Consider the following 203500-nt stretch of genomic DNA (forward strand, 5'->3'; position numbering starts at 1 on the left):
CCAGAGTTTTCCTCCCGGCACAAAAGTGCATACGGTACGTAGTGGGGACTCACTCTGGACAATATCCCGGAAATACCCTGGTGTTAGTGTCGATAAGCTAAAGCAATGGAACGGACTTAATAGCAATAGTCTTAAGCCGGGAACCAAGCTCAAGCTTTGTGAGTGCCCTTCCTAATCTTGGAAAAGGGTTAAATTCTTGTGCCAGTTTAGCAATTATGGAACGATTTTGGTAGCTAGCTACATTGTATTTTCCTATATTGGGGACACGCTCAGAAGCATTAATCCGGACATAAAATGAAAAAACTGCAAGTACTATTTCTGCTTTTCATAGCAGTATCCGTCAACTCATGCAAGAATGCGAACAAGAACGACTATAAACCCAACTCAGTAGGTGCTATAAACTCTTTGGCGGTGGTGATGGACAACGAGTTGTGGAAGGGAAAAGTTGGGGATGAAGTGCGACGACATTTTGCGGCACCTGTGGTAGGCCTTATTTGGGACGAGCCACTTTTTACGATCCAACACCTGCCTCCTAGCGTTTTTACAGGCACCACAAGACATAGACGTTCCACATTGTACGTTCAAAAGGATTCTTTGGATATCGCCCATATAAAGACGGATATGTATGCCTCTCCCCAAAAAGTTGCGGTTATTAAGGGAAGGACAGAAGATGAAATCATAGAGAATTTAAACGAAAAGTCAAATCAGATCATAGCTGAATTCAAGAACCAGGAAGTAAAGGAAGCACAGAAACGATTCTTGCGTTCCTTAAACAAGGAACAAGTTTTGCAGGAAGAATTCGGAATTTCCCTAACCATTCCATCCATTTACAAAGTAGGGAAACACGAAGATAATTTTGTTTGGATAGATAGGCAAGTTCCAAAGGGAACCATGAATATTATTGCTTATGAGGTGGCTTACAATAGCTTCTTAAACGATTCAACTTTGGTAAGGGATATCGTTAGTATGCGCGATTCCGTAGGCAGTAAATACATTCCTGGACCGGATGTGCCTGGCAAAAGAACCCATATGCGTACAGAGCCGGCATTTGCCCCCTCCGTATATCATACCGTTATCAATGAAAAGAAGGTAATAGAAGTTAGAGGTATTTGGGACATCAAGAACTATCCAATGGCAGGGCCCTTTGTAACATATATTGTTGATGACACTAAAAACTCAAGAAAAATGGTTTTGGAGGGTTTCACTTTTGCCCCCGCAACGGAAAAAAGAGATTATATGTTTGAGCTGGAGGCTATTTTAAAAACACTAAGATTTGAAACACAATAAGAATCAATCCCTTCGAACATGGTTTTGCGTATAAAAAGTGCCCCTTATGGACAACACCTAAGGGGCACTTCTTTTTTTGGCCAAATTATATTTGTCATCCGAAGGCAAAGCCAGTGGAAATTCTATAAACAAGGGCATAAGCCGCAATTGCCAGCAACGCAAAACAAAACCAAGAAAAGGCTCTAAAATACCTATTAAGAATTTTATAGGTCCAGTCCCTGAATGCTTCCACATAAATTTCCTTTACAAGTAGTAATTTGTTCATATGCTTTCTCTTTTTCAAGTTAATTAGGAAGCTAAGTTCAAAATTTATCAAGTCAACCTTAAACTTTTTGGATAAAAGCCTGCAAATTATGGTTGTGTAAAACAGGGTATTTTTCTGGCTCGGCAAAACGTATTTCTTTTTCGGTAAAAGACACGATGAAACGCTGTAAAGCATTTACAAAAGCGGGATTTCCGAAGAGACATATACCCGCAATGCCATAGAAATTTTGTGCGACAAAAAAAGCGTCCCCTAAAGGACGCTCTAATCAAAAGTTAGGTTGGTATTATACGATCAGTCAAAGGCAAAACCTGTTGAAATTCTAAATAAAAAAGCATAAAGAACAATTAAGAAGCTGGCGAAACAGAACCAGGAAAAAGCCTTAAAATAAGACTTCACTAAATAGTGGCCGAGGTTTCTAAAAGCTTCCAGATAAATTTCTCTAATAAGTAGGAAGTTTTTCATGATGTTGGGATTTTAGTTAAATAGGTTATATGTATAACTAAAAAACGAACATTTTTGTATTTCATCGAACACCTTTTGTTGTAAAGGGCCTCAGAGCTGTTGTGAAATTTGTTTTTCCTATGAATGGAGCTTCTTAGTGCTGCCCAGCGATTAATGGCCTATATCAAATTTACGAACAAAAAAGGCCGTGGCTTGATTTTCCCAAGCCACGGCCTTTTTTATGCATTATGTCTTCACCTACATGCTTACAATAATAAATTCGGACCTACGATTCAGGTAGTGATTGGCTTCGCTACATCTAACCGTACCGTCACACTCATTGAGCAATTGACTTTCTCCAAAACCTTTGGCACTTTCAATACGTTCTGGTGCAATCCCCCTTGAAATTAAATAATCTCTTGAAGATTTGGCCCTTTTGTCGGATAGGTATTCATTATATACCCTACTACCCCTAGAATCTGTATGGGATTCAATTTTGATGACCATATCGGGGTATTCGTTCATAACCTCTACTAGTTTGTCCAATTCTTGAGCGGCATCCTTTCGTATATAGGATTTATCAAAGTCAAAATGTATCATATCCGTCTTCAACTTTTTAATGCCATCTTCAATCGCGATCATTTCTTTTAATCTCCGCATTGAAATGCCTACCTCCAAACGCTCGTTCTCTTTAGTACTTAACTCCAATGTATTGTCAAAAAACTCTCCCCGTGTTGTCTTAAGCGTGTATTTGGTATTTCCGTCCAAATCCTCAAAAACAAAAGATCCATCATCTTCGGTGATGACTTCCTTAAGCTTTATTCCGTTTTCGTCCAATAGTTGTATCAGAGCCTTAGGCATAACCTCTCCGGTAATCATTTCGGTAACCACACCTGCTATTGCGTTGAGATTTTCCGGAACCTCCTCTACGACCAACCGCTTGAAGGAATAGATATCATCATCCCCTTTGCCTCCGGGCCGATTGGAGGCAAAGAAACCTTCTAGGGTACCTTCGTTTACAATATAGGAGAAATCATCCTTATTGCTATTAATGGGCTTGCCGAGGTTCACTACCTCCCCAAAACCTTCCTCAGGCTCATATGCTGCCTCATATATGTCCAATCCACCAAGGCCGACATGGCCATCTGAGGAAAAGTATAGTTTTTCGGCACTGATGAAAGGGAACATTTCCTTTCTTTCCGTATTTATGGTAGGGCCTAAATTCCGAGGCTCTGAAAAATCCCCATCTCCCAATACATCTACAACGAAAATATCAGTTTGGCCGATGCTTCCTGGCATATCGGAGACAAAATACAATTGTTTGCCGTCCGGGCTTAACGCTGGGTGGCCAGTAGAATAATTATCGCTATTAAACGGAACCTCCACCGCCTCGGTCCAATCTCCATTAACTTTTTTGGACATATATATTTTTAAGTGATTGACTCCATTTTTATCGCGCTTCAACTTTTTGCCATAATTATTTCGTGTGAAGTACATGGTAGAGTTGTCGGGCGAAAAGGTTACGGAGGCTTCATGGTATTTGGTATTGATTTTCTTTGAATATTTTACGGCATTCCGAAGGTCCTGGGATTCTTCATTCATTTTAGCCACATAAAGATCCAAATAAGGCTGATTGTTCCATTTATATCGCCTGGTGGTAAAAAAAGACGAGTCCATTGAGGAGGCAAAGACAACCTGGTTTGAATCCATGAACATGGGGGAAAATTCCGAATATTTTGAATTGATGGACAAATTATGAATATCCACTTTTTCCTCCGCACCTAAAATCTTGTCCAAGACCATTTCATTACGGGTCTGTGCTCCATCATCCATGACCTTTGCGAAATCACCTTTTTTCATTTTACGGCCGTACAATCGCATCAACCGTTTGGAGCGTGCATATTTACCCGTCCCCTTTAAAGAATGCGCATATTTGAAGATGTTGTCAGCTGACATTTCATCCTTATAATTCTTGTAAAGTAAGTCGTACCAATGGAATGCCTTTTCCATATTGGTGTTGAAATAATGGGCATCCCCTGCTTTTTGGATAATATCAAAAGAGTAGTTGTCCTTTCCTTTTTTTAATGCCTCTTCATAAAGTTCCGCTGCCTCGGCATACCACATTTTGTCAAAGTATTGATCGGCCTTTTGAATGAGCAGGGTTTTTCTTGGGGTGTTGATTTCCTTTTGCAAGGAGGTCTGTGAACCGGCATTGCTATTATTGAGCATTTCATAATCCACCTTTTCCAAGGCTATGGTCTCTTCTGTAAAAACTTCCTTTTCTGCCTCCAAAATCCACATATCCCCTTTGTACCTTCCATTTAATTTGGACGAACAGGCATCAACAGCTTCCAATCCAAAAGGATGGTATTCCAGATAAACATAATTTAGGCCGTTTTCGGAATTGGTTATGTATCCTGCCGCAAATCCTTTTCGGGTAAATTTTCTAACGGTTTTTTTAAGATTCTCCTTTCTACTAAAAATACCTGCAATAATATAATAACCGTCTTCGACATCCTGAAGGTTAGTAAGTTTTCTATGGGCGATTTTGTTTCTTTTGGCAGCTTCTTCAAAGGTTTCGCTAAAAGCAATGGAAGACATGCCATCATTGGCCGGATAAGCGTTCTGGCCAATTTCCCGATCAATATCCGCAAGGCCCACCTGGGAGTCGTTTTGGGCGACTAAACCAAGGGAAACCAGGAATACATGGATTAAAATCAGTTTTTTCATGTGAAGAGGGGGGTAGGTCGATTTCATTTTCAACGTATGTTGTGCCTCTGTCAAAGTCACACGCGTACATGCCTTTTAACGTTGAAAGTCCGCCTTACTGTATGCTCCGGTCCTTTTTTGTTGTAAAAGAATGGATTTTTGTCGTGTAGATGAAAGTTAGCTTGGTCTACAATAGGACTTCCTTGAAAAACCAAATGGTATATAAAGTGTGGCAAACACAAAAAAGCCTAGTGGACCCACTAGGCTTGGAATACATATTACAAATGATTTTCTATTCTTTTTTCTCTTCCAATTTATCATCTTCCTTGGAAGCATCCTTGAATTCTTTGATACCACTGCCAAGGCCGCGCATCAGCTCCGGTATTTTTTTGCCCCCGAAAAGAAGAAGAACTACCATAACAATTATAGCTATTTGCCAAGGGCCAATGGCCAAAAATATATGTAAAGCTGTCATAGTTTATGAGTTATATGGATAACAAATGTACTAAATAAAGTAATTAGTTCATTGTTAATATCAACGAAAGCGTAACAATTAAATTGTATGGACTTTTATCCGCATTTTCCCGTATCTATAGGAAAGCCCAATTTTTAAATTGGAACCGAACAAAATTCATTTGCATCCTTATCTTTGTATACTATGGCCAAAAAAGTCAAAAAACGTAAGGAAATAAGAAGAAAACTTCTGCACAAGTATCGTTTGGTGATACTTAATGAGAGCACCTTTGAAGAAAAGATTTCCTTCAAGTTGAGCCGCCTTAATGTTTTCGTTACGGGATCTCTTTGTATCATAGGATTAATAGGACTAACTACCCTGCTTATTGCATTTACCCCGTTACGCGAATATATACCAGGGTATTCCTCTACCAAACTTAAGCGGCAGGCAACCGAACTTACCTATAAAACAGATTCCTTGGTGAGAACACTGGATTATACCAATAGGTACTTAAATAACATCAGAATGGTTCTAAGGGGAGATGTCGAGAACAACGAAGTTAATAGAGATTCGCTTTTTGAACAATTCAAACTAGATCCATCTACAATAGACCTTACACCAATACGTGAAGATTCCATGCTTCGGGCGGAGGTAGCCTTGGAAGACAAGTATAATTTGTTTGAGCGGAATATGGACAAATCCAACCTAGTACTTTTCCCTCCGGTCAACGGTACCATCACACAGCGATATGATACAGAAATCAGGCATTTTGCCGTTGATGTGGCGGCCCCCAAGGACACTCCGGTAAAAGCAGCGGCCAATGGCATGGTTATTTTTTCGGAATGGACTGCGGACACAGGGTATGTTATTATTTTGGAGCACGATGATGGGCTTTTGAGCGTCTACAAGCACAATGGATCCCTGAGTAAGGTTCAGGGCGATATCGTAAGGGCAGGAGAGGTAATCGCATCCGTCGGAAATACTGGTGAGTTAACCACGGGCCCCCATCTTCACTTTGAAATCTGGGACAATGGAACCCCGATAAATCCTATGAACTTCATAGACTTTAATTAATCCAAATGTCCTTAAAAGCGTTTGCCGCCAAAATATTCGCTAAGCAAGTGGCCAAGAAAACGGCAAAATGGGTAAAACATCCCATTGCCGCCCAAGAAAGCGTTTTCAGGGAAATTATCAAAAAAGCTTCAAAAACACAATTTGGCAAGGACCATGGTTTTGAGACCATCAGATCACACCAGGATTTTGTAGAAAAAGTACCTATTCGGGACTACGAGGAAATCAAGGATTATGTGGAAAAAGTGGTAGATGGGCAAGAAGATGTGCTTTGGCCGGGAAAACCTATTTATTTTGCAAAGACTTCAGGTACTACTTCCGGAGCCAAGTATATTCCAATTACCAAAGAATCTATCAAATACCAGGTCATGGCCTCGCGCAATGCCATTTTAAATTATATTCAAGAAACCGGAAACGCGGATTTTGTCGATGGCCGATGGATTTTTTTGCAAGGAAGCCCTGAGCTACAGGAGAAGAATGGCATAAAACTGGGGCGGTTATCCGGGATATCGGCCCATTACGTCCCCAATTACCTTCAAAGAAATCGCTTGCCTAGCTGGAAAACCAACTGTATCGATGATTGGGAGACCAAAGTAAATGCTATCGTAGAAGAGACGGTAGATGAGAATATGACTTTAATCGCTGGTATTCCTTCTTGGGTTCAGATGTATTTTGAGAAACTCCATGAAAAAACGAATCAGGATATTGGGGATTTGTTCCCCAATTTTAAATTGTTCATCTATGGAGGCCTGAATTATGAGCCATATCGGGCAAAATTTGAAAACCTAATGGGGCGTAAAGTAGATAGCATAGAGCTTTTTCCCGCTAGCGAAGGATTTTTCGCCTACCAAGATTCCCAAAAAGAAAAAGGAATGTTGCTTTTATTGGATTCAGGGGTTTTTTATGAGTTTGTAAAAGCTGACGATTTTTTTGAAAAAGACGCAAAACGAATCACGATCAAGGATGTGGAAATTGGAATTAACTATGTGATGATCGTTTCCACAAATGCCGGGTTATGGGCATATAACCTAGGCGATACCGTTCAGTTTATTTCTATCAGGCCCTATAAGGTAATTGTTTCGGGGCGAATAAAACATTTCTTGTCCGCCTTTGGAGAGCACGTTATTGCGAAAGAAGTGGAAGAAGCCATGCAAGAGGCCATCAAGGCAACCGATGCAAGTATAAACGAGTTCACGGTGGCCCCGCAAATAACTCCTTTAGAGGACGAGCTTCCCTATCATGAATGGTTGGTAGAGTTTGAGAACGAACCATCGGAAATGGAAAAATTCATTGAAACCCTTGACAACTCGCTGCAGAAACAGAATAGTTACTATTTTGACCTAATCGATGGGAAAATTCTTCAACCTTTGAAAATTACCCAAATCCAAAAAGGTGGATTTCAAGAATACATGAAATCCATTGGAAGGTTGGGAGGTCAAAACAAAGTACAGCGCCTGGCCAATGACCGAAAAGTCGCTGACCCATTATCGGCATACAAGAAAGCCCTCAACAATTAAATCCACATTAATTTTAAATTGTAATTTTGTTTGAAATTCCGCAATGGGCAAAACAACCGTTACAACCAGGGCTCAAGAATCTACGAATGCCATAGAGCGGCTTTACATTACCATGCGCCATCTGTTCAACAGAGGGTTTTATAAACCGGGAGGAGTTTCTGGGGAGTCCTTAAAAAATGCCTTATTACTTTTACGTCCGGAGATATATGGCTCCATAGCCGAGGAAAAAGCTGAACTGAACGGACTCATCTATGTTTTGGAGCGCTTGCCGGAGGGCATAGAACAATGCCGATTTATAAATCTTACCTCTAACGAAGGCTATGGGAAATCGCACTTCAAAGCGATAGTACCCCCAAAGAGAAGGCGTAATTGTTATCGTATCGATGACGAGCAGATGAATATTGAGATTACGCGAGGCCGTTCAGATATTTATGATATCCTTACACATCTTACGTTCCTTTTTATTGAATCTGAAAAGATATGCAAGCGCGTTTTAATCGAAGATACGGATAAGACCGTTCGTGATTGGGTAAAACTTGAGGAAGCGGTTAAAAAAGAAAAACTAAATCAGGTAGAAAGAGAGGTAGCCTTGATTCATACGGCACAAATTTTAGGTCGCTCCTTTGCAGAGATACTTGAGGTATATACGGAACTGGCCACCAGTAAAAACCCTAACCGATTTTTGCAAATTATCTATTGGCTGGGAAAATTGGCTATCGAAGAAGAAATTACAGGCAACAAACGCGCTATCACTTTTAGTTCTTTGCTGAGGGAAAGGCTTGGACATCATATCCATGGGGAGCAATGGGCCAATACAATCAAGGAAATTCTGGCAAAACATTCCCTTTTAAAAAGGCCCATTCATATTATAAGCGCCAATATGCATAGTGTTATGAACACGCTTTTTGCACGCAATGCCCTAAAAAAAGAGTTTCCGGACGCAACAGATTCCTTGGAAATATATGAAACTTTGAGCTTGCCCGCTAACCAAAAGCTAAGGGATAAAGTCAATGCCTTGGCCAAAACAAATGGGATGCTGTCTATGGATGATACATCGGGAACGAACATTGATGTTCAAGTTTTTGATTTGGCAAAGTTAGGCACGGATGCCTGTTGTTATGAACTTGCGGAAGACACCCCGGATAATGAAAAACCTGTTATCTTTGTCATGGACTATGCCTTTGGGGAACAAGCCTATGAAACTATAGACGAGTTTTTGAAGCCTTATAAGGCCAAAAAAAAGAAACCCGTTTTTTTGAACATTGCATCCGTATCCATTATGGGAAAGGCCGGTATACTGGAGGGCGGTAAGGGCGATTTGATGATTCCATCCGCACATATCTTTGAAGGTACGGCGGACAATTACCCCTTTAAGAACGAACTTTGCAAGGAAGATTTTGAAGGGCATGGATTACAGGTTTTTGAAGGTGCCATGGTAACGGTTCTGGGCACATCCCTTCAAAATAAAGATATTCTCAAGTTTTTCAATCAATCTACCTGGAATGTCATAGGTTTGGAAATGGAAGGCGTACACTATCAAAAGGCCATTCAATCTGCCTCTAAAATAAGAAATAGTATAAGGGAAAATGTAAAAGTGCGCTATGCCTATTATGCCTCGGACAATCCTTTGGAAACGGGAAGCACCCTTGCTTCAGGAGGTCTGGGCACTACAGGAGTAAAGCCCACTTACCTCATCACGGACCGGATTTTAAAACAGATTTTCAATTCATAAATATATGGCAGACAAACAACCACAAAATAATCAAAACTCCTCTGACGAAATAGATTTGGGGCAATTGTTCCAAATGATTCAAAAAGGTTTTAGCAGAATCTTTAGGGGTTTCCTTAGGCTGTTTATATATCTCAAAAATAACGCCTTTGTTTTAATCGGTTTAGCAGTTTTGGGAGCAGGAGCCGGTTTTGGTCTAAATCAAATAGTAACTAAAAAAATGAAGACCGAAATAATCGTTAAGCCCAATCTTGAAAGTAAGAATTACCTATATAGCGTTGTTGAAGAAATCGAATCCAATATTAAAGCCAAAGACACCTCGTTTTTTCAACCAATGGGCATACCTATTGACCGGTTGAAGGAGTTCAAAATCGAAATAGGTCCTTTAGAAGGAGACCTGAAAGGCAAAAATTTAGAGGATCAGATGAAGTATTTGGAAACCTTACAGAATTTTCAAAATACGTCCATTATCTCAGAAGTAATACGTGATGAAATCATGAACAATAGTTCTCTCAATCATCGGATAAGTTTTTTCTATAAAGATCCAGTCTACGGGCAGGAATGTGCAAAAAAGCTAATGGATTACATTAATTCTAACCCTTATTTTGAAGAGTTAATCCATATTTATCAGGAAAATGCCAAGGAGCGGATAGAAAAGAATGAAGCCGTAATACGCCAATTGGATGATTTAATCACCAATTATTCAGAAAAAATAGGAGAAAAAGAGAATTCCGTTGAAAAAGGCAGAATAGTACTGGATAGTGAAGAGAGTCTTGATATGAAAGGTCTTTTTGAATTAAAAAATAGTTTAATAAGGGATACCGAACGAAAAAAACTTGAACTTTGGGAGCAGACAAACGTAATAAGCATTATTAATTTTGGAAAACCACAACAAGTCCAAAAGGCTTTCTTTGGCAAGAACATTGTGTTGCTTCCTACTATTTTAATCACCACATTCTTTTTATGGTCCATAGTAAAGTATTTGAACAAAAAATCCACTGAAATAGACAAACCCTGATATCACTAAAATTATGGATATTTCGTTTTGGTTACCATGGGTACAGGTTTTATTGGCATCTACTTTTCAACAATAAAGTAGTAAAAATCACCAAAGGGAATTACAACCTTGTAAAAGAGGTAAACAGAAATACATTAAGTTTATCGGAACTGATGAGAGTTAAAGGCTGGAACTTTCGGTTGAGGAACTGCTCACTTGGAAAAGGGAGCCTTTACCTCCTTGGCGACAGGACCACAATGCGAAGAGGTAATATAGAGGTAAGACAAGGTTTGAAAATGCAAGCCATCGGAAGTAACCTATAAACTTGGTTGTATTGCGAAAAAACAATTACGTTTGTCGGCCAACCCTTTTTAAAGTATGGGAAATGTAAATATTTAGTGCAATTTTAATAAAAAAAAGGTGAAAATTATTCGCACAAAATTGGACGGTTGCTTTATAGTGAAACCAAAAACATTTATAGATTACAGGGGTGCTTTTTTGGAATCGTACCATAAAGACCGTTTTTTGGAGACCACCGGATTGGACATAGATTTTGTTCAGGACAATTTATCATTTTCCAAAAAAGGTGTGCTCAGAGGCCTTCATTTCCAGGCAGGAGAATTTGCCCAAGCAAAATTGATTCGGGTAGTAAAAGGAGAGATATTGGATGTAATTGTTGATTTGAGAAAGGAAAGCCCGACTTATGGTGAACATGTAAAGTTGAAGATGATAGAAGAAGAAAACCGCTCCGTTTTTATACCAAAAGGTATGGCCCATGGTTTTTTAGCGCTGTCGGATGATGTAATCTTCGCTTACAAATGTGATCGCTATTACACTCCCAAGGCAGAGAAAGGAATAGCTTTTAACGATTCTGTTTTGGGGATAGACTGGGAATATCCTAAAGACGATATTATCCTATCAGAAAAGGATAAAAACCTTCCAAGCTTTAGATCACTGCAGTAATTGTTTAAACATTGGTGACCATTGCTGATGGAGAACTGGGAATTACCCTTCAGGAAATGGCTGCCGATTACCCAGCCATTACCCCTAGTTTTAAGAAAAAAATTGGACAAAGCAATAGTCAAAAGGTCAACTTAATTTTTGGCAATGCCAAAATCATTTTGTGATATCTTTGACTTATGAAAGGAGATGTATTTTATATTTTAAGAAAAATGGTAAAAGCAAGTTTACCATTAGTCAGATAATCTAGATGCCCAATGCACTAAACTGGTTTAATTTCATCCCTAACATTAACAAAACATGTAAACACCATATGAAAAAGATTGATTACGATGACCCTAAGTCGTTTGCGCTTAAGGCAAGAAAAGCAAGATTTAAGTTCTTTTTGGAGCAACTTGACAAGTTAAATAGGCCTCTAAAAATTTTGGATGTGGGCGGAACTGAAAAGTATTGGGAAATGATAGATTTTTTGGAACATGTGGATATGGAAACTCAGGGAATAGAAATTTACCTTTTAAACTTAACCCACCAAAAGGTTACAAAGCCAAATTTCGTTTCATTAAAAGGTACCGCGACAAATCTTAGTGAATATGAAAATGGTTTTTTTGATTTGGTTTTTTCTAACTCCGTAATTGAGCATTTATTTACTTGGGAAAATCAACTTAAAATGGCTAAAGAAGTCAGGAGGGTGGGGAAGAGTTATTTCATACAAACTCCAAATTTCTGGTTTCCTATTGAACCTCATTATGTAATGCCTTTGATTCAATATTTTCCCAAGAAAGTAAGAACTCAATTGCTTTTGTTATTTCATAGTGGCTATAATGACAAAAATACAGCATTTCAAAAAGTAGAGGAAATTAGATTATTGACCATTAAACAAATGAAGGAACTATTTCCAGACGGAAAGACCTATCTCGAAAAATTTATGGGACTAAACAAGTCTATTATCATGTATAAAATAGAATGATTTAGAAAACTGCCGGACATTTTCTCTATTCAATTGTCGTGCGCATCGGATGGCTCTCTACAAAATATGAGTGTTAAACGGAAATATCCGAACTTACATAAAAATAGATGATAGATTACAACTTTTATTTTTAAAGAGATTCTTTTCTAAACGACAAGAAATTATAGATTTAAATTGGATCAGTCCTGTTTTATGATAAAATTCTCTAGTAAGATTTGAAGGGAACAAAAAGGAAAATAAAAGAGAAGGCGTTTAATCTTGTTTGGGGCGTTTTAGCAAAGTTCTTTGCTGGTGCAAAATTATCATTATTAAGTATTGTAGTAGCTCGCTTTTTAGGTCCGGAAGACTTTGGACTTTTGAGTTATGTAGTGAGTTTTGTCTCATTATTTTCTGTGTTGGCCGAATTCAGACTGCAGAATATCCTAGTTCGGGAGTTCAGCGAGAAGAAAGCAAGTAAACAAGATTTGTTAGGTACTTCTTTACTTATATGCGTTTTTTTTGCCTTTGTAGGCTATTCGGTATTAACAATTATAGTCTTATTGATAGAAGATGACTTTATTGTAAAATGTTTTATTCTCATTTACGGACTAAGTTATTTCTTTCAATGCTTTAGGTTTTTAAGAGCTTTTTTTATTTCGTCCTACAATAACAAATTCATTATAAGAGCCGAAAGCATAACTGCCCTGTTGGTTCTGATCCTGGCGGTTATACTTGTATATTTTAATTCTTCTGTGACAGCCTTTGTCGTTCTAAGAACGATTGATTTTTTAATTTTCTCGGTGTTATTAGTTTTCATCTACCAAAACAAGCATGGAAATGTGTTTAAATGGTCTATAAACAATAGATTAAAATGGAAGCTTATTAAAGATTCTTCTCCATTGGTATTATCTGGGTTTGCGGTAGTTTTGATTCAAAGGGTAGATCAAGTTATGATTAGGAATTTTATCGATGATTTTGCAGTGGGTCAGTATTCGGCAGCTGTATCCCTAGTTAGTGCTATTGTTTTTGTGCCAATTATATTGTCTGAATCTTTGGCACCTACTTTGGTCGAGAAGAAAGCAAGACATGATGAAGATTATTTAGCGTTTAAACAGAAATTCTCCGATTACTTAATATGGGGGAGTTTGTTAGTTTCTTTTTTGATAATGTTGACTTCTGACATCATTATCAAATTAATTTATGGGCCTGAATATCAGCCAGCAATAGGCATCATGAAAATTTTTGCATATAAAGGATTTTTGGTTGCAATGGGAGCGGTTGCCGGTCAGATAATGATTGTTGAAAACACACATCAAATTGCCTATATCAAGAGTATAATTTCTGGCGCTGTCAATATATTGCTTAATTATATTTTGATTATCCAATTTGGTATGGTAGGAGCAGTATGGGCCTCTATAATAGCTTTTATTCTGTCTTCTTACCTACTTCATTTTTTCATGAAAAGATATAGGGATATTTTTTGGATACAGACTAAAAGCTTAATGTTTGGTTGGCTAACTATCGCGAAAGACTTATCAAATCGAATTACAAAATAAAAGGAATGGATTTATTTGAGAATTATTCACTCAAAAAGTATAACACCTTTGGAATAGATGTTAAAGCATCTGAATTTTTCAGTTTCGTCAATATTGGCGAGCTGGAAGAATTTGTAGAAAAGAGGTCTGACAGCTCAAAACCATTTTTTATTTTGGGAGGAGGGAGTAACGTTTTGTTTACACAAGATTTTAAGGGACTTGTATTGCATTCAAAAATAGAAAACATCGAGGTTATTGAAGAAAATGACCGAACAGTCACTCTAAGAGTAGGTTCTGGACTTGAGTGGGACAAGTTTGTAGCTTATTGTGTTGAAAGATCGCTTTATGGCATTGAAAACCTGTCCTTGATACCAGGAAATGTAGGCGCTGCCCCGGTCCAGAACATTGGAGCATATGGAACTGAAGTAGAGGAGGTTATTGTTGGTGTCTGTGCCTTTGATTTTGGAAAATCAGAAAGAGTTTATCTTACTAATGATGAATGTTGCTTTAGGTATAGGGATAGTATCTTCAAAAGAAAAACACATGAGCATATGCTCATTACTTATGTAGACTTTAAACTGAATAAGATTCCTCCACACCGAAGAAAACTAATGGGGTATAGAGGGAACATTTTAAAAAAACGTCTTAAGCATTATACCAACATCGTATTGGACTTAATAGGTGCACTAAGAACACTGAAATTCAACAGAAAGAAAAAGAGCATAGGGATTGATTATAGAATCTTGAGAAATCTAATGGAAAACCTTGGGTTCATTTCCCTAAAGAAAGTCAGGCAAACGATTATTAACAAAAGAAACTCTAAAATCCCAAGTCCAAAACAAATCGGGAATGTTGGTAGTTTTTTTAAGAATCCAATAGTATGTATGGAAAAAGCCAATAAAATTAAAAGGGAGTTTGCCGGCGCAGTCATTTATCCTTATGATACTAAAAATGTAAAAATATCCGCAGGTTGGTTGATTAAAAATATAGAACTCCCTAAAGGCTATCATAAGGTTGGACTATACAAAGATCAGACTTTAATAATTGTAAATAAAGCTAACGCCAGCGGGCGGGAAATCTTCGACTATTCTCAAAAGATATTGGAAAAAGTACAAGAAAAGTTTCAAATATCGTTAGAGCGTGAGGTAGTGGTCATTTAAAAGGAATATGTTATTTAATTCAATTGAATTTTTACTCTTTTTCCCAGTTGTTGTTATAGTTTTATTTCTATTACCTAAGAGGATACAATGGTTATGGCTTCTTGTTTCAAGCTATTACTTCTACATGAGCTGGAATCCTAAATATGCGTTATTGATATTTAGTTCTACTGTAATTACATTTACTACAAGCCTGTTGATTGTAAGGTCCAATTCGATTCGCAAAAGAAGGTTATGGGTATTTTTAAGTTTCTTTTCTAACCTGTTTATTCTAGGGTTTTTCAAATATTCGAATTTTGTAATGGAACTACTTTCGGATTTGGGAAGTGGTTTTGGAATACAGAAAGGTTTTCCAAGATTGGATATACTTTTACCTGTTGGAATTTCGTTCTATACTTTTCAGGCTTTAAGCTATACGGTAGATGTTTTCCGAAATGATATTGAACCCACAAAGCATTTTGGCAAATATGCGCTGTTTGTTTCTTTTTTCCCACAATTAGTTGCCGGGCCAATTGAACGGACGACTAATTTACTTCCTCAATTTAATAAGAATTTGCGCTTTGATTATCAAAGGTTTAGGAATGGAATTTTGTTGGTTTCATGGGGTTTTTTTAAAAAGGTTGTTATTGCCGACAGAATAGCAGTATTGGTGGACCACATATACAATAACCCAGTAGAAGATGATGGATTCGGATCCTTAATCGCTATGTTGTCTTTTTCTGTCCAGATTTATTGCGATTTTTCTGCTTACACCGATATCGCAATTGGAATTGCCAAAATAATGGGCTTTGATCTTAAAAAGAATTTTGATAACCCTTACTTGGCCAAATCCATCACTGAATTTTGGAGAAGGTGGCACATTTCGTTATCCACTTGGTTTAGGGATTACTTATATATTCCTCTTGGCGGAAACAAAAAAGGGAAACCAAGAATGTTAATTAATTTATTTATTGTTTTTCTGATTAGTGGATTATGGCATGGGGCTTCTTCTACCTTCATAATTTGGGGTGGAATACATGGCTTACTAATAATTGTAGAAAAGATCTATCATAAAAGCCAGCTAAGACTATATGAAGAATTGAGATGGAGTATAGAAAAGTTTTCCTTTAAGTTGTACAGAGTTTTGGTAACTTTTACAATTGTTACTATTGCATGGGTCTTTTTTAGGGCCGAAACGTTCTCTGGAGCAATTGAGTTATTATCAAACCTTGAACATCTTAAAATCCAAAACTTTTTTGACAATAAGATTTACGAATATGGATTGGGGAAACAAGAAATTACAACCTTACTGATTAGTGTTCCATTTCTGTTCGTTGCAGAGTTTTTGAATACAAAATTGAATTTTAAGAGTTGGCTGTATCAGCAGAATTTAGTGTTCAGATGGATCGTTTATCTTTTTATTGTTTTCTTTTTGCTGATTTTTGGTTATTATAGTAATGAACAAGCAAATTTTATATATTTTCAATTTTAAAGTACTCAATATTGTTCTGTTTACGATTGTGGTTAGCATCCTATCGAATTTGTTGGTTCCGCGGTTTGTAAAACCCAGTTGGGATGAAGTACTTAAGGTCAACTTGCAATCTATTGAAAGCAAAAATTTTGATGTCCTGTTCCTTAGTAATTCTTACTTGTATACCGCCTATGACCCACTATTATTAAAAAGCTTAACGGGATTAAGTTCGATACATTTGGGAACTTCGGCAAGAAGGTTTTGTCTTGAGCCTTTTATTCTTAAAAGGGCACTTGAAACCCAAAAACCCAAATTGATTGTTATCGATATATCGAGCACAACAATTACAAAACCAGACTCTGATAAATCCTGGTACTTTAACAATAAGGCTTTATCTAATTATAATCTGTCAATGGATAAACTTGTGTTGTTGAATGATATAATACCTAGCAATAGGTATGAATTATGGCTTCAAGGGCTTTCTTCGACCACTAGAAATCTCTATAACCTTACAGTTGAACAGAAATTACAATATTATGAGCAAAAAAAGAGTGTTATATCAGGAAGGGTTTTAGGTTTTGAACCAAAAAGACAACAAAATGAAAAGAGTTTAGAGAAGTATAAGGAGATGTTCGAAACATTTTATAAAACGTTGCCCAGCATTAGAAGAACAAAGTATAACAGGATTGATGAGGTAACTTTAGAAAAACTAGAAGAACTACTAACTTTAGCTGAAAAGAAACCAAAAATTGAATTTCTACTGGTAAATAATGTTAAAATCGATGCCAGTTCAGAAAATATATTGACCATAGAATCCATTAAAAAATTGATTAGGAATTATAAAAATGTAAGCATTTTAGAATTGAACACAATTGAAGCCAAAACAGACCTTGACCTTAGGTTTGAGGACTTTTACGATCCTGTGCATGTAACTCAATCTGGTGCAGCCAAAATTACTTCTTACTTTTCCAGGTTCTTAGAGAGGAATTACAACTTTGTGGGTTCAAATATAGAACAAGAACCTTTTCATGTTTTTAAAATAGGGAATACAAGGAAAACAGTTACCGTAAGGGACGTGCGATTATTAGTAGGAGATGATTACAAAACGGATATTAGGATAATAATGGACTCTATTCCGGTCGGCTATGATGAGGTTAGTACGGTCATAAGTATATTTCCCAAAAAGGGTTTTGAACATTTACTGGAGGAAAAGTCCAAAAAGCACAAATGGAAATCTGATAATGCTTACAGGAAACTTAAGAATTATATAAAAATTAGTGAAGGCTATGTGGGGAAACTAAATAGCTGGTCAAAATTAAAGCCTAGTAACATAGATAGAATTGAAATAAGGTTTATTGAAAAATCATTTTCGTCTCAGAAATTTATCTTACCAATGAATGAGGTTAATATCTTAAATTGAATGGTGAAAAAGGCTTGCGCCCTACCTTTTAATACGTACTTAATTATGGTATCGTTATAAGCCTACAAGTAAATATTGTGTGGGGGTGAAAATGAAGTCACCATAGAGATTTTTTAAACTTACTGGCTCACAAAGTTGTTTGTCAATGGCATGGCAACAGCAGGTCATCCTGCATAAATACAAAAATGCTATTATCTATAAGAGAATTTTTTAAGAACGGTTTTTTAATGGGGCCGAAACTATTTTATGATATCTTTGGCTTGCTAGAATGGGGCGTTTTAAACGATGGGAAAAATGCGGAGGAGAAGTTTCATAAGAGGTGGATTATCGATATGTTCAAACATTAAAAGTTCAAGCCATAATAAATCAATTGGGAGGATAAGGAACGTTGGTATAGTCATTACTCTTTGTCCATTGTGAAATTATTCAGGTTTTTATGACATATTTAATTCATTACATTAGGTCAATTTCACGCTTTTTGTCAGCATATTTTGTGAATGTCAAAACGTCCGTAAAGAAGCTTTGAAAAGTCATTCTAGGGGTATTGCCAAAGGAAAGATAAAGATATCGGTATTATCTAATTTGGGGATAAAGAGGGTTTTTGTTCCCATAAAAAAAATCAACGTATTTTCTAGAACTAAATGAAGCAGAACCAACCCAAAACAATATACATAATCACCTTTCATCATGTCCTTAACTATGGTGCCGTACTCCAAGCCTATGCATTAAGCAGGTTCCTAAAGGAGAATAACTACAGAACGAAAATTATTGATTACCGCCCGGTATATTTCATGTATCGAACCTACCGCCCAGCCAAGGGCTTATTGAAAAGTCTACAGAAGGTAAGGAAGAATATTCGTTTTCATCGCTTCAGAAAAAACTTTTTACCCCTGACAACTAAGGTGTTTTTTGACATTAGGATGCTTGAAAAAGGGTTTAAGAATGTTGAGGGCGTTTTTATTTGTGGAAGTGATCAAATTTGGAATACCCAAATAACAGGAGGCAAAATAGATAGAGGGTATTTTTTGGACTTTTTGTCGTCAAAAAATCAAAAAAGAATTGCTTATGCGGCCAGTATAGGAAATACTCCTTTCAAAAACGACGATACCAATAAAATTAAAACTATTCTAAATAGATTTTCAAAAATCTTAATGAGAGAAGACTTTGGAAAAAAAGAACTCGGTTTAATTACCAATGATGAGATTAAAAGTGAAATAGTTGTTGATCCTTCACTTTTGATTCAAGACTACAACGAGATTCTGGATTTTACTCTTGTGCCTGAACAGCCTTATATGATTTCATATCTTACCGAAGACAGCCCTTCCGTTAGGTTATATATAAAAGAAATTCAAGAAAGGGTACAATTGCCCTTGATAAATCTCGGGCATCACAGAATTGACTGGGCAGACAAAAATTACCTGATTGAGTCGCCTTCAAAATGGTTGGCGGTTTTTTCAAGGGCCAGTGTGGTTTGTACAAATTCATTCCACGGCACGGCTTACTCGCTTATATTCAAGAGAAATTTTACAGTTTTCTCAAGAGAAACAAAGAAAAAGTTAAATCGACGACAATTGACACTTCTTGAGAATCTTGATTTAAAAGGCAGATTTATTTATGAAGTATCCGACATTAGAGAGATGCATCTACTGTCTATAGATTACAAGGATATCAACTATAAATATTCCTCATTAATTTCGAAAAGCCAAAAAATGCTTATAAGTGCCATTGAAAATTAATTATATATTCGGCTATCAAACTCTTATAAGGCTCGTTTATTTGAGTTTTGCATTTGACTCCTTATTAAAAATAAATGTCGGGATACGAATTCATATAGGAATACTACTAATATTTTTATTAAACACGTATTACTTTCTTTTCAGGGGGAAAAGCGCTGTGATTCGTTTAAAAACCGCTAATATTTGGCTTTTGATTTTTGGCATTTACATTTTTTTTAGCGGCGCCATAAAAGTTGGTTTCACAAGTCTTTTTATTCTGGTATATTTCTTTTTGGCAATGAACGTATTTTTTTTTGTAAAGAAGAATTTTCATCTTATCAATGAAACTGTCTTTAAACAATTTCAGATTATTTTGATTATTACTGGATTAATCCAGTTTTTTGTGTTTTTGTTTTTTGATCACCAGATTAATTTTTTAGATACCGACCACTACAGTAAGGTAAGTTCTGTGGCCATTAGGCTTCGCGGGTTTTTTATAGAACCAAATTGGTATGCTATTGCCATTTCTTTTAACACTTTTTTACTAATAGGAAAAAACTTGAGTGCATTTATCAAAAAGCACCTAACTCTTTTTATAGTAACAATTCTTGTAATGTTGTTGAATGGAACTTTTGGCACATTGATTATACTCCTGGCGGTTTACGGATACAAGTATTTGAAGAAAAATTTTGTTATAGCATTTTTTTTATTGATTATAGGTGCGCTTACCATTAACTATATTTTGGAGGGAAGGGCCTCAATAAAAAAAGGGAAATCTGGTATTGAACTTTTTAATTATGGTTCAAGGGTAAGACCTTTCCAAAAGGTGGTAGACTACTTAAATGAGCAAGGTAATTGGAAATGGATGTTTGGAGAAGGGCTTGGTTCTTGGGGTACTTTGGGGATTGAAAACAAATTAAGCGTATTAAGATTTGAAGCAGACCCCAAGTTTAGGGACAGTAGTGAGTTGCACGTTTTCTTATTTGAACTCGGACTAGTGGGGACTCTGGTCTTCTTTCTAGATTTTTTGACTATTTGGTTCAAAGGCAATCGCGAAGATTTTCATTTGCGTGGTGCACTTCTATTGTTTGTGGCAGCATTTTTATTATATCCAATCTTTAAATTTTGGATGTACATGCCCTATTATTTTTATGTAAGGGAAAGTATCATAAAAAGTAAACCTGAGCGAATATGATTCCGGAGAATAAAGATGTAGCACTTTTCCACATTGTTAATCATATGCATCACGGTGGATGCCAAAAAATAGTATATGAGATTCTAAAGGGAATAGACATTAAAGACTTAAGAAAAGTTTTAATAGCAAGACCGGGACACTATTCCAATTTATTGTCCAATGAAAAGGATATTTCTTTTATAAACCGCAAAAATTTTGGGTTTTTTGGTGTGATTAAATTGTTGTTTCAGGCAAGAAAAACCTCAAAAAAAATCATCTTGCATACACATGCCAGAAAGGATATTGTTTTTGGCTTTTTTTTAAGGAAAATGGACACACATATTCATACTTATCATAGTACTTATTTGAAAAAAAATAAGTTAATGGGTTATCTTAAAGCGGACATATCAATAAGCATATCGGAAACAGTAAAAAGATATCTTGACAAGTTCAATATTTCTAGTCAGATTATCTTTAACGGCATTGACAAACCAATACAGTCCTATTCAAAGAACCAAGATAACATAAAGTGCCCAAAATTAGTATATATTGGGAGGTTGAGTAGTGAGAAGGGTATTTATGAATTAATAAATGACTTGTTTGCCATCGATGGGTTACATCTCAACAAACTTTATTTAGATGTTATCGGTGGGGGGGACTTAATGGACAAGTGCATTGAACGGGTATCAAAAACCACGAGTTACTCGTGTGAGATTAGTTTTTTTGGTTTTCAGAACAAGCCATGGGAAAAATTAAGTCAGTATGACATACTTGTTATACCATCCATGTACGAAGGTTTTTGTTTAGTGGGAGTTGAAGCTTCCATCCGCGGCATTCCAATAATTGCAAACGACATTCCTGCTTTGAGAGAAATACTATATTTTCTTCCAGAGCAGTGTTTTTTCCATACAGGAGATCCAGAATCGTTAAATAGAGCATTAAATTACACCGTTAATAATTGGCATGCCTTGGTAAAACTATGTAAAAAAAAGCGCAAAGAATTTGAGTTGCGTTTCGGTCTGGAGTCTATGATAAAAAAACATGAACAGATATACGATGCTGTTATCTAAAAAAGGGTATAAAGGCTTAATTAATATACTTATTGGTTTAATCCCTATATCATTGCTTTTATCACCAGCATTTAACAGTCTACTTCTTGCAATAACACTTGTTTTTACTCTTCTGCATCATAAATATTTGATAGGTTGGACTACGGTGAAAGAAAGTGCTAAAATTCGTTTGTTCATAATAATCACATTACTGTATTTTCTTTTTCATCTAATTGGTTTGCTTTATACCGAAAACTTGTACGAGGGTATTTCAATAATAAGAATAAGAATAGGGTTCTTTGTAGTTCTACTAATTCTTGTTCCAAATGCAAAAATGTTGGATTTTCAAAACATAATGAAATTATTTCTTTTCGGGGTTCTAATGAGTTGTCTATTCGTTAACATCAACGCAATCCATCAAATAATAGTATCGAATGGCTCATTAAGTGATTTCTTTAACCACTACATAAGATTTGAATATGAAAAGTTGATGTTATATCCAATACATCCACCTTATTTCGGTATATATATCAACTTAGGGTTAGTAATGGCATACTACCTCAGGCAAAAAAAGGTGATAAAACGCAGAGCCCTGTTTTATGCCGTTATAATGTTGTTATTGGTAAATCTATGGTTAATAGCTAGTAAGATGGCTCTTTTGATATTTTTAATATTGGCATCCACTATTGTATTGCATTTATTGTTCCGATTATTATCCTTGAAGGCTTTTTTTTCCATGATGCTAACCCTTGCAGTGCTTATGGGTTATACTTTGTTCAATTACAACACTATTTTGAACAAAACTATTGACCTGTTTCAAATTGAAAACAAGGACAATATTATTGGTCGATTTAACAACTTAAACAAGTTTGGTGATTTGACAAGAAGGAGGAACTGGGAATCCGGTCTAAAAGCATTTCATAACAATTTTTGGTTTGGCGCGGGAACGGGTGATGCCGTGGATGAAATGCTAAAGTATAGGCATGAAAAGTCTTGGATTTATCAAGCTAAAGTTAATGTCCATAATCAATACATAGAAGAAGCGGTTAAGTTTGGAGTCTTTGGATTCTTAAGTTTTCTTATCTGTATCGTGATTTTAGGTATTCTGGCCTTTAAGAGAAAGTGGACATTATTTTTTTATATTGTAATTATATTATCAATGTCCACGGAATCTGTTTTGAACAGACATGTTGGCTCCGTAGTTTTGGGATTCGCCATTGGAATGATTGTTGCAAAAGAGTCCAATACCTCCTCTGTAGATAAAAAAATCCATGATAACTTTTAACACTCTTGACAGATTTTCAAACTCAATTTGCTCCTTTTTTAATCGGAAACTACATTCGGAAACAACTCTTTCAAGCTAATTTAATGTGAAGCATAGAATTTTTTTCCTTAAAGTCGCCGTGGACAACTTGACAATGTCAGAAACTATCGGAGCAATAGAAAATGCTATTACCACAGAAAAGCAGATTCACCATGTCGTAGTCAATGCTGCGAAAATAGTTGCGATGCAATCTGATTTAGTTCTACGTCAAAGTGTAAATGAAGCAGATTTAATAAATGCTGATGGGCAAGCTGTTGTTTGGGCTTCAATTTTTTTAGGTAAGCCCCTAAAAGAAAGGGTAGCTGGCATTGACTTGATGGAAAACCTTGTGAATCTTGCGTATGCCAATCAATATAAGATATATTTTCTTGGAGCCAGGGAAGGGGTAATAAAAAAAGTATTGGGTATATACTCAAAAAAGTACTCCCCAAACATTATAGCAGGTTATCGAAATGGTTATTTTGAAAAGAGAGAAGAACGTATAATTGCGGAAGAAATTGCTGATAGTAAAGCTAACATGCTGTTCGTGGGTATAAGCTCGCCTAAGAAAGAAAACTTTTTATATGAAAATAGATCTATATTACATAATGTAAATTTTATTATGGGTGTGGGAGGAAGTTTTGATGTTGTATCCGGTAAAATAGAAAGAGCTCCTCTTTGGATGCAAAAAATTGGATTAGAATGGTTTTATCGATTTTTACAGGAACCCAAAAGGATGTGGAAAAGATATTTTATAGGCAACACAAAGTTTATTTGGCTTGTGCTCAAGGAACGTTTTAAAAGTTAATATCTTTAACATCTTTTGAGGTTGTTATGCTCTTTAAACAAGGAAGATATTCCGGATTCATTACTCCCATTTCTTATGTGATAGATTTGTTGGTCATAAATCTTTTTGCCCACTACCTCCCCATTCAGTTGCAATCTCCGATTCTTTTCCATGGCTACGTCTCCTTGGCGTGGACGGTCATTTCTTTTCGCAACGAATTTTATAAAGTTCATAGATACACAAAAGTTGTTCATGTCTTAAAGTTGCTTTTTGTACAGTTCGTGTTTTTTTTTCTTGTCCTCTATGCGTTTATAGGGTTTTTTAAACAACCCAATATCAGCAGACTTGCCTTGGGCCAATACTTCGTTTTCACTTTTGTAGCCGTATTTTCCATAAAATTCCTGAACTATATCCTATTAATGAAATATAGGCGATTAGTTAAGGGCAACATCAGGAGAGTAGTGGTAATAGGGAAGAATAAAAAAACAGACCAGTTGATTAAGGTTTTTAATGAAAGAACGGAATTTGGATATCAATTCGTAATGCAATTCAGTCCTGAATCCTCGAAATTTAACACCACTAATTGCTTTGTATATATTGTGGAGAACAATGTTGACGAAATATATTGCTCGGTCTCAGAATTAACGGATTCGGAAATTGCCGAATTCATTGATTTTGCGGATAATAACCTTAAGACGCTGAAATTTTTGCCTGACAATAAGAAGATATTCTCAAAAAAGTTGAAGTTTGAATACTATGACTACCTTCCTATACTATCATTAAGGGACATACCGTTGCATAACAGCTTGAATGCATTTTTCAAAAGGGCTTTTGACATAGGTTTTTCCTTGACTATGATATTCGGCATTTTATTATGGCTGGGCCCTCTTCTGGCCATATTGATCCGTTTGGAATCTAAGGGCCCCATCTTTTTTATACAACGGCGAACAGGTTTTGACAATAGAGAGTTTCAATGCTTTAAGTTTCGATCAATGACTATGAATAATAGGGCGGATGCAGTTCAGGCAGGGAAGAACGATGCTCGGGTAACCAAAATAGGCAAGTTTATACGTCGAACGAGCATTGACGAACTACCGCAGTTCTATAATGTACTCTTCGGCAATATGTCCGTAGTCGGTCCTCGCCCCCATATGTTGAAACATACAGATGAATATGCAAGTAAAGTAGATAAATATATGCTTCGTCATTTTGTAAAGCCAGGAATCACGGGTTTAGCCCAGGTAAGGGGATATAGAGGCGAGATTGAAAAGGACAGTGATATTCAGAACAGGATTAAGTTCGATATCTTTTATGTAGAGAACTGGTCGTTCTTTTTGGATGTAAAGATTATTGTCCAGACGATTATCAACGCCTTTTCAGGGGAGGAGAAGGCCTATTGACCCTTTTTAAATGTTTCTTTGATGTATATTTTGTTTGAAAATCACTAATTGAAAAATGAATTGATGAAAAAAGTGCTAATAACCGGCGGAGCTGGATTTTTGGGATCCCACCTTTGTGATCGTTTTATAGAGGAAGGATTTTATGTCATTGCCATGGACAATCTCATAACCGGAGATCGCAAAAACATAGAACACCTTTTTCCTTTGAAACAATTCGAGTTTTATTACCATGATGTAACAAAGTTTGTGCACATTCCTGGCAAGTTGGATTATATCCTCCATTTTGCCTCTCCAGCAAGCCCTATTGATTATTTGAAAATCCCTATCCAAACACTAAAAGTTGGATCTTTGGGCGCATTAAACCTTTTAGGTTTGGCTAAGGAGAAGAAGGCCACAATTTTGGTGGCATCTACCTCGGAAGTTTACGGAGATCCTTTGGTTCATCCTCAAAATGAGGACTACTATGGTAATGTAAGTCCGGTGGGCCCAAGAGGAGTATATGATGAAGCCAAGCGTTTTATGGAGTCGATTACAATGGCCTACCATCGTTTTCATGGACTGGACACACGAATAGCGCGCATTTTCAATACCTACGGGCCTCGAATGCGTTTAAATGATGGCCGTGTTGTTCCTGCCTTTATGGGTCAGGCTTTACGCGGAGAAGATTTAACGATTTTTGGGGATGGCTCCCAAACGCGATCCTTTTGTTTTATAGACGATCAAGTCGAAGGAATATACCGACTATTGTTCAGCGACTATGTAGACCCTATTAATATTGGAAACCCTCATGAGGTTACGATTAAAGAGTTTGCAGAGGAAATCATTAAACTGACCGGGACCAATCAAAAAATTGTCTACAGGCCATTACCTGAAGATGACCCTCTACAAAGACAACCTGAGATTACCAAGGCCAAAGAGATATTGGGATGGGAGCCTAAAGTAATGCGAGAGGAGGGTTTAAAAATCGTATACGATTATTTTAAGTCCCTAAACCCCAATGAGCTACAAAAGAGGGAACATAGGAATTTTTTATAATAGGCAACAAATTAGGGAAACATTTTTCAGCCTTTAAGACAATCGTGAACGGCCGCGAAATAATGGAAAAAAGAGCTTTAGGGCTTTCAAAATATACCGAAATGTTTTTTGGTTTCAGTCATAAAAGTAATCGATATGACCTGATTGAGTATATCCGAAGAACAAACCTATATTTAAGTGTTTGAAAACCGTAAATATTTGTAATATTTTCAAATTATTCATTGAGGGTTAAAATATTGAAGGCGGCATTTATTATCAAGTTATAATTAGGATGCAAAAAATAGGAATTTCTAAGTTTTTTGATATGTTCTATACAGAAGGTGATTGGGTAATAAAGACCTTTTGGAATAGTCTCTTCGTTGCTTTTTTCCTAATGCCTTGCGGAATTAATCTTCCCTCCCCCTTTTTTATTATTTCCATGGGCTTTGGGATGGGCATAGTTGTGAGGGATAGAGAAAAATTCGTTTTTGAGCCTGCTATGCTCCTATTCCCATTGTATTTCGTGCTCATGTGTACCGGGCTCTTGTACACCGAGAATTTACACAATGGTATAGATTTGATACAACGTTCACTTTCTTTATTGTTGTTTCCTGTTATTTTCATGTTTGTTAAAGAGGATGCCGCAACGGTAAAAAGGTTGTTCGATTTCCTACTTGCCGGGCTCCTGATTTCATTTTGTATAAACTTTTTTAACGCAACCCTGGGTTTTGTATCCCACATTTTGGAGAATACTTCTACTATGGGAATATTTCCAATTTTCGATTTGGCAATTAACGAATGGCATACGTTTTATTTGGGTTCCGCGTTTTCAAAATGGGTTAACCCTAATTACATTTCCATTTACATACTGCTGGTACTGGGATATTATCTCAAAAATAAATTGGTTTCTAGGAACCGTCTCTTAGTAGTACTACTACTATTTGCCTATATCTTTTTGTTGGCATCTATTGCAGCCTACGTAATATTGGGTTTGATGTCCATATTGTTGCTTATTGATGTAGATGACAAACAGAGGAAATACACCGGTATTATTATTTTCATCTTGGGGGTTACCATATTTCTAAACAATCCAAGAGTGTACGGATTTTATGAACTCGTAAAGGATTTTAATGGAGTTGCCGACCAGGAAGTCGGGGTTTTGGGAAAAGCCAAAGTATTATCTTGGGACGCCAGCATAAAATTAATTCTGGAAGCCCCTATCCTTGGATATGGTACAGGTGATGCCAATGATGCCTTAATGGAAAAATACGAGGAGTTGGGATATGGGTTTAACTTTCAAAACCAATATAATGCTCACAATCAATTCCTTCAGACCTACCTACAGACAGGTTTTGCAGGTTTTGCGGTTTTATTGGTAATCTTTGTTCTTTTGGCATTGCGATTAAAAGGCGGTCGCCATGAATTTTCAGTTTTCTTGATTCTTTTTATTTCACTGTTGGCGGAATCCATGTTGGTACGCTTCAACGGTATCGTGTTCTTTTCCATTGTGGTTCCCCTACTACTAAAGAAAAGGAGCATTTTGGGGGGGCGGGTAATTAGGAACACCGAAAAGGTCATTCCACTAAAATTATAGATTTTTGTCCAGTCAAAGAAAGATTGAAAACGAGATGAAGAAGGTTTTTGGTTAGCTTGTTTTTCTGGGCGGGAATTGGTTATACATTGGGGGAATAGGTTATTTTTGACACGTATATCAATATTGGAGTTTTATGAATATTTTGATTCTTGGCTCGGGAGGCCGCGAACATACCTTTACCTGGAAGCTAGCACAAAGCCCCAAAGTATCCCAGCTTTTTGTAGCTCCAGGAAATGCTGGAACAGCTGCTTTGGCCAAAAACATACCGATTGGTGTAAATGACTTTGAAGCCATTAAGGAAGTCGTATTGTCCAAGGGAATACACATGGTTGTTGTTGGTCCTGAAGATCCTTTGGTCAATGGTGTTCATGATTTTTTCCTTAATGACCCGGAACTGAGGGATATTCAGGTTATAGGACCCCAAAAATTAGCGGCAAATTTGGAAGGCAGCAAAGAATTCGCAAAGCAGTTCATGCATCGCCATAATATCCCTACCGCGGCCTATCAAAGTTTTACGGTAGAACAACTCGAAAATGGATTGGCCTTTTTGGAAACGATGCCTCCCCCTTACGTTTTAAAAGCTGATGGCTTGGCAGCCGGCAAGGGAGTGGTCATCTTGAGTGATTTGGAGAAGGCGAAGCAAGAACTCACTTCCATGTTAAAGGAGGCAAAGTTTGGAGCAGCGAGCAGCAGAGTGGTCGTAGAGGAATTTTTGACAGGGATAGAGTTAAGTGTTTTTGTCTTGACCGATGGGAAGAATTTCAAGGTCCTCCCTACGGCAAAGGACTATAAACGCATTGGTGAAGGCGATACAGGATTGAATACCGGCGGAATGGGAGCTATTTCCCCGGTCCCTTTCGCCAATAAGGATTTTATGGATAAGGTACATGCCAGAATCATTAAACCTACGGTAGAAGGCCTTAGAACAGATGGTTTACCTTACAAGGGTTTCATTTTCATAGGATTGATTAAAGTAGGCAATGATCCCTATGTTATTGAATACAATGTGCGTATGGGAGATCCAGAGACCGAAGTGGTCGTTCCGAGAATCGAAACCGATTTGGCAGAAGTCTTTCAAGCGGTTGCGGATCAGGCTTTGGACAAGGTAGATCTTCAAATAGATGAGCGCTCGGCCACAACAGTTATGACTGTCTCTGGAGGTTATCCTGAAGCCTATGAAAAGGGACACACGATTTTTGGTCTGGAAGACGTTTTCGATTCATTGATTTTCCACGCCGGCACAAAATTGGAGAATGGTAATGTAGTCACTAATGGAGGTAGGGTGATGGCATTTACCTCTTTTGGAACCAACTTTCGGGACGCATTGGCCAAATCTTACAAAAGCATAGAAAAAATAGATTTCGATAAGATGAATTACAGAAAGGATATTGGTTTTGATTTATAAATAAGAGTGGGAGGTAATACTCTTGTCCTCCTCATTATTGTCATTGAACTTTTTCAACTGTAACATCCAGTAAACAAATGCCACGGCCCCAATAATGAACAATAACCAATTTAAAATATTCGCTAACCACCAACTATCCAGTTCACGAAGAATATCATAAGGCGCAAAAAGGTAATCAACGAACAAAGTCTCTATCCCTCTGAAAAATGAAGTCATCTTACTGTATATTTAACCACAAAAGTATAAAAAGTCGGAATGATTTCAAGCATTTTTGAAAAAACAAAACCTATAAACTACCTAATCGTTTTTGGTGTTCTGTTCCTTTTTTATTGGTTGGCTCATTTTCTACTTTTCAAAAGAGCATACGCCCCAGAGGAATTGGTCGGGAAAATTTTTGTTTTGGGAGTGCTTTTATTCAGCCTATTCGTGGTCAATTTCATATGTCACAGGAATAAGATTACCGCTACAAGTTCCTATGCCTTGTTATTTTATGCCCTGTTACTTTTGGTTTTTCCTGAAACAATGACTGACAGTGGCGCTATATTTTGCAGCTTTTTTTTGCTTTTGGCAACACGAAGGATAATAAGTCTTAAGTCCCTAAAAAATATAAAATTAAAGATTTTTGATGCTACGATCTGGATAATGGTTTCTAGCCTTTTCTATAATTGGGCTATTCTTTACTTGTTTCTCGTTTTAGCGGCAATATACATCTATGAGCCCAAGAATATCCGGAATTGGCTGGTTCCGTTTGCCGGAATTTTTACGGTTTTTGCGATTGCCTATTGTGTTTTGGCCTTGATTGAAAAGCCAAATCTGTTACTTATGCACTATGAGTTTTCTCCTAATTTCAATTCACAGTATTTTTTTAATTGGAGTAATAGCACCAGGTTGGTCATTTATATTCTGGTAACCTCTTTGGCCGCATTGTTGGCCTTTATAAAGTTGGGAAAATCCGGGCTTGGCAAGGTAATTACCATACGACTTATAGCGCTCTCGTTCGGCATTGGTATTGTTCTCAAGGTTTTGACCACTTCCAACAATACCTATCCGGTAATCTTGACCTTCTTTCCTGCGGCAGTTTTTATGACCAACTATTTGGAATCCATAAAACGACCGAACATAAAGGAAATCATTCTTATGCTTTCCGTATTTATACCCATTATGGTCTTTTTTATCAGTTTGATCTTATAATGGGGTATATTTGAAAAAAGCCTAGAATTATGTTCAGTGAGTTCGCCTTTGGAATTTTTGAGGAAAGTATCCAAAACTATCATATTGAAGACCAGGTTGAACAACCTTTTGAAAATCGGTATCCCAATGATGACATCACGCATCTGCTATATCGAAAAAACTGGATAGATACCGTACAGTGGCATTATGAGGATATTATTCGCGACCCGGATATCGAACCAAAAAAAGCCTTGGAAATAAAGCGAAAAATCGATGCTAGCAACCAGGACCGAACGGACTTGGTAGAGTATATCGATAGTTATTTCCTAGAAAAATACCAGTCAGTTGAAATCTTGAAGGATGCAACTATCAATACCGAAAGTCCGGCATGGGCTTTGGACAGGCTTTCTATTTTGGCCCTTAAAATCTATCATATGCAGGTTGAGGTAAATCGCAAGGATGCTGCACCCGAACATATCGAAAAATGCACCGATAAATTGAGGGTTTTGCTGGAGCAGAAAAAAGATCTTTCCATGGCAATAGACCAATTATTGGCCGATATCGAGGCCGGACGAAAATATATGAAGGTCTACAAGCAAATGAAGATGTACAATGACGAGGAACTAAACCCGGTCCTTCGTGCCCAAAAATAAAATCAGACATATTCTAGTTATCCGCTTTTCCGCAATGGGCGATGTAGCGATGACCGTTCCTGTACTTTTCGCTTTAATTCGGCAATATCCTAATCTAAGAATAACGGTATTGACCCGTACTTTTTTTACACCGATGTTCACTACATTGCCAAATGTGGAAGTGTTTAGAGCAGACTTGAAGGGAAAGCATAAGGGATTCTTGGGATTATGGGGCCTGTTTGGGGAAATAAAAGGTAAAGGAATAGATGTGGTGGCCGATCTCCATAACGTTTTGAGAACTCAAGTCCTTAAACGGTTCTTCGTTTTAAGTGGAATACCTTTTTACCAAATAGACAAGGGGAGACAGGAAAAAAAAGCATTGACTAAGGAAGTAGGCAAAGACTTTAGACCCTTAAAAACCACACATGAACGTTATGCAGATGTATTTGGGAGGCTAGGTTTTTCACTGGACTTGTCCCATGAATTCACAATTAATAAGGGAAAGCTATCGAAAAAAGTAGTAGGGCTTACCGGTGCCAAAACACGGAAATGGTTGGGGATAGCCCCATTTGCCACTTTTCCAGGGAAACAATACCCTTCAGATTTAATGGAAGAAGTAATAAGCCGAGTTTCCAAAACCGAAAGGTACAAAATCATGCTTTTTGGTGGAGGTCAGCAAGAAATCCAACTTTTGGATACTTGGGCGAATATGTACGACGGTTGCATTAACGTGGCTGGCAAGCTTTCCTTTGGGGGCGAACTGGCCTTAATCTCCAACCTGGACGCAATGGTTTCCATGGATAGTGGTAATGGCCATCTTGCCGCCATGTACGGTGTTCCCGTAATCACACTGTGGGGCGTTACCCATCCCTATGCCGGGTTCGCTCCCTTTGAGCAGGACATCAACAACTCCCTATTATCCGATAGGGAGCGTTATCCAAGTATTCCAACTTCGGTATACGGGAATAAATGTCCAGCAGGCTATCAGCAAGTTATGCGCACAATTGAAGCCGAGACTGTAGTGGAAAAAATAGAATACGTATGCTTTAAAAAGTAGTCTTGGTTATACAGTTTGCGGCTTGGGTTGAATAGATTTAAAATACTGGCGCAATTGTGCCATAAAACGATATTTACGGGCACTCGGGGCCATTTCTACCATTAAGGTGCGGATACCGATAAAAGAACTTATTAAATAAATCGCTACGCCCTCGGCATCCACGTGTCTATCAATATACCCATTAAATTTACCTTTTTGTATGGAAGAAACCAGGTTTACTTCCCATATTTTAAGGATATCGCTCAAGTGTTTCATGATTTTCGGATTCCTCCCATTAAACTCATTGATGAAGTTGCTCAAAACAAAGCCATAATCCAGTTCGTTATGAACGGCCGTTTCAAGGGCATCCTCAAAACAATGTGTTATGAGATCCAGAGGGTTTTCATGTCCCTCAATGGGCTCTATGAGCATACTATAAATTTTTCGGACCACTAGATTTTCCACTATTTGAATGAAAAAGTCTTCCTTGGAACTAAAATGATAGTAAAATGCACCTTTGGAAAGGGAAAGTTCTTTAAGAATGTCATCTACACTAGTATTGTAATATCCTTTTTTGTAAAACAATTCCAAGCCAGTGACTTGCATCCGTTGCATGGTGGCCATACGTTTTAGGTTTTTGTCCATAAGATTTGTGTTTTGGGTTTAAAAAGACCGTTGAGTCTAGAACAAAGAACCCCCGGACACTACTTTAGCTCAATATTTAAGGACAAAGCCGTGGAAAAAATCGTTCAAATGACAAAACCTCGATGAACGTACCGTTTTCAAAAAAAATTAACCCACCAAACGGTCGGTTTAAGTGTACTAATTTTCTGTTCAACAACATAGCTATGGGAATTCATATTGAACAAGTGGCCGCTAAAACAGAGAAATATACCCCGTATTTAACAGCACCCCCCACCGTCATAATGATACGTCGACTTGCTGATGAAAATATCATCCCTTTTCAAAGCAGCCAAAGCAGCAGCTGTTTTATCGCAAACTGCTAAGGGTTGATTTTTTAACAAGACATGCCCTTTTTTGTCATCATAATAGTCTTGGCTACCGTAGTAGATCGCCGCCTTACCGGTAAACACACAAGGACCATCGTTGGGTATAGGGTCTTTAATTGCCGCTACCTCAATCGATTCTATGTAGATCAATTCATTCGTGGGATAATTTTTTGGATCTAAGATACGGTATGGCTTCCTAGCCCTTATTTCAATGGTACCGAAACCTACATCGGTCAATGCCTTAATATATCTATCCATAGACAAACTCCCGCTTAGACATAAGGCCCTTAATCGGTCATCATTTCTCAAATCAAAACTCATCTCCTGCTCGCAAATGGGGTCGCTCATCACGAGTCTACCCTGGGGTTTCAACACGCGGTACATTTCCTCTATGGCCCGTTTTAAGTCATCTTCCTTAAAGATATTGAACAGGCAATTCTGGGCGGCTACATCCATACTACCGTCTTCTACCGGAAGGTTTAACGCATCTCCCTTGCGTAAGGTTACAAATTCGGATTTGAACCAATCGTTTTCTTCTTCGGCAACAGCAAAGTTTTTTCGACTGGCTGCCAGCATTTCATCAACGACATCTACGCCGATGACCCCTGATTTTTGTCGACTGAAATAGGAAAACTGCAACAATTCCATTCCGCCGCCGACCCCAACATATAATATTTTTGGACTGTTGGTCAAATCCCGGGCATGTACCGTACTGCCGCAGCCGTAGTTCATTTCCTGCATGATTTTTGGAACGGTCAGCCCCGGTAGTTCCCATATGGGATTGGTGGTACAACACAGGCCTACATCAGGTGTCAGTGCAGCTTCCTTATAAAGGTCGTTTGTGGCTTGTAAATAACTCATAGTATTCTCTTTTTTGAATATCCTCCGCCTTTCGCAGAGCTTAATTATTGAAATAGTATTGCCGATAAAAGCCTTACTAGGTCACCGTACCCTGGCAACTACTTCCCGCACCGGCGGTACACCCGTAACAATGTTGAGAAATGATAATGTTTCGGTCATTTAATATGTCCTCATTGTACTCCTTGATGTGCTTTATTTTGCTGTTGACCTTAAGCCCTAACATTTGATTGAAGTCGCAGTCGTAAAGCCATCCATCCCAACTTACCGAAATGGTATTGGTACACATTACATTCTCCACCGCTGCAGGATTATAGGCCTCTACCAGGGCATACATATAATCTTCATAGTTTTCGGAGGCGATGAGGTAATCCAAAAAACGTGAGATAGGCAGGTTTGTAATGGTGAACAGATTATGGAACTGAATGCCGAAATCCTCATCTAGTGCTTTTTTGAAGTCCTTTTCCAATGCTGCTTGATCTCCAGGAAGATAGGCTCCTGATGGATTATACACCAGATCCAGTCGCAAATCCTGGCTGGGCATACCATATCCAACGGCATTCAATTCCTGTAGGGCTTTGATACTTTTGTCAAAAACTCCATCACCACGTTGTTTGTCGGTCTTTCCACGGGTGTAGTGCGGCATGGAAGAGACCACATGCACATTGTGTTTCTTAAAAAATTCGGGCAAGTCATAGTATTTCTTGTTAGCACGAATAATCGTTAAATTGGATCGAACGATAAAATCTTGAATCCCAGCCTTGGCAGCTTCTTCGACAAACCATCGAAAATTTGGGTTCATTTCCGGGGCTCCTCCCGTAAGATCTAGAGTATGCGCACCTGTATTGCGAATAACATCCAAGCATTGCTCCATGGTCTCGCGCGTCATGATTTCCTTTCGGTCAGGGCCAGCGTTCACATGGCAATGCTCACAAATTTGATTGCACATATACCCTACATTGATTTGTAAGATTTCCAGTTTTTTGGGTCGCAATGGGTAATGTCCAATGTTGGCGAGCTTGTCTTTAAAATAAGGAAGCTCTCCTTCGGCGAAGATACCACCGTTCAAAAATTCCAGTTGTTTATTGGTTTCAGCTAGGTCCTTCTGCCTAGCCTTTAATGATTTTGTGGCCATTAGATTCCTTTTAATTAACTATTGGTCGTTGATTGTTAGGTATCGGACAAGATTACTTTCTACGAGCAACAGTCAACAGTTTTACATACTTAGTTTGTTGTATTTGTTCATCATTTGCACACCGTGTACCAAGGTGGCACCACTTTCAATGGCCGCTCCCACATGTACGGCTTCCATCATTTCTTCTTTGGTGATACCGCGTTGTAGGCTATCCTTGGTATAGGCATCGATGCAATAGGGGCATTTGACCACATGTGCAACAGCCAATGCAATCAATGATTTCTCGCGTGCACTTAAGGCACCTTCCTCAAACACTTTTCCGTAATACTCAAAAAACTTGTTTCCCAGTTCCTCGCTCCATTCCGTAATTTTTCCGAATTTTCTTAAATCCGCTGGATCATAATACGTATTTGCCATGATAATTTTTTATATAGATATGTGTTGAATATGGAATCCAAGAATAGGCCGGTCAAAGCCACGGACCTGCTCCCATAATTTTATTTAAGAATGATTTTTGGTGATGAAAGCGCAGTAACGCTTACCGAACCCCTACTGCTAACAAAGCTGGAGACCCCTTATTAAAAGGAATAGGAAGAAAATGAAAATCAATAAAATCAAGTACAAAACCATAATTTTGTACTCTTCGGTATAGGATTTGGACAAGTAATCGAAGAACGGCCTTTGAGAAAGTACGGAAACGGGATAGCAGCCGCACATCATGAAATTGATCTAAATCGATCAAAGGCTGTAACTGGATCAATTCCTCTTCACCAATATCTACCCAATCGATAATCGCTTTAAGCAGCTTGGAGGTCTGCCAGGGCAAATTGGCAAAGGAAACGGCACGAAACTGTGACCGGTGTATGCCCATAAGATAAAACCCGCCATCCAAAGAGGGCCCAAGGACCAGCTTTTTGGATTTGAGTTGTGCATTTGCCTCTAAAATGTGGTTAGCACGAAGGTGCGGAGTATCGTTCCCAAGCGTAATAATAGTATCATAGCCCTTATCAAAAATTACTTGAATGGCTTGGGTAAAACGTTCCCCAAAGGAATTTCCGTTTTGTTGCTTTTCGGTAAGATGAAAAAAAGGCAAGCCCGTTTTTTCGATTTCGCCCAAAGTGTATTTTGTCAGCTCATCAAAGAGATTGGACCCCTTTTCAACAGACTTATGTTTCAACTCTTCCTTGCCGGAATTGGCAAAGAGGAGTACTGCTGTTTTTTGATGGATAACGCCTGCCATTATTTTATTTACCGTGATAAACTTACAATAAAAAGTATTCTTGCTATCAGTCGAAGCGGAAAAAGGTTAATTACAACGCTTCAAATATTTTAGTGGACCAAATGGTTGGTAAAGGTCATGTTACGCAAAACTTGAAAAAGACAACAATAGAGGCAATTGACCTTGATAAACGACAAAACGCAAGAATTCCTTGAAAATACGGCAAGCCATATCCATAACATACCGGACAGTTGGTTTGGAAAGCCTATGAATAAACAAAATTTTAGAAAATTTTTAATAAAAATACCTCCACTTATGGCATAGGATTTGTCCATTCCAATCCGACTATTGTGTTCATTATATACTATTAAATTGTGAAAATGTAAGTGTCTGATTTATCATTTTTGATGTTCTAAAGTTTTACTTTTTAGTACGTCAAGGTTAAAAAAGATATTTAGTGATAGGATATGTAAACGAAAATTTGCTCTTGTTGAAACCGACAAATATGTGCAGGATGCGATTAAAACGGGGGCTTGACATTTTGTCATGCATGATGACAGGATTTCGGTCAATTCCCGTCCGCGTCCCGAAATACCTAAGGATAGTCAATTGATAACGATGAATACGAACAAGTAATTAAAACAATATCGAATTATGAAAAATAAAAATCGTCATCGAACAGAATTGAAAATATACTTTTTCGCTGCCTTTATAGCATTGGTAGTTAGCTTTGGAGCCATAGGAAGCTATCTTTTGGTCCAGGAGAAACCAGTGACCATACAGCAGATACAGGGAACTGAAGGTAAAACTGTATTGTATACGGCAGACAAGGAGGGCAATCTTAAACCTTTGGACTTCACGGTAACGGTCGATAGGGTCTTGGACGCCGTAGTAAATATTAAGTCTACCCAAAGTACATCCAGATATCAAGGACAAGGGGAATACCGCCAATTGCCGGACCCCTTTAAGGATTTCTTCGGGGATATGTTCAAGGATTTGCCCCAAGGTGAAGGCAAAGGATCACGTCCTCAGCCCATGTATGGAACCGGATCTGGTGTTATTATTAATGAACAGGGGTACATTGTTACCAACAACCATGTAATCGCCAATGCAGATGAAATAGAAGTTACCTTACATGATAATGGTACATATAAGGCAAGTGTAATTGGAACAGATCCAACCACGGATTTGGCACTTATCCAGATTAAGGCAGAAGGCTTAAACCCTTTGGCCTTGGTAAATTCGGATGATGTTCAAATTGGGGAATGGGTCCTGGCCGTGGGCAATCCCTTTAGTCTTACCTCAACGGTCACTGCCGGAATTGTAAGCGCCAAAGGCCGAAATATCAATATCAACCGGGAAAAATTTGCAGTGGAGAGCTTCATCCAAACGGATGCAGCCATTAACCCCGGAAATAGTGGCGGTGCCTTGGTCAATTTAGAGGGGCACCTTATTGGCATCAATACGGCTATTGCCAGCAGAACAGGCACCTATAATGGTTATGGCTTTGCGGTGCCCAGTAATATCGTATCCAAAGTAGTGGAAGATCTTTTAAAATATGGAAGTGTGCAGAGAGGAATGTTAGGGGTATCTATCCGAACCATGGACGGTAACTTAGCCAAGGAAAAGGGTGTAGATTTTACCAAAGGAGTTTGGGTAGAAAATGTTGGAGAAGATAGTGGTGCTGAAAAAGCAGGTATCGAAAGAGGCGATATCATCATAAAGGTAGATGAAAACGAAACCTTGACCTCGCCAAGACTTCAAGAAATCATTGCCCGCCATAGGCCTGGCGACAAAGTTATGGTTACGGTCAATAGGGACGGTAAGGAGAGGGAATTTGAAGTGGTTTTGAAAAATGCCAACGGAAGCACCGAAATTATAAAAAAGGAAAAGAAAGAAGTTTTAAACCTTTTGGGCGCCGATTTTGAGAACCTTGGGAAGGAAGAAGCCAAAAAATTGGATTTGGATGGAGGTGTTAAGGTAACCAATCTTTACGCCGGTAAGTTGCGAAAGGAAACTCAAATGCAGGAAGGTTTTATAATTACCCATATAAATGGTACAAAAGTGGTTGATATAAAAGATGTGGCCAAAGCCCTGGAAAACAAGGAGGGGGGCATAATGATGGAGGGAGTCTACGAAGACCGTCCCGGAAAACACTACTATGCCTTCGGAATGGGCTCATAATAAAAGGGGGCATTTTTGCCCCCTTTTTAATTTCCCAACATGATGGAGGTCATAGGTAAGGAAGCAAAATATCAGGTACTTTGGCCAATTAATCCGTTAGAGATATATGAAGTTCAAGGAGTATTACAACATATTAAAAGTGAGCAGGGATGCCAGTGATAAGGATATTAAAAAAGCCTATCGCAAACTTGCCACGCAATATCATCCAGATAAAACGAAGGCAGATAAGGCATCAGAAGAAAAATTTAAGGAGATTTCGGAGGCTTATCAGGTGTTGGGAAATACCGAAAAGCGGAAACAATATGATGCCTTAGGCTCGGATTGGGAACAATTTCAACGGTCCGGTGCTAGCTATGATGAATTTATGCAGCAACGTAGCCAATACCAGCGCTCTAGAAATCGACAACGATATGCATATACAAATGCAGATTCCGGTTTTGGGAACGGAAGTGGTTTTTCGGATTTTTTTGAAGCTTTTTTCGGTAGCGGTGCGGGGAACAGGGGAGCATATGGGTTTCCAGGAGGGGATGTATCAGGTAAGGTAATTATAGACCTTACTGAAGCCTATCATGGAACAGAGCGATTACTTGAATGGGGCGGACAAAGGATAAAACTAAAAATTAAGCCTGGAGCCTATACTGGACTGCAATTGCGGGCCAAGGGCAGAGGTCAAAAAGGAAGCCAGGGACAAGCTGGAGATCTTTATGTTGATATAGAGGTACGGGAACATGCCATCTATAAAAGGGAAGGAGATCACCTGCATATGAACTTGTCCGTGGATGTTTTCAAAGCTCTTTTGGGAGGCAAACAAGATGTGATAACCCTATCCGGCAAGGTTAAGATTCCAATCAAGGAAGGTACCCAAAATGGCAAAACTATCCGTTTAAGGGGCAAAGGGATGCCCAAATATGGCAAACTAGGACAGTATGGAGATTTGTTCGTAACCATCAATATACAACTACCGAACAAGCTTTCCCCAAGACAAAAAGAATTGATAAGGGAAATTCAAAATAGCCGTTAAAGGCCCAAAATTGACAAAAATGAAAGGAAACTTTTCGAACTTAATACAATCGGAAAAACCGGTTTTGGTCGACTTCCATGCAGATTGGTGCGGACCCTGCAAAATGCAGACCCCTATTCTGAAGGAGGTAGCCGCACAAGTGGGGGAAAAGGCCAAGATCATAAAAATTGATGTGGACAAGAACCAAAATATCGCCAATAGATTTCAGGTAAGGGGAGTGCCCACGCTGATACTCTTTAAAAATGGGGAAATAATCTGGAGGCATTCCGGTGTAACTGACAAAGCACAACTGGTAGGACTTATAGATAGGAATTCAGGATAATGGAAAGGATCATTCCACTTGATTATAGGGCAATACGTTTCACTTGGCTTTTAAGTAGCTTTGCACTAAAACCAGAGGTTTGGCAAAAAAATGGTTAATGAACCATTCTCCCATAGGATTGGTACTCTCGGGAGGTGGTGTACGGGGCATGGCACATATAGGGCTTATACGGGCTATGCAAGAATTGGGCATTTCTGCTCAAGTAGTCAGCGGAAGTAGTGTTGGTGCGTTGGTTGGGGCATTGTATGCCAATGGAAATTCGGTTTCTGAAATGCTTTCCTTTTTTAAGGAGACCCCTTTGTTCAAATACAATTTTTTGACCATCCTCAAGCCGGGATTTATCGATACGGATCGTTATTTTGAAATTTTTAAAGAATACTTTCCCCGAGATAGTTTCGCTTCATTGGAAAAAGATTTGCATGTGGTGGCCACCGACCTTCAAAAAGGGGAGCAACAATTTTTTTCTGAAGGCGAACTTATCCGCCCACTACTGGCTTCCGCGGCTTTGCCTCCGGTTTTTAGCCCTGTGGAGCTCAACGGGAAACTATACGCAGATGGTGGCATAATGAATAACTTTCCTTCAGAACCCATAAAGAGCAGTGCAGATTATGTAATCGGGAGTAACGTATCCGCTGTGGGAGAACTTCATAAAAACGCCCTTAAAAACTCCATACAACTCACGGGAAGGGTTACTAGCCTTATGATTTATGCCATTAACAGGAAAAAATTATATTCCTGTGACTTATTGTTGGAATATAAAGAACTGGAAAAAATAGGTGTGTTGGACCGCACGGGAATCGAAAAGGCCTACACAATGGGATATGACTTGGCCATGGAAACCCTGGAAAGGGAACTAAGGCAAACCGACTAAACGGTCACCCGCTACAAGATTCGAAATCTCCTTATTTGTTAAAAATAGGGAATATTGCCAAAGGTCTCGATGAAATGCACAAACTCGAATCAAGGCAACATAATGTAAATAGCGTACCGACCCAATGGTTTTTTTTACAACAGTGTTTTTGGGTTGGACTTTTTGGCTAAAGTCAGGTTTAGGCCCAAATCTTGGTTTTTCTTCTACTTTTTTAAGGGAACTTTTCAGAAGAAAAGAAAAAGGCAACCCACTATTTCTAGACGTCGTCGTAATCTACGGTTAAGGTAGGGGTTGTGGGATGTGCTTGGCAAGTAAGGATAAACCCCTCTTCAATTTCACCGTCCGTTAAGATCTGATTCTTTACCATTTCCGCCTTACCTTCGGTTATTCTGGCAATACAACTACTGCATACGCCGCCTTGACAGGAGTAGGGCGCGTCTATATTCTCTTTAAGAACGGCGTCCAATACCAGGGTTTTCTTGTCCATTGTTAGCGTAAATTCCTCATCTTCCAGGACTACGGTAAGTTGGGTTTGCCCTTCAATGGTTTCGGGTATCTCATCCAAAATCTCAGTAGTGGTAAACAGCTCAAAATGGATTTTGTCCTTAGGAACTTCCCTATCCTTGAGGGTATCGCTGACAAGATTGATCATAGCCTCCGGTCCACAAAGATAATAGGCATCAAAATCAACATTCTTGTGTTTGTTTTTTAACACATAGTTAACGGTGGAGACATCGATACGTCCAAATAGGGAATCGTTCTCATGGGTTCGGCTATTGATGAAATACATAAAAAACCGATTGGCATAATCCAATTGTAGTTTTACCAGGTCCGTATAGAACATGGTTTCTTCGTATGAACGATTCCCGTAGACCAATACAAACCGATTCTTGGGATGACTCTCCAAGACTGTGCGCACAATGCTCATAATTGGAGTTATACCGCTACCAGCGGCAAACGCAACTATATTTTTCGGATTATCCGAAGGCTTAAACACAAACCGACCCTCCGGTGGCATAACTTCCAAAATATCCCCGATGGACAATTTAGTGTTGGCATAGTCCGAAAACCCGCCCTTATCCACTTTTTTTACCCCAATGGTAATTGTGTCTTTTTTGGGTACAGAACTAATGGAGTAGGCCCTGCGTAGCTCTTTTCCCTTTATTTCCTTTTTTATGGTAATGTATTGCCCGGAAATAAAATGGTAGGTCTGCAATAAGTCCTTGGGAATTTCCAAGGTGATCGCAACCGAATTAGGGGTTAATGATTTTATTTGTTTTACAACTAGAGGATGGAAATTGGGCATATTCAAAAAAATTTGTGCAAAATTACTAAAGCAATCTCCATTTTAGACCGAAATGTTAAAAAAATAACAGCATATTGTAACAAACATGGACTTTACCGCACTAACTTGCCATAAAGAACACTGACCGGAATGTTTAGATATTTCATCAACCTGCAATGGAAGTCTTTTTTTAGGTCGGCCTCCCTAGGTAAAGGGCTTGCCCTAAAAGTTTTGATGGTTTTCTTTGCCTTGTATATGATGGTTTCGTTGATTTTGGCGGGATCGGGCCTTTTTTTTCTTCTACAAAAGATTTTTCCTGGAACGGACCCTTTGCACAAATTGAGCGAGTTTATGCCCTACTGGTTGATTACAGAACTTTTTATCCGATATTTTATGCAAAAACTTCCGGTAATGGAAGTGAAGCCCTTTCTTGCGTTGCCCATAAAGAAAAGCGCTATTGTTCATTACATCCTAGGGAGGTCCGGAATATCGTTTTACAATTTCATGGGGCTGTTTATATTCGTTCCTTTCGCTATAGTGCTTTTGACTCAGGGATACCCATTATTAAATGTTGGCTTTTGGTTACTTGCGATTGCATTCCTGGTGCTTATGGTGAACTATGTAAATTTCATCATCAATAAAAGTGATAAGGCGTTCCTAATTTTGGCCGGATTACTGATTGCATTCTATGCTTTGGAGCAGTTTACCATTCTTCCTATTACCGACTACGCTGGTACAATCTTTTACGCCCTTTATGAATATGAATTCCTTTTTACGGTTCCACTATTCCTATCTTTTTTAGCATACTTTTTTAATTATGCATATTTAAGAAAAAGGATTTTTTTGGATGATTCATTGGGTAAAAGGACCAAAACGGCAGCTACTTCGGACTTGGCATGGACCAAGCATTTTGGGAGTATCGCTCCATTTTTACAATTGGATTTGCGAATGATATGGCGCAACAAACGCACAAAAACACAGGTATTTATTTCCTTGGCCATGATTTTATACGGATTGGTCTTTTATACAATGGGTGATTTTGCCCTTACCTCCAGTATGATGGTATTTGTAGGGATTTTTATTACAGGTATTTTTTTGACGAATTTTGGCCAATTCGTTCCTGCATGGGATAGTGCATACTACAGTATGCTCATGTCCCAGAACATCCCATTACGGAAATATTTAGATTCCAAGGCAGGGCTGATTTCCGTAAGTGTTGTTGTTATGTTCTTACTTTCAATTCCTTATGTATATTTTGGATGGCAAGCTTTGGCAATTAATTTTAGTGCGGCACTTTATAATTTAGGGATAAATATCCCGATGATACTACTTTTTGGTTCTTTAAATAAAAAGCGGATTGATTTGAAAAAAAGTGCCTTTTCCAACATGCAGGGTACGGGAGCTGCGCAATTTTTGGTTATTATACCCCTGTTGGGACTTCCTATACTAATTTTTACCCTCTTAAAGTTTTTGGTTTCTTTTGAGGCCGGGCTGTTGGCATTAGCGGTTCTGGGCCTATTAGGCTTTTTCCTCCGAAATAGACTTTTGGATGGTATCACGGAGCTTTACCGAAAAAAGAAGTACGGCATGATTGCCGGATTTAAACAACAAAATAGTTAGGTAAAAAAAGATACTTGTACCATGATTACTGCACAAAAACTAACCAAGAGATACGGAAACCAAATCGTTTTAAATTTGGAACGACTGGAAATTCCTAAAGGACAAAGTTTTGGATTGGTTGGGAACAATGGGGCAGGGAAAACTACCTTTTTTAGTCTGATATTGGATTTGATTAGCCCCACCACTGGCTACATCATTAATAACGATGTTCGTGTAGATACCAGTGAAGCCTGGAAACCCTTTACTGCTTCATTTATTGATGAAACCTTTTTGATCGGATACCTTACTCCTGAGGAATACTTTTACTTTATTGGGGAGCTTCGCAATCGGAATAAGGCCGATGTAGATATGCTTTTGTCCCAATTTGAGAATTTCTTTCACGGTGAGATTCTGGGCCAGAATAAATACTTAAGGGATTTGTCCAAAGGCAATCAAAAAAAGGCCGGTATTGTGGCCTCATTCATCGGAGACCCTGAAGTTGTCATATTGGACGAACCCTTCGCCAATCTTGATCCGACCACCCAGATCCGTTTAAAAAGAATTATTAAGGACCTAACGGATAATAGGGAGATTACTGTCTTGATTTCAAGCCATGACCTCATTCATGTTACCGAAGTTTGTGAACGGATCGTAGTACTGGACAAGGGAGAAATAGTAAAGGATATCCAAACCTCCACCGAAACCTTACAGGAATTGGAGCATTTCTTTGCAGGGGAATAGTATAAAGGGCTTCCATAAAATCAATGAAAACCCTCTTTTGAAAGTGCAAATCAATTTTTTGGACTATCCCTGGGGCCCCATTGGCGTAAAGAAAAATTCCTCATAGGTTATTTTTCCATCTTCCACCTTATAGAGACATATTTCTTCCATGGTACTCCTAGGTGCTCCTTTGAAGGTAACATCCATTTTCATGGTACACGAAAAGAATTTGTCCGCTACCAAGGGGTCTGAAACTTCCATGCCATGCACTTCTTCTACCATATTGTTAAAATCTTGCATTTTCTGTTTTACACCTTCTAGCCCGTGGACTTCCTTGGCGGGTGACCCATCCGGCTCTATGCTTGTAATATCCTGCCCGTAAAGCTCTTCTACAGCTTCTGAAAATCGTCCATGCCTGCAATACGCTACTAATTTGTCCGCTACTTCTTGTGTGCTCATTTGTCTTCTTTTTTATGATTAAAAATTGGATTTTATTCAAACGACTGGTCTAAATAGGAATTCAAGGGTTTTATGGCCTTAAAATGGCTCAGAATCTCGTCGGTCAATCCATCGGAACCAAAGAAGGGCTCAATTGGAAACTCAGCGAAGGCATAAAATTGTTTGTTATAAATATGTTCGGTTTTCTCCGCAGTTGAGATTAGGCTTTTGTCCAAACGTTTCGCTTTTTCACCCTTAAGTTGACCAAAGGCATTTTTAAATTCCTGGTTTGCAAGAATATCCAAAAAATCCCCTGTTCTCGATGCGATAAGGTTCCTTATCCTTTTGAGCTGAGGGGTACGTATCATGAAAAGTCCGCCACCCACATGAATATTTTCCGCATCGATACCTAGATAGTAACCGGGGAGTTCCGATTTTTTTCCATTGGGGGAAAACCCGGCCTTCATGATAAGGTTGTAAGGCGATTTATCCTTTGAAAAGCGTACATCACGATTAATTCGGAACATCGCTTTCTTGGAATCTGTTGGAATACGGTCGTCCCATTGCGTGAGTACGGGAAGTATTTCATCAAGCAAACTTAAGAACGGTGCCTTAACGTCATTTTCATACCTTTTTTTATTGGTATGGAACCATTCCTTATGATTGTTTTTTTGAAGTTCCTTAAAAAAAGAGATGTAAGCGGGAGTAATCATTCTTAGAAGTTTTACGGTTTCTTGTGTTAATGACGATCGTGCTTCTGTTTTATGGACAAAGCGGCACAAATAATTTAGGGTATCAACCTTTTTCTTTTATTAACTGCAGGGCTATCTCGGTAAGATTCTCCCACTTTTGATTCTTATCGAAGTCTACCTCATACCAACCTTTCAAAGGCTTCTTGGTTTTGAAAGGGCTGAATTCCTGCATCTGCACATCGAGACGGTGAATAGGATAATCCTTTCCGAATTTGAACACCATTTTATTTTTTCTCGACAAAAAGGCGAATACCTTTTTCTTATAATGAATTGCGGGGGAACGCATCATTTTGCCTTCGGTTACATCTGCATATCTGGCACAGACCTGAGTCCTTATTTCCTCGAATTTTTCCAACTCCATGAAATCAAAGCTACAAAAGCAGTGGATATGTGGATGAGGTAAAATCCGCCACTTTTAAGGGTTGTTTGTGCCAAGCAGTATCATTACATTTATGGTATGGTAATTCGCAAAAACAAATTGAACTCCCATAAGGATTTGATACAGGTTAGATTTCAACACGGGACTATGGAATTTGTGGGAAATCCCTAAAAACAGCGTATGAAACACGTAAGTATTTTGGTTCCAAAGGGCAATGCCATTCTGAGCAATGTAGTGGGAACTTTTAAGGTTTTGTTGGCCACCAATCAGTTTTTAAAACAGACCCGTGCCAGGGAAGATGATTTTTTTGATGTGCATTTGGTTGGTCTGGAAAAGGACCTATCGCTGTACAACGGATTGTTCAGCATACATTGCGATAGTACAATAGATGATATAAAAAGAACGGATTTGATTTTGATCCCGGCGCTAAGGCCAGACAAATTGAACGAAGATCTGGAACAGAATCAAGGCTTCGTGTCCTGGATATTGGAACAGCGTAATAAGTACCAGGCCGAGGTCGCCAGTATGTGCATGGGCGCTTTTGTACTGGCACGGACCGGGTTGGTGGATGGTAAGCAATGTGCCACGCATTGGGCGGGTATGGAACTGTTCAGAAAAATGTATCCACAAGTAAATTTGGTTTCCAACAAAGTGGTAACGGACGAAGATGGAATTTATTCCAGTGGCGGGGCGTTTTCATTCTTAAATCTTATGCTCCACTTAATCGAAAAATATTGTGGCCGAGGACCGGCCATTTATATCTCCAAATTTTTCGAAATCGACTTTGACCGCGAGAATCAAAACCAGTTTGCCATATTCCAAGCGCAAAAAGATCATGAGGATGAGGCCATACGGCAAGCCCAAAAATATATTGAAGGCAATGTGGCCGAGAAAATTTCGGTTGAGGAACTAGCCAAGAAGTATGCCATTAGTAGGCGCAATTTTGTACGTCGATTCAAAAAAGCTACGCAGAACACCCCTTTGGAGTATATTCAACGGGTTAAAATTGAGTGGGCAAAACGAAGTTTTGAATCTACTCAGCACAATGTGAACGAGGTTATGTACCAAGTGGGTTACGTTGATCAAAAGGCTTTTCGAACTATTTTTAAAAAATATGTAGGTCTTTCACCTATCGCATACAAGAATAAATACAACAGAAGCTTTTCCAATTTCAATAGTCCTACGGCCTGGTGATTGTTATATTGGGCAAGCAGTGTTGAAAATACACTTTTGTGATTTTTTTCAGAAAAAGACTACCCGGTTCGTTAGGTATTTGGTTATGATATTGGAAATGTGCTTTCCCTCGATGTTCTTCAATGGATTTCCTTCAACGGTCTATGTATTGGCCTAATCCAAAACAAAGGCACTATAGTACAAACTATGTAGTCTGTATGATTTACACTTTCTCTAACATGACGAGATGTGCCTTTGGTTTTTCTCAGCAGGCATGGGTAATTTACAGACCTGGGCCAACCCCTTTCTTTTTAACTTTTTATCGACCAACTACATAATAATCCCGTTGTTTTTAAGTTAACCTTATGTAAGTACAAACGGAATTTTGAAACTTCACTATAAGCTTATTCTTTTTACATCTTTGGCGGGCATGGTTTTTAGCGCTTGCTCTACCAAAAAAGATGCCTTTGTCAACCGCAATTGGCATGCACTTAATACAAAATACAATGTGCTGTACAATGGCAATATTGCGTTTGAGCAAGGGAGGGAAGAGCTCAATGCTACTTACAAGGACGATTATTGGGAAATTCTGCCCATTGAACGTTTAGAGGTTACCGATGCTATAAAACTGGATTCCGAAGACAACAATCCCAATTTTATCATAGCTGAGGATAAGGCTACCAAGGCGATTCAGAAGCACAGCATGGACATTAAGGATGAGGAGCGCAATCCGCAGACGGACGAGGCCTTTCTTTTATTGGGCAAGGCACGTTATTTTGACCAGCGTTACATTCCGGCTTTGGAGGCATTTAACTATGTCATTAAAAAATATACGTATAGCGATAAACTGAACGAAGCCCATATTTGGCGGGAAAAGGTCAACATACGTCTGGAAAACGAAGAGCTGGCCATAAAGAACCTTAAACGTTTGCTTAAATTGGAGGAGCTTAAAGATCAGGACTATGCTGATGCCAGGGCAATGATGGCACAGGCCTACTTCAATCTTAATGCGCCGGATACGGCGATTCAACAACTTAAGATAGCATCTTACTATACCAAAAAGAATCCTGAAAAGGGACGCTATTACTATATCATCGGACAATTGTACAATCAATTAGGCCATAAGGACAGTGCCAATTACGCGTTCGACAAGGTCATAGAATTGAATAGAAAATCGCCCAGGGTCTATATGATCAATGCTGAAATCCAGAAAATCCGAAATATAGAAATCAATTCGGAAAACGAGGAAGAGCTCTTGGAGTATCTAACGGATTTGGAGGAAAACAGGGAAAACAGACCATTTCTGGATAAGATTTATAGGCAGGTTGCCGAATTTCATTTGGATAGAGGTTCGGATAGCCTTGCTTTGGTGTACTTTAACAAATCGCTTCGCGCCACACAGAATGAACCGAAGTTGAACGCGCTTAATTACGAAAACCTGGCGGAATATAATTTTGATGGCAACAAGTATAAAGTAGCCGGGGCATATTATGATAGTGTCTTGACCAACCTACAGGAAAACACCAAGAAGTACCGTTCCATCAAGAAGAAACTGGATAATTTGGAAGATGTAGTTGCGTATGAGGATGTGGTGCAGTATGCAGATAGTGTCATTACCTTGTTTAGGATGTCCAAGGAGGAACGAATAACCTATTTTGAGAATTACATCGCGGAGATTAAAAAAGCCGAGGAAGAGGCGGCCAAAAAGGAAGAGGAACGGATAACCGCTGGTTTCGCTTCTTTTGTTAAGAGCAAGGGTGGCAAAGAAAACAAAGGGAAGTTCTATTTTTACAACATCACAAGTCTGGGCTATGGCAAAAACGATTTTACCACCAAATGGGGGAATCGCCAACTGGAGGATGACTGGCGCTGGAGCAATAAAAGTCGGGCCCTGCCATCAGAGGCCACAGGAGAATTGTTGGCGGACGGGGCCATGATTTCCGATGAGCCCATTGGAGATGAAAAATATGACCTTGATTTCTACATGGAGCGGGTTCCCAAAGATGTTTCTGTTATTGACAGCCTTAGTAATGAAAGGAACTTTGCCAATTATCAATTAGGTCTTATTTATAAGGAAAAGTTTAAAGAGAACCTTTTAGCGGCCGGAAAATTGGAGGATGTATTAAAATCCAATCCTGAGGAAAGGTTGATTCTTCCTTCAAAATACAATTTGTACAAGATTTATGAGGAAGAAGGGAGTACTTTGGCCGCTGAGATGAAACAGAATATTATCCAAAATCATGGGGATTCCAGATACGCTGAGATTCTATTGAATCCACAGGCTATTTTGACCGGAAGTTCGGATAGCCCGGATGCCCGCTACGCCGCCTTGTACAAACAATATCAAAATCAAGAATTCTTAAAAGTAATTACCGGGGCCGAAGAAAATATCAATCGATATACCGGAGACCCCATAGTTCCAAAATTTGAAATGCTCAAGGCCAATGCCATAGGGAGGCTACAGGGATTTGAACCCTTTAAGGAAGCCTTGAATTATGTAGCCTTGACCTATCCCAACAATCCAGAGGGCAAAAAGGCGGAACAAATGGTGGCCGAACAATTGCCCAAACTGGAACCTAAGGAATTTTCCTCGGAAACAGGGTCCACCGGGACTGGAAATTGGAAGGTGGTCTTTCCCTTTAAACGGAAAAACGATGAAGCGGCCCAAAAACTACTGGAAAAGTTAAAGAAATCAATTAAGGATTTGAAGTATAGGAATATCGTTTCCAAGGATGTATACAATTTGGAAGATCAGTTTGTAGTGGTACACGGTTTTAAATCCAAGGACTTTGCCTTGGGCTATGTGGAACTACTAAATATTAACAAGGATTATAGGGTTGATAATGAGAATTTTGTAATTTTATCTTCTAACTATAAAATCCTTCAAGTACACAAGAACGTACAGGAATACAGAAATAAATTGTTAACCCCAAAACCATAGAACAACAATGTTTTCAGACAACAAAAAACCTAGAACTATGAATGAAATCAGCGGACAACCTAACAGAATCGAGAAAAACACCAGAATCAAGGGAGACATCGTATCCGAAGCGGATTTTAGAATCGATGGCAAACTGGATGGAAATGTAAAGACATCCGGAAAAGTGGTCATTGGAAAAGATGGCCTCATTAAAGGGAAAGTAGAGTGTGTAAATGCAGATATAGAAGGAAGCTTCAATGGGGAACTTCTTGTTTCCGATTTACTTTCATTAAAATCTTCCGCGGTTATAGAAGGTACGGTTTCCGTTTCCAAATTGGCCGTTGAACCTGGAGCTGCCTTTAATGCCTCTTGTAGCATGAAAGGAAAGAGCGGTGCCTTTAGTGGTAGCCCTAGTTCCAACAGCAGTAGTTCCAGTACAAGTAGTACTTCTTCTAACGGATATAAGTCCACGGTAGGTAGTTCCAGCACAAGCAATGAGCGGGCAAAAGCTTCCTAAGAAGAAAAACAATTTAAGGAACATAGCGGTACTTTCAGGTATTGCCTTTCAAATGGGGGTCATTATTTTTTTGGCGGCCAAAGGAGGTATTTGGTTGGATCAGCACTATGGAAATGAAAAAAGAATTTTTACGGCAATATCCACAATTTTTGGAGTTGCCGTTTCAATTTGGGTAGTTTTGCGGCAATTAAAACGGATCGATTATTGAATATGTCCAAAACCAACCCTATAGTTCAATTTCTTACAGTCCTAATACTTGTGTTGGGACTTATTTTTTTTGCCCATGTCGCCTTGTTAAGAAAAGGAGGATTTCTGCCTTATGGTAATATGTTGGTATGGTCCTATGGCATAAATGGCCTTTTGGCCGCGGCTATATTTATTCTTCTTTATTCTTTTCGAAAAAGGCTAAAAAACAGTATTGGTTTTCTTTTTATGGCCGGCAGTTTTTTGAAATTCATTGTTTTCTTCATTGTCTTTTACCCCCCCTATAAGACCGATGGGGATATGGATAAATTGGAGTTTGCCGCTTTCTTTGTCCCTTATGTGATTTGTTTGGTTATGGAAACTGTTTTTACGGCTAAAATGCTTCAAAAAATGTCTTGATTTTCTTTTCTTAAGGGAGTCCGAAATAAACGCTCAAAAGCTTTTTTCTTTTTAATGGAATGCCTTACATTTGCACCGATTTTTAGGGACCGATACTTTAGAGCTTTATGCAAAAGACATACTTTGCAAACTTTCTTTTGGCAACGGCACTTTCATTGAGTGCCAACATGTTCGGAAAAGATAAGGAGCAACACTCGGATGAGCCGCAGAAAGACCTTAAGACTGAGATTAAGGAATACATTCATCATCATTTACTGGATTCCCATGATTTTTCATTGTTTTCTTATACCAATGACAATGGCGAACATGTATATGTTGGACTGCCATTGCCGGTCATTTTATGGGACAATGGGCTTAAGGTATTCTCTTCGTCCAAATTTCATCACGGGGAAGAGCTTGCCCAGGTAGACGGAAACTATTACAGGCTTTACCACGGTAAAATATACAAGACCGATGCTCAGGGAACCATTGATTATGATGAGGAGGAACACCCTGCCAACACAAAACCCATGGACTTTTCCATTACGAAGAACGTGGTCATGATATTTATTACGGGACTTTTGATGTTTTGGCTGTTTACCAGTTTGGCGAGGTCATACGCCAAAAATGGTGGAATTCCTAAGGGAGCAGGTCGTTTCTTTGAGCCCATAGTGCTTTACATAAGGGATGATATCGCAAGACCGAACATTGGGGAGAAACACTACAGAAAGTATATGCCCTTTCTGCTGACGATATTCTTTTTTATCTGGTTTTTGAATATTTTTGGCTTAACCCCATTAGGGATTAATGTTACTGGGAATATCGCCATCACCTTTGGTTTGGCCCTGCTGACCTTTTTGATTACAAATTTTACAGGAACAAAGGATTATTGGAAACACCTATTCGATCCTTTGGGAGATACCATGCCTTGGTATGCAAAAATACCCTTGTATATTATATTGGTGCCCATAGAATTATTGGGATTGATCATTAAGCCCTTTTCACTTTTAATTCGTTTGTATGCCAATATGCAGGCAGGCCACATTGTTTTGATGAGCTTAATTGGGCTTATGTTCCTTTTTAAAAGCTGGTTGGGGAGTCCGTTGTCCTTTGCGTTGGCATTTGCTATTTCACTGATAGAGGTTCTTGTGGCGTTGCTACAAGCATATATTTTCACCATGTTGTCGGCTTTATATTTTGGCTTTGCCTCCGAGGAACATGATCATCATGAACATGAAGACGAGCCGGAGTTGGCCCATTTATAAAAAGTAGTATGTAATTCCCCATGACGGGGTCTTTAAGTTGAATTTTTAATTTTTAAACTAGATAGATTATGGAAATTCCAATTATGGTAGGTGCAGGTTTGGTGGTTATCGGTGTTGGTCTTGGTATTGGTAGGATCGGTGGATCCGCCATGGAGGCTATTGCCCGTCAGCCCGAAGCTTACGGAAAAATTCAAACGGCGATGTTGATTGCAGCGGCGCTTATTGAAGGTATTGGTTTTGCTGCCTTATTTGCAGTCTAAATCTACAAATTTTGCAAAGGCCGTAACGGTTGGTTACGGCCTAAGCTTTAAGTTTAAAAATTGCTTTAAAACAAGAGTATGGAGAAATTGATAAATGAGTTTTCGCTGGGATTGTTCGTTTGGTTGACCCTACTGTTCATCCTATTGCTGTTATTGCTCCGCAAATATGCATGGAAACCTATTTTGAATGCGGTCAATGAACGCGAGGAAGGCATTAAGAATGCCTTGGCCGCTGCCGAAGAGGCTAAAAAGGAAATGCAAAATGTAACGGCGGACAGTGAAAAACTTTTACAGGAGGCACGAAATGAGCGGGAGGCCATGTTGAAGGAGGCCAGGGAAATCAAGGATAGGATGATTGCCGATTCCAAAGAGCAGGCCCAGATAGAGGGTGATAAGATGATCAAGCAGGCGCAGGCTACCATTGAGAGTGAGAAAAAAGCGGCGGTTGCCGACATCAAGAACCAAGTGGCTGAGCTGTCCGTTGAAATCGCTGAAAAAGTAATCAAGGAGCAACTTTCCAACAAAGACAAGCAATTAAAGATGGTTGACGATATGTTGGGTGATATAAAACTGAATTAGTCCATAATGAACGACTCTAGAGCAGCCATTCGTTATGCCAAGGCGATTTTGGATTTGGCAGTGGAAAATAAAGCTACGGACGCCTTGGAAAAGGATATGCGGGTAGTAGTGCAGACCATTTCCGAGAGTAAAGAGCTAAGGGATATATTGACCAGCCCTATTATTAAGGGTGAAGCCAAAAAGAAAGCGGTTTTATCTGTTTTTAAGGATAGCCACCATATCACTGAGGGCTTAATGAACCTATTGGTGGACAATCGGCGAATTGATATGCTCAATGAAGTGGCACTTAAATATATCATTCTAAATGAAAAGCTCAAGGGGGAGGACGTAGCCTACGTTACTACTGCAGTTCCCTTGACGAAAGCCCTGGAAAAAAAGGTATTGAAACAGCTTGGGGAAATTACCGGTAATAAGGTAACCCTTAAGAATACGGTTGATGAAAGCATTATTGGAGGATTTGTCCTTCGCGTTGGCGATTTGCAATATGATGCCAGTATCGCCAATAAATTGAGCAATATTAAACGAGAATTTACGAATAGTCTATAAAACGAAGTTAAGGCAACAGGCATCCATTGTCTCTTGTCTTACATTTTACATCTAGAACAAATGGCAGGAGTAAAAGCCGCAGAAGTATCGGCAATATTAAAGAAACAATTATCAGGATTTGAAGCTACCGCCACCTTGGACGAGGTGGGAACCGTACTGCAGGTCGGTGATGGTATCGCACGTGTATATGGGCTCTCTAACGCCCAATACGGGGAATTGGTAGAATTCGAAGGCGGATTGGAAGGTATTGTTTTAAACTTGGAAGAGGATAACGTGGGGGTCGTATTGCTAGGACCTTCAAAGCAAATTAAGGAAGGTGCCACAGTAAAGAGGACCCAGCGAATTGCTTCCATCAATGTAGGAGAAGGCATTGTAGGGAGAGTTGTGGATACCTTGGGATTGCCTATTGATGGTAAGGGAGCTATTTCCGGCGAGTTGTATGAAATGCCTTTGGAAAGAAAAGCACCTGGGGTTATTTTCCGACAACCAGTTAACGAACCACTCCAAACAGGGGTCAAGGCTGTTGATGCCATGATTCCTATTGGCCGTGGACAACGGGAATTGGTCATTGGTGACCGCCAAACCGGAAAAACCACGGTTTGTATAGATACCATCATCAACCAGAAGGAGTTTTACGATGCAGGCGAACCGGTGTATTGTATCTATGTGGCCATCGGCCAGAAGGCCTCTACTGTTGCAGCTATAGCGAAAACTTTGGAAGATAAAGGCGCTTTGGCTTATACTACTATTGTAGCGGCCAATGCTTCTGACCCCGCACCCATGCAAGTGTATGCACCTTTTGCAGGGGCAGCCATCGGTGAATATTTTAGGGATACGGGACGCCCGGCTTTGATTATATATGACGACCTTTCTAAACAGGCCGTGGCTTATCGCGAGGTTTCCCTGTTGTTGAGAAGACCCCCGGGACGAGAGGCTTATCCCGGTGATGTATTTTATCTGCACTCAAGATTGCTGGAGCGTGCTGCGAAGGTCATCAATGATGATGCCATTGCACAAAACATGAACGATTTACCGGAACCATTAAAACCAATGGTAAAGGGAGGAGGTTCCTTAACGGCATTGCCCATCATAGAAACTCAGGCAGGGGACGTATCCGCTTATATCCCCACCAATGTAATTTCCATCACGGATGGGCAGATATTCTTGGAGCAAGATCTTTTTAATCAAGGTGTACGCCCGGCGATTAACGTAGGTATTTCGGTTTCTCGTGTAGGGGGTTCGGCGCAGATCAAATCCATGAAAAAAGTTGCCGGAACCTTAAAGTTAGATCAAGCGCAATTCCGGGAATTGGAGGCTTTTGCCAAATTCGGATCTGACTTGGATGCCGCTACCTTAAATGTTATTGGAAAAGGGCGTAGAAACGTTGAGATATTAAAACAGGCACAAAACGATCCATTTACCGTGGAGAATCAGGTGGCAATTATCTACGTAGGCTCAAAGAACTTGCTAAGGGATGTTCCCGTTGAAAAAGTAAAAGAGTTTGAAAGGGATTATCTGGAACTTTTGAATGCAAAGCATCGAGATGTCCTGGATACCCTTAAAGCCGGTAAATTAACCGATGAGGTTACAGATACGTTAACGGCCTTGGCCAAGGATTTGTCTGGAAAATATAAAAGCTAGATAACAAAAGAGTGAAGAACTGGCACGAATTATAGTAGCTATCTTAAAAATCCATAGTCCAATACTCTGAACCCAGAACCCAAAGAATGGCGAACTTAAAGGAAATACGCAATAGAATTGGAACGGTATCTTCGACCATGCAGATTACCAGTGCCATGAAAATGGTATCGGCGGCCAAGTTGAAGAAAGCCCAGGATGCCATTACCCAAATGCGGCCTTATGCAGATAAGCTTACGGAACTTTTACAAAGTTTAAGTGCGAATCTAGATGCCGATGCCGGGGGGAAATTCTCTGACGACAGAGAGATCCAAAAAGTATTGGTGGTGGCCATAACCTCAAATCGGGGCCTATGTGGCGCTTTTAATTCCAACATAATCAAGCAATGTGTTTCCTTGTCTCGTGAGAGGTATGGGGACAAGCAGGTAGATTTCATGGCCATTGGAAAGAAGGGTAATGATATCTTGGGAAAAAAGAACAATGTAATCGCCAATCACAGTGAAGTCTATGACACGCTAACATTCGATACGGTAACCGTCATCGCAGAAGAACTTATGGAGCACTTTACCAACGGTTCATATGATAGGATAGAATTGGTGTATAACAAATTCAAAAACGCCGCTACACAGTTCGTAATGACAGAACAGTTTTTACCAATTCTCCCCGCTCAGGAAGGCGCTACATCAGTTACGGATTACATCTTTGAGCCTTCCAAGGAGGAAATAGTGGAACAGTTGATTCCTAAATCTCTAAAAACACAGTTGTACAAGGCCATTCGGGATTCCTTTGCCAGTGAGCACGGGGCGCGTATGACGGCCATGCACAAGGCTACGGATAATGCGACCGAATTGCGTGACCAATTAAAACTTACCTATAACAAAGCCAGGCAGGCTGCTATCACCAACGAAATCTTGGAAATTGTGGGAGGTGCGGAAGCACTCAACAATTAGGCGACGCGTCAGCGGAGCCAAATCCCAACGGTGCGGAAGCACTCAACAATTGGGCGACGCGTCAGCGGAGGCAAATCCCAACGGTGCGGAAGCACTCAACAATTGGGCGACGCAATTCATATTTTCTACGTATAAAGAACTCAAAAAATTAGGAAACTTTATATTTGTGAGGTTTTCCCTTTTTGTAAACTTTTTTAGAGCACCTCCATATGTTGAATATCAAGATCAATGTATAGGTCTATTACCAATGCACCTATGAAACGTCTAATCTGTGGTTTGATTGCTGTAGTTTTTATCCTGTTCGGATGTGCATCCAAAAAGGAATCAAAGGCCGGACTACCCTTTCAATTGGGGCAGGTTTATGCCCAAAGATGGATTGTGGAAGAGAACCTGGAAGAAGTAGGGTACGATGTAATAATCCCCATTCGCAGTTTGGATACGAAAAGGGCTACCTTACAAAAACTATATCATAGAGGTCAAGTTGTCGATGTGAAAATTAAGCTTCAGAAAATTGGTGCGGTGGCTGTTGCGGAATATCCGATGAACATTTTGAAAGAAGCGGCGGCCACTGGCAACGATGGCTCTTGGAATACTGGGCCAGGTGTTTTTAATGGGCCTTCCTTGCCTTTTGAACTAACAGGGACACAGGCCGCACTAACATATCTTGAAGGCGGGAAAATCAAGTATTTTAAAATCGAGTACATAAGGCAAAACCCTATTATGTCCTATCCATCGTTACCTTTTCGAAATTTTGAGTAATTAAGGAAATGTTCCCATAAAAATGACAAGCCTTTTATACAAAAAGGGAAATGGGTATTTTTGAATTTTAATCATCGATTCCTTGAATCCACTTAAAAAACTATTTAAGCAAACTGCAATTTATGGCTTGGCCACAGTATTGCCTCGGATGCTTTCCTTTCTGTTATTACCGCTTTATACGGCGCTTTTGAATACCGCCGGCTATGGTGAGGTTTCCGTTATTTTTGCATGGTTCGCCATATTCAATGTATTGTTGGCCTATGGTATGGAAACGGCCTTTTTCCGCTTTTATAGTCAAGAGGAGGATAAGAACAAGGTCATCTCCACATCGTTGCTTTCCATTCTGGGAACGACAGGTTTTTTTGTTTTTGTGGCACTACTTTTTCAGGAGAGCATGGCCGAAATTACCGGAATAGCGGTCCAATATATTCGGTATGCCATTTTTATTCTTGCCTTGGATGCCTTGGTCATTGTTCCGTTCGCATGGCTTAGAGCCAACGAGAGGCCGACACGATATGCCGTTATAAAGATTTTGAACGTATCCTTGAACTTTGGGTTAAATGTTTTCTTTCTTTTGTTCCTACCCAAAATTGTCCATGGGAATCCTGGCGGTCTTCTAAGTGGGTTATACAGGGAAAATTTTGAGATTTCGTATATATTCATATCAAATTTAATAGCAAGCGGCGTGACACTCACGCTAATGTCCCATCTTTACTTGCGACAGCCCTTCTTTTTTGACAAACCATTATGGCATAAAATGATTCGGTATTCCATGCCCATAATGATTGCCGGAGTTGCATTTACCGTCAATGAAGTTTTTGATAGGATTCTTTTGGAATGGTTGTTACCGGAAGATATCGCTAAAAGCGAAGTGGGAAAGTATTCCGCCTGTTATAAATTAGCTCTTTTTATGACCTTGTTCGCAACTGCCTTCCGTATGGGAATTGAACCCTTCTTTTTTAATCATTTTAAGACAGAAAACCCGCAAAAAGCCTATGCGCAAGTAACTAATTATTTTGTTGTCTTGGGGAGCATTATTTTGTTGTCCGTAGTCGTTTTTGCCGATGTATTAAAGGTTATTTTTGTTCGCAATGAGGCCTATTGGGAAGCCATGTCCATAGTGCCCCTTATTGTCCTGGCCAGTTTTTTCCTAGGAATCTATCATAATTTGTCCGTGTGGTATAAAGTAACGGATAAAACAAAGATTGGGGCCTACATATCATTAATAGGCGCCTTGCTCACCATAGTTATCAATATGGCATTCATTCCTCGTTTTGGATATACTGCATCGGCTGTTGCTACCTTGGTAGCTTACGGCTCTATGATGACAATGTCTTTCTTTTTTGGACGTATGTATTATCCCATTCCTTATAACTTCAGGAAAATTATATTTTATTTAGGACTATCAATCCTATTTTCCGTGCTATCTTTTTATGTTTTTAATAGAGACTTGATTTTGGGATCAATTTTGCTACTGCTGTTTTTGGGATTGATCTACAAGATGGAAAATGATAAATTAAAACAGATATTTTTTAAAAAATGAAAATAAGGATTATCAATAAATCTGCTCATCCCCTACCTCATTATGAAACTGATGCATCTGCGGGAATGGATTTAAGGGCCAATATTTCGGAACCCATTACGTTACAACCTTTGGGGCGGGCCATTGTGCCAACCGGCCTTTTTCTTGAACTTCCGCTGGGCGTTGAGGCTCAAGTACGCCCTAGAAGCGGGTTGGCCGCCAAAAAAGGAATTACCGTATTGAACGCACCAGGAACTATTGACGCGGACTATAGGGGGGAGATTGGCGTGATTCTTGTAAATCTTTCGGATGTACCTTTTATAATTGAAAATGGGGAACGGATTGCACAATTGGTGGTTGCCAAACACGAGCGTGCGGATTGGAAAGAAGTTGCAGAATTGTCTGAAACCGAACGTGGGGCAGGAGGTTTTGGAAGTACGGGTACTAAATAATGCTCCACAATAAATCAGTTTGAAAATACAATAATGTCCGTATATAACATCTATCATTATTTCTGTTTACCAGGCATCCCAAAGGCAAAGTTTGATATATGAAACCAATGTTTTGCATAGTGTACTTTTTTATGGGCTTTCTTTTGGCTCCTATCCAAACTTATGCTCAAGAAGATACTATAGAAGCAGAGGAGAGCGCCGAGGTTTTCTTGGAAGAATATTCGGATACTTTTCAGGAAAAGTTCTTTGAAGCATTAAAGCAAAAAGGTATCGAGAATTATGACAAGGCTATTAACCTTTTGTTGGAGTGTAGACAAATGGACACTGATGCCCATGTCATAAATCATGAGCTTGCCAAGGTATATCTGGCTAATAAAGAATATGACCTGGCCCAGGAACATGGCACAAATGCGTTGAATGCAAAGCCTGAAAACCTTTGGTATCTGGATACTTTGGTAAATATAGTCCTAAAGCAAGGAAGTTCAATAAATACGATAAAATCGAATATTCCCTATGCAAACAATGCATTGAGGGAGAATTTGGCTTTGATTTATTTTAAACAAAAAAACTTCGAAGATGCACTGGACGTATTGGATGAAATCCGTGTATCAACATTTTCAGAGGAATTGAGATCTAAACTCAAAGACTCTATCGAGAAGCAAAAATTACATAAGACCAAGGCACCTAAGGAGACCACCAAGACCGTAGTTTCGGACCCTCTTCTGGACTTTAAGACACAAATAGAGAATCTTATCCAGTCCAATGACTTGTTGGCCCTTGAGGAGATGGCGAAGGAAGCTTTGGAAAGCTATCCATTGCAACCCTATTTCTATTATGCCTTGGCACATGCCTTAAACAAAAAGGGCGAACATATACGGGCCGCAGAGGAATTGGAATCTGCGTTGGACTATATTTTGGATGATGTTGTTTTGGCCAACAAGTTCTATGAAGAATTGGTTATCGCATACACGGCTTTGAAAGATACTTCTAAGGCAAATATGTATCTTCGTAAGATAAAACCCGGATTTTAGCTATGGATTTGCAATCGATGAGGTCACGAACAGGTGTAGGCTTTCTGGTGTTCGTGTGTTTATTTCTTTCCTGTAAGTCGGCCAAAGTAGCAGGAGACAGTAGCATAGACGAGAATTTATCGGCAAAAAATGTAATCCGCAGGCATTATCAGAACCAAACAAACTTCAACACGCTTAGTGGAAAGGCTAAAATAGACTACTCGGACGGGGAGTCATCCCAAAGCGTCAATGTAAGCCTGCGAATGCAAAAGGACAGGGCCATATGGATAAGTGCCCCTTTGGGGTTGGTCAAGGCCTATATTACACCAACTAGGGTTTCCTTCTACAACAAACTGCAAAACGAATATTTTGATGGGGATTTTTCCTATTTAAGTGAGCTTTTAGGAACCGAGTTGAATTATGATAATCTTCAGAACCTATTATTGGGCCACGCTCTTTTTGATTTGCGCAAAGAGAAATTTGATGTTTCCATCGCTCATGAGAACTACCAACTTAAACCCAAGCAAGCCTTATCAATTTTTAAGACCTTGTTTCAAATAGAACCGATAAATTTTAAGATGGCCACTCAGCAATTATCCCAGCCTTCAAAAAAGAGGATGTTGGAAATTGACTATACGGACTATCAAAAAGTAAGTGCTTGGATCTTACCTCAAAAAATCAAGATTGCTGCTACGGACAGTACCCAGACCAATAGTATTGATATCGAATATCGCAATGTGGAGTTCAACAAACGACTAAACTTTCCCTATAAAATACCAAAAGGTTTTACTGAAATAGTTTTGAACAAGAATGACATATAGCCGGCTATATAGGATTTGTTTTGTATTGTTTTCGTTTTTCAGCTTGGTACAGGCCAATGCCCAAACCAATGAACAAAAACTGTTGGAAGCAAAACGTGAAAGACTTCAGAATGAAATACGGGAAATAAATCGCCTATTGTTTGCGGAAAAGAAGCAGAGAGGAACTGTTTTGGACCAGATGGAAGCCCTTGATAAAAAAATCAACGTCCGCCAACAGTTAATTCAGGTGACGAATCAGCAGACCAATTTGTTGAACCGGAAAATCAATGCCAATATCCGGAATATTGCCAAGCTTAAGGACGATTTGCAGACTTTAAAGGAAGAATACGGTACTATGATTCGGAAGTCCTATCAGAACAGGGCCCAGCGGAACCGGTTGATGTTCCTGCTTTCTGCAGAGAATTTTTTTCAGGCATTCAAGCGATTTCAGTATATGAAGCAATATACCGATTACCGCAGGCAACAGGGAGAAATGATACTTGAAAAGACCGATGAGCTGACCCGGTTGAACAAAGATCTCACCGAAGAACGAAAAGTGAAGGAAGTGCTTCTGGCACAAAATAGAAAGGCCAAGAATCAATTAATGCAGGAGATAAAAGCCCAAAAGGAGCTTTTGGGTTCGATTCGAAAGAATGAAAGCAAATATGCGGCAGCTATTGAAAGCAAGCAACGGGAGGCCCGAAAAATAGACAAACAGATAGAAGAACTGATACGCAACGCGATTGTCGCATCCAATAAAAGAACCGGCAAGACGGGTAAAAGCGTTAATAAATTTGTGTTGACCCCCGAAGCAACCATAGTGGCGAACAACTTTTCTGCCAACAAGGGAAAGCTTATCTGGCCCGTTGAAAAAGGTATAAAGAGCCAAGGGTTTGGGATATACAAGGACGCCGTTTATCCTGGAATTAAGCATGAGAGCAATGGCGTAATCATAACTACCGAACAGGGAGCAAAGGCAAGGGCCATCTTTGAAGGGGAGGTTATTGCCATTCTTTCCGTTCCTGGTGGAAACAAAGGGGTTCAAATAAAACACGGCAATTTTATAAGTACATATTACAACCTTTCCGATCTTTTTGTTCGCAAAGGGGACAAAGTCGCCGCAAAAACGGAATTGGGAACGGTTTATACCAATCGATCCAATGGACAGACCCGTTTAAAGTTTTATTTATACAAGGACACCTCAAAACTAAATCCCGAAGACTGGGTATACAGATTATAAAACCAAAATTCATAACATGAGGACTATTACGGATATACAGGGAACTTTTGAATTACATAACGGGGTGCGTATGCCTTATTTTGGATTGGGGACATATCAGTCCGATAACGACCAAGAGGCTATAGATGCCGTCCGATGGGCGTTGGACGCTGGTTACCGTCATGTGGATACGGCGGCCGTCTATGAAAATGAAGAAGGTGTGGGCCAGGGGATACAGCAAAGTTCGGTAGAAAGGGAAGAGGTTTTCGTGGTCAGTAAGGTCTGGAACTCTGATCAAGGCTACGAAAGTACGCTTAAGGCATTTGAGGATAGTCTCAAACGATTACAACTTGAATATCTTGATTTGTATCTGGTGCATTGGCCGGTAGCCGGCAGCTTTAAGGATACCTGGCGTGCCATGGAAGAATTATATGCTGAGGGAAAGGTAAGGGCCATTGGAGTTAGTAATTTTTTACAGCATCATTTGGAAGACCTATTACAAACCGCCCAAGTTTTGCCTATGGTTAATCAAATGGAATTCCACCCCTATTTGGTCCAACAGGACCTGATCGATTTCTGTGCATCTAAAGACATTCAATACGAGGCATGGTCTCCATTTATGCAAGGGAAATTATTTCGGCTTGACATATGTAAGGAATTAGAACGGAAATATAACAAATCCGCTGCCCAGATAATATTGAGGTGGGACTTACAGAAAGGGGTGGTCACCATACCCAAATCGGCCAAAAAGGAACGAATCCTTACTAATGCTGCAATTTTTGATTTTGAACTTACGGCGGATGAAGTCGCTTTTTTGGATAGTTTTGATCGCGGGGAACGTATCGGTCCAGATCCGGATAATTTCGACTTATAGGGTTTTTTATGGCCAAACGCTTATTTCATAAATAAAGCTCTCAACTCAGTAGCTTCCTTTGGTTTCATTTTACCGGCCAACACCAAACTCAATTGTTTGCGCCGCAATGCTGCTTCAAAACGTTCCTTTTCCAATGGAGTTTCCGGCGTAAGTCGAGGTACTTCGGTAGGTTTTCCGGTTTCATCTACGGCAACAAAGGTATAAATCGCCTCATTGGCCTTGGTCCTTTTTCCGTTATAACGATCTTCCATCCAAACATCAATATAGACCTCCATTGAAGTAGTAAAGGCCCTGGAAACTGCGGCCTCCACAGTAAGCACGCTACCCAACGGAACGGATTGATTAAAGGCAACATGATTGACCGAAGCGGTAACGGTAATACGCCGGCTATGACGGCGTGCGGCGATACTGGCAGCTCTATCCATTCGGGCCAACAACTCGCCCCCAAAAAGATTGTTCAGCGGATTGGTCTCACTGGGGAGCACCATATCAGTCATTATAGTTCTGGATTCAGAAGGTTTTTTGGCCTGCATTTGCAAAAATTTAGCGCTGTGGAACTAAATACAACACAAAGATACGTTCAATATAAAGGGGAAGAAAGGACTAAGACTTATTTTATGGACTTTAACCAAGCATCACTTGAATGGGTCCGCCTTACATGTTTTAAGGCATTCAAAGCTTCTTTGGGATCATCGTGGCTGCTATAAGCTACCATATGTAAACCAAAGTCATTGGCACCCAAATAGGAAGCCTCAAAGCCCAAGCGGTTCAATTGCCGGATTTTTCTATCCGCATTGGCCTTAACCCGAAAAGCGCCGGCGATAACATGATGTGTTCCTTTCTCAAGGTCTTTTTTGGCGATAACATCTAAAGTAAACGTAGGTAATTCCATAGGTCTATTACCAAAAAAAGTAGCCTCCTGGATTTGTTTGGAGATTTTTTGCTGCGCTTCCTCCTTCACCAATTGTTGTTGCCCTTGTATTTCCTGATATGCACGAAAACCCGTTAGTCCTGTGGCAAGTGCCAATAAGAACAGCGCGGCGTATTTGAGATAGGGCCTAAAGGAATACTCCTTTCGTTTTTCCGGGGTAAATGCAAAAGGTACTTTTTCTTCCAAAACAACAACACGTTCTTTTAGGTTCTCGCGTAGTGTAGGCGAAGATGGTAACGATGAAAAACCAAAGGAAGTGGTAAGGTAATTGACCTGTGCGGAAGGTTGAAATTGCACCTTGCTATTTTCGTTCAACCATAATTCTCCAATATGGGGCAATTCCAATTTCTCATTATTTCTTAAACGCCTTTTCCATTCTGTCGAAACGTGATCCACTTTTTGAGACATCACTTCATAAGAAGTTTTTTCTACCTTGGAGATATAAGAAACCAAAAGCCCGTCATTGGACGTGAGCTGTTCGTTAAAGGAAAGCATCTTTGTTGGTGGATGCAACGTATGGGTATCGGTATCGAGAACGGAAGATTTGGTCTGTGTTAGAAATGCCCCAAAGCCAGGTATCACGACACAAGTGTAGCGATAAAGTAACTCCGTTATGTAGTGTTCCAATGCCATATGGAACAAATATTAAAAAAAAACGTAGCCCTATAAAGCGCCTGCATAACTTTTTATTAACATTGTATTTTAGGTATTTTGTGGATAACTCAAAGGTCTTTTTAAATGATTAACAACGAATTGATTGCGTTGCTCCGTCTCCAAAATGCCCCCTATATTGGGGACGTTACGGCCAAGAAACTTATTGCGCATTGTGGGGGGGCCGAAGCTGTTTTTGATGATAAACTGCACCATTTAAAAAAAATTGATGGTATTGGTTCGGCAAAGCTCAGAGGTCTTTTCGATACCGAACATTTGGAGGCCGCCCAATCGGAATATGAGTTTATACAGGAAAATGAGATATCCTACTCCTACTTTATGGATTCAGCTTATCCGTCATATCTGAAGCATTGTATAGATGGGCCCATTTTACTTTTTATGAGGGGGAATCTAGATTGGGAGGCAAGGAGAATAATCAGTGTTGTAGGCACACGAAATATAACAAGTTACGGTATGGCCTTTTGCGAGAGCTTTGTAGCCGATATCGCCCCGCTAAATCCTATTATCGTTAGCGGCTTTGCCTATGGGGTGGATATTTGTATCCAAAAAGCAGCCATGAAGTATGGACTGCAGACAATAGGTTGCCTTGCACACGGTTTGAACCAGATCTATCCCAAGATACATTCCAGATATATGGCCGATGTTGAAAGGAACGGCGGATTCCTCACCGAATTTTGGAGTTCCCAAAACCCGGATCGCGAAAATTTTTTAAAGCGTAATCGGATTATTGCAGGGATGAGCGAAGCAACGGTAGTTGTAGAATCTGCTGAAAAAGGGGGCAGTTTGGTCACAGCGGATATAGCGTATGGGTATAATCGTGATGTTTTTGCGGTTCCTGGTCGTGCAGGAGACAAGTTCAGTTCGGGCTGCAATAATTTGATAAAACAACAAAAGGCACATTTGCTTACTTCGGCAGCGGATTTGGTGTATCTACTGGGTTGGGAAGTGAAAAAGGTAGAGTCCAAGGCGGTACAGAAGCAGCTTTTTACGGAGCTGGACGAAACGGAAAGGTCTATTTACACCTATTTGCAAAAAGAGGGCAAACAGTTGTTGGACAACATTGCCCTGGAATGCAGTCTGCCCATTTTCAAAGTATCCTCAACCTTGTTGAACATGGAAATGAAGGGCATGATTCGCCCGCTCCCAGGAAAATTGTTCGAGGCCATTTAGGATTTCCTAGACCAATAGGTCTGTATGGCCTGAAAAAGAACGAGGGAAACAGTGCTTTTGGCATTTTGTCGATGAAAAGAAAGCCCATGGCCGGGCCAGAACCCTAGGAAAAACCAATGACCGGCCTTTACAACCGACCCTGGGGTCGGTACATTAAAGATTTAATCGGGTCACATTTTAGAGTCTTCGTCGGTTACCGTAAAGCGGGAAATCCCCTCGACAGGTCTTCCGTCCCGGGTAATTCCCTCTACCTTTATGATATATTCCCCCGTGCTATCCCCTGTATGGAATGAAAAAGAACCTAACCCATTATTTGAAATAGTAAGTCTGGGTACCCAATGCAATGTAGTCCTATAATCCGGTTTTTCATGTTCCTTTTTGGGAACGGCATAGTTAGGGGAATAGAATTCCCTCGCCTTATAAACCCCGGAAACGGTAAAGTGAGCTACCCCGGGGTAGCGTTTGAGTCTGGGCGGAGGAAGTTGCAAAGAACTTTTGGTGTAAATGGCAACGACTGCGGCCCCGCCACGTGCACCATAGACCGCGGCCCCACCACCTTGAACTAAATCCAGAAAGAGCACTTGGCTTGCCGACATGGATCTGGCAAATTCCCAAGAAACCGGAACGCCATCTACAACATAACGGGGCTCAAGTCTTGTAAACCCGCCTTCGGCCCGAAAAGTAACGCTTTGATAGGGATAAATTCCCAACACACGAGAGCCGGGTAATAGGCGTAGCATATCCATCATACTGGCTCCTTGGAAACCCGGAAGGGAATCCGTAAATAATCGTCGGGTCGGCATATAATGTAATGTCATCTCGTCCGCCTTTTCCTGAATAAGACTTGCCTTGGTCTTTTTCACTCCTATAACCGTGACCTCTTCCAATTGAGTTATTTTAGGGTCAAATTCAAAGTCAGTTTTCTTTTTCTTCTCAACGGTTTCGAGATAGTCTTGAACATTTCTTGAGAGAGTAAATTTGCCCTTCGGCCCGGTATATGGGCTGAGGGGAATTGAAAAAGCTGTAGAATCCAGATAAATTGCGACTTCCGGCTTTCTCTTTTTTCCTATGGCAACAGCCTCAATGATGCCTCTAGCACTGTCTTTTAGGATAAAAGGTCCAAAACTAAATTCTCCATTGGCATTGGTTGGGCTTTGCTCTTGATAGACACCATCTTCGAAGAGGGTAAACCTTATTTGGGACATTAATGATTTACTATTGTTATTGAAAAAAGTGGTTTTCCCTAGTATTTCGAGCCCCTTTTCAGGCTCTAATCGTACTGCCTTGGAAACCAAAGTATCTCGAAAATCTTTCCATACGAACCGACGCCAGCCATGGGTAAGCATCAACAGGTCCAAGATTTGTTTTCTGGATGACGATTCATCCTTAAAAAAATAATCCGGATTTGGCATCTTACCACCTAGATCTGAATCCAATAACAACCAGCTTCTAATGCTCGTTCCCCTTTTCCATTTAAGGTTGTTATTGCTGCTGACCACACTTACCGAAAGCTCGCCCTGGACGGGTTCCCCTGTTTTGTCCTTTAGCGCTATCGTTGTGGATACAGGTTCGCGGATGCCATAATCAATAAATTCCGTGCTTGTGACAAGTTCTAGGTTTTCAATAGTATCCAAGAATACCAGACGTTCGCAGAGAGGTTCTCCATCATGGGCGAAAAGGGTAAATTCTGCAACACCACTCTTTAAATTCTTGGTTGATAATTTTATCTGATATACATCATTGGAGTACGACTTCTCCAAATAATTTTCGTAAATGATTTCACCTCGAAGATGGCCCAACAAAAGCAAACCTTGCAACCCTTTTTCGTTATTGGTGGTAACCTTGACAAGAATGTGGTCTCCCTTGTTTCTAAGATTGAGCATATACCCTTTGGCCAATGGCTTGGGAAGGGGAAAAGACATATTAGTTTCTTCATTATCAATTCGGGCAAAATATTTTTTTCCGATCTCTGGAGTTAGATGCACCTGTCCAAGTCCAAATTCGAAAGTTTTGAGGAAAGCTACGGGATTACCGCTTTCATCCAATATCTTACCCTGTATTTGAAGTCCATTCCCCTCCTTGTCAGTAGCTTTTATCCCCATAATATTTTCCAATCCACAAACCAAATCCCCTCCTTCGGGGAAGAATTCGATGTTTGGGTGGTCCATAGCCGATTCTGGTAATCTTATGAAACCATCACCCACAATGGATTGTTGCGGCTCGGTTGTAATTTTTGAGGAATCCCAAATAGGAATTTGCTTATGGAACAAAAGGGGTTCTTTTTCGTTCATCATATACTTGGTGTAGGCCCTTATGGTATAGATTCCCCCTTGTAAGTTGCTATTTAACTTAATATCTCCGGCTGCACCAAAATCTTGCATGTGAAGTTTTCTTAGGGCAACTAAGCTATCCTTTTCATTCCAAAGTTCTACATATGCAATCTTGCTTTTAGTGCTTTGTGTATGGCTTATTCCATCCACCAAATATGTCTTGAACCAAATGGTCTCTCCAATGGCATAAAACTCCTTATCCGTATGGACATAGACCTTTTCCGGTCCACCAGTGGCCGCATAATGGCGCAATTCCTTCAATATGGTTTCGTGGTTGGGGTTTTCGCTTTGTTGTGAATGGAGATTGGAATATTGGAGTATTGGGAAAAGAAGGAAAACGAAGAAACCATGTTTCATTTTCTTCATAAGGGGGAGAAAGTAATGAGTCATGATCAAAAAGCTGAAGAATGCTTTAAGGTACAAATTAATGCTCTATCCTCTCACAGAGCCTGTACAAAACTTCATCCGTTAGTCGTTATTAGTATGTACAAAATACAAATATTACCTATTCCTGTCTGCAAAAAAGGATAAACAATTAATGGATAACAGGGCACTGGAATGCAGCTTACCCATTTTCAGATTTCTTCCACTTTATTGGATATGAAATGAAGGGCATGATCTGCCCGCTCTCGGAAAATTGTTCGAGGGCATTTAGGATTTCCTAAACCAATAGATCCGTATGACCGGAAAAAGAACGAGGGAAACAGTGCTTTTGGAATTTTGTCGATGAAAAGAAAGCCTATGGCCGGGCCAGAACCCTAGGAAAAACCAATGACCGACCTTTAGAACCGACCCCAGGGTCGGTACATCAAAGATTTAAATCGGGTCACATTTTGGAATCTTCGTCGGTTACCGTAAAGCGGGAGAGCCCTTCGACGGGTCTTCCATCCCTGGTCATTCCCTCTACCTTTATGATATATTCCCCGGTGCCATCGCCCGTGTGGAACAAAAGGGAATAGGTGCCTTTTTCCGTTGCTAGAAGTTTGGGTTCCCAATGTAATGTTGTCCTGTAATCCGGTTTTTCATGTTCCTTCTTGGGTACGGCATAATTTGGGGAATAAAATTCCCTAGCCTTATAGACCCCTGAAACATTAAAACTAGTCACCCCTGGAATGCGCTTAGGCTTAGGAGGCGGAACAAGCAACGAACCCTTTGTGTAGATGACCACGACCCCGGTACCACCACGCACACCATAGATAGCCGCCGCACCTCCCCTAAGGACATCCATGAACACCACTTGGCTGGCCATCATGAATCTGACAAATTCCCAAGTAGCCGGCGCGCCATCCACAACATAAAGGGGTTCAAGGGGTTTAAAGGAGCTTGTAACACGCAAAATGGCTTTTTGGTCAGGATATGTCCCAAAGACCTGTGCGCCGGGTACCCGGCGTAGCATGTCCATCATACTGGCCCCTTGGATGCCCGGAAGGGAATCCGTGAACAACCGCATGGTAGGCTCTTTGTATATCGCATACTCAGTTGCCTTTTCCTGTATTAGCTGTGCCCTGGTCTTTTCTTCTCCAATTACGGTAACCTCCTCAAGCTGGGTTATCTTGGGATCATATGTAAAATCGGCTTCCCTCTTTTTCCGAGCCTTCTCGAGATAGTCTTGCAGGCTTTGTGTAAGATTTAAGGAGCCACTTTGTACGGCAGGGTGTTTAAAAGGGACCGAAAAACTAATGGAGTCTGTATAAATAGCCACTTTCGGCTTTCTCTTTTTCCCTAGGACAAAGGCCTCAAGGACCCCTTGAATACTGTCTTGGAAGATAAACGGGCCAAAACTGAACTCTCCTTCCGGATTGGTGTCCCCCTGTTCCTGATAAGCGCCATTATCCAGGATGGTAAACCTTACCTGGGACTTCAACGGTTTACTGCTATTGTAGAAAGCCGTGGTCCTGCCGCGTATTACAACTCCCTTTTCTGGGGCATGTGCCAATACTTTGGTCGTTAAGGTATCGCGAAGATCCTTCCAGACAAACCTGCGCCAACCGTGGGTAAGCATCAAAAGGTCCAACAATTGTTTCCTGGAAGAGGAATTGTCCATAAAAAAATAGTCAGGGTCCGGGACGGTACCGCCTATATCCGAATCCAACAGCAACCAACTTTTGATGTTAGTTCCCCTATTACCTTTAAAATTGTTGTCACCGCTGAACACACTCACCGAAAGCTCACCTATCATGGGTTCCCCGGTTTGGTCCTTTAGCGCTATTGTGGTGGATACAGGTTCACGGAGGTCATAGTCCATGAATTCCGTACTTATGGCAAGTTCCAGGTTTGCAGGAGAATCCAAGAATACCAGACGTTCGCAGAGCGGCTCCCCGTCCTCGGCGAACAAGGTGAACTGTGCCACACCATCTCTGAGCCCTTCCGTGGACAGTTTAAAAACGGCATTGCCCTTGGCGTTAGGCCTGTCAATATGGTGCTTGTAGATAATCTCACCCCTTAAATGGCCCAATAAGAATAGTCCCTGAAGCCCACTTTCGTGATTGGAAGTGACATTTATGAGAATATGGTCTCCCTTGTTTTTAAGATTGAGCACATAACCCTTGGGCAGGGGCTTTGGTAGGGGAGACGACACACTGATTTCCCCGTCATCAATCCGAGCGAAATAGGTTTTGCCAGTCTCCGGAGTAAAGTTCACACTACCTAGCCCAAAATCAAAGGTTCGGAAAAAGGCGACGGGGGTGCCGTTTTCGTCCACTAAGCTTCCCTGTACCGGAAGGCCGTTTCCCTGTTTATCGGTGACCTTTAGGCCCATGACGTTATAGAGTCCTTCGACCAAATGCCCTCCCTCGGGGAAAAACTCGATATTAGGTCGGACCATGGTCGCTTGCAAAGGGATATCTGTATCACCTTCCTCGGTGGACAGTCCCGGTTCGGCTACGATTTTTTCGGAATCCCATATTGGGACCTGCTTAAAGAAAAAGGCGGGTTCTTTCTCGTTCAGCATATACTTGGTATAGGCCCTTAAGGTATAGGTCCCCCCTTGCAGGCTATTATCGATTTTGATATCCCCGGCCGCGCCGAAATCTTCCACATAGAGTTTTCTTAGGGCGATCAGGCTGTCCTTTTCGTTCCAAAGCTCTACATATGCAATCTTGCTCCTAGTGCTTTGGGTATGGGTAATGCCATCCACCAGATAGGCCTTGAACCAAATGGTCTCCCCATTGAGATAAAACTCCTTGTCCGTTTGGACATAGATTTTTTCCGGTCCACCGGTGGCCGCATAATGGCGCAATTCCTTCAAAATGGTCTGGTGGTGGAGGTTTTCGACCTCTTGAGAATTGAGATCCGGACTTTGGAGTAATGTGAACAGTAGGGAAACGAAAAGACCGAAAGGTATTTTATTCGTAGGGGGGGAGATGTAATGGACCATGGATAAAGCGTTGAAGGACGCTTTAATATACGAATTAATACCCTAATTTCCCACGTACCCTGTACAAAACTTCGTCCGCCACTTTCTTGGCCTTTTCAGCCCCAAGTGCCAGGGCTTTATCTACCTCGTCCAGATGGGCCATATAATAGTCGAATTTTTCGCGGGCATCGCCGAACTTTTCTAGAATAAGCTCAAATAAAGCTTGTTTGGCATGCCCGTACCCATAATCGCCTGCCAAATAGTTCGCGCTCATTTCCTCGATCTGTTCCACGCTGGCCAATAATTTGTACAGTGCGAACACATTGTCCGTTGAAGGGTCTTTGGGCTCTTCGAGAGCCTTGCTGTCCGTGACAATGCCCATTAATTGTTTGCGTAGTTTTTTGTCCGGTTGAAAGATATCGATAAGGTTACCCTTGCTTTTGCTCATCTTTTCCCCATCCGTACCAGGAACATACATGGTTTCTTCTTGGACCTCGGCTTCCGGTAACACAAAGGTTTCCCCCAATTGGGCATGAAAACGGGAGGCTACGTCCCGAGTCATTTCCAAGTGTTGTAATTGATCTTTCCCCACGGGAACGATATCGGCATCATACAATAAGATATCAGCCGCCATCAACATGGGGTAGGTAAAAAGACCGGCATTTACATCCTCCAATCGATTTGCCTTGTCTTTAAAGGAATGGGCCAAGGTCAATCTTTGATAAGGGAAAAAACAACTGAGGTACCATGCCAGTTCAGTGACCTGTGGCACATCACTTTGCCGATAAAAGACTGTTTTTTCTACATCCAGTCCAAAGGCCAACCAAGCCGCTGCGGTAGCAAAGGTGTTGTTGCGCAATCGCGTACCATCCTTTATCTGGGTAAGCGAATGCATATCCGCAATAAAAAGGAAAGATTCATTGTTGGGGTCGGCGGCCATTTCTATAGCTGGAATTATCGCCCCAAGAATATTTCCCAAATGTGGAGTACCTGTACTCTGTATGCCTGTTAAGATTCGCGCCATAAGCTTAGTTCAAAGAGAAGCAAAGGTAACAGAAATCGGAAAAAACAAGGCCAAAATAGCTATTTTTGGCGCTATGCTTCCGCTGCTAAGAAAAATAGGTCAGGCGCTTTACCGTATGTGGTTCTATGTTTTGGTCGCAATCCCGATTCTTGTCTTTTTTCCGTTTCTCTTAGTGTTCACTTTCTCGGAAAAAACCTATCCCCATTTTTTTTGGATGGCCCGAAATTTATGGGCTCTGCCTATCTTATATGGCATGGGCTGTCCGCCTCGAATAATCCGCGAACAAAAAATGGAAAAAGGCAAAAGCTATATGCTCGTGGCCAATCATACTAGTATGTTGGACATTATGCTTATGCTTTGGGCAAGTCCAAATCCCTTTGTTTTTGTGGGTAAGAAGGAATTGGTTAAAATTCCACTATTCGGATTTTTTTATAAGCGGGTCTGTATCATGGTTGATCGAGAGGATACACGGAGCAGGACCGGCGTTTATAGAAGGGCACAACGACGTTTAAACCAGAGGCTTAGCATTTGCATCTTTCCAGAAGGGGGTGTTCCAGAGGAACACGTTGTTTTGGATGAATTTAAGGACGGGGCATTCAAAATGGCCATTGCCCATAGTATTCCCGTAGTGCCGATGACCTTTTTTGACGGGAAAAAGAGGTTTCCATTTACCTTTTTTAGTGGGGGTCCGGGTCCTCTACGGGTCCGGGTCCATCCTTTTTTTGAAACCGGATTGTTGTCCGAAGAGGATAAAGCGAACTTAAGGGAACAGGTAAGGGGATTGATTTTAAAGGATCTGCAAAAATGAAAAACGCCTCGACAAAGTCATCGAGGCGAATTAGTAGTCGTTGAGGGTACAACGACTTACCTAACCAACATTGTTAGAATCTAAAGCTCAAACCACTATAGACGCCTACCGAAAACGGTTGGAAATTCCCGGCAGTTTCCGAGAAGGTATTCAATTGATACTTAAAAATAGGCTCCAGGTTAAATCGTATTTTAGGTGTGAATCTATAGTTAAGGCCAAAACCTACGTTGGTACTGAAGTTTACATTGTTGATGTTGTTGGCCTCTCCCATTTCAGTAGTAAGTCCATCTGCGTTCAGGGTAACCGTATTATCAACCAAAAACAGGGAACTTACCCCTCCTATTAAATTTATCCCAAATTTCCGGTCCAGAAGCGCATAGTTAAGTTCCACGGGCACTTCAAGATATCCAAATTGTTGGGCCATGGTACCGTTTCGTGACGGATCCTGTGCCGTTAAATCTATAAGGGCCGCCTCCGGATCGGCCACAGCACTGGAAATACCGTTTGCCTTGCTTTGCACTACCAAGGTTTTGGAAGTCGCCGTATAATTTATGTTATCTATTTGTCCATCGGCTGATGCTTGTAAGGAAGAGGAAAATTCCACATCATTGGTATCATAGCCGTAATCCACCCTATGAAGTCCTGAACGGATACTTAAGCGATCACTAATTTCATAAGCGACCGTAAGACCATAGCTCAGATTAATCTCCCCGGACTTTGAGTTGGGTACGAAAATGGAATGCACGGGGGACCCCTCACCAATGGCATTATAATAAACCGGGGCGATGCTGGGTCCTGCAGACCACCTACTACCTTTGACCTCCGCTAGGGCCTCCTCTTCTTGCTGCTCCTGAATTTCATCAAAAATTGATTTTCCGCCGTTGGCCTGCTCAATTTCTTTGGATGTCTTTTCCCCGGTTTCGGTAATAGCTTCCTCGGATGCATGCCTTGGGTTGTCTTTGGAAGATATTTTAGTATAATCAGTTTCCGTATCAGGGATAAGTTTCGTTTCGTCCTTTTTTCCGCTTTCCAAACCAGCGTCGGAAACTGCAACAGCTTCATTTTCATTTTTGGGAACCAGACCGGGATTGGGTAGGGAATTATCTGTAGCGGCCTCATTTGGAGCCCCATCTTTTTGGGAATCTACAATTTGAATGGCTTCACCTAGGGGACTTTTTTCCGGTACGAGACTATTTTCTTCCGTATTTCTAGTATTGTCCAGAGGGTAACTTTGAGTATCTTTTCGAGTATCGGCAATGGCTGGGCTGTTATCCTCAGTCTGAAGAATTGGATCTATGTTTTCTTTTTTATCAATGGTATCGACATCTACAACTTCCGTTTCAACGGAACTTTGTGGAATGGAGGAATCTTTTTCCTTTATATCCTCGCCTTGTTCTACATCTTGTCCATCTACATTTTCAATATCCGTGATTATCACATCCTGTTCAGGTGTACTATCACCTAATGGATTCACTACATAAATGAGTATGGCCAATACGGCGGCCGCACCCCCCAATTTCCACCAGAGAGGAACTGGTTTTCGGGATTTTTCCTTTTTGTCCAATGTGGCTTCAATGGATGCCCAGACTTTCTCGTCCGGTTTTTCCTTGAAATCCTTGAATTTTCCTTGGAACAATGTGTCTAAGTTCTTTTTGCTCATCTTACAATAACTTAAGCAATGTTCATGTTTTCTTTTTCAAAATCCGGCTCATAGTTTCTTTATAGGGTGCCCACTAATGCAATAATCAATACACCGATTATTGACCGGATAGTTTCGGTTTCAATTTTTTCTTTTAAAATGGTCCTTGCACGGGCAAGGTTTGATTTTGATGTTCCTGTTGACGTTCCCAAAAGCTTACTGATTTCTTTGTGGGAATAGCCATCCAATACATATAAATTAAAGGTTATTCTATATTTGTTCGGGAGCTCTTGGATGTATTTCAGCAACGTCTGTAAGCCAATATCCGCATAACCCTCAGATTCAAACTCCATTTCTTCCCCAATGTTTTCGGTAACCACTTTTAGGTATTCCTCCTTACGGTATTTTTGCAATACGGTATTCACGGTAATACGTTTTATCCATCCCTCAAAGGAGCCTTTGGATCGGTATTGGCCAATTTTGTCAAAAATGGTAATAAAACTGTCATGAAGGCTGTCTTCCGCTTCAGTCCTATTACGGGAATATTTAAGACATATTCCGAACAGTATATCAGAATATTTGTGATATAATTGCTCTTGTGCCTTTCTATTTCCCTTTTTGCAACTGGCTATGAGTTCTTCCAGACTCAAAATGTTGGTTAGATTTTATTGCTTCTATTAATTAACGGGTACCTCTACTTCAAAATACTCGTCCATACCATCCTCAGTTCCTTGCCAAAATCTAAATGTGTACGGTTCATCGAACAGTACGACAAATATAAAGGTAGCTTCCTCCTCCTCAACGGCTGCGGTACAGGTTTGATCTGTTCTCACTGAGCCTATGGCTACTACATTACGAACGGTGACGTCCGGCTTGGCAAGGTCAAAACCTTCAAAAAAAGTACAACCATCCGGCCTCACATAGGTAACCTTGATTTCGTAAGTCTCGTTAAGATTAAATGATTCCGGAAGTTCCGCACTTGTAATCTGTAAGGCCGTAAAATGAAAGTTTGGGCCGTCGTCTCCCAAGTTGCAAGAACTTAGACCAAGCACTGCCAAAAGGGAATACAAAATTACTAAATACCTCTTCATTGGCAATTGGGTTTTCTCCTAAGATGTAAAGAAAAGGCAAAGGTTGCGTAAATACACCTTATGACGGATAAAATAGTCTTTAATTCGGCCCTATGGCTTCAAAACGTTCAGAAATCATCAAAAGAAAGGGAACCTAAGACTTTTGGTAGAAAGAGAAATCGAATATTACTTCAAGGTGTTTATCGCTTCTCGTATTTTGCCTTCCAATTCTTCAAAAAGTTCGGGATTATCAATGAGCAGAACTTTTACGGCGTCCCTTCCCTGACCTAACTTGGTGTCGCCATAGCTGAACCATGAGCCGCTCTTTTTTATAATCTCATATTCCACGCCCAAATCTATAATTTCACCAACTTTGGAAATTCCTTCGCCATACATGATGTCAAATTCCGCCGTCTTAAAAGGTGGGGCTACTTTGTTCTTTACTACTTTCACCCGCGTCTTATTGCCCTGTACCGAACCATCGGTATCCTTAATTTGGGTGGATCTACGGATATCCAAACGGACGGAAGCATAAAATTTTAATGCGTTGCCCCCTGTGGTAGTCTCCGGATTACCAAACATAACCCCGATTTTTTCACGTAATTGATTGATGAAGATAACAGTACAGTGGGTTTTGCTTATAGATCCCGTTAATTTTCGCAAGGCTTGCGACATTAGTCTAGCATGTAGTCCCATTTTAGAATCCCCCATTTCACCCTCAATTTCACTCTTTGGGGTAAGTGCGGCAACAGAGTCCACAATCACGATGTCAATGGCACCGGAGCGGATAAGATTATCTGCAATCTCCAAGGCTTGCTCCCCATTATCCGGTTGAGATATGATAAGGTTGTCAATATCCACACCTAATTTTTGGGCATAGAAACGATCAAAGGCATGTTCTGCATCTATAAAGGCTGCGATTCCACCATTTTTTTGAGCCTCTGCTATGGCATGTAATGTTAAAGTGGTCTTTCCTGACGACTCTGGGCCATAGATTTCAATGACCCTCCCCCTTGGATAACCTCCAACCCCCAGGGCAACATCCAGACCCAATGAACCTGACGGAATTACCTCGACTTCTTCGACTACGTTATCACCCATTTTCATTACGGTGCCCTTGCCGTAGGTCTTGTCCAGTTTATCCAGGGTAAGTTTCAAAGCTTTTAATTTGGCGTCTTTTTCGGAGCTCATATTCTATGGAATTAGGGTCGCTAAAATACCATTTCTTTTTGCATATCGCAATCGGGACGCAACCTTTTTGGAAAACCTGCATCTAGTTAAAAATCGACGGTGCTAACTCAATATATAATCCATTGTTTTTAGTGGCAATGGGCAGTGGTGGTCATTTCCTTTTCGCATTTGTTTTTTTAAAAGGATGCTATGAAAAAGAAAAATGGGATGGCCAATGAAGAGTCTTGATCAATTCAAGGCTCTTTTTTATTAATGCTGTACTTACCTTAATAAACTCTGTTGGTGCAAAGGTTTCCCGTTTTCCAACAGCACCATTTCCAATTGTCTCGGAGTTCTGCATATTATCTTACCTTTGCCCTTTAAATAAATCATTCTTTTAACTTAAACTATTCGTATAGCATGCAACTGTACAATACCTTAAGTGCAAAGGAAAGAGCTACGCTTATTGAAGAAGCCGGTCAAGAACGGTTGACCATCTCTTTTTACACCTATGCACATATTGGCAATCCCTTCATTTTTAGAAACCATTTGTTTATTCATTGGAACGAGCTGGACGTTTTAGGTAGGATTTATGTGGCCAATGAGGGCATCAATGCCCAACTATCGGTTCCTGCGGAAAATTTCGAAACATTCAAGGCACATTTGGATAGCATTTCATTCTTAGAAAATGTACGTCTTAACATTGCGATAGAACAGGACAACAAATCGTTTCTCAAATTAAAGATAAAGGTCCGCAAAAAAATTGTTGCCGATGGCTTAAACGACCATACTTTTGATGTAACGGATAAGGGTATCCATGTGGACGCGGAACTGTTTAATGAACTCATTGAAGATCCGGATACGTTGCTAGTGGACATGCGCAACCATTACGAAAGTGAAATAGGCCATTTTAAGAACGCCATAACCCCGGATGTGGATACCTTCCGCGATTCCTTGGATATTATAGAGAGGGATTTAGCGGCTCATAAGGAAGATAAAAAGTTGGTTATGTATTGTACTGGGGGTATTCGTTGCGAAAAAGCCAGTGCATATTACAAACACAAGGGATTTAAGCAGGTCTATCAGTTGGAGGGAGGAATCATTGATTATGCCAGACAGGTAAAGAAAAAAGGATTGGAGAACAAATTTCTGGGCAAGAATTTTGTTTTTGACCATCGAAGGGGCGAACGCATTTCCGAGGATATTATCGCCAAGTGCCATCAGTGTGGCAAACCATGTGATGACCATGTCAATTGTGCTAATGAGGCCTGCCATCTTTTGTTCATTCAGTGTGATGAGTGCGCCCAAAAAATGGATGGTTGTTGTTCGGACTCTTGTAAGGAAGTCCATAACCTTCCTTACGAAGAGCAAAAAAAACTTCGCAAGGGGAAAGTAGTAAGCAATAAAATTTTCAAAAAAGGACGCTCAGAGGTGTTGAAGTTCAAGAGATGACCCCCATTGTGCTTTGAAGCTTCAAGGCGAAGGGTATATAAAATCATGAAAGGTAGTCGCCTAATTTTATGATTTTCCAGGGACGGCATAGGCTTTATAACTTTAATCAAATTAAAAAATCACTACCTTTACGTTTAAGTTAAATATGAACCTTTTTTGACCGGGAATTCCCATAATTCTAGTATTATAAGGGTATTTTCGATCAAATCAAGATATTAAATATGGGGTGTAGCAGTTGTTCGACCGCTAAGGACGGACAGCCACGTGGATGCAAGAACAATGGGACCTGCGGTACGGATGGCTGTAATAAATTAACGGTTTTCGATTGGCTTTCCAATATGTCGCTTCCCAATGGCGCAAAACCGTTTGACTGTGTGGAAGTCCGATTTAAAAATAGTAGAAAGGAGTTCTTTAGGAATACCGAAAACCTAACCCTTTCAATAGGTGATGTTGTGGCTACCCAAGCACAATCTGGTCATGATGTTGGTATGGTAACCCTTACAGGTGAGTTGGTAAAAGTGCAGATGAAAAAGAAAAAGGAGGACTATCATTCACCGGATCTCCCTAAAATTTATCGCCGAGCCACCCAAAAGGATATTGATAAATGGCAAAAATGTAGGGGAAGGGAGGAGGAAATTAAGAAAAGATCTAGGGAAATTGCCATTATCTTGGGTCTTCAAATGAAAATTTCCGATGTTGAATTCCAGGGAGATGGTTCCAAGGCTACATTTTATTATACGGCGGAGGAGCGCGTAGATTTTCGGCAATTGATAAAGGATATGGCCAAGGCCTTTGGTATTCGCATAGAAATGCGTCAAATCGGATATCGGCAAGAAGCCCAACGGCTTGGAGGAATTGGCTCTTGTGGCCGGGAGTTATGCTGCTCTACATGGTTGACCGACTTTAGATCGGTAAGTACTTCGTCCGCACGTTATCAACAACTATCCTTGAATCCCCAAAAATTGGCAGGCCAATGTGGTAAGCTCAAGTGTTGCCTAAATTATGAATTGGATATGTATCTAGAGGCTTTGAAGGATTTCCCTTCCTCGGATACCAAACTTCATACAGAAAAAGGATTGGCCTTTTGCCAAAAAGCGGACATCTTTAAATCGACCCTCTGGTTTTCTTATCGAAATGAACCTTCCAATTGGCATGCTCTTTCCAAGGACCAGGTAGTGGAAATTATCCAGAAGAACAAAAAAAAGGAAAAAGTAGCCAGTTTGGAAGAATATGTAGCGGATAATTCCGTTGAGGAAGAAAAGGTGTTCGAGAATGTTGTGGGCCAGGATAGTCTTACCCGTTTTGATAGGCCAAAGCGAAGGAAAAAAAGAAACAGGAAATCAAGAAAGAACCAGAAAAGACGCCCAAAAAATGTTTAGGAGGTTATTTGCCCTAACAATTGTGCCGCTCTTTGTTTCCTGTAATGATGCTTTGATAAAGGCGGAATACAAGGCTACCGACAAGGGTTCCTGGAACAAGGAAAACACCATTGAGTTTACGTTTTCGGAAATGGATACTTTACATTCCCACAATCTGTTCATCAATATAAGGAATGACGAAACTTTTCGCTACAGCAACCTTTTTCTGATAGCGGAACTTGATTTTCCTTCCGGACAGACCATAAAGGACACATTGGAATATGAAATGGCCAGACCAGATGGTAGTTGGTTGGGAAAAGGTTCTGGTAGTGTAAAGGAAAACAAGTTATGGTATAAGGAGAACATCGTTTTTCCTACTTCCGGCGTATATACTTTACGTGTATCCCATGCCATGCGAAAAAATGGAAAGGTCGAGGGTATCATGAACTTGCAGGGAATAACCGATGTTGGTTTTCAAATTGAAAAAAGCGACCCATAAATAATGGCAAAAAAAACAGTAAAGAAAAAGAACAACAAAGGATTTTTTAAGTTCATAAAATGGTTCTGGATACTCTTTGCAACGGGAATTGTTTCAGTTGCGTTTCTTTTTTTGCTGGCCTCATGGGGTTTCTTGGGAGAAATGCCCACCTTTGAGCGTCTGGAGAACCCACAGACCAATTTGGCCTCAGAAATTATCTCTTCGGACGGCAAGACTTTGGGAAAATTCTATTTGGACGATAATCGTACTCCGGTGCCCTTCGATAGTCTTCCACAAAATTTGGTCGATGCGTTGGTCGCTACCGAGGATGCCCGCTATTTTAAACACTCGGGAATTGATGCCCGAGGTACACTTCGAGCCCTTGTCTTCTTGGGAAAAAAAGGAGGAGCCAGTACCATTACACAGCAACTTTCTAAACTGCTTTTTACGAAAAAACCCTCCGGAGGAGTGGACCGTATCCTTCAAAAAATAAAGGAGTGGGTTATCGCCACACGTTTGGAACGGCAATATACCAAGGAAGAGATCATTAAAATGTACATGGATCAATATGACTTTGGGTACGCTGCCGATGGCATACGATCGGCGTCCAGAATATATTTTGGTAAGGAACCCAATGAGCTTAGAACCGAAGAGTCTGCAGTATTGGTAGGAATGTTAAAAAATTCATCGCTCTATAACCCCATTCGCCGCGAGGAACTTGTGTTGAATCGAAGAAATACCGTGTTGGGGCAAATGGCCAAATACGGTTACCTTACCGAAGCGGAAAAAGATTCGTTGCAGGCTTTGGAAATGGGCATCAATTTTAACCCGGAATCACATCGTGAAGGAATTGCCACGTATTTCAGAATGTACCTGCAGGGATTCATGAACCGGTGGATAAAGAAAAACCCAAAGCCTATCTCGGACGACGGAAGAGATCAATGGAATATTTATTTGGATGGCCTAAAAATTTACACCACGATAGACTCTCGTATGCAACAAAATGCAGAGGATGCTGTGGCAGAACACATGAAAAATCTACAGGCCGAGTTCTTTCATCAGAATACACCTGAGAGAAATCCAACAGCCCCCTTCCTAGAGCTTTCCCAGGAAGAAATAGATGGCATTATGGAGCGTGCCATGAAAAATTCGGCACGATGGAAGAAAATGAAGGCAGCAGGATCTTCGGAAAAGGAAATCAGGGAGTCGTTTACAAAACCTGCCGAAATGACGGTCTTTGATTGGAATAGCGATTCTCAGGAAAAGGATACCATAATGACGCCCTTGGATTCTATCCAATACTATAAAACCTTTCTAAGGGCAGCTATGATGTCCATGGAACCTCAAACCGGCCATGTAAAAGCTTGGGTAGGGGGAGTTGATTACAAGCATTTTCAATATGACAATGTCATCCAAGGGGCGAGACAGGCGGGGTCTACCTTTAAGCCATTTGTTTACGCTGCCGCCATAGATCAACTTCGATTATCGCCTTGTGATTCCTTGCCGGATACCCAATATTGCATTGAAACCCTGAAACATGGGAACATGGAACCATGGTGCCCTAAGAATTCGGATGGAAAATACTCTGGACGGATGCATACCCTGAAACATGCTCTGGCCAATTCCATTAATACGGTTACTGCACAATTGATCGATCGGGTCGGTCCCAAATCAGTTGTGTCCATAGTTAAGAATTTGGGACTTACCAAGGAGATTCCGGAAGTTCCATCCATTGCTTTGGGAACACCGGACTTCAATGTGTACGAAATGGTCGGGGCGTACGGTACCTTTGTAAATGAGGGGGTTTATGTAAAACCGGTAATGGTTACCCGAATCGAGGACAAAAATGGTACCGTGTTATACGAGTATGTTCCTGAGACCAAAGATGTGCTCAGTAAGGATGTGGCCTATGCCATGGTGGATTTAATGAAAGGGGTTACCGAAGGAGGCTCAGGAACACGGTTGCGCCATACTTTTGCCACAAACCAAACGGTATATAAAGAGATTGTCACAGGATATCCATATGAATTTGCCAATCCAATAGCTGGTAAAACCGGCACCACACAGAATCAAAGTGATGGTTGGTTTATGGGGATGGTGCCCAATTTGGTCACTGGCGTTTGGGTCGGTGGTGAAGAACGCTCCGTTCATTTTAAGGGCCTAAAGTATGGACAAGGGGCTTCTATGGCCCTACCTATTTGGGGGCTCTATATGAGAAAAAACTATGCCAATAAGGAACTGGGAATATCCGAGGAGGATTTTATAGAACCCGAAGAATTGTCAATTAATGTGGATTGCACCAAGGTAATAGAGGAATTGGAGAAGGAGATTGATTCCGAGGACGACTTGGACGATCTTGACTTTTAAAAAGGGGATTGTTATTTACTTCGAAATCTACAGCACTTTGGGGTTTTGAACTTTCCTATTTCCCAAATATCAAGTAACTTCATACATCAATACCTACAACATGATACGTAAGACCGTAACTGATGCAAAAGAAGCCTTGGAGGGGGTGGAGCATGGGATGACCTTTATGCTTGGAGGTTTTGGCCTCTGTGGAATTCCTGAGAATGCCATTGCAGAACTAGTACGTTTGGAAGTCACCAATATTACCTGTATTTCCAACAACGCCGGAGTTGATGATTTTGGTTTGGGTTTATTACTGCAAAAGCATCAGATTAAAAAAATGATTTCCTCCTATGTGGGCGAGAACGATGAGTTTGAACGACAAATGTTGAGCGGTGAGTTGGAGGTAGAGCTTACGCCACAAGGAACCTTGGCCGAAAAGTGTAGGGCGGCACAAGCCGGATTTCCCGCGTTCTATACCCCGGCCGGTTATGGAACGGAAGTGGCCCAAGGAAAGGAAACTCGGGAATTCAACGGCAAAATGTACGTACTGGAAAAAGCCTTTTCTGCGGATTTTGCTTTTGTAAAGGCTTGGAAAGGTGATGAGGCTGGGAATCTTGTGTTTAAAGGGACGGCACGTAACTTTAATCCCTGCATGTGCGGGGCGGCAAACATTACAGTAGCCGAGGTAGAGGAATTGCTTCCCGCCGGCAGTTTAGATCCCAATCAGATTCATGTTCCGGGAATATTCGTGCAACGAATATTTCAAGGAGAAAATTATGAAAAGCGAATTGAGCAGCGAACGGTCCGTGTTAAAATTGATTAATGACTCAATTAAACAATGAAGCAATGTCAAAGAGGAAGAATCCCGTTGTGGAGAAATCCATTGATTTTGCACTTATGATTATTGAATTTTGTGAACTTCTTGAAGAAAAGAGAAAATTCACAATAGCCAATCAACTATTAAAGTCGGGCACAAGTATTGGAGCTAATGTACATGAGGCACAAAATGCGGAGAGCATGGCTGACTTCATCCATAAGATAAAGATTGCCCTTAAGGAATTGGAAGAAACCAAGTACTGGCTTGAACTATGTGAGAAAGCAAAATCATATCCGTACAATATGGATTTAAGGACAAACATTGACGAATTGGGACTCATCCTCTACAAAATAGTGAGTACTAGTAAGAAGAAATTCAAGAAGTAGTTGGATGGCCCAACTTTAGAATACAGCTTTATTGATATATTGTTTAATTGTTACATTTAAAAGTTTTGGGATAGCCTGATTGTAAAGATTTCAGATTAAATTTCACACTGACTTAAGATGTTAAATAAAGAAGGAATAGCAAAACGGATAGCAAAAGAAGTAGAGGATGGTTTCTACGTAAATCTAGGGATTGGCATTCCCACTCTGGTCGCCAATTTTGTACGTAATGATATTAATGTAGAATTCCAAAGTGAAAATGGAGTATTGGGTATGGGCCCCTTTCCGTATGAGGGCTATGAGGATGCAGATATCATCAACGCTGGAAAACAGACCATTACCACTTTACCCGGAGCGTCCTTTTTTGATTCGGCCACTAGTTTTGGGATGATTCGCGGCCAGCATGTAGACCTCACTATTCTCGGCGCCATGGAAGTGGCGGAAAACGGTGACATCGCCAATTGGAAGATTCCTGGAAAAATGGTCAAGGGAATGGGAGGTGCCATGGACTTGGTGGCAAGCGCGGAAAACATCATTGTAGCCATGATGCACACCAACAAGGCTGGCAAATCCAAGCTTCTCAAAAGATGTACTCTTCCGCTAACTGGGGTAGGTTGTGTCACCAAAATAGTGACAAACCTAGCGGTACTGGAAGTAACCTCAAAAGGTTTTAAGTTGCTGGAACGAGCGCCGGGAGTTGACGTTGAGCAAATAAAAATGGCTACCGAAGGCGCTTTAATTCTTGAGAGCGATGTCCCGGAAATGGCACTATGAGCTCTGGGATTGCAGATGAGTCCGAGCTGAGAAACGAAGCGATGTTTACTCAAAAAAATTTGGGGGTATATCTTGAATTTTCACCCTTGTTTCCAAGATTTTTTTCAAAACTAGGCCGTTCCACCAGGCATTTCATCGAAGAAAATGACCGTTCATCCTTTTCACAACATTTTGTGAAGACTTCACAACAATAGTTTCCATTTCGGAAAGCTCTAAAGTACTTTTACAAAACAAATCAATACAAAGTTTCAGATCCCAAATCTGGCTTTATCAAAACCCACAGATCTATGGAAGCCCCAATGAACCACGCCCCAACCAAAGAAGAAATTCAAGTGTACAAAAACGACTTTTTTAGCGGTATTGTCATGTTGACCAAGAAACTGTTTATGCTATAGCATTTTGGTAAAAATTCTAAAAAAGGAGCAGTATAACCTACACTGCTCCTTTTCTTTTTTCTAATTTTGGGTATGGGCCCAAGCCAAAGGCATTTAATTCTCCGAAAATGCGATCAAACCAATCTGGACGAACTTGTTGAACTGTCGTTAAGAACATTCAAGGATGCCTTTGAGGCGGACAACGACCCAGACGACTTTAAGGACTATCTTCGTATTGCATTTCATAGGGATACCTTGTTTGCCGAGCTGCAGGATAAGGACGTGAGCTTCTACTTTGTTAAGGTTGATAACAGGACGGCGGGTTATTTTAAGTTGAATGAAAACTTGGCCCAGACCGAAGTAAAGTCGAACAGTAGTATTGAATTGGAACGCATCTATGTTCTAAATATCTTTCAAGGCTCAGGAATAGGTGCATGGATGCTTACCGAGATAAAACGAATTGCCTCTGAAAAAGGGAAACACTTTCTTTGGCTGGGCGTATGGGAAAAAAACCATAAGGCTATTCGGTTTTATCAAAGGCTGGGATTTACAAAATTCGGGACGCATCCCTATTTCATAGGAAAGGATAAGCAAACGGATTGGCTTATGCGGCTTGATTTGATTAATTTGGATTCTGAATACATTCCTTTAAAATGAAGTATCCCACGATCATTCTTTTTTATCTCTTTTCTTTGGGCACTCTTTTCGCCCAGGAGGATTATTATTTTCCGGAAAGAAATGAGGTGTGGGAGATTAAGGCTCCTTCTGCCTTTAAAATAGATGAAAGGAAACTTCAAGAAGTTGTTGATTTTGCCCGACGGAATGAATATTCGGGTTCAAGGGACCTCCGAATCGCCATTCTTAAAGGGTTCGAACGGGAACCTTTTCATGAAGTCCTTGGCCCTACCAAGAAACGTGGCGGTCCGGCCGGAATGATTTTGAAAAATGGGTATGCCATAGCCCAATGGGGGGAAACAAAAAGGGTAGACATGACCTTTAGTGTTACCAAGAGCTTTTTGAGCACGGTGGCTGGACTCGCTGTGGACCAGGGTATAATTGCAGAAACCAGTGATAGGGTGGTAAACTATATTTGGGATGGGACTTTCGATGGGGAACATAATGGAAAGATTACTTGGGAGCATTTGTTGCAACAGAATTCCGATTGGTCCGGGGAACTCTGGGGAGGAAAGGATTGGGCTGACCGACCGCCTCGGGAAGGTGGTTTGGATGACTGGAAATTCCGAAAGCTCAATGAACCGGGAACCGTAATGGAATATAATGACGTCCGCGTTAATGTGTTGGCCTACGCGCTGACCCATGTATGGCGAAAACCCTTGCCCATGGTACTTAAGGAGAACCTAATGGACAAAATTAGCGCTTCTACCACTTGGAGATGGCATGGGTATTACGATGCATGGACGGAAATTGATGGTGTTCAAATGAAATCGGTAACCGGTGGAGGACATTCCGGTGCCGGAATGTTTATTAGTACGGAAGACATGGCCCGCTTTGGATTGGTGTTTCTCAATAAAGGAAAATGGAAAGATCGGCAACTCATTAGCCGGGATTGGATAAAAAGAGCCCTTGAACCCTCCAAACCCAATGTGAATTATGGTTTTATGTGGTGGTTGAATAAAAAAGGCGACCGACACTGGGAAGGGCTTTCGGAAAATTTATACTATGCCGCAGGCTTTGGAGGTAACTACATTGTTGTTGATGACGACAATGATCTGGTCGTGGTAACACGTTGGTTAGAGCCTAGCAAATTAGGTGAGTTTATGACTATGCTAAACACAGCCCTGAAATAAGGCTACCTTATCGAAAGTTCCTAAGAATTTCAGTGGCTTTTTCTAAGGTTTCCTCGGTCTTGGCAAAACAAAATCGTAAAACTTTATCGTCTCGGTTATCCAAATTGAAGGAGGATATGGCGATACTCGCTAATTTATAATCCACTATCAACCGCTTTGCCAAAACCTCGTCCGGTTCATGGGTTATTCCGGAATAATCCAGCAATTGAAAATAAGTGCCTTGCGAAGGCGTGAACCTAAATTTGGAACCACTAAGCCTACTCAGGAAATAATCTCTTTTCTGTTGATAGAAGTCCTTTAAATCCAAATAATGTGATTCGTTTTTTAAGTAGACCGCCATAGCCCGTTGCACAGGATGATCCACACAAAAAACGGCAAATTGATGTGTTTTTCGGAATTCGTGCATCAATTCGGCCGGTGCGGCACAGTAACCCATTTTCCAACCGGTAACGTGAAACGTCTTTCCAAAAGAGGCACAGACAAAACTGCGCGAAGCCAAGTCATCCAAGCGGGAAGCACTTTCGTGTTCCTTTCCATCAAAAACAATATGCTCGTATACCTCATCACTGACCAAAATGATACGGGTGTCCCGTAGAATTTCCTGGAGTTGAAGCATATCGGTTTTGGAGAAAATCCGTCCGCTCGGATTGTGTGGGGTATTAATGACGACCATTCGAGTCTTCGTAGTAATCCTGGTTCGGAATTCTTCCCAGTCCACATGATAATCCTTTCCTTTTAATTGTACTGGGACAGGAATACCACCATTCACTTCAATGGCCGGTTCATAACAGTCGTAAGCGGGTTTCAAAACGATGACCTCGTCACCAGGATGGACAAAAGCCGTAATTGCCGTAAAAATGGCCTGAGTGGCCCCTACAGTTATTGTAATTTCTTTTTCGGGATCGTAAATCCGGTCATGCAGCTTTTCTGTTTTCTCCGCGATGATTTCCCGAAGGCCATAATAGCCTTGCATAGCGGCATATTGGTTATGGCCTTTTAACATGGCATCGGAGACCAAACCCATTAACTTTCTATCGGCTTCAAAGTTGGGAAAGCCTTGGGAAAGATCAATGGCCTTATGTTTTCTCGCCAGGTTACCTACTGTAGTGAAAATGGTAGTTTTTATATTGGGGAGTTTAGAAGGGATATTGGTCTTTAGATTAGCCATGGACAAGAGTATTACCTTAAAATTAGGCAATTTAGCACTTCCTGCTTTGGATCAGGTGTAATCTTTACTTTGGAGTTTGTAAAAATTTGTTGAGGTAGTGCTTATCTCCCTCGGCTAAAAGCTGTCTGGCCAAAGAGTTGTCAAACGCGATCCGTAAGAGTTCTTCGATGGCCCTAGCGTTTGATTTTGTGAGGCTATTTGTTCTGTAGACCACATCTCTAATGGTCGAAAAACTTACACCGGTAAAAGTGGCCACATTGGCAAAGTCATCTTTGGTGGTGTTTCTTCTAAGCGTTAGCGATAATTTCTCATTGATAGGTCTTCCGTAGTCCTGTTCCGTAAACATGGGTTGCACTGTATTAAGGATTTAGTTAAACTTTTATGTTTTGCAATATGTTGGTGCTTTTCTTTTAAACATTCCAAGGCTCTGGAACAAACACTATTAAATCTCCTTGCGTATTTTGCTATATTTGCCTGTAAACCGTATACAAGTAACGCATCTTAATTGCGTTTTTCAACAAAATATGTAAGATTATTACGCAATAATACAAACTTATGTTTATATTAAAGCAATTAAGGCGTAAAAAAAATATAAATCAGACCGATTTGGCCAAGGCCATAGGGGTGAGTTTGCGCACTATTCAGCTTTATGAGAAAAAAGATGCTAATATTCCTATAAAAAACCTTACAAAGATTGCGCAATATTTTGATGTCACTATCGCTGAGCTGTATTCCCATGAAAGTGTAAATGAAACCGAAATGGAATATGACGCCGCGGAGCAACTTGGCAAAGGACACACAATTACAAAGTTGGCCCCGGGTAAATATCTAATTTTGGCTCCCTTGGTGCTTACTGAACAATATGGCAAATTCTCAAAGCAATTTGCCAAAAAAGTATTTGTGCATACTTTACCTAGAACGGGATTTATCGTGGATCGTGTGTCGGTGGCACAGTATATGGCCTTTGAGATTTCCAACGACTCCATGGATGATGGTTCCTTAAAAAGTATTCCGTCCAAGTCCATTGTTTTGGGTAAGTTGATACCCCACGAGAGGCTACAAGGCCATATACAGAACAACCCCGAGAGTCCTTCGATATTTGTATACAAAGGAAATCTAATGTGCAAATTGATAGGGGATTACAATAGAAGGAACAAGACCGTAGTATGCAAAAGCCTTAAGGATTCGCCGGAGTATGCCGATTTTGAGATAAAGATTAAGGAGATAGAGCAGTTGTATGCCATTTTGGGGAAACAAGTTACCTACATATAAAAAGAGATGGTCAATGCATATCTTAACCTTAAAAAAGTGTAGATTCTTTTTTTAATGAAGAAATATCGAGCCTAGCTCGGGAAGCTGTTTACGGATTCTAAATGGGAAATGACCTGTTCTAGACAGGCATCAAGCTCTTTTTTAATTTTACTCTCCCAAAAACGAAAAACGGTATAGCCAGATTTTTTTAGCTCAAGATTTACCTCCTTGTCCCGCTGCATATTGCGTTCTATCTTGGCAATCCAAAATTCCCGATTGGTCTTTATTTTTGGTTTTCGTTCTTCCCAGTTATGGCCATGCCAATATTCCCCATCTATAAAAATTACCGTCTTGTATTTTTTTAGGGCGATATCAGGTTTGCCGATTAATTTCTTGTAATCTACTCGATAGCGGTATCCTGCAGCCCATAGTGCTTTTCGAAAGGCTAGCTCGGGTTTGGTATTCTTACCCCGAATCTTCCCCATAATCTTGGAGCGCTCAGGGGTTGTATAGAATCCGGATTCCTCATTGAATCGGGGTACCTTAATGCGTTCTTCAGCGTAGTTTTCTGGCATGGTCTAAAAATACCAAAAGTGTTTTGCAAAGGAAAGTATCCGTAAAGTTTAACGAATCTTGCGACATTTGAACCTGCTCAACTTTCTCTGGGAGAATCTCTTATTTTTAGAAGAAAATTTACGTGGGCATGGAAAAAGGGAACCAACAACAGTTACTATATATCCATAGAATTAATAAGGTTGTGGAGTATATCGAAAACAATCTGGATGCGGACTTATCCTTGGAAGAACTTTCCAAAATAGCCTGTTTTTCGGCTTTTCATTTCCATCGTATTTTCTCGGCGCTATTGGGTGAGACGCCGAACGGCTACATAACCCGAAGGCGTATTGAAAAGATAGCCGGGCGGTTATTCTATCCTGGGAAAAGGGAATCATTGACCCAGTTGGCCCACCAGTATGGCTTCAAAAGTATATATTCCTTCTCAAGGGCCTTTCGCAAATTTTATGGAATGAGCGCTACCGAGTTTCAGAAAAAGGGGCAAAGCGAGTTCAGCAAGATTGGCAAAATCGAAAACAAGAAAGGAGAAAGCAAAGTGTCTTTCCAGAAATACTTTTACAGCATGGATAATCTAAAAAACTGGTTACGAATGAAAACAAAAGTAGAAGTAAAGGAAATGCCCGAATTGAAATTGGTTCACCTAAGACATCAGGGAGCTTATTCGGAGATTGGAAAGGCCTATGAAAAATTGATGGAATGGGCTGGCCCTAGGGGTCTTTTGAACTTTCCCAAAACCAAAATGGTGGGAATCTATTATGATAGTCCAAGGGTCACCGATGAATCAAAAATGCAGTCCAGTGCCTGTTTGACCGTTGATATGGATGTGGAAACCAACGGCGAGATAGGCAAACTTACCATTCCCAAGGGAAAGTTTGCAGTAGGTAGCTTCCAGATTGCGTTGGAGGAATTTGAAAGGGCATGGAACAGCATGACGTTATGGATTCCGGAAAACAACTTCGAGCTTAGGGAAGGTCATTATCATGAAATTTATCATAACAATGGTAAACAACATCCTGAGGGACTGTTCTTTGTGGATATCTGTATCCCGGTAAAATAAAGCAAAAATCCCGTATTCTACTGGATAGAATGCGGGATTCACTTTAAAATTTGAAAAACTTTTATCCTTTTACAGCCGCGCTTAAATATTCCCGGTTCATACGAGCGATATTTTCCAGGGAAATTCCCTTAGGGCATTCTACCTCACAGGCACCTGTGTTGGTACAGTTTCCAAAACCTTCAAGATCCATTTGCCGCACCATGTTCTCTACACGTTCAGCAGCTTCTACCTTACCCTGTGGCAATAGGGCAAATTGGGATACCTTGGCAGAGGTAAATAACATGGCACTTGCATTTTTACAGGCGGCAACACAGGCACCACAACCAATACAAGTAGCTGCATCCATGGCTTTATCGGCAATATGTTTCTCAATTGGGATAGCGTTCGCATCCACTGGATTACCTGAGGTATTTACGGAAATATAACCTCCGGCCTGTTGAATACGGTCAAAAGCGGAGCGATCAACGATCAAGTCCTTGATTACGGGAAAAGCTTTGGCCCTAAATGGCTCTATTACGATAGTATCCCCGTCATTAAAGCTTCGCATGTGCAGTTGACAAACGGTGATTAATCTATCGGGGCCATGAGGTTGTCCGTTAATCATAAGCGAACAAGTTCCGCAGATACCTTCCCTACAATCATGATCAAACTCTACGGGCTCTTCGCCTTTGGCTACCAAATCTTCATTGAGCACGTCTAGCATTTCTAGAAAAGACATATCGGATTCTACCTGGTCCAAGGTATAATCAACAATTTTTCCTTTAGAACTCGCATCTTTTTGACGCCATATTTTTAAATATATTTTCATAGCTATTTTGCTTATTCTTCTTGTGTTGTTTGTTGCTTACAAAGACTTGTTGCAATGTCAACTAACAACAATTATCTATTTATAACTCCTTGTTTTCACCTTAATATTTTCGTAGACCAAATCCTCCTTGTGCAATTTTGCGTCCTTGGGGTCGCCCATATATTCCCAGGCGGCAACGTATTTGAAATTCTTATCGTCTCGTAGGGCTTCGCCCTCCGGAGTCTGGTATTCTTCCCGAAAATGTCCGCCGCAGGATTCGTTCCTCTGTAGGGCATCTTTGGCAAAGAGTTCACCAAGTTCCAAAAAGTCGGCCACACGTCCGGCTTTTTCCAATTCTTGATTTTTATCGTCCGGTTTTCCGGGTACCTTTACGTTTTCCCAAAAATCCTTTCGCAACTCGGCAATTTCCGTGATGGCCTCCTTTAATTCTTTTTCATTTCTGGACATACCACATTTGTTCCACATAATCTTGCCCAATTTTTTGTGATAATAGTCTACTGAGTTTTCGCCTTTGGCCGACATCAATTTCGTAATTCGATCCTTAACGGCTTCTTCAGCGGCATCAAATTCTGGAGTATCCGTAGAAATGGGGCCTGTACGAATATCATCGGACAAATAATCGCCTATCGTATAGGGTAGGACGAAGTAACCGTCCGCCAAGCCCTGCATCAATGCGGAAGCTCCCAAGCGATTGGCGCCATGGTCGCTAAAATTGGCCTCTCCAGCGGCATAGCAGCCGGGTATGGTGGTCTGCAGATTGTAATCCACCCAAAGTCCGCCCATGGTATAGTGGACCGCCGGATAAATCATCATCGGGGTCTCATATGGGTTCTCGTCAACTATTTTTTCGTACATCTGGAAAAGATTGCCATATTTAGCGGCTACAATTTCCTTACCCAATTTGCGCATGGTTTCCTTATCTGGATCTTTAATACCGGAGGTATAGGCTTTTTCCTTACCGTAACGCATAATGGCAGCCTCAAAATCGAGATAAACGGCTTCCCCTGTTTTATTTACGCCATGACCTGCATCACAACGTTCCTTTGCCGCCCTTGAGGCAACATCTCGGGGAACTAGGTTTCCGAATGCCGGATATCTTCTCTCCAAATAGTAGTCCCTGTCCTCTTCTTTTAATTGGGTAGGTTTCAATTTGCCTTCCCGGATGGCCTGCGCGTCTTCCAAGCGTTTGGGTACCCAGATTCTTCCATCGTTTCGCAGGGATTCCGACATCAAGGTCAATTTGGATTGGTGATCTCCGGAAACGGGAATACAGGTAGGATGTATTTGTGTAAAACATGGGTTGGCAAAGAAGGCCCCTTTTTTATGGGCTCTCCAAGCGGCCATGACGTTGGCGCCCATACAATAGGTGGACAGGAAGAATAGATTACCATAACCTCCACTGGCCAATACTACGGCATGTGCGGCATGTCGTTCAATTTCCCCGGTAACCAGGTCCCTTGCAATTATTCCGCGTGCTTTTCCATCAACTAGGACCAAATCCAACATTTCATGTCGGGTATACGATTTAATCTTTCCCCTTTGAATTTGACGGTTCATCGCGGCATAAGCACCCAGTAACAACTGTTGCCCGGTTTGGCCTTTGGCATAGAATGTACGGGATACTAGTACACCTCCAAAAGAGCGGTTGTCCAATAAACCCCCATATTCCCTAGCGAACGGTACCCCTTGGGCAACACATTGATCGATAATATTGGAAGACACCTCGGCCAACCGGTATACATTGGCCTCTCTGGAACGATAATCGCCCCCTTTGACGGTATCATAGAAAAGACGGTACACGCTGTCACCATCACCTTGATAGTTCTTGGCCGCATTTACTCCTCCTTGGGCCGCAATGGAATGGGCCCTTCTTGGGGAATCTTGGTAACAGAACGTTTTTACATTATAGCCAAGCTCGGCAAGGGTAGCCGAAGCGGAACCTCCCGCTAGACCTGTTCCCACTACTATAACATCAATGTTTCGTTTATTCGCAGGATTTACAAGGTCGATTTCATTTTTATGTTTGGCCCACTTTTCGGCCAATGGCCCCGAAGGAATTTTGGAATCCAATACGCCCATAATTAATGTGTTATTGGGTTAAGATGATGGTAGATAGCAATGAATGCAAATGCTAAGGGAACGACCACCGCAAATAGTTTTGTAAATGATTTTATGGCAGGGGTGTATTTGTTATTAACACCCATACTTTGTAGAGATGAGGCAAAGCCGTGCCATAAATGGAGGCTTAGCAACAGAAAGGATACCACGTAGATGATGGTGCGCCAAAAGGGAACGAATTTTTCAACCGTTTCCGCATAATATCGGGTGGAATCTTCAGGTTTTGCCTCTACATATTTATAGGCCATTTCATGAATCCAAAAATCGTAAAAATGAAGACCAAGAAAAGCCAAAATCACCAATCCTGAATAAATCATGTTCCTTGAGACCCACGGGGCGTTGGCACCACCCTTATATTTTACGTAACCTATGCCACGGGCCGCCTTGTTCTGCAATTCCAGGACAAAACCCATAACAAAATGGACAATTACTCCTGCAATCAAAATAGGTTGCATAACAAATTGTACCAGAGGATTATATCCCATGAAATGGGAAGCTTCATTGAAAAACTCTGGAGAAATGACAGAGGCAAGGTTTATCGTTACATGTAGTACCAAAAAAATCACTAAAAATAGACCCGAAAGCGCCATCACAGCTTTTCGGGCAATTGAAGACTTTATCAATCCACTCATTAGTAGCCGGTTTTATTCACAAATTTACTGTACGGGGAAGTTTTTAACAAGCTTTCAACAATCCAATATCGCTTATTTAGAAGTATTATAAGTAAGCTTAAAACCGTTTGAGGAGTATGCCATCCATACATTAACTTTTGTCTAAAATCTTAAACAAAATTTTATATGAAGAAGGTTTCTCTTTTGTAAAATAGCCTCAATTATACATGTATAATTTGTTGCCTTTGAAAGGGGGCAGATTTCGCTCAATGCCCTTTTGGGTATAAATTAGGGTCTAATAACTTCTAAAAAACAAACAGGCAAGATCAGGTCAAATGTAGCGGTAGTTTTGTTACAAATACACTATAAGAAACAACATTAGTTCTTAGGGGTTGGTGGAAGTCCTTTTTTTACCCGATATTACAATCTGGAACATGGTACCCGTACGACTTTTAAAATGGATATTGGACTTCTTTCTGTCAGTATGAACGTCTATTCGACGAAACGAATAGCCGAAGAGGCGGAAAAGCTGGGTCATTATATTGAACTTATCGATCACACTAAATGTTCCGTAAAATTAGGTTTGGGTAAACCCCAGATTTATTTGCGAGACGAGAACATTACCCAGGAATTTCATGCCATTATACCCCGGATTGGTGCTAAAGTGACACGGCATGGAGCGGCGATAGTAAAACAATTTGAAATGAACGGCGTGTTCAGTACAGCGCGCTCGCTGGGCATAACAAGGGCCAGAAATAAAGTGCGGACCTTACAGATTATGGCCAGAAAAGGGATTCCCATACCAGAGACCCTATTTTCCATAAACCCGGACAACATAGAGGAACAAATAAAAATTTTAGGGGGTACCCCCGTCATCATAAAACTACAGGAAGGCACTCAGGGTTTGGGAGTGATTTTAGCAGAGACCCAAAAATCGGCTAAATCCATTATCGATACTTTTTACAAGATGGATACCAGTATCCTTATCCAAAAATATATAGAGGAATCCAATGGTGAGGACATACGGATTATCGTTATCGGCAACAAAATAGTGGCCGCTATGAAACGAACCAGTGAAGTAGGTGAATTCCGATCTAATGTACATCGCGGTGGCACCACCGAATCGATCAGACCTACAGCAAAAGAACAGGTTATCGCACTGAATGCCGCGAAACATTTGGGACTTGGGGTTGCCGGAGTAGATTTGATTCGCTCCAAAAAAGGGCCTTTGTTGATTGAGGTCAATGCCTCTCCGGGATTACGTGGTATAGAGGCCGCTACAGGGATAAATGTTGCCAAGGAAATCATTTTATTTGTTGAGAGAAATGGACGTAGAAGAAGGAAATAGAGAAATCATCATCGGTGGAGAGACCGTTGTTCCCGGGGAAAACAAGCTTTTAAAAATTAATATTGACCGCTTGCCTACGGGAACATTGATTGACATTCCCATTTACGTATTCAATGCCAAAAAACCAGGACCTGTTTTGTTGGTACAGGCTGGGTTGCACGGGGACGAGATCAATGGCATTGAAATTGTTCGCCGTATGCTAAAACAAAAGGAATTTAAAGTTAAAAAGGGAGCCGTCATCGCGGTACCTATTCTCAACATTTTTGGATTCATTCACTTTTCCAGGGATGTCCCAGACGGAAAGGATGTTAACCGAAGCTTTCCAGGAACAAAAACGGGATCAATGGCCAGTAGAATAGCCTATCATTATGTCACTGAGATTATGCACCAGATGGATTTTGCCATTGACCTCCATACGGGGGGTGCCCAACGGCACAATTTCCCACAGATTCGTTTTACCGAAGAGGATGAAAGGAGCAAGAATTTAGCTGAAATTTTTGACGCACCGATTTCCTTCGCATCGCGATTGATAAAAGGGTCGTTTCGAAATACCGCTTATCGCATGGGGAAACCTACCATTGTTTTTGAGTCCGGGGAAAGTATGCGTTTTGATGATCATGCTATTTTGGAAGGCAGGCAAGGCATTTTAAATGTATTGAAACACTTTGGGATGATATCCAAAAACGAGCCACTATTTGTGGAACGTGAAGAGTCCATTCTTCTTAAAGATCGTAAGTGGCTACGTGCACCCACAGCTGGAATGTTCATTCCGGAGATTATCAATGGCAGTGAATTGAAGAAGGGACAATTAATGGGAATCGTAACGGATACTTATGCCCAACATACGAAAAGGATTAAAGCTCCATTTGATGGTTTTGTAATTAGTGTAAATCATCAGGCAGTGGTTAATCAAGGAGATGCCTTATTTCATTTGGGGAGGGCTGTTTTATAAATACTCGCCAGGCATTTTAATGATTCGGTAGTCTATGCTTTTGACAAGCCAAAAAGGTCAACCGATAATCGTAAATTTCAAATGGGAAGAACCCTAATCGCGTATTTGGCGCCTTTCCCTAGGGTAAACTCGATCCCTTCCAGAAGTTGGGTTCCTTTATATTTTGTAGACATACCATTGGTCATATCTCTTATCTCGTAGACTTTTTTTGGGTCAATTGTGAACCATTCAGGAAACTGATTGATTCGTGGCCAATCAGCAGGCATTTGCATAATAGTCCGATGTCTTGGGGCATCAAATCTTAATATCCCTGTCCAATCCTTATCTGCCTTAAGGCTAAGGATTATCCCGTTATCAATAGTAACGGCCCCTAATTCAATATCTGATCGCCAGGGTTGAACGGAGAGGCCCTGGGTCTTCCATAGACAATACATAATCGTGGTTCGCGCAAAATTGCCATCCCCATGCCAACCTTCTATAATCCCGGAGCCCTTCCATTTTTGGGCATTTTTTCGATGGCTGGAATCCTGTAGGGACCACATAACCTGGATTTCACTCTCAATCCAATCCCTAGTGGATGAAAGAGGTTCTCGGGCATATAAATTTAGGGCACCCTCAATGGCATCTGCATATCCATCGGCAGATCCATTTTCCCAGTCATAATTCCGGTACTTTTGATTGAGTATTTCGAGTGCCTTTACCGTGGCCTTCCTGTAAGCCTCAACGGAATCTATTTGAAAAACTGTATAGAAACCATTTAGGGTATACCCAAAATTGTCTGCCGTTCCTTCCCATTGTACAACTCCGTTTACAGGGTCAACGGCATTGTAAAAAAGGCCGTCTTCATTTCGACCCACAGCTAAGATTCGGTTAAGCATCTCATGGATGTGAGGTTGATAGGCCTCTTTTTTTGCAGGGTCGGCCAGGCTTAATGTAGCATAAAGCTCACATAATCCAGATACTATTTCACAACCATGATCTCGGAGCCTGAGAATCTCAAAATTTCGCGTGGGATGTTGGTCCCCCAATAGGTAGTAATTTCCCAACCGTATGGCCCACTCCAAATATTTCCCTTCTCCGGTCATCCAATATACCCGGGAAAGCACTTGTAACATTTCACCGTTCAACTCTACATTGGTGGATGGGATATTTCCATAGGCGGTCTCAAAGGGGGCGTATTTCCAGATATCGTCCAAAATAGTAACCATTCTTTCAGACCACGGACTGGGGCCTAGCCATTCGGTAAGGGGCAAAAGACCATCCTTAATATATTCCGAAGCGCCAAACAACAATTTGAACAAATCGTATTCCTCGGAGTCAAAGCCTTTTTTGCGGAACGAATAGGTATCGGGGAGATTTCCAAGACGAGAGGTAAGTTGGGTCTCCATGCGCAACATATCAAGCATACGTCCTTTGAAAAGATTTTGATCTGTTAAGGCTGCGGTCAACACCATAAATGGATAATTATCCGCAGCAGCGTCCTGGGCATTCCATATGTCTAAGCTTTCATCAAGATTTCTGGGAATGAGGCCGGTGGTCGAATCTGCCTTGGCCAGCCAATCCATAACAAACCACTGGCAGCGCTGAAGTCCTTCGTTAGCCAATAAACCATTGATTTCTGCCTGCTCAAGGGCAAGACTATCCACTTTGGACAAGTCTCCCCGATTTTTGGTAGGTTGTGAACAGGATACCGCCAGGATAAGGTAGATTACAAAATAGTTTCTCATGGTTGTTCCTTTGGGAAAATACTACTCAATGGTCTCTCCGCAATTGATCAATGTTTGATTCAATGCCATTCCAATGAACATGGGATAGGACCAGTTTTTATAACGCCCCCATACATCACCGGCTATTTTCGGAAATACCTTTTCTTTGATTATCGGCAACAATGGGGTGGCTTTTTCGCCTAGGTTCCTGACATTTACAGCAGTATGGAGCAGCACAACTTCATTTTCGGGATTTTGTAGTAAATCCCCAAGAACTTGCAAAGCCTCTTTGGGTCGATTTAGTTTGTTGATTAGAATCTCCGCAGCCAAACCCCTATTGGGAGGCGAAGCATCATTTAATGCTATTAGCAAATTCTCCCTTTGTGAGCTTATATTCCCCTCAAAGGCATCGATAGCGTTAAGTGCCCAAAACCGAACCGATGGGTCCCGATCATGAATATATTTGTCTAATGTGTTCAGATCCTGTATTTTGCCCACCAATTCCGCAACCTCCAATACATATCCCGGCCTGTATTGGCTGGTATCTCTTGCCATTTGATAAACAGAACTGTTTTCTCCCGATATCATCATTTGGCCTTCGGCCATAAATCCTGTATCGCTTGTTTTTATGATATGGTCTTTTACTTTTTTATAAAGGATATTTTTAACTTCCTCGTATTGAGTTTCGCCAATCAGGTTGTGCAATTCATTGGGATCTTGTTGCAGGTCATACAATTCTTCAGGAGCTTTGGGAAAGAACATTTTTAGGGATTCCTCTGAAAGTTCTCCCAAATTCTTCATTCGGAAGAGTTCGTCATACGACCTTTTTCCTTCATTAAATATCCTGGCATTTTGAATATAGGGTTTGTGGGGAAGATAATTTCGGATATATAGATGCCTGCCGTCAAATACGGACCTACTGACATCAAAGACATCATCAGCCCTGTCCCTATAACCAAAGATCTCTGTTTTTGCTTGGGCATTTGGAGCCAGGAAATTCCTTCCCTCCATAATCTCTGGAACGTCTGCTCCTGCAAGACCTAAGACAGTTGGGGCAAAATCCACAAAACCGACCATGGTATCGACATTTCCTGGATTAAGATTGGAGACCAAATGCTTGTACTTCCCCGGTGCGTGCAACACAAAGGGTACCCGTAAGCCGGTATCATATAACCATCTTTTATAGCGGGGCAATCCAAAACCATGGTCAGAGAATATGAAAACGATGGTGTTTTCGAACAGGCCATCTTCTTTAAGTTGTGTTATCAGTTTGCCTACTTCTTGATCAAAGACACTAATGAGGTCATATTGGTGTGCAAGAATTTTTCGGAATTCCTCGGTATCCGGAAAATAGGGGGGTACTATCATATCCCCTGGGACATGCTTTTTAACCAAGGATTTTGTATCCTCCGGATTGTATCTGTTGGCATGCCCTTCATGGGTAATCCCAAAATTGAAAACGCTGAAAAAAGGCTGCCCAGGTTTTCTATTTCTCCAGTTTGCTTCGCTCCCCAATTCGTCCCATTTGCCGTCCGGGCTAAAATTATAATCGGTCTTGGCATTATTGGAAGTGAAATATCCTTTTTCCGATAGGAGTTGGGGAAGGATTTTTAAGTCTTTTGGCATGGGAATGGCAGACCTTAGGTTTTGTGTGCCTGTACTGGTAGCATACATTCCAGTAATCAAAGTAGCCCTGGCCGGGGCACAAATAGGAGCATTGGAAAAAGCCTGGGTAAAAATATAACCTTGGCCGGCCAGTTTGTCTATGTTTGGTGTGGTTGCCCTGCTATCTCCATAACAACCCCAAGCCGGGCTAATATCCTCTGCGGATATCCATAAGATATTAGGGGATTCTACCGGCTCTTTTTTTTCTTTTTTGCAGGAAATTGTAGCCGTAATACACACGACAATGAATAGAAGGATTCTCATAGAAACGGGCATTTGGGACAAGATACGAATAACCCAAAAATGAGCCGCTCCCAATTTTAGGTCATGGGCAGAACTTAATTTTTGAACACAACAAAACCTTTGTGCTTGGAAAAAAGCGTTTCACTTTAAAGATAAGCGTACCAGCTACTAATTTTTAGGGAAATCCAAGAAAAGCCCTGGTATCCATCAGATTGAATGTTATTGCGGCACAATACCGATTTTTTTGTTTCGGCTATTGATTTTGTTTACACTCCATTCCACGGCACTTTCCAAGTCGGTAAACTGATTAATGGAATTTTGAAAGAACATGCGCTCCAGGACTAGGCTTGCAAAGCTGCCCTGTGTACTGCCTACAACGGAATAAAAATCGAGCTGGTGCCTGTTGCTATAAAATTTTACCCAATCTGCCGGCACTACCGTATAACTGTTAATCCGGTTGGATATGTATGCGATAGGTTGGTCTTCGCCAAAGATTTCATGGGCGGCCTTAATGGCTTTTTGGGCCATTTTCCAATTGAAGAGGGCACCTTCTTTCATCTCAGAAATCACCAAGCCCTCAAAATAATAGAACACTCCGAATTCGAATTCCCGTATTTCGCGAATGTTTTTAAAGAAATCAAGATCTCTTACCCGTTTCATAGCAATGTTAGTTTGTGAGGTGTAAATGCTAAATATATTATTTTTTTTGGGTTTTTACTGCAAGTAAAAGAAGACTGCCGTACATGAAGTTTCTTACGAAATGTGATCAACAATTTTTTCATATACTCTTTTAGAGGGGCAGTAAAAGAATCGATTCAATACCGGTACTGTACAATGCGGATTATTTTTCCATATTGTTCAATTGAATACTCAAGGCCTTGGTTGATAATTGTACCTCTATCAAGGAAAGTAAAAGGGAAACCATTAAGAACACCAAACTGATACCAAAAATAATATTGGCCAAAATCTCTTTCTCCACATAAATCAAGAACATAGTTATAGCTGACAGCAAAAAGCTCACAATAGCACTGGCCTGCATGTTTTTTATTATTCCCAAACGCTTGCGCAATTGTTGAATCTGCCGTTTCAAAGGAGACGAGGAGGATTCCTCAAACTGTTTGTGCAATTGACGAATCAAGGCCGCAATAGCCAAATACCGGGCATTATAGGCCAACATAGTCAATGAAATGGCAGGGAAAAGCAGGGCTGGAATGCTCAGGGTCAATTGCATGACATCTTATTTTTTGAATGCCTTGGAGTAGGCCTTATTCTCAGTCGGAAAATCCTTAGGAATTTCCTGTGTTACCTTCCCAGTGGCAGCCCATTCCGTACCCCTTAACATTGAGGTGATAAAACCAAGGCATTCCACGGAATAGTCGGCATGCCCCATGATGTTATGGAAAATACGTCCTTGGCCATAGTTCAAAACCATTAGGGCAGGTTCGTGCCGTCCAGAACCCTTCATTTCCGGGGAAGCATAGGCCGTAGCCAAAATTTCCATTTTTTCGGCGGGGCCCCGAAGGCGTTCGTAGAGTTCATCCTTAGTGTGCAACCATTTGGTCGGCATTCCCTTTGTAATTGGGTGCTCGGCATTTCTAACTTGGATTACATATTCATGCTGGGGACCATGCGCCCCGGCTTTGCCTGGAGAAGTGTCCCGAACAAGCTCATCCTTATCATTGAAATATACATAAGGGCCATCTTTTTCTGTGCGATCACCCCAACCCCCAATGCCGATCATTTTGTTATAAGCCTCCCATTTCGGAAAGGAGTTGTCCGCTGCATGAAAGACTACCAGTCCGCCTCCGTTTTCCATGTATTTTTCTAGGGCTTTTTGGGTCGATTCCGGCCAAGGAGCCGCATTCCATCCAAAATTGGAAATAATTACATCATAAGCGGAGAAGTTAGGATTGAATTCAGGATCGGATTTCGATTTCTCTAGGGCCTTGGTCTCTCCTACACCTTCGATTCCAAAATCTTCCAGATATTCGTCGCCTTCCCAAGTATAGGCAGATCTAACTACATCTACCTTAAATAAACCAGCATCTTCCAAGTAATACTTTAGCATAAAGGTAATTTTGGGCCATTGGTCATGATTGTTTTGGCCATCGACGATTAGAACGTTTATTTTACTTTTCTCCGATTCTGTTTGGGAAAAGAGGTTCCCTGTCATAGCGATAAGGAAACCAGCACATACCATACTTTTAAACCGCATTGTTTTCATTTTTTAAGTTATAATAGTTCATTCATTTTATTTCGGAGGCGTCCTTTACCTCAAATTCCACCTTCGCCTTTTGACCATTACCTTCAAGCTCTATTAAGTACTTTCCTTGGGGCAGATAGGTCTTTCCGTCCCGAGCCTCTTTGAGCTCTTTTTTGTTCTTCTTCAAGTAAGCCATTTTCCCGGATTTGGAGAAGGCCATATCATAGGAAAGGATGTTAAGGCCTTTGTTCGCTTGAATATCTGAACCGCTGATCGCTATGCCATCCAGTGTCTTGATGGCCGCTGAAAAATTAGCCGAGTTTGAACTATAAAAAACGATATCTAACCCAGGAGTGGTGGGTTTTGACCAAACCCCAGGAGAATTACCCCAATTTGAGGAATATGCAATAGGACTAATTTCAAAAATATGTAGGTCTTTTTCCAATATATTAGGCTTTAATTGTTGCAGATGGGCAATATCCGCTTTGTAAATGCTCCTACCGTGGGTACCCACCAAGAGATGCTTGGCTTTCGGTTGAACTACTAAGTCATGCACTGCCACGTTGGGCATCCCGTTTTGAAAAACCTCCCATGACTCGCCCCGGTCAAAAGAAACATAAAGTCCATTATCCGTGCCCAGGAACAAAAGGTTCTCATTTTCCGAATCTTCCAAAATCACATTTATCGGCGAAGCCGGAATACCTTTGGAAATATCTTTCCAGCTCTTGCCATAATCATCACTGACAAATACATACGAGGTAAAATCGTCCCAGCGATAACCGTTCAGAGCTACATACACTCGTTCCTTTTTATGTTTGGAAGCGGAAACTCGGCTTATCCATAAATCTTTGGGAAATGTATTGGATATAATTTCCCAACTGCCTCCTCCGTTTTTGGAAACATGGACCACACCGTCGTCACTTCCGGTATACAACAATCCAAAAGCGAACGGAGATTCTGAAATAGTGGTCAAGGTGCCATAGGCTACGTTACCTTTCCGCCCCCCCTGGGTAAGGTCTGCCGAAATAGGTTCCCAATCGTCCCCTTGGTTCATGGAACGATGCAATATGTTGCTTCCCATGTACAGAATATCCTGATTATGGGATGACAATAGAATAGGGGTTTGCCAATTGAAACGATACGGAGGGGTGCCCAATTCATGTTTGGGCATTATACCGATTTGTTGGTTTTTCTCCAGATCCAAGCGGTAATAATTTCCAAATTGATATCCTGTATACACGGTATTGGAGGTTCTATTATCGATCTGTACTTGCATCCCGTCACCACCCAAAATGGATTTCCAAGGATATTGCCCCGTTTGATGCCAAAGATTGCTTTCCTGTGTATTATGGGGTCCTTTCCAAACCCCATTGTCCTGCAATCCGCCATAGATATTGTAGGGCTCTTCGTTATCCACATTTATAGCATAGAACTGGCCTACTGAAGGGGAATTGTTTTTGATCCAATTTTCTCCGTCATCGTAGGTGATATTTACCCCGCCATCGTTTCCGTTGATCAGGTGCCCGTTACGGTTAGGATTTATCCAAAGGGCATGGTGGTCCGCGTGAACGTTTTTGTCGCTAATGGAAGTATAGGTCTTGCCCCCATCTTCCGATTTTAATATAGGGACCCCACCTAAATAAATCTTTTCCCAGTCGTTTGGGTCCACCCGAATTTGGGCAAAGTAATATCCATAACTATAGAAAAGGTCATCGATATAGTTTTCATTCTGTTTGGTCCAGGTCTTGCCGCCGTCATTACTTCTGTAGACCTCCGCCCCGATTACCGGCGTATCGAAAAGGAGCGCATTGGCATCTTCCAAATATTTGGCCAGGTCCATAGGTTTTACCGACCCACTACGAACAAGTTGTTTTACATTTTCGGCCCTATACTTTTCCTGAAAGTTGTTCGTCTTCAGAAAGTCATTGAGTTTTTGATTATCCAGATTTAAAAAATGCTCTACAGACATGGTCTTAAAATCATCTTTGTCCAATTTGCGCGATTTCTTTCTGGCTTTCTTTGGTTTTTCACGACGAAATTGGCTATCATGTACGGCATATACAACATTCTCGTCATAAACGGCCAGACCGATTCGCCCAACACCCTCACCGGTAGGAAACCCACTTTCCGGTGTCGAAATTTTGCTCCAGGTGGTTCCGCCATCCTCACTTTTATAAATACCTGAAGAATCGCCGTTGCCTATAAAGTTCCATGCCTTTCGATCTTTCTTCCACGTTGCTGCATAAAGGATATTGAAATTATCGGGTACACGTGACACATCTATGATTCCTGTTTCATTATCCAAGAAAAGGGTTTTTTGCCAAGATTTCCCCCCATCCGTGGTTTTAAATACACCGCGTTCGGAATTCGGAGAGTATAGGTGACCGGTAACGCCCACTACCACTTCATCAGGGTTATTGGGATTTAAAAGAATCCGCCCTATATGATGTGAATCGGCAAGGCCCATATGTTGCCAGGTTTGGCCTTTGTCCTCGGATTTAAGGATTCCAATACCTGCATATGAAGATCTGGAGGCATTGTTTTCGCCCGAACCCACCCAAATAGTGCCTAAATTCCAATCTACCGCAATATCACCGACATTCTGGGTTTCGGAAGAATCCAAAACCGGGACAAAAGATGTGCCGTTGTTCTTGGTGTACCAAAGCCCGCCTGAAGCATAACCTACGTAAAACTCCGCAGGATTTACCGGATTTACATCCAAGTCTACCACACGACCGCTCATCACCGAAGGCCCCACGTTTTTTAAAGGAATGTTTTTTACCAACGAGTTCTGGGCCATCTGATTTTTTTGGTGAAGTGCCTCCATAACCTTTTGGGGAGGAGTGGGAGCAAGTTGTCCGAAAATCGAAGAATGAAGAAATAACAGACTTATTACTACAAATCCACGCATAAAATTCAACATTTAAAATATCACATTGTGAAAGTTAAGGAAACTTCACCAGAAATTGTAGTAACATAAGTTCAGTTGAGGTTTAAGCCTTAAAAGAGCTTGGCGAATATCAAAATGCCAAATAAAAAGCCGTTTTGTTGCGCGTTAACTTAAATTTTTGTTAATTTATTGAACGCTTAATAATGCAATAGAAAGATAACAACGATAACATAACCAACGTAAACTCTGACCCCAAAGGCTTCCAAAGCCTTTGGGGTCTCTATTTTTATGACTTCGATCTTTGGGGAAATCCTTATTTTTGGTCAAAGCATACCTTAAAATGAAATACGACCAAATTCCCAGAACACTTTTTGTAAAGAACCGCAAAAAATTCATGGACCAAATGCTGCCGAAAAGCATTGCGGTGTTCAATTCCAATGATATCTATCCGATTAGTGCGGACAGCACAATGCCTTTTCAACAACATCGCGATATTTTCTATCTAAGCGGTGCGGATCAAGAAGAAACGATTCTAGTGCTGTTTCCGGACGCCTTGGACAAAAAGCATTGCGAGGTGCTGTTCGTAAGGGAAACCAATGCCCATATTGCTATCTGGGAAGGGGCCAAATTGACCAAGGAAAAAGCCAAGGAAGTCTCCGGAATCAAAACCGTTCATTGGTTGTCCGATTTTGATAAGGTGTTTTTTGACCTGATGACAGAGTCTGAGACCATTTATTTCAATACCAATGAACATTATCGGCAAGCGGTAGAGACCCAGACCCGTGAGGATCGATTTATTCGGGAATGCAAACGAAAATTCCCAGCACATAATGTAGCCAAAAGTAATCCTATATTACAACAGATCCGCGGGGTAAAGGAACCCGAGGAAATAGAACTTATTCAAAAGGCATGTAATATTACCGAAAAAGGCTTCCGACGTGTATTGGAATTTGTGCGACCGGGTGTCTGGGAATATGAGATCGAAGCGGAACTTCTTCATGAATTTATACGGAACCGTTCAAAAGGGTTTGCTTATACTCCCATTATAGCCTCTGGCAACAATGCCAACGTACTCCATTATATAGAAAACAACCAACAATGTAACGAGGGTGAGCTCATTTTAATGGATGTCGCTGCTGAATATGCTAATTATTCGAGCGACCTTACCCGTACGATTCCCGTAAGTGGAAGATTTGTTGAGCGCCAAAAAGCAGTATATGAAGCTGTTCTTCGTGTTAAAAAGGAGGCCACCCAAATGTTGACTCCCGGAACAATTTGGGCAGAATACCACAAGGAAGTAGGGAAGGTGATGACTTCCGAGCTTTTGGGATTAAACCTTTTGGACAAGGCGGATGTACAAAATGAGGACAAAGACTGGCCGGCCTACAAAAAGTACTTTATGCATGGTACCAGCCACCATATTGGATTGGATACTCACGATTATGGGGAACTCAAAACCCCTATGAAAGCCAATATGGTATTTACCGTTGAGCCTGGCATCTATATTCCTGAGGAAAAAATGGGGGTAAGATTGGAGGACGATGTGGTGATTCAAGAAGGTGGGGAACCATTTAATCTTATGCGGGATATTCCTATAGAAGTGGAAGAAATTGAGGATTTGATGCACACATAACCAATATTCCAATCCCTAAAAGGGATTGGGCGAACATGGACCGGTTTTGTTAATGTTGGTTAGACCCAATAAATGAAACAATTCTAAGAAGGTTGGTGAAATTGAATCTTCATGTTTATAAGGATGAAAGTAATCAAAGCAGGCAATGCCCATCCCATATGAAATTGGCCTAATGGAATCCGTCCGGAGATCCAGGCAATGGATTCTCCAAGACCAATACTTTCGAGGAAATCGGGGATACTAAAAAACAGAGTTGCCAGCACGACCCATTTAAAGACTTTTGGCGGCGCAAACTTTTGGGGAACCACATTAAGTAGAATTAAAACTATGGTAATCGGGTAAATAAACATGAGAGCCGGCAAGGCCACGGCAATGATATACCCTACATTGAACTGTCCCATGGCCACTCCAAGAACGCACCCGATTATTGCCGTTAGGGTATAGACCTTTTGTGAATTTTTAAAACGATACTTTATAAAATCGGCGGTTCCCGTAATGATGCCAACGGCCGTAGTAAAACAGGCCAATCCCACTAAAACGCCAAGAAACAGATTAGCTGTACTACCTAAGGTATACTTGCCGATACCGCTCAATAATGCGGTTCGGGTAATAGCGTCATCGAATTCGGAATGCATCAGGGCACCGGTAAGGATTAGCCCTGCATAGATAAGGAACAGTCCTAATCCCGCCAACCATCCGGCATTCGCAATTAGGGCTTTCTTTTCATCGTAAGCGGCATGGGCCATCTTAAGGTTTATGGAGACGATGATCACTCCACCCACAACAACGGCCCCCATGGCATCGAACGTTTGGTAACCTTCCAAGACGCCATCGGTAAAAGGATTATTAAAGTTGATATTTCCAAAATTGAATTCGAACGAAAAGAAGGTCGTAGAGATAATTCCCAAAAGGATAAGAATAATGACCGGGGTTAACCACTTTCCGATCACATTAAGGCTTTTGGACCGGTTCATAACAAAAATGAAGACCAGCATAAAATAGATAGAGCTGGTCAAAATAGAGGGAGTTTGAAACAAAGGTTCAATGGCAATTTCATGAGTAACAGCAGCCGTTCTGGGAGAAGGTAAACTAATGGCGATGGCATAAATCAAAAAAGAATAGACCCAACTAAAGGTAGGGGATACCTTTTTTCCAAAATCGAAAAGAGTACCCTGCAATCTGGCATGGGCCAAGATTCCCAAGATTGGAATCAAAACCGCCGAAAGACAAAACCCGAGGGCCACCAACCACCAAAGTTCTCCAGATCGAAAACCCAATAAGGGTGGAAGAATAAGATTGCCAGCACCAAAGAATAGTGAGAACAAGGCAAATGCCGTTATGAGGGTTTCTTTGGTTACGCTCACTTTATCGATGTTTTGGAAATTGGAAAGATAACCCAAAATTGCACTTTGTCCCAAGCATAGTGCCTTTTAGCTTTGTTCCGGATCTTCCAAAAAAATGCACTTTGTCGAATTTTTGAAAAGAAATGTCCGTCATACCCAATAAAAAACAGTGCTAAGGCGTTGTAAGCTATATAATGTTCAGCAGACATTGTGAGCAGTTAACCCAAATCCTGAATTTCGTATTCTTTTGAGCCCCAATCATCGAGTACGACTTGATAAACCTACAAGTATGAAAAAGTTTTTTTGCAGTGTTTTTGGCCATCATTACGTTGTGTCCAAGAAAATTACCCATCACATAAAAGAATACAAATGTATCCATTGTGGTAAGGAAGTCACCACGGATGTTAGTGGAAATCTTTCGACCCTGACTCCGGAATTGCAGGATATCAACAAGACCTTGGAAGATCTTTATCAAAAAAGACATAGGGCTGCACAGCAGGTAGCTTAACTATGCTTTGGCAAAAAGGTTCCGTGCCCAAGGGGCAAACGGAATTATAAGTTATTCCTGGAAATTGAGTAAGCGCCCTTATTCTCCACTGTCGTTTGCCCCACAACAGTTAATAGGGAATGCCCTTGATTTTCGGGAATTTTTTTGAAATTAATCGAACCGGCCCTAGGGCCGGTTTTTTTCTTAGGTTTTTTTTAGGCGAAAATATAGGATGGATCCTATGGCAAGCAAAGTTCCAAAAATGGAAGGTAGAAACTGACTATAGGGATGATATTGCGGCAAAACAGTGCCTATAAAAGCAGCTAGCAATGCGGTGAACGCAGCTATCATTTTGTAGATATGCTCGTAAAGCCAAAAATTCTTATAGTGTTCCGCCTTAAATAGATAACGAAGAAAATCATAGGCTATAATAATAAACAATGCACCCACCGTGCTATAAATAATCATGGGAGACCAAATCATCCCGATAGCATCTAGGTAGTACAAAAAGTAGAGCCCTGAACTTAAGGTTAACAAGGCGACCAAGATGTCCAATGTTTTCGGCTTGTTGGATTTTGATTTCAAAACACGATAACCGGAAAATGCCTGATACCCGCTCAACATGGTCAACGCTATCAAAAACTCGTTGGCGCCAAATGCGAGGACACCCATTAGGGCGGTTACAATTACTAGGGCTATAAAAAAAAGGAAGATGAGTCCACTTCTTTTGTGTACTCTCCCGCCTTTTTTGGATAGCAGTGCCACAACTCCCAACAAAAGGGCTGCAGTTCCTGTGGTAACATGAATACCAATATTAAGCTGATGTAAAAATGTGTAGTCGCCCATGATCATAAAGTTTTCACAAATGTGGAAATGGGTTATGGATTGCACGACCTAACCCATGGGCTGAAACCTATTTTACTATTTTTTCTTGAATTCTGAAGGGGCCGTTCCTGTATATTTTTTAAAGTAACGATTAAAGGAAGATTTTGATTTGAAGCCACAATCAAATGCAAGTCCCAATATGGACAAATGGCGGTAATCCGGTGATAACAATCTTTTCTTTGCCTCTTCTACCCGATATTGATTAATGAAATCATAAAAGTTTTTCTGAAAGTATTGGTTGATGACCTGTGAAAGATGGGGAGGCGAAATTTGAATTTCCTCGGCAAGGCGGGTCAGGTTGAGGTCTTCGTTCAAGAAAGGTTTTTCTTGCGCCATATAAGAGCTCAATTGATTTGCCAAGACTTCTATCTTTTCCGAGGTGAGCCCCGATTTAGAGTATGAGGCCTTTTCCGATGTAGTACTATTTGAATCACTCGCCACTCCAAAATCCACATCGGAAAAAACCGCAGTCTGTCGAAATCCATAAAACCCAAAAGCGATCAACATTAGAGATAACGTTATTCCAACAAGGGCAAAGGCATTTGCAATAGGCAAAAGTTGAAAATGGATAGCTCCAAAAATCAGGAAAGAAGCTACCAAAAAAAGCAAAAAATAGGAGTAAACAATATAGTTCACCCACTTAAGGTTTACCTTTTCATGGAACGAGAAGAATTCCATTATGTTTTTACCATGTTTTCTGAGCAGAGCCAAATCCCAAATACAATAGAAAAGTCCAGATAAGGCCAAGGGCACCGCATAGTACTGCATCCATAGGGAAGGATTTTTTGGAAGTCGAAAAAGTCCCTCAGAAGCAATAAGCACTATTTTATCGTGCTCTTGTAGTAAAAACAGCAAAAGGACATAAACAGGATAAACACTAAGATGTATAAAAATGGTTTTCCATGCCACGGAACGCCCTGTCAACGCCAGAATATAAAGAAATAGTAGAGGTGCACCCAATAATGGTAATCCAAAGGAGGCGATGGCCCAGACACTTTGGAGTTCAAACCGGTAAATAGTAACCCCATAAAAGGCGATTTGGCCCAGTGTAACCACTATCCAAAACAAAAAAAAATAGTCCTCTCGTTTTTTACCCCTTTTAAATAACAAGAGCAAAAACATTAGGGCGCCAATACCCAAGCCCGCGTTCAGGATGATTTCCATAAAAGTATATTAATCCAGACCACAAACTAACATATTCTAAGATAGGGTAAGGGGGTTATTATCCGGAAAAGGAATTCCATCCTTGTGCTGTTAAAGGAATTTGGCTTTCACCTCTTGTAATTAATTGGGCACCTAAAGCATCATCGGTCATATGTCCAATGACGGTCAAACTTGGATTGCCTTTGATTTTGTCGAAGTCCTTTTGGTCAATGGTAAAAAGCAGTTCATAATCCTCACCACCACTAAGGGCCACTAAAGTACTGTCCATTTTGAACTCCTCACAAGCCGAAATGACCGTAGGGTCCAAAGGAATTTTATCCTCGAACAACTTACATCCTACCTTGCTCTGTTTACAGAGATGCAGTATTTCCGAAGATAGACCATCACTAATATCTATCATTGCCGTTGGCCTAACATGCAGGTTTTCCAGAAGTTCAATTATATCCTTACGTGCCTCAGGTTTCAATTGGCGTTCCACGATATAGGAATAGGGCTCCAAATCAGGTTGGTTATTGGGGTTTACCTTAAAAACTTCCTTTTCCCGCTCAAGCACTTGCAACCCCATATACGCTCCACCCAAATCTCCGGTAACAACAAGTAGATCGTTAGGTTTTGCCCCGTTACGGTAAACAAGGTTCTCTTTCTTCACCGCTCCGATTGCGGTAACACTAATAAGCATACCTTTTGTGGAAGAAGTGGTGTCCCCTCCGGCCAAATCCACATTATAAAAATTACAGGCCAGGGCAATACCTTCGTAAAGTTCTTCGAGTGCTTCCAAGGGAAATCTGTTGGAGACCGCAATGGAAACCAAAATTTGGGAAGCCTTGGCATTCATAGCGTACACGTCCGATAAATTTACTACTACCGCCTTATATCCTAGATGTTTTAGGGGCATATAGCTGAGGTCAAAATGAACTCCCTCGACTAACAAATCATTCGTAACTATGGTTTTGGCATCCCCAAAATCGAGTACTGCGGCATCATCCCCTATACCTTTTACCGTCGATTTTAAATTCTTGGGGAAGTCCTTTGTCAAATGATCTATGAGTCCAAATTCCCCCAATTGATCTAGGGAAGTACGTTCCTGATTCTTGTTTTCCAGCATTCTGCAAAAGTAAGGAGGATATAATATAAATAGTATCTTTACTAGAAAAGAACTTGAACTAGGCTATGAATCGGTTCTTCACACTTTTATTTTATACTCTAGTTTTTTCCGGTTGTTCCAATGGTGACGACAGCAACAATTCGGATAATCCGGCACCGCAGGAGAACATTGGGGACACGGTTGGTTTTACCCCTTGTGAGAATGGTGCTGCTGGCCCTTTTGCATGTGATGGGTATGATTTATTAGGGAGAATCCCGTTATCCGATTTTGGGGCAAGTTCCGGAAATGATATTTGGGGGTGGACGGACAGTTCCACAGCCAGGGAATATGCTTTAATGGGTTTGGACAACGGAACCGCCTTTGTAGATATATCGGATACCGAAAATTTGGTGTATTTGGGAAAACTGCCCACCGCAACGGTTGCTAGCAACTGGCGTGATATTAAGGTATACCACGACCATGCATATATCGTCTCCGAAGCCAATGGACATGGTATGCAGGTTTTTGACCTTACTAGGTTGCGAAATGTGACCGATCCACCACAGACTTTTGACGAGGATGCACTATATATCGGTTTTGGCAATGCACACAACGTCGTAGTCAATGAAGATACCGGATTTGTCTATCCCGTAGGTACGGCCCGGGACGATGCTTTTAACGGCGGGGCCCATTTTGTAGATGTCCAGGACCCTAAAAGCCCGGTTTCGGCAGGAGGTTATGGTGCCAACGGATATTCTCATGATGCGCAAGTAGTTACGTATACTGGTCCCGACCTTGATTATACAGGCCGGGAAATCTATGTCGGTTCGAACGAAGATATCATAATAATCGCCGATGTTACGGATAAGGCAAATCCTTTTGAAATAGCGACCATCCAGTATAGTAATATTGGTTATACCCATCAAGGATGGTTCACGGAAGATCAGAGCTACTTTATACTTGGAGACGAAACGGACGAAATAAGTTTTGGTTTCCAGTCCCGAACACTAATTTTTGATTTTACGGATTTGGATCAACCCGTATTGCACCATACTTATCTGGGGCCAACCAGTGCCACGGATCACAATGGATATGTAAAAGGGAATCAATTTTTCCTGGCCAATTATACGGCAGGAATCCGTGTTCTTGATATTTCGGACATAGCAAACAGGAACATTATTGAGGAAGGTTTTTTTGATTCCTATCCCGAAAACGACACGCCGGGTTTTGAAGGTGTCTGGAGTGTGTACCCCTATTTTGAAAGCGGTAAGATCGTCATCAGCGATATTAACTCAGGACTCTTTGTACTCGAAAAATCGAATTGACCCTCATAATGATATAACAGATAAAGAATACATGAAGCGGGTGATTTTTTTATTTTTTTTAGTTGGCTTTATCAACTGTTCTACGGATTCTGAAAATGAGTTTGGGGAAAATCAACCTATGGAAACGGAGGAAGAAAACAGTTTTGAGGGTGAAATTGATTGGATAAGAAATTTTGGCGGATCGGGGGAGGACACCCCAAGAACCCTAGTAGCTACATTGGATGGAGGTTATGCCATATTAGGTTATACCAATAGTATCGATGGGGATCTTACGAACAGAACCTTGGAGGTAAACGATTACTGGTTGTTGAAATTGGATGTTGATGGTAACCTGCAATGGAGCAAAACCTATGGGGGTAGTATGGATGATAGGGGACAATCCGTGGTACAGACCATGGACGGCGGTTACGCCATTACCGGCTATGCCATGAGCAGCGACGGGGATGGTACAAAAAATGAGGGTTTTCATGATAATTGGATCGTTAAGTTGGATGCCACGGGAAATATTGAGTGGGAACGGAGTTATGGATTTTCAGGGCACGATCATTCCTATGACTTAGTACAGACCAGTGATGGGGGGTATTTTTTTATTGGTTTTTTGGACATTACGGCCGCAAGGGCAGATGGATATGAAGAAAAGAGTCGTTTCCTTACACGACATGGTGTAGGTGAATTTTGGGGAACCAAGATCGATGCACAGGGGAACATAGAATGGCGCAGATATTTTGGAGGAAGCAACAATGATAGGGCCCATGCAGTTGTGCAGGCTGATGATGGGGGTTTTGTAATGGCCGGTTTTTCCGAAAGCGATGATTTTGACATTTCCAATACGAAAGGGAGTTATGATTTTTGGGTACTAAAAATCGACTCCCAAGGCGATTTGGTTTGGGAGCGTTCATTTGGCGGAACAGGCATTGAGGTTTCGCAGGACATTGTAAAGACAAATGATGGGAACTATGTAGTTACTGGGCATACCTTTAGTACAGATACCGATATCTCCAAAAATAACGGGGAGGCCGATATTTGGCTAATAAAAATTGATGATTCAGGAAATCTTTTATGGGAAAAGACTTTTGGAGGTTCCCAGTTTGATGCTGCCGAAAATGTGAGTCTAGCGCAGGATGGAGGGTTTATTATTTCCGGAAATTCCAAAAGCTTGGATACGGACGTTAATAGCAATAATGGAGAAAACGATATTTGGGTCATTAAGACCGATGCCAAAGGCATACTGACATGGCAGGAAAACTATGGAGGAGCGGGATTAGATTTTGGATTTGACGCCCTTCAAAATCAGGATGGAAGTATTCTACTTGTCGGTGAAATGGAAGAACTTGATTTTCAAGGACTTCAGAGCAAAGGAAAGACTGATTTGGTCTTAATTAAAATTAAGTGATTTTCTTTTCCCTGGAAACTGACCCTATAAGTTAATCTTATACTTTTATACGTTATAATAATGTTAGGAAATGTGGTAAAAACCCCACGATACCCTATATTTGTAAACTATTTAGAATAAATCCATTTAAGATGATTCAAGTATCGGAAACGGCTAAGCAAAAGGTTGTCATGCTAATGACGGAAGAAGGTTTTGATGCTTCCAAGGACTATGTCCGTGTAGGCGTTAAAAGTGGGGGATGTAGTGGATTGTCCTACGAATTGAATTTTGATAATAAGGTAGATGAAGCGGATAAGGTTTTTGAGGACAATGATGTTCGCATCATCGTAGACAAAAAGAGCTTTTTATACCTAGTGGGCACTACGCTCGAGTATTCAGGGGGATTAAACGGCAAGGGCTTTGTGTTCAACAATCCCAATGCCCAAAGGACCTGTGGATGTGGTGAGAGTTTTTCACTATAACTTGAAGATGGCACGGCCTTCAAATTGACACATCCAAAACTAACTAATCGAAAAAGATGGCATATACTGAAGAGGAATTAAAAAAAGAATTGGAAACCAAGGAATATGAGTATGGTTTCTACACTGATATTGAATCGGATACCCTTCCCAAGGGTCTAAGTGAGGAAATCGTAATAGCCATTTCCAAGAAAAAGGAAGAACCCGACTGGATGACGGAATGGCGCTTGGAATCCTATAGGTATTGGAAGGAAATGGTTGAGCCGGAATGGGCCAACATTCGATACAAAAAACCAGAATTTCAAGATATATCCTATTATTCTGCCCCGAATAAAAAACCGAAATACAATAGTTTGGACGAAGTGGACCCGGAATTATTGGAGACTTTCAAAAAATTGGGGATTTCCCTTGAGGAGCAGAAAAAGTTGGCTGGTGTTGCAGTAGATATCGTTATGGACTCCGTTTCCGTGGCCACCACCTTTAAAAAGACCCTTGCGGAAAAAGGTATCATTTTTTGTTCCATTTCGGAAGCCATACAGGAACATCCGGAACTCGTTAAGAAATATATAGGTACCGTTGTTCCACAAAAAGATAACTTCTATGCCGCCCTTAATTCGGCGGTATTTTCGGATGGGAGTTTCTGCTACATTCCCAAAGGGGTAAAATGCCCTATGGAACTCTCCACGTACTTTCGGATAAACCAAGCAGGAACAGGTCAGTTTGAACGTACTTTGGTCATCGCGGATGAGGGTAGTTATGTCAGTTATCTAGAAGGTTGTACGGCCCCATCCCGAGATGAAAACCAATTGCACGCGGCAGTTGTTGAACTTATTGCATTGGAAAATGCCGAAATAAAATATTCAACGGTCCAAAATTGGTTTCCCGGAGACAAAGAGGGTAAGGGAGGCGTTTATAATTTTGTTACCAAGCGAGGGCTATGCGAAAAAAATGCAAAGATTTCTTGGACTCAAGTAGAAACCGGTTCCGCGATAACCTGGAAATATCCCTCCTGTGTCCTAAAAGGGGATAATTCCATTGGGGAGTTTTATTCCATTGCCGTAACCAACAACTTCCAACAGGCGGATACGGGAACTAAAATGGTACATTTGGGCAAGAATACCCGAAGCACCATAATTTCCAAGGGCATCTCAGCAGGACGGTCACAGAACAGTTACAGAGGGTTGGTACAGGTCAATAGCAGGGCTGAAAATGCACGAAATTTTTCGCAGTGCGATTCCCTTTTGATGGGGAATGAATGTGGGGCGCATACATTTCCCTACATAGAGGCTAAGAATAAATCGGCCCAAATAGAGCATGAGGCAACTACAAGTAAAATTGGTGAAGATCAAATTTTTTATTGCAACCAAAGGGGCATTGACACCGAAAAGGCCATTGCTCTCATCGTAAATGGCTTTAGCAAAGAGGTGTTGAACAAATTACCCATGGAATTTGCCGTGGAGGCCCAAAAATTATTGGAAATAAGTTTAGAAGGATCGGTAGGATAAAAAATAGTAAAAAAGGAACACAATGTTAAAGATAAATAACCTGCACGCAGGTGTGGAAGGAAATGAAATATTGAACGGTATCAACCTCGAAGTGAATGCTGGGGAAGTACATGCCATTATGGGCCCCAACGGTTCCGGTAAAAGTACCTTGGCCGCAGTGATTGCAGGTAAGGAAGAATTTGAGGTTACCGAAGGTACCGTAGCTTTGGACGGGGAGGATTTGGAGGATTACGCCCCGGAAGAACGTGCTCACAAGGGAATTTTTCTATCTTTTCAATATCCTGTTGAAATTCCGGGCGTGACCGTTACCAACTTCATGAAAACGGCTATCAACGAATCTAGAAAGGCAAAAGGCTTAGAGGACATGCCTGCCAATCAAATGTTGAAATTGATCCGTGAGAAGTCAGAGCTGCTGGATATCAATCGAAAGTTCTTGTCCAGATCCCTGAACGAAGGTTTCTCCGGAGGCGAAAAAAAGAGGAATGAAATCTTTCAAATGGCCATGTTAAATCCCAAATTGGCCATTCTGGACGAGACGGATTCCGGTTTGGACATCGATGCGCTTCGTATTGTAGCAAATGGGGTGAACAAACTAAGAAGTAAGGATAACGCGGTTATTGTGATAACACACTACCAGCGTCTATTGGAGTACATCGTGCCGGATTTTGTACATGTACTTCATGAAGGAAAGATTGTTAAGTCCGGTCCTAAGGAATTGGCCTTGGAGTTGGAAGAAAAAGGATACGACTGGATCAAAAATGAAGCTGTGGTTTAATTGTAATCTGTTAAGGCTGTCTGGAATAAGGTACAGGGCTTACCGCATACCGATTACTATTTACTGAATACTAAAAGATGGATTTAAAAGATAAACTCATATCGTCCTTCATGGCATTTGAAAACAACGTGGATATTGATCATCCTGTTCACGATGTTCGAGTTGAGGCAATGAAGAATTTTGAGATGAAGGGGTTCCCTACCAAAAAGCAGGAAGCTTGGAAATATACCTCCTTGAACAGTTTGCAAAAGGTAGACTTCAGCATTTTTCCCAAGGAAGTCAATGCCCTGGAATATAAGGACGTTAAAAAATATTTCCTGCACGAAATCGATACGTATAAAATAGTATTTATCGATGGGATTTATAGTTCTTTTTTATCGGAGACTACCCATGACGGCGTGGATATTTGTTTAATGAGTTCCGCGCTTACCAAACCCATGTATCAGCCGGTAATAGATGTTTACTTTAATAAAGTGGCGTCCAAAGATGAATCTCTGACTACCTTGAATACCGCGTTCAGTAGGGAGGGGGCCTATATTTACATTCCAAAGAACAAAATGCCCAAAAAACCGGTGGAAATCGTGCATTTTGCGACTGGAAATGAAGCATCTTTAATGTTGCAACCCCGTAACTTAATCGTCGTAGAGGAGAATGCGGAATTACAGATAATAGAGCGGCATCAAAGCTTAACCAGCAATGAGGTATTGACCAATTGTGTTACGGAGATTTTTGCCGGGGACAATGCTATCGTAGATTATTACAAAGTACAGAACGATACGGCTTCCTCTTCACTAATAGATAATACCTACATCGATCAAAAGGACAAAAGTGTAGTTAAGGTACATACCTTTTCTTTTGGTGGAAAGCTAACTAGGAACAATCTTAACTTCTATCAAAACGGGGAATATATAGACTCTACCATGAAAGGGGTTACCATATTGGGAGAAAAACAACATGTGGATCATCATACCTTGGTACATCACATAGAACCGAATTGCGAAAGCCATCAAGACTATAAGGGCATTTATGGGGAAAATTCCACAGGGGTATTCAATGGAAAGATTATCGTGGACAAAGTGGCCCAAAAGACAAACGCCTTCCAACAGAACAATAATATCCTTGTAAGCGACAAGGCTACTATCAACACAAAGCCCCAGTTGGAGATTTTCGCGGACGATGTAAAATGCTCCCATGGGTGTACCATTGGCCAGTTGGATGAGGAGGCACTTTTTTATCTGCAGTCCAGAGGTATTCCCAAAAAAGAGGCTAGGGCATTACTTATGTATGCCTTTGCCAACAATGTTTTGGAAAGCGTGCGCATTCCCGAACTAAAGACAAGAATCAACAAATTGATTGCCAACAAGTTGGGTGTCCGCCTCGGGTTCGATTTATAAAGTTTATTCAGATGCTACGGACCTCCTTGGATATAGCAACAATAAGGCAGGATTTTCCCATACTAAGCCGAAAAGTCAATGGTAAACCTTTGGTTTATCTGGATAATGCGGCTACCTCACAAACTCCCCAACAAGTAATTGATGTTATTGTAGATTACTATGGGAACTATAATGCCAACATTCATAGAGGGGTTCATGCACTGTCCCAGGAAGCTACGGACAAGTATGAGGAGGCCCGAAAAAAGATTCAGGATCACTTCAATATCGCCAAGCCCCATGAAATTATTTTTACATCTGGGACCACTCATGCCATAAACCTGGTCGCTAATGGATTTTCCTCATTTCTAAGGCAAGGGGATGAAATATTGGTTTCGGCCATGGAACACCATTCCAATATAGTGCCCTGGCAAATGTTGGCCGAAAGAACAGGGGCGGTTCTAAAAGTAATTCCCATGAGCTTAAATGGGGAATTGGAAATGATTGCCTACCAACAACTGCTTTCAAACAGCACTAAGTTGGTTTTTTGCAATCATGTTTCCAACGCTTTGGGGACCATAAACCCGATTCGGGAAATTATTGAAAAGGCTCATGAAGTAGGGGCTGCAGTTTTGATTGACGGTGCTCAGGCGGCTCCACATGTCAAATCAGATCTTCAAGCACTGAACGTAGATTTTTACACGGTATCCGCGCATAAGATGTGTGGTCCTACAGGGGTAGGGATGCTCTACGGAAAGGAAGAATGGCTCAACGCGCTGCCTCCTTACCAAGGTGGTGGAGAAATGATAGCCGAGGTCACTTTTGAAAAGACTACCTATGCGGATTTGCCCCATAAGTTTGAGGCAGGGACTCCCAACATTTGTGGCGGAATTGCTTTTGGAGCGGCCTTGGACTATATGAACGCCATTGGATTTGAGGCCATAGCCGAGTATGAAAATGAGCTATTGGACTACGCTACCAGGACGTTAATGGAAATCGAGGGACTTAAAATTTATGGTACTGCTAAGGATAAGACTTCCGTAATATCCTTTAATATTGATGGAATCCATCCTTATGACATAGGAACCATTTTGGATAAACTGGGTATTGCAGTACGCACAGGTCATCACTGTGCCCAACCCATAATGGATTTTTACAAAATCCCTGGAACGGTACGTGCCAGCTTTAGTTTTTATAATACCAAGGAAGAAGTTGATGTTTTGGTGGAAGGGGTTCAACGGGCCAAATCCATGTTGTTGTAAATAGCCCAAGTTATCATTCTCTTAAATTGTTGATAACCATCGATTCTTATCGTATTTTTACCAAAAATCAATATATGACCATTGAAGAAATTCAGGAGGAAATTGTGGACGAATTCTCTATGTTCGATGATTGGATGCAACGTTACGAATACATGATAGAATTAGGGAAGTCGCTTCCTTTGATAGATGAAAAATACAAGACCGAAGATAATATCATCAAGGGCTGTCAAAGTAAGGTATGGGTACATGCCGAGTTGGAGGATGATAAACTGGTATTTACGGCGGACAGTGACGCCATTATCACCAAGGGTATCATAGCTATTTTGATACGATCGTTCAGCAATCAAAAACCACAGGATATTATAAATGCGGACACTGATTTTGTTGATGAAATTGGTCTTAAGGAACATTTATCGCCCACCCGTGCCAATGGATTGGTCAGCATGATTAAGCAGCTGAAATTATATGCGGTGGCCTATCAAACGCAATTAAACTAGGAAAAATGAGTGAGGAAACCACTAAAATAGACACCCAAGAGTTGGGAGAGAAAATAGTAAAGATCCTAAAGACCATTTATGATCCTGAAATTCCGGTGGATATCTATGAATTGGGCCTGATATATGACGTTTTTGTAAACGAGGATAATGAGGTAAAGATTTTAATGACCTTAACGTCACCTAACTGCCCGGTAGCCGAGACTTTACCGGTTGAAGTAGAGGAAAAAGTAAAATCCCTGGATATGATAAGCGATGCGGAGGTGGAAATTACTTTTGACCCTCCTTGGACCCAGGACCTAATGAGTGAGGAAGCTAAGTTGGAACTAGGATTGCTCTAAGTAGGAAATATAAGTTTGACAGTACAAAATTTTCGGTCTTAAGAACCTGGAATTTGAATTTTCTTGGCTCAGCATTTGAATAACTATTTGAGGATAATAACATGAAACTTAAAGAAGATCCCATAGTAAACCGTGTGGCCCAGAGCAAATTGGTCACTTTGGATTTGGAGGATTTTTATCCAGAAGGCAAAAGGGTACTTTTGGATATCAAGGACTGGCTATACGAGGGGTTCATCCTTAGGGAAAAGGAATTTAGGGCCCAGGTCGCGGACCATTCATGGGAGCAATATCAGAACTCCTATGTCGCATTAACCTGCTCAACGGATGCCATAATCCCTGGATGGGCTTATATGTTGGTAATGACCCATTTGCAACCTTATGCCAAAAAGGTGGTGCAAGGAACCTTAACGGATTTGGAAACCATCCTCTTCCATTCCGTAATCGAAAATCTGGATTTGGATGATTTCAAGGATAAACCGGTCATTGTTAAGGGGTGTGCCGCCAAGCCCGTTCCCCCGAACGCTTATTTGTGGATTACTGCCAAACTGCAGACAGTGGCAAAAAGCGTTATGTATGGAGAAGCCTGCTCTTCTGTCCCTCTTTTTAAGCGCAAATAATTGTTGACAACCTTGTTCATTATATGTTTACATGTTTAAATTTGTAGTTCATAAACTATAACTAAACACTAGACATTATGAAAAAGTTAGTATTTGCACTAGCAGCATCCCTTATGATATCTTTTGTTTCGGCACAGACGCTTGAAGAACTCAAGACCGAACAGAAGGCCAAAAAGGATTCCATAGCTGATATTCAGGGAAGGGTCGATGGCCTACAAGCGCAGATCGATGCCTTTCCAGGTTGGAAAAAGGGTGCCTTTGGTACCATTGGTGCCAACATTTCAGGATTCAACAACTGGTATGCCCAGGGAACACCTAATAACTCCTCCGGTAACATTGGGGTTACCCTTAATGCCTTTGCCAATCTGAACCAGGAAAAGTTTTTTTGGAGAAATTCGGGAAACATTAACCTACAATGGGTAAAGTTGGACGATAAGGATAGTGATACGGATGATGAGAGCTTCAACGGAACTACGGATGTCTTTAATCTTACTTCCCTTTACGGATACAAATTGAGCGAAAAATTCGCGATTTCGGCTTTAGGGGAATATCGAACCACGATTATAAACAACTTCAATGATCCTGGTTATTTGGATTTGGGAATTGGGGCCACCTGGACGCCTATTGCGGATATGGTCGTGGTTATTCACCCGTTCAACTATAATTTTGTGTTCAGTAGTGAGGAGGACATTTATGAATCTTCTTCGGGGGCCAAAATCTTAGTGGATTATACCCGTCAAATTGGGAATGTTAACTTTAAGACCAATTTTTCTACCTTCCAAAGCTATGAGAATGGGGATCTTTCCAACTGGACATGGATCAATTCTTTCGGATATACTTTGTGGAACGGGATAGGGCTTGGCTTTGAATTTGGTCTTAGGAACAACAAACAGGAAGCCTTGGATTATGCCATAAACAAAGCACCTACGCCAGATCCTGATGCGACCTTTGATAGCATTGATAACGATTTGCAGACCTATTGGATTTTTGGACTCAATTATTCCTTTTAAAATACAAGGTTTTTCAGTATAACGTAAAAGGCCCGACAATTTTGTCGGGCCTTTTCTGGTAAGTAGGGTACATTTAATTTGTTTGCACAGTCAAATAAAATCGAACTCAATATTCGGTAAAGATTAGGGCGGTGCCATCCCAATAACTATCGGGACCAATTTTCGTTAAGTTACGTTCTCTTCTGGGACAATAAGTAAACCTTTAAATACCCTGCTAAAGTAGCTTCATAGTGTACCACGCTTAAATTTTTGTTGTGAAAAGGATACTATTTGTTGTGAACAACGTTAAAATGAGTGGTATCATCGATGAAATGCTCAAAAAGCACTTCAATTGTTACCAAATAAAAAAAGCCCGGACTGTGGGGTACGGGCCATTTTTTTAGTTAAGTAGGCTATTGTAAAATCTGGTCTAAGCTTTGTAGGTTCGAATTTTGGTTTTGGGGAAACCTCCATTCTTTTTCAGTTAAGTTCAAGGTGTCGGTTTGGGGTCAACACTATCACTTAATTACACTGTAAATGTAGTACGGATATCCAACAGTTCTAAATTATTGTTGTGAACCGGTCTTAATTTGTTGTGAAAAAAATGAACGGCCAATTTCATCGATGAACGGTATACTTTCCCAACAAAAAACCCCGCTATTGGTAATCTAGATTTTCTGGATATAGGAAATTATTGTAGGGGAATCGGCTGATGTGGATTTCCCGCACGGCCTGATATACCTTGCTACGAAACTCATCCAGATTATCCTTGTTTAGTGCAGAAATAAAAAGCACATTGTCGCCCAAACGCTGCATCCATGTCCGCTTCCACTCCTCCATTGTAAAATGTCTTGAGGTTTTTTCGGTAATTAAATCGTCTTCATCCAAGGTCTCATGTGAATATTGGTCTATTTTGTTGAAAACCATGATCACAGGTTTTTCGGCGCTATTGATTTCGTCTAAAATCTGGTTTACGGAATCTATGTGCTCCTCAAATTGGGAGTGGGAGATGTCCACTACATGTAGTAATAGATCTGCTTCCCGTACTTCGTCCAAGGTACTTTTAAAACTCTCTACCAATTGGGTCGGAAGTTTCCGGATAAATCCAACGGTATCGCTCAACAAAAAAGGAAGATTACCGATGACTACTTTCCGTACCGTGGTATCCAAGGTGGCAAAAAGTTTGTTCTCGGCAAAAACATCACTTTTACTTATCACGTTCATTAAGGTAGATTTACCCACATTGGTATAGCCCACGAGTGCCGCACGGACCAAGGAACCTCGGTTGCCGCGTTGGGTCTCCATTTGTTTATCTATCTTGGCAAGCTTCTTTTTTAACAAGGAAATCCGGTCTCGAACAATACGACGGTCAGTCTCAATTTCCGTTTCCCCGGGTCCACGCATCCCAATACCCCCGCGCTGACGCTCCAAATGGGTCCATAGACCGGTCAATCGCGGTAGTAGATATTCATATTGCGCAAGTTCTACCTGGGTACGGGCATAACTGGTCTGTGCACGTTGGGCAAAAATATCCAGTATAAGTCCGGTGCGATCGAGGATTTTGCAACGCAACAGCTTTTCAATGTTGTTTTGTTGTGCCGGGGAGAGCTCGTCATCAAAAATCACGGACCCTATTTCATGCTGTTTAACATAGGCCTCAACCTCCTTCATCTTTCCGCTACCAATGTAGGTTTTGGGATTGGGGATTTCTACACGTTGTACAAAACGTTTGGTGACTTCTCCGCCGGCCGTATAGGTCAAAAACTCCAGTTCATCCAAATATTCGGTTACCTTTTCCTCGTTTTGTCCCCTATTGATAACCCCGATTAAAACGGCCTGCTCATACTCTATGTGCTGTTTTTCTAACATATGAAATCGCAAAGTGCAAATTTAAGCAATACGGGCCAAGCTATTTTCGTAAATTAAGCTCCCCAAAAAGAGAATGTATGCTTTTTTCATTTTTTAAGAGAAAGAAAGGCAAACGGCTACATACCATAGCGTTTTATAATCTGGAAAATTTATTTGACACGGTAGATGACCCGGACACCTTGGACGATGACTTTACGCCAAAAGGAACCAAAAAATGGTCGGATAAGCGATATCAAAAGAAAGTGGGCAAGTTGGCCAAGACTATTTCCGAAATTGGAAACGAATCTGCCCAAAACCCACCCGTTTTGGTAGGGGTCGCCGAAGTGGAGAACAAAACGGTTATGGACGACCTTATTACTTCGGAACCTTTACGGCATATCGACTATGGCTATGTACATTATGACTCACCGGATGAACGTGGTATCGATACGGCATTGATTTATCACAAAGGGAGTTTTGAAGTAATGCATTCTGAACCTATTGCTCTGCTGGTCTACGAATTGGATGGGTTGCGGGATACCACAAGAGATATTCTATATGTTCATGGAAAGTTGAATGGAGAAGAGGTCCATATTTTTGTAAACCACTGGCCTTCCCGCAGAAGCGGTAAGGTAGAGACCGGATACAAACGGGTACAGGCGGCTGAAACTATACGGGAATTTATGACTGCCCTGGAAATGAAAATCCCCAATCCCAATTATATCGTCATGGGAGATTTTAATGACGACCCTTCTTCCGAAAGTATACAGACCTTGATGCAATCCACTACTTTATATAATCCTATGGAAAAGCTACATTCGCCGGAAAGGGGCAGTGCCAATTATAAGCGCAGTTGGAGCCTTTTTGATCAGATTATGGTCTCGCACAATTTCTTCAACTATGAAAAAGGGACCCATAGCTTTGCCCATGCCAATATCTTTGATGACCGTTTTCTGACCGAATGGACTGGAAAATACAAGGGAAGTCCGTATAGAACTTACGTGGGGCGCAAATATTTAGGAGGTTACAGCGATCATTTTCCGGTTTACATACAATTAAAGTATAATAGATGAGGATTTTAAATCTTTGTGATTTCGGTTTCTTCCAACAAATCCTCATTTCGTAAGCGAAGAAAAACCTGTGCCGTAGTCACCACATCACCTTCGCAATACAAAACAATCCTATCCAGGTCGTTATCCTCATAATAAACCTCGCGCACCTTGCTTCCGTCAATATCTTCCTTGGGTGAGGGAATACCCAAAACATGGGCCAATAACTTTAAAGAAGTATAGTGCTTATAATCCCCAAACTTCCATAGCTCCATGGTATCCAAATGCGGAACTTCCCAGGGCTTTTTACCAAAAAGATTCAGTTTATAAGGCAATGGAATACCATGGACAATCATGCGCCTCGCGATATAGGGAAAATCGAACTCCTTACCATTATGCCCACAAAGTAGATGTTTTGGCGAACTAAAATGAGCGTCCAAAAGGTTTTTAAAATTCCGAAGGATTTTTAGCTCTTCCCCGTGAAAAGAGGTTACCCTAAAATTTCGAATGTCCCCTTTTAGGTTAAAATAACCTACAGAAATACAGATAATCCTTCCAAATTCAGCCCATATTCCGGCACTATCATAAAACTCCTCTGCCGTAATCCCTTCCTTTCGTTGGTATTGGGACTTTTGCTCCCAAAGTTCTTGCTCGGTATGTTCCAGTTCTTCAAAGGCTGCCTTTTGGGGAACGGTCTCTATATCAAGGAACAAGACATGTTCCAAATTAATTTTTTGTAACATCTTAGGGTAGCTTTAGGAAAAGGTAAATGTTGGAATGATTTATTTCAATGGAGTCCTTTTTAACATAAAAGCCCAAATCGATGAAGACAACTTTAGCAAGCACGTCATCATTTTTGAGATCTATAACCAGTTTTTCCGGATTAATGGAATACAGATTTCTTCCGTACTTGGATAGCTCCTTGAGCTTTGGTTCTAGGGGTATTTCCAAGAGGGTTTTACCATTTCCCTTTTCGTGTAAGGTCAATAAAGGAGATTTTGACCGATATTGTACAAAACAGCGACCTAGTGGAATACTATCCGGCGTACTTGGATTGATACTCAGTTTCGTAAAGAGGGTATAGTCAGAAATATCAAAACTGAAATCGGTATTATCTTGTTGATAATAATTATGATAGTTTCCATAGATACTCTCTTGGTTTTTATCTTTTGGATCCAGGGTAATCCCTAGGGAATCCAATATTTTTTCAGTATCAAGCCAACCATACGTTCTTAATGTTCCGCTTAGAGTGTCCTTGAGGATTCCTAACGAGGACATATCGGCATTGTTAATAATGTCCAGTTGGAATAATGCATTTCGATCATCCAAATAGGAGAGAATGGATTTCAACTGCTCATACTCTTGCAAATTTGCCATATTGCCTTTGGATTCAACATCTCCATACACATTTTGGAACTCCTGGATTTGGCTATTTTTTGAAATACTGAACGCGCCCCAAAAACCAAATGAAGTGAGGATGGCCAGAATAAAAAGTGAAATAGGTAGAACTTTTAAACGCTTCTTGGAATTAAGGAGAAGGTACAGGGCCATACCCAAAATCCAGAAGGCAATGATTAAAACGAAATAACGGTTTTCCGTAAACCCATAGTCCCCGATACGCCTAAAAATGGCTACAAATAGGAGGAGAACTAAAGGAAGCAATAAAACATAAAACCATGGATAAAAATAATTTATCATCCATGATTTGAGGGTTTTCTGTACGGGATTGATGATAGCTTGGACCAAAAAACCCAATAACGCCAAGGCCGTTACCAAATAAGATACCCAACCCTTAGGGAGTTCCCATTGGATTAAAATCTTTAGGCCATATGCATACAGTATTAGGATGTAGAGAAGTACCAAGGGTATTAAAATATATTTCACAAATACTTCCAAGGCTTTGTTAAATGTTAGTGTTACATTTTCCAGTACTTCCTTTGGAAAATCCGATAAGTAGATCCACGTGTTTACGATTCCCAAACAAAAGACAAATAATTGCCCGTAGCGTTCACCTTTAATATCAACGTTGAACAAGGAATCTATGGCCAATAAAGCCAGGACAAGGCCTAAATACAGTATCCCTGAAAAAAAAGCACTACGTACAATGGCATATCCTACGGATTTCAAATAGTTCCAATAGGCCGTTTTATTCCATTGTATTGCGAAGGGTGCGAAAAGCACCAATAGATGTCCGGCTATGAAGTAAAGGAAGAATCGGATAAAGTAGATTGGGCTTACATCTGATGCGCTTAAATCTGGTAAGTGCCAGTAAAAAAGGAATAGCAGCACCAAAACTATCAACTTTAGAGCAATCCATTTTTTACGGTTTTTTACTTGCTCCAAGAAGAACTGCGTTCCTATAAGCCAACTTACTCCCAATACAAGCGTCAACAGAACATCTGAGTACTTTTCAAATAGTTGACCTGAGTTATCTTCGAGAAGAAAAATACAAAAAAAAGACCCCAGCATTACCCAAACCAAGGTAACGGGAAAGCGTTTAAAGGCACTTTGTGCCTTATTTGCAATATCTAGTACTGAGGGGAACTTCATTAGAAATTGTCTTGAACTCAATATACGAACAAATTTGCAAAGGCTAGGATTATGATATCACCCAACTTGCGAAGGACACTTAACAGGAAATTCCTTGGAATAAACCGAAAACCGACCCTTAGGTCGGTTTTTTACTTTAAAGAATGATAGGTTAAGGCCAAAATCTCCTCCAAATAAATACTTTATCGATGAAATGCATACTATTTCAAACGACATTAAGTAGTATCTGGATGACAGACCAATCAGTCTTAAGGAATTAAAATAACGATTGCTGCTTTACAGGATTCTCATGGTCTAAAAGCCATTTTTTCCGATAAAGACCACCCGCATAGCCGATCAGGGAACCATCACTTCCGATTACTCGATGGCAAGGTATTACTATCCATAACGGATTTTTTCCGTTGGCTGCTGCTACAGCTCGAATGGCCTTTACATCACCCAAGGTTTTGGAGAGCTCTAAATAGGAAACAGTCTTTCCATAAGAGATTTCCTGAAGTGCAGCCCAAACTTTTTTTTGAAAATCGGTTCCCTGCGGATTTAGACTTAGGTTAAAGCACTTTCGTTTTCCCTCAAAATATTCATGAAGTTGATATGTAGCCTCCTCAAGAATTTCTGGAACAACGTCGGTTGTTTTGTGGTCCGGATCCAGAACGGTAATACTGGAAAGTCCCTCGGCATCACCTTCTAGTTTGGCTACTCCCAAAGGCGTTTCTATATAACATTCTTCCATAATCTCGAAATGGTGTTTTAAAGGGAAAAGGTTACTCGGCCGGCGGCGAATCAGGTGGTTGGGTTTGCTGTTCTATTACACCACTTCGTTTGGCCCTGCGCTCCCAGTTCTTCCGGGCCAAAAGTTGTAAGTCTGCTATGTTGTCACTTTCGTCCATGATTTCAAGGCCGAGAAGGGTCTCAATAACATCCTCCATAGTAACAATACCACTTACCGATCCATATTCGTCCACCACTAGGGCAATATGTTCGCGCTTGGCGATCAAGGTATCAAACAACCGTGGAATGGGAGTATCCCTTTTGGTAATCAATAAGTCCCTGCGAATTTCTGATAATGGGATATCCGCATTGTCATTTATAATCTCCTCCAACACATTATCCTTGAGCACAAAGCCCGTAATATTATCCACTTTGCTATCATAAACGGGAATACGGGAGAACCGAAGTTTGGGGTTTTCATCAAAAAACTCCTGAACAGTACTCTGCTCAGAAGCTATTTTTACCACAGCCCTTGGGGTCATGATGTCCTTTACCAGTACCTCATCAAAACGGAGCAAATTTTTGATAACTGTAGATTCCGATTCTTCAAAAACCCCCTCTTCTTGGGCAATATCAGCCATGGCAGTAAAGTCTTCCCGGCTTAGCACACTCCCATGATGCCCCTTACCTCCAACCAATTTGGTAAAAAGCTGCAACAACCATAGGAGCCCGGTCCATTTTAGTATCAAAACCATTATTTTGAGCGATTTGGCCGTAAAATTCGCCAATTGCCGCCAATAGGTTGCGCCTATGGTCTTTGGAATAATCTCCGAAGCAACTAAAATTAATATGGTCATAACCGTTGAAACTACGCCCACCATAACGTCCTCTGTAAACGCCATGCCCAAAACCTTGTGCTGTGTGCTGCCATATAGGTCGGCATAAGCCACTTTGGCCTGCACCCCAACCAAAATGGCACCTACAGTATGGGCTATAGTGTTTAGGGTGAGGATGGCAATCAATGGTTTATCCACATCCTTTTTTAATCCCTCAAGGGTTTGGGCATAGGACTTGCCCTCCTTTTTTTTGAGATTGACAAAGGTTGGTGTAATGCTCAAAAGAACGGCCTCCAAGATTGAGCAGAGAAAGGAAAAAAATATGGAAACAAGGGCATAAAAGAGTAATAATCCCATGAATGAAGTTTTACCAAATCAAAGATACCAATTAAAATTAGTGAAACCCATATTCGATAAGCAGCAGATACAGAGCCAATACAAACAATTTTAACTGACTTAAAAAATGCGTTGCCCGGAGAGGCACATTTCCGAGCAGTACCACGGTCTTAATTCAAAGGTAAATTAGCCTGATAGAACACCTGCTGCAATGCTGATCGAATATGCAAACTATACAGATTGCGATTCTCCCTAGTAGGGTTGACCCTGTTGGAAAGAAAAACAAATACCAATTGGTTTTTTGGGTCGGCCCAGACAAATGTCCCTGTAAAACCACTATGTCCAAAGCTTTCTGGACTTGCCTCTGGTGCTGGATAGGCTTCATCGATTGATAGCTCGGCATTGTCCAAAAGAGGTTTGTCGAAACCCAGGCCACGTCGATTTTCATTATCCGGATATTGCACTTTTATGAATTCCTTCACCGTGGCTTCTGAAAAGTATCGCCTGCCTTCATAACTACCATAATTTTGATAGAGTTGCATAATCTTGGCCAAATCAATCGCAGAACTAAAAAGACCGGCATTGCCCGATACGCCTCCTAAAAGCGACGCATTTTCATCGTGTACCCACCCCTGGGTCAACGTATGGCGGAATAGTGTATCCTGCTCTGTAGGAACAATTAGGTTGGGGAGATTTTTTGGTTTTGGGTTAAATCCGAGGGTAACGGCACCCAAAGGCAGGTAAAAATTCTTTTCCAAATAATATTCATAGGATTCACCCGTCAATTGTTCAATAAGTTTGGGAAATATTAAAAAAGTAAGCCCTGAGTAACGATATTTCTTTTCATCGGAAACTTTTGAGCGGTTGATCATACGATACATTTTCCGATTAAATCGGTTGTTTACATAAAGCCCCTCGTAGGCCTTGTTCTGAAATCGATTTTTCTTTGTTTTCCTTACGAATCGACTTTTAAGTTTTCCATTTTTTTTAATGACCTCGTTGAGGAAAATGATATAAGGCTCCAACCCCGCTTGGTGTGCCAGAATCTCCCGCAAGGTTAAATCTTTTTTGTCCTTTATATTGCGCCAGGGTTTCCAATAGGTGCTAAAAGGTTTGTCCAAATCCAATTTTCCCTCATCAACCAATTTCATAAGGGCGGGTAAAGGTCCTGTTATCTTGGTAACCGATGCCAAGTCATAAATGTCATTTAATGTAACGGATTGTACGCTATCATAGGTATGGAAACCATAGGCTTTATGAAAAATAATTCGAGAATTTTTGGCTACCAGTACTTGGGCCCCCGGAAAGGCCTCCATTTTTATACCATTCGTTATAATAGAATCGACTTTGGTATGTATATACGATGAATCAAGGCCCACCTCAGAAGGGAAACCATAAGTGAGTTTCTCTTGATGAGGAATGTTTAAGGCTGTGGTAGCCCCTTCTTGCGCCAAGACCATCCCAAAAAGTAAACCAAAAACGATAAAAAGCAACTTTTTCATAAGTATCATAGATTCATTCTAAAAAGAAGAAATTGGTTATCATTAGGTAACATTGGTGTCAATTTCATGCGGACGATTGAAAACTATGAAATCAACCGTACGGCATCCTTGGCAAAATAACTTGCTATAATATCCGCACCTGCTCTTTTTATGGCGACCAGTTGTTCCATCAGTACCGCGTCGTGTTCCAACCATCCTTTCTCCGCCGCCGCCTTGAGCATGGCGTACTCCCCGGAGACTTGATATACGGCCACTGGGACCTCTACGTCATTTCGTATTTCCCGGACAATATCCAGATAACACAATCCGGGTTTTACCATGACGATATCGGCACCTTCATCAATATCCATTTGGGTTTCCTTTAAGGCTTCCAAACGATTGGCGTAATCCATTTGGTAGGTTTTTTTGTCCTTAGGAATATTTTTCATATCCACTGGAGCGGAATCCAGGGCATCCCGAAACGGTCCATAAAAGGCACTGGCGTATTTGGCACTATAACTCATGATGCCCGTTTCGGTAAATCCTTCTTCTTCCAAGGTTTCTCGTATAGTAAGAATACGCCCGTCCATCATATCGCTAGGTGCCACAAAATCGGCTCCCGCTTGGGCATGACTAACGCTCATTTCCGCCAAAACCTCCGAAGTTTCATCGTTTAAGATTCGGCCGTTTTCAACGATGCCATCATGGCCGTAGGAAGAATAGGGGTCCAAGGCAACATCGGTCATTACCAACATATCCGGACATGCATTTTTTACATGTTGTATGGCGAGCTGCATAAGTCCGTTCGGATTCAATGCTTCTGAACCTTTATTATCTTTTAGATTATCCGGTACTTTTACGAAGAGCAATACGGCACAGAGGCCCATACTCCAAAGTTCCTTAACCTCTTTTTCCAAGTTATCCAAGCTAAGTCGGTAATATTGCGGCATGGAAGGAATCTCCTGCTTTATGCCATTACCTTCCACCACAAAAAGCGGGACCAAAAAATCATGGGGCGTAAGAATGGTTTCCCTAACCAGGTTCCGAAGGGTCTCAGAGCTTCGGAGTCGTCTATTTCGTATTAATGGATGCATGGTATATATTCTGCTTCAAGTTTGGAGTCCCTAAAGATAATTAATCGCCAACGGTTGGTATTCCTTTCAATGGAATTATATCAACATTTCCAAAGGTAATATCGGTATTGTGGGCAATAAGGAGGCAAGAACCACCGGGGTGTTTTAGCTTCGAGGTCTCCACGGCCTGGAAATCCCATTCTTTGGGCTCTTTTTGATTCGCTTCCCAAAGCTTTACGGAATATTGTACGCTATTATTAGGAAGGTCCTGTACACGATGTTTCATTGCGTAAGTTATACCTTCCTTAATATCGCGGTACTGATCCTCTTTTTGCTCCTCATAAAAATTATCACCATCAAAGATTCGCCATCTACAATTTTTATAGCCATCGGTAATCCTAAATTCGGCCGTTGCGCCTAAAGGATGCCATTTCCTATTGGGTTGTAGGCTGTCCCTATCATGTCCCGGCCATAGGGTAGCCAAGGCCGCATGGGATACATTATACGTTGGCGGGCCTTCCTCGGGCGGAGTATATCCGTGAAAAGTAACTGTAGTAGTCACCTCATAGTCTCTCCAAGAAGCATCTCCGATGGCCAGAACCCGGTCATAATAGACATCTTGGGTGCGAATACCTTGAGGCGTTATTTTCCAATGGCCGTCTACCACTTGTACCACATCCTGAATATTCTCAACCTCTGCCCAGTTTACGGAATAGGGCAAAGGCCATTCCGTTTTAGGATTGTAGTGTATCCCAATTTCTTTTGATTCCAGTACTTTTCCATCTTTAGTGACATAAAGATTTACGCTATTAGCACCATTCTTTAGGTTATCCCTATAAATTTCAATATTAAAATCGCCCTGGGCGGCCAATCGGTGGAGGTCGGAACCTAAGGTAAGTACATGTTTTTCTTGGGAGTCATTAAGCTTATAATATGCGGTTATTCCGGCACTATCCGCCTGGATATTGCCCAGTATATTGATTTGGGCCTGAGGTTGGCCTACATTCCCAAAATATTGTTCATGGCCATACCATACGGAAATGGTCACTTTGGGACTTGGTGTTTTGGTCTTTTTGCAGCCTAACAACAAAATACCGTTAAGTATAATAACTAAATATATACCTTTAAAAAAGAATCGTGCCGTCATCATTATATATTTTATTACGAAATAGACGGGTTCCATTTGTATGCTTGTTTAAATCAAGGCAAAGACCCTTGGATTTCAATTTCACCGATTAAATAAGGCACTGCCTTTCCAGTTATTTTAATACGTTCCCCCAAGTCTTCGCAAAAAAGATCACCGCCTCTTTTGGACAACTGCTTGGCACTCAATTTTGTTTTGCCCAATTGTTTTGACCAATAAGGGGTAAGCGTTGTATGGGCGGAACCTGTTACGGGATCTTCATCGATTCCCGAACCAGGAGCAAAAAACCTAGAGACAAAATCTACTTTTATTCCTTTGGCAGAAACAATAACGCCCCGTACATTGGCCTTGCCAAGTACATGAAAATTGGGTGCAATGTCCTCTATATCCTGTTGAGATTCATAGATTAACAAATAGTCCGTTTTTCCCTTAAAAGTCTGTATGGGCACTTTTCCTATGGCTTCGTTCAGCGTATCCTGAGGTTGGACTTCGACTATGGCATCTACGGGAAAATCTAAGGTCAAAAGCCCATCCTTTCCTTTTTCGACCGATAGGGCCCCACGGCTTTGCGAATAAAAATTAATTTTGTCCGTGGTGACGTCATAGTAATTAAAAAGTACAAAGGCCGAGGCCAAGGTAGCGTGTCCGCATAAGGCAACTTCAATGGATGGTGTAAACCAACGTATGGCAAAACCTTCCCTATGTTTTACTAGAAATGCGGTTTCCGCCAGATTATTCTCGGCTGCTATCCGTTGCATGGTTGTATCATCCAGCCAACTTTCGAGAATACAGACCGCAGCCGGGTTACCGGAAAAAACCTGGTCGGTAAAGGCATCTATCTGATACATTTTGAGTTTCATAATTCAAGTGGATTTTTTCCTTTTTTCCCAAATTTGAAAATTTCCATCCCTTATTACAATATCAAAACCTATGGAACTAAGGATATCCTCACATTCTTGGGCTTCTTCCTCAGTCAATATATTGGCAAAGGGATGTACTTCCATAAAAATTTGGTCAAATTCCGCTATTCCGTTTTTATAGTTTCGAAATAAATCCAGTTCGCCCCCTTCAATATCCATAATCAGGGTATCGAAATCGATAGCATATTTTTTGCGCAGTCCTTGAAACGTTTCGCCGTTTATTTGGATTTTATTTGGGGTCTTGCGTTTGGCACTTCCTCCCACAATGAGGTGATGAATGTAAAAATCGTTGACTTCCTCATCGGAAATGATACTATTTTCAATGGCAAATCCACAATGGTTTTCTTGTTTATTCTTTTCTATCCAAGGGATTAAATTTGGATTGGCTTCCAACACCAAATGTGCCGAATTATCGGAAAGCAACTTATTGGTCAAACAGGAAACGTAACCCAAACAGGAACCCAGCTCCAACACTTTGGCATCCGGGGAAAGATATTCCTTCAAATATCTAGATTCCTCTTCTTCATAGGTGCCTAGAACAAACCGCCCACGAAACTTAAAGTCCGTTAAATGGAAGGGAATATGAATGGTGAGCCCATCATTTCTAAATACTTTCTTGAAATAGGTAAAGTAAACTCCGGCAAGGAACAGTCGTGGCTTTTTTAACATTCAAACTTTTTTAACGGTGAAGAGGCCTTTCAGATAAATTTAGGAAAATATCCAACATAATTTGGGCGATTATTTTTAGTCCAGACCGAATTTACGATTAAACTTGTCCGCCTTTTGTATCCATTTTTTTGGAGCATCTAGGCGGTACCCAATATACAACTCCACAAAGGTAATGGTATCGTCCAATTGCGTGTTTTGGTCTGTCCCGTATTCCAATACCTGGGCGTTTAGATTAATGCCTGTAAAAAACCGCTCAGAGTTATAACCAATAGCGTTTCTGAAAATTATCTGGGCCAGACTGGAGGTAAATGTCTCTCCCTCGGAACGCGTGAAATTAGCCCCTAGTCCAACTGTGGCACCCGCGGAAAGCAAAAAGTGCTTTCCGATGACCAAATTGTAATAATACCCGGGTCCGATGGCCAAATTAAAGGAATGGTCGTCACCAGTTTGAATACTGGCATCTTCCAACCTAAATCGGGTATAATAAAATGTAAATCTGGGAATAAAACTGCCCGCACTTTTTTTCTGCCATTCATTTTGAAATCCTATGGCCCTGAACGAAAAATTTCTGTTGAAAATAAAACTGGTTGTACCGCCTATTTTTAAAGTACGTAATTCCGGAAAGGGTATTACTTCGTTATTAAATTGGGTAAAAAACCCCTTTTGTCTATAGAAGTCCAGCGTCTGCATCCAACGTCCCAGAAACATTCTAAAGTTTAAAGTAAAGAGTTTGGATCCGCTATTGTCCCGGTTTTCGGAGAAGAAATTAGGGGCATAGCCCAAATCCACTTCAACGGAACGGAATAAGGCCGAAAGCCCGAGGTAGGTCTTATCATTAGGAACAATCTCGGTTTGTTCACCGGTTTCATTATCGGTTATTATGAAGCTATTCGATGTGTTTTGCACACCAAGTCTCAAAGTGACCTTCTCTGGAAATCTACGGATATATAAGCTGTCATTTTGTGATAGAACGCTCCAATGAGCTAATACCAAGAAAAAGAAAAAAATCCATTTTATACCCATTCTTTGGGCTTTTGAAGAATTTTGACCAAACGCTCCTCTTCGCTCCCTGCCTTGGGATGATGGTCATAGCGCCATTGTACATGCGGAGGAAGGCTCATCAGGATACTTTCAATACGGCCATTGGTCCTTAGTCCGAACAGGGTGCCTTTATCGTGCACAAGATTGAATTCTACGTAGCGTCCACGTCTAATTTCTTGCCAGTCCCTTTGTTCTTGGTTGTAGTTCATCCCCCTGCGTTTTATAACGATTGGTACATAGGCTTCTAAAAAGCTATTGCCTACCTCGGTAACAAAAGCATACCAATCCTGCATGGACATCTTTTCCGAAGTTCTGCAATAGTCAAAAAACAATCCTCCCACGCCACGGGCCTCATTCCTATGTGCATTCCAAAAGTAGGTATCGCACTTTTTCTTATACGACGCATAAAACAGCGGATCGTGAACGTCACAAGCCTTTTTGCAGACGGAATGGAAATGAATCGCATCTTCATCGAAAAGATAATAGGGGGTAAGGTCTTGTCCTCCTCCGAACCATTGATCTACGATGTTCCCTTTTTTATCGTACATTTCAAAATATCGCCAATTGGCATGTACCGTTGGTATCATGGGACTTTTTGGGTGAATGACCAAACTAAGGCCACAGGCAAAAAAATCGGCATCCTTGACCCCAAAGTAATTTTGCATACTCTGAGGCAGTTCCCCATGAACCGCTGAGATATTTACCCCCCCCTTTTCAAAAATCGCCCCATTTTCGATAATCCTGGAACGACCTCCGCCACCTTCCGGCCGGCTCCAATAATCTTCCCTAAATAAGGATTTGCCATCTATTTTCTCCAGTTCGGAAGTTATAGTATCCTGAAGCTTTTGAATATAAGCGTAGAATGTGTCTTTCATAAACAATGCCTTACGATTCCAATCCCCAGGGACGGGACAGGAGATTTAATGGGTTAACGATCAAGTTCATACAACTCCATATCCAATGCGGGCTCGTTGGGAGGCGTATATTCCTTTTTTAATGTAGTTCGCCATTGGTAGCCACATTTTTGCGCTACTTTTATACTTGCCTTATTTGTATGATGGGCAATGATTTGAAGGGTTTCCAACCCCAATACCTCAAAGGCATAGTTTGATAGTGCCTTGACGGTTTGCGACATCCAACCTTTTCCTTCAAATTGATAACCAATGCAATAGGCCAATTCGGCCTGACTTTTATTGTAATTCAGTTCCTTTATGTATACCAGGCCGATAATTGTCCGATGCTCTTTATGCTTTAGTTTGAATAGCAATTCTTCTTTTGCCAGGAATTGCTTTACCTTTTTTTCTACAAAATACCTGGACAAATCGGGCGTGAGATTCTGCTCAAGTGTTTTTGGGAAGTATCGCTTTAACCTATCCGAGTTGGAAACCACAAAATCGCACAATTTCCAAGAGTCCTTTTCTTGGATAGGTTCAATAAAATAATGGTCAAAATCCAACACCACTTTTTGTTTTGTTCTAATCCCTCATATCGAGTTGGGGTATTCCTTTACAGCATCAATAAATGCCTTTGCGTTTTCCAATGGAATATTGGGAAGTATCCCATGCCCTAAATTTACAATGTATTTATCCTTCCCAAACTCGTTGATCATTTGGGTAACCTTACTTTTAATATGTGATGGGGGTGATAACAGGCGAGCAGGATCAAAATTGCCCTGTAATGTAATGTTACCCCCTGAAAGGTATCTTGCATTCCTGGCGGAACACGTCCAATCCACACCTATAGCGGAAGCTCCAGACTTTGCCATTTCCCCTAAGGCAAACCAACACCCTTTTCCAAATACGATTACTGGAGTATCTTCTTTTAGGGCATCCACGATCTGTTGTATGTATTGCCAAGAAAATTCCTGATAATCGGTCGGGGAAAGCATACCGCCCCAAGAGTCGAATAGTTGAACGGCATTTACCCCGGCATTCACCTTGGCCTTGAGATAAGCTATAGTAGTATCAGTGATTTTTTGTAGCATTTCATGTGCAGTCCGCGGTTGTGTAAAACAAAATCCCTTGGCCTTATCAAAAGTTTTGCTCCCCTGTCCTTGTACGCAATAGCAGAGTATGGTCCAAGGGGTGCCCGCAAAACCGATAAGGGGTACTTCGTTGTTCAATTTTTCCTTGGTCATGCCAATGGCTTGCATAACGTAGTCCAATTCCTGATTTACATCGGGAACTATTACGGAATCCACATCTTTTTGCGATCTGATGGGATTGGGGAGATAGGGGCCAAAATTGGGTTTCATCTGTACCTCAATATTCATGGCCTGAGGGATTACCAAAATATCACTAAAAAGAATAGCCGCATCCATGCCAAATCTTCGTATCGGTTGTACGGTAATTTCGGATGCCAATTCCGGAGTCTGGCAACGGGTAAAGAAATCATACTTTTCCCGGATTTCCATAAATTCGGGTAAATATCTACCGGCTTGGCGCATCATCCATACAGGGGGCCTATCTACCGTTTCGCCCCGCAGGGCTTTTAAGAATAAATCGTTGGTAATGCTGCTCATATTTTTAGTTCGCTCGTCGCTGCTGGGATTATGACTAGAAATCATAAGTCGGTTTTTAATTCGGATTTACTGGAAAATCCATGGTTCACTACCTTATCAAGTATTTTCCAGAAGTCTTTTGGCGTGCTACCACATCTGACATCTAGACTTTGCTGTAATACTCATTTACTTTATCTATTACACTTTCAATAGTAGGTATTCGCGCTACACGAACATCTGTAAAATGTTTCCTGGCCAGTTTGGCCGTAGTTTCGCCAATACAGTAAGCAATTTTATTGGTTGGGTTCCGTAAAAGATAGCTTTCTATTCCAGAAGGGCTAAAAAACAGAACGCTTTCCACTTCGTTAGCTATCCCAATAGGTGAAAATTTGGTTCTATACGCCTCCACTTCGTTAACGGTGATGTTATTTTGCATAAGGATGTTAGGGAGGTCATCCAGTCTTTGGTCACTACAGAAATAAGTCACTTCCAGACCATCCATATATTCCACTAAATATTGGGCCAGCTTTGTTGCATTTTTCTCTTGACGTTTTACAGGGCCTATACGTTGTTCAATGAGGCGTTTTGTCTTGCGTCCTACACAATAAATATTTTCAAACCGTAGTGTATCTGCAGTGCTATGGGTCAAAAGTGCTTCGACCGCATTTTGACTGGTTATGATAACATTTTGAATATTGGACTTTAGGACTACAGAAGGAATCCTGGACGGATTCACTTGAATAAAATCCTCGGAATCTACGGATATCGAATCGCCAAACCGCATAAGTTGGTCTGCAGTAAGTTTTTTCGTAGCGAATATGGTAGTGTTTTTGATTACATCTCCCTGTATTTCGGACATAAGGCGTTTTCCACCCCGGGCCAAAATGCTATTGGCACAGTCCCGGCCAAGATTGTGATGCTCACCAACTCTTGCGGAGAGCTCCGATTCCAATTTTTTGCTACCATCGATGCTCAATAAAACACCTTGTAGAACGACCCGGTCTTCTTCTATTTTTGCCAAAGCTCCGATTGGAGCGGTACAACCGCCTTCCAATTTATTAAGGAATTGACGCTCCACATTGGTGCAAATTTCGGTGGATTCGTGATTCAGTTCCTGGCAGGCATCCAATATTGTAACATCTCCTTTTCGAGCTACCACCATAATGGCTCCTTGCGCAGGCGCTGGTAACATCCACGTCAACCCAATGGTGTTTTTGTGCTTTATTCCGATACGTTCCAGACCCGCCGCAGCAAATATGGCACCGTTCCAATCGCTATCTCTTAATTTTTGGATTCTTGTATTTACATTACCCCGAAGATCTGTAATGGTGTGGGTAGGGTAACGATTGAGCCATTGTGCTTTTCGGCGCAGGCTTCCGGTTGCTATCATAGCATCTTCTTGGGCCAAAAACTCCTGATTGTCCTTGTAGGCCAGGATATCCAAAAAATTGCCCCGTTCCAAAATAGCGGCGGATACAATGTCGTTGGGCAATAGCGTAGGTACATCTTTCATGGAATGTACCGCAATATCGATTTCCCCTTTTAACAGGGCAACGTCCAAGGTTTTGGTAAAGATTCCGGTTATTCCAAGTTCGTGTAATGGCTTGTCTAATACTAAATCGCCTGTAGATTTAACGGGAACCAGAGCGGTCTTATGACCCAAAGCTTCCAGTCTGTCCTTAACCGTATTTGCCTGCCATAGCGCAAGCTGGCTATCGCGTGTCCCGATTCGGATGATTTTGCTCATCACGATTTCACTTCCAATTGAAACACTTTTTGAATGAGCTCCAAACTATCATCAGCATCGGTATGGGTCTCTTTGAGGTGATTGGCGAATTGCTTTGTTATTTTTTGGATGATTCTATTGGTAATTACATCTGCCTGCTCTTCGTTGAAATCGGACATCTTTTTCGCTTGGTAATCCAATTCCTCATCCTTCATGGTCTTTAGTTTCTTCTTAAGCGCACTAATTACCGGTGCGAATTTGCGCGTTTCCAACCATTGGATGAAATCATGCTTAACGTCCTCTATAATGGCCTCGGCATGAGGAATAAACTGCTTCCTGCGCTCCAAGGTTTCATCGGTCATTTGCGAGAGTTGGTCTAGATGGATCAGGGTAACATTGTCTAGCACCTTAACATCATCGGCCACGTTCTTGGGAACGGAAAGATCCAATATCAATAATGGCTTTTTGGTGTAGATAAGTTCCTTGGAAACCGTGGGATGATGTGCTCCTGTGGCTACAACGAATATATCCGCACTTCGTATCTCACTTTGCAGATCCCCATAGTCTTTTACGGTCAAATTGAATTTACCGGCAATTTTTTCCGCCTTGTTCTTGGTACGGTTTATTAAGGTAATATGTGGGTTTTTTGTGTGTTTGATGAGGTTTTCGCAGGTGTTCCGACCAATTTTCCCAGTACCAAAAAGGAGAATGTTCTTTTCCGAAATATTGGGAACATTTTTTAAAATATAATGTACAGAGGCAAATGCCACAGATGTGGCACCTGATGAAAGTTCCGTCTCATTCTTAATACGTTTACTGGCTTGGATAACCGAATTACAAAGCCGCTCAACGAATGGATTGGCCATGTTGTGCTTCTTTGAACGATTAAAAGCCTTTCTAAGTTGGCTGATGATTTCAAAATCTCCTAAGATCTGGCTGTCCAGTCCCGTGCCTACCCGAAATAAGTGCCCTATAGCGTCGTTGTTCTTATATACATAGGCCACTTCCTGAAACTCTTCTACAGTGCCCTGAGTGCTGTCACACAGTAATTTTATCAATTGAAAGGGATGTTGGGCAAAGCCATGCAGTTCGGTACGATTACAGGTAGAGGTAACGAGAAGACCATCTATACCCATTGCTTTGGCCTCCATTAAAAGTGTATCCATGGCCGTCTCTTCCAAACTGAATTTGCCACGCACCTCGGCATCTGCCTTTTTATAATTAAGGCCTATAGTATAAAACGAATTGTGTTTGGAAATATGGTAGTCTTTCATACAAACCCGAGAATCGAAAGCAAAAATAGAAGCATAGCCCCAATAAAAATAACGCCAGAGGTTCTTTTAATAACGTTTGAAGTGTTTTTGGACCAATTTCGATAGTAATCCGGCCAAAACCCTTAGTTTTGTAGCAAACAAAGGGCTTTCGCTCTATTTTATTTAGAACCATTCTAAATAGAAAAATACATAACCATTATTATATGCAACAGAAAAATGTCGTTCAAGGTTCTTATGATGAAGTCCTTATAGAAAGCGGATTTTATGTGTTGAAAATTCAAAACGATACTTCTGATTTTCAAAAACTTACCCGTGAAATCGACAGTTCATTCATACAATTTCACTTCTGTCTTAAAGGGCATGCCAAGTTTGTTTTTAGTGAAGGCAGGTATGCGTTGGATGTCTCTGAGGAGAACTCCCTATTACTCTATAACACCCAATTGGATTTGCCCATGAATGTGCTGTTGGATCCTAATTCATGGATGGTATCCATTGTGATGACCATACGCAAGTTTCATTCGCTCTTCTCAAAGGAGGCGGATTATATTCCCTTTCTTAGTCCGGAAAACAAGGAAAAAAAATATTATTCCCAGGAAGCGGTGTCCCCCGCGATAGCGGTGGTTTTGAGCCAGATAATGAATTACAACCTACATCCCTCCGTAAAGGAACTATATATCCATGGCAAAGTCTACGAACTGGTCTCACTTTATTTCAACAGAAATACCGATGCCGATGTAGAGCAGTGCCCCTTTTTAGTGGACGAAGATAATGTTAGACGCATTCGCCAGGCCAAGGAAATCATTATTTCCCAAATGGCCGAACCTCCTAGTTTACAAGCTTTGGCCGAGGAAATAGGACTACCGTTAAAAAAATTAAAGGAAGGATTTAAACAGATTTATGGTGATTCGGTCTATAGCTTTCTTTTCGACTATAAGATGGAACATGCTCGGCGATTGTTGGAAACAGGACAGAACAATGTTAATGAGGTAGGATTGAAAGTCGGCTATAGTACGGCCAGCCATTTTATAGCCGCCTTTAAAAAGAAATATGGTACCACTCCGAAAAAATACGTGATGTCCCTGGCCAATGGTTAGGGATTTGGTCTAGCCACCATAATACCCGTGTTTCTTTTTACTTTTTTTAAGTACTCCGATAATGGAAGTTTGGTTACCTCAACTTCCATGGAGCCCGTAGAGGCATGCAATAAATGAATCCTGCCATTTTTTTCACGGGTAGCAATACCTGTATGGGTAACGTCCAGGCCATCAATGGATGTGGCCAAGGCAATAATATCTCCGCTATGGATTAGATGCTCCTTTATCTCGATTTGGTCTTGGGGCAAAACGCAGATGGACTGGTCGTTGAGATAGTTTTCTGAAGCTTGTATTTTCTGGAAATTTCCGTCATCCTTTAAGAACGGATACAAATCCCTATGGGCGCTCATGAAATTGATAGCCTTGGTAATCTCAATACCTCCTATTTCCGAGGTAACATCCTTCAACAACCCTTTCTTTTCATTGTTGGCAATCCATTCTGAAAAATAGTGAAGGCGGGATGCATAGCCTTCCAACCTGCCATCTTTATACCGAACGGTTTCCAAGGTTTGGGTAAAATTGTCAAAGTCGCTCTGCCCATTTTTAAGGAGTATACCAAAGGTCAATACATTTTCTACAAAAGTGGTACAATCCAAACCATGGAGATTAACGACCAAGGTTTCAACATCGCCCACTTCCAAGGTTTTGGCCACGTAGGGTGTGCCCATAAAGGTTTTGCCAATAGCCACCATGGTCTTTCCAAAATCGTTTTCCAACAATCCATCAATCGCTATGGTCTTATCCCTAAATGTTTTTTTGTCGGCAGGGGAACAGGTGATTTGTTGCGATATTGCGTAATAACCGTTCGAAATGAATAGGACTATAAAAAAGACTTTCACAGGATATATTTTAAAGTCAAATATAGCCATTTAATACCCAAGATACCCATAGCCTCCATAACCTATAGGCCGATAAACCTGTGCACGTTTTCTGTCCTTGAGGTAAAACTCCTCCGTGGCATAAGTAATTGCGTCCTCTTCCGTGTCCGTGTCCTCAACGCGTAATCCTTCGTTTTTATAATAAGGCTTCGCAGTAAGTCCTTCCCCCGCCTTAAACACCACTAGGCGCATGGTAAAGTTGGTATCGTAATCCAGATTGTTCCTCGTCTTAAAATAATATCCAGTATACGTCTCATCACGATACTGTAGAGTACGTTCTGCTACAAAATGAACGGAATCCTTGTTTTGCATGAAAGGCCGTTGTTCAAAAAGAAGGGATTCCGCCAAAAACCTTTCAGTTTTGTACATTTTGGGAAATATGTTCAACTTATTGATTTCCTTGAGTTTATTGAACAATAATAACCGACTGTTCACGTTTTTGGCCAGACCGATTAACATGGCCTGGGGAATCGGTGATTCTTCCTGGGCCATTAGCATGGCGTAGGTAGTACGTATTCTTCGGTCCTTCACCCATTGCAAACGATCAAAAAACTGGGCGACTTCTTTTTCCTTGCGAAATGGGTATAGCAAAATGGCATAATTTTCGAGTACACCATTATTTTGATTGCGGATTTTTTTAAGGTAACCGTTTTGTAAACCATTGCCAGATAGGCCCATCTGCCGTTTTAATTGTATTTTGGCATCATTCAGGATTTGTTTCCGGTATTTTTGATAACTCTTGGGTTTAATCAGACCTTTTGCCTTTAGTTTTGCGAGAAGTGAAAAGATGCTAGGCTTGTACTCGGCAATAGCACTATAATCCATTAGTTCCGGGAATAATTTCTTGGCCAAAGGAAGACTATCCTTATAGGGCTTGAATATTTTGTGGATTTCCAACGTATTGGAAACCAAAGGCAAATCCTTTGATAAAAGTTCCAGTAGAACAGCCGCCGACTCATCATCTGCCTTTTTCGTCAATGCCTGCAAGATTTTGGTCTGAGCATTGGAGTTGTTATAAGAGCTAACATAGAATTCCGTTAAAAAGGGTATCACCCTAGGGTCATCCAATTTTCCCAGTTGCTGTATCAAATAGGCCTGCAGGTATCTTTTGTCCTCAGGGTAGGTAAACTTGGAGATGTAATACTTTAGGGAGTCTATATGTTTTTTGTGGAATTTCACAAACTTATGACCTTCCATAACCATACTATCGTTGGCCCGTAGAGCCTTAAAAAAAGCAGGCGTCTTATCCTCTAGAATACTCTTTCCAATAAGGGTGTCATAAGGTTCAAAGTGTTCGAAGAATTGAGCAACGAAAGGACTGGGCCCCAGTAGGGTATCCGTCTGTGCTTTCAATTCGTAGAACAAACCTCCCTTAACTATATTTTTCACAAGGATGCCCCGCGTACTGGCCGTATCCGTCAATACCATTTCCAGTTCATAGTACCCTTTTTGAAGGAGCGTGTCTTTTTCCTCCAAAATAGTAAGTCCGTTTTTGGTTTGCAGTTTTTTTCGGAACGCCCAAACGGAATCGATGTTGGAATACATCATTAAATCATGGGACTTGTTCAGTTCCAAGGTAACCGCTTCATTGTTTTTGTTTTGGTAAATTGTTTTTTTGGTGTAGGCTTCGTAAGCCTTGGGCCTGTAACGTCCATTTCGGTACATTTTGCTGTTTTCGACAAACTTTGGTGGTTTTACCGTGGTCACCGTGGTAAAAAACAATGCGGTATCCCGTACCTTTTTAAAGTTCTTGTTCTCCATATTTTCCTTTACTTGGAAGGAGTCAAAAAAGGCGATGGCCTTATCGGGATTTCTGGTCAGGCATCCCATCAAATAATAATCACCTCGGTTGAACACGGTTTTTAAATGGAGTTCCTTTTCGGTTACGGAATCCAAAACGGCTTTAGAGAGTAAACTGTTTCCTTGGGGTTTCTGGTAGGTAGGGTACAACTTTAATTCCCTATAGAACCGCTGTTGGATTTTTTTTAGTTCGAAGGAGTCTTCCTCAATAAAATTAAAATCGTTTAAGGTGACTTTCCGCAAGAAATAATAAGAATTGGTAATGGAATCGAATCCCTGGACAAAACGGTCTCCTTTGCGATATCGGTTCGGGAAACTGTATAAAGATGGCATCCTTACCTGAAAATCATCAAAGCCAGAGACGACCCTGTTATTTTTTAGGGTTGCTCTTTTAAACTGAATACTATTAAAAATGGTGTCTGAATATTGGATGACATAATCGCCCTGACCGCCCATTTTAAATATGAAGATCTCCAGGGGGGTTACATAGATATGATAGCGTTGATGATCTCCGTTCTTTAGTTGGTTTTTGATATCCAGCCCATGGAACCCATTTCTATTGATTCGGCTCTTTTCCAATATCTTTCCAGGAATGTTTTCGAATAAAAGCTTATCTAAATCTTCCAGGGTATGGATGACATCCTGCTTTAAGTGCGAAAAAGTAGGGATACGGTTTACCATCACATAGCTTCCATTGGCAAGATCCGGTGAAACATAGGTGGTATTTATGGACCCTGCTACGGGATAAAGCTCATTAGGCAGTACTATACTAAAGAAACTGTCGTCCGGGACGCGGGTGACGTATTCGTTTTCCTTTATCGATTTTTCGAACTTTTCCTTTAATCTCCTCCCTTTGGCCGTGGATCGGGAGTTCAGGGGACAAACGGAGTAGCCCATCTCTCGAAGCATGGCAATGACCCCTTGTTCTCCAGGTAAATGGGCCGCTCCGATACCGGCGAAAACCTTTGCCTTCTGCATTATCGAATCTAGTTCCCTAACCATATTTCGATTCCGGATGAAGAGCATGTTCTTTAAGTAGTGGTCCGTATACATGGCCTTGTCCAACGAATCCAAGAGGTTGATGTTCCGATTGCGGTAAGCATCTTGCATTAGCGTCATTGGGTCCTGTAGTTGCATTTTCTTCTGCAACCACTCGTCCGGTTTTTGCTTCATGGCATTTAAACTCGCGCGGCCCACCAATGCTGTGGATTCCTCTAGGTCTTCCAAAGCAATGACTTTTTTATCGAATTTTTTTCCAGTCTGGTAAATGAACATATCCAGATAGGTCTCCTCCTCAAAATTCTGGGAATACGCATTGGTCCGATATAGGATGTTGTTCACGCGTTGATCCTCAAAAGCCAAATAACCTGCTATCTCTTCCTTTCTTGGGTTCCTTATTGCAAATGGATATCTATAAAAACCTTTAGGGTTAAAGCTACTGCCCTGCCCCATTGCCGTAAAACCGATATCCTCATCTGCTTCCAACCAAGTGCCCGGATCGGATTCCAAAGCTACTACTTCACTTTTGTCCAATGCTTCATAGAAAACATCGTCTAATCGGAAGGCTATGCGTTTGCTTACATGCATGGTTCCGTAGACATAGGAGCTTTGTTTTAATCCATTTCCGGATATCTCCCAAAGCAGGCTGTTTTCCTCTTGTGAAAAAATGGAAAAGGAAGAAATACTTACAAGAAAAGCGAAAAAGAGACGCATTATTATTTTTTGTTTAGCCCATTTCCTGCAGGGCACGCATCTATTTCTATAACAGATGCTCAATACGTTATGCAAGTTAGGATGCTGCTGCAAAATTAGGGAAGAGTATTCGGTGACCTATCCCTATAAACCGTTAAAACGGGCGACTAACTTGGATATAACGCTTTTTGGTATTCAGTATTTTTGCTTTATTCCTGTTTTTTGAGATAAATGCGGTTATGTGCCAAACTTTCCGGATAGTTTTGTTGTAAGAAGGAAATCAATTTTTCCCGCACCAATACTCGAAGTTCCCAGGCGGTACCGGAATCCCTGGCGCTCATTAGGGCCCTAACTTCAACATAATGGGCTTTGGAATCAGTGACTTGTATGTTGTTTACTTCTCCATCCCATAAATCGGAATTCTCCAAAATGCGGTTTAACTCCTTTCGGATTGCCTCAAAAGGTACCCGATAATCCAAATACAGGTATACAGTCCCCAAAATATCCGCAGAGGTCTTGGTCCAGTTCTGAAAAGGCTTTTCTATAAAATAGGTAGTGGGGACCACCAAACGGCGTTTATCCCAAATTTTTACGACCACATAGGTTAGCGTAATTTCTTCTATCCTGCCCCATTCGCCTTCCACGATTACCACATCATCAATTTTTATAGGTTGTGTTATGGCAATTTGAATACCGGCCAGGATAGTTCCTATCATCTTTTGGGCGGAGAACCCTATAATTATACCTGCCACACCAGCGGAAGCAAAGATGCTCACTCCTATCTCGCGGATACCTTCAAAGCTCATCAGGGCAATGCCCAGGGCCAGAATGATTACAATAAATATCACTATACGTTCTAAAATGTTGAATTGGGTGTAAACCTTTCGGGCCTGATAATTGTCAGAGGCCCCAACATCATATTTGGCAAGTATTAATAGCTTGATTACACCCAAAGCCCGAATCACAAGCCACGTAAAACTAAAAATGAATAGTAAGGCACTAGCTTTTTTAAACCAATAAGTATATTCGTCCAAACCCAATAATTGCCGTAACGATTGCATTCGTAGCAATAGAGAGAATAAAATTAAAATAAGAGGGAAGCTTATCTTTTTTACGGAATCTGTTGATACTAGATATTTGGGGTTTTTGCCATAGTGGTTCAGAATTCGTACGATAACAATATAGATTGCCAAAAGAAGCAAAAAGCCTCCGGCCAAAAAAAGTATGGACTCATAAGTCGTATTCCTTAAAATCTCATCTAACATTTTATATTTTTTTAAAAGGTCGTATCCTGACCTAAAATTTTATGAAGGGCTTTCTGAGTATGCTATAAAATATTGATTCTTTCTATAACAAAATTAGAAAACTATCCACGGAAAGGACGGGAAGTTCTTGTAACAAGCCTTATTTTTACTGGCGTTAAAAAAAATCTATGGCAAAAGGTGTTTTGTTGGTTAATTTGGGTTCTCCGGATAGCCCTACCCCAAAGGATGTAAAACCATATCTGGATGAGTTTTTAATGGATGGGCGGGTGATTGATGCACCCAAATGGCTGCGGACTATTTTGGTCCGTGGTATAATTCTCCGGACCAGGCCCAAAAAATCGGCTAGTGCTTATGCCAAAATTTGGTGGGAAGAAGGCTCACCCTTGATTGTTATTTCAGAACGTTTTGCGAATAAGGTACAAAAGCAATTGAAGATTCCGACTGCCCTAGGTATGCGATATGGTAGCATGAGCATTAAAAAGGCATTGGAAGAGCTTTCGGAAAAAGGAATCGATGAGGTTTTATTGGTTCCCCTCTATCCACATTATGCCATGTCTTCCTATGAAACGGTAGTGGTAAAAACAATGGAAGAGCAGCAAGCACATTTTCCTGAAATGAAATTAACTACTTTACCCGCCTTCTATAAAAGTCCCGAATACATCAAAGTACTTTCAGATAGCATTGCAGAGGGCCTAAAGGATTTTGAGTACGACCACATTTTGTTTTCCTACCACGGAATTCCTGAGCGGCATATCCGAAAGAGCGATCCTACCAAGTTTCATTGTAAGATTGATGGTTCCTGTTGCGGCATTAATTCGGTAGCCCACCATACCTGTTATCGCCATCAGTGCTATGATACCACAGAGTTGGTCAAATCCTACCTGAATTTGGATGAAAACAAGATAAGTTCTTCCTTTCAATCACGCTTGGCGGGCGACCCTTGGTTAAAGCCATATACCGATTTTGAGTTTGAGCGCCTAGCCAAGGAGGGTAAAAAACGTTTGGCCGTGATTACCCCGGCCTTTGTTTCCGATTGTTTGGAGACCTTGGAGGAAATTGCCATGGAAGGCAAGGAACAGTTTATGGAAGCGGGCGGAACAGCTTACAAGCACATTCCTTGTCTAAACGATAGTGAGGCATGGGTAGGGCTTATGGCGAAGTGGATAAATGAATGGCAGGCTTCCGATGCGTTGCCGGTTTAATAAAGCTCCATAGCGGTTTGGCGGACCGTTAAGAAGAATAACAATATATGAAATTGCTCTGTTTCCCTTTCCCAATTTGGGAGACGGGCAATAAAGAAAAAATGGCAAGAGTCTCATCGGAACAGCTGGGTACCGAACCTATAGGTAAACTATTGGTAAAGCAAGCAGTGCCTGCCAGTATCGGTATCCTGGTCATGTCGCTCAACATATTGGTCGATTCCATTTTTGTTGGAAATTGGATCGGTTCCATTGCCATTGCGGCCATCAATGTGGTTCTTCCCGTTTCATTTTTTATAGGGGCCTTGGGCATGGCCATTGGTATCGGAGGTTCCAGTATTATCTCACGTGCCTTGGGAGCCGAAAACAAGGAAAAGGCCCTGAAGACTTTCGGGAACCAGGTAACCTTAACGCTATTGGTCACCATATCCATGGTGGTGGTAGGTCTTTATTTTGTGGATGATCTTATTCCAGCGTTTGGCGGCAAAGGTGCGATTTTTGAACCAGCCAAGATTTATTATATCATTGTAGTCTATGGGGTCCCTATGTTGGCACTATGCATGATGGGCAATACGGTAATCCGAGCCGAGGGCAAACCCAAATTTGCCATGAATGCCATGATCATTCCTTCCGTCGGCAACTTGTTAATGGACTATATCTTTATCTATGAGTTGGACTGGGGCATGCATGGTGCTGCCTGGGCCACTACACTGGGCTATTTTTTCTGCCTGTGTTACATTGTCTGGTTCTTTCTTTCCAAAAACTCGGAACTCAAATTGCGTATAACCGATTTCGGATTAAATCGGTCCATTCTAAGGGAAATCGGATCTTTAGGTGTTGTGACCTTATCGCGTCAAGCCACCATTAGTATCATCTATTTATTGATGAACAATATTCTTTTTGGTCTGGGTGGGGAGGCCATGATTGCCGTCTATGCTATAATAGCAAGAATGCTGATGTTCGCCTTTTTTCCGGTATTTGGGGTAACCCAAGGCTTTTTGCCTATTGCAGGGTATAATTATGGAGCGAAAAAATATCAGAGGGTACGCGAAAGTATCAACACGGCCATTAAATATGCTGCTTTTATGGCCACCTTGGTCTTTATCTTTTTAATGGTTTTTCCTTCGGAAATAGCGGCTCTATTTTTGAGCGACAAGCCTGATATGTCCTCGGTAGAACTGGCGGCCAATGTTTTTGTTCTAGAGCACACGCCCTTTGCCATGCGCTGGGTCTTTGCGGCAACGCCCATTATTGCGTTGCAGTTGATAGGGGCCGCCTATTTTCAGGCAATAGGTAAGGCGGTACCTGCACTTTTGTTGACACTCCTACGTCAGGGCTTCTTCTTTATTCCCTTGATTTTGATTTTACCCAATTTTTTGGGCGAGCTCGGTGTATGGATTTCATTTCCAATTGCGGACGTACTCGCTACCATAGTTACAGGCTTTTACTTGAGGAAAGAGGTCAAGAGCACCTTGTTGACAGGGAGTAAGGAGTAGATATTTGATTACGACAAATGGTAACGGCCAACGGATTATTTTTTGAATATGGGCTAAGCCTTAATTTTTTGTTTCCCAGTAACTACCCATTTCAATTTTAGTCCCTATTTTTAATGTTCTTTTAAAATTGTTTCCATGGCCAAGAAGACTTTTGTTTCCGTTTGCTGCTTGTTTTTCGTTTTTTTAGGTTGTACCCCTGAGGCACCCAAGACCTATTCCCTTTTTGTAGGAACGTATACCAATGGGGATAGTGAAGGGATATATCGGTATACATTTAATGCGGATAGTGGAACTTTGGAAGACACGCGACTAATGGCCACCTTGATAAACCCATCTTTTTTAAAGATATCTCCGAACAAAGAATACCTCTATGCCGTAAATGATGCCCCGGAAAGAAAAGGAGCGATGACGGGATATCGCATAAAAGATGGGGTGTTGGAGGAAATCAACTCAGAAGTTACCAGTGGTCCACCCTTTTGTCATGTTGGGGTTTCAGGAAACGGGCGTACATTAACGGCTTCCAGCTACCCCGGGGGAAGTATCTCTGTTTTTCAGATTGATGAAAAGGGAAAATTGCTTCCCGATCCACAGCACATAGACCATAAAATCATTGACACAACGAAGACGTCTCATGCGCATGCCGCGAAATTTACTTCGAATGGGCTTTTTGTGGCGGATTTGGGACTGGATGCCGTAAAAAGATATTCGGAAGAGAAAGGACGGTTTGTCCCAGCAGATCAAGCTTCCCTAGATTTGCCCGAAAAGGCAGGACCTCGGCATTTTACGTTTAGTTCTGACGAAAAGTTTCTTTACGTAATTAACGAGTTGAATTCCACGATTACCGTATTTGAGCGAAAAGCCAATGGAGATTATACTGAGGTAGAGACTCAAAATACCTTAGCCATGGATTTTGATGGGAAGAGCTATTGTGCGGATATCCATTTGTCCAAGGACGGTCAGTTTCTGTATGGTTCAAATAGAGGGGAAAACACCATAGTCGTCTTTAAAGTGGATACAAATTCCGGAAAATTGAAACTTGCGGGTAGGGAAAGTGTCCACGGCGATTGGCCCCGTAATTTTGTAATTGACCCTACTGATGGGTTCCTTTTGGTGGCCAATCAAAAAAGCGATAATATCACCGTTTTCCAAAGGGATAAACAGACCGGGGAATTGGCCTATCTCCATGAAGCCAAATTGTCTAGCCCCGCATGTTTGGAGTTTTTGGATTTATAGGTATTCGACTTCTGGATACATTCATAGGGATGTATTATTGTGCACCGTAACCTGATGGAAATCGAATTGGAATTACTGCTGTATTATGTCGTTTAGGACTACCCTGAAATCGCTATCCGATTTTTTTTCGCAACCGTACCCTTTCTATTATCAGGGAAAAGACTTGTCCATCATCGTTTTTGCGGTTTTTGTGTTCGTGGTTCTTTTCAATTTTTTTGTAGAGCCTTTTAATGTGAGTCGTGATGAGCACATCATGCACTTTTTTTGGATTTCGGTCATCCATTCCCTGGTCCCCATACCGGTTTTGTTCTTGCTTGTGGTAGGCTTACGGTATTGGGATACGGCAAGCGATTCATGGAATGTGGGCAAGGAAACACTTTTGCTCCTAAGCTTTTTCCTTTTCACCGGTATTGGACAATTTCTGATTCGGGATATAATTTATGACAATCCCAATAACTGGTCATGGGGCTATTTTTTTGAGGAAATTCGGAACACCTTTATTGTGGGGATTATATTGATGCTGATATTGATTCCCTTAAACTTCAATCGGCTGTATCTGCGGAACCAACAAAGAGCTGCTCAATTTCAAGGGAAGGCCGAATCCGCTTTCGAGGAGGATAAAAAAGAGCGTTTCCAGTCACTCTTTATTAGAACACAGGTAAAAGGCGACGATTTTGAGTTCTATCCAAATGAGTTCATTTTTGCGCGATCGGATAAGAATTATCTGGAGATTTTCCTGAAGAAAGAAGGAAAATTGTCAAAACAAGTTAAACGGATGACCATAAAGGAGTTGGATGTGCAGTTGTCCCGACTTTCCTGTATTACCAGAATACACCGGTCCTATTTGGTAAATCTGAATCAAATTGTCAAAGTTTCCGGTAACGCCCAGGGATATCGTTTGAAACTAAGGGACGCGGCCGATATCCTTCCCGTTTCCCGGAACATGATTCCTCATTTTGAACAGCAAATGCGGCAAGTTTAAAGGAGTCTTGTCATCTGTAACAAAAACATGTTGTTCGTCCCAAGAAGATTTTATGCCTTTCGGGAAGCCTTACTTTTGGCCCAAAACGAACGGTAATGATACGACGATACGACTTGGATTGGTTGCGGGTCGGGGTATTTGCCCTCCTCATTTTTTATCATGTAGGTATGTTCTTTGTCCCTTGGGGCTGGCACATAAAGAACAACATTATTTATGAATGGCCTACCTATCCCATGTTATTCATTAACCAATGGCGCTTACCTATCCTCTTTGTAATCTCAGGGATGGGCACCTATTATGCATTGGGGAAACGTTCGGGAAAACAGTTTGCCTGGGAACGGATACGGAGGCTCTATATTCCATTGGCTTTTGGGATGTTGTTCATTGTGCCCCCACAGGTATACTTGGAACGTGTTGTAAATGGACAGTTTACCGGAGGTTTTTTCGGCTTTTGGCCGCAACATGCCTTTACATGGATTTATCCAGAAGGTAACCTGAGTTGGCACCACCTTTGGTTCCTACCCTATTTGTTGGTCTACTCCTTGATTCTATTACCTTTGTTTCTCAGATTACGGAATAATCCAAACAACCGATTGCTTTTATGGATACAAAAAACAATTAAAAAACCATTTGGTCTTTTTTTGTTCCTACCACCTCTCTATTTGGTTGAGGCCTTTATGGAGCCTTTCTTTCCGGTGACCCATGCATTGGTGGATGATTGGTTTACTTTTGTGAATTATCTGTTTTTTTTCTTTTTTGGCTTTATATTAATTTCTGTTCAGAAAGTCTTTTGGAACACAGTAGGCCGGTATAGGCGATACTATCTGTACTGTGGTATTTTTGGGTTCTTGGGGTGGCTATGCCTTCGATTGCTGTTGGAAGATTCTACTTTGGTTCACTTTACCGAAGCCTTTATAAAGGTCTTTAATCTATGGTCCTGGATTCTGGTACTTTTTGGATATGCGGCTACCTACCTTAACAAAAGAAGCAAGCTGCTTTCCTATTGCAATCAGGCCGTGTATCCCTTTTATATACTACATCAGACCCTAACCATTATCATCGGGTATTATGTAATGGACCTAGCATGGTCACTGTTGACGAAAATCACGATAATGGCCATAGGAACTTTCGGCGGATGTTGGGTACTGTACGAGTTCTTGATTCGACGATGGAAAATGACCCGGTTACTGTTCGGTCTTAAACCTAAATCACAATGATTTTAAATAGGACGCCATTTTCTCCCTACCTGAGCTATCGGGAAGGGCCCCATAGCCAGCCATCATATTATCGATGACATGATGGGGTTTGGAAGTCCCGGGAATGGCACAGGTGACCGCTTCATGGGAAAGGATGAACTTCAAGAAATATTGCCCCCAACTTTTAATGTCATAATCCACACTCCACTCGGGCAACGATTGCCCCTTTACCTTTCGGAAGAGTGAACCGCTATCGTAGGGCTGGTTGATAATGACAGCAGTCTGGTTCTGTTGACAGGTGGCCAAGAGCGACTTTTCTGCATGGCGCGATAGGATGGAATAATTGAACTGTACAAAATCCGGTTTTTCTTGTCGGATAATTTTTTCGAGGGTGCTATGGGCGGAATCTACATAATGCGTTAGACCCCAATACCTTATTTTTCTGGCCTCCTTCCAAGTGCGCAAAGTCTTTACATGGGTCTGCCAATCCACCAGATTATGGATTTGCATCAAGTCCATGGTGGAACGCCTCATTTTTCTAAAGGAACTGTTCATCTGATCGATGCCTGCCTGCCTGCCCGAAGTCCACACCTTGGTGGCATAAAAAAGGGAATTTTGACTTTCCAAGGCCGCCGATAACTTACCCACAACAGCCTCTGAACTCCCGTACATGGGTGAAGAATCTATGACCTTACCACCCAGTTGTTGCATTTCCGATAATACCTGTTGCCTTACTTTTAAGGCTTCCGAGGAATTCCCGACGTCAAACGTGAGCCATGTGCCCAGCCCGACTATGGGCAATGGTTCCCCGGAACTGGGAATAGCCCTTTGGCGCATACTTTTGTCTTGGGAAAATGAGAATAGAGAGGGTATCGCGGCTAGTCCCAGTCCGGTAAGGCCAGAGAGTTTCAAAATTTCCCGTCTTGAGTAGGGCATTGTGAAAAGTTTTTCGAAAGATGGACTTTAAGTTAAGCCTTTCTAGGCAAAGGCCATGTTAAGGGTTTGTGAATTGATGGCACTGCCCCAAAATTCAATGATGCGAAAATCGAACCATCAAGAACTCGCCCACCACCAAATGGAGTATACAATAAAAGCGGTTACACAGATGGCAATGAACCATATCGTCCGTGCTTCGCGCTTGTATTCCTTGATTCTCTTTTGAATCCGCTTCATATCCTGATCAGTGGACTCCTTAAGATTGAGTTTGGTAACACCCTCTTGTCCGTACACATCTCCTTTTTCGCGAAGTTTGCGTCTCTTTAAAAGTTTCCTATTGTTTTTTAAGCTTGTGTTTGCCCCAGCGATGCCACCTCCTGCCATGATACTATAGTGTTGGTTACTTTATAGGTAGTAAAAATGGAGGCTATGTTACACCAATGAAGAACTTGGGGCAATTCCAATAGTCAAGAATTTCAATACCCCGCTGCCTGTCCATCCTTACGGCTTTCCGAAGCTCCGTGATAGACTTGGTTCTCGGCATCCCATAAAATGGCTTGATACCCACCATAGGCACCCCGGGTAAACCCTACCTTATGCCCTTTGTCCATCAATCCGCGAACCGTGGAATACGGAATGCCGGACTCTACGCGAACTTGTCCTGTGCCCTCGGGAGTTTCCCCAGTGGGACTGTTCCCTCCAGTATGGTCCCAACGTGGGGCGTCCCCTGCCTCCTGTAAGTTCATACCAAAGTCGATAAGGTTCATTACAATTTGGGAATGGCCTTGGGGTTGGAAGTCACCGCCCATAACCCCAAAACTAACATAAGGCTTGCCATCCTTAGTGATAAAAGCGGGAATAATGGTATGGAAAGGGCGTTTTCCAGGCTCATAGGTGTTGGCTTGTCCACGCTTAAGGCTAAAAAGTTCCCCACGATCTTGTAACATAAAGCCCAATTTAGGGGGCGCCATTCCCGAACCCATTCCCCGGTAGTTGCTTTGGATCAATGAGATCATGGTCCCTTCCTTATCCGCTACGGTCATATAAATAGTTTCTCCAGCACTAATTTGCCCGGCCTCATAAGTACCGGCCCGTTCGCCAATGAGTTTTCTACGCTCTTCGGCATAGGTGTCGGACAGTAATTCCGCTACGGGGACGTTTACGAAATCCATATCCGCATAATACTTGGCCCGATCCTCGAAGGCCAATTTTTTCGCCTCTGTAAACAAATGCAGATGCTCCGTACTGCCAAATGCAACATTCGAAAAATCATATCCTTCCAAGATTTGTAACATTTGTAGGGCAGCAATGCCTTGGCCGTTGGGAGGGAGCTCCCAGACATCATACCCACGATAATTGACGGAGACAGGTTCCACCCATTCGGAGCGATGTGCTGCAAGATCTTTGGGGGAGAGGAATCCACCTTGTTCCTTGATGAACTTTCCAATGGTCTTTGCAATTTCTCCCTTGTAGAAGGCATCGCGTCCACCTTCGGCAATTTTCTTGTAGGTATTGGCTAGATAAGGGTTTTTATAGATTTCCCCTTCATTGGGAAGTCGGCCGCCATTTTGAGCCATGTAAGTGTCCTCGATATTGGGGAACCCTTGCGATTTATAATATGGGATGGAGCGTTGCATATAAAAAGCGATCAATTCCGTTAAGGGAAATCCCTTTTCCGCATAGGCGATCGCCGGTGCCAAAAGTTCGGCTATGGGCTTGGAACCAAACTTACCATGAAGCTCAAACCATCCATCCACAGCACCGGGCACACTTACCGGTAAGGGTCCAAGAGCTGGAATTTTCTCCATTTTTTCCTTTTCAAAATAATCCAAGGTAAGATCTTTAGGGGAACGTCCACTGGCATTAAGACCGTAGAGTTTTTGGGTCTTTCCGTCCCAAACAATAGCGAATAGGTCACCTCCGATACCACATCCAGTCGGCTCCATAAGTCCTAGGGCGGCATTGGCGGCAATAGCGGCATCAATGGCATTTCCCCCTTTTTTGAGAATGTCTACCCCAACTTGGGTCGCCAAGGGATGACTGGTGGCTACCATCCCGTTTTGGGCCAGCACCTCGGAACGGGTCGCAAAGGGCTCACCCGTAACCCGGTCCTGGGCATAACTGATGTTGAAAGTGGTAAACAGTGTAAAAACGCAAAGTAAAGAAGTTCTCATTCCGGCAATTTTTTGAATCGCTCTAAAGTACAAAAAGTTGCATTGGGTAATTTGTTTTTCTTTCTGATTTATCCAATGAAGGGCGCAGGCTTATTATTCACTTCTTATGGGTCCCCTAACACTTTTGACTTGGAATTTTTAATAATTTTCACATTACTTTTTATGGTTCCTGTTGGGAGGTATGTTTTCGTTTGTTTCTTTGTCTTCTCAAAGAAGCGAACCAAGGAAAGGGACACTTTCCCGCAAAAACGGTGTTAAAACTTAGCCAAAAATGACCAAGGCATTTTTGGTGCCATCCCAAGCTTTCTTCACCTTTTCTTCGGGAAAGATGACCCTGAAAAAGATACTTGTCAAATCATTCAATTCTAATTGTGAAGACATGGATAAATTCTAATGGAAAATTCCTAAACGCTCATGGTATAATGCCCTTTTCCGGTCCAAAATTCACCTGATGCCCGAGGGGGGTATTTGCCCCTTTTTCTACCGTTTCCCAACCCGTTTTCTTGTAGTCCTATTAATGTAACTAATTGAATAACAAACACATGTAATGATTCTGGCTATATGGCAAAACCTGCTTGTGGTTTTTTGGGCGCTTTTCTAAACTACATTAGCCTTGAATTTAAAAGCACAAATCATGGAAGCGACACTAGATGAAAAATTACTTCAAAGAATCCACTACGGATTAATTATTGCGGTAGCCATTATTGGTATCATATTAATATGTGCCAGTATATTTACCAATCTCTGATGGTGAGGATAAGCGAATGTCTCTAGAAGAATTCTATGTATCTTTAATAGACGAAGCTTTATCCGTTAGTTCAACGATATGGATTTAGAACGGCCCATTAGCAACAACTAAACTTTAAAACATCAAATATGGAAACCAACAGAAACGCACGAATCTTTATAGCGATTTTAATATTAATTATTATCTCCCTACTTATCAATAATTGTACAGATCGACCTTCTTTGAGAGAGGTACCACCCCCATCCCAGACCATTAGTCTAGAACAAGCCCAGAGATTACAAGAGGAATTTGTCCGCACTCGTAGTGGTATTGTTAACAAGACTTTGGGGTTTGAGGATACCCGCGATTTTTGGTTCTCCTTGGATAGCATGGAACAGTATATCCGTTATGTACGCAGCGAGAGCGCAAAGCAAGGGCTTGAAAATTTGGGACTACGTATTTTTTATGCCGCTTACCCTGAAGAGAGCAAAGAGCAATGGCCCGACCCGGGGTTCTCTACAGTTATCATTGTACCAACTCATGGGAAACTGGAATTGAGCAACGGGTTTTTCCCAGCACCACCATTACAAAGCACCTCTAATATGAGAGCATACAACTATGCACATGGTGGCAAGCCACCCAAAAAGGTGAAGTAAATCTTTTAATGGATCTTCAATATTTGCCTTATGTAGCAACTGTTGTACAACTTTCAACAGCAATTATCGGGACTATCCATTACCGTAAATATTCTAAAGCTAAAGAAAAGTTTTTCTTTTATTTTCTTTGGTTTGCAATTCTAGTGGAAATTGGTGGAGCGGTTTTAAGTGATGTTTTTGTTTTGCCTAATTTTTGGTTATACAATTTATATACACTTATAAGCTTTTCATTTTATTTTTTTTGGTACCATTCTATTTTGAAAAGGAGGGATTTCCAAAAAATGGTATTGACTTTTGCAGTACTTTTCGTTTGTCTAGCTTTTTGGAACTTCACCTTTCAGAGTTGGTCCTCATATCATAAATATACCTTTATAACAGGTGCTTTGTTAACTATGGTGTGTACAATTTTTCACTTTTGGCAACTGTTGAACAGCGATGAGATTTTGGAAGTGAAATACAAACTGAGTTTTTGGATATCGACAGGACTACTTCTATTTAATATGGGGATGATACCTCTTATGTTGCTCTCAAGTCATCTAAACTTTAGTGAAATACAATTTTATATTCTTATTATTACTTTAAATTTTATTCTGTACGGGTGTTATAGTATCGGATTTTTATGGACCAAGGAGAAGTACAATCGTTCCTGATCGTTTTTTCCGCCATCGCCTTAAGCTTGGCGGTAACGGTAGTAATTCTCTTTGTGCTGTTCCAAAAACGAAAGAATCGGCTTTTAAAGCAACGGGCCAGGGACAAGGAGGCCTTTGAGAAGGAACTTTCCGAGACCCAGATAGAAATCCGTGAAGAGACCTTACGCAATATAAGTTGGGAACTCCACGATAATATAGGGCAATTGATGACCTTAGCGAAAATCCAGGTCCAAATGGAAGAGAGCAAAAGTCCTCAATTGGAGGAAGCCTCAGAGACTATGGGCAAGGCCATACAGGAGTTGCGGGCCCTTTCCAAACTTATTAATCCCGAGGCCTTAAAGAGTCTTTCCTTGGCCGAAGCGGTACAACTGGAAATGGACCGTTTTAACCGGATGCAGTTCCTAAAGGCTTCGCTTAAGGTAGAGGGAGATACCAAACCTATCGATCCCAAAGAGGAAATTATCCTGTTTCGCATTTTGCAGGAGTTTTTTTCGAATACGGTAAAGCATTCCAAGGCCTCGGAACTTCTGGTTTTGTTGGACTATATGGATGGCTCCCTGGAAATTGTTGCCAAGGATAACGGTATCGGTTTTGAACAGAAAGCGGATGGGTATTCCGGTATCGGGCTAAAAAATATGCGCAACCGTGCCAAACTAGTCCATGCCCATCTGGAGCTTTTCTCTGAAAAAAATGAAGGCACGCAATTAAAGATGACGTATTATTTTGTAGATTGAACGTTCTTGCGCATGAAGATTATTCCAGCAAGTCGCATCCGCCCTACGTCTGTATGCCTTGATCTATAATTGGGCTAATACGCAGGTTTGGAGAGTATGGTAACGAACCCCAAACAGTAATGAGTTTACCAGGACATAAAAAAGTTCCCCTTGCACGTCTTAGGTCTTTTTCCCTTGAGCGAAGTGATTCTATCCCCATTTCCAAAAACTTGATCAAATGACCTACTCCGTAGTGATTGTGGACGACCATACCCTACTTTCACAAGCCATAGCAGGGCTAGTGGATAGTTTTGGCAAGTTTAAGGTATTGTACAACTGCAAAAACGGACAGGAACTGTTGGATCGTTTCGCAAGCCCCAAGAACATACCGGATATCGTATTGATGGACATCAATATGCCCATACTCAATGGTATTGAGACCACCCAAATCCTAAAGATCGATTTTTCCCAAGTAAAGGTATTGGCACTTTCCATTGAAGAAGACGAAGGAACCATTTTAAAAATGCTACGGGCCGGTGCCCGGGGCTATCTCATGAAGGACACCAAACGTGAGATTTTGGAAGAAGCGCTTTTGCATATTGCCGAGAAAGGCTACTACCATACCAATACGGTCACCCAGATCCTGGTAGGTACCCTGGAGAAAAAGGAACCCATCGTGGACCTAAAGGAGCGGGAACTGGAATTTTTGCGATTGGCCTGTTCCGAAATGACCTATAGGGAAATTGCCGATGCCATGCACCTAAGTCCAAAGACCATTGAGGGCTATCGTGATGCACTCCACGAAAAATTGCATATCAAAAACCGTATCGGTTTGGTCCTCTACGCCATTCGCAACAAGATTTTTGAGCCTTGAATCACCATAGGATAATCAAGAAAAGAGTAGTAAATTAATCCTGATATTAGATTGACGCATTGGGGTAGGAACAAGTAGGGAAACCTTGCTTTATCCGTACATTCCAATCGTTGGTATATTCAAAGAGAAAAGAAGTGAATAAGACCAAGTTCTTACGAAGTTTTTATGGTTTCGGCAAAGTACGGATTTTGTGTTTTGTCTTCTTCCTATTCTTCACTTCCTGTGCGCTATTGCGCATCGAAAGTGAACAAAAACCTTTGTCCATTAATGATTTAAACACCAGATTGTTAACGCAGTCATTCGTTACGGAAGCCATGCGTAGAACGGAAAATACGGCGGATAGTATTGCCAAATTGGCATTAGGGGATATCGAAATTCAGAAAAATGCGCTCCTATGGAAAATAAAGACCGGTGAAGAATTAAAGCGTATCGGGTTCCAAACCTCTCCTAAGGTAGCCCTTACCGATGTTTGGTCCTATATGTTGGAAGTGCAGGACCTTTTTGGACAAATAGATAGCCTATCCCAATTTGGTCCCTATCAACCCGCTGCTATCCGTGCCGCCTCCCAAAATGCAGCGGAAATAGAAAATATTGCCAGAAGCGTACTAAGCACGGGGGATTTTATGGCATACCAAGCTTTTGTAACCGAATATGCAAAGGCACATCCCCTAACCCGAGGAAGACTGGAGCACCAAACCATAAAACAAGATTTCCTTAGATTTAGGGATGTGCCGGATAGTCTTGGAATACAGACCGTGGGTACGCTGTCCGAGGTGGTGGCCGATGTTTCCAATAAAGTGGATTTTAGTTCGGACATTCTGGGGAAGCAGCTCAAATGGCATACCGAACTTTGGATGAAGGAGAAGGGAATGGATTCCATTGAATTTCAGAAACGCGTTGCAAACTTTAATGTACATGTAGATCGCTTGTTGGCGATAGCGGAAAATTCCCCGGAGACCTTGAAAAAGGCCATTGTCGATTTTGTTGAGGGCGTGGATCCTTTGTTCAAATCACTTAATCATGAACTTGGAATGGCCATGTTGAGCCTTTCTGAAGATCGGGCCGCGATAGACAGCATGGTAAAACGAGAGCGCATGGCCTTGGATTCAATAATAAAACGAGAACGCCTAGCCTTGGCGGAAGAAGCAAGGACCATTGCGGAAATCGGGGTCAAAAATACAATGATGGAAGTACGCAAGACCATTTCAACTACCCTGTTTTATCTACTGCTGATTATTATAGCGGTTTTGGGAATCCCTTTTTATTTAGGATTTCTCCTCGGGAAAAATCGGAAAGAAAAAACCAAATAGCGTTTTGTCCCAGATCGGGCTTGAGACCCATCGGGGATTCCCCTAAACTTTTGGGAAATCACTTTAAACGTATTTGTTTTGCCAAATTCAATCTAATCGGGAGCCGTCATTTTAAAGTTAATGAAAGTCATTTGGGATTGTTTCTTTTTCCCTACTTTTAAACTTGACGATATTCAAAAAACCTATGATGAGAACATTGCTTTTTAAAGCGTGCCTATGGCTATTGCTACTTTCCTTTTTTACACCTAACCTAGAAGCACAAAGAAGAAAAAAGACGACTCAAACCAAAACAGAGTATGATGAAGGGCTCTATTCCAGTTTATCCTATCGTTTGATTGGCCCTTTTCGAGGTGGCCGTTCTGCGGCGGTAACAGGGGTGCCCGGTAAACCTAATCTTTTTTACTTTGGAGCGACCGGAGGGGGCGTTTGGAAAACGATAAATGGCGGCCGTACCTGGGAAAATATCTCGGATGGCTATTTTGGGGGTAGTATCGGAGCAGTTGAGGTAGCCCAAAGCGATCCCAATGTCATCTATGTGGGAGGTGGGGAAAAGACGCTTCGGGGCAATGTTTCTTCCGGCTATGGTATTTGGAAGACCGAGGATGCAGGAAGGACCTGGAAATCGGTCGGGTTGGAAAAAAGTCGACATGTACCACGGATTCGTATCCATCCTAAAAACCACAATATAGTCTATGCAGCAGTTTTGGGCAATATCTATAAGCCTACCCAAGATCGCGGGGTCTACAAAAGTGTGGATGGCGGGAATACTTGGGAGAGGATACTTTTTGTAAATGACCAATCCGGGGCCGTAGACCTGACCTTTGATCCGAACAACCCGAGAACACTGTACGCCTCAACATGGCGTGCCAAGCGTACACCCTATAGTTTAAGAAGTGGCGGGGATGGCTCGGCATTATGGAAAAGCACGGATAGTGGGGAGACCTGGTCTGAAATTTCAAAGAATACCGGATTTCCCAAGGATACTTTGGGCATCATTGGAGTGACGGTTTCACCAAAAAATTCCGAACGGGTCTGGGCCATTGTTGAACAGAAAGAAAAAGGAGGTCTGTATCGAAGCGATGATGGAGGAAAAACATGGGAACAGGTAAACGATGAACGTAAACTGCGCCAACGTGCCTGGTACTATACCCGAGTCTATGCCGATACTGAAGATGAGGATGTGGTTTACGTTCTGAATGTTCGTTATCACAAGTCCACAGATGGAGGCAAAACCTTTAACACCTTCAATGCCCCTCATGGAGATCATCACGATTTATGGATAGCCCCGGAGAATTCAAAGCGAATGATTATCGGGGATGACGGTGGTGCCCAAGTTTCCTATGACGGGGGAGAGACTTGGAGTACCTATTACAATCAACCTACGGCACAGTTTTATCGGGTTACCACGGATAATGCCTTTCCTTATCGTATTTATGTGGCCCAGCAAGATAATTCCACCATTCGCATTAACCATAGAAGTGATGGAAGTGCCATTGGCGAGGATGATTGGGAAGAAACGGCCGGAGGTGAAAGTGCACATATTGCCGTAGATCCCACCAATAATGATATTGTGTATGGCGGAAGCTACGGTGGTTTTTTGACAAGGGTAAACCACAAGAAGAACACAACACGGGGCATTAATGTATGGCCGGATAATCCCATGGGGTACGGGGCAGAGGGGATGAGATATCGATTTCAATGGAATTTTCCCATTATCTTTAGTAAACACGACCCAAAAAAGTTGTATACGTTTTCCAATCATGTACACCGAAGTACCAACGAAGGTCAAAGTTGGGAATTGTTGAGTGATGACCTTACGCGTAACGACCCTTCCAAACTGGTTAGCAGCGGAGGGCCTATTACCCAGGACAATACAGGGGTAGAGTATTATTGTACCCTATTTGCTGCAAATGAAAGCCCAATAAAGGAGGGCCTGCTTTGGGTAGGCAGTGATGACGGATTGATTCATATTACCCAGGATGGGGGAGAAACCTGGGAAAATGTGACCCCTGGCATGATGCCCGAATGGACCATGATAAATAGTATTGAACCATCAGCTTTTGAGGAAGGTACCTGTTACGTGGCCGGTACACGTTATAAGTTGGGCGATTTTCAACCATACCTCTACAAAACTAAGGATTATGGAAAGACGTGGAATAAAATAACGAATGGTATAAAAAATGAGCATTTTACGCGTGTGCTCCGCGAAGACCCAAAAAGAAAGGGTTTACTGTACGCTGGTACGGAGACGGGCATGTATATTTCCTTTGACGACGGGGCCAATTGGCAATCATTTCAACGCAACCTGCCCGTGGTACCCATAACAGATTTAACAATAAAGGATGACAATCTTATTGTTGCTACCCAAGGTCGAAGTCTTTGGATCTTGGACGACCTTACGGTTCTCCACCAATTGCCGGATGCTGTCAAAAATAAAACGGCACATCTATTTAAACCCAAGGACAGCTATCGGACCAAGGGCAGTATTACCGCGAAGCCTTCCCTGACCGAAGGTGAAAATCACCCCAATGGGGTCGTCACCCATTTTTATCTAAAAAATGGGGTAGAAAAGGATAGCATACAGCTCACCTATTTGAGCAATTCAGGAGATACTTTGGCAGTATTCAAAAATTCGGCAAAGAAGAAAGACGAAAAGTTGGAAATAAAAAAAGGGGGAAATGTCCATATATGGGATACCAAGGGCAAAGGAGCGGAGAAACTGGAAGGGATGGTCCTTTGGTGGGCCAATCTTGATGGGCCCAAAGCAGTTCCCGGTACCTACAAGGTATCCCTGAATGTAAACGGTTCCGAACAATCACAACAGTTTACGATTTTACCCGATCCGCGATCGGAGTCAACCGTTGCCGATATGCAAAAGCAGTACGATTTTGTAAGTGATATAAATGCAACTGTCAACAAAGCACATGAATCCATCAAAAAAATCCGAAAAATTACCACGCAGCTGGAGGCCTTTTCAAAGCAATACGCTTCTACCCCGCTCGGCGCAAACAATGGGGAACAAATAGGAAAATTAGTCGAGCAAGCTAAAACCATGAAAGAGAGATTCGGTGAAGTGGAAAAGGCCTTGTATCAAACCAAAAATCGCAGTGCCCAGGATCCTTTGAATTTCCCCATTAAATTGACCAACAAGCTGGGGCATTTGAACAGTTTGGTTACTCTGGACGACTTTCCCCCTACAGATCAGGATATCGCCGTAAAAAATGAGTTGACTACCAAGATCAATGCACAACTGAAAGCCTTTGACACCCTAGTTGCCCAGGAAATCGAGGCTTTCAATTCGGCATTCAATAATTTGCAACTGGATTATTTATTTGTAGAAGATTAAGGATTATGAAAAGACCAATTCGGTATATATTGCTTTTTTGTACCATCTATTTGTGGCCTGCGTCGTCCATAGCACAGCAAAGGGAGAGCCCGAATATAGTTCTAATTATTACGGACGATCAGGGCTATGGCGATTTAGGTGTTACGGGTAACCCTCACGTGAAAACACCTACCTTGGATGCTTTTGCCAGGGAAAGTGTACGCTTCACCAATTTTTACGTTTCCCCGGTCTGCGCCCCCACAAGGGCCAGTTTAATGACAGGAAGGTATTCCTTACGTACCGGGATTAGGGACACCTATAACGGCGGAGCCATAATGGCCTCCAATGAGGTAACGATTGCCGAGATGCTAAAACAGGCAGACTACCGAACCGGGATTTTTGGGAAATGGCATTTGGGGGATAATTATCCCAGCAGGCCACAGGACCAGGGTTTTGATGAGTCCGTTATCCATTTGGCCGGCGGTATGGGGCAAGTAGGGGATTTTACTACTTACTTTAAAGGCGATCGGAGTTATTTTGATCCCGTTCTATGGCATAATGGTAAACAGGAGGCGTACACAGGGTATTGTAGCGATATTTTTACGAATCAAGCAATTCGTTTTATAGAAAAGAGCAAATCTGGTCCTTTCTTCTGCTATCTTTCCTTTAATGCCCCGCATACACCTTTGCAGGTTCCGCAGGAATACTATGACAGGTATAAGGACATTGATCCTTCTTCAGGATTTGAAAATGATAACCGACCCTTTGTGGAGATGACCGAAAAGGACAAAGAAGATGCCCGAAAGGTCTATGCCATGGTCAGTAATATTGATGATAACTTGACCCGATTGTTTCAAAAACTGAAAGAGCTAAAACTTGAAAAGAATACGATCGTTATCTTCATGACCGATAATGGTCCGCAACAGGTACGCTACGTTGCGGGAATGAAGGGGAGAAAAGGCAGTGTTTACCGCGGAGGGGTAAGAGTCCCTTTTTACCTTCGATATCCTGGAAAAATAAAAGGAAATCGGGATATAGCGACCATGGCAGCCCACATAGATGTGCTTCCTACATTATCTGAACTATGCAACCTAAAGAGCCCCGAAGACAGAAAATTGGATGGGCGAAGCCTTTTACCTCTAATCCAGAAAAAAGCAGGTTGGCAAGAGCGACCACTTTTTTTCTACTGGACCAGGAAATATCCCGTACGGTATATGAATATGGCGCTACAACAAGGACCCTATAAGTTGGTCGCCCAGACGAATTTCGATGCCTCGCCCAAGGATTTTGAACTGTACCATATTTTGAACGATCCCTACGAGCAACATAATTTGGCAACGGAAAATACGACCACGGTAGAGAACCTTAAAACCGAGATGGACAAAACGTACAAGGAGTTGATAGGCTCAAAGAACCTGTTGAATCCTCCGCCAATTGTAGTGGGAACCCAGAATGAGAATCCTATTTTTTTGAACAGGAACGACGCCGGCGGAGAGCGCGGTATTTGGAATCAAGAGGAAGTTTTTGGAAAATGGAACGTAGTACTGACGGAGGGGTTATATAACATAAAATTCAAGTTTGTGCAGCCCGTACAAAAAGGAGGCACCATGTTTTTGGAGACGGGCTCTTTGGTAAGTTCCATGGAAAACGATACGGACGGGATGGATAGTTTGGAAATGACAGGTGTGTCTCTACCGGATATGAAATGTGATCTGATTCCTTTCTATGCCATTGATGGCAGGCACATATTCCCTTTTTGGGTAGAAATGGAGCGCATTCAGTAAAAGTACTGCGCCCTTTATTTTAGTGATTAAAGGAGCGGGAATGTATAAATCCCTAACTTTGAACCTTAAACTTTAAAGCACAATTTTTCGGTGTCCGAATACTACAACTATATCAAGGCCCTTCACCTTATTTTTGTAGTCACTTGGTTTGCGGGGCTCTTTTACATTCCGCGTCTATTCATTTATCACATTGAAGCATCTCAAAAACCATCCCCTGAAAAGGAAATTCTGGGTAACCAATTAAAATTGATGACCAAAAGGCTGTGGTATATCATAACTTGGCCTTCGGCGTTGCTTTGTACATTTTTTGCGATTTGGCTGTTGGTCCTAATGCCGGGATGGTTACAACAAGGTTGGATGCATATAAAACTAGCGTTTGTTTTTCTATTGTTCATCTACCACCTTAAATGCCACCAGATCTTTAAGCAACTACAAAGGGACGAAGTAAAATACACCTCAAGATTTATGCGTATTTGGAACGAAGGTGCCACCTTAATTCTTTTCGCCGTAGTCTTTTTGGCGATTTTAAAGAACACATTTAGTTGGGTATTTGGGTTGGTGGGTATTCTAGGCCTCGGTATTTTTCTTATGATGGGGATTAAACTGTATAAAAGGATACGGGAAAAAAATCCAAATGCATAGATTTCGAAATCGGGAAAAGTCGGATGTTACCTGTTGATAATCCGTTGAGGTTCGCCATCTAAGATTTGGAATTTGAACGTTGAATTTTGCAATTTGAATCTTCTCAAATTGCCCTTGGTGCGATATTTGCTAAATTTGTTTAAACGCGGTATCTGTGTTCAAAAAACTCTCCCTTAGATCAAGAATCTTTGTGGCCATGATTCTCTTGGTAGTCATTCCCTCCGGATTGATAACCGCCGTGGCCATTTTTCAATATCGGGAACAACGGAAGGATTATCATACGGAGCGGTTGGCCCGTAAGGAAGAACAGATCAAACAGAGTGTAAATTACACCCTTCAGAATACTACCTATCCCATTACTACAGAGAATTTAGGGCTAATTTTTAAGGAAGACATCTATCAGATAGCGGATGTTCAGAACCAGAATTTCAATATTTATGATCTTTCCGGGGAGTTGATTAAAAGCTCAAGGCCAAAATTTGTAGTGGATTCGATAGCTATGTGTCTGGACGTGGAGGTATTGGATCAGCTGATAAAAAGTATTGACAAACGTTATATTGAGGAGAACTCAGCGGCTGGTGACGACTATCAATCCTCCTATACTTACGTTACCGACCTCAAATTTAAACCCATCGGTATATTGAACTTGCCCTACTTTGAGGATAATTCTTTCTATGATAATGAACTTCAGGAATTCCTAATGCGTCTAGGAGGCGTATATCTGCTTATGCTAATCACGGCGATAGGCTTTGCCTATTTTGTATCCAAATATACCACTAGATCCCTAGAGACAGTTTCCGATATGTTGGGCAGAACGGATTTGAACAAAAGAAACGAGAAAATTATAATCGATGATCCAAGCGAGGAAATTGAAAAATTGGTGACCTCATACAATGCGATGATCGACGAGTTGGAGCGTAGTGCGGCCAAATTGGCCAGGAGCGAGCGGGAACAGGCTTGGCGTGAGATGGCCAAGCAAGTAGCCCATGAAATTAAAAATCCCCTAACGCCGATGCGATTAAGTGTGCAGAGTTTTCAGCGCAAATTTGATCCCAAGGATCCGGATGTAGAAAACAAGATAAACGAATTCTCCAAAACCTTAATACAACAAATAGACACTATGAGTAGCATTGCCTCGGCCTTTTCGAACTTTGCCAAAATGCCAGCGCAGCAAAACGAGACCCTTAATGTTGTCACAATTGTGAAGCTTGCCTTGGATATCTTCAATGAGGACTACATTCATTTTATTTCCAACGAGGAGAAGATCATCGCCAAGTTAGATCGTACCCAACTCATCCGTGTAGTCACCAACCTGGTCAAAAACGCCATACAGGCCCTTCCTGAGGTTGAAACACCTCGTATTCTGGTCTCCGTATCTTCTGAGGGAGATTCCGTTAAGATTTCCGTGGCTGACAACGGGATTGGTATATCCGACAGTTTTCGGGAGAAGATTTTTGAGCCGAAATTTACAACAAAGACCAGCGGTATGGGCCTCGGCTTGGGGATGGTCAAAAATATTGTCGAAACATATAACGGAAGTATCGATTTTACCTCACAACCGGGCAAGGGTACGGTGTTTACGGTTAAATTCCCCAAGGCCTAACGTTTTCTTTTCGAAGATTAGTAGGGCAGTTAATTGGTTTCGTAGGAGGATTTTCAAGATGGGTTGTCGGAACAATTTGGCGGACATTGTTCCGGAAACGAAATAGATCATAATCATGGTATACATAATCGGGAAGATTCTTTGGAAGGCAAGGATTGCACCATTCCGAGTTATCTTGTTGGATTAACCATAATTATGGCTTTATTTTGACTTGACAGTTTTATTAATGCATTAATTGAAAATGAAGTATAAAAACATCAAAGTTGCAGAAGAAAATCCTGTTGCAATTGTTACCATCGATCGCCCCAAGAAATTAAATGCCCTAAATCAGGAAACCATTGGGGAGTTGAACGACGTCTTCAAAAATCTGGATACGAAAAAAGAAATAAAGGTAATTATCCTGACAGGAAGCGGTGAAAAAGCATTCGTTGCCGGGGCGGATATTTTGGAATTTGCTGATTTCACGGTAAAGGAAGGGCACAATCTAGCTTCAAAGGGCCAGGAATTGTTATTCAATTTTGTGGAAAATCTTTCTACTCCGGTAATTGCGGCCATTAATGGTTTTGCATTGGGCGGTGGTTTGGAATTGGCCTTGGCCTGTCATTTTCGTGTGGCCAGTCATAATGCAAGGATGGGTCTTCCCGAGGTTTCATTGGGATTGATTCCAGGTTATGGAGGTACCCAACGCCTCCCGCAATTGGTAGGTAAGGGACGGGCCATGGAAATGATCATGACTGCGGGTATGATCGACGTGGAACGTGCCGTGGAGTTTGGCCTCGTCAATCATGTAGTCTCCCAAGAAGAGCTTTTATCCCATTGTAAAAAACTGGCGAACAAAATAGCGAATAACTCCTCTGTTGCCATAGCTCATGCAATAAAAGCAATAAATGCCAGTTTTAAGAATACTATTAATGGATATGCCGTTGAAATTGAAGCCTTTGGTACCTGTTTCGGAACTGCCGATTTTGAAGAAGGAACTTCGGCCTTTTTGGAAAAGCGAAAGGCCGATTTCCCAGGCGAATAGCATACCTTAAATCCTACTTATGACCAAAAGAAAAAGTATTTCCTTTTGCTTTTTCCTGCTGTTTGCTTTGACCATCATAGCGCAGGAAATCCCCATACAACATGTACTGGGCGAAAAATATAACGACAGGTATAAATATTCCAATCTTTTGACCATCGCCAAGGACGGTGAGGGGGGCTCTGTTCTCGTACGCTCCTACTATCAGGGCATTGTACTTAGACCCAAAGGATATTTTGTGGAACGTTATGATGAGAACCTTCAATTGGTTTCTGAGTATAATTACAAGCTCAAAAATGCCAATTTTGTGGATGGCTATGTACGTAATGGTCAGGTATATCTTTTATTCTTGGACTATAACTATACAACACAAGCTTACGATTATACCATCCACCGAAGCCCAATTTCCGAATATCATTTCACCAAGGAAACCTTACTTTCCATTCCTTCCAAGGAGGTTAGAAATCCTTTGGATAAAAACTATTATAATCGAAATTTTTCCTCCGGATTTACTACTTCGGTGCTGTTTGATCAAACCAAGTCCGGTTTTGTGATTACGACCCATTTCAAAAAGGGAAAGAACAACAAACATCTCATCCATGTTTTTAATGCCAATTTAGAAAAATTAATGGAACACGATTTTTCAGCTGAGGTTGAAGAAAAGAACTATGCATTTGAGAATGTTGCGTTTTCCAAGAATATGGATAAAGCTTTTGTAATTGGAAAATCCTACTTCAAAAAACGAAGGTTCAATGCCTTGGAGCGAAAATTTCAATACGAACTCGTACAGGTTTCCCGGGAAGGAGGTAGAACACAGACTTTTGATTCTCCTGGAAAATTTTCAGAAGGTTTGATACCACTTGTCTCCGGAAACAAGATTCTATGCGTAGGGTTTTATGCAGACCGTAAAAACAATCGCTACAATGGCTTGGCATACTTTGAGCTCTTACCAGGAAACCTAGAGCTCGTAACCAAAAAGTATAACCCTTTTTCAGAACAATTTATGATGGACAAGTTTGGTCGTGATGATGATAAGGAAATTAAAAATCTTGTCTTTAAAAACGCGACGATTAACCCTGATGGTTCCATACTTTTCAACGCAGAGGAGTACTTTATGACTTCCAGCGTTCAGGCCAATTCAAGTGGCGGGCGTGTAAAGATTGAACGTTTTCATCACAACGATATCGTAAGTGCAAAGTTGGACGCCCAAGGAGATGTGGTCTGGACCCGGAACATCAACAAGTCCGAGGTTACCCAAGGTGACGGTGCCTATGCGTCCTATAGTTCTTATGTGCATGATGGTGACACCTATTTTTTCCTTAGCACCTCTTCGGAGAATCCACAACTTTTGAGCGGGGAACGTCTTTTGTTCAAGCAGGGACTTAGTCGCAATAGAAATGTTTTTGTCATTAAGTTGGATGCCAAAGGCCAGATTAGCTATGAAAAGCTCATCGATGATAAGGAAGCCCGTTTACCCTTAATGGTGTCCAAACCTTTGATAGATCAGTCAGATGATGCCTTATTGTTCTATGCCAAGCGGGGCTCCAAAAAACAACTTGCCAAGGTTTCCATTGAAGGACGTTGATTCGCAATTACCTTCTCCACATCTTTTTTGTTAATTAACAAATCTGCATGATCTAATAATTGGATTTAATCCATAAATTTGGAATAAATCCAATTTATGTGAAAGAAGAAGATTATATAAAAGGCCGTGGGGCCCAGCAAAACGTTCCCAACAGATTTTTACGGCACATTTATGAGACCCGGGATGATTTTCTAGAATTTTGTCGCATTGAGGGTGAAGAAGCAGAAAATAGGAAGACCCAATATATTCCTATCTTTCCCAAAACCATTGTGAACAAGGTAACTAGTCCGGATGTAGGGATGATGTACTCCATGAACCCCTATCAAGGTTGCGAACATGGCTGTATTTACTGTTACGCCCGTAATACCCATGAATTTTGGGGCTATAGCGCCGGACTCGATTTTGAACGCAGAATCCTGGTCAAGAAGGATGCCGCAAAATTGTTGGAGACCAAACTAAAGCATAAAAACTGGAAGGCGGAGACCATAGTGTTATCCGGAAATACGGATTGCTATCAACCTGCAGAGAAGAAATTCAAGATAACCCGGGATTGTTTGAAAGTGTTCCTAAAGTATAGGCACCCCGTAGGAATGATTACTAAAAATGCCCTAATTTTAAGGGACTTGGATATCCTTTCGGAACTAGCAAAGAACCAACTGGTGGCTATAAACATTTCAATCACTTCCCTTTCGGAGGAAACCAGAAGAATTCTCGAGCCCAGGACAGCCACAATTAAAAGGCGATTAGAGACCATAAAGGCCTTATCCGAGCACAATATTCCCGTAAATGCCATGTTAGCTCCCATTATTCCTGGAATCAATAGTCATGAAATCATGAATCTGGCTAAAACGGTTGCCGATTACGGTGCCCTGTCTTTTGCATTTACCGTGGTTCGCCTTAATGGAGCAATTGGACAAATTTTTACGGATTGGATAAAGAAAACCTTGCCGGATAGGGCCGAAAAAGTATTACACCAGATTCAACATTGCCACAACGGAACACTGAACGATAGTCGGTTTGGAATACGAGGTAGGGGTGAAGGTAAAATTGCCACCCAAATCCATGATTTGATGCGTTTGGCAAGATGCACCTATTTTAAGGACAAACCGCCTTTTCCAAAACTAAATACAGGACTACATGAGATCTACAAGCAAGGACAGATGAAATTATTTTAGAAATTTTTCCAGTTTTTGTCCAATTACACTAGCGGGAATACGTCTTAAGCATATACTAAACTTTAAAAGAACAGTTATGAGTAATTTTTTATTTTTATTTAGAGGAGGAGATAGGGCAAGAATGGAGCAATCTCCTGAGGCCATGCAAGAGCATATGCAAAAATGGGGCGCGTGGATGGGAGGATTAAAGGAAAAGGGACAACTTGTGGATGGTTTACCCTTATCCAAAGAAGGCAATGTAGTCCATAAGGCAGGAGAGGTGATAACCGATGGTCCTTTTGCGGAAGGTGCGGAAGTAGTGGGGGGGTATCTCATTGTTTCCGCGGATGGCCAAAATGAAGCCGTCGAGATTTCCAAGGGATGCCCCATTTTTGAGCATGATGGAAATGTAGAAGTTCGGGAGATTATGTCCATGGATATGTAGTTCCAATAGCAGTCTATCCTGGTAAAGTCCGATTATTCTATTCGGACTTTCTACTTTTACAGTATGGGGGAGCCGAAAAGAGAACAATTGGTGGAGCACGTATTCAGGCATGAATATGGAAAAATAATTTCGTTTCTGGTACATAAGTTTGGCCCGTTCCACCTGGAAAGGATAGAGGATGCCGTGCAGGAATCCCTTATCAAGGCAATGAACCTCTGGGGCTATAATAACCCACCGAATAATCCTACATCCTGGTTGTTACGGGTAGCCAACAATACGCTTATCGATACGCTAAGGAGGGATGCGAGGATGGATCAAAAGGAGGATATTTCAGATTTTGAACGGCAATATGCGGTTCAGGAAGAAGTCGTTTTGAATAGTCGTATCAACGACAGTCAACTACAAATGATTTTTGCCTGTTGCCACCCATCCTTATCCAAGGAATATCAAATAATTCTTAGCCTAAAACTGATTGGGGGTTTTGGTAATAAAGAAATAGCACGGGCATTGTTAAAGAAAGAGGATGCCATTGCCAAGTCTTTTACTCGGGCCAAGAAAAAACTAAAAGAACACGTAAAAACGCTGAACAGCCCGGTGGAGATAGGGCTGCGGTCTAGATTGGCCATCGTTTTGAAGGTCATCTATTTATTGTTTACCGAGGGTTATACGGCAAGTCACGGGGAAATCTTGATAAAAAAGGACATATGCCTTGAAGCAATACGCCTGGCACTCCTTCTTTGTGAAAACAAATATTGCAATCAACCAGAAGTACATGCCCTCATTGCCTTAATGTGCTTTCATACCTCAAGGTTTGAGGCCAGAATAGATCACAATGGCGATATGGTGGACCTGGAACACCAAGATAGAACGACCTACGACGTTGAATTAATACGAATTGGGATTGAGCATTTGGAGGCTGCCGCTGTAAATTCGAGCCCTTCCGACTATCATTTGCAGGCCGCTGTGGCATACTTCCACTGCACAGCCACCAAATTTGAGGATACGGACTGGAAAGGCATTTTACGACTATATGATTTACAGTTGGAACGGCAGTACTCCCCTATCATAGGCTTGAATAGGATAGTTCCTTACTACAAGGTTTTCGGGGCAAAAGCCGCGTTGTCTGAACTTCAAAATTTTGAAAATGGCCCCTACTACAATGAGAGCGCCTTGTTTTATGCCATTAAAGCTCAGTTGTTACATGATTTAAAAATATCTCGAGGGGCAAAAGACGCATTGCAGAAAGCTATTGATTTTACTACTAACCTATTGGAGAAAAAACATCTTTCCAAAAAATTGAAAACCTATTGAGCAATGGACTGCCTGCTTGTTCCTCTTTATTCAAGTTTTGGCAATGTACTTCTTTCTCAGTTCCTTTCGGCAAGCTGATCTTTTCCCATCACCATGTTCTCCTTATGGGCCTCTACCAAGGCGTTTATTTCTTGAATAATCTCAGGATGGCTTTGAGCGATATTAAAAGCTTCCGATGGGTCTTCGCTTAAATTGTACAACAATGGAACAGTATGATCCACCCGTTCCCCAAATTGTCCGTAGACCCCTTGCGTTGTATAATGTACCTTGTAATCCCCGGACCTTGCCGCATACAATTCGGTACCGCGGTAGTAGAACAAGGATTTACGGGGGCTAGTTGCCCCATTGAAAAGGGTTTGGCTCAAATCCACTCCATCCATGGGCCGATCTTTTGGAATTTCGACCCCTGCCAACTTGCTGAATGTCGTAAAGAAATCCATGGTGCTTCCCAAATCGGAAACAATGGCCGGTTTAACACGACCGGGACCCCAAAAAATACAAGGCTCCCGCATACCGCCCTCCCAGGTACTGCCCTTGCCCGCATAAAGCAATCCTGCACTACCACCGTGGGTGCCGAAGGGAAGCCAAGGTCCATTGTCCGAAGTAAATACTACGATGGTATTTTCGGCCAGCCCTTCTTCTTTAAGCGTATTCAAAATTTGGCCGACCCCATGATCTATTTCCTCTATGACATCCCCGTACAATCCCCTTTTGCTTTTCCCTACGAAATCCTTCGAGGCGAATAAGGGAATATGGGGTAGGTTATGAGCCAGATAAACAAAGAAAGGTTCATCCTTATTCTTTTTGATGAAGTCTACCGTTTCCTGGGCGTACCTTTTGGTTATTGTATTCTGGTCGGCCGGTCTTTCGATAATTTTTGTATTCCGAAGAAGGGGGACATTAAAGTCTTCGGTATCGATAAAATCATTATCGGACACGGTTTGTTTATATCCTTTTTTACCCTCGAAATCCATGTCATTGGAATAGGGAATTCCGAAATAATAATCAAAGCCGTTGTTGGTCGGAAGATACTGCTCTTTATGGCCCAGATGCCATTTCCCGATACAGGCGGTGGCATACCCCACCTTTTTTAACTGCTCAGCCAAGGTAATTTCACTCGCGGGCAAACCATTGACCGAATTGGGGAAAAGTACCCTGCTCTTATTGCTGGACATTCCACTACGCACGGGTAAACGTCCTGTAAGCAATGCAGCGCGACTAGGGGTACATACACTGGCGGCTACATAAAAGTTAGTCCATTTTTGACCTTCTATGGCCATTTGATCCAAATGTGGCGTCTTGATGGTGGGATGGCCATAGCAACCTAAATCGCCATAACCCAGGTCATCCGCAAAAATAATAATGAAATTAGGACGGCTTTGACCGGAATCCTGGGATAATATCCCATAGGAGAAAAACAGAAAAAAGACTATGGAAAGACTTAATCTAATTAAGGCGGATAAAGAATTCTTCATTGTCTTTCAATTTTAGGATATTTCCCAGCCTTTTCTATAACTTCCTTTGACCCATTCATTGGCTTTGTCCCAATTGGTTACTTTCATGTTGTTTCCGTCCCAAAGGATTTTACGCCTTCCCGGGTAGTTAAATCCTCGGCCGTTGGATCTCTTTTCCTTAAGCTGAAAAGCCCTTATAGCCAAATTGCCCATTAATACGGCTTCGGTTAACGGGCCAGATTTTTTGAAATCCGATGAAGTTTCCACGCCATTCAGGCAGCCCTCCACGAAATTGCGCTGATGCCCTCCGGTATCACCTTCTATTCGTTTTAAATAGGGCTTGGGCGCGTTGAACAATTCCATGTTTTTACTGGGCAGTAATCTTGCGTTTCGGGAATAGGTGTCCGCCACCAAGATACCCCGGGTGCCATAAAAAACACTACCTCCACCGCCGTCCCCAATGGTCTCGCCTTCACCTAGTTCATCGGGCAGATCAGGTTTCAACCCACCGTCATACCAGTTCAAGGCAATATCGCCATGTTCTTCGGTATGGAACTTCAATCGAACTATGGAGGAAGCGGGGCAAGACTGGCTATAGTCGGCCTCCACAAAATCACCGACCCAATTGGTAGTGCAACTGGCCTCCGCTTCAGAAGGATATCCCAGATCCAACACACCAAAGGGGGTCTCCATAATATGGCAGCCCATATCACCCAAGGCTCCGGTTCCAAAATCCCACCATCCGCGCCATTTAAAGGGTAGGTAGGAATCATTATAATCTCGCATTGCTGCTGGCCCAAGCCATAGGTCCCAATCCAGACCTTTTGGAATACTGTCCTTGCCTTTAGGTATAGGGACGCCCTGTGGCCAAACGGGACGATTGGTCCAACAATCTACCTTATACACCTTGCCTATAATGCCGGATTGAATCCACTCCTTGGCTTCACGACTCCCATCACTGGACGCCCCTTGATTACCCATTTGGGTTACGATACCGTTTTCTTTGGCCACGTTTGTCATCATTCTGGCCTCATTGATATTATGTGTCAAGGGTTTCTCCACATAGGCATGTTTTTTAGCTTTCATAAAAGGAAGTGCAATGGGGGCATGTGTATGATCGGGTGTGGCTACCATAATTGCATCGATTTCATTCAAATGCTGATCGTATACCTTTCTAAAATCTTTGTAACGTTTGGCTTTCGGATATTTTTTATAAGTGTCGGCAGCCCTTCTATCGTCAACATCGCAAAGTGCCACGAATTTTACTTTTTTGGTCTCGTCCAATCCCCTGATTACCCCAGATCCCCTTCCGCCTACGCCAAAAGCACCGATATACAGGGTGTCACTTGGTGGAACATGTGTTTTGCCAAGAACGTGGTTGGGAACAATGGAAAAAGCGGCCGAGGACGCCGCTACATTTTTGATGAATTTTCTTCTTTGCATCGTGTTGTTGGATTTATAAAATGGTCACGGAAGATACAAAAATTAAGAAAAGAATCGGTTTTCCAAATAGCCCTACTTCGTAAGATTTTTTTGACGGGAGGCTTGAATAACTAAACACGGAGATCCCATTCCTTATAAAACTGTTCCAGATAATCCAGCATAAATTGATGTCGCTCTTGGGCCAAACGTTTTCCGGTATTCGTATTCATTTTGTCCTTAAGTAGCAATAGTTTTTCATAAAAATGGTTGATGGTAGGCGCTTGGGAGTTTTTGTATTGTGTCTTGGTAAGTTTGGGGTTTGGGGCAATTGCCGGGTCATAAAGTCTTCTGTTTTTAAATCCACCATAATTAAAGGCGCGGGCAATACCAATGGCGCCAATGGCATCCAACCTATCGGCGTCCTGTACTACTTGCAACTCCTTGGAATTGAACAATGTGCCCTTGGTTTTGGCTAAACTATTCTTAAAGGAAACATTTTCAATAATCTGTACCACATGGGCAATGGTATCTTTGGGTGCGTCTAGCGATTGTAAAAAAGATGCTGCCAATTTAGGTCCCATAGTTTCATCGCCATTGTGGAATTTGGCATCCGCAATGTCATGTAGTAACGCTCCAAGGGAAACTACCAAAACATCTACTTCTTCCGTCTTGGCAATGTGCTGTACATTTTTAAAGACCCGTTGAATATGAAACCAATCATGGCCCCCTTCAGACTCCCTTAGGGTAGCCTTTACAAAAGCGATGGTCCGTTCTATTATTTCCACATTCCTCATGGATTTTAGACTATTCCAGCGTTTACCCGTTGCTCCGTTTGGGCGATTAACTCGTCGACATTTCCTTTATTCTCAATAGCCGAGTGTACCCTAAAAGTAAGATGGTTGCCAATACCATAAGGAAACTTGCCGTACTGCAACATCTTCCAGGAATTATTGATACTTATAGGAACTATATAAGCCGAGGGAGCGTTTCGCAATAATATTTTTAGGCCCATAGGTTGGAACTTTTTTGGTTTTCCAGTACGGCTTCGAGTCCCTTCCGGAAAAATAACCGCGCTTCGGTTGTGCTCCTCTATATATTTTCCCAATTTGGCTATCTGGGCCAAGGCCTGTCTACTGTCCTTTCTATCGATCAAGACCGAACCTCCGTGCCTAAGGTTAAAGGAAACACTGGGAATACCTTTGCCCAATTCTATTTTGCTCACAAATTTGGGATGGTATTTCCTCATGAACCAAATAATGGGAGGAATATCGTTCATGCTTTGGTGATTGGCAACAATAATTAATGGGGTATTCTCAGGAATGTCACTTGGGATTTTAAAGGAATAGGTAGTACCCAAAATATGGGTACATCGTACCAAACACCAATTTAGCAAACTAACGCTTCCTTTGTGGGCCGTGTACCCAAATAAGTTTAGGCATATCCATTGAATGGGGTGGAAAACCACAAGGGCTAACCCAAAGAAAACAAAATAAATAACCGTAAGGGGATATGCCAGAATTTTTCGCATGCTGCTAAATTAAAAAACCGCTTCTTAGGGAAACGGTTTTTCTTGTTATTTTAAGGAGCTACCGATGGGTATAGGTCCTAAGGAACGCTTTTAACAGAACTCATTATAGGCCTCTGTCAGATTCTCGGCAATGATTTCTGCAGGTCTACCCTCAATATGGTGGCGCTCGATCATATGTACTAACTCGCCATCCTTGAACAACGCCATACTAGGCGAGGATGGGGGAAAGGGAACCATAAGATTTCGCGCTGCGTTTACCGCTTCAGTGTCTACACCGGCAAATACGGTAACCGTCCGATCCGGTTTCTTGTCATTTTGCAAGCTTAGTTTTGCTGCCGGTCTTGCATTGGCAGCAGCACATCCGCAAACGGAATTTACTACAACAAGTACGGTACCGTCTTGGTTAATGGACTCTTCGACCGCATTGGCGGTATATAATTCTTCAAACCCGGCCAATGCCAGGTCATCTCTCATAGGCTTTACCAATTCTTCTGGATACATAGACTCATTTTTTTATTGAGAGACAAAGATAACCAATTCATACTTTTTTGCACAAGTGTTAACGTTTTATTGGGCGGATAGGGTTTCCCTTGTGGGGGAGTTGATGGCAGCTTATCTTTGCCAAAATTGAAGATAGACATGATCAAATGGTTCACGGCCATATTGGGATATTACCTCTTTCGCCTTCCAGGCGCCATATTGGGCTTCCTTTTGGGGAGCTTTATCGATAATTTGAACAGCAGTGGTGGAGGTGCCCGTACCATTTTTAGGGATATTTCGAGACAGCAGGTTTCCCCGGCCGATTTTGAGCTTAATCTGATATCCCTGTGCTCCCTGGTCATAAAGGCCGATGGAAATGTTACCCAAAAGGAGCTGGACTACGTTAGGCAATATTTTGTGAGCACTTATGGTAAGGAAAAGGCAAATGCCATATTTAGGACGTTCAACGAGATTAACAGGAGCAGGGAGATATCTGCCCAGCGAATTTGTGCCTATTTAAACCAGCGTACCCGATATGAAGTCCGGCTACAGTTGCTGCACTTCCTGTTCGGAATAGCTCAGGCCGATGGATCAGTTAGTACGGCCGAAGTCAATAAAATAAGGGAAATTGCGGGATATTTAAGGGTAGCGATGCGCGATTTTGAAAGCATCAAGGCCATGTTCATCAAATCCGCCGATAATGCCTATAAAATTCTGGAAATTGATAGATCCGCCACGAACGACGAGCTCAAAAAGGCTTATAGGACCATGGCAAAAAAATACCATCCGGATAGGGTAAATACTGAAGATGAGGCTATTAAAAAAGGGGCAGAGGAAAAGTTCAAACAAGTACAGAAGGCCTATGAGGAAATACAGGCCGAACGAGGAATTGGATAGTGGTCAATTGGAATGGTGTTGGAGCAAGGCCGGAATTCTTTGGAATTAAGAACACGTCAATAGCAATTAGATAATTATATACCAAACCTTAATTTTTAAATATGCAGGATTTTTGGTTCTACATAAAACTTGGGCTAGATCACGTATTGGACTTCTCGGCCTATGACCATATTCTTTTTTTGTGTGCTTTGGCCGTTCCATTCACATTCAAAAGTTGGAAAAAAGTGGTACTCTTGGCCACTATTTTTACCATTACCCATTGTCTGTCCCTGTCCCTCTCCGCTTATGAAGTGGTAGTTGTAGATGTAGCATGGATAGAGTTTCTTATACCGGTAACCATTTTGCTTACCGCTCTTTTTAACCTATTGTATGTGTGGACCTCAAAAGCAAATAATAACATGTGGCTCCACTTTGTGGCCACCGCTTTTTTCGGGCTAATTCATGGGTTTGGTTTTAGCAACTATTTTAAAATGTTGGTGGCTACTGAAGAAGAAAAACTTTCACCCTTGCTGGGATTCGCTACGGGAATAGAAATAGCCCAGGTTTTGATCGTACTTTCCGTCTTGGCTTTGGCCTATCTGTTTCAGTCAATTTTAAAGTTAGGTCAGCCCCTTTTCATAGGAATTGTGTCTATTTTAATTATCTGCATTACAATACCTATGTTGGTCAATACGTTTCCAATGTAGATTTTCACTTAAAATTAACCCAAATAAGGTTGTAGGGCTTTGGCAAAGCAGGTATCTTAGTGCTTTTCAGTACATATGAAGGAGAGCAAGCAAGAGAAATATGACAGGGCCTATTTGCGAATGGCCCAGGAATGGGGTAAGCTCTCCTATTGCAAACGCAAACAGGTAGGGGCGATTATCGTAAAGGACCGGATGATTATTTCCGATGGGTATAATGGAACACCTACAGGTTTTGAGAACATATGCGAGGACGACGAAGGATATACGAAATGGTATGTGCTGCACGCGGAGGCCAATGCCATTAGTAAAGTAGCCTCGTCGACACAGTCCTGTGAAGGGGCTACTTTGTACATTACCCTTTCCCCGTGTAGGGAATGTAGCAAGCTCATTCATCAGTCTGGTATAAAACGTGTAGTCTACCAGACGGAATACAAGGATAGCTCTGGATTGGAATTTTTGAAAAAGGCGGGAGTAGAATTGGTTCACATGGCCGCAATTGAAACGGTTACCTAAAGCAAAGAGGTTAAATGAGCAGAAAATATAGTTATATATGGCCGACCATTATCGCCGCGTCGCTGGCGCTGGGCATATTTGTAGGGGGCAAGCTTCATTTTAACGATACTCCGGAAAAGCTTTTCACCACAAATTCGAAGAAAGATAAGTTAAACCGACTTATTGATTATATCGATTATGAATATGTGGACGAAATCAACACGGACAGTATTGTGGATGTAACAGTCAACAATATCTTGGAAAAACTAGATCCGCATTCTGTTTATATCCCCAAACAAGAGATGAGCAAGGTATCGGAGAACATGAAAGGTGATTTTGTGGGTATCGGGGTAAATTTTTATTCCTATAGGGATACTATTTCCGTAATACGGACCATAGAGAAGGGGCCTAGTTTTTTAAAGGGGATCAAAGCCGGAGATCGAATCTTAATGGCCGATGATGATACGCTTTATGGGAGAAACCTGCCCAGTGACAGGATTGTGGAAAAATTAAGAGGTGAGAAGGGAACAAACGTGCAGTTAAAAGTCTATAGAAAAGCCGAGGAACGGATGTTTACCGTCAGCGTAAAACGGGACATCGTACCTATAAAAAGTGTACAATCCTATTATATGCTTACTCCAGATATGGGGTATATAAAAATAAACCGTTTTGCGGAATCGACATTTAAGGAATTTAAGGCCGCACTTAAGGAGTTGAGCGGGCGGGGTGCAAAGAAATTGACATTGGATCTAAGAGACAACCCTGGTGGTTATTTGGGCATAGCGGAACAATTGGCGGACGAGTTTTTGGAAGATGGCAAATTAATTCTCTTTACCAAGAACAAAAAGGGGAAAATAGATAGGATTTATGCCACGGACAACGGGAGTTTTGAGGACAAACCGGTTTTTGTATTGATTAACGAAAGGTCTGCCTCGGCAAGCGAAATCATTGCAGGTGCGCTGCAGGACAACGATATCGGCACCATCGTAGGCCGTCGTTCGTTTGGTAAAGGTTTGGTTCAACGGGAAATGGAGCTAGGCGATGGTTCAGCAGTACGGTTAACAGTTTCCAGATATTATACCCCTACTGGCCGGAGCATACAAAAGACCTATAAGAATGGAACCAAGGATTACTACAAGAAATTCACCGATCGTTACCATAATGGAGAACTGGTCTCCGTGGATAGCATAAAAGTAGCAGACTCCTTGAGATTTACAACTCCAAACGGTAAGGTGGTCTATGGTGGTGGTGGGATAATCCCCGATGTCTTTGTTCCAATAGGAACAAATGAAGAGGAAGCGGTTGAAAGTATGGATAGCCTTGGGTTCCTTTCCTTTTTTATTTTCGAATACTTGGATGAGGATAGACAACGTTATGTGGATTGGACCGAAGAAAGATTTATAAATGATTTTAGGGTCGATGATATTTTGTTCGAGCAATTTGTGGATTATTCCATCTCCCGAAACCTGAAAATGAACTTTTATGATTTTGAGGGCCGCATTAAGCTCTATCTGAAAGCGGCGCTTGGCGAACAGTTGTTCGGACCGAATGTTCATGCCAAAATCAAGGCCGATGCCGATGCTATGCTGCAAAAAGTATTGGAACTGGATAAACCTACCATAAGCCAGGGTGAGGCCGAAAAGATAGAAGCGCAGAACTAGTCTTTTTCGTTGAGTTTCTTTTGGATTTTTTTGGAGGTCATATAAATTAATAGCAACACTATGGCACATAAAGAAGCCAAAATACCAATAAGTGCAATAATGCTATCACCCTGAAAGGGATTTCCAAAATCTACTAAGGTTACATTATAGGCGATTAAACCTAAGGCCAGAATAATTAAAACAATAATCAAAGTTCTCTTCATAGTTAGTACAAATTAAGGAGCTAACAATTCATTGACATTCGAAGCGAATAATTTTACGGCTATGGCCAATATAATAACCCCGAATACCTTTCTGATAATACTTAGGCCACCTTTCCCCAAGACCCGCTCAATTTTCTTCGAGGATTTTAAAACGAGGTAGACGAAGATGGTATTTAAAATAATGGCAACAATAATATTCTCCACATAAAACTCCGCACGTATGGAAAGGATGGAGGTCATGGTTCCGGCCCCGGCTATAAGAGGAAATGCTATGGGCACAATGGAAGCACTTTTGGGTTCTTCATCCCTGTACAGGGTAATTCCCAGAATCATCTCTATGGCCAAAAAAAATAAGATAAAAGCACCGGCCACCGCAAAGGAATTTATATCGATCCCTATGAGATTAAGAATTTCCTCCCCAACAAATAGGAATGCTACCATAAGGCATGCTGCTACTATGGAAGCCTTCCCAGATTGTATATGTCCCACTTTGTTCCTTAGGCTTATGATAATGGGTATACTGCCCACAATATCGATAACGGCAAAAAGTATCATCGTGGCCGAGGCAATTTCCCTTATATTAAAATGAAATGACATGGCTGATAAATTTGTGCCAAATGTACGTTGAATCGGCAGTTTTTGGATGCCCATATTAAAAAATTATTACACAGGAAATATCCAAGAAAACCTATCTTTGAGTTCCTGAAAAAATCGGTCATGTTTCAACTTGGAAAAACCATTGTTTCCGAAGAAATATTGGAGAATGATTTTGTTTGTAACCTTACGGCATGTAAAGGGGGGTGTTGTGTGGATGGAGAGGCTGGGGCACCCTTGGAAGGGGTTGAGACCGAAATTCTGGTGGACATCTACAAACAGGTGAGGCCTTTTTTGCGAGAGAAGGGAATCGAAACAATTGAAAGGCAAGGGGCATTTGTAAAGGGAGAGGACGGTGAGTGGGAAACACCTTTGGTGAACAACAATGAGTGTGCCTATGTCATCTATTCCGAAAAAGGTATTGCCAAATGTGGTCTAGAAGAAGCCTATAATCAAGGAGCTACCCAATGGAGAAAGCCAGTTTCCTGTCATTTGTACCCCATTCGTATTAAGGAGTATACGGAGTTGACCGCTGTTAACTATCACAAGTGGCAGATTTGTGATCCAGCCTGTACCCTAGGGGAAGAACTGAAGGTCCCAATTTACAAATTTGTAAAGGAAGCGTTGATTCGAAAATTTGGTGAGGATTGGTATACAGAGTTAGAGGTAATTGCCAAAGAGTATCTTAAACCGTAGGAATATGCAGTATTACTTTGGTGCCGGAGGGTTTTCCATTTTCATCAAAAAGGTCTATTATCTCTACCTCAAATGAATTTTGATAGTCTCGGGAGAAATTGGCAAGACGTTCTTTGGTGATATCGATGCCAACAGATTTGCGTTTTAGCACTTTACCTTCCTTTATTTTTTCGGCGGCATCCCTTCCAACACCGTTGTCCATAATGGCAATATGTACAAATCCGTCCTTTCCCTTGCTTATGTGAAGACCAATCTTTTTTTCCCCTTCTTTGGAAGAAAGCCCATGCCATAGGGCATTTTCCAAAAAGGGTTGCAATATTAACGATGGAATCTTCACCTGATGCACGTCTATATCCCCGTCTACGATAATTTTAAAATCAATTTCATTGGAAAAACGAATATTCTCTATGTTCATGTAAAGTTCTACTGTTTCCAACTCCTCGGCCAAAGGTATTTCCTTTAGTGACGACGCTTCCAGAATTTTACGTATCAACTTGGAGAACTTATTCAAATAGTGAACCGCATTTTTTTGTTCATTATTTATGATATAGAGTTTAATGGAGTTAAGGGAGTTGAATAGAAAGTGAGGATTCATCTGACTGCGTAACATGCTCTGCTCCAGGGTAAGCAACTTTTTTTCGTTTTTAAGCTGATATTGCCGATAAAGAATGTAGAAAATACCGGCCAATAGGGCCAAAGCTATCCCACTGGCCAGAAGTGTTTGGTTGTTCTTTCTAAGCTTTAACCGGACAATTTCGTTTTCCTTGGCCAGGACTTCAATTTGGTTGCCCTTCTTTTCCGAGTCATACCTAAAAATTACATCGTTTACATAACGTACGGTACTTTCGTTCAGAATTTCATTATCCAGGTTTTCCGCTTTTATTTTGTAGTTCAGCGCCTGTCTATAATCACGGGTCTGCTGGAATAATTCGGATAAAAGATGACTGGCCTGGGCAGATTCTCTCCTTAAATTATATTTCTCGGCAATTTGCAGCCCTAGCAACATGTTTTCTTTAGCGTCTTTAATTTTCCCAGCTAACAATTGGGCCCATCCCAGTGTTATCCGGGCCGGTGATAGTAGAAAACCATCGCCTAACTGCTGCGCAACGGCTAAGGTAGGCTCAAGTAAGGCTATTGCTTCTTCGGATTTATCCTGTTTAATGTAAATCTGGGCTATACTGTTTTTGCAGATTACGCGCCCCATATCGTTATCTATCGTCTCGTTATGGGATAAAGATGTCCTGTAGTTCTGTAACGCCTTGTCTAGTTGGCCCTTTTCTTCCAGACACTCCCCGATGTTTTGGTAGTTAACGGCAAGCCCTAAGATGTTGCCCAGTTCGGTTTCCAGCCTAAGGGACCTTTCAAAGTGCTCTATGGCTTGATCATATTGCTTTAAAAGTTGGTATAAATTTCCAATACAATTTAGGGATACATTTATGTTTCGTTTAAGGCCCAAAGATGGATTCTCCACAGTTTCCGCCAGTTCCAAGGCCCTCTGGTTGTAATCCATTGCTGTTCGTATGGAAGAGGTTCTTCGGTAAGCTACCCCCAACATGTTTAGACTGGACACCTCAAACTCCAAATGTTTTGATTCAACCACTAAATCCAGGGCTTTCTGGTGTAACGCAATGGCTTTGGTATACTGGGATAAATTGCGATATCTTCTGCCCAATTGATTCAAGGCATAGGCTTGCCCTTTAATGTACCCATTTTCGGAAGCGGAATTTAGGAGGTGCCGCATTAATACGGTATCGTTTCTATGGGATCTTAATAAGGTATGTATTTCGGTGTAGCTTGGATCGGATTGCAATACATTATCAATGGTATTCTTGAAACTGGCGGGAACATATTGGGAAATACAACCATAGGAAACAAGAAATAGAAATATTGACCAATATAGTTTGGACTTGGTAAAAACCAAAAAAAAACCAATGGGCACTAATTGTTTGATTCCGGACCTCATATAGTGACCTATAATTTGCCCAAAAAATCGGATTTCTTTTGTCTTGAAACAGGAATTTTATGATTGGACTTTAATACAACGTAACCATCCGTTTTAAGGAACTCCTTTATTTTATTAAGATTGATGATGTAGGAATTGTGTATTCTAAAAAAAGAATCTTCCGGGAGAAGTTCGTTTACTTCCTTTAGTTTTTTGGTCAAGACTATCTTTTGTCCGTCTATCAGGTAAATGGTGCTATAATTGCCGTCGGATTCCGCATATAGGATTTCTTCGCTTTCCAAAAACAACAACTTTCCATCTGTATTAAAGGTAATCTTCTTATGTATTGGATTGGCATTGAAATTGAGCAATATGTTCTCCAATCTTTCCGCGGTAAAGTTCTTTGCGTTGTATTTTTTGATTTTAAAAATAGTATCCTTAAGATCGTCCGTGTCTATCGGTTTTAATAAATAATCTATAGCTTCGTTCTTTAAAGCTTTTATGGCATACTGGTTATAGGCCGTAGTGATGACCACCGGAAAACTTTTGTCGCCGAGTTTCTGAATAAATTGAAACCCATCCATGGTAGGCATCTCTATATCCAAAAAAAGGCAATCCGGGGAGTTTTTCCCCAGATATGTCAAAGCTTCCGTCGGATCGGTAAAGGAGGCCAAGACCTTTATCTCATCGCTTAAATTGGTAAGCTCCCAGGAGAGACTTTGGAGAGCTTTGGCTTCATCATCCACTATTACGGCTTCCAACATAATATCTAAAGGTAATTAAATCAAATATAAAACTCTAGATCATTTTATTGCAAAAAGATGTATTGATGGGGGCAATTTGAGTATAGCTGGTACAAATGGCCACAGGGATGGTAGATATTTGAAGCATTTGGAATACTGAACAAATGGTTTCACCAAAGAAATAAAATTGCCAAGATTACCATTCATACAGGAAATTTTACCGTTTATACAGAATAATTTTTTGAATGGCGCACCATGTTATAATTTAGAATCGTTACAATTCAGATTTGTTTACGTTCTCCCCACTAGATGTAAAAGTCGAACAAAAGAACCAAAAACAGAGTTATGAAAAAATGTATGCTTATGTTCGTCCTATTGGTCCTGGCCATCATTATCGCCACAATATCGGAGAAAAAGGATGAAAAAGAATTGAGTTACAGTTTAGCCGACAAGGAAGTTTCCTTGAACAATTCAGTTTTAAGCCAAAACAACAAAGATGTAGGAACTACTTATGAACAACCCTCCAATGAACCTCTGAAATGATTTCTTGGATGCCATGTCCCTATTCTTTATGAAAATGACCAAAATAGGCTTTCTGGCATTATTGCCGCTAGTTCTAATTTCCGGTTATTGCTAGATGACCCCTTTAAAGTAGCCAAGAATATAGATGTTTTGCTGATAGTTTCGATGGAATTTTTGGATATGCGAACTTCAAAACTTTTTGGACATAACTATGTATAATCCTAATGGTAGGGAAATTACTGTTTTAGGAAACTTCATGACCAGACAATTATCGAAATAAGGCGAATGTTGGGCTATCAAATTTGTTAACATAAGAACTGTTGAACTTAAATTTCTTATTTTTGCTACAATTCAATGTTGTCTTGGCCTATATTCAATTTCAAGTCATTTATATTTTTTAGCCCCTTCTTGTCCCAGTTGAATTCATTTATGCTCTAAATTTTGGTATGTAAAATAGTTTTGGTGTAATTTGATAAAGTGCTTAAGGCCACATCGAATATCTTCAAGATATGCGATAAATTAAATAATAACGAAAACATGAAAAGTTAAATAACACTGCCATTCCAGGATGTACGGCCTTTGGAAACATGTTGAAGATATACATGTTACTGTTTTCTAACAGCCAATCTAATGAATCGTCGCAAAATGGATACCGACCAACTCGTTGGTTTTTGCTCGATTATAGGTTTCGGGGGAACTACCTGAATCAGCATCCTTCGCGATGAGCATCAGTTCATGATGCATTAGAGGGCCGTACGGTTTGGCGGTATTATTATGACTAATGAGCTATTTCCCCTCGATATGGCTGAATGGGGCAAAGATAGTTGCCTATTTCTATCCAATTCAAAACAAAAAAGACGTAAAAGAGAGCTGGTTAGCATACAAGTTCCTTTTTACTCGCATTTCAACTACCTTATTTAATGGACCGGAAGGTATAAAAATGTATACTTTCCGGTCTATTTAATTTTGTTTAATCCCAATAACAAAAAACGCTAATTTTTGTTTTCAGATTAGGCCAGTGTTCATCACTTACGAGGATGGATTTCAACAACCTGTGTTAAAAACTTTGAACTGGTTTTGATAAAACAGTCTTTACAATTTCATAACATTTTTAAATCTTTGTTACTCCCTGCCGAGAGGTAATTTTATCTCAAATTAACTTTAAAAACTTCATAGATTATGTCAACTGCCGTGGAGCCTATCTTACAGGAAAATAAGGATAGATTTGTAATTTTCCCCATTGAACATCATGATTTATGGGAATGGTATAAGAAGTGTGAAGCCTGTTTTTGGACTGCCGAGGAGATTGATTTACATCAGGATTTATCCGATTGGAACAATAAATTGAGTGACGATGAACGTTACTTTATAAAACATATCTTAGCCTTTTTTGCCGCATCCGACGGAATTGTAAATGAGAATTTGGCCGAGAATTTTGTGAATGAAGTCCAATATTCCGAAGCTAAGTTCTTCTACGGATTCCAGATTATGATGGAGAATATCCACTCTGAGACCTACTCCCTGTTAATAGATACCTATGTGAAGGACGAAAAGGAAAAGAACATCCTTTTTCAAGCCATTGAGAACTTTCCGGCTATCAAGAAAAAGGCAGATTGGGCACTTAGGTGGATTGATTCGCCGAGCTTTGCCGAACGACTGATCGCCTTCGCCGCTGTAGAAGGAATTTTCTTTTCAGGGGCTTTTTGTTCTATTTTTTGGCTAAAGAAAAGAGGTTTGATGCCGGGATTGACCTTTTCCAATGAGCTAATTTCCCGCGATGAAGGGATGCACTGCGATTATGCCGTTCATCTACACAACCATCACTTGGTCAACAAGGTGCCCAAGGAAAGGATTACCCAGATTCTAACAAATGCCTTGGACATAGAGCGGGAGTTTATTACAGAATCCCTACCCGTTAGTCTCATTGGCATGAATGCTAAACTGATGACCCAATATTTGGAATTTGTAACCGATAGGTTATTGGTTGAACTCCAATGCGAAAAAGTATACAATTCTGCCAATCCATTTGATTTTATGGATATGATTTCACTACAGGGGAAGACCAATTTCTTTGAAAAAAGGGTGTCCGAGTACCAAAAAGCCGGCGTCCTCAACAAAGAAAAGGATGAAGATGCCCAAAAAATCAGTTTTGACGCTGATTTCTAAGTAGTGAATTATGCGGGTTTCTGGACCGGTTCCGTTAGGTATGTGAACATGGAGCCCAAAAAAATACAACACTCAATTTACCAACACATCACTAAAACAACAATAAGAAAATGTATGTAATAAAAAGGGACGGAAGAAAAGAGCCGATGATGTTCGATAAGATCACGGCTAGGGTCAGAAAACTATGTTACGGGCTCAACGAATTGGTAGACCCCATAAAAGTGGCCATGCGCGTAATAGAAGGGCTTTATGATGGCGTCACTACTTCGGAGCTGGATAATTTAGCCGCCGAACAAGCCGCTACCATGACCACCACACATCCAGATTATGCAAAGTTAGCCGCTCGTATTTCCGTTTCCAATTTACATAAGAATACAAAAAAATCCTTTTCCGAAACCATGAAGGATTTATACGAATATATAAATCCCAGAACTGGTAAAAAGGCTCCATTGCTATCTGATGAGGTCTACAAGGTAATTTCCGAAAATTCAGAAAAACTGGATTCAACCATTATATACAATCGTGATTTTGGATACGATTATTTTGGCTTTAAGACCTTGGAAAGATCCTATCTCCTTAAACTGAACGGGAAGATAGCCGAGCGGCCGCAACATATGTTGATGCGTGTTGCGGTCGGAATCCACTTGAATGATTTGGACTCCGCTATAGAAACCTATGAGCTGATGTCGAAAAAGTATTTTACCCACGCGACGCCTACCCTTTTCAACTCAGGAACGCCCAAGCCTCAGATGTCCTCCTGCTTCCTATTGGCCATGAAGGACGATAGTATCGATGGTATTTATGATACGTTGAAGCAGACCGCAAAAATATCGCAATCTGCTGGGGGTATCGGACTTTCGATACATAATGTTAGGGCCACGGGATCATATATAGCAGGCACCAATGGTACTTCCAATGGTATTGTCCCTATGTTACGGGTATTTAATGATACGGCCCGTTATGTTGATCAAGGGGGCGGAAAACGCAAAGGTAGTTTTGCCATTTATGTAGAGCCTTGGCATGCTGATATTTTTGATTTTTTGGAATTGAAGAAGAACCACGGAAAAGAAGAGATGCGCGCTCGCGATCTGTTCTATGCAATGTGGATTCCAGATTTGTTCATGAAACGCGTGGAGGCTAATGAAGACTGGACCTTAATGTGTCCTAATGAATGCCCAGGACTGTTTTCAAATCACAGTGAGGAATTTGAAAAGCTATATTTGAAGTATGAGGCAGAAAATAAAGGACGGAAAACCGTAAAAGCCAGGGATTTATGGGAAAAAATATTGGAATCCCAAATTGAAACGGGGACACCCTACATGCTTTATAAGGACGCCGCCAATCGCAAAAGTAATCAGAAAAACTTGGGTACCATCCGATCTTCCAATCTCTGTACCGAAATATTGGAATACACTTCCCCTGATGAAGTAGCTGTTTGTAACTTGGCCTCTATCGCGCTTCCCATGTTTGTTAAAGGGGGCAAATTTGATCACAAGGAATTGTTCAAGGTTACAAAACGTGTGACCAAGAATCTCAACAGGGTCATTGATAGAAATTACTACCCTGTAAAGGAAGCTGAAAATTCCAATATGCGCCATAGACCAATTGGTTTGGGAGTTCAAGGACTTGCAGACACCTTTATTATGTTACGTCTACCTTTTACAAGTGATGAGGCCAAGGAATTGAACCAAGATATTTTTGAAACCTTGTATTATGCCGCAGTTACCGCTTCTATGGAAGAAGCCAAGGAAGAAGGAGCTTATTCTTCCTTTAAAGGTTCCCCAATTTCAGAAGGGAAATTCCAACACAATCTTTGGGGTATTAAGGACGAAGAACTTTCAGGTCGATGGGACTGGGGTAAATTGCGCAAGCAGGTCACAAAAAATGGCGTTCGCAACTCCCTTTTGGTTGCCCCCATGCCAACCGCATCTACATCGCAAATACTTGGGAACAACGAGTGTTTTGAACCCTATACTTCCAACATTTATACCAGAAGGGTATTATCCGGGGAGTTTATCGTAGTGAATAAACATCTCTTGGAGGATTTGGTAAAACTCGGACTTTGGAATGAAAACCTTAAACAAGAGTTGATGCGCGCCAACGGCTCCATTCAACATATCGACATAATTCCCGATACTATTAAAGAGTTGTATAAAACGGTCTGGGAGCTCAGTATGAAAGATATTATTGATATGAGCCGTCAACGGGGTTATTTCATTGACCAGAGCCAATCGTTGAATTTGTTCATGGAAAATGCAAATTATTCCAAACTGACTTCCATGCATTTTTATGCTTGGAAAAGTGGCTTAAAGACAGGAATGTATTACTTAAGGACCAAAGCTGCGGTTGATGCCATCAAATTTACTTTGGACAATACAAAGAAAAAGGAAGTGCCTGTTAGTGTCGCGGCCGAGGCCGAGGTTGCAGCCGCTACACCCCCTGCCCCTGAAGAGGCCAAGGCAATTGAAGTTAAGCCTACTCCGATAGTTCAACAACAAGATTTGGATATACAACCAATGACGCCCGAAGAAATGAAGGAAATGATTGCACGGGCCAAAGAAGGCCAGGCAGATGATGATTGCCTTATGTGTGGATCATAATTTGTGCCGAAATCCCTTATTATTTTTATAGGGATTCAGCATTGTGATAGTGTTTATTGATTAAAAAGCCTTGGTATTAAAATGCCGGGGCTTTTTCAATATTTTTAAAAGGAGATTAAAAAAATAGGGGCACACGGATACCCTACAAAGAACGGGGAGTAGTCTAGACCGATCTAATCTTTAAAATACGGCTTTAAAGCTATAGAAAACATATAGGCCGCAAGGTAAATCATTAAAATAACGAGATAATTGTCCATTTCCCAGCAAGGATTACATAATATATACGCAAATGGAACGAAAAAAGATCACATTAATTTTACAAACGAAGTAAAAAATTTGTTAAAATGTTATGCAGCATTGACGTGAAGATTCATTATGCTAAAAAAGACGAAAAAATCATTACACAGAATCGCATAACAAGTCTCAAAGGATGGGTTAGGTCTTAGGTGCATTATTTGCGGGATTACAAAACAGGCTATTAATCCGTTCTCTTCTTTAAATAAAAAAGGTAAAGAGCCTTTGAAATCAGAAGCAAAAGTACATATACGCCAAGAAGGTAGATATAGGGGGACATAATAAATTAACGTAAATGTAAGCTAAAGCTTACGTATCTCTAGTGCAGTTTATCGAAAACCCAAATTTTTTCGACCAAATGCACCATTGCATAGAAGATATTATAAAGGTTAAGTAAGGTCAAATTTAGTTCAGTGAAAAGAATTTTGTTAAAACCTTTCGCTATATTTAAAACATAAGTAAAGCGAATATAAAACAGCAATTTGAAATAAATAGTAAACCCATGGGGCAACGCAAATTTACGCTAGAAGAAAATGAAATTCCGGAGAACTGGTACAATATCATCGCCGATATGCCCAACAAGCCTTTGCCTCCCCTCCATCCTGGAACTTTGGAACCTATCGGTCCGGAAGCCTTAGCCCCATTATTCCCTATGGCCCTCATTGAGCAGGAGGTGAGCATGGAAAAATGGATTACCATACCCGATGAGGTGCGTAATATTTATGGTTTATGGAGGCCTACACCTTTGTACAGGGCTTATGACCTGGAAAAGGTATTGGACACTCCGGCCAAGATTTACTATAAGTATGAAGGAGTAAGTCCTTCCGGGTCACACAAGCCTAACACCGCTGTAGCCCAAGCCTATTACAATAAGAAAGAAGGAGTAAAAAAGATTACCACCGAGACCGGTGCAGGGCAATGGGGAAGTGCATTGAGTTTTGCCTGCCAACACTTTAATATAGACTGCGAAGTATATATGGTTAAACTCTCCTATGATCATAAGCCTTACCGCAAATCTATGATGAATACCTGGGGCGCAACGGTCCATGCATCTCCCACCGAATTAACAGAGGCAGGCAAGAAAATTTTAGCCCTGGACCCTAATAGCCCGGGTTCTTTGGGAATAGCGATTTCCGAGGCCGTTGAAGCTGCCATGCGTGATGATCAGACCAAATACGCTTTAGGAAGTGTCCTTAACCACGTTAAACTCCATCAGACGGTAATTGGGCAGGAAGCCATAAAACAAATGGAGAAGGCGGGGATATGCCAGATATTGTGATTGCACCATTTGGTGGTGGATCTAATTTTGCTGGAATAACTTTTCCTTTCCTTCGATTGAATTTTGAAAAGGGGAAAAACATCCGCTGTATCTCCAGCGAACCTACCTCATGCCCTAAATTGACGCGAGGTGTTTTCAAATATGATTTTGGGGATACCGGGGGGATGACACCCCTGTTGCCCATGTATACCCTGGGACATGATTTTGTGCCTGCGCCCATACATGCGGGAGGACTCCGTTATCATGGAGCAGGGGTGATTGTAAGCCAATTGTTAAAAGATAAGTTGATCGAGGCGGTTGCCCACGATAATTTGGAAGTTTTTGAGGCCGGAGTACTCTTCGCAAAGGCGGAAGGAATAATCCCTGCTCCAGAGGCTACACATGGTATCGCCACAGTAATTGCCGAGGCCAATAAATGCAAAGAGGAAGGTGTTTCAAGAACCATTCTTTTTAACCTTTGTGGACACGGCAATTTTGACATGAAAGCCTATGACGATTATTTTGAGGGGAGAATAGTCAAACACGAATTGTCCCAAGAGCAAATCAACGCTTCCTTGGCAAGATTAAATACTCCGGACATACCTTAAAAAACCATATTTTAGATGTTGAAAAACTTCATTTTAGCCGCTGCTTTTATTACTATGACCAATTTGGTATTTGGTCAAGAGGTTTATAAGCCCACAAAAGAAAATTTAGAAAATCGACAGTGGTTTCAAGACGCCAAATTTGGCCTTTTTGTGCATTGGGGCGTGTACAGTGTAATGGGAGGGGGAGGTAATCCGGGTGTAGCGGAATGGTTTATGGAACAAAAAAAAATTCCTATTGCCAAATACGAAAAACTACCTGGATTTTTTAATCCTATAAACTTTGATGCCGCGGAGTGGGTCAAAATGGTGAAGGATTCCGGGATGAGGTATATTACCATTACAAGTAAGCATCACGATGGCTTTGCAATGTATGACTCGAATATTTCGGATTACAATATCGTAGATGCCACTCCTTATGGCAAGGATGTGCTAAAAATGTTGGCGGAAGAGTGCAAAAAACAGGGGATAAAGCTCTTCTTCTACTATTCGCAGTTGGATTGGCACCATCCGGATTACTACCCCCGTGGAAGAACAGGCCAAGGATACACAGGCCGCCCCGAAAGTGGTAGCTGGGGCAATTACATAGCGTATATGAATGCCCAATTAAGTGAGTTGTTGACCAATTATGGTGAGATTGGAGGTATATGGTTTGATGGCATGTGGGATAAAAAAGATGCCGATTGGCAACACATGGAGACCTATAAAATGATTCACAGACTTCAACCTGGGGCGCTTATTGGAAGTAACCACCATGTACACCCATTTCCTGGTGAGGATTTTCAAATGTTCGAGCAAGATTTGCCGGGTGAGAATACCGCTGGATTCAATAAAGGACCTATAAGCCAGTTGCCCCTGGAGATGTGCCTTACCATTAACGGTTCCTGGGGGTTTAACCTTCTGGACGATAACCACAAGTCGCCCAAGGAATTGGTGCATATGTTGGTGAAGTCGGCCGGTAGGAACGCCAATTTGTTGTTAAACGTTGGGCCTATGCCCAATGGGGAAATACAAGCGGAGCATAAGGCATCGCTTAAGGCCATGGGTGAATGGATGGCCAAAAACGGAGAAACCATTTATGGAACCCGTAAAGGAATCATAGCCCCCGAAGATTGGGGTGTTAGTACCCAAAAGGGAAAGACACTATATATCCATGTTTTGGATTGGGACAAGGAGGTCCTACTCATTAATCCATTTAAAGAAAAAATAAAATCGGTAACGTTCTATAAGGATAAAACCACAGTAGGCCATCGTTTGGATAAATATGGCCTTCTGCTGGAAATCCCAAAAAACAAAAAAGACGATATTGATACGATTATAGAGGTAGTCCTAAAATAGCAACAGGGACTATAGAAAACTATCCACTTCTTTGTAGGCATCAATAACGGCCTGTTCACCAGCTTTACCTTGCTTGGAGTTTCCATGTTCCATACCCAGTACACCATCAAACCCTTTCTCATGAATCCACTTAAAGACGTTTTTATAATTGATTTCACCTGTGGTGGGTTCTTTTCGTCCTGGATTGTCACCAATCTGAATATAAGCGATCTCATCCCAAGTGAGCTGCATGTTATGGATGAGGTGGCCTTCATTTTTCTGCATGTGATAGATATCGTACAATATCTTGCAAGATGGGCTATCCACTCCCTTGCAAACTAAATACGTTTGTTCCGATGTCCTTAAATAAAGGTCCGGGGAATCTGATAGCGGCTCAAGTACCATAACCAAACCATGGGGCTCAAAAATTTCTGCCCCTCGGCGCAAGGCTTCAATAACGTTTGCATTTTGCACACCAATGGGAAGATTTCGTTCAAACCCACCAGGAACAACGGTCATCCATTTTGCATTTACCCTTTTGGCCACTTCAACAGCTTTTTTACAGCCATCCAAAAATATGTCCAGATATTCTTGTTTGCCCGCAGCCAAGGTATTTGCCATATTCCCACCCTTGTCTACCACGAAGACGCCCATGGTCATATTGCGTTTGGCAAGGGTTTCTCCCATTTTGGTCTGTAAGGCCACGTCACGTTTCATCATGCCATTGTCCTCAAAAGCCGTGAACCCTTGATCCGCCATAAAATTGATTTGATCTATGGGGTCTTCTCCGGCAAGTCCTTTGAACATACCCAGATGAGGGGCATATTTCAGGTTAAATTCATGGGGAGCATTTGATTTGTTGTCTTTGGCATAAGCCATTGCCCCACTCACAGTAATGGCCCCAGAGGTTAATGCGGTTTTCTGTAGAAAACTTCGTCTTTTCATAAATATAGTTTTATAAGGACCAGGCCTTACCTCCTGTTAGTTCATTCACGTCACCACAACCAATATACTCACCGGGGACAGGAAGGTATTCCAAAACCTGTTCCCCTACATATTCAGAGGTTTTATAGCCCCAAATCGTTATATCCCTTAAACTTTTGGCAAAGGCGAAACGAGAAACAGCGTTGTCTAAACTTGCTTCTTTTCCTTCGGCCATGGCTTCATTGTACTGTTGAACTGCTTCAAGGTTCTTCATTTCATCAGCTTTGGTAACTTTTAGAGCCTCTGCGAGGACAGGTTCCAAATCCTCGGAGCTAAGATCCCCCGCCTTGCCCTTGCCTGAATCCGTCAAAGCCTTTTCAAGGAAATGAGCCATGGACATTTTTGTAAAATCCTGTTCCTTCTTTTCCATAACTTGATCCACAAATCGGTCAATAAAGATATGTACCTGAACTTCGGATGCTGATGGAGTGTCCGTTTTTGGAAGAATAATATCGACTAATTTGGTCAATGCAGCCCCTTCATCCTGGGTAAAGAAATCAGGTGTCCATTCCAAGGCCACCTCGCCTTTACAACTCTGCATTAAACTAATCAGTGTTGGTGTAGCCACGGAATAGCCCATGGCCAGCCCCATATTTTTAAGTGCTTTTCTTCTATCCATTATATATTTCCTTTTTTTAGTTCTTTTGCTGCATGATCGGCCGCCCGGGCGGTAAAGGCCATATAGGTCAAGGATGGGTTTACACAACTTGCCGAGGTCATAAAAGCACCATCCGTTACATAGACATTGGGAACGGCATGGACCTGGTTATTTCCATTAAGCACCGATGTTTTTGGGTTTCGTCCCATACGGGCAGTTCCCATTTCATGGATGCCAAGGCCTAAGGCACCAGGGCTATCAAAGGGTTCCACATCGCGAAGCCCTGCTTTTTCCAACATATCAACGGCCGAGTCTTTCATGTCTTTTCGCATCTCATATTCATTCTCCCGTAGTTCCGCATCAAAAGTCAACGTCGGCAGTCCCCACTGATCCTTTTTATCGTAGTCCAAAGTAAATCTATTATCTTCATAGGGCAAGACCTCTCCGAAACCTCCCATGCCAAATGTCCAACCCCCAGGTCTTAAAATAGCATCCTTCATTGTTTTTCCATAACCCAGTTCTGCAATGCTATCGTCCCAATTACCCCTACTGGCCCCACCTTGATATCCGAAGCCTCTCTTATATTCCTTGCGGTTGGAGTCTCCTCCCAAATTTCTAAAGCGTGGGATATATATGCCATTCGGTTTTCTTCCCTTGTAATATTTATCTTCAAAACCATCAAACTTTCCTTGAGCGCCTACCCTTAAATGATGATCCATAATGTTACGACCCAATTGATCGGAATCGTTGCCCAGACCATTGGGGAATCTATCCGACTTGGACTGCATCAAAATTGCGGTGGATGCCATGGCGGAAGCACAGAGGAAAATAACCTTGGCCTTAAATTCATGGCTTTCCTTGGTAACACGGTCCATGACCTTGACGCCAATGGCCCTTTTTGTATCCGGATCGTACATTATTTCATGAACAATGGAATCTGGACGTAAAGTCATATTCCCCGTACGTTCCGCTGCGGGAAGGGTAGAGGATAGACTGCTGAAATACCCGCCAAAAGGGCATCCACGGATACATCGGTTTCTAAACTGGCATTTAGTACGCCCATCAAACTTTTTATCGCCTGTTATGTGGGCCACCCGCCCTGCGGTTATAACCCTGCCATCGAAATTTTCAGCGACTTTTTCCCGAACATGTTGTTCTAGACAATTCAGTTCCATCATGGGTAGAAACTGTCCATCAGGTAATTGCGAGAGCCCTAGAGGTTCGCCACTTACCCCAATATAGGATTCTACCTTGTCATACCATGGAGCTATATCTTTGTAACGTACGGGCCAATCCACCCCAATCCCCTCGCGTTTGTTCGCCTCAAAATCAATATCACTCCAACGGTAACTATGACGACCCCACTGCAATGAACGTCCTCCCAAGTGATACCCTCTCATCCAGTCGAAACGTTTGATTTCATTATAGGGGTGCTCCAAGTCGTTTACAAACCACATACGGCTGGCCGCTTTGGTGGTATAACCCGTTCGTGCTTGTTTCAATTGTTGTGCCTTCTGCTCAGGAGTAGGTTGGCCCCCATTAGGAAAATCCCAAGGGTCTAAATTGGCGGTCTCATAGTCTTGGATATGTTTCACCATTCTACCGCGTTCCAGAACCAATGTTTTTAATCCTTTTTCGCACAATTCTTTTGCGGCCCAGCCTCCACTGATACCAGTTCCGACGACAATGGCGTCATATGACGCCTGTTCGTCGTTGTAATAAAATTTGCTCATGTACCTGATTGTTTATGCCCTAAATGTATTAAATATAAAATTAATTTTCTACATTTAAACGCTATACTCCTTGCGGTATAGTCTACTATATCGATGTAGAAAATCAGCGGCGATTCATAAGCAAACAACTAATCCAAATACCATGAGAAGAAGACATTTTATTCAAAATGGCTCCCGGGCGGGCCTTGCATTGTCCGTTTTAGGGTTTCATGCCTGTAAGCAAGAAAAGAAAAAAGATTCCGAAGAGACCGAAGGAAATACTATGATCGAAGAAACAGGCCCTTTCTTTAAATTATCCTTGGCCCAATGGTCCATCCATAAAATGATCCGGGAAGACGGAGTGGATCCCTACACTTTTGCCGAGAAAGCCAAGAAGTGGGGGTTTACCGGTATAGAATATGTAAATCAATTGTACAACAAGGAATTGGAAGCGGCCAACTACTCCGATGAGGCTATGGCCGCCTTTGTGGAAAAATGTAACGCAGAAGCCAAAAAACACGGGGTTGAAAATGTATTGATAATGGTGGATGGAGAAGGCGGAATGGCTGTACCCGATGCCAACGAACGCAAACAAACGGTGGAGAACCATTATAAATGGGTAGACGCGGCCGCAGCTATGGGGTGCCACGCCATACGGGTAAATCTGTACGGAACGGACGATCCAAAAGTTTGGAAGGAGGCCTCCGTGGATTCCCTTACCCAATTATCAACTTATGCCAAGGATAAAAATATAAACGTAATTGTGGAGAATCATGGCGGACTTTCTTCCAATGGGGCCATGGTAGCTGATGTTATGGAAACCGTAAACATGGATAATTGTGGTACGCTACCGGATTTTGGAAATTTTTGTATCCGGAGGAACGACCCCAAGGATTATACAAAGGGCTGTGCAGAAATGTATGATATTTATCAAGGTGTCACTGAATTGATGCAACATGCCAAAGCGGTGAGCGCCAAATCCCATGAGTTCGACTCTAATGGGAACGAGACCCATATAGATTATACAAGAATGCTTCAAATTGTAAAGGATGCCGGGTATACCGGATACATTGGGGTAGAATATGAAGGCAGCGCACTGAGCGAGGAAGAAGGTATTTTGGCCACTAGGAAATTGATGCTCAATGCGGTCAAAAAATTAGGCTGATACCAAAGCAATATGATTTATGAAAGTCTTTTTTAACCAGCTTTTCGATTACAATTTTTATTGCAATAAAAAGTTTATTGAGCGATGCAGTGCAATGGAGACCGTCCCCGAGAAAAGTATCCAACTCTTTAGCCATATTCTCAATGCCCATCATATTTGGAATGCCAGAATTCTTGGGAAATCTCCTGAATATTCGGTTTGGCAATCCCATGACATCAAGGATTGGGGCGATTTGCATTACGAGAATCAAAGGAGTTCTTTTGAGATTACCACCAACTCGGAGGACTTTGAAAAACGGATAGACTATGAGAATACCGAAGGACGCTTGTTTGCCAATACTTTGCAAGATATTCTATTCCATATTATCAATCACTCCTCACATCATCGGGGTCAGATAGCCATGGATTTCAGGGCTAACAACTTGGAGCCGTTACCCTTGGATTACATTCATTACAAACGTTAACAAAGAGTATAGGCGCTATGAGAATAGGAGTTCGTTTGCAGTTGTCTCTAATGATGTTTTTGGAGTTTTTTGTATGGGGCAGTTGGTATGTCACCATGGGAATCTATCTGCCCAATACATTGGGATCTGATGGTGCCGAAATAGCGATGGCATATTCCACTCAGTCCTGGGGCGCCATTTTGGCCCCGTTTATTATTGGACTCATTGCGGATCGATTTTTTAATGCAGAACGTATTTTGGGTGTACTGCATCTTTTGGGGGCCATATTGATGTACCTCTTGTACCAAACCACGGACTTTACGTTATTCTTCCCCTATCTTTTGGTGTATATGATTTTATACATGTCCAGCTTGGCCCTGGTCAATTCGGTTTCCTTTAATCAAATGAGGAATCCTGCCAAGGAATTTGCCCAAGTTCGCGTTTTTGGAACCATTGGATGGATAGCGGCCGGTCTTCTTATCAGTTATTTGAATTGGGATTCCCAAGAAGGAATTTCGGAAGGCATCTTAAGAAACACTTTTCTAATGGCCGCAATTTCATCGGCCCTACTTGGGGTTTTTTGCTTTACCCTTCCCAAAACACCTCCTAGAATGGACAAAACGAAGAAAGTAAGTATTTCGGATATTCTGGGACTAGAAGCGTTGGGACTATTAAAGGACCGCAATTTTTTGATTTTCTTCATAGCATCTGTTCTTATATGCATTCCCTTGGCCTTTTATTACCAACATGCAGGACAGTTTCTAGGTGAAATTGGGGTAGCCAATCCCGCGGGAAAAATGACTATCGGACAGATTTCGGAAATTCTCTTTATGTTGCTACTTCCCTTCTTTTTCAAAAAATATGGATTTAAAAAGACCATGTTGGTGGCCATGTTGGCCTGGGCCTTGCGCTATGTTCTATTCGCCTATGGTAATCCGGGAGAGTTGGCGTTCTTATTGTTATTGGGGATAGCCTTACACGGTATTTGTTACGATTTTTTCTTCGTCTCCGGACAGATTTACACCGATAGCAAGGCAGGTACCCATATAAAAAGTGCCGCTCAAGGATTGATTACCTTGGCCACCTACGGCCTTGGCATGCTTATCGGTTTTTGGATCGCAGGCAAAATCACCGACACCTACGTTTCCAATGAAGGCGCCCATTCATGGGAGGTTATTTGGATATATCCGGCGGCATTTGCCCTTTTGGTATTTTTTCTGTTTTTCATTTTCTTCAAGAACGAAAAAATCGTCTATAAAGCTTAGATATTTTCTATATATTAAACACATAAAAATCAACACCTATTTTAAAGTATTACCATTATGCCAAAGAAGATTAGATTAGGAATTTTAGGAGGGGGCGGGGATTCTCTCATAGGAGTTT

The 203500-nt window shown here is 41.3% G+C and carries 183 protein-coding genes (1 of these 183 running past the window's edge); 110 read left to right on the forward strand and 73 right to left on the reverse strand.

All coding sequences use genetic code 11. The annotated features are described in order from the left end of the window. Together Q0993_RS13140 and Q0993_RS13145 are read left to right on the forward strand one after the other, a co-directional pair. Positions 1-175, forward strand: partial view of a lytic transglycosylase domain-containing protein gene (locus Q0993_RS13140; protein WP_299533679.1) — the final stretch only. Its footprint begins 1478 nt before the window's first position; 175 of the gene's 1653 nt are visible here — the last part of the coding sequence; its start codon lies beyond the left edge, outside the window; the stop codon is at positions 173-175. A gap of 119 nt (positions 176-294) precedes the next feature. Then, the gene (locus tag Q0993_RS13145) at positions 295-1287 is read left to right on the forward strand and encodes a DUF4837 family protein (protein WP_299533681.1); all 993 of its coding nucleotides are present in this window, start codon (positions 295-297) and stop codon (positions 1285-1287) included. Between the two features lie 94 nt (positions 1288-1381). Here Q0993_RS13145 and Q0993_RS13150 read toward each other — a convergent pair whose 3' ends face one another. The 4 genes from Q0993_RS13150 to Q0993_RS13160 all read right to left on the reverse strand — a co-directional run bounded on the left by Q0993_RS13150 (position 1382) and on the right by Q0993_RS13160 (position 5177). Next, positions 1382-1552 carry a DUF6747 family protein gene (locus Q0993_RS13150; RefSeq protein WP_299533683.1) on the reverse strand — a complete coding sequence of 57 codons (171 nt, stop codon included), beginning with the start codon at positions 1550-1552 and terminating at the stop codon, positions 1382-1384. A 291-nt stretch (positions 1553-1843) separates the two neighbouring features. Continuing rightward, entirely contained in the window at positions 1844-2014 is a 171-nt protein-coding gene (locus Q0993_RS21900) for a DUF6747 family protein (RefSeq protein ID WP_367279608.1), read from the reverse strand. 237 nt (positions 2015-2251) lie between these two features. Further along, positions 2252-4723 (reverse strand): OmpA family protein, encoded by a 2472-nt coding sequence (locus Q0993_RS13155; RefSeq protein ID WP_299533684.1) that lies wholly within the window; start codon positions 4721-4723, stop codon positions 2252-2254. Positions 4724-4994: 271 nt separating this feature from the next. After that, positions 4995-5177: a twin-arginine translocase TatA/TatE family subunit gene (locus tag Q0993_RS13160; protein WP_299533685.1), complete on the reverse strand. Its 183-nt coding sequence runs from the start codon at positions 5175-5177 to the stop codon at positions 4995-4997. 183 nt (positions 5178-5360) lie between these two features. Here Q0993_RS13160 and Q0993_RS13165 point away from each other — a divergent pair, with 183 nt between their 5' ends. The 19 genes from Q0993_RS13165 to purD all read left to right on the forward strand — a co-directional run bounded on the left by Q0993_RS13165 (position 5361) and on the right by purD (position 29379). Continuing rightward, positions 5361-6230 (forward strand): M23 family metallopeptidase, encoded by an 870-nt coding sequence (locus Q0993_RS13165; RefSeq protein ID WP_299533686.1) that lies wholly within the window; start codon positions 5361-5363, stop codon positions 6228-6230. Between the two features lie 5 nt (positions 6231-6235). Next, entirely contained in the window at positions 6236-7744 is a 1509-nt protein-coding gene (locus Q0993_RS13170; protein ID WP_299533687.1) for a GH3 auxin-responsive promoter family protein, read from the forward strand. Between the two features lie 43 nt (positions 7745-7787). Beyond that, positions 7788-9476 carry a hypothetical protein gene (locus Q0993_RS13175; protein ID WP_299533688.1) on the forward strand — a complete coding sequence of 563 codons (1689 nt, stop codon included), beginning with the start codon at positions 7788-7790 and terminating at the stop codon, positions 9474-9476. A 4-nt stretch (positions 9477-9480) separates the two neighbouring features. Continuing rightward, a complete protein-coding gene (locus Q0993_RS13180; RefSeq protein WP_299533689.1) occupies positions 9481-10491 on the forward strand; it encodes a hypothetical protein in 1011 nt (336 codons plus the stop codon). A gap of 399 nt (positions 10492-10890) precedes the next feature. After that, positions 10891-11433, forward strand: a complete 543-nt coding sequence (gene rfbC, locus Q0993_RS13185) for a dTDP-4-dehydrorhamnose 3,5-epimerase (RefSeq protein ID WP_299533690.1) — start codon at positions 10891-10893, stop codon at positions 11431-11433. Between the two features lie 310 nt (positions 11434-11743). Further along, on the forward strand, positions 11744-12397 hold the full coding sequence (locus tag Q0993_RS13190; RefSeq protein ID WP_299533692.1) for a methyltransferase domain-containing protein: 654 nt from the start codon (positions 11744-11746) through the stop codon (positions 12395-12397). A gap of 215 nt (positions 12398-12612) precedes the next feature. Then, positions 12613-13932, forward strand: a complete 1320-nt coding sequence (locus Q0993_RS13195; protein ID WP_299533694.1) for a flippase — start codon at positions 12613-12615, stop codon at positions 13930-13932. Between the two features lie 5 nt (positions 13933-13937). After that, a complete protein-coding gene (locus tag Q0993_RS13200; RefSeq protein WP_299533696.1) occupies positions 13938-15071 on the forward strand; it encodes an FAD-binding protein in 1134 nt (377 codons plus the stop codon). A gap of 298 nt (positions 15072-15369) precedes the next feature. Continuing rightward, the gene (locus tag Q0993_RS13205; protein ID WP_299533698.1) at positions 15370-16539 is read left to right on the forward strand and encodes an MBOAT family protein; all 1170 of its coding nucleotides are present in this window, start codon (positions 15370-15372) and stop codon (positions 16537-16539) included. A gap of 217 nt (positions 16540-16756) precedes the next feature. Continuing rightward, positions 16757-17938 carry a hypothetical protein gene (locus tag Q0993_RS13210; RefSeq protein ID WP_299533700.1) on the forward strand — a complete coding sequence of 394 codons (1182 nt, stop codon included), beginning with the start codon at positions 16757-16759 and terminating at the stop codon, positions 17936-17938. A gap of 641 nt (positions 17939-18579) precedes the next feature. After that, positions 18580-19674 (forward strand): polysaccharide pyruvyl transferase family protein, encoded by a 1095-nt coding sequence (locus Q0993_RS13215; protein WP_299533703.1) that lies wholly within the window; start codon positions 18580-18582, stop codon positions 19672-19674. 277 nt (positions 19675-19951) lie between these two features. Then, positions 19952-20848 carry a hypothetical protein gene (locus Q0993_RS13220; protein WP_299533705.1) on the forward strand — a complete coding sequence of 299 codons (897 nt, stop codon included), beginning with the start codon at positions 19952-19954 and terminating at the stop codon, positions 20846-20848. Continuing rightward, entirely contained in the window at positions 20845-21897 is a 1053-nt protein-coding gene (locus Q0993_RS13225; RefSeq protein WP_299533707.1) for a glycosyltransferase, read from the forward strand. The genes Q0993_RS13220 and Q0993_RS13225 overlap by 4 nt, the downstream gene beginning before the upstream one ends. Then, positions 21869-23161 (forward strand): O-antigen ligase, encoded by a 1293-nt coding sequence (locus Q0993_RS13230; protein ID WP_299533709.1) that lies wholly within the window; start codon positions 21869-21871, stop codon positions 23159-23161. The genes Q0993_RS13225 and Q0993_RS13230 overlap by 29 nt, the downstream gene beginning before the upstream one ends. 85 nt (positions 23162-23246) lie before the next feature. After that, a complete protein-coding gene (locus tag Q0993_RS13235) occupies positions 23247-23987 on the forward strand; it encodes a WecB/TagA/CpsF family glycosyltransferase (protein ID WP_299533711.1) in 741 nt (246 codons plus the stop codon). Positions 23988-24013: 26 nt separating this feature from the next. After that, the gene (locus Q0993_RS13240; RefSeq protein WP_299533713.1) at positions 24014-25366 is read left to right on the forward strand and encodes an exopolysaccharide biosynthesis polyprenyl glycosylphosphotransferase; all 1353 of its coding nucleotides are present in this window, start codon (positions 24014-24016) and stop codon (positions 25364-25366) included. Between the two features lie 63 nt (positions 25367-25429). Beyond that, a complete protein-coding gene (locus Q0993_RS13245) occupies positions 25430-26401 on the forward strand; it encodes a UDP-glucuronic acid decarboxylase family protein (protein ID WP_299533716.1) in 972 nt (323 codons plus the stop codon). 304 nt (positions 26402-26705) lie between these two features. Next, the gene (locus Q0993_RS13250) at positions 26706-27974 is read left to right on the forward strand and encodes an O-antigen ligase family protein (protein WP_299533718.1); all 1269 of its coding nucleotides are present in this window, start codon (positions 26706-26708) and stop codon (positions 27972-27974) included. Positions 27975-28107: 133 nt separating this feature from the next. Further along, complete coding sequence (purD, locus tag Q0993_RS13255) at positions 28108-29379, forward strand: phosphoribosylamine--glycine ligase (protein ID WP_299533721.1); 1272 nt, start codon at positions 28108-28110, stop codon at positions 29377-29379. On the opposite strand, the gene Q0993_RS13260 is transcribed toward purD, so the two are convergent. Beyond that, positions 29374-29595 (reverse strand): uracil phosphoribosyltransferase, encoded by a 222-nt coding sequence (locus tag Q0993_RS13260; protein WP_299533724.1) that lies wholly within the window; start codon positions 29593-29595, stop codon positions 29374-29376. The two genes, purD and Q0993_RS13260, sit on opposite strands and share 6 nt — an antisense overlap. Before the next feature lie 39 nt (positions 29596-29634). Between Q0993_RS13260 and Q0993_RS13265 the strand changes: the two genes are divergently transcribed. From Q0993_RS13265 to Q0993_RS13275, 3 genes are read left to right on the forward strand one after another with little or no spacing between them, the layout of a single operon-like run. Beyond that, positions 29635-30570, forward strand: a complete 936-nt coding sequence (locus Q0993_RS13265; RefSeq protein WP_299533726.1) for a DUF6427 family protein — start codon at positions 29635-29637, stop codon at positions 30568-30570. Positions 30571-30599: 29 nt separating this feature from the next. After that, positions 30600-31202 (forward strand): DUF4254 domain-containing protein, encoded by a 603-nt coding sequence (locus Q0993_RS13270; RefSeq protein WP_299533728.1) that lies wholly within the window; start codon positions 30600-30602, stop codon positions 31200-31202. Beyond that, positions 31189-32238 carry a glycosyltransferase family 9 protein gene (locus Q0993_RS13275; protein ID WP_367279609.1) on the forward strand — a complete coding sequence of 350 codons (1050 nt, stop codon included), beginning with the start codon at positions 31189-31191 and terminating at the stop codon, positions 32236-32238. Before Q0993_RS13270 ends, Q0993_RS13275 begins: the two co-directional genes overlap by 14 nt. Before the next feature lie 6 nt (positions 32239-32244). Here the strand turns inward: Q0993_RS13275 and Q0993_RS13280 are convergent, their stop codons facing one another. From Q0993_RS13280 to Q0993_RS13300, 5 genes are all read right to left on the reverse strand, one after another. Then, entirely contained in the window at positions 32245-32862 is a 618-nt protein-coding gene (locus tag Q0993_RS13280) for a TetR/AcrR family transcriptional regulator (RefSeq protein WP_299533729.1), read from the reverse strand. A 257-nt stretch (positions 32863-33119) separates the two neighbouring features. Beyond that, positions 33120-34088: an arsenosugar biosynthesis arsenite methyltransferase ArsM gene (arsM, locus tag Q0993_RS13285; protein WP_299533731.1), complete on the reverse strand. Its 969-nt coding sequence runs from the start codon at positions 34086-34088 to the stop codon at positions 33120-33122. A 76-nt stretch (positions 34089-34164) separates the two neighbouring features. Continuing rightward, a complete protein-coding gene (gene arsS, locus Q0993_RS13290) occupies positions 34165-35220 on the reverse strand; it encodes an arsenosugar biosynthesis radical SAM (seleno)protein ArsS (protein WP_299533733.1) in 1056 nt (351 codons plus the stop codon). An 81-nt stretch (positions 35221-35301) separates the two neighbouring features. Further along, complete coding sequence (locus Q0993_RS13295; protein ID WP_299533735.1) at positions 35302-35637, reverse strand: arsenosugar biosynthesis-associated peroxidase-like protein; 336 nt, start codon at positions 35635-35637, stop codon at positions 35302-35304. A gap of 121 nt (positions 35638-35758) precedes the next feature. Further along, on the reverse strand, positions 35759-36460 hold the full coding sequence (locus Q0993_RS13300; RefSeq protein WP_299533737.1) for a DUF2064 domain-containing protein: 702 nt from the start codon (positions 36458-36460) through the stop codon (positions 35759-35761). A 633-nt stretch (positions 36461-37093) separates the two neighbouring features. Between Q0993_RS13300 and Q0993_RS13305 the strand changes: the two genes are divergently transcribed. The 4 genes from Q0993_RS13305 (at position 37094) to Q0993_RS13320 (ending at position 40837) form a co-directional block, all read left to right on the forward strand. Beyond that, positions 37094-38623 (forward strand): Do family serine endopeptidase, encoded by a 1530-nt coding sequence (locus tag Q0993_RS13305; RefSeq protein ID WP_299533739.1) that lies wholly within the window; start codon positions 37094-37096, stop codon positions 38621-38623. Between the two features lie 106 nt (positions 38624-38729). Beyond that, entirely contained in the window at positions 38730-39644 is a 915-nt protein-coding gene (locus Q0993_RS13310; protein ID WP_299533741.1) for a J domain-containing protein, read from the forward strand. Positions 39645-39663: 19 nt separating this feature from the next. After that, positions 39664-39966, forward strand: coding sequence for a thioredoxin (gene trxA / locus Q0993_RS13315; RefSeq protein WP_299533743.1), 303 nt, complete (start codon positions 39664-39666; stop codon positions 39964-39966). Positions 39967-40063: 97 nt separating this feature from the next. Beyond that, positions 40064-40837 (forward strand): patatin-like phospholipase family protein, encoded by a 774-nt coding sequence (locus Q0993_RS13320; protein ID WP_299533745.1) that lies wholly within the window; start codon positions 40064-40066, stop codon positions 40835-40837. Positions 40838-41093: 256 nt separating this feature from the next. Here the strand turns inward: Q0993_RS13320 and Q0993_RS13325 are convergent, their stop codons facing one another. Further along, a complete protein-coding gene (locus tag Q0993_RS13325) occupies positions 41094-42143 on the reverse strand; it encodes a ferredoxin--NADP reductase (RefSeq protein ID WP_299533747.1) in 1050 nt (349 codons plus the stop codon). Positions 42144-42272: 129 nt separating this feature from the next. On the opposite strand from Q0993_RS13325, the gene Q0993_RS13330 reads away from it, so the two are divergent. Further along, entirely contained in the window at positions 42273-43742 is a 1470-nt protein-coding gene (locus Q0993_RS13330; RefSeq protein WP_299533749.1) for a DUF5687 family protein, read from the forward strand. A 21-nt stretch (positions 43743-43763) separates the two neighbouring features. Beyond that, positions 43764-44462 (forward strand): ABC transporter ATP-binding protein, encoded by a 699-nt coding sequence (locus Q0993_RS13335; RefSeq protein WP_299533751.1) that lies wholly within the window; start codon positions 43764-43766, stop codon positions 44460-44462. Positions 44463-44525: 63 nt separating this feature from the next. Here the strand turns inward: Q0993_RS13335 and Q0993_RS13340 are convergent, their stop codons facing one another. The 3 genes from Q0993_RS13340 to Q0993_RS13350 all read right to left on the reverse strand — a co-directional run bounded on the left by Q0993_RS13340 (position 44526) and on the right by Q0993_RS13350 (position 45992). Beyond that, positions 44526-44900 carry a nuclear transport factor 2 family protein gene (locus Q0993_RS13340; RefSeq protein WP_299533753.1) on the reverse strand — a complete coding sequence of 125 codons (375 nt, stop codon included), beginning with the start codon at positions 44898-44900 and terminating at the stop codon, positions 44526-44528. 32 nt (positions 44901-44932) lie between these two features. Then, positions 44933-45592, reverse strand: a complete 660-nt coding sequence (locus Q0993_RS13345; protein ID WP_299533755.1) for a DUF2461 domain-containing protein — start codon at positions 45590-45592, stop codon at positions 44933-44935. Positions 45593-45674: 82 nt separating this feature from the next. Then, entirely contained in the window at positions 45675-45992 is a 318-nt protein-coding gene (locus tag Q0993_RS13350) for a hypothetical protein (RefSeq protein WP_299533757.1), read from the reverse strand. Positions 45993-46190: 198 nt separating this feature from the next. Between Q0993_RS13350 and Q0993_RS13355 the strand changes: the two genes are divergently transcribed. The 18 genes from Q0993_RS13355 (at position 46191) to Q0993_RS13440 (ending at position 63076) form a co-directional block, all read left to right on the forward strand. Next, complete coding sequence (locus Q0993_RS13355) at positions 46191-47204, forward strand: GlxA family transcriptional regulator (RefSeq protein ID WP_299533759.1); 1014 nt, start codon at positions 46191-46193, stop codon at positions 47202-47204. 409 nt (positions 47205-47613) lie between these two features. After that, a complete protein-coding gene (locus Q0993_RS13360) occupies positions 47614-50124 on the forward strand; it encodes a hypothetical protein (protein ID WP_299534026.1) in 2511 nt (836 codons plus the stop codon). A 7-nt stretch (positions 50125-50131) separates the two neighbouring features. Continuing rightward, on the forward strand, positions 50132-50620 hold the full coding sequence (locus Q0993_RS13365; protein ID WP_299533761.1) for a polymer-forming cytoskeletal protein: 489 nt from the start codon (positions 50132-50134) through the stop codon (positions 50618-50620). After that, a complete protein-coding gene (locus tag Q0993_RS13370) occupies positions 50598-50828 on the forward strand; it encodes an AtpZ/AtpI family protein (protein ID WP_299533763.1) in 231 nt (76 codons plus the stop codon). Before Q0993_RS13365 ends, Q0993_RS13370 begins: the two co-directional genes overlap by 23 nt. Before the next feature lie 2 nt (positions 50829-50830). After that, on the forward strand, positions 50831-51223 hold the full coding sequence (locus Q0993_RS13375) for a DUF6168 family protein (protein ID WP_299534028.1): 393 nt from the start codon (positions 50831-50833) through the stop codon (positions 51221-51223). Between the two features lie 167 nt (positions 51224-51390). Continuing rightward, a complete protein-coding gene (gene atpB / locus Q0993_RS13380) occupies positions 51391-52467 on the forward strand; it encodes a F0F1 ATP synthase subunit A (protein ID WP_299534031.1) in 1077 nt (358 codons plus the stop codon). Positions 52468-52535: 68 nt separating this feature from the next. Continuing rightward, entirely contained in the window at positions 52536-52727 is a 192-nt protein-coding gene (gene atpE, locus Q0993_RS13385; RefSeq protein ID WP_299533765.1) for an ATP synthase F0 subunit C, read from the forward strand. 78 nt (positions 52728-52805) lie between these two features. After that, a complete protein-coding gene (locus Q0993_RS13390; protein WP_299533767.1) occupies positions 52806-53306 on the forward strand; it encodes a F0F1 ATP synthase subunit B in 501 nt (166 codons plus the stop codon). Positions 53307-53312: 6 nt separating this feature from the next. After that, entirely contained in the window at positions 53313-53852 is a 540-nt protein-coding gene (gene atpH, locus Q0993_RS13395; protein WP_299533769.1) for an ATP synthase F1 subunit delta, read from the forward strand. Positions 53853-53912: 60 nt separating this feature from the next. Beyond that, complete coding sequence (gene atpA / locus Q0993_RS13400) at positions 53913-55493, forward strand: F0F1 ATP synthase subunit alpha (protein ID WP_299533772.1); 1581 nt, start codon at positions 53913-53915, stop codon at positions 55491-55493. Between the two features lie 86 nt (positions 55494-55579). Then, positions 55580-56440 (forward strand): ATP synthase F1 subunit gamma, encoded by an 861-nt coding sequence (gene atpG, locus Q0993_RS13405; protein WP_299533775.1) that lies wholly within the window; start codon positions 55580-55582, stop codon positions 56438-56440. Between the two features lie 255 nt (positions 56441-56695). Beyond that, on the forward strand, positions 56696-57199 hold the full coding sequence (locus Q0993_RS13410) for a hypothetical protein (protein WP_299533778.1): 504 nt from the start codon (positions 56696-56698) through the stop codon (positions 57197-57199). Between the two features lie 82 nt (positions 57200-57281). After that, positions 57282-58742, forward strand: a complete 1461-nt coding sequence (locus Q0993_RS13415; protein WP_299533781.1) for an oligosaccharide flippase family protein — start codon at positions 57282-57284, stop codon at positions 58740-58742. Further along, positions 58739-59173 carry a dUTP diphosphatase gene (gene dut, locus Q0993_RS13420; RefSeq protein WP_299533782.1) on the forward strand — a complete coding sequence of 145 codons (435 nt, stop codon included), beginning with the start codon at positions 58739-58741 and terminating at the stop codon, positions 59171-59173. Before Q0993_RS13415 ends, dut begins: the two co-directional genes overlap by 4 nt. A gap of 98 nt (positions 59174-59271) precedes the next feature. Then, positions 59272-60204: a hypothetical protein gene (locus Q0993_RS13425; RefSeq protein WP_299533784.1), complete on the forward strand. Its 933-nt coding sequence runs from the start codon at positions 59272-59274 to the stop codon at positions 60202-60204. A 2-nt stretch (positions 60205-60206) separates the two neighbouring features. Beyond that, on the forward strand, positions 60207-61004 hold the full coding sequence (locus Q0993_RS13430) for a DUF4292 domain-containing protein (RefSeq protein WP_299533786.1): 798 nt from the start codon (positions 60207-60209) through the stop codon (positions 61002-61004). Further along, a complete protein-coding gene (locus tag Q0993_RS13435; RefSeq protein ID WP_299533788.1) occupies positions 60994-62223 on the forward strand; it encodes a peptidoglycan DD-metalloendopeptidase family protein in 1230 nt (409 codons plus the stop codon). Before Q0993_RS13430 ends, Q0993_RS13435 begins: the two co-directional genes overlap by 11 nt. Positions 62224-62239: 16 nt before the next feature. Further along, positions 62240-63076: an aldo/keto reductase gene (locus Q0993_RS13440; RefSeq protein ID WP_299533790.1), complete on the forward strand. Its 837-nt coding sequence runs from the start codon at positions 62240-62242 to the stop codon at positions 63074-63076. 20 nt (positions 63077-63096) lie between these two features. Here Q0993_RS13440 and Q0993_RS13445 read toward each other — a convergent pair whose 3' ends face one another. Both Q0993_RS13445 and Q0993_RS13450 read right to left on the reverse strand, forming a co-directional pair. Next, on the reverse strand, positions 63097-63609 hold the full coding sequence (locus tag Q0993_RS13445) for an acyl-CoA thioesterase (protein WP_299533792.1): 513 nt from the start codon (positions 63607-63609) through the stop codon (positions 63097-63099). Between the two features lie 77 nt (positions 63610-63686). Beyond that, positions 63687-64640 (reverse strand): SPOR domain-containing protein, encoded by a 954-nt coding sequence (locus Q0993_RS13450; protein ID WP_299533794.1) that lies wholly within the window; start codon positions 64638-64640, stop codon positions 63687-63689. A 105-nt stretch (positions 64641-64745) separates the two neighbouring features. Between Q0993_RS13450 and dprA the strand changes: the two genes are divergently transcribed. Then, positions 64746-65849 (forward strand): DNA-processing protein DprA, encoded by a 1104-nt coding sequence (dprA, locus tag Q0993_RS13455; protein ID WP_299533796.1) that lies wholly within the window; start codon positions 64746-64748, stop codon positions 65847-65849. 170 nt (positions 65850-66019) lie between these two features. Here the strand turns inward: dprA and Q0993_RS13460 are convergent, their stop codons facing one another. From Q0993_RS13460 to trpS, 3 genes are all read right to left on the reverse strand, one after another. Next, positions 66020-68545, reverse strand: a complete 2526-nt coding sequence (locus tag Q0993_RS13460) for a TonB-dependent receptor (RefSeq protein WP_299533798.1) — start codon at positions 68543-68545, stop codon at positions 66020-66022. A gap of 460 nt (positions 68546-69005) precedes the next feature. Next, positions 69006-71555, reverse strand: coding sequence for a Plug domain-containing protein (locus Q0993_RS13465; protein WP_299533800.1), 2550 nt, complete (start codon positions 71553-71555; stop codon positions 69006-69008). Positions 71556-71589: 34 nt separating this feature from the next. After that, positions 71590-72558, reverse strand: coding sequence for a tryptophan--tRNA ligase (trpS, locus tag Q0993_RS13470; protein WP_299533802.1), 969 nt, complete (start codon positions 72556-72558; stop codon positions 71590-71592). 73 nt (positions 72559-72631) lie between these two features. Here trpS and Q0993_RS13475 point away from each other — a divergent pair, with 73 nt between their 5' ends. After that, positions 72632-73366 (forward strand): 1-acyl-sn-glycerol-3-phosphate acyltransferase, encoded by a 735-nt coding sequence (locus tag Q0993_RS13475; RefSeq protein ID WP_299534033.1) that lies wholly within the window; start codon positions 72632-72634, stop codon positions 73364-73366. Between the two features lie 73 nt (positions 73367-73439). Here the strand turns inward: Q0993_RS13475 and Q0993_RS13480 are convergent, their stop codons facing one another. The 4 genes from Q0993_RS13480 to recA all read right to left on the reverse strand — a co-directional run bounded on the left by Q0993_RS13480 (position 73440) and on the right by recA (position 77266). After that, on the reverse strand, positions 73440-75026 hold the full coding sequence (locus tag Q0993_RS13480) for an outer membrane beta-barrel protein (protein WP_299533804.1): 1587 nt from the start codon (positions 75024-75026) through the stop codon (positions 73440-73442). Between the two features lie 59 nt (positions 75027-75085). Then, on the reverse strand, positions 75086-75655 hold the full coding sequence (locus tag Q0993_RS13485; protein ID WP_299533807.1) for an RNA polymerase sigma factor: 570 nt from the start codon (positions 75653-75655) through the stop codon (positions 75086-75088). A 27-nt stretch (positions 75656-75682) separates the two neighbouring features. After that, on the reverse strand, positions 75683-76096 hold the full coding sequence (locus Q0993_RS13490; protein WP_299533809.1) for a hypothetical protein: 414 nt from the start codon (positions 76094-76096) through the stop codon (positions 75683-75685). 165 nt (positions 76097-76261) lie between these two features. Next, positions 76262-77266, reverse strand: coding sequence for a recombinase RecA (recA, locus tag Q0993_RS13495; protein ID WP_299533812.1), 1005 nt, complete (start codon positions 77264-77266; stop codon positions 76262-76264). Between the two features lie 399 nt (positions 77267-77665). Between recA and Q0993_RS13500 the strand changes: the two genes are divergently transcribed. The 9 genes from Q0993_RS13500 to Q0993_RS13540 all read left to right on the forward strand — a co-directional run bounded on the left by Q0993_RS13500 (position 77666) and on the right by Q0993_RS13540 (position 87038). Then, a complete protein-coding gene (locus Q0993_RS13500; RefSeq protein WP_299533814.1) occupies positions 77666-78697 on the forward strand; it encodes a rhodanese-related sulfurtransferase in 1032 nt (343 codons plus the stop codon). A gap of 221 nt (positions 78698-78918) precedes the next feature. After that, entirely contained in the window at positions 78919-80076 is a 1158-nt protein-coding gene (locus tag Q0993_RS13505; protein ID WP_299533816.1) for a regulatory iron-sulfur-containing complex subunit RicT, read from the forward strand. Beyond that, a complete protein-coding gene (locus Q0993_RS13510; RefSeq protein WP_299533818.1) occupies positions 80069-80554 on the forward strand; it encodes a gliding motility lipoprotein GldH in 486 nt (161 codons plus the stop codon). Before Q0993_RS13505 ends, Q0993_RS13510 begins: the two co-directional genes overlap by 8 nt. 3 nt (positions 80555-80557) lie before the next feature. Further along, positions 80558-82900, forward strand: a complete 2343-nt coding sequence (locus Q0993_RS13515; protein ID WP_299533819.1) for a transglycosylase domain-containing protein — start codon at positions 80558-80560, stop codon at positions 82898-82900. Between the two features lie 100 nt (positions 82901-83000). Next, complete coding sequence (locus Q0993_RS13520) at positions 83001-83705, forward strand: CoA transferase subunit A (protein ID WP_299533820.1); 705 nt, start codon at positions 83001-83003, stop codon at positions 83703-83705. Between the two features lie 23 nt (positions 83706-83728). Then, positions 83729-84085: a four helix bundle protein gene (locus tag Q0993_RS13525; protein WP_299533821.1), complete on the forward strand. Its 357-nt coding sequence runs from the start codon at positions 83729-83731 to the stop codon at positions 84083-84085. Between the two features lie 117 nt (positions 84086-84202). Further along, positions 84203-84856: a 3-oxoacid CoA-transferase subunit B gene (locus Q0993_RS13530; protein WP_299533822.1), complete on the forward strand. Its 654-nt coding sequence runs from the start codon at positions 84203-84205 to the stop codon at positions 84854-84856. A gap of 467 nt (positions 84857-85323) precedes the next feature. Further along, a complete protein-coding gene (locus Q0993_RS13535) occupies positions 85324-85887 on the forward strand; it encodes a GNAT family N-acetyltransferase (protein ID WP_299533823.1) in 564 nt (187 codons plus the stop codon). Continuing rightward, complete coding sequence (locus Q0993_RS13540) at positions 85884-87038, forward strand: serine hydrolase (RefSeq protein ID WP_299533824.1); 1155 nt, start codon at positions 85884-85886, stop codon at positions 87036-87038. The genes Q0993_RS13535 and Q0993_RS13540 overlap by 4 nt, the downstream gene beginning before the upstream one ends. A gap of 7 nt (positions 87039-87045) precedes the next feature. Here Q0993_RS13540 and Q0993_RS13545 read toward each other — a convergent pair whose 3' ends face one another. Both Q0993_RS13545 and Q0993_RS13550 read right to left on the reverse strand, forming a co-directional pair. Beyond that, on the reverse strand, positions 87046-88206 hold the full coding sequence (locus Q0993_RS13545) for a methionine aminotransferase (RefSeq protein WP_299533825.1): 1161 nt from the start codon (positions 88204-88206) through the stop codon (positions 87046-87048). A gap of 64 nt (positions 88207-88270) precedes the next feature. Then, positions 88271-88552, reverse strand: coding sequence for a hypothetical protein (locus Q0993_RS13550; protein ID WP_299533826.1), 282 nt, complete (start codon positions 88550-88552; stop codon positions 88271-88273). Positions 88553-88761: 209 nt separating this feature from the next. On the opposite strand from Q0993_RS13550, the gene Q0993_RS13555 reads away from it, so the two are divergent. Next, positions 88762-89478, forward strand: a complete 717-nt coding sequence (locus Q0993_RS13555) for a helix-turn-helix transcriptional regulator (RefSeq protein WP_299533827.1) — start codon at positions 88762-88764, stop codon at positions 89476-89478. Positions 89479-89549: 71 nt separating this feature from the next. Here Q0993_RS13555 and Q0993_RS13560 read toward each other — a convergent pair whose 3' ends face one another. Next, positions 89550-90032: a very short patch repair endonuclease gene (locus tag Q0993_RS13560; RefSeq protein ID WP_299533828.1), complete on the reverse strand. Its 483-nt coding sequence runs from the start codon at positions 90030-90032 to the stop codon at positions 89550-89552. A gap of 128 nt (positions 90033-90160) precedes the next feature. Between Q0993_RS13560 and Q0993_RS13565 the strand changes: the two genes are divergently transcribed. Beyond that, positions 90161-91087: a GyrI-like domain-containing protein gene (locus Q0993_RS13565; RefSeq protein ID WP_299533829.1), complete on the forward strand. Its 927-nt coding sequence runs from the start codon at positions 90161-90163 to the stop codon at positions 91085-91087. Positions 91088-91148: 61 nt separating this feature from the next. On the opposite strand, the gene Q0993_RS13570 is transcribed toward Q0993_RS13565, so the two are convergent. From Q0993_RS13570 to Q0993_RS13580, 3 genes are all read right to left on the reverse strand, one after another. Further along, positions 91149-91895, reverse strand: coding sequence for a succinate dehydrogenase/fumarate reductase iron-sulfur subunit (locus tag Q0993_RS13570; RefSeq protein WP_299533830.1), 747 nt, complete (start codon positions 91893-91895; stop codon positions 91149-91151). Between the two features lie 75 nt (positions 91896-91970). Beyond that, the gene (locus Q0993_RS13575; protein WP_299533831.1) at positions 91971-93974 is read right to left on the reverse strand and encodes a fumarate reductase/succinate dehydrogenase flavoprotein subunit; all 2004 of its coding nucleotides are present in this window, start codon (positions 93972-93974) and stop codon (positions 91971-91973) included. 2 nt (positions 93975-93976) lie between these two features. After that, on the reverse strand, positions 93977-94645 hold the full coding sequence (locus Q0993_RS13580) for a succinate dehydrogenase cytochrome b subunit (protein WP_299533832.1): 669 nt from the start codon (positions 94643-94645) through the stop codon (positions 93977-93979). A 436-nt stretch (positions 94646-95081) separates the two neighbouring features. Between Q0993_RS13580 and Q0993_RS13585 the strand changes: the two genes are divergently transcribed. Further along, positions 95082-95972 (forward strand): RimK family alpha-L-glutamate ligase, encoded by an 891-nt coding sequence (locus tag Q0993_RS13585; protein WP_299533833.1) that lies wholly within the window; start codon positions 95082-95084, stop codon positions 95970-95972. Continuing rightward, positions 95950-96924, forward strand: coding sequence for a succinylglutamate desuccinylase/aspartoacylase family protein (locus Q0993_RS13590; protein ID WP_299533834.1), 975 nt, complete (start codon positions 95950-95952; stop codon positions 96922-96924). Before Q0993_RS13585 ends, Q0993_RS13590 begins: the two co-directional genes overlap by 23 nt. A 77-nt stretch (positions 96925-97001) precedes the next feature. On the opposite strand, the gene Q0993_RS13595 is transcribed toward Q0993_RS13590, so the two are convergent. The 6 genes from Q0993_RS13595 to Q0993_RS13620 all read right to left on the reverse strand — a co-directional run bounded on the left by Q0993_RS13595 (position 97002) and on the right by Q0993_RS13620 (position 105652). Then, positions 97002-98651 carry a hypothetical protein gene (locus Q0993_RS13595; protein WP_299533835.1) on the reverse strand — a complete coding sequence of 550 codons (1650 nt, stop codon included), beginning with the start codon at positions 98649-98651 and terminating at the stop codon, positions 97002-97004. Between the two features lie 21 nt (positions 98652-98672). Further along, positions 98673-100559: a sulfatase-like hydrolase/transferase gene (locus Q0993_RS13600; RefSeq protein ID WP_299533837.1), complete on the reverse strand. Its 1887-nt coding sequence runs from the start codon at positions 100557-100559 to the stop codon at positions 98673-98675. Between the two features lie 198 nt (positions 100560-100757). Next, a complete protein-coding gene (locus Q0993_RS13605) occupies positions 100758-101198 on the reverse strand; it encodes a hypothetical protein (protein ID WP_299533838.1) in 441 nt (146 codons plus the stop codon). 181 nt (positions 101199-101379) lie between these two features. Continuing rightward, complete coding sequence (locus Q0993_RS13610) at positions 101380-101769, reverse strand: DUF2721 domain-containing protein (protein ID WP_299533839.1); 390 nt, start codon at positions 101767-101769, stop codon at positions 101380-101382. A 6-nt stretch (positions 101770-101775) separates the two neighbouring features. Continuing rightward, positions 101776-102753, reverse strand: coding sequence for a ThuA domain-containing protein (locus Q0993_RS13615; RefSeq protein ID WP_299533841.1), 978 nt, complete (start codon positions 102751-102753; stop codon positions 101776-101778). Between the two features lie 31 nt (positions 102754-102784). Continuing rightward, entirely contained in the window at positions 102785-105652 is a 2868-nt protein-coding gene (locus tag Q0993_RS13620; protein ID WP_299533843.1) for an exo-alpha-sialidase, read from the reverse strand. 319 nt (positions 105653-105971) lie between these two features. On the opposite strand from Q0993_RS13620, the gene Q0993_RS13625 reads away from it, so the two are divergent. After that, a complete protein-coding gene (locus Q0993_RS13625) occupies positions 105972-107264 on the forward strand; it encodes an aminopeptidase P family protein (protein WP_299533844.1) in 1293 nt (430 codons plus the stop codon). Between the two features lie 83 nt (positions 107265-107347). Here the strand turns inward: Q0993_RS13625 and brnQ are convergent, their stop codons facing one another. Then, the gene (brnQ, locus tag Q0993_RS13630) at positions 107348-108628 is read right to left on the reverse strand and encodes a branched-chain amino acid transport system II carrier protein (RefSeq protein WP_299533845.1); all 1281 of its coding nucleotides are present in this window, start codon (positions 108626-108628) and stop codon (positions 107348-107350) included. Positions 108629-108896: 268 nt separating this feature from the next. Here brnQ and Q0993_RS13635 point away from each other — a divergent pair, with 268 nt between their 5' ends. Continuing rightward, entirely contained in the window at positions 108897-109115 is a 219-nt protein-coding gene (locus tag Q0993_RS13635; protein WP_299533846.1) for a hypothetical protein, read from the forward strand. Between the two features lie 183 nt (positions 109116-109298). On the opposite strand, the gene Q0993_RS13640 is transcribed toward Q0993_RS13635, so the two are convergent. The 3 genes from Q0993_RS13640 to thiL form a co-directional block, all read right to left on the reverse strand. Further along, complete coding sequence (locus tag Q0993_RS13640; RefSeq protein ID WP_299533847.1) at positions 109299-109940, reverse strand: hypothetical protein; 642 nt, start codon at positions 109938-109940, stop codon at positions 109299-109301. Positions 109941-110015: 75 nt separating this feature from the next. Further along, positions 110016-111143 (reverse strand): helix-turn-helix domain-containing protein, encoded by a 1128-nt coding sequence (locus Q0993_RS13645; protein ID WP_299533849.1) that lies wholly within the window; start codon positions 111141-111143, stop codon positions 110016-110018. Positions 111144-111201: 58 nt separating this feature from the next. Beyond that, positions 111202-112248: a thiamine-phosphate kinase gene (gene thiL / locus Q0993_RS13650; RefSeq protein ID WP_299533851.1), complete on the reverse strand. Its 1047-nt coding sequence runs from the start codon at positions 112246-112248 to the stop codon at positions 111202-111204. Between the two features lie 65 nt (positions 112249-112313). Here thiL and Q0993_RS13655 point away from each other — a divergent pair, with 65 nt between their 5' ends. From Q0993_RS13655 to Q0993_RS13705, 11 genes are all read left to right on the forward strand, one after another. After that, positions 112314-113552: a choice-of-anchor B family protein gene (locus Q0993_RS13655; RefSeq protein ID WP_299533853.1), complete on the forward strand. Its 1239-nt coding sequence runs from the start codon at positions 112314-112316 to the stop codon at positions 113550-113552. 31 nt (positions 113553-113583) lie between these two features. After that, entirely contained in the window at positions 113584-114945 is a 1362-nt protein-coding gene (locus tag Q0993_RS13660) for a hypothetical protein (RefSeq protein ID WP_299533855.1), read from the forward strand. 131 nt (positions 114946-115076) lie between these two features. Then, positions 115077-115406, forward strand: coding sequence for an iron-sulfur cluster assembly accessory protein (locus tag Q0993_RS13665; protein ID WP_299533858.1), 330 nt, complete (start codon positions 115077-115079; stop codon positions 115404-115406). Between the two features lie 56 nt (positions 115407-115462). After that, a complete protein-coding gene (gene sufB, locus Q0993_RS13670; protein ID WP_299533860.1) occupies positions 115463-116908 on the forward strand; it encodes a Fe-S cluster assembly protein SufB in 1446 nt (481 codons plus the stop codon). Between the two features lie 22 nt (positions 116909-116930). Then, entirely contained in the window at positions 116931-117683 is a 753-nt protein-coding gene (gene sufC, locus Q0993_RS13675) for a Fe-S cluster assembly ATPase SufC (RefSeq protein WP_299533862.1), read from the forward strand. Positions 117684-117760: 77 nt separating this feature from the next. Further along, the gene (gene sufD, locus Q0993_RS13680; RefSeq protein ID WP_299533864.1) at positions 117761-119077 is read left to right on the forward strand and encodes a Fe-S cluster assembly protein SufD; all 1317 of its coding nucleotides are present in this window, start codon (positions 117761-117763) and stop codon (positions 119075-119077) included. Between the two features lie 11 nt (positions 119078-119088). Further along, positions 119089-120315, forward strand: coding sequence for an aminotransferase class V-fold PLP-dependent enzyme (locus Q0993_RS13685; RefSeq protein WP_299533867.1), 1227 nt, complete (start codon positions 119089-119091; stop codon positions 120313-120315). Between the two features lie 74 nt (positions 120316-120389). Beyond that, a complete protein-coding gene (locus Q0993_RS13690) occupies positions 120390-120812 on the forward strand; it encodes a SufE family protein (protein WP_299533870.1) in 423 nt (140 codons plus the stop codon). Positions 120813-120817: 5 nt separating this feature from the next. Next, on the forward strand, positions 120818-121150 hold the full coding sequence (locus tag Q0993_RS13695) for a DUF59 domain-containing protein (protein WP_299533873.1): 333 nt from the start codon (positions 120818-120820) through the stop codon (positions 121148-121150). Positions 121151-121251: 101 nt separating this feature from the next. Continuing rightward, a complete protein-coding gene (locus Q0993_RS13700; RefSeq protein ID WP_299533875.1) occupies positions 121252-121767 on the forward strand; it encodes a DUF2480 family protein in 516 nt (171 codons plus the stop codon). Between the two features lie 77 nt (positions 121768-121844). Next, entirely contained in the window at positions 121845-122777 is a 933-nt protein-coding gene (locus Q0993_RS13705; RefSeq protein ID WP_299533878.1) for a DUF3078 domain-containing protein, read from the forward strand. A 636-nt stretch (positions 122778-123413) separates the two neighbouring features. Here Q0993_RS13705 and hflX read toward each other — a convergent pair. Next, positions 123414-124625, reverse strand: a complete 1212-nt coding sequence (gene hflX / locus Q0993_RS13710; RefSeq protein WP_299533880.1) for a GTPase HflX — start codon at positions 124623-124625, stop codon at positions 123414-123416. Between the two features lie 77 nt (positions 124626-124702). Here hflX and Q0993_RS13715 point away from each other — a divergent pair, with 77 nt between their 5' ends. Next, positions 124703-125677, forward strand: coding sequence for an endonuclease (locus Q0993_RS13715; RefSeq protein WP_299533882.1), 975 nt, complete (start codon positions 124703-124705; stop codon positions 125675-125677). Between the two features lie 5 nt (positions 125678-125682). Here Q0993_RS13715 and Q0993_RS13720 read toward each other — a convergent pair whose 3' ends face one another. The 15 genes from Q0993_RS13720 to hemA all read right to left on the reverse strand — a co-directional run bounded on the left by Q0993_RS13720 (position 125683) and on the right by hemA (position 141911). Further along, a complete protein-coding gene (locus tag Q0993_RS13720; protein WP_299533884.1) occupies positions 125683-126396 on the reverse strand; it encodes a 3'-5' exonuclease in 714 nt (237 codons plus the stop codon). A gap of 1 nt (position 126397) precedes the next feature. Further along, entirely contained in the window at positions 126398-128203 is a 1806-nt protein-coding gene (locus tag Q0993_RS13725; RefSeq protein WP_299533886.1) for a DUF4153 domain-containing protein, read from the reverse strand. Between the two features lie 256 nt (positions 128204-128459). Continuing rightward, a complete protein-coding gene (locus Q0993_RS13730; RefSeq protein ID WP_299533888.1) occupies positions 128460-128933 on the reverse strand; it encodes a methylated-DNA--[protein]-cysteine S-methyltransferase in 474 nt (157 codons plus the stop codon). A 31-nt stretch (positions 128934-128964) separates the two neighbouring features. Further along, the gene (locus tag Q0993_RS13735) at positions 128965-130104 is read right to left on the reverse strand and encodes a CNNM domain-containing protein (protein WP_299533890.1); all 1140 of its coding nucleotides are present in this window, start codon (positions 130102-130104) and stop codon (positions 128965-128967) included. Between the two features lie 149 nt (positions 130105-130253). After that, on the reverse strand, positions 130254-131585 hold the full coding sequence (locus Q0993_RS13740) for a serine hydrolase (protein ID WP_299533892.1): 1332 nt from the start codon (positions 131583-131585) through the stop codon (positions 130254-130256). 83 nt (positions 131586-131668) lie between these two features. Beyond that, the gene (hemB, locus tag Q0993_RS13745; protein ID WP_299533894.1) at positions 131669-132658 is read right to left on the reverse strand and encodes a porphobilinogen synthase; all 990 of its coding nucleotides are present in this window, start codon (positions 132656-132658) and stop codon (positions 131669-131671) included. Positions 132659-132698: 40 nt separating this feature from the next. After that, the gene (locus Q0993_RS13750) at positions 132699-133787 is read right to left on the reverse strand and encodes a hypothetical protein (RefSeq protein WP_299533897.1); all 1089 of its coding nucleotides are present in this window, start codon (positions 133785-133787) and stop codon (positions 132699-132701) included. A gap of 50 nt (positions 133788-133837) precedes the next feature. Continuing rightward, on the reverse strand, positions 133838-134641 hold the full coding sequence (locus Q0993_RS13755) for a PhzF family phenazine biosynthesis protein (RefSeq protein ID WP_299533899.1): 804 nt from the start codon (positions 134639-134641) through the stop codon (positions 133838-133840). Between the two features lie 3 nt (positions 134642-134644). Then, complete coding sequence (locus tag Q0993_RS13760; RefSeq protein WP_299533902.1) at positions 134645-135370, reverse strand: FkbM family methyltransferase; 726 nt, start codon at positions 135368-135370, stop codon at positions 134645-134647. A gap of 75 nt (positions 135371-135445) precedes the next feature. Beyond that, on the reverse strand, positions 135446-136393 hold the full coding sequence (locus tag Q0993_RS13765) for a DUF4421 family protein (protein ID WP_299533904.1): 948 nt from the start codon (positions 136391-136393) through the stop codon (positions 135446-135448). Further along, on the reverse strand, positions 136384-137286 hold the full coding sequence (hemF, locus tag Q0993_RS13770) for an oxygen-dependent coproporphyrinogen oxidase (protein WP_299533906.1): 903 nt from the start codon (positions 137284-137286) through the stop codon (positions 136384-136386). Before hemF ends, Q0993_RS13765 begins: the two co-directional genes overlap by 10 nt. A 53-nt stretch (positions 137287-137339) precedes the next feature. After that, positions 137340-137870: a GNAT family N-acetyltransferase gene (locus Q0993_RS13775; RefSeq protein WP_299533908.1), complete on the reverse strand. Its 531-nt coding sequence runs from the start codon at positions 137868-137870 to the stop codon at positions 137340-137342. Between the two features lie 24 nt (positions 137871-137894). Beyond that, positions 137895-138977, reverse strand: a complete 1083-nt coding sequence (gene hemE, locus Q0993_RS13780) for a uroporphyrinogen decarboxylase (protein WP_299533911.1) — start codon at positions 138975-138977, stop codon at positions 137895-137897. A 97-nt stretch (positions 138978-139074) separates the two neighbouring features. Next, complete coding sequence (gene hemC, locus Q0993_RS13785) at positions 139075-140658, reverse strand: hydroxymethylbilane synthase (protein WP_299533913.1); 1584 nt, start codon at positions 140656-140658, stop codon at positions 139075-139077. Then, complete coding sequence (gene hemA, locus Q0993_RS13790; protein WP_299533915.1) at positions 140658-141911, reverse strand: glutamyl-tRNA reductase; 1254 nt, start codon at positions 141909-141911, stop codon at positions 140658-140660. Before hemA ends, hemC begins: the two co-directional genes overlap by 1 nt. 203 nt (positions 141912-142114) lie before the next feature. Here hemA and Q0993_RS13795 point away from each other — a divergent pair, with 203 nt between their 5' ends. Beyond that, positions 142115-143005 (forward strand): AraC family transcriptional regulator, encoded by an 891-nt coding sequence (locus tag Q0993_RS13795; protein WP_299533917.1) that lies wholly within the window; start codon positions 142115-142117, stop codon positions 143003-143005. Here the strand turns inward: Q0993_RS13795 and Q0993_RS13800 are convergent. From Q0993_RS13800 to Q0993_RS13810, 3 genes are all read right to left on the reverse strand, one after another. After that, complete coding sequence (locus tag Q0993_RS13800; RefSeq protein ID WP_299533918.1) at positions 143002-143844, reverse strand: N-acetylmuramoyl-L-alanine amidase-like domain-containing protein; 843 nt, start codon at positions 143842-143844, stop codon at positions 143002-143004. The genes Q0993_RS13795 and Q0993_RS13800 overlap by 4 nt on opposite strands. A gap of 30 nt (positions 143845-143874) precedes the next feature. Then, a complete protein-coding gene (locus tag Q0993_RS13805) occupies positions 143875-147396 on the reverse strand; it encodes a TraB/GumN family protein (protein WP_299533921.1) in 3522 nt (1173 codons plus the stop codon). 188 nt (positions 147397-147584) lie between these two features. After that, positions 147585-148640: a mechanosensitive ion channel domain-containing protein gene (locus Q0993_RS13810; RefSeq protein ID WP_299533922.1), complete on the reverse strand. Its 1056-nt coding sequence runs from the start codon at positions 148638-148640 to the stop codon at positions 147585-147587. Positions 148641-148807: 167 nt separating this feature from the next. Between Q0993_RS13810 and hemH the strand changes: the two genes are divergently transcribed. The 5 genes from hemH to Q0993_RS13835 all read left to right on the forward strand — a co-directional run bounded on the left by hemH (position 148808) and on the right by Q0993_RS13835 (position 154767). Next, entirely contained in the window at positions 148808-149842 is a 1035-nt protein-coding gene (gene hemH, locus Q0993_RS13815; RefSeq protein WP_299533924.1) for a ferrochelatase, read from the forward strand. Positions 149843-149943: 101 nt separating this feature from the next. Continuing rightward, positions 149944-151335 (forward strand): MATE family efflux transporter, encoded by a 1392-nt coding sequence (locus Q0993_RS13820; RefSeq protein ID WP_299533925.1) that lies wholly within the window; start codon positions 149944-149946, stop codon positions 151333-151335. 135 nt (positions 151336-151470) lie between these two features. Further along, entirely contained in the window at positions 151471-152568 is a 1098-nt protein-coding gene (locus Q0993_RS13825; protein ID WP_299533927.1) for a lactonase family protein, read from the forward strand. A gap of 85 nt (positions 152569-152653) precedes the next feature. After that, positions 152654-153550, forward strand: coding sequence for a LytTR family DNA-binding domain-containing protein (locus Q0993_RS13830; protein WP_299533928.1), 897 nt, complete (start codon positions 152654-152656; stop codon positions 153548-153550). Between the two features lie 95 nt (positions 153551-153645). Continuing rightward, positions 153646-154767, forward strand: a complete 1122-nt coding sequence (locus Q0993_RS13835; protein WP_299533931.1) for an acyltransferase family protein — start codon at positions 153646-153648, stop codon at positions 154765-154767. On the opposite strand, the gene Q0993_RS13840 is transcribed toward Q0993_RS13835, so the two are convergent. The 3 genes from Q0993_RS13840 to ggt form a co-directional block, all read right to left on the reverse strand. After that, entirely contained in the window at positions 154759-155682 is a 924-nt protein-coding gene (locus Q0993_RS13840; RefSeq protein ID WP_299533934.1) for an aldo/keto reductase, read from the reverse strand. The genes Q0993_RS13835 and Q0993_RS13840 overlap by 9 nt on opposite strands. A 117-nt stretch (positions 155683-155799) precedes the next feature. After that, a complete protein-coding gene (locus Q0993_RS13845) occupies positions 155800-156066 on the reverse strand; it encodes a hypothetical protein (protein ID WP_299533937.1) in 267 nt (88 codons plus the stop codon). A 92-nt stretch (positions 156067-156158) separates the two neighbouring features. Beyond that, positions 156159-157856, reverse strand: coding sequence for a gamma-glutamyltransferase (gene ggt / locus Q0993_RS13850; RefSeq protein ID WP_299533939.1), 1698 nt, complete (start codon positions 157854-157856; stop codon positions 156159-156161). Positions 157857-158732: 876 nt separating this feature from the next. Here ggt and Q0993_RS13855 point away from each other — a divergent pair. From Q0993_RS13855 to Q0993_RS13915, 13 genes are all read left to right on the forward strand, one after another. After that, entirely contained in the window at positions 158733-159239 is a 507-nt protein-coding gene (locus Q0993_RS13855; protein WP_299533942.1) for a hypothetical protein, read from the forward strand. 619 nt (positions 159240-159858) lie between these two features. Beyond that, entirely contained in the window at positions 159859-160623 is a 765-nt protein-coding gene (locus Q0993_RS13860) for an ATP-binding protein (RefSeq protein WP_299533944.1), read from the forward strand. A 217-nt stretch (positions 160624-160840) separates the two neighbouring features. Continuing rightward, the gene (locus tag Q0993_RS13865) at positions 160841-161476 is read left to right on the forward strand and encodes a response regulator transcription factor (RefSeq protein ID WP_299533946.1); all 636 of its coding nucleotides are present in this window, start codon (positions 160841-160843) and stop codon (positions 161474-161476) included. A gap of 134 nt (positions 161477-161610) precedes the next feature. After that, on the forward strand, positions 161611-162786 hold the full coding sequence (locus tag Q0993_RS13870) for a hypothetical protein (RefSeq protein ID WP_299533947.1): 1176 nt from the start codon (positions 161611-161613) through the stop codon (positions 162784-162786). A 187-nt stretch (positions 162787-162973) separates the two neighbouring features. Then, the gene (locus Q0993_RS13875) at positions 162974-166132 is read left to right on the forward strand and encodes a sialidase family protein (RefSeq protein WP_299534036.1); all 3159 of its coding nucleotides are present in this window, start codon (positions 162974-162976) and stop codon (positions 166130-166132) included. Positions 166133-166137: 5 nt separating this feature from the next. Further along, positions 166138-167895 carry an arylsulfatase gene (locus Q0993_RS13880; protein WP_299533948.1) on the forward strand — a complete coding sequence of 586 codons (1758 nt, stop codon included), beginning with the start codon at positions 166138-166140 and terminating at the stop codon, positions 167893-167895. A gap of 90 nt (positions 167896-167985) precedes the next feature. Then, positions 167986-168537 carry a CopD family protein gene (locus Q0993_RS13885; protein WP_299533949.1) on the forward strand — a complete coding sequence of 184 codons (552 nt, stop codon included), beginning with the start codon at positions 167986-167988 and terminating at the stop codon, positions 168535-168537. A gap of 196 nt (positions 168538-168733) precedes the next feature. Next, positions 168734-170140 (forward strand): ATP-binding protein, encoded by a 1407-nt coding sequence (locus Q0993_RS13890; protein ID WP_299534038.1) that lies wholly within the window; start codon positions 168734-168736, stop codon positions 170138-170140. A gap of 241 nt (positions 170141-170381) precedes the next feature. Continuing rightward, positions 170382-171164, forward strand: coding sequence for an enoyl-CoA hydratase-related protein (locus tag Q0993_RS13895; protein ID WP_299533950.1), 783 nt, complete (start codon positions 170382-170384; stop codon positions 171162-171164). A gap of 19 nt (positions 171165-171183) precedes the next feature. Continuing rightward, the gene (locus Q0993_RS13900) at positions 171184-172746 is read left to right on the forward strand and encodes a hypothetical protein (protein ID WP_299533952.1); all 1563 of its coding nucleotides are present in this window, start codon (positions 171184-171186) and stop codon (positions 172744-172746) included. A 98-nt stretch (positions 172747-172844) separates the two neighbouring features. Continuing rightward, positions 172845-173921: a PA0069 family radical SAM protein gene (locus Q0993_RS13905; RefSeq protein WP_299533953.1), complete on the forward strand. Its 1077-nt coding sequence runs from the start codon at positions 172845-172847 to the stop codon at positions 173919-173921. A gap of 76 nt (positions 173922-173997) precedes the next feature. After that, a complete protein-coding gene (locus Q0993_RS13910) occupies positions 173998-174345 on the forward strand; it encodes a YciI family protein (RefSeq protein WP_299533954.1) in 348 nt (115 codons plus the stop codon). A 63-nt stretch (positions 174346-174408) separates the two neighbouring features. Continuing rightward, positions 174409-175656 (forward strand): sigma-70 family RNA polymerase sigma factor, encoded by a 1248-nt coding sequence (locus Q0993_RS13915; RefSeq protein WP_299533955.1) that lies wholly within the window; start codon positions 174409-174411, stop codon positions 175654-175656. A 56-nt stretch (positions 175657-175712) separates the two neighbouring features. Here Q0993_RS13915 and Q0993_RS13920 read toward each other — a convergent pair whose 3' ends face one another. The 5 genes from Q0993_RS13920 to Q0993_RS13940 all read right to left on the reverse strand — a co-directional run bounded on the left by Q0993_RS13920 (position 175713) and on the right by Q0993_RS13940 (position 180561). Then, positions 175713-177131 (reverse strand): sulfatase, encoded by a 1419-nt coding sequence (locus tag Q0993_RS13920; protein WP_299533956.1) that lies wholly within the window; start codon positions 177129-177131, stop codon positions 175713-175715. A 12-nt stretch (positions 177132-177143) separates the two neighbouring features. Continuing rightward, complete coding sequence (locus tag Q0993_RS13925; protein WP_299533958.1) at positions 177144-178553, reverse strand: Gfo/Idh/MocA family oxidoreductase; 1410 nt, start codon at positions 178551-178553, stop codon at positions 177144-177146. Between the two features lie 110 nt (positions 178554-178663). After that, the gene (locus Q0993_RS13930; protein ID WP_299533960.1) at positions 178664-179326 is read right to left on the reverse strand and encodes an HD domain-containing protein; all 663 of its coding nucleotides are present in this window, start codon (positions 179324-179326) and stop codon (positions 178664-178666) included. Between the two features lie 5 nt (positions 179327-179331). Then, on the reverse strand, positions 179332-180060 hold the full coding sequence (locus tag Q0993_RS13935; protein WP_299533962.1) for a 1-acyl-sn-glycerol-3-phosphate acyltransferase: 729 nt from the start codon (positions 180058-180060) through the stop codon (positions 179332-179334). A 90-nt stretch (positions 180061-180150) separates the two neighbouring features. Then, a complete protein-coding gene (locus Q0993_RS13940) occupies positions 180151-180561 on the reverse strand; it encodes a BrxA/BrxB family bacilliredoxin (RefSeq protein WP_299533964.1) in 411 nt (136 codons plus the stop codon). A 138-nt stretch (positions 180562-180699) separates the two neighbouring features. Here Q0993_RS13940 and Q0993_RS13945 point away from each other — a divergent pair, with 138 nt between their 5' ends. The 4 genes from Q0993_RS13945 to Q0993_RS13960 all read left to right on the forward strand — a co-directional run bounded on the left by Q0993_RS13945 (position 180700) and on the right by Q0993_RS13960 (position 184276). Continuing rightward, entirely contained in the window at positions 180700-181437 is a 738-nt protein-coding gene (locus Q0993_RS13945) for a TerB family tellurite resistance protein (protein ID WP_299533965.1), read from the forward strand. A gap of 101 nt (positions 181438-181538) precedes the next feature. Then, a complete protein-coding gene (locus Q0993_RS13950; protein ID WP_299533966.1) occupies positions 181539-182123 on the forward strand; it encodes a HupE/UreJ family protein in 585 nt (194 codons plus the stop codon). A gap of 75 nt (positions 182124-182198) precedes the next feature. After that, the gene (locus Q0993_RS13955) at positions 182199-182636 is read left to right on the forward strand and encodes a dCMP deaminase family protein (protein ID WP_299533969.1); all 438 of its coding nucleotides are present in this window, start codon (positions 182199-182201) and stop codon (positions 182634-182636) included. Positions 182637-182650: 14 nt separating this feature from the next. After that, on the forward strand, positions 182651-184276 hold the full coding sequence (locus tag Q0993_RS13960; RefSeq protein ID WP_299533972.1) for a S41 family peptidase: 1626 nt from the start codon (positions 182651-182653) through the stop codon (positions 184274-184276). Here the strand turns inward: Q0993_RS13960 and Q0993_RS13965 are convergent. Next, positions 184273-184479 (reverse strand): hypothetical protein, encoded by a 207-nt coding sequence (locus Q0993_RS13965; RefSeq protein WP_299533974.1) that lies wholly within the window; start codon positions 184477-184479, stop codon positions 184273-184275. The two genes, Q0993_RS13960 and Q0993_RS13965, sit on opposite strands and share 4 nt — an antisense overlap. A 12-nt stretch (positions 184480-184491) precedes the next feature. After that, positions 184492-185076 (reverse strand): MarC family protein, encoded by a 585-nt coding sequence (locus Q0993_RS13970; RefSeq protein WP_299533977.1) that lies wholly within the window; start codon positions 185074-185076, stop codon positions 184492-184494. A gap of 120 nt (positions 185077-185196) precedes the next feature. Between Q0993_RS13970 and Q0993_RS13975 the strand changes: the two genes are divergently transcribed. Next, positions 185197-185769, forward strand: coding sequence for a DUF3109 family protein (locus Q0993_RS13975; protein WP_299533979.1), 573 nt, complete (start codon positions 185197-185199; stop codon positions 185767-185769). On the opposite strand, the gene Q0993_RS13980 is transcribed toward Q0993_RS13975, so the two are convergent. Together Q0993_RS13980 and Q0993_RS13985 are read right to left on the reverse strand one after the other, a co-directional pair. Then, positions 185759-187732, reverse strand: a complete 1974-nt coding sequence (locus Q0993_RS13980) for a tetratricopeptide repeat protein (protein WP_299533981.1) — start codon at positions 187730-187732, stop codon at positions 185759-185761. The genes Q0993_RS13975 and Q0993_RS13980 overlap by 11 nt on opposite strands. An 8-nt stretch (positions 187733-187740) precedes the next feature. Next, positions 187741-188475 (reverse strand): LytTR family DNA-binding domain-containing protein, encoded by a 735-nt coding sequence (locus Q0993_RS13985; protein WP_299533984.1) that lies wholly within the window; start codon positions 188473-188475, stop codon positions 187741-187743. Between the two features lie 324 nt (positions 188476-188799). Here Q0993_RS13985 and Q0993_RS13990 point away from each other — a divergent pair, with 324 nt between their 5' ends. The 6 genes from Q0993_RS13990 (at position 188800) to Q0993_RS14015 (ending at position 197237) form a co-directional block, all read left to right on the forward strand. Further along, entirely contained in the window at positions 188800-188997 is a 198-nt protein-coding gene (locus Q0993_RS13990) for a hypothetical protein (protein WP_299533987.1), read from the forward strand. Between the two features lie 1158 nt (positions 188998-190155). Continuing rightward, positions 190156-191142, forward strand: a complete 987-nt coding sequence (locus Q0993_RS13995; RefSeq protein WP_299533989.1) for a ribonucleotide-diphosphate reductase subunit beta — start codon at positions 190156-190158, stop codon at positions 191140-191142. 110 nt (positions 191143-191252) lie between these two features. Then, entirely contained in the window at positions 191253-193742 is a 2490-nt protein-coding gene (locus Q0993_RS14000; protein WP_299533992.1) for a ribonucleoside-diphosphate reductase subunit alpha, read from the forward strand. 796 nt (positions 193743-194538) lie between these two features. Next, complete coding sequence (locus Q0993_RS14005; RefSeq protein WP_299533994.1) at positions 194539-195315, forward strand: TrpB-like pyridoxal phosphate-dependent enzyme; 777 nt, start codon at positions 194539-194541, stop codon at positions 195313-195315. Further along, positions 195300-195902 carry a pyridoxal-phosphate dependent enzyme gene (locus tag Q0993_RS14010; protein ID WP_299533995.1) on the forward strand — a complete coding sequence of 201 codons (603 nt, stop codon included), beginning with the start codon at positions 195300-195302 and terminating at the stop codon, positions 195900-195902. Before Q0993_RS14005 ends, Q0993_RS14010 begins: the two co-directional genes overlap by 16 nt. Positions 195903-195917: 15 nt before the next feature. Continuing rightward, positions 195918-197237, forward strand: coding sequence for an alpha-L-fucosidase (locus Q0993_RS14015; protein WP_299533996.1), 1320 nt, complete (start codon positions 195918-195920; stop codon positions 197235-197237). Between the two features lie 9 nt (positions 197238-197246). Here the strand turns inward: Q0993_RS14015 and Q0993_RS14020 are convergent, their stop codons facing one another. From Q0993_RS14020 to Q0993_RS14030, 3 genes are read right to left on the reverse strand one after another with little or no spacing between them, the layout of a single operon-like run. Next, a complete protein-coding gene (locus Q0993_RS14020) occupies positions 197247-198161 on the reverse strand; it encodes a TIM barrel protein (RefSeq protein WP_299533997.1) in 915 nt (304 codons plus the stop codon). A gap of 10 nt (positions 198162-198171) precedes the next feature. After that, complete coding sequence (locus Q0993_RS14025) at positions 198172-198819, reverse strand: gluconate 2-dehydrogenase subunit 3 family protein (protein WP_299533998.1); 648 nt, start codon at positions 198817-198819, stop codon at positions 198172-198174. Continuing rightward, positions 198819-200531 carry a GMC oxidoreductase gene (locus Q0993_RS14030; RefSeq protein WP_299533999.1) on the reverse strand — a complete coding sequence of 571 codons (1713 nt, stop codon included), beginning with the start codon at positions 200529-200531 and terminating at the stop codon, positions 198819-198821. The genes Q0993_RS14025 and Q0993_RS14030 overlap by 1 nt, the downstream gene beginning before the upstream one ends. A 142-nt stretch (positions 200532-200673) precedes the next feature. On the opposite strand from Q0993_RS14030, the gene Q0993_RS14035 reads away from it, so the two are divergent. Genes Q0993_RS14035 through Q0993_RS14045 form a run of 3 tightly spaced genes read left to right on the forward strand, consistent with a single transcriptional unit; the run spans position 200674 to position 203382 of the window. Further along, positions 200674-201675: a sugar phosphate isomerase/epimerase gene (locus tag Q0993_RS14035; protein ID WP_299534000.1), complete on the forward strand. Its 1002-nt coding sequence runs from the start codon at positions 200674-200676 to the stop codon at positions 201673-201675. A gap of 19 nt (positions 201676-201694) precedes the next feature. After that, on the forward strand, positions 201695-202138 hold the full coding sequence (locus Q0993_RS14040) for a DinB family protein (protein ID WP_299534001.1): 444 nt from the start codon (positions 201695-201697) through the stop codon (positions 202136-202138). Between the two features lie 17 nt (positions 202139-202155). Further along, complete coding sequence (locus Q0993_RS14045) at positions 202156-203382, forward strand: nucleoside permease (RefSeq protein ID WP_299534003.1); 1227 nt, start codon at positions 202156-202158, stop codon at positions 203380-203382. The last annotated feature ends 118 nt before the right edge of the window (positions 203383-203500 follow it).

The organism is Ulvibacterium sp. (assembly GCF_028285715.1).
In the GTDB taxonomy this organism is placed as follows: Bacteria; Bacteroidota; Bacteroidia; order Flavobacteriales; family Flavobacteriaceae; genus Ulvibacterium.

Coding starts and splice junctions, on each gene's coding strand:
- Q0993_RS13145 (WP_299533681.1), top strand. CDS start 295: ATGAAAAAACTGCAAGTACTATTTCTGCTTTTCATAGCAGTATCCGTC.
- Q0993_RS13150 (WP_299533683.1), bottom strand. CDS start 1,552: ATGAACAAATTACTACTTGTAAAGGAAATTTATGTGGAAGCATTCAGG.
- Q0993_RS21900 (WP_367279608.1), bottom strand. CDS start 2,014: ATGAAAAACTTCCTACTTATTAGAGAAATTTATCTGGAAGCTTTTAGA.
- Q0993_RS13155 (WP_299533684.1), bottom strand. CDS start 4,723: ATGAAAAAACTGATTTTAATCCATGTATTCCTGGTTTCCCTTGGTTTA.
- Q0993_RS13160 (WP_299533685.1), bottom strand. CDS start 5,177: ATGACAGCTTTACATATATTTTTGGCCATTGGCCCTTGGCAAATAGCT.
- Q0993_RS13165 (WP_299533686.1), top strand. CDS start 5,361: ATGGCCAAAAAAGTCAAAAAACGTAAGGAAATAAGAAGAAAACTTCTG.
- Q0993_RS13170 (WP_299533687.1), top strand. CDS start 6,236: ATGTCCTTAAAAGCGTTTGCCGCCAAAATATTCGCTAAGCAAGTGGCC.
- Q0993_RS13175 (WP_299533688.1), top strand. CDS start 7,788: ATGGGCAAAACAACCGTTACAACCAGGGCTCAAGAATCTACGAATGCC.
- Q0993_RS13180 (WP_299533689.1), top strand. CDS start 9,481: ATGGCAGACAAACAACCACAAAATAATCAAAACTCCTCTGACGAAATA.
- Q0993_RS13190 (WP_299533692.1), top strand. CDS start 11,744: ATGAAAAAGATTGATTACGATGACCCTAAGTCGTTTGCGCTTAAGGCA.
- Q0993_RS13200 (WP_299533696.1), top strand. CDS start 13,938: ATGGATTTATTTGAGAATTATTCACTCAAAAAGTATAACACCTTTGGA.
- Q0993_RS13205 (WP_299533698.1), top strand. CDS start 15,370: ATGGAACTACTTTCGGATTTGGGAAGTGGTTTTGGAATACAGAAAGGT.
- Q0993_RS13215 (WP_299533703.1), top strand. CDS start 18,580: ATGAAGCAGAACCAACCCAAAACAATATACATAATCACCTTTCATCAT.
- Q0993_RS13220 (WP_299533705.1), top strand. CDS start 19,952: ATGAACGTATTTTTTTTTGTAAAGAAGAATTTTCATCTTATCAATGAA.
- Q0993_RS13225 (WP_299533707.1), top strand. CDS start 20,845: ATGATTCCGGAGAATAAAGATGTAGCACTTTTCCACATTGTTAATCAT.
- Q0993_RS13230 (WP_299533709.1), top strand. CDS start 21,869: ATGAACAGATATACGATGCTGTTATCTAAAAAAGGGTATAAAGGCTTA.
- Q0993_RS13240 (WP_299533713.1), top strand. CDS start 24,014: ATGCTCTTTAAACAAGGAAGATATTCCGGATTCATTACTCCCATTTCT.
- Q0993_RS13245 (WP_299533716.1), top strand. CDS start 25,430: ATGAAAAAAGTGCTAATAACCGGCGGAGCTGGATTTTTGGGATCCCAC.
- Q0993_RS13250 (WP_299533718.1), top strand. CDS start 26,706: ATGTTCTATACAGAAGGTGATTGGGTAATAAAGACCTTTTGGAATAGT.
- purD (WP_299533721.1), top strand. CDS start 28,108: ATGAATATTTTGATTCTTGGCTCGGGAGGCCGCGAACATACCTTTACC.
- Q0993_RS13260 (WP_299533724.1), bottom strand. CDS start 29,595: ATGACTTCATTTTTCAGAGGGATAGAGACTTTGTTCGTTGATTACCTT.
- Q0993_RS13265 (WP_299533726.1), top strand. CDS start 29,635: ATGATTTCAAGCATTTTTGAAAAAACAAAACCTATAAACTACCTAATC.
- Q0993_RS13270 (WP_299533728.1), top strand. CDS start 30,600: ATGTTCAGTGAGTTCGCCTTTGGAATTTTTGAGGAAAGTATCCAAAAC.
- Q0993_RS13280 (WP_299533729.1), bottom strand. CDS start 32,862: ATGGACAAAAACCTAAAACGTATGGCCACCATGCAACGGATGCAAGTC.
- arsM (WP_299533731.1), bottom strand. CDS start 34,088: ATGAGTTATTTACAAGCCACAAACGACCTTTATAAGGAAGCTGCACTG.
- arsS (WP_299533733.1), bottom strand. CDS start 35,220: ATGGCCACAAAATCATTAAAGGCTAGGCAGAAGGACCTAGCTGAAACC.
- Q0993_RS13295 (WP_299533735.1), bottom strand. CDS start 35,637: ATGGCAAATACGTATTATGATCCAGCGGATTTAAGAAAATTCGGAAAA.
- Q0993_RS13300 (WP_299533737.1), bottom strand. CDS start 36,460: ATGGCAGGCGTTATCCATCAAAAAACAGCAGTACTCCTCTTTGCCAAT.
- Q0993_RS13305 (WP_299533739.1), top strand. CDS start 37,094: ATGAAAAATAAAAATCGTCATCGAACAGAATTGAAAATATACTTTTTC.
- Q0993_RS13310 (WP_299533741.1), top strand. CDS start 38,730: ATGAAGTTCAAGGAGTATTACAACATATTAAAAGTGAGCAGGGATGCC.
- trxA (WP_299533743.1), top strand. CDS start 39,664: ATGAAAGGAAACTTTTCGAACTTAATACAATCGGAAAAACCGGTTTTG.
- Q0993_RS13320 (WP_299533745.1), top strand. CDS start 40,064: ATGAACCATTCTCCCATAGGATTGGTACTCTCGGGAGGTGGTGTACGG.
- Q0993_RS13325 (WP_299533747.1), bottom strand. CDS start 42,143: ATGCCCAATTTCCATCCTCTAGTTGTAAAACAAATAAAATCATTAACC.
- Q0993_RS13330 (WP_299533749.1), top strand. CDS start 42,273: ATGTTTAGATATTTCATCAACCTGCAATGGAAGTCTTTTTTTAGGTCG.
- Q0993_RS13335 (WP_299533751.1), top strand. CDS start 43,764: ATGATTACTGCACAAAAACTAACCAAGAGATACGGAAACCAAATCGTT.
- Q0993_RS13340 (WP_299533753.1), bottom strand. CDS start 44,900: ATGAGCACACAAGAAGTAGCGGACAAATTAGTAGCGTATTGCAGGCAT.
- Q0993_RS13345 (WP_299533755.1), bottom strand. CDS start 45,592: ATGATTACTCCCGCTTACATCTCTTTTTTTAAGGAACTTCAAAAAAAC.
- Q0993_RS13350 (WP_299533757.1), bottom strand. CDS start 45,992: ATGGAGTTGGAAAAATTCGAGGAAATAAGGACTCAGGTCTGTGCCAGA.
- Q0993_RS13355 (WP_299533759.1), top strand. CDS start 46,191: ATGAAACACGTAAGTATTTTGGTTCCAAAGGGCAATGCCATTCTGAGC.
- Q0993_RS13360 (WP_299534026.1), top strand. CDS start 47,614: ATGGTTTTTAGCGCTTGCTCTACCAAAAAAGATGCCTTTGTCAACCGC.
- Q0993_RS13365 (WP_299533761.1), top strand. CDS start 50,132: ATGTTTTCAGACAACAAAAAACCTAGAACTATGAATGAAATCAGCGGA.
- Q0993_RS13370 (WP_299533763.1), top strand. CDS start 50,598: ATGAGCGGGCAAAAGCTTCCTAAGAAGAAAAACAATTTAAGGAACATA.
- Q0993_RS13375 (WP_299534028.1), top strand. CDS start 50,831: ATGTCCAAAACCAACCCTATAGTTCAATTTCTTACAGTCCTAATACTT.
- atpB (WP_299534031.1), top strand. CDS start 51,391: ATGTTCGGAAAAGATAAGGAGCAACACTCGGATGAGCCGCAGAAAGAC.
- atpE (WP_299533765.1), top strand. CDS start 52,536: ATGGAAATTCCAATTATGGTAGGTGCAGGTTTGGTGGTTATCGGTGTT.
- Q0993_RS13390 (WP_299533767.1), top strand. CDS start 52,806: ATGGAGAAATTGATAAATGAGTTTTCGCTGGGATTGTTCGTTTGGTTG.
- atpH (WP_299533769.1), top strand. CDS start 53,313: ATGAACGACTCTAGAGCAGCCATTCGTTATGCCAAGGCGATTTTGGAT.
- atpA (WP_299533772.1), top strand. CDS start 53,913: ATGGCAGGAGTAAAAGCCGCAGAAGTATCGGCAATATTAAAGAAACAA.
- atpG (WP_299533775.1), top strand. CDS start 55,580: ATGGCGAACTTAAAGGAAATACGCAATAGAATTGGAACGGTATCTTCG.
- Q0993_RS13410 (WP_299533778.1), top strand. CDS start 56,696: ATGAAACGTCTAATCTGTGGTTTGATTGCTGTAGTTTTTATCCTGTTC.
- dut (WP_299533782.1), top strand. CDS start 58,739: ATGAAAATAAGGATTATCAATAAATCTGCTCATCCCCTACCTCATTAT.
- Q0993_RS13425 (WP_299533784.1), top strand. CDS start 59,272: ATGAAACCAATGTTTTGCATAGTGTACTTTTTTATGGGCTTTCTTTTG.
- Q0993_RS13430 (WP_299533786.1), top strand. CDS start 60,207: ATGGATTTGCAATCGATGAGGTCACGAACAGGTGTAGGCTTTCTGGTG.
- Q0993_RS13435 (WP_299533788.1), top strand. CDS start 60,994: ATGACATATAGCCGGCTATATAGGATTTGTTTTGTATTGTTTTCGTTT.
- Q0993_RS13440 (WP_299533790.1), top strand. CDS start 62,240: ATGAGGACTATTACGGATATACAGGGAACTTTTGAATTACATAACGGG.
- Q0993_RS13445 (WP_299533792.1), bottom strand. CDS start 63,609: ATGCAGGCCAAAAAACCTTCTGAATCCAGAACTATAATGACTGATATG.
- Q0993_RS13450 (WP_299533794.1), bottom strand. CDS start 64,640: ATGGCATTGGAACACTACATAACGGAGTTACTTTATCGCTACACTTGT.
- dprA (WP_299533796.1), top strand. CDS start 64,746: ATGATTAACAACGAATTGATTGCGTTGCTCCGTCTCCAAAATGCCCCC.
- Q0993_RS13460 (WP_299533798.1), bottom strand. CDS start 68,545: ATGAAGAAAATGAAACATGGTTTCTTCGTTTTCCTTCTTTTCCCAATA.
- Q0993_RS13465 (WP_299533800.1), bottom strand. CDS start 71,555: ATGGTCCATTACATCTCCCCCCCTACGAATAAAATACCTTTCGGTCTT.
- trpS (WP_299533802.1), bottom strand. CDS start 72,558: ATGGCGCGAATCTTAACAGGCATACAGAGTACAGGTACTCCACATTTG.
- Q0993_RS13475 (WP_299534033.1), top strand. CDS start 72,632: ATGCTTCCGCTGCTAAGAAAAATAGGTCAGGCGCTTTACCGTATGTGG.
- Q0993_RS13480 (WP_299533804.1), bottom strand. CDS start 75,026: ATGAGCAAAAAGAACTTAGACACATTGTTCCAAGGAAAATTCAAGGAT.
- Q0993_RS13490 (WP_299533809.1), bottom strand. CDS start 76,096: ATGAAGAGGTATTTAGTAATTTTGTATTCCCTTTTGGCAGTGCTTGGT.
- recA (WP_299533812.1), bottom strand. CDS start 77,266: ATGAGCTCCGAAAAAGACGCCAAATTAAAAGCTTTGAAACTTACCCTG.
- Q0993_RS13500 (WP_299533814.1), top strand. CDS start 77,666: ATGCAACTGTACAATACCTTAAGTGCAAAGGAAAGAGCTACGCTTATT.
- Q0993_RS13505 (WP_299533816.1), top strand. CDS start 78,919: ATGGGGTGTAGCAGTTGTTCGACCGCTAAGGACGGACAGCCACGTGGA.
- Q0993_RS13510 (WP_299533818.1), top strand. CDS start 80,069: ATGTTTAGGAGGTTATTTGCCCTAACAATTGTGCCGCTCTTTGTTTCC.
- Q0993_RS13515 (WP_299533819.1), top strand. CDS start 80,558: ATGGCAAAAAAAACAGTAAAGAAAAAGAACAACAAAGGATTTTTTAAG.
- Q0993_RS13520 (WP_299533820.1), top strand. CDS start 83,001: ATGATACGTAAGACCGTAACTGATGCAAAAGAAGCCTTGGAGGGGGTG.
- Q0993_RS13525 (WP_299533821.1), top strand. CDS start 83,729: ATGTCAAAGAGGAAGAATCCCGTTGTGGAGAAATCCATTGATTTTGCA.
- Q0993_RS13530 (WP_299533822.1), top strand. CDS start 84,203: ATGTTAAATAAAGAAGGAATAGCAAAACGGATAGCAAAAGAAGTAGAG.
- Q0993_RS13535 (WP_299533823.1), top strand. CDS start 85,324: ATGGGCCCAAGCCAAAGGCATTTAATTCTCCGAAAATGCGATCAAACC.
- Q0993_RS13540 (WP_299533824.1), top strand. CDS start 85,884: ATGAAGTATCCCACGATCATTCTTTTTTATCTCTTTTCTTTGGGCACT.
- Q0993_RS13545 (WP_299533825.1), bottom strand. CDS start 88,206: ATGGCTAATCTAAAGACCAATATCCCTTCTAAACTCCCCAATATAAAA.
- Q0993_RS13550 (WP_299533826.1), bottom strand. CDS start 88,552: ATGTTTACGGAACAGGACTACGGAAGACCTATCAATGAGAAATTATCG.
- Q0993_RS13555 (WP_299533827.1), top strand. CDS start 88,762: ATGTTTATATTAAAGCAATTAAGGCGTAAAAAAAATATAAATCAGACC.
- Q0993_RS13560 (WP_299533828.1), bottom strand. CDS start 90,032: ATGCCAGAAAACTACGCTGAAGAACGCATTAAGGTACCCCGATTCAAT.
- Q0993_RS13565 (WP_299533829.1), top strand. CDS start 90,161: ATGGAAAAAGGGAACCAACAACAGTTACTATATATCCATAGAATTAAT.
- Q0993_RS13570 (WP_299533830.1), bottom strand. CDS start 91,895: ATGAAAATATATTTAAAAATATGGCGTCAAAAAGATGCGAGTTCTAAA.
- Q0993_RS13575 (WP_299533831.1), bottom strand. CDS start 93,974: ATGGGCGTATTGGATTCCAAAATTCCTTCGGGGCCATTGGCCGAAAAG.
- Q0993_RS13580 (WP_299533832.1), bottom strand. CDS start 94,645: ATGAGTGGATTGATAAAGTCTTCAATTGCCCGAAAAGCTGTGATGGCG.
- Q0993_RS13585 (WP_299533833.1), top strand. CDS start 95,082: ATGGATATTGGACTTCTTTCTGTCAGTATGAACGTCTATTCGACGAAA.
- Q0993_RS13590 (WP_299533834.1), top strand. CDS start 95,950: ATGGACGTAGAAGAAGGAAATAGAGAAATCATCATCGGTGGAGAGACC.
- Q0993_RS13595 (WP_299533835.1), bottom strand. CDS start 98,651: ATGAGAAACTATTTTGTAATCTACCTTATCCTGGCGGTATCCTGTTCA.
- Q0993_RS13600 (WP_299533837.1), bottom strand. CDS start 100,559: ATGAGAATCCTTCTATTCATTGTCGTGTGTATTACGGCTACAATTTCC.
- Q0993_RS13605 (WP_299533838.1), bottom strand. CDS start 101,198: ATGAAACGGGTAAGAGATCTTGATTTCTTTAAAAACATTCGCGAAATA.
- Q0993_RS13610 (WP_299533839.1), bottom strand. CDS start 101,769: ATGCAATTGACCCTGAGCATTCCAGCCCTGCTTTTCCCTGCCATTTCA.
- Q0993_RS13615 (WP_299533841.1), bottom strand. CDS start 102,753: ATGCGGTTTAAAAGTATGGTATGTGCTGGTTTCCTTATCGCTATGACA.
- Q0993_RS13620 (WP_299533843.1), bottom strand. CDS start 105,652: ATGCGTGGATTTGTAGTAATAAGTCTGTTATTTCTTCATTCTTCGATT.
- Q0993_RS13625 (WP_299533844.1), top strand. CDS start 105,972: ATGAAATACGACCAAATTCCCAGAACACTTTTTGTAAAGAACCGCAAA.
- Q0993_RS13635 (WP_299533846.1), top strand. CDS start 108,897: ATGAAAAAGTTTTTTTGCAGTGTTTTTGGCCATCATTACGTTGTGTCC.
- Q0993_RS13640 (WP_299533847.1), bottom strand. CDS start 109,940: ATGGGCGACTACACATTTTTACATCAGCTTAATATTGGTATTCATGTT.
- Q0993_RS13645 (WP_299533849.1), bottom strand. CDS start 111,143: ATGGAAATCATCCTGAACGCGGGCTTGGGTATTGGCGCCCTAATGTTT.
- thiL (WP_299533851.1), bottom strand. CDS start 112,248: ATGCTGGAAAACAAGAATCAGGAACGTACTTCCCTAGATCAATTGGGG.
- Q0993_RS13655 (WP_299533853.1), top strand. CDS start 112,314: ATGAATCGGTTCTTCACACTTTTATTTTATACTCTAGTTTTTTCCGGT.
- Q0993_RS13660 (WP_299533855.1), top strand. CDS start 113,584: ATGAAGCGGGTGATTTTTTTATTTTTTTTAGTTGGCTTTATCAACTGT.
- Q0993_RS13665 (WP_299533858.1), top strand. CDS start 115,077: ATGATTCAAGTATCGGAAACGGCTAAGCAAAAGGTTGTCATGCTAATG.
- sufB (WP_299533860.1), top strand. CDS start 115,463: ATGGCATATACTGAAGAGGAATTAAAAAAAGAATTGGAAACCAAGGAA.
- sufC (WP_299533862.1), top strand. CDS start 116,931: ATGTTAAAGATAAATAACCTGCACGCAGGTGTGGAAGGAAATGAAATA.
- sufD (WP_299533864.1), top strand. CDS start 117,761: ATGGATTTAAAAGATAAACTCATATCGTCCTTCATGGCATTTGAAAAC.
- Q0993_RS13685 (WP_299533867.1), top strand. CDS start 119,089: ATGCTACGGACCTCCTTGGATATAGCAACAATAAGGCAGGATTTTCCC.
- Q0993_RS13690 (WP_299533870.1), top strand. CDS start 120,390: ATGACCATTGAAGAAATTCAGGAGGAAATTGTGGACGAATTCTCTATG.
- Q0993_RS13695 (WP_299533873.1), top strand. CDS start 120,818: ATGAGTGAGGAAACCACTAAAATAGACACCCAAGAGTTGGGAGAGAAA.
- Q0993_RS13700 (WP_299533875.1), top strand. CDS start 121,252: ATGAAACTTAAAGAAGATCCCATAGTAAACCGTGTGGCCCAGAGCAAA.
- Q0993_RS13705 (WP_299533878.1), top strand. CDS start 121,845: ATGAAAAAGTTAGTATTTGCACTAGCAGCATCCCTTATGATATCTTTT.
- hflX (WP_299533880.1), bottom strand. CDS start 124,625: ATGTTAGAAAAACAGCACATAGAGTATGAGCAGGCCGTTTTAATCGGG.
- Q0993_RS13715 (WP_299533882.1), top strand. CDS start 124,703: ATGCTTTTTTCATTTTTTAAGAGAAAGAAAGGCAAACGGCTACATACC.
- Q0993_RS13720 (WP_299533884.1), bottom strand. CDS start 126,396: ATGTTACAAAAAATTAATTTGGAACATGTCTTGTTCCTTGATATAGAG.
- Q0993_RS13725 (WP_299533886.1), bottom strand. CDS start 128,203: ATGAAGTTCCCCTCAGTACTAGATATTGCAAATAAGGCACAAAGTGCC.
- Q0993_RS13730 (WP_299533888.1), bottom strand. CDS start 128,933: ATGGAAGAATGTTATATAGAAACGCCTTTGGGAGTAGCCAAACTAGAA.
- Q0993_RS13735 (WP_299533890.1), bottom strand. CDS start 130,104: ATGGGATTATTACTCTTTTATGCCCTTGTTTCCATATTTTTTTCCTTT.
- Q0993_RS13740 (WP_299533892.1), bottom strand. CDS start 131,585: ATGAAAAAGTTGCTTTTTATCGTTTTTGGTTTACTTTTTGGGATGGTC.
- hemB (WP_299533894.1), bottom strand. CDS start 132,658: ATGCATCCATTAATACGAAATAGACGACTCCGAAGCTCTGAGACCCTT.
- Q0993_RS13750 (WP_299533897.1), bottom strand. CDS start 133,787: ATGATGACGGCACGATTCTTTTTTAAAGGTATATATTTAGTTATTATA.
- Q0993_RS13755 (WP_299533899.1), bottom strand. CDS start 134,641: ATGAAACTCAAAATGTATCAGATAGATGCCTTTACCGACCAGGTTTTT.
- Q0993_RS13760 (WP_299533902.1), bottom strand. CDS start 135,370: ATGTTAAAAAAGCCACGACTGTTCCTTGCCGGAGTTTACTTTACCTAT.
- Q0993_RS13765 (WP_299533904.1), bottom strand. CDS start 136,393: ATGGGTATAAAATGGATTTTTTTCTTTTTCTTGGTATTAGCTCATTGG.
- hemF (WP_299533906.1), bottom strand. CDS start 137,286: ATGAAAGACACATTCTACGCTTATATTCAAAAGCTTCAGGATACTATA.
- hemE (WP_299533911.1), bottom strand. CDS start 138,977: ATGATTTCTAGTCATAATCCCAGCAGCGACGAGCGAACTAAAAATATG.
- hemC (WP_299533913.1), bottom strand. CDS start 140,658: ATGAGCAAAATCATCCGAATCGGGACACGCGATAGCCAGCTTGCGCTA.
- hemA (WP_299533915.1), bottom strand. CDS start 141,911: ATGAAAGACTACCATATTTCCAAACACAATTCGTTTTATACTATAGGC.
- Q0993_RS13795 (WP_299533917.1), top strand. CDS start 142,115: ATGCAACAGAAAAATGTCGTTCAAGGTTCTTATGATGAAGTCCTTATA.
- Q0993_RS13805 (WP_299533921.1), bottom strand. CDS start 147,396: ATGCGTCTCTTTTTCGCTTTTCTTGTAAGTATTTCTTCCTTTTCCATT.
- Q0993_RS13810 (WP_299533922.1), bottom strand. CDS start 148,640: ATGTTAGATGAGATTTTAAGGAATACGACTTATGAGTCCATACTTTTT.
- hemH (WP_299533924.1), top strand. CDS start 148,808: ATGGCAAAAGGTGTTTTGTTGGTTAATTTGGGTTCTCCGGATAGCCCT.
- Q0993_RS13820 (WP_299533925.1), top strand. CDS start 149,944: ATGGCAAGAGTCTCATCGGAACAGCTGGGTACCGAACCTATAGGTAAA.
- Q0993_RS13825 (WP_299533927.1), top strand. CDS start 151,471: ATGGCCAAGAAGACTTTTGTTTCCGTTTGCTGCTTGTTTTTCGTTTTT.
- Q0993_RS13830 (WP_299533928.1), top strand. CDS start 152,654: ATGTCGTTTAGGACTACCCTGAAATCGCTATCCGATTTTTTTTCGCAA.
- Q0993_RS13835 (WP_299533931.1), top strand. CDS start 153,646: ATGATACGACGATACGACTTGGATTGGTTGCGGGTCGGGGTATTTGCC.
- Q0993_RS13840 (WP_299533934.1), bottom strand. CDS start 155,682: ATGCCCTACTCAAGACGGGAAATTTTGAAACTCTCTGGCCTTACCGGA.
- Q0993_RS13845 (WP_299533937.1), bottom strand. CDS start 156,066: ATGGCAGGAGGTGGCATCGCTGGGGCAAACACAAGCTTAAAAAACAAT.
- ggt (WP_299533939.1), bottom strand. CDS start 157,856: ATGAGAACTTCTTTACTTTGCGTTTTTACACTGTTTACCACTTTCAAC.
- Q0993_RS13855 (WP_299533942.1), top strand. CDS start 158,733: ATGGAAACCAACAGAAACGCACGAATCTTTATAGCGATTTTAATATTA.
- Q0993_RS13860 (WP_299533944.1), top strand. CDS start 159,859: ATGGACCAAGGAGAAGTACAATCGTTCCTGATCGTTTTTTCCGCCATC.
- Q0993_RS13865 (WP_299533946.1), top strand. CDS start 160,841: ATGACCTACTCCGTAGTGATTGTGGACGACCATACCCTACTTTCACAA.
- Q0993_RS13875 (WP_299534036.1), top strand. CDS start 162,974: ATGAGAACATTGCTTTTTAAAGCGTGCCTATGGCTATTGCTACTTTCC.
- Q0993_RS13880 (WP_299533948.1), top strand. CDS start 166,138: ATGAAAAGACCAATTCGGTATATATTGCTTTTTTGTACCATCTATTTG.
- Q0993_RS13890 (WP_299534038.1), top strand. CDS start 168,734: ATGATTCTCTTGGTAGTCATTCCCTCCGGATTGATAACCGCCGTGGCC.
- Q0993_RS13895 (WP_299533950.1), top strand. CDS start 170,382: ATGAAGTATAAAAACATCAAAGTTGCAGAAGAAAATCCTGTTGCAATT.
- Q0993_RS13900 (WP_299533952.1), top strand. CDS start 171,184: ATGACCAAAAGAAAAAGTATTTCCTTTTGCTTTTTCCTGCTGTTTGCT.
- Q0993_RS13910 (WP_299533954.1), top strand. CDS start 173,998: ATGAGTAATTTTTTATTTTTATTTAGAGGAGGAGATAGGGCAAGAATG.
- Q0993_RS13915 (WP_299533955.1), top strand. CDS start 174,409: ATGGGGGAGCCGAAAAGAGAACAATTGGTGGAGCACGTATTCAGGCAT.
- Q0993_RS13920 (WP_299533956.1), bottom strand. CDS start 177,131: ATGAAGAATTCTTTATCCGCCTTAATTAGATTAAGTCTTTCCATAGTC.
- Q0993_RS13925 (WP_299533958.1), bottom strand. CDS start 178,553: ATGCAAAGAAGAAAATTCATCAAAAATGTAGCGGCGTCCTCGGCCGCT.
- Q0993_RS13930 (WP_299533960.1), bottom strand. CDS start 179,326: ATGAGGAATGTGGAAATAATAGAACGGACCATCGCTTTTGTAAAGGCT.
- Q0993_RS13935 (WP_299533962.1), bottom strand. CDS start 180,060: ATGCGAAAAATTCTGGCATATCCCCTTACGGTTATTTATTTTGTTTTC.
- Q0993_RS13940 (WP_299533964.1), bottom strand. CDS start 180,561: ATGTATCCAGAAGAATTGGTAAAGCCTATGAGAGATGACCTGGCATTG.
- Q0993_RS13945 (WP_299533965.1), top strand. CDS start 180,700: ATGATCAAATGGTTCACGGCCATATTGGGATATTACCTCTTTCGCCTT.
- Q0993_RS13950 (WP_299533966.1), top strand. CDS start 181,539: ATGCAGGATTTTTGGTTCTACATAAAACTTGGGCTAGATCACGTATTG.
- Q0993_RS13955 (WP_299533969.1), top strand. CDS start 182,199: ATGAAGGAGAGCAAGCAAGAGAAATATGACAGGGCCTATTTGCGAATG.
- Q0993_RS13960 (WP_299533972.1), top strand. CDS start 182,651: ATGAGCAGAAAATATAGTTATATATGGCCGACCATTATCGCCGCGTCG.
- Q0993_RS13965 (WP_299533974.1), bottom strand. CDS start 184,479: ATGAAGAGAACTTTGATTATTGTTTTAATTATTCTGGCCTTAGGTTTA.
- Q0993_RS13970 (WP_299533977.1), bottom strand. CDS start 185,076: ATGTCATTTCATTTTAATATAAGGGAAATTGCCTCGGCCACGATGATA.
- Q0993_RS13975 (WP_299533979.1), top strand. CDS start 185,197: ATGTTTCAACTTGGAAAAACCATTGTTTCCGAAGAAATATTGGAGAAT.
- Q0993_RS13980 (WP_299533981.1), bottom strand. CDS start 187,732: ATGAGGTCCGGAATCAAACAATTAGTGCCCATTGGTTTTTTTTTGGTT.
- Q0993_RS13985 (WP_299533984.1), bottom strand. CDS start 188,475: ATGTTGGAAGCCGTAATAGTGGATGATGAAGCCAAAGCTCTCCAAAGT.
- Q0993_RS13990 (WP_299533987.1), top strand. CDS start 188,800: ATGAAAAAATGTATGCTTATGTTCGTCCTATTGGTCCTGGCCATCATT.
- Q0993_RS13995 (WP_299533989.1), top strand. CDS start 190,156: ATGTCAACTGCCGTGGAGCCTATCTTACAGGAAAATAAGGATAGATTT.
- Q0993_RS14000 (WP_299533992.1), top strand. CDS start 191,253: ATGTATGTAATAAAAAGGGACGGAAGAAAAGAGCCGATGATGTTCGAT.
- Q0993_RS14005 (WP_299533994.1), top strand. CDS start 194,539: ATGGGGCAACGCAAATTTACGCTAGAAGAAAATGAAATTCCGGAGAAC.
- Q0993_RS14010 (WP_299533995.1), top strand. CDS start 195,300: ATGCCAGATATTGTGATTGCACCATTTGGTGGTGGATCTAATTTTGCT.
- Q0993_RS14015 (WP_299533996.1), top strand. CDS start 195,918: ATGTTGAAAAACTTCATTTTAGCCGCTGCTTTTATTACTATGACCAAT.
- Q0993_RS14020 (WP_299533997.1), bottom strand. CDS start 198,161: ATGAAAAGACGAAGTTTTCTACAGAAAACCGCATTAACCTCTGGGGCC.
- Q0993_RS14025 (WP_299533998.1), bottom strand. CDS start 198,819: ATGGATAGAAGAAAAGCACTTAAAAATATGGGGCTGGCCATGGGCTAT.
- Q0993_RS14030 (WP_299533999.1), bottom strand. CDS start 200,531: ATGAGCAAATTTTATTACAACGACGAACAGGCGTCATATGACGCCATT.
- Q0993_RS14035 (WP_299534000.1), top strand. CDS start 200,674: ATGAGAAGAAGACATTTTATTCAAAATGGCTCCCGGGCGGGCCTTGCA.
- Q0993_RS14040 (WP_299534001.1), top strand. CDS start 201,695: ATGAAAGTCTTTTTTAACCAGCTTTTCGATTACAATTTTTATTGCAAT.
- Q0993_RS14045 (WP_299534003.1), top strand. CDS start 202,156: ATGAGAATAGGAGTTCGTTTGCAGTTGTCTCTAATGATGTTTTTGGAG.